Source organism: Thermus parvatiensis (assembly GCF_001535545.1).
Taxonomy (GTDB): domain Bacteria; phylum Deinococcota; class Deinococci; order Deinococcales; family Thermaceae; genus Thermus; species Thermus parvatiensis.
This window is the reverse complement of record NZ_CP014141.1, coordinates 495,579-718,212: the sequence shown is the minus strand read 5'-3', so window position 1 is coordinate 718,212 and position 222,634 is coordinate 495,579. Positions and strand designations below refer to the sequence as shown.

Here is a 222,634-nt window from a genome sequence, read left to right as displayed (position 1 = left end):
AGACAAGGGGGAGGAGGCCCGCCGGGACATGGTGAACGCCCTGGTGGCCATGGGCTTTGAGATTGAGGCCTCCCACCACGAGGTGGCCCCGGGCCAGCACGAGATTGACTTCAAGTACGCCGACGCCCTCACCACCGCCGACAACATCGCCACCTTCAAGTGGGTGGTGAAGCGGATCGCCCTGAACCACGGCCTCCACGCCACCTTCTTGCCCAAGCCCATCCGGGGCATCAACGGCAGCGGCATGCACACCCACCTCTCCCTCTTCAAGGACGGGGAGAACGCCTTCTATGACCCCAACGCCGAATACCAGCTCTCCCAGACCGCCCTCCACTTCATCGCCGGGCTTCTGGAGCATGCCGAGGGCATGGTGGCCATCACCAATCCCCTGGTGAACTCCTATAAGCGCCTCACCCCCGGGTACGAGGCCCCCACCAACATCGCCTGGTCCGCCTCCAACCGCTCCGCCATGATCCGGATCCCGGCCCGCCGGGGCGTGGGCACCCGGGCGGAGCTCAGGATGCCCGACCCCTCCTGCAACCCCTACCTGGCCCTGGCGGTCATGGCCGCCGCCGCCGCGGACGGGATTGAGCGGAAGCTCCTCCCGCCCCCGCCCATCCAGCGGAACATCTACCAGATGACCGTGCGGGAAAGGCGCAAGCACAAGATCCGGGAGCTTCCCGGCACCCTTAGGGAGGCCCTCGAGGCCCTCAAGAAAGACCCCGTGATCCGGGAGGCCCTGGGCGAACACGTCTACACCCACTTCCTCCAGGCCAAGCAGATGGAGTGGGACGACTACCGGGTCACGGTCCACCAGTGGGAGCTGGACCGGTACCTGGCCACCTACTAAGCCGCCTGGGGTCAGGGCGCTTATCCTTGCGCCCTGACCCGCCGGTCACGCATAAACCTCAAGGAAAGGCGTTGACAAGACGCCCAACCCCCCCTATAGAATGGGGCCGCAACGCACGCAGCGTTCGGAGGTGAGCCATGAGGAAAATCGGCTTTCTGGTAGCGGGTGTAGCGGCCTTGGGCTTGGCCTTGGCCCAGTCCAACGTCATCAAGATCGCCACCATGTCCCCCCTCTCCGGGCCCCAGGCCGCCCTGGGGGAGCAGATCAAGCTGGGGGCGGAACTGGCCATTGAGGAGGCCAAGCCCCGCTTCCGCCAGCTCGGCTTTGAACTCCAGCTGGTCCCCTACGACGACCAGGCCAACCCCGACGTGGGCGTGGCCAACGCCAACCGGATGATCAACGACCCCGACATCCTCGGCCTGGTGGGCACCCTGAACTCCGGCGTGGCCATCCCCGCCAGCGAGGTGTTGGCCCGGGTGAACCTGGTCATGGTCTCTCCCGCCAACACCAACCCCGTGGTCACGGACCGGAAGCTGCCCAACGTGAACCGGATCGTGGGCCGGGACGACGTCCAGGGCCCCGCCGCCGCGGAGTTCGTCTACAACGACCTGAAGCTCCGCCGCGTCTTCGTCATCCACGACAAGACCGCCTACGGCCAGGGCCTGGCCGAGGAGTTCCGCAAGCGCTTTGAGGCCCTGGGCGGCCGGGCGGTGGCCTTCATCGGCACCGAGGAGCAGTCCAACTTCGTGCCCATCATCAACCAGATCCGGGCCCAAAACCCGCAGCTCATCTACTTCGGCGGCATCTACAGCCAGATCGGCCCCTTCACCAAGCAGCTCCGGGAGCGGGGCCTGCGCATGCCCCTCATGAGCGGCGACGGGCTGGACTCCAGCGAGTTTGAGCGCCTGGCGGGCTCCCAGAACGCCAAGGGGGCCTACTACACCACGGTGGCCGGCCCCGTCTCCGCCTTCCCCCAGGCCAAGGCCCTGGCGGAACGCTTCAAGGCCAAGTACGGGAAGGACATTGAGGGCTTTGGCATCTACGCCTACGACGCCGCCCGCGTGATCCTCGCCGCCCTGGAGAACGCCATCAAGGCCAACGGGGGCAAGAAGCCCACCCGGGCCCAGGTGGCCCAGGAGGTGCGCAAGGTGAAGCTCAAGGGCATCACCGGCACCATTGAGTTTGACGACAAAGGCGACATCAAGAAGGCCAAGTACTTTGTGATGCAGGTGGCCGGCACCGGCAACTGGGCCGACAACAAACTCATCAAGGTCATCGAGGTGGCGGCGCCGCAGAAGTAGGCCCCTAAGGGCCTAAGCCTAAAGGGGGTGGCTCCTTTTGGAGCCACCCCCTTGGCGGGAAAAAGGAGGCGGCCTTGCTAGAGCAGATCCTGGTCCTGCTACCCCAGGTGCTCTTTGACGGATTCATCCTGGGCTTCATCTACGCCATGATCGCCCTGGGGTACACCATGGTCTACGGCGTCTTGGAGCTTATCAACTTCGCCCACTCCGAGATCTTCATGATCGGGGCGGTGGCCGGGGTAGAGGTCTTCCGCTACCTGGCGCCCCTGATCCCTAACGGCTACCTTCTTCTGGCGGTGGCCGTGGTGGTGGGCGCCGCGGTGGCAGGCCTCACCGCCATTTTGGTGGAGCGCATGGCCTACCGGCCCCTCCGCCGCCGGGGCACCACCAACCGCCTCGTACCCCTGGTGACGGCCATCGGGGTGAGCTTCTTCCTCCAGGACCTGGTGCGGCTCATTGAGGGCCTCTGGCACAACGAGTTCTTCCTGCGTATGCGCACCATAGAGGACCTCGAGGGCGCCTTCACCCTCTTCGGTGGCGCCATCTTTATCCAGACCAAGTCGGTGATCGTCATCGTGGTCTCCGTGCTCATGCTCTGGGGGCTCACCTACCTGGTGAACCGCACCAAGCTGGGGATGGCCATCCGGGCCGTGGCCCAAGACCTTTCCACGGCAAGCCTCATGGGCATCAACCCCGACCAGATCATCTCCCGCACCTTCCTCATCGGCGGCGCCTTGGGCGGGGTGGCCGGGGTCCTCTTCGCCCTCATCTACACCACGATCAACCCCTACGTGGGCTTCCTCCCCGGCATCAAGGCCTTCACCGCAGCGGTCCTGGGCGGGATCGGCAACATCCCCGGGGCCATGCTCGGGGGGCTCGTCCTGGGGCAGCTGGAGAACTTCTTCGGCACCTACCTGCCCATCCTCACCGCGGGGAACTTTGGCACCGAGTACAAGGACGTGGTGGCCTTCCTCATCCTCATCTTCATCCTCCTCTTCCGGCCCCAAGGCCTCCTGGGCCAGATGGTTAAGGAGAAGGTATGAGCCTGCTCTCCCTCGCCCTAAGCCTCGTCTTCCTCGTCCTCTCCTTCCTCGCCCCCAACACCCTTGCCGCCTTCCTGGGCCTGGGGGCCCTGGGGGCGGCCGCCTTTGCCCGGCTCGAGCCCCGGGTACGGACGCTTAACCTCACCCTCCTCACCCTGGCCTTCACCCTCTTCCTGCGGAACTCCGGCAACACCCTGGGGCTCATCGGCCTTGTGGGGATTCTCGTGGCCCTCACCACCCTCCCCCGGATCCCGCGCTGGATCCGGGTGGTCCTGGGCCTCGCCATCCTCCTCCTCTCCGTACCCATCGCCGGGTTCGCCAATACCTTTATCTTCGAGCTCGGCATCCAGATCGGCATCTACGCCGCCATGGCCCTGGGCCTCAACGTGGTGGTGGGAATGGCGGGGCTTCTGGACCTGGGTTACGCCGCCTTCTTCGCCGTGGGCGCCTACACCTGGGCCATCTTCGGCTCTCCCCAGGCGGGGAAGTTCCTCCAGGGCAACTTTCCCCTGCCCGGCGAGTACATGTACCTCTTCATGTTCATCGCCGTGGTCACCACGGCCATCACCGGCCTGCTCATCGGCCTTCCCGCCCTAAGGCTCCGGGGGGACTACCTGGCCATCGTCACCCTGGGCCTCGGCGAGGTGGTGCGCATCCTGGCCAACAACCTGGACCACCCCATCAACATCACCAACGGGCCCCAGGGGATCACCCCCGTGGGCCGTCCCCCCATTGACTGGTTCCGCAGCCTCATGGGGACCCTGGGGGTGCGGCTGGACGAGACCACGGACTACCAGCTCTTCTTCTACCTCCTTGTTCTGGTGATGATCGGCCTTGTGGTCCTGGCCAACGTCAACCTGGCCAACTCCCGCTTCGGCCGCGCCTGGGTGGCCATCCGCGAGGATGAGATCGCCGCCCAGGCCATGGGCATCCCCCTCCTGCCCACCAAGCTCATCGCCTTCATGACCGGGGCGGCCTTCTCGGGGGTGATGGGGGTGATCTACGCGGCCCAGCGCACCTTCGTCTCCCCGAGTCCTTCACCCTCTTGGCCTCCATCACCATCCTGGCCATGGTGATCCTGGGCGGGATGGGCTCCATCCCCGGGGCCATCCTGGGGGCGGCCGCCCTCACCATCCTCAACCTGGACATCCTCAAGACCTTTAGCGAGTTCGTCCGCACCAGCCTCCCCTGGATCCCGAGCCAGGTGGACCCCGCGAAGTACGAGAGGCTGGTCTTCGGGCTTATCCTCGTCTTGATGATGATCTACCGGCCCCAAGGCCTGATCCCCGAGGCCCGCCACCGGGCCGAGCTGGAGGAGGAGGCATGAGGGTCCTCGAGGTCCAAAGCGTCACCAAGCGCTTCGGCGGGCTCGTGGCCGTGAACCAGGTGAGCCTGGAGGTGAACGAGGGGGAGATCTTCTCCGTCATCGGCCCGAACGGGGCGGGCAAGACCACCTTCTTCAACCTCCTCACGGGGATCTACACCCCGGACGAAGGCCGGATCCTCTTCCTCGGCCGGGACATCACGGGCACCACACCCGACAAGGCGGCCAAACTCGGCATCGGGCGCACCTTCCAGAACATCCGCCTCTTCGGGGCCATGACCGTCCTGGAGAACATCCTGGTGGGGCGGCACATCCACACCCGCGTCCCCTACCTGCACGCCCTCCTCCGCACCCCCCTCGCCCGAAAGGAGGAGAAGAAGGCCCTGGAGGAGGCCTTGAGCCTCCTGGAATACGTGGGCCTCCTCCACCGCAAGGACGAGCTTGCCCGCAACCTCCCCTACGGCGAGCAGAGGAAGCTGGAGATCGCCCGCGCCCTCGCCCTCAAGCCCAAGCTCCTCCTCCTGGACGAGCCCGCCGCGGGCATGAACCCCAAAGAGACGGAGGCCCTGCAGGAGTTCATCCTGAAAATCCGCAGCGAGATGGGGCTCACCATCCTCCTCATTGAGCACGACATGCGCCTCGTGATGCGCATCTCCGATCGGATCGCCGTGCTGGACTACGGCTCCAAGATCGCCGAAGGCAAGCCCGAGGAGGTGCGCAAAAACCCCCGGGTCATCGAGGCCTACCTGGGCCGGGGGGCCGCGGGAGGTGCCGCATGAGCCTCCTGGAGCTCAGAAACGTCCACACCTACTACGGGCACATCCATGCCCTGAAGGGCATCTCCCTCACGGTGGAGGAGGGGGAGATCGTGACCCTCATCGGCTCCAACGGGGCCGGAAAGACCACCACCCTGCGCACCATCAGCGGCCTGGTGAAGCCGAGGCAGGGGGAGGTCCTCTTCCAGGGCAGGCCCATCCACCGCCTCCCCGCCCACGAGATCGTGGCCCTCGGGGTGGGGCACGTCCCCGAGGGGCGGCGGATCTTCCCCCGGCTCACGGTGGAGGAGAACCTGGAGATCGGGGCCTACCTGGAAAACGACCGCAAGGTGATCCAGGAGCGGAAAGAGCAGGTCTACCAGCTCTTTCCCCGGCTCTACGAGCGCCGCCAGCAGAAGGGGGGGACGCTTTCGGGCGGGGAGCAGCAGATGCTCGCCATCGGCCGGGCCCTAATGCAAAACCCGAGGATCCTCCTCATGGACGAGCCCTCCATGGGCCTGGCCCCGGTGTTGGTGGACTTCATCTTCGAGATCATCCAAAAGCTTAACCGGGAGGGGCGCACCATCCTCCTGGTGGAGCAGAACGCCCGCCTGGCCCTGCAGATCGCCCACCGGGGCTACGTGCTGGCCACGGGGGAGATCATCCTCTTTGGCCCGGCCAAGGAGCTTGCGGAAAACCCCGAGGTGCAGAAGGCCTACCTGGGGGAGGGGTAGCTCCCTATCCCAGGCTTGCGCCCCCGGGAGGGGGCGCTTTATACTTCGCCTGTACACGTGACGACTCCCCGCTCTGAAGAGCGGGGCTACAAGATACGGGCTACGCCCGTGACCGCGGTTCTCATGGGACAGCCCACGCCGTCCCTGTCCCCGCAGGCTCCGGCAAGATAGCCCCTTCGGGGCTGACCCGAGCCCAGAAAAAACCTTGACTCCGTATCTGGGAGGTGGCGTTTCAGCACAGACTCTCCCACGGAGAATTATACCACAAAATGACCGCTCACCATGCTTTGCCGCCAAAACCGGGCGGCGGGGGGGAGTCCATGTATCCCCGGTTTGGTCACGGGCAGAGCCCGTATCTTGCAAACCGGGGGATTATAGCTCCCCCACACCCCCTCTTTCCTCTAAAACGGCTTTTGGGCCTCATCCCCGTCCTGCTGGGGATCACCCTTTTGGTTTTCCTCTTTCTCCAGCTCATCCCCGGGGACCCCGCCGAGGCCCTCCTCGGCGAGCGGGCCTCGGCGGAGGAGATCGCCAAGCTCCGGGAAAAGCTGGGACTCAACAAGCCCCTTTACGTCCAGTACCTCACCTTCCTGGGCAACGTCCTCCGGGGCGACCTGGGCACGAGCGCCGTCTCCACCATCCCCGTGGCCGAGGAGCTGAAGCGGCGCTGGCCCGCCACCTTTGAACTGGCCCTGGCCGCTACCGCCCTCGCCGTCCTCCTGGGGATCCCCATCGGCATCCTTGCCGCCGTGCGGCGAAACACCTTGTGGGACACCCTCTCCATGTCCTTCTCCCTGGTGGGGGTGTCCATGCCCGTCTTCTGGCTGGGGCTCCTCCTCGTTTACCTCTTCGCCGTGAACCTCCACTGGCTGCCCACGGGGGGCCGGCTCTCCACCGACCTCTCCATAGACTTCCAGCCCCTCACGGGCTTCCTCCTCCTGGACGGCTTCCTCGCAGGGAAGCCCCACGTGACCTGGGACGCCCTGCGGCACCTCGTCCTCCCCGCCGTCACCCTGGGCACCATCCCCCTGGCCATCATCACCCGCATCACCCGGAGCGCCATGTTGGAGGTTCTCTCCCAGGACTACGTGCGCACCGCCCGGGCCAAGGGGCTGGCGGAGCGGCAGGTGATCCTGAAGCACGCCCTCAAAAACGCCCTGCTTCCCGTGGTGACCATCGTGGGCCTCCAGTTCGGCACCCTCCTCGGCGGGGCCATCCTTACCGAGACCATCTTCTCCTGGCCCGGCATCGGCTCCTATATCTACGAGGGGATCCTGAACCGGGATTACCCCGTGGTCCAGGCCGGGGTGCTGGTGGTGGCCACGAGCTTCGTCCTCATCAACCTGATCGTGGACCTGTCCTACGCCCTCCTGGACCCCCGCATCCAGTACAGGTGAGCCATGGAAAGCCCTACCCGTCAAGCCTTTAAGCGGTTCCTCAAATCGCCTTCGGGCAAGGTGGGCCTGGCCCTCACCCTGGCCCTGGTCCTCCTCGCCCTCTTCATCCCGGTGCTCAAGCCCTACGACCCCACCACGGACCGCGACTACCTCAACCGCCTCAAGCCCCCCTCCCTGGAGCATCCCTTCGGCACAGACCACCTGGGGCGGGACATCTTCACCCGGGTCCTCCACGGTAGCCGCATCTCCCTCCAGGTGGGGGTCCTCTCCGTGGGGATCGGCCTCGTGGCGGGCACCCTTTTGGGCCTCATCACCGGTTTCTTCCGGGGGCGGACGGAGGTGGTCATCGGATGGCTCGCCGACCTCCTCCTCGCCTTTCCCGGCACCCTCCTCGCCATCGCCATCGTGGCCGTGGCGGGGCCGAGCCTGCAAAACGCCATGATCGCCATCGGCGTGGTGCAGATTCCCGTCTACATTCGCCTCGCCCGGTCCATGGTTCTCTCCTTAAGGGAGCAGGACTTCGTCCAGGCGGCCATCGCCCTGGGGGCGGGAAATGGTCGGATCCTCTTCAAGCACATCCTCCCGGGCACCCTGCCTCCCCTCGTGGTCCAGGCCACCCTGTCCATCGGGACGGCCACCCTCGAGGCCGCCGCCCTCGGCTTCCTGGGCCTCGGCGCCCAGCCTCCTGCCCCGGAGTGGGGCGCGATGATCGCCGACAGCTTCAAGGGCGGCCACGCCATGAACGCCCCCTGGACCATGATCTTCCCCGGGCTTTTTATCATGCTCACCGTCCTCGCCTTCAATCTCCTGGGAGACGGCCTCCGGGACGCCCTGGACCCCAGGGGCCGCTAAAGGGAACCTCAACGGAAGGCGAGGGGCGAAGGGGTATCATGGGGCCATGAGGAAAGGCCTTCTCGCGGCGCTCCTCCTTTCCGCCTGCCAGGTGCTGGAAGGCTCGGGCTACCGGGTGACCGAGGTGCAGTTCCTCTTCCCCGAGGCCACGGAGCGCTGGACCTACTTCTACGGCGAGCCCCGGGTGGTGGAGCTGGACGGGCGTCCCCTCCGCCTCGAGGCCCCCCAGGGGGAGAACCTCTGGGCCTTCCCCGGGGCGCTTTGGGTGGAAGGGAGCCCGGTGTTGCGGGCCACCTACCCCTCGAGGCCCCCGATGGCCGAGGCGGTCCGCGGGATCTCGGGAAGCCTCCTCCAGGTGCGTACCCAAGCCCCCCTCCTCGCCACCTGGCTTTACGACGGGGTGGGCTGGGTGCGGCTCACGGGAAGCTTGGGGGAGGGAGAGGAACGGACCCTGGTGCAGCCAGCGAACTACCAGACCCCAAGGCTCTACCCCCTCACGGAGGAGGAGTCCGCCGTGGTCCTGCGCGAGGTCCTGGCCCGAAGGGGGGGGAAGTCCGTGGTGGTCTTTGAGCTCCAGGAACCCCCCCTGCCCCCCCTCCGCCTAAGCCCCGCCCCCGACGCCTACCGCATCGCCCGCCTCCAGGTCCAGTACGGGCTTAAGCTGGAGCTGGTCATGCCCCCGGCCCCCATCTTCCGCATCCTCGGCCAAGGCACCCAGGCGGCCTACCAGGAGGAGGCCCCCCTCGCCCTCCTCGCCAACGACCCCACGAGCTTCAGCCGCCTCTGGGCCCTGGCGGTGGGCAACCAGCTCCCCCGTCCCGCCGCCCCTGCGGTGGACTTCCGCAACCGGAGCGTGGCCGCCTTTTTCTGGGGGCTTAAGCCCACAGGGGGATACGGCCTCAAGGTCGTGGGGGTTACCTACGCCGGGGAGACGGCCCGGGTGGTCCTGAGCCTCAGCACCCCCAGGCCCGGGACCATCACCACCCAGGCCCTCACCAGCCCCTACGTGGTTTTGGAGCTGCAGAAGGTGCGCCGCGTGGTCTTCGCCGACACCTCAGGGAAGGTCCTCGCCGAGGCCCGGGACTAACCGCTCCCTGAGCCTCCCCACCAGGTACAGGGAGCCCGTGGCGAGGACCGGAAGCCCGTCCGCCTTCGCCCACCCTAAAGCGTCCTCCAGGGCCTCCCAGGGGTCCGCAAAGAAGGGGGTCCCGAGCTCTCCGCCCAAGGCCCCTTCCCCCGCCCGGGTGTAGCGGACGCTTTGCGCCTTGGGGAGAAGGTGGGCGAGGACAGCCCTCACGTCCTTCCGGGGAAAGGCGCCAAAGACGAGGTGGTAGGCCACGAACTCCCGGGCCAGGGCCTCCGCCGCCGGGGGATTGTGGGCCCCGTCCAGGTAAACCTCCATTCCCTCGATGAGGAAGCGCTCCATGCGCCCCGGGTGCCGCGCCTCCCGAAGCCCCCGGGCAATGGCCGCTTCGGGAAGGCCCAAAAGCCTCAGGGCAGCGGCGGCCAGGCGGGCGTTTTCCTCCTGGTAGGCCCCCCTGAGGCCGGGCGGGGCGGGAAGGGCGAAGAGGGGGTCTTGGGGGTCCAGGACGTAAAGGGGCGCCCCCCGTTCTTCCGCCACCTTGCGGGCCACCTCCAGCCCCACCCCCCTGGCCCCCGTGACCACCGGGACCCCGGCGCGAAAGGCCCCCGCCTTCTCCCGGGCCACGGCCTCGAGGGTACCCCCCAGGGCCTCGAGGTGGTCCTCCCCCACGTTGGTGAGCACGGTGAGGGCCACGCGGGAAAGGGCGTTCGTCGCGTCCTTCTCCCCCCCTACCCCCGCCTCCACCGCGGCCAGCGCCACCCCCCTCTCCCGGAAATGGAGGAAGGCGAGGGCGGTGGCCAGGTCAAAGAAGCCCGGGGGCTCCTCCCAGGCCTCCTCCCTCGCCCAGGCCACGAACCGGACCACCGCCTCCTCGGGGATAAGGCCCCGGTGAGTACGGATCCTCTCGCGGAAATCCACGAGGTGGGGGCTGGTGTAGGCCCCGTAGGCGAAGCCCGCGGCGCGGAAGGCGGCCTCGAGGTAGGCCACCACGCTCCCCTTCCCGTTGGTCCCCAGGACGTGGACCGCAAGGAAACCCTCCTCCGGGTGGCCGAGCCGATCGAGGAGGGCCCGCACCCTATGGGTCCCCCGCTCCCCCGTGCGCCGCCTCGCGTAGAGCCAGGCCAAAGCCTCCTCGTAAGTCACTCACGCCTCCTGGAACTGGAGCCGGTACAAGGCGGCGTAGTAGCCGCCCTTGGCCAGAAGCTCCTCGTGGCTCCCCTCCTCCACGAGCCTCCCCTTGCGGAAAACGAGGATGCGGTCCACGTGGCGGATGGTGGAAAGGCGGTGGGCGATGATGAGGGAGGTCCTCCCCTCCATGGCCTTGTAGAGGGCCTCCTGGAGGCGCTTCTCCGTCTCCGAGTCCACGCTGGCCGTGGCCTCGTCCAGGATGAGGAGGATGTCGGGGCTCGCGAGAAGGGCCCGCACCAGGGCGAGGAGCTGCTTCTCCCCCGTAGAAAGCCCCGCCCCCCGCTCCCCGAGGACCGTCTGGTAACCCTTGGGCAGGCGCAGGATGAACTCGTGGGCCCCGAGGAAGCGGGCCACCTCCTCCACCCGCTCCGGGGGAACGCTGGGGTCAAAGAGGCGCAGGTTGTCCAAGACGGTCCCCGAGAAAAGGAAAGGCTCCTGTAGGACGATGCCCACGTGGCGGCGCAACTCCTCTTGCCGGTACCGCCGCACGTCCACCCCGTCCAAGAAGACGCACCCCCTCTGAGGGTCGTAGAAGCGGGCGATGAGGCTCACCACGCTGGTCTTCCCCGCCCCCGTGGCCCCCACCAGGGCCACCTTCTCCCCAGGGGCGATGCGGAAGGAAACGCCCCTAAGCACCCAGTCCTTCTCCGTGGGCTCCACCCCCTTGGGGGTGTAGGCGAGCCAGACGTCCTTGAACTCCACCTCCCCCCGGAAGCCCCGGATGGGCTTAGGGTCCTCGGGGTCTTTTAGCTCCTCCTCCGTGTCCAAGACGCCGAAGATCCTTTCGGCGCTCGCCATGGCCCCCTGGAAGAGGTTGAACTTGTCCGAGAGGTCCTGGAGAGGTTGGAAAAGCTGGCGGGTGTAGTCCACGAAGGCCACGAGAAGCCCCAGGGAAACGGCGCCCCGCACCACCTCCCCACCCCCGTAGTAGATCAGGCTGGCCACGGCGAAGTCCCCCAGGAAGCCCACCACGGGGAAGAAGAGGGCGAACCAGCGGATGATCTCCACCCAAGCCCGGAAGAGGTCGCGGTTGAGCCGGTCAAACTTCTCCTCCCGCTCCCTTTCCTTGACGAAAAGCTGGATCGTCTCCACCCCGGAGAGGTTTTCTTGCAGCGCCGCATTTACCCGGGCAAGCCTCAGGCGCATCTCCCGATAAGCGGAGCGCATCCCGAGCCGCACCCAGGTGGTGACGGCGAGGAGGACCGGGGCCACCAGGAGGACCACCAGGGTGAGCTTGGGGCTCAAAAACAGCATGAAGCCGAGGAGGCCCACCAGGGTGAAGAGGTCGGCGATCACCCCCACGAGCCCGCCGGTGATGAACTGGTTGATGGCGTCCACGTCGGAGGTGACCCGGGTCATGAGCCGGCCCACGGGGTTTCGGTCGTAGAAGCCCGGGTGGAGGCGCATGAGCTTGGCGAAGAGGTCGCTCCTAAGGTCAAAGAGAACCCGCTGTCCTACCCACTGGATGAGGTAGGTTTCGCCGTAGGTGGCGGCGAAGTGGACCGCCCGCACGGCGAGGAAGCCCAGGCTTATCCAGAGGAGGAGGTGGAAACGCTCGGCGAGAGGCCTGGGCTCCGTGGGCACCAAGGCCAGGTCGATGGCCCACTTAAAGAAGAGGGGGGTGGCGGCGGCGGCCAGGGTCACCGCCAGGAGGAAGAAGAGGGCGAGAACGACCTGGAGACGGTAGGGCCAGACGTAGCGCAGGATCCGGGCGAAGAGGGCCCGGTCAAAGGCCTTGCTGTAGGTGTCCTCCGTCACGCCTCCACCTCCTTCTGCAAACGGTCCATCTCGGCGTAGAGGCCCCCGGCCTGAAGGAGGCTCTCGTGGGTCCCCTCCTCCACGATCCTTCCCCCGTCCAAGACGATGATCCAATCGGCGTGGCGGAGGGCCGCGGTGCGGTGGGAGATGAGGAGGGTGGTCTGCTTGCCGAGCACCGTTTTCAGCCCCTGGAGGATCCTGGCCTCCGTTTCGGCGTCCACGGCGCTTAAGGCGTCGTCCAGGATGAGGATCTTGGGCCTTTTGGCCAGGGCCCGGGCCAGGGCCACCCGCTGCCGCTGGCCGCCGGAGAGGGTGATGCCCCGCTCCCCGAGAACCGTCTCGTACCCCTTGGGAAAGGCGAGGATCTCCTCGTGGATCCCGGCAAGCCGGGCCGCCCACTCCACCCGCCCGCGGTCCACCTCGTCCAGGCCGAAGGCGATGTTCTCCAAAATCGTCTCGCTGAAGAGGAAGGGCTCCTGGGGAGCGACCCCCACGGCCTTGCGGAGGACGGCCAAGGGTATGCGCTTCGCCTCGTGCCCGCCCACATAAACCCGGCCCTCGCTCGGGTCCAAAAGCCTGGGGACGAGGGCGGCGAGGAGGCTCTTGCCCGAGCCCGTGCGCCCGGTGATGCCCAGGGTCATCCCTTCGGGGATCGTGAGGGTGAGGCCCTTAAGGAGCCAGCGCCCCTCCCGCTTCAGGCCCACCCCCTCAAAGCGCACCTCCCCGGAGAGGTCCTCCAAGGCGAGGGGCAGGGGGTCTTCGTCCCGGATGGCGGGCTTCTCGTCCAGAAGCTCAAAGAGGCGCTTTAGGCTCGTGAGCCCCCGCTGGTACAGGGCCATGACCCAGCCGAGGCCCAGAATGGGCCAGGTAAGCTGGGCCAGGTAGGCGTTGAACTGGACGAGCTCCCCCACGCTCAGCTCCCCCGGACCACCATGGCGCCCCCGGCCCAGAGGACGGTGAGGAAGGCGAAGCCCATCAAGAAGCCGAGAAGGGCGTGGAGGGGGCCCTCCACCCGGGCCAGAGCCAGGCTCTTCTCCACGTAGAGGCGGTTCAGGTCCTGGAACCAAGCCACCATCCGCCGCTCCAAGGCGTACCCCTTGACCACCCGGATGCCGCTGAAGGCCTCCTGGGCCAGGGTGCTGATCCGGTCAAAGACCTCCTGGGCCTCCCGGTAGCGGTGGTCAATAAGCCGCAGGAGAAAGCGCATGGCGAGGAAGATCCCGGGGAGGATGAGGGTGAGGTAGAAGGCGAGGCGGGCGTTCACGGCGTACATGGAGAGGAAGGCAAGGAGGACCAAAAAGGAGAGACGGCCTCCCATGAGGATCCCCGGGCCCACCATCTCCCTCACGGCGGAGAGGTCGGTGTTCAGGCGGTTCATCAGGTCCCCCACCCGGTGCTTGTGGTAGAAGTCCCGGTCCAGGGTGAGGAGGTGGTGGAAAAGGTCTCGCCTCAGGTCGTACTCCACCTGGCGGCTCGCCACCACGGCGAGCCGCCGCATCACGTAGGAGAGGAGGCCGGAAAGGGCGGCGGAGGCCACGATGGCGAGGGCGTAGACCCCGAAGCCCTCCCCCGCCTGGACCGCGTCCACGGCCAGGCGAAGGAAGTAGGGGGTGAGGACGAAGAAAAAGATGGAGACGAGGCCTGCGAGCACCGCCCACAGGTACCTCCAGCGGTACCGGCCCACGTAGGGCCAGAGGCGGCGGAGAAGGGGTGCCGCTGACCGACCGGTCATGCCCTCTAGTGTACAAGAAGGGGCCGCCTCCTGCGGCCCCTTTCCCTAGGCCCTGAGGCGGCTACTCCCGGGCCTCGAGGGGGACGTAGGGCACGTCCAGCTCCCCGATGTACTTGGCGTCGGGGCGGAGGAGGCGGTTGTCCAGCTCCTGGTATTCCAGGATGTGCCCCACCCAGCCGACGATGCGGGCCACGGCGAAGATGGGGGTGAAGAACTCTAGGCTAAAGCCCAGGTCGGAGTAGACCACCCCGGAGTAGAAGTCCACGTTGGGGTAGATGCCCTTGGGGTTTAAGACCTTTCCCGCCTCCTCCTCCACGATCTTCAGGATCTGGTACTCCTTGGAGTGGCCGTGCTTCTCCGCCACCAAGCGGGCAAGCCTTTCCAGGACCCCGGCCCTGGGGTCAACGGTCTTGTAGACCCGGTGGCCCATGCCCATGATGCGCTCCTTCTTGGCCAGCTTCTCCCGCACCCACTCCCGGGCCCTTTCCGGGGAGCCGATCTCCTGGATCATCTTCATGACCGCCTCGTTGGCCCCGCCGTGGCGCGGCCCCTTGAGGGAGGCCACGGCGGCGGTGATGGCGGAGTAGAGGTCGGTCTGGGTGGAAAAGGCAGCGATGGCGGTGAAGGTGCTGGCGTTAAAGCCGTGCTCGGCGTGGAGGATGAGGGCCGCGTCCATGAGGCGGGCCTGCTCGGGGGAGGGCTCCACCCCGTTCGCCATGTAAAGGAAGTTGGCGGCGTGGGAGAGGTCCTCCCTGGGCGGGATGGGCTCCTTGCCCTCCTTTAGGCGCTTGTTGGCGGCCACGATGGTGGCGAACTTAGCGATGAGGTCAAGCCCCTTCTCGTAGAGGGCCTCCCGGGAAATATCCCCCTCGGTGGGGTCCAGCATCCCGAGCTCGGAGACCGCCGTGCGCAGGAAGCTCATGGGGTGGGCGGAGAGGGGGTAGCGCTTGAAGGACTCCAGAAGGTGGGCGGGCAGGGCGCGGCGCCGGGCGAGGGCGGCCGAGAACTCCTCCAGCTCCTGCCTTCGCGGCAGTCTCCCGTGGAGGAGGAGGAAGGTGGTTTCCTCAAAGCTGCTTTTCTCCGCCAACTCCTGGATGGGGATGCCGTAGTAGTAGAGCTTGCCCGTCTCCCCGTCGATGAAGCACATGCGGGTTTCCGTAAACAGGACGCCTTCCAAACCCCGTGCTACTTCCATACTTGCCTCCTTTGCCGCACCCCAGGGGTGCACCGAGTGCATCATACCCCTTCGCCCGCAAGGAAGCGTAGCCTTTAACGCAGGCCACAGAAGGCCTCGTAGTCCACGAGCTCTCTCTGGGTGGGCTCGTCCCCGCAAACGGGGCATTGGGGGTTGCGCCGCACCGCAAGCTTGCGGAAGCTCGCCTCGAGGGCGTCGTAAAGTAGAAGGTGCCCCGCCAGGGGTTTGCCGATCCCCAGAAGGACCTTGAGAGCCTCGGCGGCCATCAGGCTCCCCACCACCGCCGGCAGGACGCCGAAGACCCCGGCCTCGGCGCAGGAGGGCACCGCCCCGGGCGGGGGCGGCTTGGGGAAGAGGCAGCGGTAGCAGGGGCCCATCTCCCCATGGGGGGTGGGGTGGTGGAAGACGGCCACCTGGCCGTCAAACTGGTAGATGGCCCCAAAGACCAGGGGCTTGCCGAGGAGGACGGCGGCGTCGTTCACCAGGTAGCGGGTGGGGAAGTTGTCCGAGGCATCCACCACCAGGTCGTAGGGCCTGAGAATTTCCAGGGCGTTTTCCGAGGTGAGGCGCACCGGGTAGGTCTCCACCCGGACCAGGGGGTTCAGGGCCTGGAGCCGCTTCTGGGCCACCAGGGCCTTGGGCTCGCCCACGTCCTCGGTGGCGTAGAGGACCTGGCGGTGGAGGTTGGAAACCTCCACCCGGTCCATCTCCACCACCCCTACCCGCCCCACACCGGCCGCCACCAAGTACTGGAGGACGGGAACCCCAAGCCCCCCGGCCCCCACCACCACCACCGAGGCCCGCTTCAGCCGCTCCTGCCCCTCAGGGCCCACCTGGGGCAGGATCATCTGCCGGTGGTACCGGTCAAGCTCCTCCTTCGTCCAGCGCATACCCTCTCTTGCCCTTCTGGCCTGGGAAGCCTTCCTTCGGGACCCCCATGCGGCCTCATACCCTTTCTTCCGGTTTCCTTCGCCCGACTGGCCCAGGGAAGCTCCCTAGGGACCTTTTGCCGGGGCCCCCATGCTGGCGCAAGCCAGCATGCAGGGCTTTACCCAAAACTCCTTCCTCGCCCTCCCTTAGCCTGCTTCAAGAGTTCTTGGGTGACTTCATAGTTGAGCAGGCGAACCAGGCCCCTCAGGAGCAGGTACGGACCATCCCTCTCGCTGGGCAGCCCCAGCTTGCCCCCGAGCTGCAAAAGAAACCCCTTGAACGGATCCCCCAACCGCTCAACTTCCCAAAGGAACACCGCCAGCCCCAGCAAAACCGCCACCACCTTCCGGATCCGGGCAAGCCCCCGCACCTGGAAGGTCTCAAGCCCCAGCCCCGTCTTCAAAAGCCGGAAGAACCGCTCCACCTCCCACCGCCTGCGGTACGCCTCCACCACCCGCGCCGCCTCCTCCCTCCCCCTCACCGGCAAGCTGGTCAGTAGCCACCACTCCCCACGCCGCCCCAGGGCTGGCACCCGGCAGACCACCAGGTGGAGCCGCCTCCCCTCCACCTCCACCTCCCTCCATCCGAAGTGGAGCCGCACCCGCTGGTACCTGCCCCCTACCCTCAGCTCCACCTCCTCCCCACAGGGAAGGGCCAGGGAAGAAGCCACCTTCGCCAGAGAACCCCCCTCCCCAAGCTTCCGGTCCCGGTAGACCCGCACCACGAACTCCTCCCCCAGGGCCAGCACCTGCCCAAACACCTTCCGGTCGTCAAACCCCCGGTCCGCCACATACACCAGCCTCCTGCCCACGCCCCCCAATCGCTCCCGGGCCGCCTCAATGGCTCCCTCCACCTCCTTGGGCAGGCTGGCAAACCCCCTCTCCCCGTAGGCCACCAGGTGGGCGTACCCCAGGGCCAGCCGCCCCGCGGGGTCCAACCCCAGGGCGGTGAGGAGCTCGTACCCGGGCCGCCTATCCTTCCCCACCCGGGCTATCCCCTCCAGGGCCCGGGCATAGGGCTTGACCACCGGGCTCAGGTCCAGGAGGACCAGAACCTCCTCACCCTCCAGGGCAGTCGCGCTCTCCTGATAGACCCGGTCAAGGAGGGCTTCTGCCTCCACCCGTGGGTTGGACAGGAAGCGGTAAAGGGCTTTGGCCTGGTGGAAGCGGTTCTGGAGGGGAGAAGGGAGCGAGGCCACCATCTCGCTCACCCGGGCTGAGCCTGCGGCCAAGGCGCCCCGCACCACCTCTTCAAACCGTCGGTGGAGGCGCTTATCGGGGGAAAACGCTCGCAAAACGGCCCGTGAACTCCTGGAGCCTGGCCTCGGCCACCTTGAGCATGTCCATGGATCACCCCCGGTACCAGATACGGGCTGCGCCCGCAAGGGGAGATTTACCACGAAACGGAGATGTGGGTAAAGTCCTGAGCATGGGGTGGTATCACGCCCCCTCCTTGGCCAGGGCGGCCAGCCAAAGCCCCTCGCCCCGGAAGACCGCCTCCTCACCGGGCTCCAAAAGGAAAGTGGCGGGCGGCCGCAAGACCTCCTCCCCGAGCCGAGCCTCCCCTCAAGGAGGGTGAGGAGGGTAGGGCCCTCTGCCCGCACCCTAAGCTCCCCCGCCAAGGGGTAGCGCAAAAGGTCAAAGAAGGGGGTGGAAAGGAGCCTCTCCCCGCCCAAGACCGGCTCGGGCGGGGGCAGGGTGAGGGGGGTGGGCTCCAGGATGGCCACGTCCAGGGCCTTCTCCAGGTGGAGCTCCCGCGGCCTACCGTAGTCGTAGAGGCGGTAGGTGAGGTCCGAGGGGGTCTGGACCTCGTAGACCCGGACCCCCGGGCCTAGGGCGTGGATCGTTCCCGCGGGCAGGTAGAGGACCTGACCCGGCTCCACCCGGACGCGGCGCAGCACCTCCTCCAGCGTCCCGGCCAAGGCCCTTTCCCGAAGCTCCTCCCGGCTTAAGGGGCGGGCCAGGCCGTAGACCAGCTCCCCCGGGGAAAGGACGTACCAGGCCTCGTACTTCCCCGGCTTCCCCTCCACCCGGAGGGCGTACTCGTGGGGCGGGTGGACCTGGACGGAAAGCCAGTCCGCGGGGTCAAGGAGCTTCACGAGCAAGGGGGCCTCGGCAAGCCAGACCTCCCCGATCCCGGGGCCGAAGCCAAGGCCGCTTCCCCCCCAGATCCGCGCCACGGGTTTGGGCTCCAACCGCCTCACGGGCTTAGCATAAGGGGTATGCGCGACCTGGACCGCGAGGAGACCTACCTTGTAGACCGCACGGGGCTCGCCCTGGAGCTTAGGGACCTGGTGGGCACGGGCCCCGTCCCCAAGGAGGCCTACCCGGGGCCCCACGCCGCCTTGGGCTACGGGGAGGGGCAGTTCGCCGCGCTTCTCTCCGGCCTCCCCGACTGGGGGGAGGAGGGAACCCTCTTCCTCCTCGAGGGGGGGTACGACCTGGGAGAGGCGGCGGGAATGGCCCTCCTGGCGGAGACGGGGCGGGCCAGGGTGGTGCGGGTGGGCTTCCGGCCCGGGGTGGAGGTCCACATCCCCCCAAGCCCCCTCGCCCCCTACCGCTACCTCCGCTTCCTCCTCCTGGCCACAGACCGGGAGGAGGTGCTCCGCTCCGTGGACGAGGCCCTCCTCGAGGAAAGGCGCCGCTTGGGCCCCGAGGTCCCTGTGGAGGAAAACCCGGCCAAGTTCCTGGCCTACACCCTCTTAGAGCGCCTTCCCCTCTTCTATAGCCCCCTCTTCCGGCCCCTGGAAGGGGCGGTGCAGACCCTCTTCGCCCGCATAGCCAAAAGCCTCTCCCTAACCCCGCCCCCGAGCGCCTTGGAGTTCTTCCTCGTGGGCCTCGAGGCCCGCCACGAGCAAGGGGACCCCCTGGCGGCGGTCCTCCTGGGCCCGGGGGAGGAGGCGGCCTTGGCCAAGGAGATCCTGGAGTCCCGCGTGGACGCCTTGGCCGAGGTCCCCGCCACGGGGGCCAACCGCCTCGCCCAGGTCATGGCCCTCTGGTACCGGATGGCCTGGACCGCCTACTACCTCGCCCTCCTCTACGGAGTGGACCCCGGGGACCACGGGCTTTTAGAGCGCCTCCGGGAGGTCACCTAGGCCGTGCGCCCGCCCCCCTTCCCCAAGCCCGCCCACCCCGAGGAGGCCCTGGTCCTGCAGCGGGCCTTGGCGGGGAAGGTGCGGCTTGTGGGGAGCCTAGAAGGGGTGCGGCGCATCGCCGCCCTGGACGCCTCCCACAAGCAGGGCCGGCCCCTCGTGGCCGTGGCCCTCCTCTACGACCTGGAAAAAGGCCCCCTCCACGTGGCCACCGCGTTCCTCCCCGAGGAGGCCCTCTTCCCCTACGTCCCCGGCCTCCTCTCCTTCCGCGAGGCCCCGGCCTACCTGGAGGCCCTCGCCGCCCTTCCCGAGGCCCCGGAGGCCCTCCTGGTGGACGGCCAGGGGGTGGCCCACCCCCGGGGCCTGGGGATCGCGAGCCACCTGGGGGTCCACCTGGACCTTCCCAGCGTGGGCGTGGCCAAGCGGCTCCTCTACGGCAGGCCCGAAGCCCCCTTGCCCGAGGAAAAGGGGGCGGCGGTGCGCCTCCTCGCCCCGGACGGCCGCCCGCTGGGCTACGTCTACCGGAGCCGCACGGGGGTAAAACCCCTTTACGTCTCCCCGGGGCACCGGGTGGGCCTCGAGGAGGCCCTCCGCTTCGTACGCCGCCTGCCCACCCGCTTCCGCCTCCCCGAGCCCCTCCGCCTCGCCCACCTGGAGGCGGGCCGGGCCCTCAAGGCCTTAGACTAGGCCCCGTGAGCGCAGCCCAGCCCAACCCCGTCTACCGGGCCTCCTGGCACCTGGCCCGCTTCCTTCTCCGCCTTCTCTTCCACTACCGGGTGGAAGGCGCGGAGAAGGTCCCGGCCGAAGGCCCCGTGATCCTGGCGGCGAACCACCTCTCCATCCTGGACCCCATCGTCGTCGGGGCGGGGATCAAGCGCCCCGTGAGCTTCATGGCCCGGGCGGACGTCTTCCGCCTGCCCCTCCTCTCCTGGCTCCTTCCCCGGCTCTACGCCATCCCCGTGGAGCGGGGAAGCGGGGACTTGAGCGCCGTGAAGGGCGCCATCCGCGCCCTGGAGCGGGGCATGGCCTTCGGCATCTTCCCGGAAGGCACCCGAAGCCGCACCGGCAAGCTCCAGCCCTTCAAGACCGGGGTGGCGGCCATCGCCCTGCGCACGGGAAGCCCCGTGGTCCCCGTGGCCGTGGTGGGCACGGAGGAAGCCTGGCCCGTGGGGAAGAAGCTCTTCCGCCCCTGCCGCCCCGTACGGGTGGTCTATGGGGATCCCATACCGGTTCCTAGGAAGTCCAAGGTTTCCCACCGGGAGCTGGAAGCGCTCACCCGGGAGATTGAGGCCCGGGTACGGGATCTTCTGCCCCCTCGCTACTGGGAAAGCCAATGCTTCCGTTAAAGTGCCTAGCTGCTGATTTTTATAGAAAAGGGACTAGACCTTGAGAAACACTTCTAAGCGTGATATATTCCGCCCGGAAGGGCAAAGAAGCAAGGAGGTGAGAGATGGCTGCGAAGAAGACGGTGACCAAAGCGGATCTGGTGGATCAGGTGGCCCAGGCCACTGGGCTCAAGAAGAAGGACGTGAAGGCCGTGGTGGACGCCCTACTGGCCAAGGTGGAGGAGGCCTTGGCCAACGGGAGCAAGGTCCAGCTCACGGGCTTCGGCACCTTTGAGGTGCGCAAGCGCAAGGCCCGCACCGGGGTGAAGCCGGGCACCAAGGAGAAGATCAAGATCCCCGCCACCCAGTATCCCGCCTTCAAGCCCGGTAAGGCCCTGAAGGAGAAGGTCAAGAAGTAAACGGCCCTTCCGCCGGGGGGGCGCTAGCCCCCCGGTCGCCCCTTTCCATCTCCGCCTTGAGGGCGGCGAGGGGCTCCTGCCAGTCCTCCCCCAGGGTGAGGAGGCGGTAGGGCTTGCCCAGACGCCGGGCCGCCTTGCGCATAAGGCCCGGGATGGGGGGCAGGCGTAGGAGACCACGAGGGCGAGGCCCTTGACCCGGCCGAGCCGCCCCAGGTAGTGGATCGCCCCCACGAGCTCCCGGTCCGTGGGCAGGTCCACGGGGAGAAGCCGGTCCGCCTCCTCCCTGAGCCGCTCGGGGGGTAGGTCGGGGAAGTAGGCCTCGAGGCCGTGGGCCCTTAGGGCCGCCTCCACCTCCCGGCGGAAGGCGGGCTCCTCCAGGAGGTAGGGCTGGGCCACGACCCCCACGCTCCCCTGAGGCGTGGGGAGGGGCGGGGGAGGCTTGAGGAGCCTCCGGGTACGGTCCAGGGCCCGGCCCACGAGCATGGGGTTGCGGACAAGAAGCTGGCCCACCTCCCCCGCCCGGCCCAAAACCCGCTCGGAGAGCTCCGCCGGGACCTTGAGCACCGGGGGCAGGCCCGGGAAGTAGCGGAGGAGGGTGGCCTCCAGGTCCAAAAGCCAAGGGCACTGCCCCCCGCCCCGCTCCGACTCCACCCCGCCCTGCAGGTCGGGAAGGAGAAGGTAGTCCACCCCCGCTTCCTTGAGGGCCTCCACCTGGGCAAGGAGGCGCTGCACGGGAAGGCAGAAGGGGAGGTCGGAGGGAGGAGGCGCGGCCTCCACCACCTCCACGCCCAGGGCCTCGAGGTAGGCCCGCCAGAAGTCCAGGTAGCGGCGGGAGAGGAAGCCGTGGACCAAGCCGACGCGCATACCGCCTTATCCTACGCCAAGCCCGCGGAGGAGGGCGAGGAGGGCCCGCTGGCCCTCCAGGAGGCTATTCGGCAGGACCCACTCCTCCGGAGTGTGGGCCCCCCCACCCCGGTACACCCCGAAGCCCAAGGCGGGGATGCCCCGCTCAATGGCAGCGCTGGCGTCGGTGGAGCCAGGAAGCCACTGGGGCCTCTCCCCCACCTCCGCCAAAGCCCTTTCCGCCGCCTGAAGGAGGCGGGGCGTGGCGGTCCGGCCCGCAGGCCGCCTTCCCAAGACCTCGAGGGCGAGCCTGACCCGGTGGGCCCGTGCGGCCTCGGCGAAGGCCGCCTCCACCCCTTGGAGCAGGGCGGCCAAGGCCGCCTCCTCCAAGGCCCGGACCTCCAAGAGGCAGGCCGCCTCCTGGGGGAGGGCGTTCACCGCCTGGCCACCCTCGAGGCCGCTTGCGTTGACGCTCGCGTCCTCCCGCCCCTCCACCAGGGCGCGAACGCGGCAAAGCCCCTCCGCCAGGGCAAACACGGGGTGGGGAAGCCGCCGGTCCCCCCAGGCGTGGCCCCCGGGCCCCTGGAGCCGGACCCTAAGGCGCACGGAGCCCAGGGCCCGGTCCACCACCCCTGGCAGGTACCCGTCCACGGCCACCACCATCTCAGGGGAGAGGGCCTCCACCAAAGCCCGCGCCCCCTTGAGGTTGCCGAGGCCCTCCTCCCCCACGGTGAAGCCCCGCACCACCCCGGGAAGCTCGGGGAGGGAAAGGAGGACGGCCACCCCGCTCGTGTTGTCCCCCACCCCAGGGGCATAGAGCCGCTCGCCCACCCGCCTCGGGGGCTTTGGGGAGAGGACGGTGTCCAGGTGGGCCAGGAGAAGGACCTTCCCCTCCCCGGCCCAAACGTTGCCGAGGCCGTCCCTCCGGGCCCCGGGGAGCCTCGAGGCCACGTACTCCCCCCTCGCCTCCTCCCCCGCAAGGGGGGCGAGCTCCAGGAGGTAGCGCCGCGGGTCCTCCACCTTCACTCTTCGGGCCTCGCCAACCCCTCCCGGATGGCGTAAAGGGCCGCCTGGGTCCGGTTGTTGAGGTGAAGCTTCTGGAAAATCTCCGAAAGGCGGTTGCGCACCGTCTTCTCGGAAAGCTGAAGCTCGGCGGCGATCTCCTGGTTGGTGTACCCCTGGGCCACCAGCCTCAGGATCTGGACCTCGCGCTCGGAAAGCTCGGCGTGGAGGGGCTGGCTGGCCTCCTTCTTGGCGCGGAAGTCCTGGATGATGTGCCCGGCAAGCTCCGCGTCCAGAAGCACCTCCCCTGCGTGGACGCGGCGGATGGCGTCCACCAGCTCCCTCGCGTCCACGTCCTTGAGGAGGTAGCCCCGGGCCCCCGCCTTCACCGCCTCAAAGACGTAGGCGTCCTGGCGGTACATGGTGAGCATGATGACCTTGGCCTGGGGCCACTCCTTGAGGATGGCCTGGGTGGCCTGCACCCCGTCCAGGCCCGGCATCTGGATGTCCATGAGGATCACGTCGGGCTTGGTCTCCAGGGCGTGGCGCATGGCCTCCCATCCGTCCTTGGCCTCCCCCACCACCCGGAAGTCCCCCTCGGCCTCCAGAAGGCTTTTCAGCCCCTGGCGGAAGAGGGCGTGGTCGTCCGCCAGAAGAACCCGGATCACCCTTCCATCATAGCCCCAAAGGGGCTAGGGTAGAGGCGTGCTGACCTTTCGCGTGGAGAAACTGGTGCCCGGGGGGTACGGTCTGGCCCGCACCGAAAGGGGGGTGGTCCTGGTGAAGGGGGCCCTCCCCGGGGAGCTGGTGCGGGGGGAGCCCAAGTGGAAAAAGGGCACCCTCTTCCTGGAGGCCCCCGAGATCCTAGAGCCCCACCCTGCCCGCTACCCCGAGCCCCTTCCCCCTTCCGCCGACCTCCCTCTGGCCTACGAGGCCCAGCTCCCCCTGAAGGAAGCCCTGGTGAGTGACGCCCTGGAACGGGTCGCCAAGCTGGAGGCCCCCCTAGCCCCCATCCACCCCTCCCCCAGGCCTCTCGCCTACCGCACCGCCGCCCAGTACGCCCGCCACCCCTTGGGGGGCTTGGCCTACCGCCTGCCGGAAAGCCGCGAGCTCCACCGCCTGGAAGAAGACCCCCTTCTCGCCGAGCCCCTGGCCTGGGCTTTTGATGTCCTAAAGCTCTGGCCCCTCCCCGTGGAGGAGGTGGCCCTTAGGGGAAGCCTTCTAGAGGGCAAGGTCCTCCTCGGTCTCGTCGGGGGGGTTCCCGAGGCCCTAAAGCGCCCCGCCAAGGCCCTGGTGAAGGAGGGCTTCGCCGGGGTGGTCTGGGCCGAGCCCTCCCCCAAGGGGCGCTTCCGGGGCCGGGTCACGCCCCTCGCCGGAGAGCGCACCCTCCTCGAGGCCTTCGGCCCTCTAAAGGCCACGGTAAGCGTGGAAAGCTTCAGCCAGGTGAACCCTTTGGCGGCGGGGGACCTCCTGGAGGAGGCCCGCACGCTGGTCTTGGGGGGAAGGCGGGCGCTGGAGCTTTACGCCGGATCGGGCCTTTTTTCCCTCCTCCTCTCACCCCGCTACGAGGAGGTGGTGGCGGTGGAGATCAGCAAGGAGGCGGTGCGCCGGGGGGAGATGGACCGGAAGCGCCTCGGGGCAGAAAACGTCCGCTTCCTCCGCATGGACGCCCGCAAGGCCGAGGCCCTGGGCGCCTTTGACCTCGTGGTGGTGGACCCGCCCCGGGCGGGGCTTTCCCCCGAGGTGCGGGCCTACCTCAAGGAGACCCGCCCCCGGGAGATCCTCTACGTGTCCTGCGACCCCGCCACCTGGGCGCGGGACGTGGGGGCCCTGGTCCAGGGGGGCTACCGCCTCGCCTTCGCCCGCCCCTACGACTTCTTCCCCTTCACCCACCACGTGGAGGTCCTCTCCCTCCTCCGCCTTTAGCCGGCCCGGGGTATCCTGGAAGGCAAAGGAGCCCCCATGGTCCTCATCCTGAACGGCCCCAACCTGAACCTTCTGGGCAGGCGGGAACCCGAGGTCTACGGGCGCACCACCCTGGAGGAGCTCGAGGCCCTCTGCGAGGCCTGGGGGGCGGAGCTCGGCCTCGGGGTGGTCTTCCGGCAGACGAACTACGAAGGCCAGCTCATTGAGTGGGTGCAGCAGGCCCACCAGGAGGGGTTCTTGGCCATCGTCCTCAACCCCGGGGCGCTCACCCACTATTCCTACGCCCTCCTGGACGCCATCCGTGCCCAACCCCTCCCCGTGGTGGAGGTCCACCTCACCAACCTCCACGCCCGGGAGGAGTTCCGCCGCCACTCCGTGACCGCTCCGGCCTGCCGGGGGATCGTCTCCGGCTTCGGGCCCCTCTCCTACAAGCTCGCCCTGGTCTACCTGGCGGAAACCCTGGAGGTAGGGGGCAAAGGTTTCTGAATTTCTTCCCGTTTATTCGCAAAGCCCCCCGGTGCTATAATGGAAGGTGGCGTCTAAACGCCTTCTAGGAGCGCTATGGCCCAGGTACTGCCTGTAGAAATCACCGAGGAACTCAAGCAGAGCTTCATCAACTACGCCATGTCCGTCATCGTGGACCGGGCCCTGCCCGACGTGCGGGACGGGCTCAAGCCGGTCCAGAGGCGGATCCTCTTCGGCGCCTACCAGGAAGGGGTCCTGCCGGGACGCAAGCACGTGAAGAGCGCCAAGATCGTGGGCGAGGTCATGGGCAAGTACCACCCCCACGGGGACGCCGCCATCTACGACGCCCTGGTGCGCATGGCCCAGCCCTGGAACCTCCGCTACCCCCTCATTGACGGCCAGGGGAACTTCGGCTCCATAGACGGCGACCCCCCGGCGGCACAGCGCTACACCGAGGCCAGGCTTTCCCCCATCGGGGCGGAGATGCTTTTGGACATTGACAAGGACACGGTGGACTTCCGCCCCAACTACGACGGCTCCCTCAAGGAGCCCGAGGTCCTGCCCGCCGCCATCCCCAACCTCCTGGTGAACGGCTCAAGCGGCATCGCCGTGGGCATGGCCACGAGCCTCCCGCCCCACAACCTCTCCGAGGTGGTGGACGCCCTGGTGGCCATGATCGAAAACCCCGCCATCACCCTGGAAGAGGTCATGCGCCACCTCCCCGGCCCCGACTTCCCCACCGGGGGGAAGCTCTCCAAGAAGGGCATCAAGGAGGCCTACGCCACCGGGCGGGGAAGCCTCAAGGTGCGGGCCAAGGTGCGGGTGGAGGAGAAGGGGCAGAGGCCCGTCCTGGTGGTGACGGAGATCCCCTACCAGGTGAACAAGGCGAGCCTCATCGCCCAGATCGCCGCCCTGGTCAAGGCCAAGAAAATTGAGGACATCGTGGGCCTCCGGGACGAGTCCGACCGGCAGGGCCTGAGGATCGCCATTGAGCTCAAGCGGGGCGCCAACCCCCAGGTGGTCCTGAACCAGCTCTACAAGCACACCGCCCTCCAGACCTCCTTCACGGTGAACCTCCTCGCCATCGTGGACGGGGAGCCCAAGGTCCTCTCCCTCCTGGACCTGATGCGCCACTACCTGGACCACCGCAAGGAGGTGGTGCGCCGCCGGAGCCTCTTTGAGCTCAGGAAGGCGGAGGAGCGGGCCCACGTCCTGGAAGGGCTCCTCATCGCCCTGGACCACATTGACGAGGTCATCGCCCTGATCCGCGGCTCCGAGGACGCCCCCAAGGCCCGCATCGCCCTCATGGAACGCTTCGGCCTCTCCGAGGCCCAGGCCCAGGCCATCCTGGACATGCGCCTCCAGCGCCTCGTGGCCCTGGAACGGGAGAAGCTTTTGGAGGAGTACCGGGGGCTCATGGAGGAGATCGCCCGCCTGAAGGCGATCCTCGAGGACGAGGCCCGCCTCCTCGCCGAGGTCAAGGCCGACCTCCTCCGGGTCAAGGAGAAGTACGGGGACGCGCGGCGCACCCTCATCACCGAGTTTGAGGAGACCTTCAACCCCGAGGACCTGATTGAGGACGAGCCCATGGTCATCACCCTCACGGCCCAGGGCTTCCTCAAGCGCCTCCCTCTGGAGAGCTACCGGGCCCAGGGCCGGGGGGGAAGGGCCTTTTGGCGGGCAGGACCAAGGAGGAGGACGAGGCCACCCAGGTCTTCGTGGCCGACGCCCACGACGACCTCCTCCTCTTCACGAACCGGGGCCGGGTCTACCGCCTCAAGGTCTACGAGCTTCCCGAGATGGGCCGCCAGGCCCGGGGGGTCCACGTGAAAAGCCTCCTCCCCCTCGCCGAGGACGAGGAGGTGGCCGCCCTCCTCTCCGTGCGGGGCCTGGACCAGGAAGGCCACCTGGTCTTCGCCACGGAGCAGGGCCTCGTCAAGCGCACCGCCCTCAAGGAGTACCAGAACCTGGGCCAGGCGGGCCTCATCGCCATAAGGCTCCAGGAGGGGGACCGCCTGGTGGGGGTCGCCCTCTCCGACCCCGAGGACGAGGCCATCCTGGCCACCCAAGAGGGCCAGGCCATCCGCTTCCCCCTGGAGGAGGTGCGGGCCACGGGGCGGGACACCCAAGGGGTGATCGGCGTCCGCTTCAAGAAGCCCGAGGACCGCGTGGTCTCCCTGGTGGTGGTGAAGCCCGGGGAGATGGTGGACCTCCTCTCCGTGAGCACCCGGGGCTACGGCAAGCGCACCCCCCTTTCCGAGTACCCCCTCCAGGGCCGGGGCGGGATGGGGGTCATCACCTACGCCGTCTCCACCAAGGTGGGGAGGCTCGCCGCCCTGCTCAAGGTCCGGGGCGGGGAGGACCTCTTGGTCCTCTCCCGTAAGGGCCTCGCCATCCGCACCCCCGTGGCCGAGATCCGGCAGTACTCCCGGGCCACCGCCGGCGTCAAGGTGATGAACCTCCCGGAGGACGACGAGGTGGCGAGCGCCTTCGTGGTGGAGGAGGAAAAGTGATGGAAGAGGTCGTGCTCATCACGGTGCCGAGCGAGGAGGTGGCGAGGACCATCGCCAAGGCCCTGGTGGAGGAGCGCTTGGCCGCCTGCGTGAACATCGTCCCCGGCCTCACCTCCATCTACCGCTGGCAGGGGGAGGTGGTGGAAGACCAGGAGCTTCTCCTCCTCGTCAAGACCACCACCCACGCCTTCCCTAAGCTCAAGGAAAGGGTCAAGGCCCTCCACCCCTACACCGTGCCCGAGATCGTGGCCCTGCCCATCGCCGAGGGGAACCGGGAGTACCTGGACTGGCTTCGGGAGAACACGGGATGACCCCGGACATGCTGGACTTCCTCCGGGCCCTCCACCAAGAGGGAGCCCGGTTCTTGGTCATCGGGGGGTACGCCCTGGCCTTCTTCGGAAGGCCTCGCTTCACCAAGGACCTGGACCTCTGGGTGGACGCGGAGGAAGCCCCCAGGGTCCTCGCCGCCATCCGCCGCTTCTTCGGGGGGATGACCTGGGCCTCACCGTGGAGGACCTGGCAAGCCCCGGCGTGGTCCAGCTGGGCTACGCCCCCAACCGCATAGACCTGGTGATCCTGGAAACGCCCCCCTTTGACGAGGCCTTCGTCCGGGCCCTGAAGCACGAGGTGGAAGGGGTCCAAGTCTACGTGGTCCACCCCGAAGACTTCAAGGCCCTCAAGCGAGCCTTTGGGCGGCCCGTGGACCTCAGGGACTTGGAGGAGCTGGAATGAGGGAGATCCGGCCCGTGGCCCGCAGGTTCCCCCTGGACGCGCCCCCGACGACCGGGCGGAGTGGCGGGAGGTGCCCCTAGAGGAAAGGCTTCGCGCCGTTTGGGAGATGGCCCTTTTTTGGGCGAGGCTTAGGCTCGCCGAGGCGGAAGGGCGGGGGGAGAGGGCGAAGATCGCCATCCACCGCCTCCTCCCCGTGGCGAAGAAGCGCCCTCTGGGGAAGGGGTAGCCCGGCGCGATTTTTGCAACCCTAAGGTTTACAAAATCCCCGCCCCCGTGCTAGCCTGGGGGCAAGGAGGTTCGGCATGACCCAGGTGCGCGAGACCGTGAGCTTCAAGGCGGGGGACGTCATCCTCTACCCCGGGGTGCCGGGGCCGAGGGACCGGGCCTACCGGGTCCTCGAGGGCCTGGTGCGCCTGGAAGCGGTGGACGAGGAGGGGAACGCCCTCACCCTCCGCCTCGTCCGCCCTGGAGGCTTTTTCGGCGAGGAGGCCCTCTTCGGCCAGGAGCGCATCTACTTCGCCGAGGCCGCCACGGACGTCCGCCTCGAGCCCCTGCCGGAAAACCCCGATCCCGATCTCCTCAAGGACCTCGCCCAGCACCTCTCCCAGGGCCTGGCCGAGGCCTACCGCCGGATTGAGCGCCTCGCCACCCAGCGCCTCAAGAACCGCATGGCCGCGGCCCTTTTGGAGCTTTCGGAGACCCCCTTGGCCCACGAGGAGGAGGGCAAGGTGGTGCTCAAGGCCACCCACGACGAGCTGGCGGCCGCGGTGGGGAGCGTCCGGGAAACGGTGACCAAGGTCATCGGGGAGCTCGCCCGGGAAGGGTACATCCGCTCCGGGTACGGGAAGATCCAGCTTCTGGACCTCAAGGGGCTCAAGGCGCTCGCCGAAAGCCGGGGCCAGGGGCGCTAGGCCTTTTATAGACTGGAGGGGATGCGGCTCCGCCAGCGCCTCATCACCGGTCTCGTCACGCTGCTTCCCCTCATTGTCACCCTCTACCTCTTAGGGTGGGTCTACACCTATTCCGGCGCCTACATCCAGGCCTTCCTGCGGCTCTTCGGCCTCGAGGTGCCCCGGGCCTACCAGCCCGTTCTTCCCTTCGTGGGGCTTTTCCTCGCCGGGGTCCTGGTCTACTTGGTGGGAAGCCTGGCGGAAAACTACCTGGGGAAGCGGCTCATCGTCTCGCTGGAGCGCTCCCTTCTCCTCCTCCCCATCGTCCGGGACATCTATAAGGCCGTCCAGCAGATCGCCCATACCCTCTTCGGCCACCAGGAGGTGAAGTTCAGCCGGGCGGCGGTGATCGAGTACCCGAGGCGGGGGGTTTACGCCCTCTGTTTCGTGGTGCAAAGCGTCGGAGGGAGGCTTCCCCCCCTGCCCGAGGGCTACACCGCCGTCCTCGTGCCCACAAGCCCGGTGCCCGCAAGCGGCATGGTGGTCCTGGTCCCCTCGGAGGAGGTCCTCCCCCTGGAGATCAGCGTGGAGGAGGCCCTCAAGTACGTGGTCTCCGCCGGCTTCCTCCTCCCGGAAAAACCCCAAAGCCCCTTAACCTCCCTCCCACAAAGGGCGGAGCGGCCGTCCTAGAATGAGGGCGTGAAGCGCCACCTTCTCCTCCTTCTGGGGCTTTGCGGCCTGGCCTTCGCGGCCTTGCCGCCCCTCCTCGGCCAAGCCCTGCCCCCGGGGACGGAGCTCAGGCTCCTCTCCCCCGACCTGAAGACCCTCTTCGCCGCCTGGCGCCTCGAGAACAGCCGCCTCCTTCCCCTCTCCCCGCCCCTCGCCCCCCGCCCGGGGACGGAGGTGCGCCTTCTCCTTTCCGTACCCGGGAAGAAGCCCCAGGTCCTCCCCGGCGTGGCGGCGGAGGGGGACGTACTCCTCCTTTTGGAGAAGGAACGGGTAAGTTTGGTTCGGCTCCTGCAAGAGGCCTACGGCGTGGCCCTTCCGGGGAGGCTTTGGCCATGAAGCGGATCCTCCTCATCGAGGACGACCCTGAGGTGGCCCGGCTCGTGGAGGCCGAGCTCAATGAGGCCGGGTTCCAGGTGGACTGGGCCAAAACGGGGATGGAAGGGCTGATCCGGCACCGGGAAGGCAAGCCCGACCTCGTGGTCCTGGACCTCGGCCTCCCCGACCTGGACGGGGCGGAGGTGGCGCGAAGGATCCGGGCCACGGACGACACCCCCATCCTCGTCCTCACGGCCCAGGACGCGGTGGACCGCAAGGTGAGCCTCCTCACAGGCGGGGCCGATGACTACCTGGTAAAGCCCTTCCACCCTGCCGAGCTTTTGGCCCGGATTCAGGTGCAGCTCCGGCACAAGGAGGGGAGCGAGGTCCTCGCCGTGGGCCAGCTGGAGCTCTACCCCAGGAAGCGCCAGGTCTTCTTCCGCGAGCGGGAGGTCCGCCTCTCCCCCAAGGAGTTTGACCTCCTCCACCTCCTTATGAGCCGGCCCGGGCGGGTCTTTCCCCGCCCCGAGATCGAGGAAAGGGTCTGGGGCAGGCCCTTGGACAAGGACTCCAACGTCCTGGACGTTCACATGGCCAACCTCCGGGCCAAGCTCCGGGAGGCGGGGGCCTATGGATACCTGCGCACGGTCCGGGGCGTGGGCTACGCCGTGCGGCCGGGAAGGAGGGAGGAGGAGGGCTAGGTGCTCTCCTTCCGCACCCGGCTCTTCCTGGCCTTCGCCCTTTTGTGGCTCCTTTTCCTGGGCGGGGCCTGGTACCTGGCGGGACGCAGCGTGGACCAGGCCCTGAAAAGGCGCCTCGAGGCCACCCTCGTTCAGGACGTCCTCCGGGCGGCCGAGGCCTACCAGAAGGGCCAGGCGGGCGCCCTCCTCACCACGGGCGGGGTCTACCTGCACCTCTACGCTCAAGACGGCACCCCCATCGCCCTCACCCGGCCCGACCACCGCCTCCCCCCGAGAGGCTCCGCCGGGCAGGGTCCACCCCGGAGGTCCTCTGGGAAGAGGGCTTCGCCGCCGCCCTCGTGGCCACGCCCCTGGGCCTCCTCGTCCTCACCGCGGAGACAAGCCCCATTGAGGCCGCCCTCGAGGCCCTCCGGGAGGCCCTCCTCCGCGCCTTCCTCCTCCTCTTCCCCCTGGGCCTGGCCTTGGTCTACCTCACGGCCCGCCTCGCCGCCCGGCCCCTGGAGGCCGTGGCCCGGGAGATCACGCGCCGAAGCCCCGACCGCCTGGACCCCGTGCCCCACCGCCTGCCGAAGGACGAGTTCGGGCGCATGGTGGAGGCGGTGAACGCCCTGCTCCAGGCCCTGAAGGAGGCCAAGGAGCGGGAGCGGGCCTTCCTCGCCGAGGCCAGCCACGAGCTCAGGACCCCCCTCACCGTCCTCCTGGGCCACCTGGACCGCCTGGCCCGCAACCCCATGGACCTCGAGGCCCTCCGCACCGCCCGGGCCACCGCCGAGCGGATGCGCCGCCTGGTGGAGGACCTGCTGGCCCTGGCCCGGGGGGAGGTGGAGCGGAACCTCAACCTCCACATCGTGGACCTGGGGGAGGTGGCCCGGGAGGCGGCCCTGGAGTACGGGGTGGCGGCCGAGGCGGAAAGCGCCGAGGTCCTCGGGGACCCCGACCGCCTCCTCCAGCTCCTTCGCAACCTCGTCGCCAACGCCGTCCGGGCGGCGGGGAAGGAGGGCGTGCGGGTGCGGGTGCGCCGGGAAGCCGACCACGCCCTCCTGGAGGTGGAGGACTCGGGGCCCGGGATCCCCGAGGACCTCCTCCCCCGCCTCTTCCAGCGCTTCGCCCGGGGGCCCGGAGGGGGCACGGGGCTTGGGCTTGCCATCGCCCACGCCATCGCCAAGGCCCACGGCGGGGAGATCGCCGTGGAAAGCCGCCCCGGGCGCACGGTCTTCAGGGTGCGGTTGCCCCTTTTGGAGGAGGAGGCCTAAGGAGGGCCCGGAGGGATGTCCAGAAAGAAGCTGCGTTTCAGAGCCTTCACCAAGAAAGCGTCACCCTTCTTCCTCACCAGGTAGCAGGATCCAAATGCGCTTGAGGGGTATTTCCGCCTGAATATCGTCGGGAAGCCTTTCGTAGTTGGCGAGTAGGGCCTGAATGAGGTCGTTGGCGTCCCAAAGCCTTATCTCAAAGAAGGACTGCGCCTTCTCCTTCTCGGCGGCCCCCTTAAATCCATCCCAGGAAACAAAAAGCCCCACGCGGGCGTTCAGCTTGCCCATGGCGCCGCGAAGCTGGTTGAGCTCGGGGCCACCCACGGGAGCATCCCCCGACTTCACCTGTACGGCGAGCCTAGGCTCGTCAAACCCCAGGGGACCCCGCCCCGCCAGAATGTCCACACCCCCATCGGGTCCCTCGGGAGAACGGTAAGTGAAGTACCCCTCGGCTTGAAGAATCGCCTCCACGAGATAAGCCAAGCGGTGCCCTTTAAACTTGCGCGCAATGTGTTGCCGGATCAAATCCAGGGCGTACTCCTCCAAGTCCGCTGGATAGACTTCTCCCTCTTTCTTTTCTTCATTCTTGATTTTTTCGGGGGACTTGCCCTCGAGGAGGCGCACGACGCGTTCCTCGGCGTTGTTGCGCTGAATGCGGCACACGGTCATAAACGCCCCCAGGGAGTAGAGGATGTCCCTGTCAATCCTGTCCCGAGGTATTTCCTTGAACCACTCCACGGGGCGGGTGTGTTTGGCCCCTTCAGGGTTATTAGGGTTGTAAACGTAAGGACCCTTTACGCGCCCAAAATAAACGACAGGCCGCCGCTTGGAGGGCAGGGCAACCAAATCGCCCTGCTGCATCTCGCGGACAAAAGGCCAGATTTGACTGAGCCAGCTGAGAAGGGCTTTACGTTGAATCTCGGGATAGGTCTCCTCCAAGAGATTGTAAAGTTCCTCCCGAGTTTGCACCTGAGAGAGGTCGGGCAAGTCGTCCCATCCAATGACCGCAACCCTGTTATTCAGGGCAAACTCTTCCTGCTCACCGCGTTTCCCCGCCCGCACCAACCAAAGCGCCATGCCTCTCACCTCCCCCCAAGATATTCCTTCGTGTGCTACCTCATAGCTCCACCCCGGCCATCTTCAGGAGCACCCGGCTGCGGATGAGGTTGTGAACCAGCAGGATGAGGTTCACCCGGGCCACCAGACCCCAGTAGGACCGCGCCTCTATCCGATGAAGCCCTAAAGACCGCACCATCACACTGAAGCGGGTCTCTATCCAGTTCCTGACCCTCCCCATCCACTCTCTCCACCCCGTCTCCACCACCTTCCCTCCCCTGACCCGATAGGGCGGGGTCTTGACCCCCTGGACCCAGCGGAAGCCCCGGTCCCCCAAGACCGCGGGCAGACCGTCCAGCAGGTCCCTCCCCCAGGTCTCCCGGGCATTACCGGGGAGAATGGCCCAACGAAAGAAGAGACCCCGCTCGTTCATCACTGGCATGATGCTTTCCCGTCAGGGAAACAGCTTGTGGACGTAGCCCGCGAAAGCCCCCAGAGGTCCTACCCCCATCGCGGCCTCGGGAAGAGAGAGGCCGTGGATGCGGTGGCCGTGGGCCAGGGGGATAGGCTTGAGGTCCACCACCTGCAGGAGGCCTTGTCCCCCAGAGAGCCTCATGGCCAGGTGAGCCAACAACCCCTGGGCCTTCTGAAGGACCCGGTAGAAGCGGGAGAGGTGGGGGAGGGAGGGGAAGTAGGCCTTGAGGGTGGTCTTGGCGGCCAAGTAGCCTTTGGCGAGGTCTTGGCCTTGCAAAAGGAGAAAGATGGCGAGGGTTAGGAGCTCGGCCAGGGTAGCCTTCTGGTGCTTTTGCTTTGGGGGGAGCTTGAGGCCTTGGGCCTGCAAGGCCTTGAGCTCGTCATCCACCCAGATGTAGGTAGCCACCAGAAGGGTTTCTGCGTCAAGATGGTAAAGGGGGTGCTCACGATCTTGCCGCATGGCACCCCCCTTTTTTCACACCCCAGGGGTCGGGGTCAAGTAGCACACGAAGGTATTCTCTTCGCCGGGAAGCGAAGCCTCCCGAGGCAAACCGGGTCCTATGGAAGTATATTGAGCGCAAATGCGCGTGGCCCTCTTCATCACCTGCCTGGCGGACCAGTTCTATGCGGAGGCCGGAGTGGCGGCGGTGAAGCTCCTCAGGGCCTTGGGGGTGGAGGTGGACTTCCCCCAGGGCCAGACCTGCTGCGGCCAGCCCGCCTTCAACGCCGGGTACTGGGACGAGGCGAGGCCCCTCGCCAAAAGGACCCTCGAGGTCTTTGAGGAGGCGGAGTACGTGGTCCTGCCCTCGGGAAGCTGCACCAGCATGGTGAAGAACCACTACCCTGAGCTCCTTCCCGGAAACCGGGAGGCTTTGGCGATGGCGGAGAAGACCTACGAGCTCTCCCAGTTTCTGGTGCGGGTTCTCGGGGTGGAGAAGCTCGGGGAGGGGCTTAAAGGGAGGAAGGTGGCCTACCACCACGGCTGCCACGCCTTAAGGGAGCTCGGCGTGCGGGAGGAGCCCCTTCTCCTCCTGCAAAACGCCGGGGCCGAGGTCCTCCCCTGGGAGGCCGGGGAGGAGTGCTGCGGCTTCGGGGGGCTTTTCTCGGTGAAGCTCCCCGAGGTCTCCTTGGCCATGGCGGACCGGAAGCTCGCCACCTTGCCCAAGGCCGAGGTCCTCACCTCCACGGACGCGGGCTGCCTCCTCCACCTCGCGGGGCGCCTGGGCAAGAAGGGCGAGAACCTCAGGGTGGCCCCCCTCGCCACCCTGCTCTGGGAGGCGTATGCGGGCTAAGGCGAAGCTCTACCCCAAGGAAGCGGCAAGGCTTTTAAGGGAAAAGCCCGGGGTACGGGAAGCAGTCACCGGGGCCACGCTCCACTTTGAGCGAAACCGCCTCAAGGCCTACGCCGAGGTCCCCATCGAGGCGTGGCGGGAAAGGGCCAAGGCGGTGAAGGACCACGTTTTAAGCCACCTGGACCGCTACCTGGAGCTTGCGGAAAGGCGCCTTCGGGAAAACGGCGTCCAGGTGCACTGGGCCGAGACCCCGGAGGACGCCCACCGGGTCTTAAGGGAGGTGGTCCAAAGGCACGGGGTGAAGCGGGCGGTGAAGGCCAAGAGCATGCTCACCGAGGAGCTCGGGGTGAACCCCCTCCTCGAGGCCCTGGGGGTGGAGGTCTACGAGACGGACCTCGGGGAGTACCTGATCCAGCTTCTGGGCGAGCCCCCGAGCCACATCGTGGGCCCCGCCATCCACCTCTCCTTGGAGGAGATCCAGAGGCTCTTCCACCAGCGCTTCGGCACCCCTCTGGACGCCCCCCCTGAGGCCCTGGCCCAGGTGGCCCGTAACGTCCTAAGGGAGGCCTTCCTCACAGCGGAGCTTGGCATCAGCGGGGCCAACTTCCTGGTGGCGGAGACCGGCACCCTGGCCCTGATGGAAAACGAGGGGAATATCCGCCTTTCCACCTCACTCCCCAGAGTGCACGTGGCCTTCGTGGGGATAGAAAAGCTCCTCCCCCGCTTTTCTGACCTCGCCCTCTTCCTCCCCCTCACCGCCCGGGCGGCCACGGGGCAGCGCCTTGCCACCTTCGTCTCCCTGATCCAAGGCCCCGCCAAGGAAGGGGAGGAGGGCCCCGAGGAGGTCCACGTGGTCCTGGTGGACAACGGGCGGACCACCCTCCTCGCTGACCCCGAAGCCTGGGAGACCCTGAGGTGCCTCCGCTGCGGGGCCTGCCTCAACGCCTGCCCCGTTTACCGCCAGACGGGAGGGCACCCCTACGGCTACGTCTACTCCGGGCCCATCGGGGCCGTTTTGGACCCCGGGCTTCTCTCCTTGGAGGAGGCCTACCCCCTGCCCTACGCCTCCACCCTCTGCGGGGCCTGCCTGGAGGCCTGCCCGGTGAAGATCCCCATCCCCAAGCTCCTCCTCACCTGGCGGCACCGGGCGGTAGCGGAGGGCCTCACCCCCTCCTGGGAAAAAGGGGCCATGCGGGCCTTCCGCAAGGTCATGGAAAGCCCCGCCCTCTACCGCCTCTTCTCCAAAGGCCTGAGGGGGCTTCCCCTGCCCCAGGACCTCCTCCCCCTCCTCAGGGCCTGGACGGAGGGAAGGGGGCCCTTAAAGCCAAGCCCCAAGCCCTTTCACGAGCTCTGGAAGGAGGTGGAGCGTGGAGGCTAGGACCAGGATCCTCGCCCGGGTGCAGCGGGCCCTCAAGGAGCGCCCCAAGGCCCTCCTCCCCGAGCACCCCCACCTCCCTCCCCCGGAGGACCCCGTGGACCTCCTCCTGAGGCGCCTTCAGGAAAACGGGGCCGAGGCCATGAGGCTTCCCCGGGAAGAGGCCAAAGCCTTCGCCCAACGCCTCGCCGAGGGGCTTCCTGGGGCCGCCTTCGGCAAGACCCTCCCCAGGACCTCAGGCCCCCCCTCCCCGAGCTGCCCCCGAGGAGGCCCCCTTGGGGGTCTCCTGGGCCCTTTTTGCCGTGGCGGAAACGGGGAGCGTGGCCCTTTCCAGCGAGGAGGGCCGAAGGGTCCACCTCCTCCCCCCCACCCACCTGGTCTTCGTGGAGGCGAACCGGGTCTACGGCACCCTCCTCGAGGCCCTCCAGGACCTCCAAACCCTCCCCAGGGCCCTGGGCCTCCACTCCGGCCCCTCCAAGAGCGCCGACATCGGCCAGGTGATGGTCAAAGGGGTGCACGGGCCCGGGAGGCTCGTGGTGGTCGTCCTGGAGTGACATCACTCCAGGCGGTAGGCGGGGGGGATGGCGAGGGCGCGGAGGTTGAGCCTAAAGCCCCCCTCCTCCCGCACCACCAGGGGCCACCAGACAAAGCTCGCCCGCCCGGCGATCCTTTCCACGGGGACAGGACCGAAGGTGCGGGAGTCCTCCGAGCCCCCTAGGGTGCGGTTATCCCCCATGACAAAGTAGTACCCCGGCTTTAACTTGATCCGCCCTACCTCGCACACCTCCCCCAAAGCGCTTCGGGCCAGGGTCTCCTGCGAGGGGGGAAGGAGCATCTCCTTAAGGGGCCGGAGGTAGGCGGGAAGGAGGTCCACCGGGAAATCCCCCTGCTGGGTGACGATCCGGGTGAGGCGCCCCCCCTCGTAGCACACCCCGGGGAAGGAATCGGGCCAGGGGGTGATCCGGTCCGTGATGTGGGTCTCCGCCAAAGGCTTCCCGTTCACGTACACCACCCCCCGGTCCACGTAGACCTCGTCCCCGGGGACGGCCACGATGCGCTTGATGAAGAAGGCCCGGAAGGAGAAGCCCAAAACGGGGAAGCGGGCCGTGGAGAAGGGGGTGCCCTCCGGGGGCTTGAGGATGGCGATCTCCCCCCGCCGCCACTCCATGAACCCCAGGCGGACGAGCCAGGTCTCCCACTTGGGCACCAGGACCCGCTCGCCGTTCCTCAAGGTGGGGTACATGCTCTGCCCCACCACCCCCACGGTGGTGAAGACGAAGGTGGTGACCAAAAAGGCCACGAGGAGGGCCTCCCCCACCTGCCGAAACCATTCTTTAAAAAGATAATCCCAAAAGGCCTTCATACCCCTCCCACTTTACCCTCTAGGGCCTGCCTTGCGGCCTCACGCCCAGCTTGCACAATCTCCTCCAAGCGCCGGAAGTCCTCTATGCCCACTCCCGGCAGGCTGGGCTTCACGTACACCTCGGGGGCATAGAGGGTGAGGCGCACCGCGGTGAGGTGGAGCTGCATCAGGTCCACCGCCCGCCGGGCCAGGGCCAAAAGCCCCCGGGGGGCCTCGTCCGCCATGCGCTCCGGGGTGACGTCCACGGCGTAGACCTCTGTGGCCCCCAAGAGGCGGGCGGCGTCCACGGGCAGGTTGTCCAACACGCCCCCGTCAAAAAGAAGCCTCCCCTCCCGCTCCACCGGGGTCAGGAGGCCCGGAAAGGCGGCGGAGGCCAAAACGGCGCTCACCAGGTCCCCTTGGGTGAGGAAGAGGAGGCGCCCCGAGACCACGTCCACGGCGGTGACCACCAGGGGTCGCCTCAGCTCGGCGAAGCTTGGGGGCAGGTGCTCAGCCAGGAAATCCTTCAGCTTTTTGCGGGAGAAAATCCCCTCGCGCGGGGAGAGGCCCAGAAGCCCAAGCCAAGGGGTTCTGCGGGCGATGTGGAGCATCTCCTCCGGGGTTTTCCCGGCGGCAAAGAGGGCCCCCACGATGGCCCCCATGCTGGTGCCCGCCACCACCTGGAAGTCTAGGCCCGCCTCCAAGAAGGCCTCCAAGGCCCCGATATGGGCGAGCCCTCTGGCCCCCCCTCCGGAAAGCGCCAGCCCGCGCACGGGACAATCCTAACGGCTTGAGGGTGAAAGGAATGAGGGGCGGGTATAGTGGAGGCAGTGGAGCTGGCGGGGAAGACCCTTTTGGACAGGTACCGGGTGGTGCGCCCCTTAGGGCAGGGAGCCTTGGCCACCGTCTACCTGGCCTTTGACCCCTTCGGCACCCCCTACGCCCTCAAGCTTTTCCCCCCAAAGGCCCGTCCCCGCCGGGACCGGGAGCTTTGGGTGGGGCGAAGGCTCGCCCACCCCAACCTCAACCCCGTCCTCGAGGCCCTGGACCCGGAGGAAGGCCCTGCCCTCCTCCTGGCCTACGCCCCGGGGGAGGAGCTCGGCCGCTGGATGGGAAAAAACCCTGCGTTTTTCCAGGCGATGCGGGTCTTCCACCAGCTCCTCCTCGCCCTCGCCCACATGCGCGAAAAGGGCCTGGTCCACCGGGACGTGAAGCCCGAGAACATCCTGGTAAACGCCGGGGAGGCCCGCCTCCTGGACTTTGACCTCTCGGGCCCCGCCCAGGAGCGCTTCCAAAAGCCCCTACTCCTGGGCACCCCCGCCTACCTCGCCCCCGAGCTCCTCCGGGGCCTGCCCTCGGGCCCTGAGGCCGACGTCTACGCCGCCGGAATCATCCTCTACTGGATGCTCACCGGGGAGCACCCCTTCGCCGACCCCTCGGGCCGGGTTTCCCTGGACCCCAACAGAGGACCCCATCCGCCCGTGGCGGGGCTCGGCGAGGAGGCCGCCCTTTACCTGGCACGCCTCCTCGCCCCCGACCCTAAGGCGCGCTTCCCCACGGCCCAGGAGGCCCTGAAGGCCTTCCCCTTTTAGCGCCATGCCTTCCTGCCTGCTCCTTTCCACCCTCCTCGGCTCGGCCCTTTTCGCAGGCCTGGGCGAGGTGGCGGTGGGGCGCCTGGAGGTGGAAGGGGACTCGGAGGGCCTAGTTCTGGACTGGCCCGGCCTTCTTCAGGGGCAAGCCCGCCTCCTGCGCCGCCCCGGCTTTGACTACCTCAGGGCCTGGCAGGGGGCGTACCTGGTGGGGGAAGCGGAGGTGGCGGGCGTCCTCCAGGGCCTCTGGTTCGGGCCCCGGGGGGCCAGCTACGGGGGAGGCCCCTGGGCCTCCCTTCGGGCCTTGGATCCCCCTGGGCGTACGGGTACTCCTACCGGGCCCTTTTTCAAGGGGAGGGGCTTTTCCTGAACCTCGAGGCCGAAGCGGGAAAGCCGCTCGCTTACCGCTCGGAGTCCCTCACTTTTCCCAAAAGGCCTTGGACCCTAAGGGCCTTGCCCCTTCCTTTCGCCTGGTACCCTGCACACTTCCGAGAGATTTCCCCGCCCAGCAAGAGGCCCTGCCCCAGGCCTTAACGGGCGAAGGCCCCCTGAGCGAGGAAGGCGAGGATCCCCTCCGCCAGGCCCTGGGCCACCCGTTCCCGGTAGGCCGGGTCAGCAAGCCTCCGCCCCTCGGCAGGGTGGTCCCCGAAGCCAATCTCCACCAGAACCGCCGGCACCTTGGCGTAGCGGAGGACGAAGAAGTCGCCGGGGAAGCTCCCCCGGTAAGGGCTTCCCGTGGCCTGGGAGAGCTTACGGCCTAGGGTCTCCGCCAGGCGCTGGCTATAGCGCTGGTTGGCCTGGGCCACGATGTCCGTGAGGATCCGTTCCGCCACGCTCTTGGCCTCCTCCGTGAGGCGCCGGCCCAGCTCCCCACCGCCGTTTTCCCGGATCACCTGGGCCACGATCCTCGGATCCTGGGCCCGGCCGAAGTAGAAGGCCTCCACCCCCTGGGCGGTGTGGGTGGGGGTGGCGTTCACGTGGATGGAGATGAAGAGGTTCACCCGGGAGCTATCCGCCATGGCCGCCCGCCGGGAGAGGTCCTCCCGCTTGTCGGGGGAAAGGTGGGCGTCCTTGTCCCGGGTGAGGCGGACCTCTATGCCTTCCCGCTCTAGGAGCCGCTTTAAGCGGAGGGCCACGTCCAACACCACCTCCTTCTCCACCACGTAGCCCACCATCCCCGGGTCCACTCCCCCGTGCCCCGGGTCCAGGAGGACCACCGGCCTAGGGGGTTTGGGGGCCCGGTTCTGGGAGGGTGGGGGGGCTGGCCTCTCGGAAGCGGCCTCCTTCTTCAGGGAGAGGTCCACCACCAGGCGCTCGGGATCGGAAAAGCGGCGCACCGAAACCTCCACCGGGGCTTTCAGGCGCACCTGGACCCGCACCCGTCTCCCCTCCGGCACCGTCTGCACGGAAACGACCTCGGGGGAGTTCACCACCTGGTCCAAGGCCCCCGCCTTCACCCCCACCAGGATCAGGGTCAGGAGGCCGTTTTCCTGGGAAAGCGTGTGGGCCACCTCCCGGGAGGGCAGGTCAAAGACCAGGCGGGTGAAGCCCTCATGCACCCCCACCCGAGGAAAGGCCCAGGCCAGGTTCCATACCAGGAGAAGAAGCCAGGGGAATACCCGCATCTACGGCCATTCTAGCGGCCCAGATGAAGACTTGGTAAAATCCGGCTCATGACGAAGAAGGTCGTGGTTCACCAGATCGTGGGGCACCGCTTCCTGGGCGTAAACGAGCAGGGAGACAAGGTGATGATTGACGGGGACCAGCCCGCCACCGGCCCCCGCCCTATGGAACTCCTCCTCATGGCCCTGGGGGCCTGCACCGCCTACGACGTGGTGGACATCATGCGCAAGAAAAAGCAACCCCTCGCCCGCTACCGGGTGGAGGTGGAAGGGGAAAGGGCCGAGACCCACCCCAAGCGCTACACCCGCATCACCGTGACCCACATCGCCTCGGGGCCGGGCGTGACCCTCGAGGCCCTGGAGAGGGCCGTCCACCTTTCCCACACCAAGTACTGCTCCGTTTCCGCCAGCCTCAACGCCGAGATCACCACCCGGGTTGTCCTGGAGCCCTGGGAGGGGGAGGAAGGGGAAGGCTAGATGCTTCTTGCGGTGGACATCGGCAACACCTCCACCGCCCTGGGGGTTTTCTCCGGGGAAAGGCTCGTGGCCCACTTCCGCATCCACACCGACCGGATGCGGATGGAAAGCGAGTACCGGGTCATCCTCAAGAATCTCTTCGCCCTCGAGGGCCTTCCCCCGCCCACGGCCGCCCTCCTTTCCAGCGTGGTCCCCCCGGTGGAACGGGAGATGAAGCGGGCCATAGAGAAGCTCTTCGGGGTGAAGGCCCAGGTGGTGGACGCCGAGAGCACGGGGCTCGAGGTCCTCATAGAAAACCCCAAGGAGGCGGGGGCCGACCGCCTGGTGAACGCCGTGGGGGCCCTTAGCTACAAAAGCCCCACGGGGCGCTACATCGTGGTGGACTTCGGCACCGCCACCACCTTTGATCTGGTGGAGGCGCCTAACCGCTACCTGGGCGGGGCCATCACCATCGGCCCCCAGACCGCCGTGGACGCCCTCGCCGCCCGCACCGCCAAGCTTCCCCGCATAGACCTGGTACCCCCCAAGGGGGTGGTGGGCAAGAGCACCCTCGAGGCCCTCCGCTCCGGCCTCGTCCTGGGGTACGCCGCCCTGGTGGAGGGGATGGTGCGCCGCTTCAAGGAGGAGGCCGGGGAGGCCCTGGTGATCGCCACGGGGGGGTTCGCCGAGACCCTCAAGGACCTCTGCCCCTCCTTTGACGTGGTGGACGAGGACCTCACCCTCAAGGGGCTTCTCCGCATCCACCTGGGGCGAGGGTGAACCAGTAAACCCACCTCCCCTCCTCCTCCAAGAGGGCGTACCGCCACCCCTCCACCCGGTAGCACCCCAGGTCGCGCCAGACCCCGGGCCTCTCCCGGAGGAAGACCCTTAGGGGCGTACCCTCCCGGTGGGCGAGGAGAAGGCGCAGGTTCCCCCCCACGGGCTCCTGGTCCCCCCGTTTGCCCTCGCCCATATAGAGGATGCGGCCGTCCGGGAGGAAGCGGTTGCGGTACCCCGACTCCCCTCGGTCCACCAAAAGGCTTCGCGCCCCGATTCCCTTACGGGTACGGTGGAAGGCGAAGACCTCGCTCCAGGCCCACCTTGACACTTCTCCTTCCCCCGGCTATTATCCTAAATGCCCGGTCGGACGCCCCCGACCCGGCAACAACCCAAGGCCCCGTGGTGTAGTTGGTTAACACACCCGCCTGTCACGTGGGAGATCGCGGGTTCGAGTCCCGTCGGGGCCGCCACGCCGAGGTAGCTCAGTTGGTAGAGCATGCGACTGAAAATCGCAGTGTCGGCGGTTCGATTCCGCCCCTCGGCACCAAGGACGAGCCTGGCGCCCGCTCCACAGTGAGCGGGCGTTTTGCTTTGGTGGGTTGCTAAACTGGGCGAGAAGGGGGCGACGCGCGTCACGCCTACGCTTCCCTCCCCCCTTGGAGGCGAGGGTATGAGGCGGTAGGGGTTCGCCGGGGCCTGGACGTCCGCAAGGACCCCAGGCCCTACCCCCGGGTTTACCCACCAAGCCTAGCGGCGCCGGTCTGTGCTAGGCTAAAGCAAGATACTAACCATTCCAGGATTATGTGAGGAGCAAAGCAATCTATTACGTGCTGATACCTATTCTTCCCCTCTTGACAGTATTGACGACCCCCCCTAAAGTGAAAGCCAAGCAAACGGGGCCGACCCCCCGAAGCCAAGAAAGGAGGTGAAGGAGAATGAAGAAGCTGATCGCTCGCGTGATGGCACTGCTCGGCTCTCTGATCGCTCTCGGACTTGCGGCTGGGGCTAGCTTTCACTGGAGGTAAAAGAGTCTGGCCAGGTTGCTGGCCAGCTTTTTCATTTTCAAAGGGTGTGCTATCTTTACAACGTGGAGTCCCAAAACACCAAGGGGCCGGGTCATTCCAGATCCCTAGAAGTACCCCCTGTTCGGGTACTTCTGTTTATCTTGGCTACCTTCCTTGGCTTTGTCCTCCTGGAGCTCTGGCTGTACTGGCAGTCCAAAGACAAGCCTCTTCAACTTGGGCTCTGGGACCTGATTTTTTGGGGTTTGCTGATTTTCTGGAGCGTGAGGGTAGAGGTCCGCCTACCCCTCAACGCTGGCATGAGCCAGCTTTTTCTCTTCGCTCTGGCTCTCGTAGTCTTAACTCCCCCTTGGGTAGCCCCTCTTGCGGCCTTCCTGGCCCAATGGGGTGGAAGCGCCTGGTACAAAGAGTTCTTCAACCGTTCCCAGGACGGACTAGCAACCGCTATAGCCGCCTTAGTGTGGATCCTAGCTCAAGAAAATCCCCTTTACTTAGGCAGGTGGGATTTAAGCGACGGGGTGGGCATAGCAGCCGCCGCTTTTTCCTTTTTCGCCGTGAATAGCAGCCTGGTTGCCTTTGTCATCCACCTGGACAGCCAAACTCCCCTCCGGGAAATATGGCGCCGGAACATGGGGTGGGTAGCCCTCAGCTACATCCTCCTCTCCCCCCTCGCCCTCCTCCTCGCCCGGGCCTACGAGACGCCGCTTCTCGGAGGCTGGGGCGGCTGGACGGTGCTCTTCTTCCTCATCCCCCTCTACTACAGCCGCTTTTACTGGGACGAGAAGGTGCGCCTGGAGGAGGCCTTTGACACCACCCTGGAGCTCTTGATGAATGCCCTCGAGGCCAAGGACCCCATGACCCGCCTCCACTCCGAACGGGTGGCGGACATCGCCCGCGACCTGGCCCGCAAGGTCAAGGACGGGGACGAGGCCTACGCCCAGGCCATCTACCGGGCGGCCAGGCTCCACGACATCGGCAAGATCGCCATCCCCGAGGCCGTCCTCCTCAAGCCCGGAACCCTCACCCCCGAGGAGTTCGCCCTCATCCAAAGCCACACCACCAAGGGGGCCGAGCTCCTCTCTCCGGCGCGGAAGGTGGCCTTTGACCAGCTCGTCTACAACGTCATCCTGCACCACCACGAGCGCTGGGACGGTCGGGGCTACCCAAAGCGGCTCGCCGGGCACGAAATCCCCGAGGAGGCCCGCATCGTGGGCCTGGCGGACGCTTACGAGGCCATGACCGCGGGGCGGCCCTACCGCAAGGCCAAGACCCCCGAGGAAGCGCTGAGGGAGGTCCAGGAGCTTTCCGGCCACCAGTTTGACCCCCGGTTGGTGGAAGCCTTCACCGAGCTTTGGGAGCAGAACCCCATCTGGCGCGACCGCCACGCCTATCTGGCGGCAAAGGAGGGATCGGTATCACGCTCTACCTCGCCGCAGCGCTCTTCGGCCTCGGCCTCGCCCTCGCCCTCGGAGCCCGGCCCAAGGACCTCGGAGGAATAGAGCTCAGGGCGGCCTGGGCCTTCTTTCTGGCCGCCCTCTTGGAAGGGGGGTTGGCCTACGGGACCTACCGGGGCCTCTTCGCCCCGGAGGTGGCCGGCCCCTTGGCCAAGCTTCTGGTCCTCCTCCTGGTGGGCTACGGCCTTTACCAGAACCGCCACCTCAAAAGCCTCTACCTGGTCCTTCTCGGCCTCCTCCTCAACGCCCTCGTCATCTTCGCCAACGGGGGGCACATGCCCGTGAGCCCCACCGCCCTCCACCGGGCGGGCATAGGGGAGTTCGCGGACCTCCTCCGGGACAAAGGGGACGCGGTCCACGCGCTTCTGGACGAGAAGACCCGCCTCCCCTTCCTGGGGGACGTCATCCCCCTGCCTCCCCTGAGGAAGGTCGTGAGCCCGGGGGACCTCTTCATCCTCTTGGGGATCGCCGGCATGGTGGTGGAGGGAGCCCTCAAGGGCGGGATTCGCCTGCGGCGGAGGGCCCTCGCCCTCCGCCTCCTCTTCTACCTCGCCTTCGTCCTCGCCCTCCTCGCCCTGCGCGGGTAAGGCGGGGTGTAGTGTATATTCCCCAAGGGGCTATACCCCTGACCGGGAGGGAAGATGGCGTACCGGATCTGCTTAATTGAGGGCGACGGCATCGGGCACGAGGTCATCCCCGCGGCGCGGAGGGTGCTGGAGGCCACCGGCCTCCCCCTGGAGTTCGTGGAGGCGGAGGCGGGTTGGGAAACCTTTGAGAGAAGAGGGACCTCCGTCCCCGAGGAAACGGTGGAGAAAATCCTCTCCTGCCACGCCACCCTCTTCGGGGCCGCCACCAGCCCCACCCGAAAGGTCCCCGGCTTCTTCGGGGCCATCCGCTACCTAAGGCGCAGGCTGGACCTCTACGCCAACGTCCGCCCTGCCAAAAGCCGCCCCATCCCGGGAAGCCGCCCCGGGGTGGACCTCATCATCGTCCGGGAAAACACCGAGGGGCTTTACGTGGAGCAGGAAAGGCGCTACCTGGACGTGGCCATCGCCGACGCCGTCATCTCCAAAAAGGCCAGCGAGCGTATCGGCCGGGCCGCCTTAAGGATCGCCGAGGGCAGGCCCCGCAAAACCCTCCACATCGCCCACAAGGCCAACGTCCTTCCCCTCACCCAGGGGCTCTTCCTGGACACGGTCAAGGAAGTGGCCAAAGACTTCCCCCTGGTGAACGTCCAGGACATCATCGTGGACAACTGCGCCATGCAGCTCGTGATGCGCCCGGAGCGCTTTGACGTCATCGTCACCACCAACCTCCTGGGGGACATCCTCTCCGACCTCGCCGCGGGGCTCGTGGGGGGCCTGGGCCTCGCCCCCTCGGGGAACATCGGGGACACCACCGCGGTCTTTGAGCCCGTCCACGGCTCCGCCCCCGACATCGCCGGCAAGGGCATCGCCAACCCCACGGCAGCCATCCTCTCCGCGGCCATGATGCTGGACTACCTGGGGGAGAAGGAGGCGGCCACGCGGGTGGAGCAGGCGGTGGACCTGGTGCTGGAGCGGGGGCCCAGGACCCCCGACCTGGGCGGGGACGCCACCACGGAAGCCTTCACCGAGGCCGTGGTGGAGGCGCTCAAGAACCTGTAGGCGGAAAAGCTTCCTGGCCCCCTTCGGGGGCCAGGCCTTCCTTTTTGGGGGTTGTCACGTGAAGAAAAAGCGTTATCCTACCTTCAGGGATTCGCAGTTGGCCTAGAGACGCAGGTATAAGGAGGGGGGTGTGTTCAAAAGCCTTAGCCAGCTCTTCCGACCCAGGGTTGAGGCCCTGGGGTTGGAGATCGGGGCCTCCGCCCTGAAGCTCGTGGAGGTGTCCGGGAACCCCCCTGCCCTCAAGGCCCTGGCCTCCCGCCCCACCCCGCCCGGCCTCCTGGTGGAAGGGATGGTGGCCGAGCCCGCCGCGTTGGCCCAGGAGATCAAGGAGCTTCTCCTCGAGGCCCGCACCCGCAAGCGCTACGTGGTCACCGCCCTCTCCAACCTGGCGGTCATCCTCCGCCCCATCCAGGTTCCCAAGATGCCCCTCAAGGAGATGGAGGAGGCGGTGCGCTGGGAGGCGGAGCGCTACATCCCCTTCCCCATTGACGAGGTGGTCCTGGACTTCGCCCCCCTGACCCCCCTCTCCGAGGTGCAGGAGGGGGAGCAGGTCCAGGTGATGGTGGCGGCGGCGCGGCAGGAGGCGGTGGCGGGGGTCCTCGAGGCCTTGAGGGGGGCGGGGCTCGTCCCCGTGGTGCTGGACGTGAAGCCCTTCGCCGGGCTCTACCCTCTGGAGGCCAGGCTTGCGGAGGAGCCCGACCGGGTCTTCCTCGTCCTGGACATCGGGGCCGAGAGCACGAGCCTCGTCCTGCTCCGGGGGGACAAGCCCCTGGCGGTGCGCGTCCTCACCCTCTCGGGCAAGGACTTCACCGAGGCCATCGCCCGAAGCTTCAACCTGGACCTCCTCGCCGCCGAGGAGGTGAAGCGGACCTACGGGATGGCCACCCTCCCCACCGAGGACGAGGAGCTCCTCCTGGACTTTGACGCCGAGTGGGAGCGCTACAGCCCGGGGCGCATCTATGACGCCATCCGCCCGGTGCTGGTGGAGCTCACCCAGGAGCTCCGCCGTAGCCTGGAGTTCTTCCGCATCCAGCTGGAAGAAGCCCCGCCCGAGGTGGGCTACCTCCTGGGCGGGGGAAGCAAGTTGAGGGGGCTTGCCTCCCTCCTCACCGACACCCTGGGGGTGAACTTTGAGCCCGTCAATCCCTGGGAGGCGGTAACGGTGGACCCCAAGCGCTTTGAGGCGGAGAAGCTCCAGGAGATGGGGCCCGAGTTCGCCGTAGCCCTGGGCCTGGCCCTGAGGGGGGTGGAGCCCTTTGATTAGGCTGAACCTTCTTCCCAAGAACCTCCGGCGCCGGGTGGAGCCGGGCTGGTGGCGCCTCCTCGCCCTCCTCTTCGCCCTCGTGGTCCTCGGGGTCTTGGGGCTCGTCCACTACACCGCCTACACCGAGCTTTCCCTGGCCAAGGCGGAACGGGACCAGCTCCAGGCGGAGGTGGAGGCCTTGAGGCCCTTCATCGCCGAGCTCGGCCGCCTCCAGGAGGAGCGCAAGGCCCTCGAGGCCCTCCTCGCCATCCGGGAAGGCCTGGAGAAAAACGCCGTGCCCTGGTCCCAGTACCTGGCCGCCTTCATCAACCAGATCCCCAAGGCGGGGGGGCGCCTCGAGGTGGCCCTCCGCTCGGTGAGCGCCCGCGCCCTCTCGGAAGAGGAGGCCGCCCGCCTGGCCCAGGAAGGCACCTACGACGGCAAACGGGTTCGGGTGGAGTTCGCCCTCCAGGGGGAGGCCCTGAGCCGGGAGGCCCTGGTCCGGTTCATCCGGGCCTTTGAGACCTCCCCCCGGTTCGGCATTGAGTTCCAGGGCGCCTCCCTGGACGAGGGCCGGGGGCTTTACACCTTCAGCGCCCGCGTGGGCGTGACGGGGGGTGAAAGCGGTGCTCGCTAGGCTGGGACAGCGGGAGTGGGCCCTCCTGGCCATGGTCCTCACCGCCCTCCTGGGGCTCCTCTGGTACTACCTATTCATCGTGCCCACGAGGCAGGAGATCGCCACCGTCCGGCAGGAGATTGACCGCCTCACCATAGAGCGCAACCGCGGGCTCCAGGCCCGCCGGGCCCTTCCCGAGCTCCGCGCCACCATCGCCGCCCTTCAGGCCCAAAGGCTCGCCTTCCTCCGGGCCCTGCCCCGGGAGGAAAGGCTCGCCGAGGTCCTCTCCGAGGTGCTCCAGGACGCGGAGGCGAGCGGGGTGGTGGTCCGAAGCTTCACCCGAAGCCGCACCTCGGCCCCGGTGCCCGAGGTGCGGGCCGTGAACCTGGCCCTGGCCCTCGAGGCCCCCTTTCCCGAAATCTACGCCTATCTGCGGCGCCTGGAGGACCTCTCCCGCTTCAGCACCCTTTCCGGCCTCAACCTGAGCGTCCAGAGCCAGGAAGCGAACCCCACCCTCGCCACCGGCCTCACCTTGACCGTCTACGTGCTGGCCCAGGGGGTGGAGGAGGAAACGGGAGGGAGCACCCCATGAAGAACGCCTGGCAACGCCTGAAGGAAGCCTGGGCCAACCTGCCCAGGTCCACCAAGCTCCTCCTGGCGGCCCTCCTTCTCGTGGGGGGCGTGGCCCTTTGGTACGTGGGCCTCTACCTCCCGGCCCAGGTGGCGGAAGCGCCCACCCCGGCCCCCTCCACGCAGGTCATCGAGGCCCCCCCGATCCCGCCCCTCGCCTCCCAGGAAGAGGCCAAGCCACAGGCCGAAGCCCCGGCCCAAGAGGAGGCCCAGGCGCCCCCGCCCGCCCCCGTGGCCCGGGCCGAGCCCCCGCCCCCGAACCCCTTCGTCCCCCTGGTGGTGGAAACCCCACCCCCACCTCCGGCCTCCGCCTCCCGCCCCACGCCCGTCCCCGAGGGGCCCGCCGTCCGGGTCCAGACCCCCGCCCCGGCCCCCAGGCGGCCCCCGCCACCCAGCCCATCCCCGGGACCTCCGGCGCCCTCCCGGCACCCAAGGTCCTCTCCCCCGCCCTGGCTGCCCCCCTGCCCCAGGAGGCCAGGGAGACGCCGCCTAAGGTCGCCGTGCCCACGGCGCTCGTGGAGACCCCCCTTTCCGGGCCCGAGGCAGAAGGGGTGAAAGAAGCCCCCGCCCCGGCCTCGCCGCTGGAGCGCCTGGTGGCGGAAAAGGGCCTCCGCCTCTCGGGGACCCTGCTCGGCCCCGTGAGCGTGGCCATCCTGGAGAGCAAGGAGGGCTACCTCGTCGTCCCGACGGGAAGCCCCATCCCCGGCACGGAGGCCGTGGTGCGCCAGGTGGAGGAAGGAAGCGTGACCCTGGCACTGAAGGAGGAAACCCTGAACCTCTCCCTCGCCCAAGCTGGAGGTGGCCAATGAAGAGCGCGTGGATCCGTGCGGCCGTGATCGCCCTCGCAGGGCTAGGGGCTTTTGCCCTTGCGGGGAGCTTTCCCGAGGAGCCCCGCTTCCAGGCCCCGGTGAACCTCAAGGTCTCGGAATCCCAGGTCAAGGCAGGCCAGACCCTGCCCCTGGACGTGGTCCTCGAGGCCCTGGCAAGGAGCGTGGGGCTCCAGCCCCTCATCTACCGGGCCTACGATACAAGCGGGGACCCCGCCAAGGCAGAGCCCCCCCTCCCCAACGTCAAGCTGGACTTCCAGGGCAAGCCCTTCCGGGAGGTCTGGGACCTCCTCTTCGCCACCTACGGCACCCAATTCAACCTGGACTACCTCTTCCTGCCCCCCGACGTGGTGGTGGTGGCCCCCACCCAGGTGATCACCGCCTTGGTGGACGCCCCGAGCCGCACGGGGGCCATGGAGCGGAGGCCCTACATCGTGGGCGTCCCCGAGATCGCCTACAAGCGCACGGAGACGGACGCCCAGGGCCAGACCCGCACGGTCGTCAACATTGAGGGCGCCAAGGCCTGGGTCCAGAACGACCTCCTCCCCTTCCTCTCCCGGGAGGCCGCGGGGCTCAACGTGAACTGGATTGTGGTGGAGGAGGGCGGGAGGCTCAAGGCCGTTCTCTCCGTTCTCGCCACCCCCGAGCAACACGCCCGCTTCTCCGACATCCTGCAACGGGCCGGGATTGACTTCCGCCCCCTCCCCGCCCTGGCCCAGCCCAAGCCCCGGGTGGAGAAGACCTACACCCTCACCTACGCCACCTTCCCCGAACTCCTCGCCTTCCTCCAGTCCCGCCTCCCCGAAGCCCAGATCAGCGTGGTTCCCACCAACCCCCAAAGGGCCATCGTCCTCGCCACCGAGGAGGACCACGCCCGCCTCGCTGAGCTTCTGAAGACGGCCGACGTCCCCAAGACCGTCCGCCGGGTCTACGCCCTGCAGAACCTCACCTTCAGGGAGGCCCAGGAGCGCCTAAAGCCCCTCCTGGAGAAGGACCTCAAGGGGGCCCGCCTGGAGAGCCTCCCCGGCAATCCCAAGGCCCTCCTCCTCGAGGCTCCCGAGGCGGAGCACGCCCTCTTCGCCGAGATCCTAAAAGCCCTGGACGTCCCTCCCCAGGCCCCTCAGGCTCCCCAGGAGGCCACCTTGCGCCGCCTTTACCCCTTGCGCTACGCCAACGCCGAGCAGGTGGCCCCCTTCCTCGCCCGGGAGGTGCCGGGGATCGTGGTCCAGACCGTTCCCGGCCAGCCCGTCCTCTCGGTGCGGGGCACGGAGAAGCAGCTCGCCGAGGTGGAAAGCCTCCTCGCCCAGATTGACCGGGCCCCCGAGCAAGGCCCTCCCGTGTTCCAGCGGGCCTACCAGCTCTCCAACGCCAAGGCGGTGGAGCTCGCCCAGGTGCTCCAGGAAGCGCTCAAAGCCCGGCAGGCCCAGAACCAGGGCCAGCAGAACCAGGCCCCCCCCACCCGGGAGGCCACGGTGGTGGCCGACCCCAGGACCAACACCCTCATCGTCACCGGCACCCAGGAGGACCTCGCCCTGGTGGAGGGCCTCATTCCCAAGCTGGACCAGCCCGTTCCCCAGGTTTCCTTGCGGGTGCGCATCCAGGAGGTCCAGTCCAACCTGACCCGTAGTCTCGGCCTCAAGTGGAACAGCATCGCTGGCGGCAATGCGGCGGCCAGCATCCTGGACTCGGGGCTTTCCCTCATCTTTGACTCCACGCGAAGCCTCGCCGCCCTCAACATCATGGCCACCCTGGATGCCCTGCAGCAACAGGGGCTTTCCCGGGCCCTCCGGGATGTGAACCAGACCGTCCTCAACAACCAGACCGCCCGCCTGCAATCGGGGGAAACCTTCTTCATCCGGCGGGTGGTAAACGACCAGGTGGAACGGGTCCCCTTTGATGTGGGTCTTATCGTGGAGGTCACGCCCCAGATCACCGCCGACGGCCAGATCCTCCTCAACATCAAGGCCGAGGTCTCGGGGAACGTCCAGCGCAACCCCGTGGACGGGGATGTGGACCGCTTCACCAAGCAGGTGGTGACCACCACCCTCAGGGTAAGGGACGGGGAGACCGTGGTCCTTGGGGGCCTCACCTCCCAGGAGTCCAACCAGAGCCAGCAGGGGGTGCCCCTCCTCATGGACATCCCCCTGATCGGGGAACTTTTCAAGCAGCGGACGAACGAGCGCACCGACAAGGAGCTTTTGGTGGTGATCACCGCCGACATCCTCGAGGAGACGGCCTCGGCGAACCCCTAAGAGGCCGGGCGTTCCGCAAGGGGGGCCTGCGGGCCCCCCTTTGGCCTACAATGTCCCCATGCGGTTTCTCACGGCAGGCGAGTCCCACGGGCCCGAGCTTCTCGCCATCATTGAAGGGCTTCCCGCCGGGCTTCCCCTCAGCGAGGAGGACATCAACCCTTGGCTGGAGAAGCGGCAGAAGGGCTACGGCCGGGGCCGGCGCATGGTGATTGAGACCGACCGGGTGGAGTTCCGCGCTGGGGTGAGGGGCGGGCGCACCACGGGCGCTCCCGTGGCCCTGGCCATCAAGAACGCCGACTTTAAGAACTGGGCCGAGATCATGGACCCCGCCCCGGGGAACTGGCCCAGGAAACGGGCCCTGACCGCGGCCAGGCCGGGCCACGCCGACCTCGCCGGGGGCATGAAGTACGGGCACAAGGACCTGAGGGACGTGCTAGAAAGGGCGAGCGCCCGGGAAACGGCCATGCGGGTGGCCGTGGGGGCCGTGGCCCTAAAGCTCCTCTCCCTCCTCGGGGTGGAGGGGGTGGGGTACGTGCCGGGGATGGCGGGGGTGTGGGCCAAGGTGCCCTTCTCTTGGGACCTGGTGCCCCGCATTGAGGAAAGCCCCCTGCGCATGACCGACCCCGAGGCCGAGGCCGAGGCGATCCGCCGCATTGACCAGGCCAAGGCGGAGGGGGACACCCTGGGCGGGGTCATTGAGGCCCGCTTCCGGGGGCTCGTGCCGGGGCTTGGGAGCCACGTCCACTGGGACCGGAAGCTGGACGGAAGGCTGGCCCAGATGGCCCTTTCCATCCCGGCGGTGAAGGGGGTGGAGATCGGCCCCGCCTTTGAGAACGCCATGAAGCGGGGCTCCGAGGTCCACGACGCCATCTACTGGAGCCCGGAGCGGGGCTTCTATCGGAAGACCAACCGGGCAGGGGGGCTGGAAGGGGGCATGACCACGGGGGAGGAGCTCGTGGTCCGGGCCGCCCTCAAGCCCATCGCCACCCTGATGAGGCCCCTTCCCACCGTGGACGTGGTGACCCACGAGCCCAAGGACGCCGCCAGGGAGAGAAGCGACACCACGGCGGTGCCCGCGGCGAGCGTCATCCTCTGCGCCCTCTCGGCCATCGTCCTGGCCCAGGCCTACCTGGAGAAGTTCGGGGGGGACACCATGGAGGAGATCCAGGAGCGGGTGGAGCGCTACAGGGAGCGGGTGCGGGCCTACTGAGCCCGGCCCGGGTAGGATGGGAGGATGGCCCGCCTCGAGGTTCCCCGTCCCGCCACCTTCGTCACCCTCACCGGGTTCATGGGGGTGGGGAAAAGCCGCATCGGGCGGGAGCTCGCCCGGGCGCTCATGCTCCACTTCATTGACCTGGACCGCTACATTGAAAGGCGCACCGGGATCTCCATCCCCGACATCTTCCGCCACCTCGGGGAGGAGGCCTTCCGCAGGATGGAGAAGGAAGCGGTGCGGGAGCTCGTGGGAAAGGACTACCTGGTCCTCTCCCTGGGCGGGGGAACCTTCATGGACCCGGAAAGCCAAAAGGCCCTCCTCGGCCGCGGGCCCGTGGTGGCCCTATGGGCAAGCCCCGAGACCATCCTGAAAAGGGCCATGCGCAAGCCCGGGGAAAGGCCCCTCCTCCAGGTGGAAAACCCCCTGGAGAGGATCCGGACCCTCCTCGAGGCCCGGGCCCCCGTCTACCGCAAGGCCCACATCCACGTCTCCACCGACGGGCGTCGCGTGGAGGAAGTGGTGGAAGAGATCGTGGAGAAGCTCTGGCGCCATGCAGAGGCTAGAGGTGCGTGAACCCGTCCCCTACCCCATCCTCGTGGGGGAAGGGGTCCTGAAGGAGGTCCCCCCGCTTGCGGGCCCCGCCGCCCTCCTCTTTGACCGGAGGGTGGAGGGCTTCGCCCAGGAGGTGGCGAAGGCCCTGGGCGTGCGCCACCTCCTGGGGCTCCCCGGGGGAGAGGCGGCGAAGTCCTTGGAGGTCTACGGGAAGGTCCTGTCCTGGCTTGCGGAAAAGGGGCTTCCCCGGAACGCCACCCTTCTCGTGGTGGGGGGCGGGACCCTCACGGACCTGGGCGGCTTCGTGGCCGCCACCTACCTCCGGGGGGTGGCCTACCTCGCCTTCCCCACCACCACCTTGGCCATCGTGGACGCGAGCGTGGGGGGGAAGACCGGGATCAACCTGCCCGAGGGGAAGAACCTGGTGGGGGCCTTCCACTTCCCCCAAGGGGTCTACGCCGAGCTTAGGGCGCTTAAGACCCTTCCCCTCCCCACCTTCAAGGAGGGCCTGGTGGAGGCCTTCAAGCACGGGCTCATCGCCGGGGACGAGGCCCTTCTCAAGGTGGAGGACCTCACGCCGCAAAGCCCCCGCCTCGAGGCCTTCTTGGCCAGGGCGGTGGCGGTGAAGGTGCGGGTCACCGAGGAAGACCCCCTGGAGAAGGGAAAAAGGCGCCTTTTAAACCTCGGCCACACCCTGGGCCACGCCCTGGAGGCCCAAACCCGCCACGCCCTCCCCCACGGGATGGCCGTGGCCTACGGCCTCCTCTACGCCGCCCTTCTGGGAAGGGCCCTCGGGGGCGAGGACCTTTTGCCCCCCGTGCGCCGCCTCCTCCTCTGGCTCTCCCCCCCTCCCCTGCCGCCTTTGGCCTTTGAGGACCTCCTCCCCTACCTCCTCCGGGACAAGAAGAAGGTCTCGGAAAGCCTCCACTGGGTGGTGCCCCTGGCCCCGGGGAGGCTTGTGGTGCGCCCCTTGCCCGAAGGCCTCCTCCGGGAGGCCTTCGCCGCCTGGCGGGAGGAGCTTAAAGGGCTTGGCCTCCTCCGCTAGGCGCCCGCAACCCGGAACCCCGGCGCAAGCCGGCACGGGGTGGCCTCAAAGCCCCACCCCCACGGGCCTCAGCACCCCGCGCTTGGCCTTGCCGAAGTCCAGGGGGAACTCCCCCGCCGCCGTCTTCAGGACCACGAGGGCCAGGGGGTGGTCCTCCCCCTCCCAGGCCACCCCCTCCCCCGTGGCGAAGGCCAGGGCCCTGGGGTCTTCCGGGGTAAGGGCGAGGCGGGGAAGCCCCTCGGGCCAAGGGAGGGTGGCCCCGAAGGCGAGGGCGAGGGCCTTCGCGGGGAGGAAGCGGCCCTTCTGCACCTTGCCCAGGTAGAGGCCCGGGGCAGGGGCCTTGAGGCCCAAGAGGGTGGGAAGCCCCTCGGGGAGGAGGTAGAGGTGGCCCGCCCGGTCAAGGACGGGGCCTTCCAGGGAAAGCCCCCCCTCCTCCAAAAAGCCCCTAAAGGCCCGCAGGGCCTCCTGGGAGAGGGGGGAAGGACGTTCCAGGCGCGGCGTGCTCCAGGCCCCCCCCTCCTTGCGGAAGCGGGCGAGGAAGTGGCCCTCCCCCTCGAGGCGGTGGGGCCAAAGCCTCGCGGTCTTAAGGAGCTCCGGGTTCCCCTCCCCCCACTCCGGCACCCCCGGGGCGAAGAGGGGGTGGAGGCGGGCGTCCTCGAGGCGGAACTCCGGGTGCGCCTTGAGGAAGTGGGCCACCACCCCCTCGTTCTCCTCGGGGGCGAAGGTGCAGGTGGAGTAGACCAACACCCCCCCGGGCCCCACGAGCCTCGAGGCCTGGGCCAGGAGGGCCTTCTGCACCTCCGCCATCCTCTTGGGCGCCGAGGGCCCCCAGTGGCGCACCGCCTCCCTGTCCTTGCGGAACATCCCCTCCCCCGAGCAGGGGGCGTCCAGGAGGACCCGGTGGAAGTAGGTCCCGAAGGCCTCGGCCAGGGCCCTGGGAAGGGCCTGGGTCACGGCGAGGGGGCCCCCCAGCGCTCCACGTTCTCCAGAAGGCCCCGCACCCGTTTGCCGTCCACCTCGTTGGCCAAAAGAAGCCCCTTCCCCCTCATGCGGGCGGCGAGGTGGGTGGTCTTGCCCCCCGGGGCCGCCGCGAGGTCCAAGACCCTTTCCCCGGGCTTCGGGTCCAGGAGAACCCCCACCGCCTGGGCGCTCGGCTCCTGGATGTAGTAAAGCCCGGCGTAGAAGAAGGGGTGGGGCCCGGGCCGGGCCTCCTCGGGGTAGTAAAAGCCCTCCGGGCACCAGGGGATGGGCTCAAGTGGCCATGGGGAAATTCTCTGAAAGGCCTCGGGGGAAAGCTTCAGGGTGTTCACCCGGAGACCGTAGGTGCGCTTCCCCTCCGTGAGGGCCTTGAGGAAGGCGGGAAACTCCTCGCCCAGAAGCTCAGCCATGCGGGAGAGGAAGGCCTTGGGCAGCACCCGTGTACCCTAGCACGGGAGGCCCAGGGGCCTCAAGGGATACCATGGGCCCATGATCGTCGCCCTGGGGGCCGACCTGGTGGAGATCGCCCGCGTGGAAAGGCTCCTTTCCCGCCACGGGGAGAGGGCCTTGAGGCGGCTTTTTCACGAGGAGGAGGTGGCCTACGCCCTCGCCCGCCAAAACCCCTTCCCGAGCCTCGCCGCCCGCCTTGCGGCCAAGGAGGCCTTCCAGAAGTGCTGGCCGGAAAGCCTCCCCTGGAAGGCGGTCTGGGTAGGGATGGAGGGGAGAAGGCCCGTCCTCCGCTTCGCCCCCTTCCTGGCCCAGGCCCTGGAAAGGGAAGGCCTTCGGGCCCACCTCACCCTAAGCCACGAGCGGGGGATGGCCCTGGCGGTAGTGGTCCTCGAGGCTAGGGCACCAGCCGGAGGATAAGGACGTAGCGGTACACCTCGCCCCGCCCCGCCGCCAAGGCCCCCTGGACCATGTTCCAAAGGACCAAAACCAAGAGGGCAAGGCCCAAGGGCAAGGCCAAAACGATCCCCACCACGGTCAAGGCCAGCAGGAAAAGCCCAAGCCCGTAGAGGGTGTAGGTGATCTGGCCGTTCAAGGACTCCTTGGCGTGGGCCTGGACGAAGGGGGTCTTGGGCCCAAAGAGGAGGATGGCCAGGGGCACCAGGATCTGGCCGATCAGGACGAAATACCCCACGAGGGGGGCCAGGTGGGCCAAAGCCGCCCAGGTCCGCTCTTGGTCGGAAGGGGTGGGTTGTTCCACAAAAACATCCTACCAGGCCCTTCCCAGTCAAGCCCGGAAAAGGCCGCACGCCCCTAATCCGAGGCCACTTCCTCCACCTCTTCCCGGATGCGGATGGGTCCCTGTTTTTCCGGCCTAAGCCCCACCTTGTCCTGGTAGAAGGCCCGGATGGCGGCGAAGTCCCGGCGGATGTCCCCGGTCGGGTAGAGGTAGCCCCCGATGCCCACCTCCTTCCGCCGGAAGTCGGCGTACCCCAAGGCGATGGGCACCCCTGCCTTCAGGGCCATGTAGTAAAACCCGGTGCGCCAATAGGGGGCCTTGCCCCGGGTCCCCTCCGGGGTGATGAGGATGGCGATCTCCTCCTCCCGGCGGAAGATCTCCGCCACCTGGTCCACGAGGCCCTCCCGCCGGGAACGGTCCACGGGGATGCCCCCTAAGGCCCGCATGAGGTGGCCGAGGGGGGGCTTGAAGAGCTCCTTCTTGCCCAGCCAGCGGGCGCGGATGCGGGCCCCCCAAAGGGCCAAAAGGCCCACCACGAAGTCCCAGTTGGAGGTGTGGGGGGCGCCGATAAGGACGTACTTCCGCGAAGGAGGAGGCGCGACCTTAAGCTCCCAGCCGAAAAGCCTCAGGAGAAAGCGGGCGAGCTTCTGCATGCCTCCTAGGAGTATACCGCGTGTGGTACACTAAAGGGTAACGCCGGGTGGGGCCTTCCCCACCCCTTTTCGTGGAGGGCGCATGCACAAGGTGGTCATCGTGGGTAGGCCCAACGTGGGCAAATCCAGCCTCTTCAACCGCCTCCTAAAGAAGCGGAGCGCGGTGGTGGCGGACGTGCCCGGGGTCACCCGCGACCTCAAAGAGGGCGTGGTGGAAAGCGAACAGGGCCGCTTCCTCCTGGTGGACACGGGGGGGCTTTGGTCCGGGGACAAGTGGGAGAAGAAGATCCAGGAGAAGGTGGACCGGGCCCTGGAGGACGCCGAGGTGGTGCTCTTCGCCGTGGACGGGCGGGCCGAGCTCACCCAGGCGGACTACGAGGTGGCCGAGTACCTGCGCAAGAAGGGGAAGCCCGTGATCCTCGTGGCCACCAAGGTGGACGACCCCAAGCACGAGCTCTACCTGGGCCCCCTCTACGGCCTCGGCTTCGGCGACCCCATCCCCACCTCCAGCGAGCACGCGAGGGGGCTGGAGGAGCTGTTGGAGGCCATCTGGCAGCGCCTACCCGTCAAGCAGATTGACACCGAGCCCGAGGTGGCGGCCATCCGCCTGGCCATCGTGGGCCGGCCCAACGCCGGGAAGTCTAGCCTCCTCAACGCCATCCTGGGGGAGGAGCGGGTCATCGTCTCCGAGGAGCCGGGCACCACCCGGGACGCCATTGACGTGGAGTTCTTCTTCGGCGGCCAGCGCTTCGTCCTCGTGGACACCGCCGGGATCCGCAAGCGGCCCGAAAGCCTCGTGGAGGAGCTCGCCATCCGGCGGAGCCTTAGGGCCATGGACGAGGCGGACGTGGTCCTCCTCGTGGTGGACCCCTTCCAGGTAGGGGACCGGGAGCTCAAGCTCGCCAACGAGGCCCTGGACCGGGGCAAGCCCGTCCTTTTGGTCATCACCAAGTGGGACCTGGTGGACAAGGAGGACGCCCCCAAGATGCGGCGCCTCCTCCGGGAAAAGCTCGCCCACCTGGACCACCTCCCCCGGGTCTTCACCTCCGCCCTGACGCGGCAGAACCTGGACCGGATCTTCCGGGAGGCGGTGCGCCTTCACGAACTCAACCAGACCCGCGTCCCCACCGCCGAGCTCAACCGCTGGGTGGCGGTCTGGACGAGCCGCGTGCAGATGCCGAATTTCAAGGGCAAGCCCCTCAAGATCCTCTACGCCACCCAGCCCGAGGTGGCCCCGCCCACCTTCGTCTTCTTCGTGAACCACCCGGAGTTCGTCACCCGGGCCTTTGAGAACTACCTGAAAAACCGCATCGGCGAGGACCTGGGCCTAAGAGAGGTACCCTTCCGCCTGGTCTTCCGGGGGAGGAGGGAGGAGTAGCGCCATCCCCTCCACCGCCCCCGTCCGCAAGGAGAGGTGGGCGAGGGGGGTAAGGGGGGTGGGCTCGGGGTTCACCTCCACCAGGTAGGCCCCCGAGGCGAAGGCGATCCGGCCCAAGGAGGCCGCGGGCTCCACCTCGGCGCTGGTGCCCACCACCAAGGCGAAGTCGGCCTCGGCGAAGGCCCTTTCCGCCCTCTCCCAAGCCCCTTCCGGCAGAAGCTCCCCGAACCAGACCACGTCGGGCCGGGCCCGGTGGCCGCAGGCCGGGCAGAAGGGGGGCGGGGCGAAGGCCTCCGGCAAGGGAAACCGCTTCCCGCAGGCCTCGCACCGGGCCCTGAGGAGGTTGCCGTGGAGCTCCACCAGGTTCTGGCTTCCCGCGAGGGCGTGAAGGCCGTCCACGTTCTGGGTGACGAGGAGGAAGCTTCCCCCCGGGAGAGGATGCGCCTCTCCAGCTCCACGAGGGCGTAGTGGGCCGGGTTGGGCTTGGCCTCCCGCACCTTCTGGATGCGCCAGGCGTACCAGGCCCAGACCTTCTCCGGGTCCCGGGCGTAGGCCTCGGGGGTGGCGTAGTCCAGGGGGTTGAAGTTTTTCCAAAGCCCTTCGGCGTCCCGGAAGGTGGGGATGCCGGAGGGCTTGGAGATGCCCGCCCCCGTGAGGACCGCCACCCGCCTCGCCTCCTCCAGGCGCTTCCGGGCTTCCTCCAACCGCTCCATGGCCCCATCGTATCCTTAACCCATGAGGCTCTTCACCCCCGAGGCCATGCGGGAGGCGGACCGGAAGGCCGTGAAGCGGGGCTACCCGAGCCTCCTTCTCATGGAGTGGGCGGGGATGAAGGCGGCGAGGGTCTACCTGGAGCTCTTCGGCAAGGCCCCCGCCCTCGTCCTCGCGGGCAAAGGAAATAACGGCGGGGACGGCCTCGTCCTCGCCCGCCACCTCCTCCTGGAGGGGGTAGGGGTGCGGGTCTATGCCGCAGGGGGCCAAACCGGGGACGCCCTCCTCGCCCTCCAGGCCCTCCTCGCCCACGGGGTGGAGGTAAGGCCCCTGGAGGAAGCTTCCTTCCGGGAGGGGGAGGTGGTGGTGGACGCCCTCTTCGGCACCGGTCTTAAAGGGCCCCTCACGGACTTTTACGCCGAACTCGTGGAGCGGGTGAACCGGGCAGGCCTCCCCGTCCTCGCCCTGGACCTCCCCTCGGGCCTCCCCTTTAGCCCCCACGTGCGGGCCACGGCCACCGTGGCCTTCGCCGCCCTCAAGACCCCTCACCTTTTCCAGAGGGAGGCCTGTGGGAAACTTTACCTGGCGGAGATCGGCCTGCCCAAGCCCCTCCTGGAAAGGGAGGACCTTCCCGAGGTGGCAAGTCCCGAGGCCCTAAGGCCCCTCCTCCCCAGGCGCCCCCTCACCGCCCACAAGGGGAGCGTGGGCCGGGTGGGGGTCCTGGGGGGGTATAAGGGGGAGGGCCTCCGCTACGCCGGGGCGCCCCTCCTCGCCGCCCTTGGGGCCTACCGCATGGGGGCGGGGCTCGTGCACCTGGTGGCGCCGGAGGGCACGCCTCTAGAGCCCCTCGAGGCCGTCTTCCACCCCGTCCCCTCCCCAACCCTTCCCCCCTCAAGGCGGAGGCCCTGGCCGTGGGGATGGGCGGGGGGCCCTGGGGGAGGGCGTGGGCCCTAAAGGCCCTGGAGGCCCGCCTTCCCACCGTCTTGGACGCGGACGCCCTCCACCCGGAGGTGGCCGAGGCCTACCGGAAGGCGGGCGTCCCCGCCGTCCTTACCCCCCACGCGGGGGAGGCGGGGAGGCTCCTTGGGGCTTCCCCCGAGGAAGTGGCCAAAGACCCTCTAACGGCGGCCCGGGCCCTCGCCGAGCGGACGGGCCTCGCCGTAGTCCTCAAGGGGAACCCCACGGTGGTGGCGGAAGGGGAAAGGCTTTCCGTGAACCCCACGGGAAACCCCGCCCTGGCCACGGGGGGGACGGGGGACGTGCTTTCAGGAGCCATCGCCGCCCTCTTGGCCGCGGGGCTTAGGCCTTTTGACGCGGCCAGGCTTGGGGTCTATCTCCACGGCCTCGCCGGGGACCTCCTGGCCGAGGAGAAGGGGGTGGGGCTCCTCGCCCGGGAGGTGGCGGAGGCCCTCCCCCGGGCAAGGAGGCTCCTCCAGGAGGGAAGGGTGTCCCCGGCCTTCTTCCCGCGGTAGCCTGGTATATTCGGGTGGGGTTTTGCCCGGCGCCATGGACCTCCCCCGCCTCTACGTTCCCGCCACCCTGGCCAACCTGGGCTCGGGCTTTGACGCCTTGGGGGTGGCCCTGGACCTCTACCTCGAGGTGGAGGCCCACCCCGCCCCGGAGGACGCCTTCCTCTACGAGGGGGAAGGCCACGTGGAAGGCACGGACAACCTGATCCACGAGGGGTACCGGGCCGGGATGCGGGCCCTGGGGCTGGAACCCCTCCCCTTGCGGGTGCGGGCCTTCAACCCCATCCCCCTGGCCCGGGGGATGGGGAGCTCCTCGGCCGCCCTGGTGGCGGGGGTGGCCCTGGCGGACCGCCTTTCCGGGGGGAGGCTTGGGCGGGAGGGGGTCTTCCGGGTGGCGGCGGGGCTGGAAGGCCATCCCGACAACGTGGCCCCGGCGGTCTACGGGGGGTTCGTGGCCGCCCTGAGCGAACCCCCCTTGGCCATCCCCCTGCCGAGGCCCGAAGGGGTGCGCTTCGTCCTGGCCGTCCCCCCCTACGAGGTCCCCACCCCCTTGGCCCGGGAGGCCTTGCCCCGGGAGGTGCCCCTGGAGGACGCCATCTACAACCTGGCAAGAAGCGCCCTCTGGCCCGCGGCGCTTTCCTCGGGGAGGCTCGAGGCCCTGAGGGAGGCCTGCCGCGACCGGCTCCACCAGCCCCACCGGGCCTGCCTCATGCCCGGGGTCCTGGAGGCGATAGAAGGCGCGCTAGAGGCCGGGGCCTTGGCGGCCTTCGTGGGCGGGGCGGGGCCCACCCTGGCCGCCCTGGCGCGCGCCGGGGAGGAAGCCCCCGTGATCCGGGCCCTCTCCGCCTACCGGGGCCCGGAAGGGCGCACGCTAGTATTGGGCATAGGGGAGGGATACTTTTGGAAGGAGAGCTGAAGGCCATCTCCCTGACCGAGGTCCTGGAGCTGGTCCACGCCCACAGGCGCTCCGGGGTCCTGGAAGTGCGCACGGGGCCCCTTCCCCTCACCCTCCGCTTCGCCCTGGGGGAGGTGGTGGGGGCGAGCATCCTGGACTGGGAAGGGCTGGACGCCCTCTTCGCCTTCCCCCTCCACCCGGAGGAGGGGGTCTTCCGCTTCGTGCCCACGAGGTCCCCGGAGGCGACCCAGGCCCTGATGCCCTTTTCCGTCCTCCTCGGGGAGTGGGCCCGGGTGAACGACGAGTGGGACCGGTTCCGCACCCTCATTGACTCCCCGAGCCGGGTCCTCGAGGCCATCCGCCCCGGGGAGCCCTACGGCGCCTTCCTCGGAGGAAAAAGCGTGCGGGCCGCGGCCAAGGCCTGGGGCGTTCCCCTCATCATCGCCATGGAGCGGGCCTACATGGGGGTGCGGGAAGGCGACCTCTACCCCCTCCGCCGCTACAGCTGGTTTGCCCTCCGCATCCGGCACGTGGGGAGGAAGACCAAGACCCTGGAGGAGTTCGGCCACCTCGCCGCCCTCCTGGACGGCTCCCGCAACCTGGGGGAGATCGTGGCCGAAGGGGTCCCCCTCGGCCTGGTGCGCCGCTACCTCATCCGGGCCCTGGCCAAGGAAGAGCTAACCCCCCCGGGACGGGGGTGGCTCCTCAGGGACCTGCTTTGGGAAGCCGAAAAGGAAGCCAAATAGCCTACTTCTTCTTCCGGGGCCGATACTTGCCGTAGGTGCCGCGCCAGATCTTGCCGCGCCGGGTCCTGCGGTCGCCCTTGCCCATACGCCCTCCTTAGGCGCTGAGGCCGCCGCCAATGAGGGGCGCCCCCGCGGCCTCGAGCAGCTGACGGACCTTGCGCATCAGCCGGGACTTCCTGCGGGCGGCGGCGTTCTTGTGCAGGGTGGAGCCCTTCGCCGCCTTGTCAATCAGGCTTTCGGCCTTGCGCATGATCTTCAGGGCCTCTTCCGCCTTGCCCTCCTGGGCCAGCTGGACGGCCTTCTTGCTGAGGGTCTTGATGGCCGACTTCTTGGCCTTGTTGCGGAGCCGGCGCTTCAGGGACTGCCGGTGCCGCTTAAGGGCGGAAAGGTTCCTCTTGGGCTTCTTCTGCGCCATCGTTCTCCCCTTTGGCCCCCCTCGGGGGCAAACCAGGGCCCAGTGTAGCACACCCTGCGCCTAAGGGGCAAACTTGGTGGTCACCCAGTCGTAGCGCACCTGGCCCTTAGCCCCCTGGAGCTCAAAGCGGAGAAGGTACGCCCCAGGGCTCACGCCGAAGCGCACCTCGTCCTGGAAAGCGCCGCCGTAGCTCCTCTCGCCCACCTTGCGGCCGTCCCGCAACAGGACGACCCTGAGCCTCCCCTCCTCCAGCCTCCCCGAGACCTTCACCTTCAAGGCGTCGTAGAGGCCCGTGACCCGGACGGGGTACTCCGCCTCCCCCGTGTACTTCCAGTAGAAGACGGGGAGGAAGGGGGGGTAGCCCACGGCCAGGCCGTACCGCTCGGCGTACCAGTAGAGGCCCAGGGCCGCCAGGGCCAAAAAGAGCAGGGTCCGCATTGGCCTAAGTATACTTGGCCACATGGCGGGCACCGGCCACACCCCGGAAGAGGCCCTGGCCCTCCTCAAGCGGGGGGCCGAGGAGATCATCCCCGAGGAAGAGCTTCTCGCCAAGCTCAAGGAGGGGCGGCCCCTCACGGTCAAGCTCGGAGCCGACCCCACGAGGCCCGACCTGCACCTGGGGCACGCGGTGGTCCTGAGAAAGATGCGCCAGTTCCAGGAGCTCGGCCACAAGGTGGTCCTCATCATCGGCGACTTCACCGGGATGATCGGGGACCCCTCGGGAAGAAGCAAGACCCGGCCCCCCCTCACCCTCGAGGAGACCCGGGAGAACGCCAAGACCTACGTGGAGCAGGCGGGGAAGATCCTCAGGCAGGAGCCCCACCTCTTTGAGCTCCGCTACAACTCCGAGTGGCTGGAGGGCCTCACCTTCAAGGAGGTGGTGCGCCTCACCTCCCTCATGACCGTGGCCCAGATGCTGGAAAGGGAGGACTTTAAAAAGCGGTACGAGGCGGGGATTCCCATCTCCCTGCACGAGCTTTTGTACCCCTTCGCCCAGGCCTACGACTCCGTGGCCATAAGGGCCGACGTGGAGATGGGGGGCACAGACCAGCGCTTCAACCTCCTGGTGGGCCGGGAAGTGCAACGGGCCTACGGGCAAAGCCCCCAGGTCTGCTTCCTCATGCCCCTTCTCGTGGGCCTTGACGGGCGGGAGAAGATGAGCAAGAGCCTGGACAACTACATCGGCCTCACCGAGCCCCCGGAGGCGATGTTCAAGAAGCTCATGCGGGTGCCGGACCCTCTCCTCCCGAGCTACTTCCGCCTCCTCACGGACCTGGAGGAGGAGGAGATAGAGGCCCTCCTGAAGGCGGGCCCCGTCCCCGCCCACCGGGTCCTCGCCCGCCTCCTCACCGCGGCCTACGCCCTGCCCCAGATCCCCCCCGGATAGACCGGGCCTTTTACGAAAGCCTCGGCTACGCCTGGGAGGCCTTCGGGCGGGACAAGGAGGCGGGCCCCGAGGAGGTGAGGAGGGCGGAAGCCCGCTACGACGAGGTGGCCAAAGGGGGAATCCCCGAGGAGATCCCCGAGGTCACCATCCCCGCCTCGGAGCTGAAGGAAGGCCGGATCTGGGTGGCGAGGCTTTTTACCTTAGCGGGCCTCACCCCCTCCAACGCCGAGGCGAGGAGGCTCATCCAGAACCGGGGCCTGAGGCTGGACGGGGAGGTCCTCACCGACCCCTTGCTCCAGGTGGACCTCTCCCGGCCCCGCATCCTGCAGCGGGGCAAGGACCGCTTCGTGCGGGTGCGGCTTTCGGACTGAAGCCACCCCTTCTTGGGGCCCCCGCCGAGGCGAAAGCCCCGGCGGGGTATTTAGCCCCCCTCCATGGGCCTTAGGGGCACCTCGTGCCCGGTGGCGTAGAGGGTCTCCCCTTCCGCCTCGAGGCGAAGCCTCGGCAGGGGAAAGCGGGGCGGGCCGTACACCGCCTTTCCCCCAAGCAAGGGGTCAAAGGCCCCGAAGTGGCAGGGACAGCCCAAAAAAGGCCTCTCGTAGCGGAAGTTGTAGAGGAGGGAGGCCGCCTCGGGGTCGGGGACGAAGTTCACCGTGCACCCCTGGTGGGTGCAGATGCGGCTTAAGGCCAGGTAGTGCTCCTCCCCCAGGGAAAGCCCCCCAGGGGCGGGCTCGGGAAGGCGGAGGAGGAAGGCCTTGAGCTCCCCCAGGGGAAGGGGGTAGGCGAAGGGTTTCGCCTCCCAGACCCCAAGCTCCCCAAGGTGGGCCACGGCCACCTTGGGGCCCTCCTTCCAGGTGGGCTTTCCCGCCTCGGGCCGGGGGCGGAAGCGGAGGTTGTAGGTGCGCACCCCGAACCAGGCGAAAAACCCCCGGCCACCGCCACGGGCAGGTAGAAGAAGAGGTCGCGCCGCTTCATGGCTAGAGGCTTCCCAGGTAGTCCAGGAGGGCCTTAAGCTCCTCCTCGGAAAGGGGAACGGCGGGCATCGTCCCCCGACCCTGGAGGACGATCTCCCGCACCGCTTCTGAAGCCTTGAGGATGGGGTTTCCCTTAAGCCTTGGGCCCACGCCCCCTTCCCCCTCGAGGCCGTGGCAGGCGGCGCAGCGAGCCTCGTAGACGCTCCTCCCGTCCTTCCCCCCTTGGGCTTGGGCTTTGGCCATGGCGATGAGGGCCTCCACCCGCTCCCTGGCCTCGCCCCCGGCCTCCAGGTACTTCTCCCAGGCGGCGACGGCCTCCGGCATCTGGCCCTTTTGGAAGTAGAGGTTCCCCAGGAAGAGCCAGCCCTCGGCGGCCTGGGGGTCAGCGTGCTGGGCGATCTCCAAGAACATCTGGGCCTCCTCCAGGCGTCCCCCCATGAAGAGGAGAATCCCCACCCGCCGCACCGCCTCCACGTTCCTGGGGTCCTTCTTGAGGACCTCCAGATAGGCCTCGGCGGCCTGGTCAAAGGCCTGGAGCTCGTAGGCCTTCCGCCCCCAGGCGAGGAGGTCCTCCACCGCCCCCGTGCGCCTGGCCTTCTCGGAAAGGGCCTTGAGCTCCCGGGCCTCCTGGCGCTGGGTCACCGTGGTCTCCCCGGGAAGGCGGGGCAGGGTGTAGCGCCAAAGGCCCACCCCGAGGAGGACCACCGCCCCCAGGACCAGGGCCACGGGGAGGGGGTTAAAGGCCCTGGGCTCGGGGGGCGCCAGCCCTCCAGGGCCCGCTCCAGCTCCACCATGCGGGCCAAGGCCAGCTTCTTCTCCTCCCCCTCGAGGGCCCCCACCTCCTCCCGGAGGACGGTCAGCTCCCGCAACAGCTCCTCCCGCCGAGGCGGCTCGGGGAAGGGGTCTTTTGGCCCGAAGAGGGGCCTTAAGGCCAGGTAGAGGCCAAGGAGGAGGAAGAGCAGGAAAAAGAGGGTCGCCATCATGCCGGAGGCTCCTTCAGGCGGCGCTCTGCCTCCTCCAGAAGCTCAGGGGGCAGGGCGCGCCGCGGACGGAAGTAGGCAAAGAGGCCCAAGGCCAAAAGCAAAAGCCCGGCCACGGGCAGGAGCCAGACCCCAAGGGTAAGGCCCTGCCGGGGGGCTCGTAGAGGATCCACTCCCCGTAGCGCTCCACGAAGAAGGCCTTGATCTCCGCCTCCGTCTTGCCTTCCTGAAGCATCTCTGCGATGATGCGGCGCATCTCCACCGCCACCCCCGAGTTGCTCTCCGCCGCCGACTCCCCCTGGCAGACGGGGCAGCGGAGCTCCCGGGCGATGCGGAAGACCTCCGGGGGAAGGTCTGGAGGCGGTGCTTCCTGGGCCAAGGCGGGAAGAAGAAAGGCCATAAGCAGAACAACCCACCTCATCGCAAGGCCTCCTCTAGGTAACGGGAAAGGGTGGCCTCGTCAATAGCCCCGGCGTGCCGGGCGAGGACCCGGCCCTCCCGGTCAATGAAAAAGGTCTCGGGCACCCCGTACATCCCGTAGTCCACCCCCACCCGGCCCCGGGGATCGTAAACCTGGGGGAAGGTGAGGCCGAACTGGGCGATGAACCTCAGGGCTTCGGGCTCCTTGTCCTGGGTATTCACCCCCACAAAGAGCACCCGGTCCTGGTAGCGGCGCCAGAAGGCCTCGAGGACCGGGGCCTCCTCGTAGCAGGCGGGGTAGCACCAGCTGGCCCAGAAGTTGAGCACGATGGGCCGCTTCCCCAAGTACTCCGAAAGGCGCAAGGTCTCCCCCCAGGCCTCCCGGTAAGGGGGAAGGAGGGGCAGGGTGAAGTCGGGGGCTGGACGGCGCTCCTTGGCCAGCACCGAGGGGAGCTCCCGGGGGTTGCGCTGCATCCCCCACCAGAAAAGGCCCCCAAGGGCCAGGACCAGGAGGAGCCAGAGCCACCCCCTCACGCCGGGCTCACCCCCCTAGCCTCCTCGGCCCGCGCTGCAGGCCAGAGGATGTAAAGGGTGCCCAGGGCCATAAGCCCCCCCGCCACCCACATCCAGAAGACCAAGGGGGTGACGATGAGCCTTAAGGAGGCCCACTCCCCCTTTTCCCGGTCAAAGTCCATGAGGAGGAAGTAGTAGTCGTTCCCCGGGGTGTAAATGACCTTGGGGGCGGGGAGGGGGCTATTCATCTGGGGGTAGAAGTGGAGCCTGGGCCGCACCTCCCCGAAGCGGTCCGTGCGCAAAAGGGCCTCCACGGCGAAACGGCGCCCCTCGTCCAGGGCCCGCACCCCCTGGAAGGTCATGCGCACCCCCCCCACCTCCCAGGTCTGACCTTGGTAAAGGGTCTTCTCGCTCTCCAAGCGGTAGGTCTGGCTAAAGGCGATGCCCAGGCCCATGAGGGCTACCCCAAGGTGCACCACCAGGCTCCCCACCCGCCGGCGGTTCTGCAAAAAGCCCCAGGGGGAAAGCCCCGCCGCCTTCCGCCCCAGCACCCCCTCCCGCACCAGAAGAAGGATGGCCGCCAGGTTGTAGAGGAAAAGGCCCACCGCCAGGGAAGCCCCCAGGGTGTACCCCAGGAGGAGGCCCAGAAGGGTCCCCCCGGCCAGGACCGCCAGAAGGAGGTAGAGGTTGCGGAACACCTCCGCCCGGGGCCGCCGCCAGGGGAGGATAGGCCCCACCCCCATGAGGAACAGGATCCCCGCCCCGATGGGGGCGGAGATCTGGTTGAAGAAAGGGGCCCCCACGCTCACCTTGGCCCCGGCGAAGGCCTCCACCAACAGGGGGTAGAAGGTGCCCAGCAGGACCACCAGGGCCCAGCCCGCGAAAAAGAAGGCCCCCAGGAGCAAGGCCCCCTCCCGGGAAAGGGGCCGGAAGACGGCGGCGTCCCGCACCTCCCGGCTCACCCGGGAGAGGAGGCCCAGGCCCAAGGCGGTGGAGAGGAGGAAGAAGCCCAGGAAGGCCGGCCCCACCGGCCCCTCGGCGAAGGCGTGGACCGACTGGATCACCCCGCTTCGGGTGAGGAAGGTGCCGAGGACCGTGGCGGCGAAGGCCAGGGTGACGAAGGCGAAGTTCCAGGCCTTAAAGGCCCCCCGGGTCTGCTGCACGACGGCGGTGTGCAAAAAGGCGGTGGCCAGGAGCCAAGGGATGAAGCTGGCGTTCTCCACCGGGTCCCAGGCCCAGTACCCGCCCCAGCCCAGCACCTCGTAGCTCCACCACATGCCCGCCACCTTGCCCGCGGTGAGGAAGCCCCAGGCGATGAGGGCCCACCACCTGGTCTCCTCCACCCAGGTCTGGTAGCGCCGCACGGCCATGGCCGCCACGGCATAGGCGTAGGGCACGCTCAGGCCCACGAAGCCCAGGTACATGAGGACCGGGTGGACGGCCATCATCCAGTGGTTCTGGAGAAGGGGGTTCGGGCCCACGCCGTCGGGAGGCGGGTCGGGCAGGGTCTCAAAGGGGCTTGCGATGGTGGCCATGACCCCGAAGAAGAAGACCTGGATGCCAAAAAGCACCGCCAACACCAAGGAGGCCCGCCAGGGGTCCAAGGGCTTGCGGACGGCCAGGAAGGTGTAGAGGGTCTGGAGCAGGCCCCAAAGGAGGATGCTCCCCTCGAGGGCCGCCCAAGGCGTCACCAGGGTCACCCAGAGGGGGTCCTTGGTGGAGTGGTTCCTCGCCACATAGGCCAAGGAGAAGTCGTGGGTGAGGAGGGCCCACTCCAAGGCGAGGAAGGCAGCCGAGGCGGCGAGGAAAGCGGGCAGGACCAAGCTTTTTGCCCCCTTGAGGAAGCGCCCGTCCCCCTGGAGGTAGGCGAGGAGGGCGAGGCCCAGGCCCAGGAGGCTAAAGGCCAGGGTGAGGCTTACGCCTAGATTGCCGAGAAGGGCCGGGGTCATTGGGCCTCCTCAATGAGCTTGCGCACCTCCTCGGGGGTCCAGCCTTCCTTGGGGGGCTGGTAGGTCTCCGAGTGCTTCACCAAGAGGTTGGTGCCCTGGAAGACCCCCTCCTGGAAGCGGCCCTCCACCACCACCCCTTGCCCCTCCTTGAACATCCCTGGCGGGGTGCCCTTGTGGAGGACGGGCACCTCCGCCACCCCGTCCGTGAGGACGAAGCGGAGCTCCAGGCGGTCCTTGTCGTACTGGACGGTTCCGGGCTTCACCAGCCCCCCGAGGCGCACGGGGCGGTTCTGGTACCTGGCCTGGTCCTGGAGGTACTCCGAAGGGGTGAGGAAGTAGACCAGGTTCCGCCCAAGCCCCCCGAAGACCATGTACCCCAAAGCGCCCAGGATGACCAGAATACCGAGGAGGTACTTCCCCTTCACCGCGCCCTCCCGTACCGCCAGAAGAGGTAGGCCAGGTAGCCGAAGACGGCGAGGTAGGTGAGGACGTAGACCCAGGTGACGAAGACCCCCATCACGCCTCCTCCTTCGCTTCCTCCAGGACCGCCACCAGGCCGCGGAAGCGGACGAAGCCCAGGTACAGAAGCGTGAAGACGGCCAGGTGGAAGAGGAGGACCTGGAGCATCTCCGGGGCCATGTGGATCTTGCCCGTGGTGAGGTCAATGGACTGGGTCTGGTGCAGGCTCCGCCACCACTTGACCGACATGTAGCTTATGGGCACGTTGAGGAAGCCCAAAACGCCCACGGCCGCCGCCGCCTTGCGGCGAAGCTCGGGGTCCTCAATGGCCCCCCGCAGGAGGAAGTAGCCCACGTAAACGGCGAAGAGGATGGCCGTGGTGGTGAGCCTAGGCTCCCAGGTCCAGTAGACCCCCCAGGTGGGCCTGGCCCAGAGCATCCCCGTCACCAGGGCGAGGCCCATGAAGACGAGGCCGATCTCGGCGCTGGCGGCGGCGACCCGGTCGTGCCGCGGGTCCTGGCGGAAGAGGTAGAGGAGGGAGTAGAGGAAGGTGACAAAAAAGGCCAGGTACCCCACCCAGGCGGTGGGAACGTGCAGGTACATGATCCGGACCAAATACCCCTGGTTGGCGTCCGGGGGCGCGGCGAGGGCGAGGTAGAGCCCCAGGGGTAGGAGCAACACCCCAAACCCCAGGAAGGCCCAGGTGAGGCCGTCGGGGCGGGAAAGAGGCGCGGTCTTCTGCATCGGTCAAACCTCCTTCAGCACCTAGGATAGCCGAGGGAAAGTGAAGTTTCTGTAAACCCCCCTACCCCTCCATGACCAGGGGGAAGAGGAGGGCGCTCGCGGTGACGTAGACCAGGTCAAAGACGAGGAGCAGCTGCCACCAAGGGGCCACCTCCCCCAAGGGAAGCCCCTCGGCGACCCCCGCCGTGGCCCGCACCGAGGCCAGGACCACGGGGACCACCAGGGAGAAGAGGAGAAGGGGAAGCAGGACCTCCCGCCCCCTCAGGCGGCTCAAAAGCCCGGCGTAGAAGGTGGCCACGCTGGCGTAGCCCAGGCTTCCCAGGGCGAGGGTGAGGAAGAGGGCCCCCCGCGTTCCAAGGGCACGTGGAAGAACCCCGCGGCCCCAAAGAGGGCGAGGAGGGCCAAGGGCAAAAGGACGAGGAGCTGGAAGAGGAGCTTGCCGAAGTAGACCCACTCCTTGCTCCCCGGAACGAGAAGGAGGTCGTCTAGCGTCCCCTCCTCCGTCTCCCGGCCGAAGGCCCGGGTGGCGAGGAGGGTGGAGAGGAAGGCCAGGGCCACCCAGAGGACCCCGGGGGCCGCCCGGCGGAGCGCCCCCTCCTCCGGGCCCAGGGCCAGGGCCATGACGAAGAGGTTGACGAAGAGAAAGGCCAGGGCCGAGAGGACCCCGAGGCGGTCCCGGACCTCGAGGCGGAGGTCCCTAAGGGCCAAAAGCCAGACCCGCCTCACGCCGCCCCCAGCCACACCGCCCGGTCGGCCACCGCCTCGGCCAGGGCCCGGTCGTGGGTGGCGAGGACCACCCCGGCGCCCTTCCGGGCCTCCTCCAAGACCTCCAGAAGGAGCCTCCGTCCCTCCTGGTCCAAGGCCGTTTCCGGCTCGTCCAAAAGCCAGAGGTCGGGCCTCAGGAGGAGGAGGCGGGCGAGGGCGAGGCGCTTCTTCATCCCGCTGGAGAAGGCGGCGAGGGGAAGGTCTGGGGGGAGGGCGAAGCGGGCCAAGGCCGCCTCCCAGTCCCCTTGCGCCCCGTGGAAGCCCAGGTCAAAGAGGAGGTGCTCCCGGGCGGTGAGGTGGCGGTGGAAGGCCGGGGGGTTGGGGAGGAAGAGGGGCCTTCCCCTTCGCTCCACCCGGCCCCGGGTGGGCCTTACAAGCCCCGCCATGAGGCGGAGGAGGGTGGTCTTGCCCGAGCCGTTCGGGCCCAAGAGGGCCACCACCTCTCCCCGCTTTAGGGCAAGGCTCAGATCGCGGAGGACCCAGTCGCGGCCAAAGCGCTTGGAAACGGCCTCGAGGCGCAAGAGCATGCCTTCACCAGTCTAGGCGAAGCCTCCGGGGACAAAGGTCCTAGAGGTACCTCTGGAGCCACTCGGGAGTGATCCGCAGGAAGAAGGTGTTGAGGGCCGTGAAGGTGCCGGTGAAGAGCAGAACCCCCACGAGGACCAGGACCACGCCCGCAAGGACCTCCACGTAGTGGGAGATCCGGCCGGCGCGCCTAAGCCACCCCTTGATCCGGTCGGCGAAGAGGGCCACCACGAAGAAGGGCACGGCGAGGCCCAGGATGTAGGCCAGGAGGAACCCCACCCCGCCCCCCACGGCGGTGAGGGTCAGGATGGCCCCGAGGATCGGGCCGATGCACGGGGTCCAGCCTAGGGCCAGGGTGGCCCCAAGGAGGAAGGCCCCCAAGGGGCGGGAGGTCTCCCCCTCGTACCGGAGGGAAACCCCCCACCTGGGCCTCAGGCCCAGCAGGTAGAGGCCGAAGAGGACGAGGACCACCCCCCCGATGCGCGCCAGGGTCTGGCGGTGTTCAAAGAGGAGCCCCCCGAGGAGGGTGAAGGGTAGGCCGAGGAGGAAGAAGACCGCCCCAAAGCCCAGGATGAAGAAGAGGGCGTTGAAGAGGGGGCGCCCTCGCTCTCCCCCCAGGTAGAAGAGGTAGGTGGGAACGAGGGGGAGCACGCAAGGGGAGAGAAAGGAGAGCACCCCCGCCAAAAAGGCCGCCGTCAGGGAAAGGGTCATACCTCCATCCTAGGGCAGGGTGAGCCAGTGGAAGCGGCGCCGGGTTTCGGGGTCCAACTCCAAAAGCTCCCGGGCGGGCATCCGGATCTGGGGGAGGGTCTTCTGGTTCACGGGGGTGCCGGCGTCAATGATCCCGTTCATGTAGAGGAGGAAGGCCATAAGGTGGTAGACTTCCTCGTCCGTAAGCGTCCCCCCCTGGCCGAAGGGCATGGCCCGGCGGATGTAGTCAAAAAGCGTGGTGGCGTAGGGCCAGTAGTTGCCGATGGCCTTCTCCACGGGCTCCGTGTCCGGGGTGGTGGAGAGGCCAAGGCCCAGGGTAAGGCCCTTAAGGCCAGGTTAACCCTTTTCCCTTGACGCCACTCCGCAGGGGCCTCTACCCTATACCCTGGAGGGTAAAGATGAAGCGGATGCTTATGACTCTCTGCCTGCTCGGCGGCCTAGCCCTGGCCCAGACGGACGGCGCCAAGCTCTACCAGCAGTGCGCGGGGTGCCACCAGGCGAACGGGCAGGGCATCCCCGGGGCCTTCCCGCCCCTGGCCGGGCATGTGGCGGAGATCCTCGCCAAGGAAGGCGGTAGGGAGTACCTCATCCTGGTCCTTCTCTACGGCCTCCAGGGCCAGATTGAGGTCAAGGGCGTGAAGTACAACGGCGTCATGCCCTCCTTCGCCCAGCTCAAGGACGAGGAGATCGCCGCCGTCCTCAACCACATCGCCACCGCCTGGGGCGACGCCAAGAAGGTCAAGGGCTTCAAGCCCTTCACCGCCAAGGAGGTGAAGAAGCTCCGGGCCAAGAAGCTCACCCCCCAGCAGGTTCTGGAAGAGCGGAAGAAGCTCGGCCTGAATTAACCCCACCCCATGCTGGCCCAGGCCGGCGTGGGGACCCCGGTAAAGGGGCCTGGGCGCTTCCCCGGGCCCTTCCGGTTTAATGGGAGGGTGCTGGAGCTTTCCCTGGAAAAGGCCTTCCCCGGGTTCCGCCTCTCCGTGGCCCTCTCCGTGGCCGAGGGCGAGACCCTGGCCCTCCTCGGACCCTCGGGAAGCGGGAAGAGCACCCTGCTCAGGCTCGTGGCCGGGCTCCTTAAGCCCGATAGGGGCTTCGTGCGCTTCCTGGGCGAGGACCTCACCCCCCTTCCCCCGGAAAGGCGGAAGGTGGGCTTCCTCTTCCAGGACTACGCCCTCTTCCCCCACCTCACCGTGGAGGAAAACGTCGCCTTCGGCCTTGTGGAGGCCCGCTGGCCAAGGGAGGCGAGAGAGGGGCGGGTGCGGGAGCTCCTCAAGCGCATGGAGCTCACCCCTCTCGCCAGGAAGCGCCCCCAGGAGCTTTCCGGGGGCGAGCAACAGAGGGTGGCCCTGGCCCGGGCCCTGGCCCCTAGGCCCAGGCTCCTCCTCCTGGACGAGCCCTTAGGGGCCCTGGACCTGAGGCTTCGGGAAGAGCTCCTCTTCTTCCTGCGCCGCACGCTCAAGGAGGAAGGGGTCACCACCCTCCTCGTGACCCACGACCAGGGGGAGGCCTTCCTCCTCGCCCACCGGGTGGCCCTTCTGCGGGAGGGGCGCCTGGTCCAGGTGGGCCGGCCCGAGGAGGTCTACGCCCGCCCCAAGGACACCTGGACCGCCCGCTTCCTGGGGCACAAGAACCTTCTCTCCCCCAAAGAAAGCGAGGCCCTAGGGCTTCCCCCAAAAGCCCACCTCCTTCCCCCAAGGCCCTCGCCCTCGGAGGGAGCCTGGAAGGGGTGGTGGAGGAGCGGCTTTTCTTCGGGCCCCGGGTGGGGCTATGGGTGCGGGTAGGGGGGGTCAGGCTCTACCTCGAGGCCCCCGAGGGCCCGGAAGAAGGCGCCCCCCTAGCCCTCCGCCTGGACCCCGCCCAGGCGGTACCCTTGGAGGGATGAGGCGCTTCGCCCTCCTCCTGGGCGGCCCCCTCCTGGCCACGGAGGCCTTGAAGGAAAGGCTTAAGGGCTACCGCCTCCTGGCAGCGGACTCTGGGGGGCGGCACGCCCTCGCCTTGGGGCTTACCCCGGAGCTTTGGCTCGGGGACTTTGACTCAAGCCCCCCCTGGCTCCAGGAGGCCCTCCCCGCGCCCAAGGAGGTCCTTCCCCGGGAAAAGGACCTCACGGACGGGGAGGCCCTCCTGCGGAAGGCCCTGGAGATGGGTGCGGAAGAGGTGCTCCTTTTGGGCGCCTTGGGAGGGCGGCTGGACCACACCCTGGTCCACCTGGAACTCGCCTTCCTCCTTGTGGCGAAGGGGGTGCGGGCGGAGCTCACGGACGGGCTCGCCCGGGCCTTCCCCCTCCTTCCCGGCCTCCACGCCTTTCCCCTAAAACCCGGCACCCCCTTCAGCCTCCTCCCCTTCCCCGAGGCCACCCTAGGGGTGGAGGGGGCCCGGTGGGACCTTCCCCCCACGGCCCTAAAAGCCACCAGCCGCACCCTGGAAAACGAGGCCCTGGGGCCCATACAGGTGCGGATAGAAGCGGGGCGGGCCCTCTTCTACCTCTTCTAGGCGCTCCCTAGCCCAAGGGGGTGTGCCCCAGGCCCTCGAGGACGGCCCAGACCCGCTGGGCCCAGAGGTCCTCCGGTCCGAGGAAGAGCTGGACCCGCTCGGCCACGGCCTGGGCCCCGGGGACGAGGGCCAAGGCGGCGTGGTAGGGCTGGGCCAGGTCCAGGGGAGGGCGGGGCGTGTTGAGAAGAAGGAGGTCCACCCGGAGGACCAAGGCCCGCACCTCCTCAGGGCGGAGGGCCACCCGGCCCCGGAGGGGAGGGGAGAGGCGGGCGAGGAAAGCATCCCCCTCGGCGTAGCTCGGGGCGGCCACGTGGACCTCGCCGAGGCCCCGGAGGAAGGGGGCGAGGTCAAAGCGGAGGGCCCCAAGCCACAAGGCCCGGGCCCCGGGAAACCGCTGGGCGAGGAGCCTTTCCAGGGCGACGCCCTCGGTGTACTGGCCGAGAAGCTCCCCGCCCGTGGGGACGAGGAGGTCCACCCGCCCGGCCAGGCCGGCCTCGGCCTCGAGGCGGACCCCCTCGGGCACGGAAGCGGCCTCTTCCAGAACCGCCCCGGCGAAGCCGAGCCCCTTGAGGCAGGGGAGGAAGGCCTCCCACCCCTCCTCCATGGCCACGGGGTGAAGGAAGAGGGGCAGCCGGGCCGCGGCCACCTGGGCGAGGAGGAGGTCAAAAAAGCCGCCCCCGCCCCGGTGCAGGTAGAGGACCGGGCGGGGGGTGGAGGCGAGCGCCCTCATGCCGGCCTAAGCTCCGCGTACTTAAGGGAAAGGCGCTTGAGCCCGAACCCTTCAAAGTGGACCGTGACCTCGTCCCCCTGGGCCGCCACCACGGTGCCGGGGCCGAACCGGGGGTGGACCACCCGCTCCCCGCCCCGGAAGGCCCCGGGCCTTGGGCGGTGGGGCGGAGGGGCGGGTTTGGGGACGCGGTAGGGGTCGTACACCTCATATAGCCCCTCCTCCACCTCCTCCAGAAAGCGGCTCGGCCGGGCGGGCTCCCGCCTGCCGTAGACCTCCCGCTCCTCGGCGTGGGAGAGGTAGAGCCTTTCCTGGGCCCGGGTGATGCCCACGTAGAAGAGGCGGCGCTCCTCCTCCAGGCCCTCAAGGGTGCTTACGGAGTTGCGGTGGGGCAGAAGCCCCTCCTCCACCCCCACGAGGAAGACCACGGGGAACTCCAGCCCCTTGGCGTTGTGCAGGGTCATGAGGGCGACCTTTCCTTCCGCCTCGGCGGGCTCCTCCGCCTTGGCGGTGAGGGCCACCTTGTCCAGGAAGTCCTGCAGGTCCTCCGCCTCCTTGGCCGCCCTTAGGAGCTCCTCCACGTTTTCCAGGCGGTCCTCGGCGTCCTCGGGGTAGGCCTCCCGGAGGTAGGTGGGGTAGTCGGTGGCCTCGAGGAGGTGGCGGAAGAAGGCCTCGGCGGGGCCGAAGACCAGGTCCTGGAGCTCCTCCACCAAGGCGACGAAATGCCTAAGGGGCTCGGCGCGGGAAGAGGTCCTCGCCGCCTCCTTCAGGGCCTCCCAGGGAGGAAGCCCCTTCTCCTGGGCGAGGAGCTGCACCCTGGCCCAGGTGGCCGGGCCGATGCCCCGAGGGGGGGTGTTCAGGACCCGCTTCAGGCTCACGGCGTCCAGGGGGTTGAGGGCGAGGCGGGCGTAGGCCAGGAGGTCCTTGACCTCGGCCCTTTCAAAGAAGCCCACACCCCCCACCACCCGCGCCGGGATCCCCCGCCCCGCCAAGGCCTGCTCCAGAAGGCGGCTTTGGGCGTTGGTGCGGTAAAGAACGGCGTACCGGTCCCAAGGGGGGCCGAGCCGGGCGATCTCCTCGGCCACGAAGCGGGCCTCCTCCCGGGCGTCCTCCGCCCGGTAAAGGCGCACGGGCTCCCCGCCCCGCTTCACCGGGCGCAGGGCCTTTTCCAGGCGGAGGGCGTTCTTCACGATCACGGCGTTGGCGAGGCGGAGAATGGCCTCGGTGGAGCGGTAGTTCTCCTCCAGGCGGTAGACCCGGGCCTCGGGGTAGTCCCGGGTGAAGTCCAGGATGTTCTTGATGTCCGCCGCCCGGAAGGAGTAGATCCCCTGGTCGGGGTCGCCCACGGCCATGAGGTTGGCCTCCTCTCCAGCGAGAAGCCGGGTGAAGCGGTACTGGACGGGGCTCGTGTCCTGGTACTCGTCCACGTGGATGAAGCGGGCCCGCTTGCGCACAAGCCTGAGGACCTCCTCGTCCTCCTCTAAAAGCCTCAGGGCGTAGAGGAGGATGTCCCCGAAGTCCAAGGCCCCCTGGGCCTTAAGGGCCTCCTGGTAGCGCACCAGGACGTCCCCAAGCCTTCCCCGGGAAAGCCCGGCGTAGTACTCGGGAAGCTCGCCGAGGAGGGCCTTAAGGCCCACGCCCCGGTTCTTCGCCCGGTCCAAAAGGGCCTTGATGGGGCCGGGCCGGGCCGAGAGGGCGAGCTCCTTCAGGACCTCCTTGAGGAGGGCGGTCTGGTCGTCCTCGTCGTAGACCACGAAACCGGGTCTTAAGCCCACCCGCTCCCCGTAGACGCGGAGGATCCTTAGCGCGGCGGCGTGGAAGGTGGAGACCCAGACCTCCCCCGCCCCCGGGACCAGCCCCCGGAGGCGCTCCCGCATCTCCTCCGCGGCCTTGTTGGTGAAGGTGACGGCCAGGATCTCCGAGGGAAAGACCCCCCGGCGGGCAACGAGGTAGGCCACCCGGTGGACCACGGTGCGGGTTTTTCCGCTCCCCGCCCCGGCCACCACCAGGGCAGGCCCCTCAAAGTGAAGGACCGCCTGGCGTTGGGCCTCGTTGAGGGAGGCTAGGAGGGCGTCGCTCACGGGGAGAGTCTACCACGCGCAGGGTAGACTTTAGGGCATGGAGCTTGTGGCCACGCAAGACGGCTTCGTAGGGGAGATGGCCCGGGGCTTCACCTTCCAGGCCCTGGGGGAGGTGGCGGCGGGCTTCGGGAAACGCCTCCAGGCGGAAGGAATCCTTCGGGTGGTGGTGGGGCACGACGCCCGTTTCCTCGCCCGGGAGATGGCGGAGCACGCCGCCGGGGTGCTCGCGGGGCTCGGCCTCGAGGTGCACCTCCTCGAGGGCCCCGCACCCCTCCCCTTCTTCGGCTTCGCCCTAAAGGCCAAGGAGGCGGCGGGCTTCTACCTCACGGGAAGCCGCCGGCCCCCCGCCTTCCAAGGGGTGAAGCTCCGCCTAGCCCCGGGGAAGCCCCTCCCCGGGAAGGAGGTGGTCCCCCTAAGCCCCCCTCCCCCGGGGCCCTTCGCCCCGCTGGAAGTGCGCCGGGGCTACCTGGACCACCTTCGGAAGAGCGCCCAGGGCCTCGCCTTCAAGCGGGGCGTGGTCTACCTGGACGCCATGGGCGGGGCGGGCGGCGGGGTTTTGGGCCAGGTCCTGAAGCGCCTCGAGGCCCCCGTGGAGCTCCGGGAGCTCCACCCCCTCCCCCACCCCCTCTTCTACGGGGTGGCACCGGACCCGAGGCCGGAACACCTGAAGACCCTCCGCCTCCTCCTCCGCGAGGCCAAACCCCCCGCCTTGGGCCTCGCCCTGGACGGGGACGCCGACCGGCTTGCCGTCTACCTCCCGGGGGGGGAGGCCCTCCCGAGGACCAGGCCCTGGCCCGCCTCCGGGAGGCGGCCCAGGGCCGGGAGGTGGAGGCCCTGGGGGAGGGGGCCTACCGCTTCCCTTGGCACCTGGAGGAGCCCGACCCCTTCTTGGCAGCCCTCCTCCTCATGGGGGTGCTCCTGTGAGGGAACTCCTCCCCGGCCTCTACCTCCTTCCCGTCCCCATCCCCTACCCCTTGAAGACGGTGAACCTCTACCTCCTCCAAGGGGACGGGGAGGTGGCCCTCGTGGACACCGCCCTCGGCACCCGGGCTGCCCGGGGGGCTTTGGAACTTTTCTTGGCGGAGCTTGGCCTTTGCTTCCAGGACGTGAAAACCGTCCTCCTCACCCACCACCACCCGGACCACTATGGCCTCTCCGGCTTCTTTGAGGGCCTGGGGGCCAAGGTCTACCTCCACGAGGAGGAGTTTCCCCGGGGCCACCGCTTCTGGCGGGAGCCCGAGGCCTTCGCCAAAGCCTCCATCCGGCTCTTCCTGGACCACGGCACCCCGGAAAGCGCCCTCCAGGGCATCCGGGAGACGGTGGAGAAGACGAGGGAGCGGGTCTACCCGCCGCAAAACCCCCTCCCCCTGAGGGACGGGGAGGCGCTGGAGGTGGCGGGGAAGCGGCTTAGGGTCCTCTGGACCCCGGGGCATGCGGACGGGCACGCGGCCTTCTACCTGGAGGAGGAGGGGGTGCTCCTCGCGGGGGACGCCCTCCTGGAAAAGGTCTCCCCCAACGTGGGGCTTTGGGCCTACACCCGGGAAAACCCCCTCAAGGACTTCCTCCGCTCCCTGGACCGCCTGGCGGGCCTGGGGGCCAGGGTGGCCTACGCCGGGCACTTCGGCCCCATTGGGAACGTGCGGCAAAGGGCGGAGGAGCTCAAAGCCCACCATAAGGCCCGCCTCGAGGCCCTCCTTGCCCTCCTGGACGGACCCAAAACCGCCTGGGAGCTCTCCCTCCACCTCTTTCCCCAGGAGCTGGACCTGGCGGGCCGGCGCTTCGCCTTCGCCGAGACCCTGGCCCACCTGGAGTACCTCCGGGAGGAGGGGGCGGTGGGGCGGGAGGGCCCGCCCTACCGGTACTTCCGGCGCTAAGGCCCCTAGCCCTGGCCGGGCTTGCCCCGGGGCGGAGTCCGGGGGTAAGCTTTGACCCGGTTCAAGGAGGTGCCATGAAGCCCTGGTACGCCCACTACGATCCCGGGGTCCCCAAGGAGGCCCCCGCGCCCCGGCTCCTTCCCGAGGCCCTGGCGGAGACGGCCCGCCGCTTCCCCAAGAAGGTGGCCCTGGAGTTCTTGGGGCGAAGTCTCACCTACGAGGCCCTCTGGCGCGAGGTGGAGGCCTTCGCCAAGGGCCTAGAGGAAGCGGGGCTAAGGCCCGGGGATCGGGTGGCCCTCATGCTCCCGAACTCTCCCCAGTTCGTCATCGCCTTCTACGGCACCCTCCTCGCCGGGGGCGTGGGGGTGAACACCAACCCCATGTACACCCCACGGGAGCTACGGCACCAGCTAAAAGACGCCGGGGCCCGCTTCCTGGTGATCCTGGACCAGCTCCTCCCCCGCTACCTGGAGGTGAAGGGGGAGGTGCCCGTGGAGAAGGTGGTGCGCACGGGGATTCAGGACTACCTCCCCTTCCCCAAGAACCTCCTCTACCCCCTCCTTCTCAGGCGGAAAGGGGAAGCCCCCAAGGCCCTCGAGGGCATCCCCTGGCGGGCCTTCCTCAGGCCCGGAACGCCCCGCCCCGTGCCCCTGGACCTGGACGACCTCGCCCTCCTCCAGTACACCGGGGGCACCACGGGCCTCGCCAAGGGGGCGATGCTCACCCACAAAAACCTCTCCGCCAACGCCCTCCAGGTGCGGGCCTGGATCCCCGACTTTAAGGAGGGGGAGGAGGTGGTCCTCGGGGCCATCCCCTTCTTCCACGTCTACGGGATGACCGTGGCCATGAACCTGGCCCTCCTGGGCGGGGCGAAGCTCGTCCTCCTCCCCAGGCCCGAGATCAAGGCCATCGTGGAGGCCATTGAGAAGCACCGGGTCACCCTCTTCCCCGGGGTGCCCACCCTCTACGTGGCCTTCAACAACTTCCCCGGCATTGAGAAGCGGAACCTGAAAAGCGTGCGGGCCTGCATCTCCGGCTCGGCGCCCCTGCCTTTGGAGGTGGCCGAGCGCTTCATGGCCCTCACCGGGGCCAAGCTGGTGGAGGGGTACGGCCTCACCGAGGCCAGCCCCGTGACCCACTGCAACCCCCTCTACGGGACCCGCAAGCTGGGGAGCGTGGGCCTCCCCTTCCCCGGCGTGGAGGCCAAGGTGGTGGACGAGGAAGGGAAGGAGGTCCCCATAGGCGAGGTGGGCGAGCTCGTCGTCAAGGGCCCCAACGTCATGAAAGGCTACTGGAACCGCCCCGAAGAAACAGAGAAGGCCCTCAAAGACGGCTGGCTCTACACCGGCGACATGGCCAAAATGGACGAGGACGGCTACTTCTACATCGTGGACCGCAAAAAAGACATGATCATCGCCGGCGGCTACAACATCTACCCCCGCGAGGTGGAAGAAGTCCTCTACCAGCACGAGGCCGTCCAGGAAGCCGCCGTGGTGGGCGTCCCCGACCCCTACCGGGGAGAAACCGTGGCCGCCTTCCTCGTCCTCAAGGAGGAGTACCGCGGCAAGGTCACAGAAAAGGACATCGAGGCCTTCTGCCGGCAGAACCTTGCCGCCTACAAGGTCCCCCGCATCATCCAGTTCCGCGAAAGCCTCCCCAAGTCCAGCGTGGGGAAGATCCTCAAGCGGGAGCTGCAAAAGGAAGTGGCGGCGAAGCGGTAAAATGCCCCCATGGGCAAGGTCTACAAGAAGGTGGAGCTCGTGGGCACGAGCGAGGAAGGCCTCGAGGCCGCCATCCAGGCCGCCTTGGCACGGGCGCAAAAAATCCTGCGCCACCTGGACTGGTTTGAGGTGAAGGAGATCCGGGGCACCGTAGGCGAGGGTGGAGTGAAGGAGTACCAGGTGGTCCTGGAGGTGGGGTTCCGCTTGGAAGAGTAGGCAAACTTAATCAAGAATAAGCAATGGACTTGACAACAATGGACTCACCCTCTTACCCTGAAGGTGGGAGGTGAGGCCTATGAGCGCCACCGGACTAGAGGTCTTTGACCGGACCCTCCACAAGACCCATGCCTTGCTCAAGGCGATCATGGAGGAGCTCGGCACCGAGGACCGCCACAAGGCCTACCTGGCCCTGAGGGCGGTGCTCCACGCCCTTAGGGACCGGCTCACCGTGGAGGAGGTGGCCCAGCTCGCCGCCCAGCTTCCCATGCTGGTGCGGGGCCTGTACTACGAGGGCTGGGACCCCACGGGCAAACCTCTTAAGGAGCGGCACAAGGAAGCCTTCCTGGCCCACGTGGCCGAGGAGCTCAAGACCCCTTCCGGCCCCGCCGTGGACCCGGAGGCCGCGGTACGAGCCGTCTTCAAGGTCCTTTCCCGGGAGATCTCCCAAGGGGAGCTAGAGGACATCCTGAGCCTCCTGCCCAAGGAGATTCGGGAGCTCTGGCCCGAGGGCTAGGGTTTGGGGCCCCACCCCGGCCCGCACCGGGGTGGGGTTTTCAGTCCAGGACGAAGCGGTCCTCCGTCTCGTGGAGGCGGACCCGGTGGACGATGCGCTGATCCTGGCCCCCTTCCCCGTCCGTCATGGCCACCACGGTGACGTAAGGCCTCAAGGGGCTTTTCAGCACCTTCTTGGTGAGGGTCTCCTCCACCTGGAAGATCCCAGCGGAGTTGTTCATGGTCACCTGGATCTCCACCGGCACCTTCTCCCCCTTGAGGATCCGCACCTCGTCCACCGCCAAGGCGCTGATGGAGTGGATGTCTATGCTCCCGAGCTGGAAGGCCTTCCTACCCCGGCCCTTGGTGATATCGGTCCCGTCCGCCACGGCGGTGATCCCGGCCTCAATGGTCAAGGGCTCCGGGGAGAGGTCGTGGCTGTAAATGCCGTGGAGAATCAGGGCCCGGATGGCGGTGCGTTGCTCGGGGTCGGGGTAGAGCCTGTCCAGGATGCGGTTCAAGATGGGGAGGGCAAGGACCACCCCAAAGGCCTCGTGCCCAAAGCGGTGGACCTGGTTACCCAGGTCGTGGAGCATGGTGGAGAGGAGCACGACCACGTAGGCGTCCTCGAGCTCCCCGGCCCCCGACTCCACGGTGTCCAGGCGGACCCCCGCCTCCGAGAGGAGGGCAAGGATGGCCACGCTGGCCGCCCCGGTGAGGAGGGCGTGGACCCGGCCGTGGTCGTTGTAGCCCAGCTTGCGCATGGTGAGGTAGTTGGCCATGTTCCAGCCTGCCCGGGCCTCCGGGTCCTGGACAAGCATCTCGTAGGCCTTAAGGGCCTTGGGAAAGTCCTTGAGGCGCTCTCGGATGGCCTGGTCGGCCTCCGAGTAAAGCTTGGCCTTGGGGCTCGCTACATGGAATACGCGCTCCTGCATCCTCCGCCCACCTTACCCCATCCGGGAGGAAAGGGCTTCGGCCCTACTCGCCCTTGAAGCTCGGGGGACGCTTCTCCAGGAAGGCCCGCACCCCCTCCTTCATGTCCTCCGTGGCGGCGGCGTAGCCGAAAAGGTCGGCCTCGATTTCCAGGGCCTCGGCCAGGTCCAGGCCCTCGCCCCGGACCACGCTCTCCTTGGCCAGGGCCAAGGCGATGGGGGCGTTCTTCAAGATCTTTTGGGCAAGCTTCTTGGCCTCCTCCAGGGCGTCTTCTGCTACCCGGTTCACCAGGCCCAGCATGAGGGCCTCCTCGGCGTCCACGTGCCGCCCGGTGAAGATGAGGTCCAAGGCCCGCCCCCGGCCGATGAGGCGGGGCAGGCGCTGGGTGCCCCCGAAGCCGGGGATGAGGCCGAGGCCCACCTCGGGAAGGCCCAGCTTGGCCCCCTTGGCCGCCACCCTGAGGTCGCAGGCCAGGGCGAGCTCCAGGCCCCCGCCCAGGGCATAGCCGTTGATGGCGGCGATGGTGGGGACGGGGAGGGCGGCGATCTCGGCGAAGACCCGCTGGCCAAAGAGGGCGTACTCCCGGCCCATGAAGGGGTCCTTGATGGCCGCGATCTCCTTCAGGTCAGCCCCCGCGGCGAAGGCCTTCCCCTCCCCGGTGAAGATGACCGCCCGGACCTCAGGGTCCTGCTGGACGAGCTCAGGAATTTCGGCAAGCTCCTCCAGGAGGCTCTGGGAGAGGGCGTTTAGGGCCTCGGGCCGCTTCAGGGTCACCAGGGCGATGCCCTCCTCCACCTCGTAAGCCAGGTGCTCAAACTCCGGGATCTCCAGGACGAACTCGTGTTCGTGCTCGTGCTCCATGGTTCAAACCTCCAGGACGGCCTCGAGGGCTACCTCCACCATACGCCGAACGCCCTCTTGAAGCACCTCAGGGGGAGCGAGCTCCGGGTCGCCGATGCGGTTGGAGACGGCCAGGATGGCCCCCGTCCGCACCCCCCGCATCCTTCCGAGGAGGAAGAGGGCGCTGGCCTCCATCTCAAAGGCGAGGACGCCGTAGCGGGCCCAGGCCCGGGCCTCCTCGGGGGTGGTGGCGTAGAAGGCGTCCTCGCTGGCGACGAGCCCCACCCGGTGGGGGTAGCCCAAGGCCTCCGCCCGGCGCCAGAGGGCCCGGAAGACCTCGGGGTCGGGCACCGGGGCGTAGGGGCGCCCCTCCAGGTACTGCCGGGTGGTGCCGTCCAGGGGCACGGCCCCCTGGGCCACGATGAGCTCCCCCGGGGCGAGGTCCGAAGAAGCGGCCCCCGCCGTCCCCACCCGGACGAGGACCCGGGCGCCAAGCCGGACCAGCTCCTCCACCACGATGGCCGCCGAGGGGGTGCCCATCCCCGTGGTTTGGACGGAGACGGGCACGCCCTTGTAAAGGCCCGTGTACCCCCAAAGCCCCCGGTGGTCGTTGTACCGCCTGGGGTTTTGCAAAAAGGTCTTGGCGATCCACTCGGCCCGGCCCGGATCCCCGGGGAGAAGGACGCGCTCCGCCACGTCCCCGGGGTGGGCGCGCACGTGGATGGGGCTCATACCGCCAACATACTACAGCCTGAGGGCGGGAAGCCCTTCCAACAGGGCCTCGTCGTGGGTGGCGAGGAGAAGGGCCGCCCCCTCCTCCCGGGCCAGGGCCCGGAGGAGGGCCAACACCTCCCGGGCCTGGCGGCGGTCCAGGCTCGCCGTGGGCTCGTCGGCGAGGAGGAGCCGGGGCCTCAGGTAGAGGGCCCGGGCCACGGCCACCCGCTGCCTCTCCCCCCCGGAAAGACGCTGGGGCAGGAGGTGGGCCTTCTCCTTAAGGCCGAGGGCCTCCAGGAGGGCCAAAGCCCGCCCCCGGTCCACCCGCCCCGCCAGGTACCCGGGCACGAGGACGTTCTCCAGGGCGGTGAGCTCGGGGAGGAGGAAGTGGTGCTGGAAGACGAGGCCCAGAAAGGAAAGCCGCCTCCGGGCGAGGCGCGCCTCGGGGACCCCCGGATCGCCTCCCCCTCCCAGTAGACCTCCCCCTCCTGGAAGGGGAGGAGGCCCGCCACCAGGTGGAGGAGGGTGGTCTTGCCGCTCCCCGAAGGTCCGAGAAGGGCGAGAGCCTCCCCCGGGCCTAGGGCGAAGGAGAGGCCGCGGAAAAGGGGGCCGTTGCCGTAGCTGTAGCCGAGGCCTCGGGCCTCGAGGACCGGGCGCACCCTCTCATCCTCTAGGCAGAAGATGAAGTTTCCGTTAGACTCTTGGCGGTGAAGGGAAGCCCCCTGTTCCACGGCCTGGCCCCGGAGGAGGTGGACCTGGCCCTGAGCTACTTCCAGCGGCGCCTTTACCCCCAGGGGAAGCCCATCTTTTACCAGGGGGACCTGGGGCAGGCCCTCTACCTGGTGGCCTCGGGGAAGGTCCGCCTCTTCCGCACCCACCTCGGGGGCCAGGAAAGGACCCTGGCCCTTCTGGGGCCGGGGGAGCTTTTCGGGGAGATGAGCCTCCTGGACGAGGGGGAGAGGAGCGCCAGCGCCGTGGCCGTGGAGGACACCGAGCTCCTCGCCCTCTTCCGCGAGGACTACCTGGCCCTGATCCGGCGCCTCCCCCTGGTGGCCCACAACCTGGCCGCCCTCCTCGCCCGGCGCCTCCGGGAGGCCGACTTGGAGCTTGACCTCCTCTCCTTTGAGGAGGCCCGGAACCGGGTGGCCTACGCCCTCCTCAAGCTCCTCCGCCAGGGGCTCGGCCCCCTCTTCCGGATCCGCCACCACGAGCTCGCCGCCCTGGCGGGGACCAGCCGGGAAACCGTCTCCCGGGTCCTCCACGCCCTGGCCGCGGAGGGGGTGGTCAGGCTCGGCCCCGGGACGGTGGAGGTGCGGGAAGCGGCGCTTCTTGAGGAGATCGCCTTCGGGCTTGCCTAGGAGGAAGCGGTGCGCCTGCGCGTGGACGTGATCCCAGGGGAACACCTCGCCTACCCGGACGTGGTGCTGGTGGTGGACGTGATCCGGGCGACCACCACGGCGGCGGCCTTCCTGGAGGCGGGGGCCGAGGCCTTGTACTGGACGCCTAGCCTAGAGAGCGCCCTCGCCTTCAAGGACGAGGACGTGGTCCTGGCCGGGGAGACGGGGGGGCTGAAGCCGCCCCGGTTTGACCTGGGCAACAGCCCCCGGGAGGCCCTCTCGGCCCAGGTGGCGGGGCGGGTGGTGGTCATGAGCACCACCAACGGCACCAAGGCGGCCCACACCGCCGCCCGCACGGCCAAGCACGTCCTCCTGGCCTCCCTGTACAACGCCCACGCGGCGGCCCGCCTGGCGAGGGAGCTCGCCACGGAGGAGGTGGCCATCCTCTGCGCCGGAAAGGAAGGGCGGGCGGGCCTGGACGACCTCTACACCGCCGGGGTCCTGGCCGAGTACCTGGGGTTCCTGGGGGAGGTGGAGCCGGAGGACGGCGCCCGGGTCGCCCTCGCGGTGAAGCGGGCCTACCCCGACCCCCTGGAGGCCCTAAGCCTTTCCGCCGCCGCCCTCGCCCTCAAGCAGGTGGGCCTCGAGGCCGACGTCCCCTTCTGCGCCCAGGTGGCCAAAAGCGCCGCCGTCCCCGTCCTCCGGGGCCGGGTGGGCGAGGCCCTCATCTTCAAGCGGGCCTGAGCCTCCAGGCTCCACAAAAGCTGCCCACGGGGGGAAGCCCTTTTGGTGGGCTTAGCGGGCGGCGAGGCGGGCGTGGAAGCCTAGGCCGAGGAGGATAGGGTCCAGCTCCGGCGCCAGGGCCACAGGGAGAGGCAGGGGGAGGTCGGCGAGGGCCAGAACCTCGGGCTCGGGGGAGAGGACGAAGAGGGGCACCCCCTTGGCCTTAAGGCCCTCCAGGGCGGGGATGAGGCCGGCCAAGACCCCGTCCCGCCCCACCAGGACCAGGAGGGGGAGGCCGGCGGGGAAAAGCTCCTCGAGGGCGGCCACCCCCTCGGCGCGGAGGCCCGCCTCCTTGAGGCGCAAGGCGGCCTCCAGGGCCACGGGATAGGCGAAGCCCGGCCCCAGAACGAAGAGGCCCTCCCCCACCTCCAGGCCCTCCTCCCCCTCCAGGGCCCGCGCCATGGCCTCCGGCAGGGCAGGAAGGGCCTCCCGCAGGAGGGGCTCCTCCAGGAGGTGGGCGGCAAGCTGGGCCGTGGCCGCAAGCCCGGCAAGGAAGCCCGCGCCCTCCGCCCCGCCCAGGTGGAGGGGGAGGACCGCCTCGGCCGCCCCGGCCAAGGGGCTCTCCTCCCGACCCACGAAGGCCAGGGTCAGGAGGCCCTCCCCCCGGTAGGCCCGCACCAGTTCCGCCGCGCCCGCCCCCTCCCCGGCGAGGTCGTAGGCGAGGAGGAGGCTCGGAAAAGGCGCCTTGGGCCTCGCCCCGTAGAGGGCGAAGAGGGGGAGGGCCAAGGGAAGGACGGGCCAGAGGAGGCGGGCCTCGAGGAGGTGCTTGGCGTAGAGGGCGGCGAGGCCTCCCCGCCCCCGGGCCGCGGCCAGGACGAGGGCCGGGTTCCTGCGGCGGAGGAAGCGGGCGAGGCTTCGCACCTCGGGCGCGTTCTCCTTGAGGAGGCGTTCCACCACCCCCGGGGCTTCCGCGGTCCAGGAGGCCATGGGGCCATGATAGCAAGGCCCATCCCCGCCCTAGGCCCTACCCCCATCCCCCGAGGGGGTGGTATACTTCCACGGATGGACCGCATCGTCATCCGGGGCGCTCGGGAGCACAACCTGAAGAACATCAGCCTGGAGCTTCCCCGGGGCAAGTTCATCGTCATCACCGGGGTTTCCGGTTCGGGGAAAAGCACCTTGGCCTTTGACACCATCTACGCCGAGGGGCAGAGGCGCTACGTGGAAAGCCTCTCCAGCTACGCCCGGCAGTTTCTGGGCGTGATGGACAAGCCCGAGGTGGAGAGCATTGAGGGGCTTTCCCCGGCCATCTCCATCGACCAGAAGACCACGAGCCACAACCCCCGCTCCACCGTGGGCACCGTCACGGAGATCCACGACTACCTCCGCCTCCTCTTCGCCCGCGTGGGGCAGGCCTTCTGCCCCGAGTGCGGCCGTCCCATTGAGAAGCAGTCGGCGAGCGAGATCACCGACCGCCTCCTCAGGCGCCCTCCCGGCACCCGGGCCATCCTCATGGCCCCCCTGGTCCGGGGGAGAAAGGGGGAGTACAGGAAGCTCTTTCAGCAGCTCCTGAAGGAAGGCTACGCCCGGGTGCGGGTGGACGGGGTCATCTACCTCCTGGAGGAGGCCCAAGGCCTCAGCCTGGAGAAGTACGAGAAGCACGACATTGACCTGGTGATTGACCGGGTGGTCCTGAAGGAGGAGGAGCGCCCCCGCATCGCCGAGGCGGTGGAGCTCGCCCTGCTTCGGGGGGAAGGGCTTCTTAGGGTCCTCTACCCGGACACCGGGGAAGAGGAGCTCTTCTCGGAGAAGTTCGCCTGCCCCGAGCACGGCTCGGTCCTGGAGGAGCTGGAGCCCCGCATCTTCTCCTTCAACAGCCCCTACGGGGCCTGCCCCGCCTGCTCCGGCCTCGGCTACCGCCAGGAGTTTGACCCCGAGCTCGTGGTGAACCCCGAGCTCTCCCTGGCCGAGGGGGCCATCCTCCCCTGGTCCCGGGGGCGGGACACGGGGAGGAGCTACCTCTGGGACCGCCTTAGGGCCCTGGCCGAGCACCTGGGCTTTGACCTCAAGACCCCCTTCAAGGACCTGCCGGAGGAGGCGAAGCGCGCCGTCCTCTACGGCCTTCCCGAGCCCTTTGAGGTGGTCTTCCGCCGGGGCGGCAAGGAAACCTTCCGGGTGGAGGTGCGGTACGAGGGGGTGATCCCCTGGCTGGAGAAGCGCTACCAGGAGTCCGACTCCGAGGGGGTGCGCGAGGCCTTGGAGGGCTTCATGTCCTTAAGGCCCTGCCCCGCCTGCGGGGGCACCCGGTACAAGCGGGAGGTCCTCTCGGTCAAGGTGGCGGGGAGAAACATCGCCGAGGTCTCGGCCCTACCGGTGCGGGAGGCCTTGGCCTTCTTCCAAGACCTGGAGGCGAAGCTTTCCCCCTTTCAGGCCAAGATCGCCAAGCCCATCCTCAGGGAGATCGTGGAGCGGCTCGGCTTCCTGGTGGACGTGGGCCTGGACTACCTCACCCTGGACCGGGCGGCCAACACCCTCTCCGGGGGCGAGGCCCAGAGGATCCGGCTCGCAACCCAGGTAGGCTCGGGCCTCACCGGGGTCCTCTACGTGCTGGACGAGCCCTCCATCGGCCTCCACCCCCGGGACAACCAGCGCCTCATCCGCACCCTCAAAAGGCTCCGCGACCTGGGCAACACCCTCATCGTGGTGGAACACGACGAGGAGACCATGCGGGCCGCCGACTGGATCGTGGACATGGGTCCGGGGGCGGGGATCCACGGGGGGAGGTGGTGGCCCAGGGCACCCTGGAGGACATCCTCAAAAGCCCGCAAAGCCTCACCGGGGCCTACCTCAGGGGGGAGAAGAGGATCCCCGTGCCCGAGGCGAGGCGCAAGGGGAACGGCAAGTGGCTCGTCCTCAAGGGCGCGCGGGCGCACAACCTGAAGAACGTCACCCTAAGGATCCCCCTGGGCCGCTTTGTGGCCATCACCGGCCCCTCGGGGTCGGGAAAGAGCACCCTTGTCCACGACGTCCTCTACGCTGCCCTGGCCCAGAGGCTCATGCGGGCCAAGACGACCCCCGGCCCCTACGAGGCCCTGGAGGGGGTGGAACACCTGGACAAGGTCATCGAGATTGACCAGTCCCCCATCGGCCGCACCCCCCGGTCCAATCCCGCCACCTACACCGGGGTCTTTGACGAGATCCGCGACCTCTTCGCCAAGACCCCGGAGGCCAGGAAGCGGGGGTATGGTCCAGGCCGCTTCTCCTTCAACGTCAAGGGCGGGCGGTGCGAGGCCTGCGCTGGGGACGGGACGGTGAAGATTGAGATGCTCTTCCTCCCCGACCTCTATGTCCCCTGCGAGGTCTGCAAGGGGAAGCGTTACAACAAGGAGACCCTGGAGGTCAAGCTCAGGGGGAAGAGCATCGCCGACGTCCTGGACATGACCGTGGAGGAGGCCCTGGACTTCTTCCAGAACGTTCCCTCCATCGCCCGGAAACTCCAGCTCATGGTGGATGTGGGCCTCGGATACATGAAGCTGGGCCAGCCCTCCCCCACCCTCTCCGGGGGCGAGGCCCAGCGGATCAAGCTCGCCACGGAGCTCGGCCGCAAGGCCACGGGCCGCACCCTCTACATCCTGGACGAGCCCACCACGGGCCTGCACTTTGACGATGTGGCGAAGCTCCTCTCCGTACTCCACCGTCTGGTGGACGCGGGCAACACCGTGGTGGTCATTGAGCACAACCTGGACGTGGTGAAGACCGCGGACTGGGTGATTGACCTCGGCCCCGAGGGCGGGGACCGGGGCGGGGAGATCGTGGCCGAGGGCACCCCCGAGGAGGTGGCCCTCACGGGGAGCCCCACCGGGGGCTTTCTCGCCCGGATCCCCGAGATCGCCGCCCGGATCGGAGTGGCGGCGGACTAGAGGACCGCACCCCGGCCCAGGGCCCCGCCTCCGCCAGGAGGGCGGCCACCGCCTCCTCGTCCTTCTCGGGCACGGCGAAGAGGAGAACGTGGAGGGGCATCTCAGACGAGGGCCGCCTAGGGGCGGGGAAGGGACGGGTTCAGGCCGGAAAGCCAGGCGGAGAAGGCCTCGAGGCCCCTCCGGTACATGGCCTGCCGCTTCTCCTTCTTGCCCATCCGCCCCTCCACCGCAGGCACCAGGCCCCAGTTGGCGTACATGGGCTGGAAGCCCTCGGGGTTGGCCGTGGCCAGGTAGCGCACAAGCCCCCCCAGCATGCTCTCCTCGGGGGGCGCCACAGGGGGAAGGCCCAAGGCCCGCCGGGCGGCGTTGAGCCCGGCCAAAAAGCCCGTGGCGGCGCTTTCCAAATACCCCTCCACCCCGGCCAAGACCCCGGCGGCGAAAAGCCCTTCCGCCTCCCTAAACTCCAGGGTCTCGCCAAGGAGCCTCGGGGCGTTTAGGTAGGTGTTCCGGTGCATCACTCCGTAGCGGACGATCTCGGCGTTTTCCAGACCGGGGATCATCTGAATGAGGCGCTTTTGCTCCGGCCACTTGAGCCCCGTCTGGAAGCCCACCAGGCTCCACATCCGCCCCGCCTTGTCCTCCTGGCGAAGTTGCACCACGGCATAAGGCTCCTTCCCCGTGCGGGGGTCCACGAGGCCCACGGGCTTCATGGGGCCGAAGAGGAGGGTCTGGTAGCCCCTCCGGGCGAGCTCCTCCACAGGGACGCAGGCTTCAAAGAACTGAAGGTTTTCCCAGTCATGGGGCACGTGCTTTTCTGCCTGCACGAGGGCCTCGTAGAAGCGCCGGTACTCCTTCTCGGTCATGGGGCAGTTGAGGTAGTCGGCGCTCTGACCGTAGCGCCCGGCGCGGAAGCACTTCGTGAGGTCAATGCTCTCGTAGAGGACGATGGGGCTTGCGGCGTCGTAGTAGGCGAGGAAGTGGTCGCCGAAACGCCTTTTCAAGGCCTCGGCCAAGGCCTCGGAGGTCAAAGGCCCCGTGGCCAAGATGGTGATCCCCTCCGGGATCTCCCCCACCTCCTCCCGCACCACCTCTATTAGGGGGTGCCGGGAAAGCCTTTCCGTGATGTAGCCGCTGAACTCCTCCCGGTCCACGGCCAAGGCCCCCCGGCGGGAACCCGGGCCCTTTCCGCCGCTTCCATGACGAGGCCTCCCGCCTGGCGCATCTCCGCCTGCAGAAGCCCCTTGGCGTTCGTCTCCCCTTCCCCGCCCAGGGAGTTGGAGCAGACGATCTCGGCGAAGCGGTCCGTGGCGTGGGCCGGGGTCATGCGCTTGGGGCGCATCTCAAAAAGGCGCACGGGAACGCCCAGGCGCAAGAGGGTCCAGGCGGCCTCGCTCCCCGCGAGGCCACCGCCCACCACGTTCACCCGTTCCATCCTTTAGATGGTAGCACCGGAAAGGCTTTTGGAAAAGTATAATGGGCTCCATGGTGCGGCACCGGTTCCGGGTGGAGGAGGTGGAGGCCTTGGGGGCGCTCCACCCCGAACTCCGCCTGGAACTCCTAGACGGCGAGGTCTACGAGATGGCCCCCCCTTCCAGCGAGCACGCGGGGCTTCTGGACTGGCTCCTCTTCGTCCTGGGCCCCAGGGTGGCGGGGCTTGCCCAACTCCGGGTGCAAAGCCCCTTGCGCCTCTCCGAGGAAAGCCTCCTCCTCCCCGACCTCCTCCTCCTCAAGCCCCGGGAGGACTTCTACACCCAGGCCCATCCCGGCCCGGAGGACGTGCTCCTCCTGGTGGAGGTTAGCCTCTCCACCGAGGCCTGGGACCGGGAGAAGAAGCTTCCCCTCTACGCGCGGGCAGGCCTTCCCGAGGTCTGGCTCCTCACCCGGGAGGGCCTCGAGGTCCACCGGGAACCCAGGGAGGACCGCTTCCACCGCCGCTTCCGGATCGCCAAAGGGGAAAAGATCGCTCCCCTCCTCCTGCCCCAGGCGGCGTTCCTCTTCCAGCCCCCCCTATGAGCCTCGCCAAGCGCATCGTCCCTTGCTTGGACGTCCACGCGGGCCGCGTGGTCAAGGGCGTGAACTTCGTGAACCTAAGGGACGCCGGTGACCCCGTGGAGGCGGCCCGGGCCTACGACGAGGCGGGGGCCGACGAGCTCGTCTTCCTGGACATCTCCGCCACCCACGAGGAACGGGCCATCCTCCTGGACGTGGTGGCGAGGGTGGCGGAGAGGGTCTTCATCCCCCTCACCGTGGGCGGGGGGGTGCGCTCCTTGGAGGACGCGAGGAAGCTCCTCCTTTCGGGGGCCGACAAGGTGAGCGTGAACTCCGCCGCGGTGAGGCGGCCCGAGCTCATCCGGGAGCTTTCCGACCACTTCGGCGCCCAGGCGGTGGTCCTGGCCATAGACGCCCGGTGGCGGGGGGACTTCCCCGAGGTCTACGTGGCGGGGGGGCGCGTGCCCACGGGCCTCCACGCCGTGGAGTGGGCGGTGAAGGGGGTGGAGCTTGGGGCCGGGGAGATCCTCCTCACCAGCATGGACCGGGACGGGACCAAGGAGGGGTACGACCTCAGGCTCACCCGGATGGTGGCCGAGGCGGTGGGGGTTCCGGTGATCGCAAGCGGGGGGGCCGGGCGGATGGAGCATTTCCTCGAGGCCTTCCAGGCGGGGGCCGAGGCCGCCTTGGCGGCCAGCGTCTTCCACTTCGGGGAGATCCCCATCCCCCTACTCAAGCGCTACCTGGCGGAAAAAGGCGTGCACGTCCGGCTAGACTAGGGGCATGGACCTTTCCGCCGTCCGTTTTGACGAAAAGGGCCTCGTCCCCGTGGTGGTCCAGGACGCCCGCACCGGGGAGGTCCTCACCCTGGCCTACGCCAACCGGGAGGCCCTGGAGGAAACCCTAAGGACGAGGCGGAGCACCTTCTATAGCCGAAGCCGCCAGGCCCTTTGGCGCAAGGGGGAAACCTCCGGGAACGTCCAGGAGGTGGTGGAGGTCCTTCTGGACTGTGACGGGGACGCCGTGGTCTACCGGGTGGTCCCCCAAGGCCCCGCCTGCCACACGGGGGAGAGGACCTGCTTCCACCGGGCCCTCCTTGAAGGGGAGAAGGACCTCGGCTTCGTGGTGGGCCAGGTCTACGCCACCATCAAGGAGCGCCTAAGGACCCTCCCCGAGGGAAGCTACGTGGCCCGGATGCACCAAGCGGGCCTGGACCGGATCCTAAAGAAGATCGGGGAGGAAGCGGGGGAGGTGATCCTCGCCGCCAAGAACCAAAACCCCGAGGAGCTTCGCCACGAGGCGGCGGACCTCCTCTTCCACCTCCTCCTCACCCTGGCGGAGCTCGGCCTCACCCCCGAGGACCTGGCGAAGACCCTCTGGGAGCGGCACCGGCCGCGAAGCCCTTATGATGGAAGCCATGGAAATTGAACGCCGGCTGGTCCTCGAGGTCGTCCGGGTCACGGAGCAAGCGGCCCTGGCCGCGAGCCGCTTCGCGGGCAAGGGGGACAAGGAGGCGGTGGACGAGGCGGGCACCCAGGCCATGCGCCGGGTGCTGAACGAACTCCCCATAAGGGGCACCGTGGTCATCGGCGAGGGGGAGATGGACGAGGCCCCCATGCTCTACATCGGGGAGGTCCTGGGCCAGGGGGGGCTGGAGGTGGACATCGCCGTGGACCCCGTGGAGGGCACCACCACCGCCGCCAAGGGCCTGCCCAACGCCGTGACCGTGATCGCCCTGAGCGAAAAGGGCGGGCTCTTCCACGCCCCCGACATGTACATGGAAAAGCTCATCGTCCCCCGCCCGCCGCCGGCCTCGTGGACCTCACCTGGCCCGTCTCCGCCAACCTCAAGGCCCTGGCCCTCGCCCTCCAGCGCTCCGTGGAGGACCTGGTGGTGGTGGTCCTGGACCGCCCCCGGCACGAAAGGCTCATCCGGGAGATCCGGGAAGCGGGGGCCCGGGTCAAGCTCATCTCCGACGGGGACGTGATCGCCGCCCTGGCCGCCGCCATCCGCGGCACCGGGGTCCACGCGGTGATGGGCATCGGCGGAGCCCCAGAAGGGGTCTTAGCCGCCGCCGCCCTAAAATGCCTGGGCGGGGAGATCCAGGCCCGCTTCGTCCCCCAAAGCGAGGAGGAGCGGGAACGGTTAAAAGCCATGGGCGGGGACGAGCACCGCATCTACAAGACCGAGGACCTGGCCCCGGGCAAGGAGATCGTCTTCGCCGCCACCGGGATCACCGACGGGGACATCCTGGAGGGCGTGCGCTTCTTCGGGGGCGGGGCCAGGACCCACTCCATCGTCATGGGCCACGCCACACGGGTGGTGCGCTTCATAGACTCCATCCACCTCTTTGAGACGGGCGCCCGGGTCACCATCCGGGTCTAAACGGGGAGGCCCCTGGGGGCGCTTGGGCCGTAAGAACGCAGGGGGCGAAACGCCCAAGCGCCCCGGCGGCCGCCACGTGGGGGCCTCTTCCCCAAGGACATCCGCCCCGGGGCTTTCGGCGTAGGCTTGGGGCATGGAGTTCGGCGTGCCCAAAGAACGGTCGGGCGGGGAGATCCCGGAAAGGCGGGTGCCCCTCACGCCCCAGGGGGTGCGGGAGCTCGTCGCCTCGGGGCACCGGGTCTACGTGGAGCGGGGCGCGGGGGAAGGGGCGGGCTTTCCCGACGAGGCCTACGAGGAGGCGGGGGCCAGGCTCGTGGGCCGGGAGGAGGCCTTCGGCCGCCCCCAGGTGGTGCTCAAGGTGGCCCGCCCCACCCTCGAGGAGGTGGGGCTCATGCGCAAAAACGCCGTCCTCATGGCCTTCCTCCACCTGGCGGTGGCGGAAAGCCCCCTCGTGGAGGCCATGGCCCAAAAGGGCCTCACCGCCATCGGCTACGAGCTGGTGGGCGAGGAGGGCCGCCGCCCCGTCCTAAGGGCCATGAGCGAGATCGCCGGGCGCATGGCCCCCCAGCTCGCCGAGCGGCTCCTCGAGGCCCCCCAGGGCCCGGGCATCCTCCTCTCCGGCCTGGTGGGCATCCCCCCGGCCGACGTGGTCGTCCTGGGGGCGGGGGTCCTGGGCCGGGCGGCGGCGCGGGCCTTTCTGGGCGCGGGGGCCTCGGTCCACCTCCTGGACCGGGCCCTTCCCCCGCTGGAGGAGGCCGCCCGGGAGGCCCCGGGGGCCATCACCGCCCTCGTCACCCAGGACCGCCTGGAGCGGTACGTGGCCTTCGCCGACGTCCTGGTGGGGGCGGTGGCCGTCCCTGGGGAGCGCACCCCCCTTCTCCTCACCCGCGGCCTCCTCGCCCGCATGCGCCCCGGAAGCGTCCTCCTGGACTTCTCCATAGACCAGGGGGGCGTCTCGGAAACCAGCCGCCCTGGGGTCTACCAGGAGATGGGCGTCACCCACTTCTGCCTCCCCAACGTTCCCGCCCTGGTACCCCGCACCGCAAGCCACGCCCTCACCGCTACCCTCTTGCCCTTTTTGCTCCAGGTGGAAGACGACCCCCTAAAGGTCCCCGGGCTCCGCCAGGGGGCCTACCTTCTTTTCGGCGAGAAAGGAGGCCACCTAGAATGAGCTACCGCAAGAAGCTCACCTCCCCCGAGGACGCCGTGGGCCTGATCCGCTCGGGGATGCGGGTCTTCGTCTCCGGCAACGCCGCCACCCCCACGCCCCTCCTCAAGGCCCTCGCCGCCCGCAAGGACGAGCTGGAAAACGTGGAGCTCGTCCACCTCCTGCAGATGGGGGAAGACCCCTTCGCCTCTTTGGAGATGGAGGGGCACTTCCGAAGGCGCTCCCTCTTCGTGGGCCCCGCCGACCGGGAGGCGGTGAACCAGGGCCGGGCCGACTACGTGCCCGTCATGCTCCACCAGGTGCCCTGGCTCTTCAAGCGGGGCATCCTCCCCTTGGACGCCGCCATCGTCCAGGTCTCCCCGCCCGACGAGCACGGTTTTTGCTCCTTGGGGGTGGAGGTCATCGCCACCAAGGCGGCGATGGAGGCCGCCCCCATCGTCATCGCCATGGTGAACCCCAGGATGCCGAGGACCCTGGGGGACACTTTCGTCCACGTTTCCCGCTTCACCGCCATCGTGGAGCTGGACTGGCCCCTGCCCGAGCTCAAGCGAGAGGGGTTTGGCGAGGTGGAGCGGAGGATCGGGGAGCACGTGGCGGGCCTCATCGAGGACGGGGCCACCCTGCAGATGGGCATCGGGGCCATCCCCGACGCGGTCTTGGCAAGCCTAGAAGGCCGGCGGGGCCTTGGCATCCACACGGAGATGATCTCAGACGGGGTCCTCGAGGCTTGGGAAAAGGGCCTCATCACCGGGGCCAAAAAGACCCTGCACCCCGGCAAGATCATCGGCACCTTCGTCCTGGGCTCGGAAAGGCTCTACCGCTTCGTCCACGACAACCCCCTCTTTGAACTCCACCCCGCCGACTACGTGAACGACCCCTTCGTCATCGCCCAAAACCGCAAGATGGTGGCCATCAACTCGGCCATTGAGGTGGACCTCACGGGCCAGGTGGTGGCGGACTCCATCGGCACCCGCATCTACTCTGGCTTCGGGGGCCAGCTGGACTTCATCCGGGGGGCGGCGCGGAGCGAGGGAGGCAGGCCCATCATCGCCCTGCCCTCCACCGCCAAGGGCCATAGCCGCATCGTCCCCTACCTACGCCCGGGGGCGGGGGTGGTCACCACCCGGGCCGACGTGCACTACGTGGTGACCGAGTGGGGCATCGCCGAGCTCTTCGGCCGCTCCCTAAGGGAAAGGGCCAAGGCCCTCATCGCCATCGCCCACCCGGACTTCCGCGAGGCCCTCCTCCAGGGCGCCTGGGAGCGGGGCCTCCTCCCCCGGAGCTACCCCGGCGTGGACCTGAAGGGGCCGGAGGAAAAGCGCGGGAGGCCGTAATCCCACCCCACGCTGGCGCAAGCCAGCGTGGGGGCCCCGGCAAAAGGTCCCTAGGAAGCTTCCCCGGGCCAGTCGGACGGAGGAACCCGGAAGGGTATAAAGTGGTCCCGTGACCGACACCCACGCCCACCTGGACTTCCTGGAACCGGAGGAGCTCGCCGAGGCCACAGCCCACCTCCCCGAGCTTCGGGCCGTGCTCACCCTGGGGGTGGACCCGGGCCGCTGGGAGAAGACCCTAAGCCTGGCCCAGGGAAACGTCTACGCCGCAGTGGGCCTCCACCCCACGAGCGCCCACCTCCTCTCCCCCGAGGTGGAGGAGGCCCTCCGCCACTACGCCCGAAGCGAGCGGGTGCGGGCCATCGGGGAGACGGGCCTGGACTACCACTGGACCCCGGAGACAAAGGCCGCCCAGCTCAAGGCCCTGGACTTCCAGGCGGCCCTGGCGGAGGAACTCGGACTTCCCTTGGTCCTCCACGTGCGGAGCAAGGACGGCAAGGCCGAGGAGGACCTCGCCGCCTGGCTCCTTCTCCATAGGCCCAAGCGGGCGGTGCTCCACGCCTTCTCCGGCCACCCCGCCCTGGAGGCGGCGGGCCTGGAGGTGGGGGCCTACTTCAGCTTCGCCGGGCCCCTCACCTACAGGAAAAACGCCGCCCTGCGCGAGGCCGCGGCCCGGCTCCCCGAGGACAGGCTTCTGGTGGAGACCGACACCCCCTTCCTTCCCCCGGAGCCCTTCCGGGGCAAGCGGAACCGCCCCCACTACGTGCGCTTTACCCTGGAGAAACTCGCGGAAGCGCGGGGCCTTCCCTTCGCCGAGGCGGAGGCCCTCACCGACCGGAACGCCCGGGTATGCTTTGGCTGGCCATGAGGCGTTTCCTCGTTCTGCTCTGGCTCCTCTCCCTGGCCCTGGCGGCGCCCCGCCTCGTGGTGGAGCCCGAGGACGGGGTCAAGCCCCTCCTGGACCTCATCGCCTCCGCCCGGGAGGAGATCCTGGTCAAGATGTACCTCTGGACCCCAAGCCGCATGGACGTGGTGGAGGCCCTGGGGGAGGCGGCGAGGCGAGGGGTGCGGGTGCGGGTCCTCCTGGAGCGGGAGCCCTCGGGGGGCGGGTGGACCTCTCGGTCTACCAAGCCCTCAAGGACCAGGGGGTGGAGGTCCGGCTTACCACCCCCTTCCGCTTCGTCTTCGTGCACGAGAAGAGCGTGGTAGTGGACCGCAAGCGGGCCTGGGTGGGCACCATGAACCTCACGGGAAGCTCCTTCGCCGCCAACCGCGAGTACGCCCTCATCCTGGACGACCCCGCGCAGGTGGCCGAGATCGCCAAGGTCTTTGAGGCCGACTGGGAGGGGGAAAAGCTGGACCTCTCCCAAGCCCTGCTCGTCTGGGCACCAAGCCGCGTCCTGGGCGGGGTGAAGGAGGGGAACGCCCGGGAAACCCTCCTCGCCCTCATCCGGGGGGCCCAAAGGGAGCTTTTCCTGGAGCACCAGGCCATGGCTGACCCCGAGGTGGAGGCCGCCCTGAAGGAGGCCCTGGGCCGGGGGGTGCGGGTGCGCCTTCTGGGGAGCCCTAAGGAACCCGGGGACACCTACTTCCTCGCGGGGGCCCTGAGGCTCAAGGAGGCGGGAGCCCTGGTGCGCTTCCTCCCCGACCCCTACGTCCACGCCAAGGTCCTGGTGCGGGACGGCGAAGAGGCCCTTCTGGGAAGCCTCAACCTGAGCGCCAACTCCATCCAGGCCAACCGGGAGCTTGCCGTGCGCTTCACCGCCCGGGAGGCCCCCGAGGCCTTTAGAAGGCTCCTTTCCGTGATGGAGGGGGACTGGGAAAAGGCCCTTCCGGAAAACCCCTTCGCCCTCCCCCCGGTGGAGGGGGTAATCCCCTGGCAGGAGGCCCCCCGGTACTTCGGCCGCGTGGCCACGGTGGAGGGGGTGATCCAGGCGGTGGAGGACCGGGGCACGGTGGCCTTCCTCAAGTTCGGCCCGGGGGAAAGCGACCTCCGGCTGGTGGTTTTCCCGAGAAGCTACGGCCTCTTCGCCCAGCCTTTCCCCCAGAGTTACCTGGGCAAGAAGGTGCGAGCCAGGGGGCGGATCGTCCTCTACGCCGGCTACTACGAGATCGTCCTGGAAGGCCCGGAGAACCTGGAGGTGCTGGATGGAGGCCCTTAAGGCCCTGGGCTACGAGGTGAGCCCCATAGAGGGGGGCGTCTACGGGGAGAAGCGGCGGGGCGGGGTGGTCTACCAGGTCTTCTACGCGGAAAAGGGCGACCTCCGCCTGAGGCGCAAGCGCTTCCTCAAGGAGGAGGCGAGGCCCCTCGCCCTCGCCGGGGTGGCGGGGCAGTGGGCCGCCCGGTGGGAGGTGGAGGAGAACTTCTTCGCCGTGGCAAGCCCCGAGGAGCTCCCCCATTTGGTCCTCGCCTTTGAGCGGCTTGACCCTCCGGGAGAAAACCCCTAAACTTAGGCCCAACATGTGCCCGCGTCTTCTCAACAACGGCTAGCTGGGGGGCGGTGCACCTGGCCCCCCCGGTCCCCCATGGCCGGGGGGCTAACGCTTAGGAGGGAAGGATGCGCGTACTGGTGAAGGACCTAAAGCGGCACGTGGGCGAGGAAGTAGAGCTTTTAGGCTTTCTCCACTGGCGGAGGGATTTAGGCAAGGTGCAGTTCCTCCTCCTCCGGGACCGAAGCGGCGTGGTCCAGGTGGTGACTGGGGGGCAGAGGCTACCCCTTCCGGAGTCCAGCCTGCGGGTGCGGGGGGTGGTGGTGGCAAACGCCAAGGCCCCGGGGGGCCTCGAGGTCCAGGCCCGGGAGATAGAGGTCCTCTCCCCAGCCCTCGAGCCCACCCCGGTGGAAATCCCCAAAGAAGAGTGGCGGGCGAACCCCGACACCCTCCTGGAGTACCGCTACGTCACCCTAAGGGGGGAGAAGGCCCGCGCCCCCCTCAAGGTCCAGGCCGCCCTAGTGCGGGGCTTCCGCCGTTATTTAGACCGGCAGGACTTCACCGAGATCTTCACCCCCAAGGTGGTCCGGGCGGGGGCCGAAGGGGGAAGCGGGCTTTTCGGGGTGGACTACTTTGAAAAAAGGGCCTACCTCGCCCAGTCCCCCCAACTTTACAAGCAAATCATGGTGGGGGTCTTTGAACGGGTCTACGAGGTGGCCCCGGTGTGGCGCATGGAGGAGCACCACACGAGCCGCCACCTGAACGAGTACCTCTCCCTGGACGTGGAGATGGGCTTCATCGCGGACGAGGAGGACCTGATGCGGCTGGAGGAAGCCCTCCTCGCCGAGATGCTGGAGGAGGCCCTGAACACGGCCGGGAACGAGATCCGCCTCCTGGGGGCCACGTGGCCCTCCTTCCCCCAGGACATCCCCCGCCTCACCCACGCCGAGGCCAAAAGGATCCTCAAAGAGGAGCTCGGCTACCCCGTGGGCCAGGACCTCTCCGAGGAGGCGGAACGCCTCCTCGGAGAGTACGCCAAGGAACGCTGGGGCTCGGACTGGCTCTTCGTCACCCGCTACCCCCGTTCCGTCCGCCCCTTCTACACCTACCCCGAGGAGGACGGCACCACGAGGAGCTTTGACCTGCTCTTCCGCGGACTGGAGATCACCTCGGGGGGGCAGCGCATCCACCGCTACGAGGAGCTCTTGGAAAGCCTAAAGGCCAAGGGCATGGACCCCGAGGCCTTCCAGGGGTACTTGGAGGTCTTCAAGTACGGCATGCCTCCCCACGGGGGGTTCGCCATCGGGGCCGAGCGCCTCACCCAGAAGCTTTTGGGCCTCCCCAACGTGCGCTACGCCCGGGCCTTCCCCCGGGACCGGCACCGGCTCACGCCCTGAGGCAAGGTAATCGCGACCCCAATAGGTGGGCCCGGGAAAAGCTAAGATAAAAGCAGGCTCTGAAGAGCCGGAAGGAGGTAGGCATGAAGATCCTGATCCTCGCTGGAGACGCCGCAGAAGCCTTAGAAACCTTCTACCCCCTCCAAAGGCTTCAAGAAGAGGGGTTCACCGTCCACGTGGCCGCGCCCCGGAAGAAGGTCATTCAAACGGTGGTCCATGACTTTGAACCCTTTATGGAAACCTACACAGAAAAGCTGGGCTACCGCCTGCAAGCAGACCTCAGCTTTGCAGAGGTAGACCCCGAGGCCTACCAAGGCCTCTACATCCCGGGCGGACGCGCTCCGGAGTGGATCCGCACGGAGCCCAAAGCCCTGGAAATCGTCCGTCACTTCTTCCAAGCCAACAAACCCGTGGGTACCCTCTGCCACGGCCCTTTGGTTCTCACCGCCGCCGGGGTGGTGAAGGGGCGCCGCCTGGCGGCCTACGGCGTGCTCAAACCCGACGTAGAAATCGCGGGCGGCACCTTTGTGGACGACGCCCCTGTGGTGGACGGCAACCTGGTCACGGGCCGGGCATGGCCCGACAACCCCGCCGTCCTCAAGGCCTTTATCCGCCTCTTAAAGGAAGGCGTAGCCTAGATCCCAGGACCAAAACGCGCCCCGGGGAACCCCGGGGCGCGCCCTTTATCGCCTTTAGAAGCTGTCAAAGAGGATGGCCCGCTTGACCTCCTCGATGAGCTGGGTCACGGGGATCTCCCGAGGGCAGGCCTCGGTGCAGTTGTAGGCGGTGCGGCACCGCCATACCCCGCTCCCCGAGCCCAGGGCCTTGAAGCGCTCCCTTTTGCCCCGGTCGCGGGAGTCAAAGATGAAGCGGTGGGCCTGGACGATGGCGGCGGGGCCGATGTAGGTGCCGTTCACCCAGAAGACGGGGCAGCTCGTGGTGCAGCTGGCGCAGAGGATGCACTTGGTTCCCTGGTCAAACCGGGCCCGCTCCTCAGGGGACTGGAGCCTTTCCCGTTGGGGCGGGGGCTCGTCGTTGATGAGGTAGGGCTTCACCGCCCGGTAGGCGGCGAAGAAGGGCTCCATGTCCACGATGAGGTCCTTCTCCACCGGGAGGCCCCGGATGGGCTCCACGGTGATGACGCTCCCCAGGTCCTTCACCAGGGTTTTGCAGGCCAGGCGGTTCTTGCCGTTGATGAGCATGGCGTCGGAGCCGCAGATGCCGTGGCCGCAGCTCCTTCGGAAGGCCAGGGAGCCGTCCTGGTACCACTTGACCTTGTGGAGGAGGTCCAGAACCCGGTCGGTAGGCTCGGCCTCCACCTGGTAGGTCTCCCAGCGGGGCTTCTTGTCCTTGGCGGGGTCAAAGCGGAGGATCTTGAGCGTGACCTGCATGGAGCCTCCTAGTAGGTGCGGGCCTTGGGCTCAAAACGGCCCAGGACCACGGGCTTGTAGCGGAAAGCCACCTTGCCGTCCTCCACCTTGTAGGCCAGGGTGTGCTTAAGCCAGTTCTCGTCGTCCCGCTCGGGGTAGTCCTCCCGGGCGTGGGCCCCGCGGGACTCCGTGCGGTTTAGGGCGGAGTGGACCAGAGCCTCGGAGACCTCGAGGAGGTAACCGAGCTCCAAAGCCTCCACGAGCTCGGTGTTGTAGGCGTCCCCCTTGTCGTCAATGGAGATCCGCTTGTAACGGTCCATGAGCTCCTTGAGGATCTCCACCTGCTTTTGCAAAAGCTCCCCGGTGCGGAAGACGGAGGCGTTGTCCATCATGGACTGCTGGAGCTCGGCCCTCAAGGCCGCCACCTTCTCCTTGCCCGTGGAGTTCTTGATGCGCTCAATGCGCTCCCGGCTCTCCCCCAGGTGCTCCTCGGTGAGCTCGTGGTAGTCGGCGTCCCGGGCGAAGCGGGCGGCGTGGATCCCGGCCCGGCGTCCGAAGACCACGAGGTCCCCCAAGGAGTTCGTCCCCAGGCGGTTCGCCCCGTGGAGGCTCACGCAGGCGGCCTCCCCGGCGGCGTAAAGCCCGGGGACCACGGTGTTCTTCTCGTCCTTGATCACCTGGCCCCAGAGGGTGGTGGGGATCCCCCCCATGGCGTAGTGGGCCGTGGGCATCACCGGCACGGGCTCCTTCAGGGGGTCCACCCCCAGGTAGATGCGGCTGAACTCGGTGATGTCCGGGAGCTTCTTCTCAATGACCTCGGGGGCAGGTGGGTGAGGTCCAAGAGAACGTGGTCCTTCTTGGGGCCCACCCCGCGGCCCTCCCGCACCTCCAGGTACATGGCCCGGGAGACGAGGTCCCTTGGGGCGAGGTCCTTGATGGTGGGGGCGTAGCGCTCCATGAACCGCTCCCCGAGGGCGTTCCGGAGGATCCCCCCCTCGCCCCGGGCCCCCTCGGTGAGGAGGATGCCCAGGGGGTAAAGGCCCGTGGGGTGGAACTGGTAGAACTCCATGTCCTCCAAAGGAAGCCCCTTGCGGTAGAGGATGGCCTGCAGGTCCCCGGTGAGGGTGTAGGCGTTAGAGGTCACCTTGTAGATCCGCCCGAACCCCCCGGAGGCGATGACGATGGCCTTGGCCTCAAAGAGGTGGAGCTCCCCGGTGGCGAGCTCCAGGGCCACCAGGCCCTTGGCCACCCCGTCCTCAATGATGACGTCGGTCACGTGGAACTCGTTGTAGAAGGTGATGTTGTGCTTGACGCACTGCTGGTAGAGGGTCTGGAGGATCATGTGCCCGGTGCGGTCGGCGGCGTGGGCCGCCCGGTGCACCGGGGCCTTGCCCCACTCCTTGGTGTGCCCCCCGAAGCGGCGCTGGGCGATCTTGCCGTTCGGGAGCCGGTCAAAGGGGAGGCCCATGTGCTCCAGCTCAATCACCGCCTCAATCACTTCCTTGGCGAAGACCTCGGCGGCGTCCTGGTCCGTGAGGTAGTCCCCCCCCTTGACCGTGTCAAACATGTGCCATTCCCAGTGGTCCTCCTCCACGTTGCCGAGGGCGGCCCCTATGCCCCCCTGGGCCGCCCCGGTGTGGCTCCGCGTGGGGTAGAGCTTGGAGACCACCGCCACGTCCGCGCCTTCCTTGGCCGCGTAGAGGGCGGCCGTGAGGCCCGCCCCGCCCGCACCCACCACGATGACCTCGTGCCTGTGCGCCATACTAGTTCACCCCGTAGTCGTAGTTGAACAGGGAAAGGCTTCCCAGGAAGAAGAGGAAGGCCAGCAAGGAGTAGATCACCACCTTGGTCCAAAAGCGCTTGGCCGGGTCCCGAACCCAGTCGTCCAGCACGTAGCGCAGCCCGTTCCCCCCGTGGAGGAGCGCCAGGGCCAGGATCAGCCAGTCGTAGACCTTCCAGGTGGTCTGGGAAAGTCTCTTGGCCACGTAGTCGTAGTCAATGGAGTTGAGGTCCACGAGAACGGCGTTCATCCACATGTGGCCGATGAGCAAGAAGACGAGCACCACCCCGGAGACGCGCATGAAGACCCACCAGTAGAGCTCCAGGTTGGTGCTGGCCTCGAGCCTCGCCTCCTGGTAGCGCTTGGACTTAATCGCCATGGCTCCCCCCCAGGATGCCCCCGCCAATCTTCACCAAAAAGGGCAGGTAGAAGACCACGAAAAGGACCCAGACCCCGTACCAGAGCTGCCTCTGGTAGCGCACCCCCCAGGTGGTGAAGTCCATGAGGATGATTCTAAGGCCGTTAAACCCGTGGTAAAGCACCCCGGCGATCAGGACGAGGAGACCGAGCTGGAACACGGGTTGGTGGTAGAACTTCATGAAGGCGTTGGACACCTCGGGCCCCCACATGGCGCTAGCGATGTTGAGGACGTGAAGGACGAGGAAGACCAGGATCCCGATCCCCGAGATGCGGTGCAAGTAGAACGCCCACTGCCCTTCGCTTCCCCTGTACATGCTTCCCTCCAGCCGGAGGCCATCATATCACTTTTTCCTCATCCCCCTCGGTATCCTCCGGCACACCCGCCCCCTGTTACAGGAGGGGGGTATAAAGCGCCGATCCCATGCGAAGAAACGTCTACCGCCCCTTCCCCAGGCGCCCCCGGGCAAACCCCCCGCAAAGCCCCCCACGTCCCACGCGGGCTTTCCCGCTCTCCGACGGGGTCTTGACAGGGGGGGGAGGGGGGGGCATAATGGGGGGCGTGCCGTAGGGGGGATACCCCGGGGGGCACGGAAAGGAGGTGGTCTTGGTGGAACTCTTCGGCTTCGGTCCTCACCTGATGGTGGACGGCTACGAGGCGAACCCCGATCGCCTGCGGGACGCGGAGCTCATCCGCCGGGTTCTCAACGAGCTTCCTGAGGAGATGGAGATGACCAAGGTCCTTCCACCCTTCGTCTACAGCTACGGGCCCGGGGGCGAGGACGGGGTGACCGGCGTGGTCATCATCGCCGAAAGCCACATCGCCATCCACACCTTCCCCAAGAAGCGCTTCCTTTCCGTGGACATCTTCTCCTGCAAGGCCTTTGACATGGCGAAGGCCCTGAAGAAGCTCGCCGAGGTCTTTGAGATCCGGCGCTACGAGACCTACATGATCAACCGGGGCAAGGAGTTCCCCAAGGACCCCGAGCTCGCCCGCCAGATCGTCCTGGGCGAGCGGGAGTACCTGGAAGCCCGGGTGGGCTGAGGCCGCCCTCCTCTGGTCCCGGGAGCCCCCCGGGGCCTTTCATGTTTCCTTCATGCGCCTTCCCTAGCTTGAGGAGTGGAGGCGCCTATGATGCGGAACCTTCTGGCCCTTCTCGCGGTGCTTTGGAGCCTAGCGCTGGCGCAGCAGTACCGGGGTCTGGCCCTGGGCACCGCCTACCCCGAGATCGGGGTCCAGCCCGGGGAGAGCGTGAGCCTCACCCTCACCCTGAAAAGCTACGGCCTCCCTCCCGGGGTGGTGCGCCTCTCCGTGCCCGAGGTCCCGGCGGGGTGGCAGGCGGTGCTCACCGGGGGCGGCCGCCTGGTGCGGGCCGTCTACCTGAACCCCGACCAGGAAGCAAGCCTCACCCTCCGCCTCCAGCCGCCCAAGGAGGTCAAGGAGGGCACCTACCGCTTCCTCGTCCGCGCCGAGGGCCTCGGCCAGACGGCGAGCCTGCCCATCACCCTCATGGTGGGGCAGGGGCTCCCCAAACGGCTTTCCCTCGAGGCGGAGCTCCCCGTCCTCAAAGGCCCCCCCACGAGCTCCTTCCGCTACCGGGTGACCCTGAGGAACGAGTCCGACCAGGATCTCCTGGTCTCCCTGGAGTACCAGGCGCCCCAGGGCTTCCAGGTGACCTTCACCCCCGCTTTCTCCAGCCAGCAGGTGACGAGCCTCCCCGTCAAGGCCGGGGAGAGCCGGGACCTGGACGTGGAGGTCTCCCTGCCCAAGGACACGCCCGCCGGGGCCTACGGCGTGACCCTCCGGGCGGTGGCGGGGGACGCCCGGGCGGATCTGGCCTTGACCCTGGAGGTCACCGGCCGCCCCGAGGTGCGCCTCAGCACCAAGGAGGGCCGGCTTTCCGGCTCGGTCACCGCCGGGCGGGAAAACGCCGTGAAGCTCGTGGTGAAGAACGAGGGGAGCGCCCCCGCCAAGAATCTCTCCTTCAGCGCCTTTGAGCCCTCGGGCTGGGAAGTAAAGTTTGAGCCGGAAAAGCTGGAGGTCCTGGAACCGGGGCAGGAGGCGGAGGTCACCGCCCGCATCAAGCCCTCCCCCAAGGCGGTGGCGGGGGACTACATGGTGACCCTCAGGGTCTCGGGGGACGAGGGGGTGAGCGAGAGCCTGGACTACCGGGCCACCGTGGTCACCTCCACCCTCTGGGGCCTCGTGGGTGTGGCCCTCGTGGCGGTGGCCGTCCTCGTCCTGGGCTTCGCCGTGAACCGCTTCGGCCGGAGGTAGGATGACGGTCATCCAGACCCATGGCCTCACCAAGCGGTACGGCCGGGTGGTGGCTGTGGAGGACCTGAACCTGGAGGTAAAAGAGGGGAGGTTTACGGCCTTCTGGGCCCCAACGGCTCGGGGAAGACCACCACCATCCTCATGCTCCTCGGGCTCACCGAGCCCACCTCGGGGGAGGCCCGGGTCCTGGGGTTTGACCCCATGCGGGAGCCCCTCAAGGTCAAGGCCCGGGTGGGCTACCTCCCTGACCAGGTGGGCTTTTACGGGGAGCTTTCCGCCTGGGAAAACCTCCGCTACACCACCCGCCTCTTGGGCCTTCCCGACCGGGAAGCTGAGGAGCGCATTGAGGAGGTCCTGAAGCGCATGGGGCTTTGGGAGGTGAAAGACCGCAAGGTGGCGGCCTTCAGCCGGGGGATGCGCCAGCGCCTGGGCCTCGCCGAGGTCCTCCTCAAAAAGCCGAAGGTGGCCATCCTGGACGAGCCCACCCTGGGCCTGGACCCCGAGGCCGCCCGGGAGTTTTTGGAGCTCATCAAGGGCCTCAAGGCGGAGGGGATCACCGTCCTCCTCTCCAGCCACCTCCTCCACCAGGTGCAGGAGGTCTGCGACCGGGTGGGCCTCTTCCACAAGGGACGGCTCGCCCTCGAGGGCACGGTGGCCGAGCTCGCCCACCGGGTCCTGGGGGGCAGTACGAGATCCTCCTGGAGGGCGCCCCCGGCCTGGAGGGGGCCCTCGAGGCCGTGGAGGGCGTGAGCCGGGTGGAAGCCGATGGGGGCCGCTACCGGGTCCTCGCCACCCGGGACCTCCGCCCCGAGCTCGCCCGGCTGGCGGTGGAACGGGGCCCCCTCTACGCCCTAAGCCTGCGCCAGCCCAGCTTGGACGAGATCTACGCCCACTACTTCAAGGAGGTGGCCCATGCGGCGTGAAGGCTCGCCTTGGACCGGGCTATGGGCCGTCTTCTTCAAGGAGATGGCCGACCACCTCACCGGCCTCAGGATGCGGATCCTGGAGGTCCTCATCCTCCTCTCCGCCCTGGGGGCCCTCTACACAGGAAGCCAGGCCCTGCGCCAGACGGTGGGAGAGGACCCCTTCCTCTACCTCAAGCTCCTCACCACGGCCCAGGACCCCCTGCCCTCCTTCGTGGGCTTCCTCTCCTTCTTCATCCCCCTGGCCGCCATCGCCTTGGCCTTTGACGCGGTGAACGGGGAGTACGCCCGGGGGACGCTCTCCCGGGTTCTCTCCCAACCCATCTACCGGGACGCCCTCCTCTTCGGCAAGTTCCTTGCAGGCCTCGGCACCCTGGCCCTCCTCCTCTTCGCCCTCTTCCTCATGGTGGTGGGCCTGGGCCTCCTCAGGCTCGGGGTGCCGCCGGGAAGCGAGGAGGTGGGGCGGGCCTTCTTCTTCCTCCTCGCCACCTTGGGCTACGCCGGGGTCTGGCTCGCCTTGGGCCTCCTCTTCTCCGTCCTCTTCCGCCAGCCCGCCACCGCCGCCCTGGCCGCCTTAGGGGTCTGGCTCTTCTTCGCCGTCTTCTACCCCATCCTCACCGACCTTGCGGCCACGGCCCTCCTCCTCCGGGCCGACCCCTTTGACCCGGAAAGCCAGCTCAGGCAGGCCCAGCTCGCCCTCTGGATCTCCCGCCTCTCCCCCAACACCCTTTACGCCGAAGCCCTCACCGCCCTCCTCAACCCGGCGGTCCGCTCCTTGGGCCCCATCCTCATCACGCAGCTGGAGGGCGCCGTCTTGGGCACGCCCCTTCCCCTCTCCCAGAGCGTCCTTCTGGTCTGGCCCCAGATCACGGGGCTCCTCGCCCTCACCCTCCTTCTCTTCACCGGGGCCTACGTGGCCTTCCAGCGGCAGGAGGTGCGGGCGTGAGGCCGTGGCGTGTCCCCTACCCCTCCAGCCACTCCGTGGCGTAGCCGCTCGTCTTGGGGATGATGCAGAGGAACTCCACCGGCTCCTCCCCCTCGTTCACGTAGGCGTGGGGGGTGCCGGCGGGGATGAAGACGGCCTGCCCCGCCGCCACCTCCCGCACCTCGTCCCCCAAGGTCACCTTCATCCGCCCGGAGAGGACGTACTGCTCGTGCTCCAGGGTGGGGTGGCGGTGCTTGGGAATGCGCCCGCCGGGCAGGAGGGTGAACTTGCGGAGGATGAAGTGGGGGGCCCCGTCCTCCGGACCGATGAGCACCTGGATGAAGGCCTTCTCCCCCCGCTCCACGGGGCGGGCCTCCACGCTTGCGGCCTGCTTCACCACGGGCTTCATCCCGCCCATTTTAGCAGGATGGCCTCCACGTCCTCGTCGGTCACCTCGCCGAAGTCTAGGTAGTACGCCCCCACGGCGGCGAAGTCCTGGGGGACGGAAAGGGCCACTACCTCCGCCCAGGCCTTAAGCCGTTCCACCGCCTCCGGGCTCGCCACGGGCACGGCCACCACCACCCGCCTCGGTTCCTCCTGAAGGACCACGGAGAGGGCCGCCTCCATGCTCGCCCCTGTGGCCATCCCGTCGTCCACCAGCACCACGTCCCGGCCCTTGAGGGCCACCTTGGGCCGCACCCTCCGGTAACGCTCCGCGCGCTTGCGGAGGACGTCCCGCTGCCGGGCCGCCTCCCGCTCCAGGTAGCTTTGGTCGGCGTACCGCAGGGCGTAGGGCATGAGGACAAGCTCCCCTCCCTCCCCCACGGCCCCCAGGGCGAACTCCGGGTTTCCCGGGGCGCCCACCTTGCGCACCAGGACCACGTCCAGCTCCCCGCCCAGACGCCTCGCCACCTCGTCGGCCACCACCACCCCGCCCCGGGGCAGGCCCAGGACCACGGGCGCCTCGAGGCCCAAGGGGGCCAAGGCCTCGGCGAGGAGCGCCCCGGCGTGCCTGCGGTCGCGAAAGCGCATACCCCCATGGTACACCCGGGAGGTCTTGAACCCGGTACAAAGCCTCTGGTAGCCTAAAGGCAAAGGAGGCAAGAGATGGACCGGGTACGCGAGAAGCCGTGGCTGGCCCACTACGACCCCGGTGTTCCGCCGGAGATCGAGGTCCCCGCCATTCCCCTTTGGCGGTTCCTGGAGGAAAGCGCCCGCCGCTTCCCCCAAAACGTCGCCCTGGAGTTTCTGGGGAAGACCCTCAGCTACCAGGAGCTATGGGGCCTCGCCCGCCGCTTCGCCCAGGGGCTTAAGGACCTGGGGGTGCGGCCCGGGGACCGGGTGGCCATCATGCTCCCCAACTCCCCCCAGTTCGTCGTCGCCTTCTACGGCACCCTCCTCGCCGGGGGCGTGGGGGTGAACGTGAACCCCCTCTACACCCCGAGGGAGCTACGGCACCAACTCAAAGACGCCGGGGCGGAAACCCTGGTGATCCTGGACCACCTCCTCCCCCGCTTTTTGGAGGTGGAAAAGGAGGTCCCGGTGAAGCGGGTGGTGGTCACGGGGATCAAGGACTTCCTCCCCTTCCCCAAGAACCTCCTCTACCCCCTGAAGGCCAAGCGGGACGGCCTTCCCCTGGGCTTCCCCAAGCGGGAGGGCTTCCACGCCTTCGCCGAACTCCTCAAGCGCCCCCCGCCGAGCCCCACGTCCCCGGCCCCGAGGACCTCGCCCTCCTCCAGTACACCGGGGGCACCACGGGCCTCTCCAAGGGGGCGATGCTCACCCACAAAAACCTCGTGGCCAACGTCCTCCAGATTGACGCCTGGGACCCCACCTCCAAGGACCTCGTGGGCAAAGGGGTCATGCTCGGGGCCCTGCCTTTTTTCCACGTCTACGGGATGACCGTGGCCATGAACTACGGCCTCTTCTCGGGCTACAAGATCGTCCTCCTCCCGAGGCCCGAGATCAAGGCCATCGTGGAGGCCATTGAAAAACACCAGGTCACCCACTTCCCCGGCGTCCCCACCCTCTACGTGGCCTTCAACAACTTCCCCGGCATAGAAAAACGGAACGTCAAGAGCATCCGCATCTGCCTCTCCGGAGCGGCCCCCCTGCCCGTGGAGGTGGCCAAGCGCTTTGAAGAGCTCACCGGGGCGAGGCTCATTGAGGGGTACGGCCTCTCCGAAGCGAGCCCCGTGACCCACTCCAACCCCGTCCTCGGCCTCATCAAGAAGGGCTCCATCGGCATGCCCCTGCCCAGCGTGGAGGCCAAGGTGGTGGACGAGGAAGGGAAGGAGGTCCCCATGGGCGAGGTGGGCGAGCTCATCGTCAAGGGCCCCAACGTCATGAAAGGCTACTGGAACCGCCCCGAAGAAACAGAGAAGACCCTCAAAGACGGCTGGCTCTACACCGGCGACATGGCCAAAATGGACGAGGACGGCTACTTCTACATCGTAGACCGCAAAAAAGACATGATCATCGCCGGCGGCTACAACATCTACCCCCGCGAAGTAGAAGAAGTCCTCTACCAGCACGAGGCCGTCCAGGAAGCCGCCGTGGTGGGCGTCCCCGACCCCTACCGGGGAGAAACCGTGGCCGCCTTCCTCGTCCTCAAGGAGGAGTACCGCGGCAAGGTCACAGAAAAGGACATCGAGGCCTTCTGCCGGCAGAACCTTGCCGCCTACAAGGTCCCCCGCATCATCCAGTTCCGCGAAAGCCTCCCCAAGTCCAGCGTGGGGAAGATCCTGAGGAGGGAGCTCAGGGAGGAGTTCGCCAAAAAGCAGGGCTAGGTCCAAGGGAAAAGCGCCCCGGGAAGTTCCCGGGGTGCTTCCTGCGCCAGGGCTTAACGCTTGGAGTACTGGGGCGCGCGGCGGGCCTTGTGCTTGCCGTACTTCTTCCGCTCCACCACGCGGGCGTCCCGGGTGAGGAAGCCCAGGGGCTTGAGCTTCGCCCGGTAGTCGGGGTTGTACTGGACGAGGGCGCGGGCGATGCCCAGCTTGATGGCGTCAATCTGGCCGCTCTTCCCCCCGCCCCGCACGGTGATGTAGGCGTCAAAGCGGCCCAGGGCGTCCACCGCCCGCAAGGGCTCCAGGGCGGCCACCGCGCGCACCAGGCCCTGGAAGTACTCGTTGAAGTCCTGGCCGTTCACGGTGACCTTGCCGTTACCGGGCCTGAGAAAGACCCTGGCCACCGCCTCCTTGCGCCTTCCGGTGCCGTAATACTGCTCCATCGCTAAACCTCCAGCTTCTCCGGCTTCTGGGCCTGGTGGGGATGGGTGGGCCCGGCGTAGACCTTGAGCCGCTTGAAGAGCCTGCGGCCCAAAGGCCCCTTGGGCAGCATCCCCTTCACGGCGTGCTCCAGCACCCGCTCGGGGTGGGTGGCCAGCATCTTCTCCAAGGGGATTTTCTTAAGCCCCCCGGGGTAGCCGCTATAGCGGGTGTAGATTTTCTGCTTCAGCTTCTTCCCGGTGACGCGGATCTTGTCGGCGTTGACCACCACCACGAAGTCCCCCATGGCCACGTTGGGGGTCCAGTCGGGGCGGTGCTTGCCCCGAAGGAGGGTGGCGATCTTCGTGGCAAGCCGCCCCAAGGTCTTGCCCTCCGCGTCAATGAGAACCCAGCGGGGTTCCACTTGTTTCGGCACGTACGTCTTCACCAGGGCCCTCCTTTGTTCTTGACGGGGGATCGGGGGACCCCGCAAGAACGCCAAAGAAGACTTTACCACATCCCCCTGGCCCCGCGCCAGATGTGGTAGGCTGAAGACCCGTGAACGGGAGCGCCGACGCGGGTCCCAAGCCCAGAAAGTACGTCTTTATCACGGGCGGCGTGGTTTCCAGCCTAGGCAAGGGGATCCTCACCTCCTCCCTCGGGGCCCTCCTCCGGGCCCGGGGGTACCGGGTGACGGCCATCAAGATAGACCCCTACGTCAACGTGGACGCGGGGACGATGCGCCCCTACGAACACGGGGAGGTCTTCGTCACCGCAGACGGGGCCGAAACCGACCTGGACATCGGCCACTACGAGCGCTTCTTGGACATGGACCTCTCCAGGGGGAACAACCTCACCACGGGGCAGGTCTACCTCTCGGTGATCCAGAAGGAGCGCCGGGGAGAGTACCTCTCCCAGACGGTCCAGGTCATCCCCCACATCACCGACGAGATCAAGGAGCGGATCCGCAAGGTGGCCGAGGAGCAGAAGGCGGAGATCGTGGTGGTGGAGGTGGGGGGGACAGTGGGGGACATTGAGAGCCTCCCCTTCCTCGAGGCCATCCGCCAGTTCCGCTTTGACGAGGGGGAAGAAAATACCCTCTACCTGCACCTCACCCTGGTCCCCTACCTGGAGACCAGCGAGGAGTTCAAGACCAAGCCCACCCAGCACTCCGTGGCCACCCTACGGGGCGTGGGGATCCAGCCCGACATCCTGGTCCTCCGCTCCGCCCGGCCCGTGCCCGAGGAGGTGCGGAGGAAGGTCGCCCTCTTCACCAACGTCCGCCCGGGCCACGTCTTCAGTAGCCCCACCGTGGAGCACCTCTACGAGGTCCCCCTGCTCCTGGAGGAGCAGGGCCTGGGCCGCGCGGTGGAGCGGGCCTTGGGCCTCGAGGCGGTGATCCCCAACCTCTCCTTCTGGCAGGAGGCGGTCCGGGTCCTCAAACACCCCGAGCGCACCGTCAGGATCGCCATCGCCGGGAAGTACGTGAAGATGCCGGACGCCTACCTCTCCCTCCTGGAGGCCTTGCGCCACGCGGGAATCAAGAACCGGGCCCGGGTGGAGGTGAAGTGGGTGGACGCGGAAAGCCTCGAGGCGGCGGACCTGGACGAGGCCTTCCGGGACGTCTCCGGCATCCTGGTCCCGGGAGGGTTTGGCGTACGGGGCATTGAGGGCAAGGTGCGGGCGGCCCAGTACGCCAGGGAGCGGAAAATCCCTTACCTCGGGATCTGCCTCGGCCTCCAGATCGCCGTGATCGAGTTTGCCCGCAACGTGGCGGGCCTCAAGGGGGCGAACTCCACCGAGTTTGACCCCTACACCCCCCACCCGGTGATTGACCTCATGCCCGAGCAACTGGAGGTGGAAGGCCTTGGGGGGACCATGCGCCTTGGGGACTGGCCCATGCGCATCAAGCCCGGCACCCTCCTCCACCGCCTTTACGGCAAGGAGGAGGTGCTGGAGCGCCACCGCCACCGCTACGAGGTGAACCCCCTCTACGTGGACGGGCTGGAGCGGGCGGGCCTCGTGGTCTCCGCCACCACCCCGGGGATGCGGGGCCGGGGGGCGGGGCTCGTGGAGGCCATTGAGCTCAAGGACCACCCCTTCTTCCTCGGCCTCCAGAGCCACCCCGAGTTCAAGAGCCGCCCCATGCGCCCTTCCCCGCCCTTCGTGGGCTTCGTGGAGGCGGCGCTGGCCTACCAGGAAAGGGCCTAGAGCAGGGTCTGGGCGAACTGGCGGGCCACCCGGCCGGAGAAGCCCCGCTCCAGGGCGAAGCGCAGGGCCCTCCCCTCCTCCTCGGGGGTCAGGGACCGCCCCAGGTGGTGGGCCACGGCCTTCAGGTAGAGGGCCTTGTCCAGGGGCGGGAAGGTGAGGACGAGGCCGAAGCGCTCGGAAAGGGCCAGGGTGTCCTGGAGGACGTCCCAGGCCTCGGGGGCCTCCCCGGGCAAGGGGTTTTCCCCGAGGCGGCGCACCAGGTGGCGGCGGTTGGAGGTGGCGAGGAGGAGGACATTCTCGGGAGGGCCCTCGAGGCTCCCCTCCAGGAGGGCCTTGAGGTGGTGGAAGGCCTCGTCCTCGGGGTCCAAGGAGAGGTCGTCCAAAAAGAGGAGGTAGCGGTGGGGCAAGGAGGCGAGCTGCTCCAAAAGCGCTCCCAGGCGGGGCAAGGCCCCCTTTTCCACCTCCACCATGCGGGCCCCTTCCAGGTGGAGGAGGCTCTTGGCGGCGGTGCTCTTTCCCGTGCCCCGGGCCCCGTAGAGGAGGGTGTGGAGGGCGGGCTTGCCGGAGAGGAAGCGCCGGGCGTTGGCCTCGAGGGCTTCCCGCTGGGCCTCGTAGCCCACGAGCTCGTCCCTCCGGGGCAGGCGCAGGGTGCGCAGGGGGTGGACCTCCCCGTCAAATCGGAAGGCCCGGTAGAGGGCGAAGGGCCAGGGCCCGTGGGCCCGTAAGGCCTCCACCACGCCCTCGGGGTCCCGGCGAAGAAGCGCCTGGAGAAGGGCTTCCTCCGCGGGGTGGGGGGACCTCAGCCCCAAGGCGCCCAAGGGCCAGGTCCGGCGCCTGGCCTCCAGCTCCCGGTGAAGCCTCTCCAGATCCCAGCGGATGAGGTCCAGAAGGCCCGGCGTGGGCTTTAAGGCCCGGAAGGCCCAGGGGGCCCGGAGAAGGGCCTGGGCGAAGGCGTACCCCCAGGGCTCCCCTTCGGGCAGGTCCAGCTCCAAGAGGGCCTCGGGGCTTTCGGGCACCCGCACCATGCCGCCCATGATACCCCCGATAAGGAAAACCCCCGGTTTCCCGGGGGGCGCGTTGGTGGGCCGCACAGGACTCGAACCTGTAACCCACCGATTAAGAGTCGGTTGCTCTACCAGTTGAGCTAGCGGCCCAAACGCCAAAGAAGAGTCTAGCCCCTCCCCTTGAAGTTGTCAAGGCGAAGGCCCCGCTTTGGGAAGGTTTTCCCCAGACTTGACCGCTATACCGCATAGAGCCCCAGGAAGCGCAGGGCGGAGAGGGGGTTGAAGGAGAAGGCCTCCAAGGCCGCCTTCTTCTCCCTGACCCCTTGGCGGTGAAGCATGGAGACCAGAAAGGCCCGGAGGGCCGCCAAGACCTGTGCCCCCACCCCCCGCACCTGGCAGGCATCCTCGTGGAGGAGAACGTCCCGTACCCAAAAGGACCGGTTCTCTACCTCCCACCGGTAAAGGAGAAGCTCCCCAAGCCGCCTCGCCTCCGCCACCTCCGGCCCCAAGCTGGTGAGGGCGTAGCTCACCGTCCGCCGCACCTCCCCCGTCCCCTTGTGCCTCACCTCCCGCTCCATCCGCACCACCTGCCGGCACCCGGGAAAGGCCCGCACCTCTTCCGGCAGGTAGGGGGAAGCCCAAACCCGGTAGGTCCACACCTCCCCATCCCGCACCAGATTCCACACCGCCTCGGTCTCGCCAGGAAGCCGCCTCTCCTCCATGCCCTTGAACACCTCCAAGGCCCACTCCAAAAGTTCCCCCTGGTTAGCCTTCAGGACAAAGAGGTACGCCCCCCTTTTTGCACCACCTTCCCCGCTAACTCCGGGTACAGGTACCCCGCGTCCCCCACCACCACCTTCCCCTTGAGCCCCTCCGCCCCCAGGCGGTCCAGGAGCTCCAAAAGGGCTTGGTCCTCCCTCCCCTCCGCCCGGGCCTGGGCCAGGGTGGTATGGAGGTGCAGGGCCAGGACCTCCACCAGCTTGACCTGGGCGCTTTTCCCCTTGCCGCTTCCCCGCAGGTGCTTCCCGTCTACCACCAGGACTTCCCCAAGGTCGGCTTCGGGGAAGACCTGGAGGAGGGCCGCTTGGAGCTTTTCAGGATCCAGGCGGTGAAGGAGAAGGGTGATGGCGGTGTGGCCTGGGGCCTTGCGCAGGCCCAGGTGGGGCAAGAGGTGGGGGTTGGTGCGGGCGAAGCGTTCCACGCCCCTCAGGGAGTCCACGCGGGAAAGAAAAGCCACCAGGATGAGGGCCAGGAGGCTCCACAGGGGGTACTGCCGGTTGCGGGCCCGGGGGTCGGGGATCTGGGACAGGGCTTCGCGCAGGGTCATGCCCCCTCTTTACTCCAGGAGCCGCATATAGGTCAAGTCTGGGTTTTCCCGAGGTGGCTGGGCTTGCCTTGCAAAGGTCAGGAGGACGGGTGTATATCTCTCTCCTGATGGGCAAGCGAGGCTTCCTTCGCAGGGAGGCAAGCCCCAAGGAGGTCCTGGAACACTGCCTGCGCCTGGCCCGGGAGGTGGCCCCTCCCACCCCCAAAGGCAAGCGGGGCCGCCCCTGGCGCTACAGCCACGCCCTTTACCTGGCCCTCCTTCTCTTCCGCGCCTTCTTCCACCTCACCTACCGCGAGACGGAGGCCTCACTCCAGGACCTGATGGAAGGCCCCTTCCCTTCCCACCAGTCCCTGGCCCGCTACGCCCTCAAGCACCTGGACCCCAAACTCCTTGAGGCCCTCCTGGAGAGGCTTTCCCGGGAACTGGAGGCCCATCTCGCCCCGGAGTCCTCGCCGGAAGGCGAAGCGGCTTCGGACGAGGCGCCGGCACACCTGGCGGCGCTTTCCCCCCCTCTACCTCATGGACACCACGGGGCTGGCCTACCGGAGCAAGGACCGGCTTCTCCGCTTTCGTCGGGGGAAGGAGGTGCGGCGGGTGCGGGGGCACGCGCGGCTTCTGGCCCTGATGCGGTGGGATAGGGAGAGGCGGCTCTTGTGGCCCTGGGGTGGAGTGGTGGGGGAGGGCTACGCCCCGGACCCCCGGCTTGGGGGGGAGGTGCTAAAGCGGTTTCCTCCTTCCCGGGGGTGGCTTTTGGCGGACGCGGGGTTTGACGGGAAGGAGGTGTGGGGGGTTTTGGGGGAGGCGGGGGTGCGGCCGGTGATCCGGCTTCGGGGCGGGGGCGAGGCCAGGGAGGAGGCGCGGGTGCGGGCGCGGGAGGGGTGGGACCCCGAGGTGTACCGGTTTCGCGGGGTGGTGGAGGGGGTGTTTGGGGGGATGAAGACGCGGCTGGGTGGGGGGTACCTTTGGGAGCGGAAGCCTTGGACGGCCATGGCGCGGGCGCTTTTGGAGCTCATCGCCTACGGCCTTAGGGTTCTTCTCTCCCTTCTCCCGCCCCCTCCGGGGTACAAGGCAATTTACTAGGCAAGCCCGAGGTGGCTTGACCGGGCCGGGCGCGGCCTGTATAATCCCAGGAACAACGTGCATTCTTTTACCCCCACCCACCCCCAAGCAAAAGGAGCCCGAAGATGAGCTGGAAGGACGCCTACCCGGACATCCCCCTAGGTCGGGACGCCTGCGGCATCATCGCCATGGCGGAAAAGAGCGGCAAGCCCTCCCACCGCGTGGTGCGGAGGACCCTGGAGAGCCTCTACCGCATGGCCCACCGCGCGGGGGCCATCCGGGGCGAGGGGGACGGCACGGGAATCCAAACCGACATCCCCCGGGAGCTATGGGCGCTCTTCCTGGAACAGGCGGGCCTGGACCCGGGCCTGGCCCATAACCCCCGCTTCTTCGTGGGCCACTTCTTCGTGCCCAAGAAGGAGGCGGGCAGGCTCCAGGAGTTTGAGGACCTCCTGCGGCGGGAAGGGCAGCGGCTCGGCGTCCGCCCCGTCCTCTTCCGACGGGGAGAGGTGGTGAGCGAGGTCCTCGGCCCCGTGGGGCGGCGCACGGAGCCCCTCTTCCTCCAGGTGGCGGGGCTCTCCCCGGACGGGGACGCCCCCCTGTGGGAGCTGGGCCTGAGGCTCGAGGCCAGCTTCCCCGTGCACGTGGTCTCCCTGTCCACCCACAGCGTGGTCTACAAGGTGCGGGGGGCGGCGGAGCTTCTCAAGCGCTACTACCCCGAGCTCTCCCGCCCCGAGTTCAAAAGCCGCATCGCCTTGGGCCACAACCGCTACTCCACCAACACCCTCTCCAACTTTGAGCAGGTCCAGCCCTTCGGCCTCATCGGCCACAACGGCGAGATCAACACCATTGAGCGCCTGAGGCGGGAGATGGACTTCCTGGGCATCCCCCGGACCGGGGGCTCGGACTCCCAGGACCTGAACCGCATGCTGGAGGGGCTCATCTACCGCTACGGCCTCACCCTCCCCGAGGCCATGGACCTGGTCTTCCCCCCCGTCTTGGGGGAGATCAAGGCCCTGCCCGAGGACCTTCAGGACCTTTACATGGCCCTGCGCCAGCGCTTCGGGCCCCTGGCCCAGGGCCCCGCGGCCATCGTGAGCCGCCACGGGGACGAGGCCGTCTTCGCCACCGACGCCATGGGCTTGAGGCCCCTCTGGCAGTTTGAAACCCCCTACGAGCTCGTCTTCTCCTCCGAGCGCGGGGTCTTCAGCGCCGAGGAGTTCGTCTCCGAGCCCAAGCCTTTAGCCCCAGGGGAGAAGGTCTACCTCCGCCTCACCCCCGAAGGGGCCAAGGTGCTCCCCTTTGACCGCCACCAGCGGCAGGTTCTGGAGAGGATCGCCGCCCGCACGCCCGTGGAGGGGTACCGGGTCCACCTGACGGGCCCCCTCCGCCAGGCCCCGCCTCCTTTGGCGGGGGGAAGCGGGGTGGAGGTGGAGGAGAAGCCCGCCCCGCCCCCCTTGGGCCTGGAGCGGGCCTTCGGCTGGGACCGCTGGGACCAGGCCTACCTCGAGGCCCTGGCCAAGACGGGGAACGAGCCCATCGGCTCCCTGGGCTACGACGGGCCCCTCGCCGCCCTCAACCCGGAAAAGCCCAACCTCTCCGAGTTCTTCAAGGAGACGGTGGCGGTGGTGACCAACCCCGCCATTGACCGGGAGCGGGAGGTGGAGCACTTCTCCACCCGCACCCTCCTGGGCCGCCGCCCCCTGCCCGACGGCCGGGGCGGGGGAAGGGTGGAGGAACTCCTCCTCCCCATCGTCCTGGAGGAGGACCAGGCCCTGGCGGAGGCCTTCGGCACCCTGACCCTAGAGGAGGTGCGGGCCCGCTTTAAGACCAAGACCCTTATCCCCCAGTTCACCGTGGAGGAGGGGCTTTTGGCCGGGCTCAAGCGCCTGGAGGAGGAAGCGGTGAAGGCCGTGGAGGAAGGGGCCGAGGTCCTCATCCTCTCCGACCGGGAGGCCTTCCAGGGAGGCGTGTGGATTGACGTGGGCCTCGCCGTGGCCGCGGTGAACCGGGCCCTCATGAAGCAGGACGCCGAGGGGGTGGCCTTGAGGCGGCGCACCTCGCTCCTCGTCCACTCCGGGGGCGTGCGGAACCTCCACGACGTGGCCTTCCTCCTGGGCCTCGGCGCCGAGGCCGTGGCCCCCTGGCTCATGGAGGAGAAGGCCCGGGCCCTGGAGGGGAGGAAGGGGCTCGCCGGGGTCCTCGAGGCCCTGAAGAAGGGGCTGGAGAAGGTCATCTCCACCATGGGGATCCACGAGCTAAGGGGCTACGGCCGGATCTTCAGCGCCATCGGCCTCAAGCCCGAGCTCGCCGAGTACTTCGGCACCCGCAACTTCCTGGGCTCGGAGAAGGCGGGGTACGGCTTTTTGGAGCTGGAGCGGACCCTCTTGGAGCGGGAGGGGTTCCTCCGGGCGGAAAAGGTCATGCCCGCCAAGGACTTCCGCTTCAACCCCAGGATCTACAAGGCGGCCCAGGAGGTGGCCTCGGGGAAGGCCCCCTACGCCCACTTCCAGGAGAAAGTGCGCGCCTTAGAGCGGGAAAACCCCGTGGCGGCCAGGCAGCTATTGGAGGTGCGCTTCCCCGAAAGGAGCGACGTGGCCCCGGAGGAGGTGGACCTCTCCGTGGGGGCCCACTCCCTGCCCTTCGTCATCAGCGCCATGAGCTTCGGCTCCCAGGGGGAGGCCTCCTTCCGCGCCTACGCCGAAGCCGCCAAGCGCCTCAACATGCTCTGCATCAACGGGGAGGGCGGGGAGATCCCCGACATGCTGGGCAAGTACACCCCCTGGCGGGGTCAGCAGGTGGCCTCGGGCCGCTTCGGGGTCCACGCCTACATGCTGAACTCGGCGAGCGTCATCGAGATCAAGATCGGCCAGGGGGCGAAGCCCGGGGAAGGGGGGCACCTCCCCGGCAAGAAGGTCTCCCCCAAGGTGGCGGCCGCCCGGAACGCCGTCCCCGGGGTGGACCTCATCAGCCCCTCCAACAACCACGACCTCTACTCCATTGAGGACCTGGCCCAGCTCATTGAGGAGCTGAAAACGGTGAACCCCAAGGCCCTCGTCTCGGTGAAGGTGCCGGTGATCCCCGGCATCGGCACCATCGCCGTGGGCATCGCCAAGGCGGGGGCGGACGTCATCACCCTCTCCGGGTTTGAGGGGGGGACGGGGGCGGCCAGGCTCCACGCCCTGAAGTACGCGGGGCTTCCCGTGGAGCTCGGCGTGCGCCGGGTCCACCGCGCCCTGGTGCGGGCGGGGCTTAGGGACAAGGTGGAGATCTGGGCGGACGGGGGCCTCAAGACCGCCTACGACGTGCTGCGCATGGTCCTCCTGGGGGCCGACCGGGTGGGCATGGCCACCATGGCCATGGTGGCCATCGGCTGCACCATCTGCCGGGGCTGCCAGCTGGACACCTGCCACGTGGGCATCACCACCCAGATAGAGACGGTGGAGGAGGCCATGGCCCACGGGCTTAAGCGCTTCGTCCCCCAGGACCTGGACCGGGCGGTGGAGCAGCTCACCCGTTTCTTCGGGGCCATGGGGGAGGCCTTGAGGGAACTCGTGGCCGCCCTGGGGGCCCGCTCCTTGCAGGAGCTTCGCGGCCGCTCGGACCTCCTCTACCAGAGGGACCACCTGGAGGAGCTAGACCTCAGCTACTTCTTCGCCCCCGTGGAAGAGCCCGAGTGGCTCAAGGACACCTCCGCCCACGTCCTCAGGAAGCCCCTGAACCAGCTCACCCGCACCATCACCGAGGTGGTCATGGCCGCCTACGCCGAGGGCAGCAAGCGCCTCGTCTTCCAGGAAGGCCCCGTGGACTCCACGGACCGGGCGCTTGGGGCCCACCTCGCCGGGGAGATCGCCAGGCGGCGCCTCTACGGCAAGGGCTTTGACGCGGAGGTGGAGCTCCGCTTTGACGCGGGGAGCGTCGCCGGCAATGGCCTTGCCGCCTTCAACGTGGAGGGGATGAAGGTGGTGGTGGAAGGCGGGGCCCAAGACGGGGTGGCCAAGAGCGCCTTCGGCGGCACCGTGGCCGTCCTTAAGGGCAAGAACCCCTTCGGCGCCTACGTGGACGGCTCGGTGGGCAAGAGCTTCGCCTACGGGGCCATCGGGGGGCTTCTCATCGTGGAGGGGGTGGCGGACAGCCGCTTCTGCATCCGGCTTTCCGGGGCCGACGTGATCCTGGGTGGGGAGCCCGAACGCCCCTTGCGGGACGACCTCGGCAACCTCGCCGCCCGGGCCCAGGCCAAGGGCTTCGCCTTTGAGTACATGACGCGGGGGCGGGCCCTGGTCCTCGGGGACCCCGGGCCCTGGATCTGCTCGGGCATGACCGGGGGACGGGTCTACCTGCGCTACTGGCCGGAGATGGGCCTCACGGAGGAGGCCATGAAGCGCCGGCTGGCCAAGGGGGCCAAGGTGGCGGTGAAGCCCCTGGACGCCAGGGGCGTGGAGGACGTGCGGGAGCTCCTTTCCGCCTACATCCGGGTGCTCCGGGAGGCCAAGCGGGAGGAGAAGGCGAAGCGGCTGGAAAAGCTCCTGGAGAACCCGGCGGAGCACTTCCGCATGGTGGAACCCGTGAGCCAGCAGGTGGACCAGGGGGTGAGCACGGAGTAATACCACCCCATGCTGGCTTGCGCCAGCATGGGGGCCCCGGCAAAGGGTTCTCAAGGGGCTCCCTTGGGCTAGCTCACAGCAGGGTGGGGCTTTTGGGGTCCTCACACGAGCTTTTCCTCTACCGCCCAGCGGACCAGCTCGGCCCGGCTTCTTAGGCCGGGCTTTTCCATCGCCTCCTTGAGGGGGCCCGCGTCCCCTGCCTGGACGGGAAGGGTCCGGGACAGGTACATTTGTCCCGTGGACCCCGGGGAGCTTCTGGACCTCCTCAAGCGCCGTACGGGCTTCACCGAGGCCCACGCCGCCCTCCTTAGGGAGCTCGGCGAGGTCATGGTCCCCATCGCCCACGAGGTGGCCCTGGCCTTTTACGACTACCTGGGGCGGGACCCGGAGCTCGGCGCCATCCTTCACGCCGAGCCGGGGCGGGTGGAGAGGCTCTACCGGACCTTCGCCCGCTGGTACGGCGAACTCTTCTCGGGGGTCTATGACCGGGCCTACGCCGAAAGGAGGCGGCGCATCGGCCTGGTGCACGCCCGGCTCGGCATCGGCCCCCGGGCCATGATCCCCGCCATGGGCCTCGTCCAGGAGCTTTCCCTAGAGCACATGCGCATGGCCCTCAGGGGGCACGAGGTCTACAGCGCCGTGGAGGCCTTTGAGAAGCTCGTGGCCATGGAGGTGGCCCTGATTGAGGAGAGCTACCTCGAGGCCCTCTCCTTAGGCCTTTCCCTGGGGCACCGGGACCTCGCCCAAGCCCTCAAGGAGGGGGCCTCGGCCCTCCTCTCCCGGGCCTAGGTCTCCTTAGCCAGGTCGTTGAAGCGCACGTGCTGGGCGTGGAACTGGAGCTCCACGGTCCCCGTGGGGCCGTTGCGCTGCTTGCCCACGATGATCTCGGCGATCCCCGCCTTCTCCGAGTGGGGGTTGTAGTACTCGTCCCGGTAGATGAACATCACCAGGTCGGCGTCCTGCTCTATGGAGTTGTGCACGATGATGTTGTTGGCCACGAAGTTGTGGGGACCGGGAACCGTGAGGTCAAAGACCTCCTCCTCCCCGGCCGCCTCAATGGAGACCACCTTGTCCCAGTAGATGTCGCTTGTGGCCAGATATTCCAGGGCTTGTGCGTCCAGGGCCTTGGCCACCTGGAGGGCACGTTCACGACCGAGGTTCTGCCGGAAGAGGGTTGCCCCGAGTAGGCGGTGCCTATGGCCCGGTACAGTTCCCGGTGGGAAAGGTCTGAGACGGCCAGGCCGGCGAGGGCCAGGGGCAACCATGCCTCGCGGGGAATCACGTCCCGGTTGGTGTTTTCTGGGTGAGCTTCCAGGTAAGCCTTTACTTGGGCCAAAACCTGGCGCCTGCGGCTCCCTACGGCGCCAATCTCGCGAACAAAACGCAGCAGGTCGGAGCGGCCGCTGACGATGACGTGGAACTGGTCGCGCCCCTTGCCCTTTTGCGGAAGGCGTTTGATCCTGGCGTTGATGCCCAGATACAGCAAAAGGGTCTGCACGTCTAGGGCCAGTTGCTGGCTACTGGTGGCGAAATAGACCCGAGGGTAGGAGGCACCGCCTTGCTGTAGGTGGACGCAACCATCTGTGGACCAAAGATGCCGTAGAAAGCGGGCGATGGCAGGGGCAGGTTGGGTAAATACTTTTTCAGGAACCCGCTTCTCGTGGGAGCGCAGACCCCATATACCCAGGGCCTCGAGCCATGCCGCTACCGGATTGCGCCTACCCGGCCCAAGCCTTTCCCTAGCGCTCAGGTAGACCTGGAACCAACCTCGCTCGGGCTTGATCCTGGGGGTGATGGCCTCACCGAACACCGCTTGCGCTAAGCTGACCACGGTTTGCGCCAGGTCAGGCTCCCGGGTGGTGTACTGCAGGGCGTGGCGGGGCAGGAGGCAACCGTCCCCGATCAGGTGGCCCAACAGGGCCAACTCTTCTTCCCCGAGCGTCTGCTGCTGCGAGGGGATTAGTTTCCGCGGCAGGGCCAGGTAGTCGCCTATGGTGAGCTCGTCCAGCCGCTTCCAACCCCGTGCGGTGAGGAATTTGTGGTTGGCCGTTGCCCGAATGTGGCGTCCTAGCCTGGTGGTGAGGGCGAAGACGGGTTTTACGCCGGTGGAGAAGGCCCGGCTTACCCGAGCCAGCACCAGCTTCTGGGTGGCCTCGTCGAGGGCCAGCACCTCAAAGCCGCTTTTTCCCACGAGGTTGCGGATGGGCTGCCGGGAGCCATCCCCCAGTTGCACCAGGGTGTCCCCGGTGAGGCAGCCCGATTCCCTCAGGTCCGAGAGCATGGGGCGCTTGTTGGGCCGCGCCTCCACCGCCCGGGAGAGCTGGCTTAAGGCGATCACCGGCACGCCGAGCTCCCGGGCCAAGGCCTTGAGCCCCCTGGAGATGGCGGCGATCTCCTGCTGCCGGTTCTCCCCCTTCTGCCCCCTCCGGGCCCCGACATGAGCTGGAGGTAGTCTATGATGATCAGGCCCACGTTGTGCTGGCTCCTGAGCCTCCGGGCCCGGGCGCGGAGTTCCATAAGGGTGAGGTCCGGAGTGTCGTCGATGAAGATGGGGGCCTCGGAAAGCCGGCCCGCCACGTCCACGAGGCGGGAGAAGTCCCGGTCGGAAAGCTGGCCGAGCCGGACCCGGTTCATGTCGATGCGGGCCTCGGAGCACATCATCCGGAGGACGAGCTGGGCCGCGGGCATCTCCAGGGAGTAGATCCCCACCCCCACCCCCTCCTTGAGGGCGGCGTGCTGGGCGATGGTGAGGGCGAAGGCGGTCTTCCCCATGGCGGGGCGGGCGGCGATGATGTTCAGGGAGCCGGGGGCGAGGGTGCCGATGAGCTGGTCCAGCTCCTTGAAGCCCGTGCGCACCCCGGCGGTCTCCCCCTTGTTCTGGAAGAGGGCCTCAATGTGCTCAAAGGTCTCGTGGACGAGCTCCCGCATGGAGCGGGCCTCCACCTCCGTCTGGGCCAGGGCCACCTCCAGGATCCGCTTCCCCGCCTGGTCCAGGATCTCGTCCAGGCTTCCCGCCTCCTCGTAGGCGAGGCGCATGGCCTCCCCGGCCGCCTGGATGAGCCTGCGCAGGGTCCACTTCTCCGCCACGATGCGGGCGTAGTGCTCGGCGTAAGCGGCGGTGGGGGTGGCCTCGGAAAGCTGCATCAGGTAGCTGATCCCCCCCACCCCGTCCAGCTCCCCCCGGCGGGAAAGCTCCTCGGCGAGGGTCACCAGGTCCACGGGGGCCCCCTCGGCCCGCAGGCTTTGCATGGCGGCGTAGATCTTGCGGTGGGCCTCGGCGTAGAAGGCCTCGGGGGTGGGGAGCAGGCCCTCAATCTCGTCCAGGACTTGATAGTCCAGGAGGATCGCCCCCAGGACGCTCTGCTCCGCCTCGAGGCTGTGGGGGGGGATACGGCCTTCCATAAGCCTCCCCAGGTTAAGCCCGCCTCCCTCCCTTCCGCCAGAGGCCTTTCCTTGTGGGAAGGATTGGCTCTTTTCCGCTTCTCAGGGGAGGGGCCTAAGCTCTAAGGCGTGCGCTGGCTCCTTCTCCTCCTCCTCCTTGCCGCCTGCCGGGCCCAGGGTCTGCCCGAGCCCTACGCCACCCTGGAAAGGGGCGGGAAGGAGGACCTCCGCCAGGTGGCCCTCGAGGCCCAGGGGTACGCGGGCCTCCTCGCGGGCTGGCTCCTTATAGACGAGGAAGACCTCCCCCTCGCCGAACGGGCGGAGTACGCCTGGCGCTACGCCCTCTTCCTGGAAGAGGCCCGGGCCTTTGAGCCGGGCTGGGAGGCGGAGGCGGCCTGGCGGGTGGCGGCGCCCCTCCTGGAGGCGGCGGAAGACGCGAGGGCCTTCTCCGCCTGGGCGAGGCTTCTCCCCAAGGAGGAGGCCGTCCAGGCCCTTCTGCGCCTCGGCCAGGGGGAAAGGCTCTGGGAGGCCCTCTTCCGCGGCCGGGCCTACGAGCCCCTCCTCAAGGCCCTCCCCGAGGGGGAAAGGCCCGACCTCCGCGCCCAGGCCCTCTACCGCCTGGGGCGCTACGAGGAGGCCCTTCCCCACTACCGGGCCTGGGCGGAAGCGGACCCGAGGGGCTACCTGGGCCTGGGCTACGCCCTCTGGCGGCTCGGGAGGCGGGAGGAGGCCCTTCAGGCCTTCGCCCGCTACGACCACCCGGAAAGCCGCCTGGCCCAAGGCCGCCTCCTGGAGGGGATGGGGCGGGTGGAGGAGGCCCTTGCCCGCTACCTGGCGAGCACCCCGGAGGGGCTTTGGCGGGCCACGGCCCTGCTTGAGCGCCTGGGGCGGAAGGAGGAGGCCCTAGGGGTCTACCTCCGCCTCGCCCAAGGGGAAAGCCCCTACGCCGACGACGCCGCCCTTCGCGCCTACCTCCTCGCCGGGGAGCTCGGGAATGGAGAGGCGCGGCAAGAGGCCTACGCCCGCCTCGAGGGGGGCCTGGGCCTCCTCGTGGGCAAGAGGCCAAGCCCGCCCCCCCAGGCCCTCGAGGCCCCCCCGGCCCCGCTTACCCCCCTGGTGGAGGCCCTGGTCCGGGGGGGCAAGGCGGCCTGGGCCCGGGGGGAGGTGCGCTACGCCCTCTGGCGGCGCCCAAAGGACTGGCCCGCCCTCGTCCCTCTCCTCTACCGCCTGGGGGCCTATAGGGAGGGGATCCGGGCCGCCTGGCCCACGGCCCTCGCCTACCCGCGGGCCTACCGGGAGTGGGTGGAGGGCTACGCGGGGAAGGAGGGGCTGGACCCCGACCTCCTCTTCGCCCTCCTCCACGTGGAAAGCCGCTTTGACCCTAAGGCGGTGAGCCCCACGGGGGCCTTGGGCCTCGCCCAGTTCCTACGGAGCACCTGGGCGGACGTGGCGAGGATGCTGGGGGAGCCCCCCGCCGACCCCTTTGACCCCCAAAGCGCCATCCGCTACGCCGCCCGCTACCTCCACTGGCTTTTGGAGCGGTGTGCCGCCTTTTCCGGCGTGGAGAGGCTCGCCTGCGCCGTCACCGCCTACAACGGGGGCATCGGCTACACCCTAAGGGGCATCGCCCGGGAGGGGGGTCTCTACGCCTTCCTCCGCTTCCAGGAGCGGGACGAGCCCCGGGAGTACCTCGCCAAGGTGCTCTCCGCCTACGCCGCCTACAAGGCTATTCCTTAGCGGCGCGCTCCCTTTCCGTCCAGGCGATGAGGGGCTTCAGGGCGAAGGGGGCGAAGAGGGTCGTGAAGACCACCATGAAGAGGACGATGGCGTACTCCTCCTCGTTCACCGCCCCCGCCTTGAGGCCCAAGGCGGCCACGATGAGGCCCACCTCCCCCCGGGGGGCCATGCCCACCCCCACGGTGAGGGCGCTCCGCACCCCTTGGGTGAGGGCGCCGAGGAAGCCGCCCAGGACCTTGCCCAGGATGGCGATGACCGTGACCACCGTCCCCGCCACCAGCACCACGGGGTTCGCCAAGGCGGAAAGCTCCAGCCTCACCCCCACCATGGCGAAGAAGATGGGGGCGAGGAAGCTCTCTATGGCGAAGATGGGCTCCTCCAGACGGTACTTTTCCCGCACCTCGGAGAGAAGCATTCCCCGAGGAAGGCCCCCACAATGGGGGCGAGGCCGATGCTGGCCGCCAGGGCCGCCATCCCCACGCCCAGGGTGAGGGCGAAGCCCAGGGGGCTTCCCACGGGGAGCCGCTCCACGGGCAGGCGGGCGATGAGGGTGGAGAGGAAGACGGCAAGCCCCACAAAGACCACGGAGAGGACGATGAGCCGGGTGATGGCCCCCACCTCCACCTGGCCCGTTTCCGCCACGCCGTTCACCACCGCGAGGACGATGAGGCCCAGGACGTCGTCAATCACCGCCGCCCCCAGGATGATCCTGGAGTAGGGGCGGGAAAGGACCCCAAGCTCCTGGAGGACCCTCGCAGTGATGCCCACGCTGGTGGCTACCAAGGCGGTGCCCAGGAAGAGAGCGGGAAGGGTTTCAAACCCGATCTGCAGGCCGTAGAGGTACCCCCCCAGAAAAGGGAGGACTACCCCCAAAACGGCCACCAAAAAGGCCTCCTTCCCCACGGCCAGGATGTCCCGAAGCCGGGTCTCCAGGCCCACCATGAAGAGGAGGAAGACGGCCCCCAGTTCGGCCAAAAACTCCAGAACCTCCCCCTCGTGCACCAGGCCGAGGAGGGCGGGCCCCACCAGCACGCCCGCGAGCACCTCCCCGATGACCACGGGCTGGTTCAGGCGCTTGAAGACAAAGGCCATCAACTGGGCCGCGAGAAGGAGATAGAAGATCTCCAACAGGTGTTCCGCGCCGTGCATCAACTCCTCCCTAGGATGAGCTTCAGGAAGTCGCTCCGGGTGAGGATGCCCACCACCTTGCCCTTCTCGTCCACCACCGGGAGGTGGTGCAGGTCGATCGTGAGGACCACCTTAAGGGCCTTGCCCAGGGGGTCATCGGGGTGGACTTTGGGGATCTCGGTGCGCATCACCGCCTTCACGGGAGTGCGCTGGTAGCGGCGGTAGATCTCCGCCAGGACGTCCTCATCCACCCACTCCCCGAAAAGCTGCAAGGCCTCCACGTCGGAGAAAGGGACGTTCTCCGGGTGGGGCAGGAGCTCCTCCACCTGGACCACGCCGAGCAGCTTCCCCTCCCCGTCCACCACGGGGAAGCCCCCGTAGCGGGTCTCCAGGATCCTGCGGGCGGCTTCCTCCAAGGTAGCCTCCGGCCCTAGGACCACAGGGTCTTGGGTCATCAGGTCCCTGACCTTCATGGGCCCCAGTCTACCAGAGCCGCCTTCGGGGAAGGAACGCCCGCACCGCCGCCACGCCGAAGACGAACCCGCCGAGGTGGGCCCAAAAGGCGATGCCCGGCACGCCCAAAAGCCCCTGCACCAGCTGGAGGAAGGCCCAGTACCCCAGGTAAAAGCCCGCGGGCAGGGCCAGGGTGAAGGGCAGGACGAACCAGACCAGGGTGATCACGTACGCCCGGGGGAAGAGAACGTAATAGGCTCCAAGGACGGCGGAGACCGCCCCGCTCGCCCCGATCATGGGCACGGTGGAGGCGGGCATGAACAGGGCCTGGGCCAGGGCCGCCGCCACCCCGCCCAGGAGGTAGAAGAGGAGGAAACGCTCCCCTCCCATCCGGTCCTCCACGTTGTCCCCGAACACCCACAGGAACCACATGTTGGAGAGGAGGTGGAAAAGCCCCCCGTGGAGGAACATGCTGGTGAGGATCCGGTAACCCTCGCCCAGGGGGTCTTGGAAGAAGAGGGCGGGGACGAAGCCCATCTTGGCCACCACCTGGGAAGGCCCAAGAAGGAGCTCCAGGAGGAAGGCAGCCACGTTGAGGGCCACCAGGGACCGGACCACTAGGGCAGGGCGGCGCGCGGGGTTGATGTCGTGCAGGGGGATCATCGCGGCGGACCCTGGCGGTAGGGCAGGGGCACGTACTGGACGCTGGGCCGCTGGCCCTGGGCTTGAGGGTAGAGCTCCATGAGCTCGTAGACCTCTATAGGCATCTCCGTGGATACGGGAAGCCCCAGGCTCCGGGCCTGCTCCACGTCAATGGGGTAGTCGTGGGTCCAGGTGCCCTGGGAGAGAAGGGTGGCCACCTCCTCCGCCTTCTCCTCGGGCATGTGCTTCCGGAGGAGGTTCTTCACGGTGGCCTTCACCTGCCTAAGGGCCTTCTCCGCCACGTCGGCGAGGATCAGGGTCTGGTCGTCGATCTCGGAAAGGGGCTTCTTCTCCAGGACCTTGACGATGCTCGCCGCCGGGTACTGGCCAAGCTGGGGGTCCACGGGACCCAAGACGGCGTTCTCGTCCATGACGATCTCGTCGGCGGCGAGGGCGATGAGCGTCCCCCCGGACATGGCGTAGTGGGGCACGAAGACCGTCACCTTGGCGGGGTGGCGGAGGAGGGCCTCGGCGATCTGCTCCGCCGCGAGCACCAGGCCGCCTGGGGTGTGGAGGATGAGGTCTATGGGCACGTTTTTGTCCGTGAGGCGGATGGCCCTCAGGACCTGCTCCGAGTCGTCAATGTTGATGTAGCGGGAGATGGGGATCCCCAGAAAGCTCACCGCCTCCTGGCGGTGGATGAGGGTGATGACCCGGCTTTTCCGCCGCCTCTCCAGCTCGGCGATCTTGCGGGTCCTGGCCCCGAGGAGCCACTGCTGCTGGAAGTAAGGGGAGAGGGCGGAGAGGATGAAGAAGAGCCAAAAAAGCTGGAAAAAGATGTCCATACGCCACCTCCGGCAAACGTTATTCTACGGGGCTTTCCTCAGCCCGCTTGGCCCTCTTCTTGGGGTGCTCCTCCGGGTAGAGGGCCTGGGCGATCTCGGGGGCGAAGCGGATGAGGAGGGCCCCAAGAGGGATGGAGACCAGAACCAGAAGCACGGCCACCTGGGCCACCAGGGGGTAGCCCTGGCCTAAGGCCAAGGCCCCAAGCACCAAGTTGAACTCGCCCCGGGGCACGAGGTAGAGGGCGCTGTAGAGCCGCCGCTTCCGGCCGAGGCCCGCCCTCGCCCCGCCCAGGTGGTTCAGGGGGAGCTTGAGAAGGAGGCCCAGGAGGACAAGCCCCACCGCCCAAGGGGTAAGCCCCCGAAGGAGGCCTAAGGCCTCCGCCCCCACCACGAGGAAGAAGAGGGCCACCCCCAGGTCCCGCACTGGCCCGAAGAGGTGCTCAAGCCTCTCCCTGAGGCCAAGCCCCGCGGCGATGACCCCGGAGAGGAAGGCCCCCACCCCCTCCGAGGCCCCCACGGCGTGGAAGAGGAGGGCGGTGCCCGCGGTGAAGGCGGCCCCGAGGAGGAGGACCAGCTCGTCGGAAAGCCCCTCCATGAAGCGGACGAGCCTCGGGCCCAGGAAGCGGGCGAAGAGGAAGTAGGCGAGGACCAGGGCCACCCCCCCGAGGAAGCCCACGGGCCCCTGAACGCCCAGGAGGGCAAGGAGGAGGGCGATGACCAGGTCCTCCAGGACCAAGACCCCGAGGACCACCTCGCTTTCGGGGTTGGCGGCGCGGCGCAGGTCAATGATGAGCTTGACGATGACGGCGCTGGAGCTGATGTAGATCACCCCGGCGAGGAGGAGGGCCCCCCTCAGGTCCAGCCCGGCGAGGAGGCCGAGGAGGAAACCCAGGGGGAGGGCCAGGGCGTCAAAAAACCCCGCCCGCAGGGCCTTCCCCGAAAGCTCCCGAAGCCGGTCCGGGCCGAACTCCAGCCCCACGGAGAAGAGGAGGAGCAAAAGCCCCAAGGAGGGGAGGGGCTCCAGGTCCTCCACGTGAAGCCTCTCCCCCACCACAAGCCCCGTGAGGAGGTAGACGGGGAGGGGAGGGAAACCGAAGCGGTGCACCAGGGCCGCCCCCAGGGCCAAAAGCCCTGCGGCCAGGGCGAAGGCCTCGAGGGAAGGGTGCATCAGAAACTCCTCTTCAGGGCCTCCACCGCCTCTCGGCTCCCCGCCACCACCAGGGTGTCCCCCACCTCTAAGACCACGTCCGGGCCGGGGTGGGGGATGAGGGGGGCCCCGGGCCGGTCCACCGCGAGGAGGTGGGCCCCCGGGGGCAGGGCGAGGTCCCCGACCCTCTTCCCCACGAGCTTAGAACCGGGGAGGATCTTGACCCACTCGATCACCTTAGCCCCCAGCTTGCTCCGGGTATCCCCCACCGCCTCGGGATGGAAGAGAACCCCGGCCAGGATGGCCCCAAGCTCCCGGGCCTCCTCATCGGTGAGGTCCAGGGCCACGGTGGGCTCGTCCTCCTCGCCCGCCTCAAAGTACTGGAGTTCCCGCTTGCCGGAGTGATGGACGACGATGACGATCCGGTCCCCACTCTTGACCGTGACCGTGTACTTGCGCCCCACGCCGGGAAGGACCACTTCCTCTACCTTCATCCTGCCCTCCTTGGGGAGAACTGGACCGCCAGGGTGCGCCCGGCCACCAGGGCCAGGATCCCCAGGCCCCAGAAGAAGACGTCCATACCGGAAAGCCGGGCCTCATACAGGAGAAGCAAAAACTCCCGCAGGGCCAGGGCGATCCCGATCTCCAGGAGGATCTCCAGGCGCACCCGTTCCAGCTCAAAGTACTCCACGAAGGCCCGGACCAGCTCCAGGAGAACCACAAGGGAAAGGACGTTGGTCACGAGCTCCTTGAGCCCCAGGCGCACCGTGGGCTCCGTGAAGGTGAAGCCGAGTTCCAAGAAGGTGCGCCAGGCCCCCACGAAAAGGCCCACGAGGAGGGCCACCACCACCAGGTTGAACACGAGGCGGATGGCCCTCCGGTAGGCTTGGAGCAAAAGGGCCTGGCTCACGCTAGAGGAGGAGGTTAAAGACCCGTTCCGCCCGTTCATGGTGCTCCGTCTGGGGGTTCTTGAGGGCGGGGTCCAGCTCCTTGAGCACCCGGGCGTAGGCCACCACCAGGGCCCCGGCAAGCTCGGGAAGGAGGTTCCGCACGTCCTCGGCGACCTCGAGGTCCAAAGGCGGCAGGGCCGCCAGGGCGTCCAGCACGGGCTTGAGTTCCAGGGTGGTGTCCATGCGGCGGAACTCCTGCAACGTCTCCTGAAGCCCTTTGGTGATGGGCAGGTCGGGCTCAAAGATCAGGTCGCGCCCGTTATACTTGGCGTTCCGCTCCGCCACCACCAGGAGGTCGTAGAGCTTGTTGCGCAGGAAGTCGGAAACCCGCTTGAGGTCGCTCTTGTCCACGTCCAGGCCCGCGGCCTGGCGGAAGAGCTTTTCAAACTCGGCCACCTTCATCAGCATGGGCATACCTCCCTATAGAACACTCTACATTATTGAGTGCTTCTCTGTCAATTTACCGAGGCCTAAGCCCCCGCCAGGCGCGGCTAGGCTCAGGCCTCCTCCACAGGGATGCGCACCGGGGGCTCGGGGGGGTGCTTCTCCCGGGGGATCTTCACCTCCAGCACCCCCTTGGCCAGGCGGGCGGTGATCCCCTCCTTCTTGGCGTCCTTGGGCAGGAGGTAGGCCCGGTAGACCCTCCCGTAGACGATCTCGGAGAGGTGCTTGGTGCGCTTCTCCTCCCGCTTCTCCCCCTCAATCACCAGCTGGTCCCCCTCCAGGCGCACCTCCAGGTTCTCCGGGCCAAGCCCCGGGACCTCCACCCGCAGGAGGTAGTGGTCCTCGTGCTCAGAGAGCTCCGAGAGGGGTTCCAAAACCTCCACATCCTTGAAGGCCTTTTCCAGCGCTTCTTCAAAGGCCTTGCGCACCCGGTTGCGTCCAAAGGGCCAAAGTTTCTCCAACATGCTTCACCTCCTCAACCCAGGTAGGGCCTGAGCCGCTCCTCCAGCACCCGCTTGGGGCTTGCCCCCACCCAGGTGGCCACGGGGTTTCCCCGCTGGAAAAGGACCAGGGTGGGGATGCTCCTCACCCCGTATTGGGCCGCCAGAGAGGGGTTTTGGTCGGTGTTCACCTTCACCACCTTGAGCCTGCCCGCGTACTCCTGGGCCAGGGCCTCGAGGACCGGGGCCACCATGCGGCAGGGACCGCACCAGGGGGCCCAGAAGTCCACCAGCACCAGAGGCGCCCCCGCCACCTCCTGGGCGAAGCTCTCCTCGTCCGCCTCCACCACCCAGGGCAGGGGGGCCTTGCAGGCCCCGCACACCGGCACCTGCCCGGGCGGAGGGGTGCCCAGGCGGTTCTTGGCCCCGCACTTGGGGCAGGTCACCACCACAGGTATCCCCTCCGCCAAAGGGCCCGTTCCAGCTCGGCGGGCGTGGGCTCCACCAGAACTTCCCCGCCCACGTAGACCACGGGGTGGGAAAGCCTTCCCCCGGTGAGGAAGCGGAGAGTGGGGTGGACCTCGGGGTGGGTCTCCAGGTCCACGTACCGGTAGGGCACGCCCAGCCGATCCAGCAGGCGCCTCAAAAGCTGGGTCTGGGCACACCAGGAGGTGCCGTAGAGGACCACAGGCTCCATGGTCTACCCCCTTCTTAGGGCGTCCAGGGCCTGGAAGAGCTCCTCAATGGGGGGAATGTGGTGGAGATAGGGGGAGACGTGAGCGTAGCGAATAATCCCCTCGGGGTCCACCACGAAGAGGGCCCGCTCGCTAAAGCCGTCCTCCTCCCGCCATACCCGGTAGCGCCGGGCCACTTCCCCCTTGGGGTGGAAATCGGCGAGGAGGGGGAAGGTGAGCCCCCGGGCGAAGGCGAAGGCCCCGTGGCAGTAGATGGAGTCCACGGAGATCCCCAGGAGGACGGCGTCTCGGCGCTCAAACTCCGGAAGCTCGGCCTGGTAGAGGTCCAGCTGTTGGCTGCACCCCGGGCTCCAGTCCAGGGGGTAGAAGACCAGGACCACGGGCCGGCCCCGGAAATCGGAGAGGCGCACGGGGTTGCCCTGGGCATCCGGCAGGGCAAAGTCCGGGGCCCTTTCCCCCACGCTGAGGCCCGGGGCCACGCGGGGGGCCTCCATCTTGGGGGCCCTCTTGTAGAGGTTGCGGAGCGCCTCGAGGCCCTCCCGCTCACCGGGCCTTGCCCCCACTTCCCGCCAGAGCTCCTGGAGCATGGCGTGGAGGAGGGAAAGGGCTTCCTTCTCCGGGCCCTCGGCCAGCTTGGGCTCCAGTTCCAGGAAGCGACGGGCAAGCTCCGGGAAGCGCATGGCCTGCCTCCTTATTCCTGCCAGGTTCCCTTCAAAAGTTTCTCCGTTTCTTCCTTGTGCCTCGTTTCCTCGGAGATGATCTCCTGGAGGTCGTTGGCGAGGCCGTAGTCCCCGAAGGCCTCGGCCTGCTTCATCCTTTCCACGTAGCGGGCGATGGTCTCCTTCTCCGCCTGGAGCACCGCCTCCAGCATGGCCCGGGGCGTGGCGGCCTCGGGCACGGGGGCGGGCTGCGTGGTGGGCTTCCCGCCCAGGGCGGCGATCTTGTCCGCCAGGAACTGGGCGTGGCGGAGCTCGTCCTGGATCTCCGCCAGGAAGAACTCCTTGAGCTCGCCCCGGTGGATGCCCGAGACCGTGGCGGCGTAGGTCACGTACTGGATGATGGCCTGGTACTCGTGGGCCAGGTCCTGGTTAAGGCCTTGGATGAGGGTTTCCTTGTCCATGCTCACCTCCCGCAAGCTAGGCTTGCCTTTCCATTTTACCCAAAAGCTTTTTAAAGGCCCCGCCCCAGGGAAGCCCGGGGCGGGGCTTCCCCTAGCGAACGTTCCCGGTTTCCAGCTTCCTCGCCTTCAGGTCCAGGAGGCTGTACTCGCCCTCCGAGAGGTCGCCGGGCACCACCACCCAGCTCGCCCCGAGGATCTCGTGCTTCTGGCCCTTACCGGCCACGAGGACGAGAAGGGGGTTGTGGGTCTTGACGAGGTGGGCCACCTCGTGGGAGCCCCGCTCGTTCAGGCCCTTGTGGTAGGGCATGGTGTGGAAGAGGAAAATCTTAGGGTAGTCCTTGAGCTCCCAAAGGGCCTTGAGGTGGTACTCGGCGACCCAGGCGGGGTAGCGAAGCGCCTCCTCCTCCTCGGGCTCGCCCTCGTCGGTGATCTCCCCGCCCACGCCCGCCACCAGGTAGGGCCCCCGCCAGAAAGTGAAGGTTTCGTGGACGTTGCGCATCTCGGGCCGCACCAGCTCAATGTTGGCCGCCTCCCGCAGGTACTCCCAGATGGGAGCGTCCTGGGGCCCGGGGATGTAGGCGGTGGGCAGGTGGGCCTCGGAAAGGATGCGGAAGAAGGCGGCGTAGTCCCGGCTCTTGGCGGTCTTGGGCATCAGGTTGCCGATGAGGGCGATGGCGTCCGCCCCGGTGTCGGGGGCGATGCGCACGAACTTCTCCAGGGCCTCGAGGTCGCCCATGGGGTTGGAAGTGGCGAGGATGTACCTTACCGTGCGCCGCATAGGCTCACCTCCTCACTCCACCTGCACCTGGATCCTCTTGGGCTTCGTGGCCTCGGCCCGCGGCACCAGGAGGTGAAGCACCCCGTGGCGGAAGCGGGCCTGGACCTTGGAGAGGTCGTAGGTGCTGGGCACGTTGAAGCTCCGGGCGAAGGTGCCGTAGGGGCCTTCCAGGCGGTGGTAGGCCACCCCTTCTTGCTTCTCTAGAGGCCGCTCCGCCTTCACGGAGAGCACGCCTTCCTCCGCCACCACCTCCACCTTCTCGGGGTCCACCCCGGGGAGGTAAACGAGGAGGTGGAGCCCCTCGGCGTCCTCCATCACGTCCACGGGCGGGGCGTAGACCCTAGGCCCCTGCCCTTGGGGCGCAAAGGCCCGGGCCAACCGCTCCTGAAGCTCCTCAAGTTCCCGGAAAGGATCAAACCGCAACATACCCATCACCTCCTTCACCACCTCAAGAGCGCGGCCATCCCGCCACGCTCAAGAAGCCTCTTTTCGGCCTCGCCGCGTACGAACTCCAGCTTGGTGGCGTAGCCCACGGCCAAGGGCGCGAGCACCGCGGCGAGGGGTTTCTTCTCGGGGCTTTCGCAGTAGGCCAAGGCCTGGGCCTCGTCGGCGAAGGCGAAGTCCTGGCAGAGGTAGACCTCCTGCTCCAGGTGCCAGGGCAGGACCCAGACCTCCACCCGGCCCTCCTGGACCCGGGCGAGGACCTCGGGACCGAAGGCGACCCTGGGGTAGGCCTCCTCCAGCCGCTCCAGGAGCCTGACCTCCTCCTGGCGCTCCACCTCTTCCAGGACCGGCTCCAGGCGCTTCAGCACCTCGCCGGGGCTCGCCCCGGGGTGGGGCAGGGAGGGAAGCTCCGCCACCACCCGCTCCCTCAGGCGCTTGGGCAGGTGGCCCAGAAAGAGCTTGGTGTGCTCCTCGGGGCCCATGAGGACGAGGCGGGTGAAGCCCCGGGCCTCGGCGAGCTTCTCCAGCTCGTGGGCGAGTGCCTTATAGAAGCGCTCTTCCCAGGCCTCGAGGCGCTTGGCGAAGTGGTCCTGGTCTGCCCCGCCCCGGGAGATCCCGCCCAGGTTGAAGCGGCGCCCAGGGGCGTCCAGGGAGAGGCGGCGCCAGGCCTCGGTGTCCAGGGCCAGGAAGGCGTCGTGGACCTCCTCAATCTCCCCCAGGAAGACCTCAAAGACCCGCCACTTCTCCTGGTCCACGTACACCACGCCGTAGCGCTCGTACTCGTCCAGGGCGTAGACCAGGGGGAGGAGGAAGGGCTCGCCAAAGTAGGCCAGGACCCCGTCCACCAGGTACCGCCCCGCCTTCTCGTCCAGAAAGGCGGTTTTGACGCTATTCACTAAGGGAAGCTCCACCTGGAGGAGGAGGACCTCAAAGAGGTCTTCCCCAGCGAAGAAGACAGCGGTCCTGGCCTCGAGGACCTGGTTTTTCAAGACCTCGAGGACCCTTTCCGAAAGGTCCTCGGGAACGTTAAGGGCCTTCATGGCGTCCTTGGCCCGGAGAGCGTAGGCCTTCCCGGCGTTTTCCGGCTTGGCCGGGTTGACGTCCACGTAGAGGGAGAGGATGGGCCCCTCCTTGGCGCCGATGAGTTCGCGGATACGACGGATCTCCTCTTTTCCGATCATAGACCACCTCCTATAAGCATCACCGCTTTGCGCACGGCCTCCTGGTTGAGCCTTTCCTCCTGGCCGAGCCGGGTGAACAGGGCCTCGAGCTCGGGGTCAGGGAAGGTGCTCTCCAGGTAGTAGGCCCGGTCCAGCCCCTCCTCGGAGAGGAGGCGGAGGAGGGTCTCCCACCCCCCCTCCTCGGGCTTCGGGGTGGGGGGCAGGGAAGCCCCCCGCCGCCTCAGGGCCTCCGCCAAGGCCTCGGCGTGGGCCCGTTCCCTCCTCGCCACCTCCAGGAGGAGGGCCCGCACGTGGGGGTAGGGCACCCCCTCCGCCGCCCCTTCCGCCCTAAGGGCGTCCAGAAGCTCATCCTGGTAGGCCTTCTGCAGCACCTTCACCGGGTCCATACCTCCTCCTCAGGCCTCTATCCGGGCGGGGACGGTAAACACGAGGCCCGCGGGCCCCACGTCCACCTGCAGGCGGTCCCCCTCCTTGACCTCCCCGGCCAAGATCTTCTGGGCGAGGGGCGTCTCCAGCTCCCGCTGGATGACCCGCTTGAGGGGCCTTGCCCCGAAGACGGGGTCGTAGCCCCTTTCCGCCAGGAAGTCCTTGGCGGCCTCGGTGAGCTCCAGGGAGATGCGCTTCTCGGCGAGGCGGGCCCGGAGGTAGGAGAGCTGGATCTCCACGATCTGGCGGATCTGCTCCTTGGTGAGGGGCCGGAAGACCACGATCTCGTCCAGACGGTTCAGGAACTCGGGGCGGAAGTGCTGCTGCAAGACCTTAAAGACCTCGTCCCGGATCCTCTCGTAGGGCCAGCCCTTCTGGATGCCTTCCAGGATGAGCGGGCTTCCTAGGTTGGAGGTGAGGATGATGACGGTGTTGCGGAAGTCCACGGTGCGCCCGTGGCTGTCGGTGAGGCGGCCGTCGTCCAGGATCTGGAGGAGGATGTTGAAGACGTCGGGGTGGGCCTTCTCAATCTCGTCAAAGAGGATGACCGAGTAAGGCCTCCTCCGCACCGCCTCGGTGAGCTGCCCCCCCTCCTCGTAGCCCACGTAGCCGGGCGGGGCCCCGATGAGGCGGGAGACGGCGTGCTTCTCCATGTACTCCGTCATGTCAATGCGGATCATGGCCTCCTCGGTGTCAAAGAGGGTGGCGGCCAGGGTCTTGGCGAGCTCCGTCTTCCCCACCCCCGTGGGCCCGAGGAAGAGGAAGCTCCCGATGGGCCGGTTCGGGTCCTTTAGGCCGGCCCTCGCCCGGCGGATGGCGTCGGCCACCGCCCTTATGGCCTCGTCCTGCCCCACCACCCGCTTGTGAAGCTCCTCCTCAAGCCTTAGGAGCTTCTCCCTTTCCCCTTCCAAAAGCTTGGATACGGGGATCCCGGTCCAGCGGGAGACGATCTCGGCGATGTCCTCCTCGGTGACCTCGAGGCGGACGAAGCGGGCGCCCCGGAGCTTTTCCGAAAGGGCCTCCACCTCGGCCTCCAGCTTGGGAAGCTCCCCGTAGCGGAGCTCGGCGGCCCGGTTCAGGTCGTACTGGCGCTCGGCAAGCTCAATCTCCCGCCGGACCTCGTCCAGGCGGTGCTGGGCCTCGCGGAGCTTCCTCAGGATCTCCCTTTCCTTCTCCCACTCGGCCCGGAGCTTGGCGATCTCCTCACTGAGCTTCTGGATCTCCGCCTCTATGGCCTTGAGCCGTTCTTGGGAGTCTGGGTCTTTCTCCTTTTTCAGCGCCTCCCGCTCAATCTCCAGCTGGAGCTTCTTCCGCTCCAAAGCGTCAATCTCTTCGGGGGCGCTTTCCAAGGCCATGCGCAGGCGGGCCGCCGCCTCGTCAATGAGGTCAATGGCCTTGTCGGGGAGGCGCCTTTCCGTGATGTACCGATGGGAGAGGGTGGCGGCGGCGATGATGGCGCTGTCGGAGATGCGCACCCCGTGGTGGACCTCGTACTTCTCCTTGAGGCCCCGGAGGATGGAGATGGTCTCCTCCACCGTGGGCTCGTCCACGTAGACGGGCTGGAAGCGCCGTTCTAGGGCGGGGTCTTTTTCAATCTCCCGGTACTCGTCCAGGGTGGTGGCCCCGATGAGCCTTAGCTCCCCCGGGCTAAGGCGGGCTTCAGCATGTTGCCGGCGTCCACGGCGCCTTCGGCCTTGCCCGCCCCCACCACGGTGTGGAGCTCGTCAATGAAGAGGATAACCTCCCCTTGGGACTGGATCACCTCCTGGATCACCGCCTTCAGGCGCTCCTCAAACTCGCCCCGGTACTTGGCCCCGGCGAGGAGGGAGCCCATCTGCAAGGAGATGATCCGCTTGCCCTTGAGGCCTTCGGGCACATCCCCCTTGACGATGCGCTGGGCCAGGCCTTCCACGATGGCCGTCTTCCCCACCCCGGGCTCGCCGATGAGGACCGGGTTGTTCTTGGTGCGCCTTAGGAGGATCTGGATGACGCGCCGGATCTCCTCGTCCCGGCCGATCACCGGGTCCAGCTTCCCCTCGGCGGCCAGCTTGGTCAGATCAATGCCGTACTGTTCCAAAGCGTTGTAGGTGCTTTCCGCGTGTTCCGTTTGCACGGTCTTCCCTCCCCTTAGTTCCTGTAGGGCTTTTTTCAGGGTCTCGAGGCCCGGAAGCCCCGGGGTGGCCTCGCTCAGGGCCAGGACCAGGGTGTCCACCGCTACGTAGCGGTCCTTAAGCTCTTCCATCAGGGCCTCAGCCCGGTTCAAGGCCCCGGAGAGGCGGCTTGTGAGGTACTGGCCCACCTCGGCCCCCTCCACCTTGGGCAGGCGGGCGAGCTCCTGGGCCTGGAGTTCCTTGAGGCGTTTGGGGTCTGCCCCAGCCTTTTCCAGAAGGCGCCAAGCCAAGCCGCCCGGATCTTTGAGGAGCACCGTCCAGAGGTGGGCCACGTCTATGGCCTGGTGCTTCATCTTTTGGGCCAGGACCTGGGCTTGGGCCAGGGCTTCGCGGGCGGCTTGCGTCCAGCGTTCTAGGTTCATACCCCTCGCCTCCCTGCTACGATTAGCATAGCGGTTGCTATAAATGTTGTCAAGTACCCTAAAACGGTTTAGTTAAGTTTGGGAGCGAAGACCCAAGGCGGAGAAGGGAACGGAAAGGGACCTCAGCCTGATTATAGGGGAAACGGAAGAGGAGGAATGTCCCGGCCTAGCGACGTTCCAGGATCTCCACCACCAGGGCCGCCCCGATGAGGTTGGCTCCGAGGTCCTTGCGGATGCGTTCGGCCTTGGCCATGCGAAGAAGGTCGGCCTCGCGGAAGTACCAGCTCCCCCCTACCTCCAAGGGCTCCACGAAGCCGATCTCCACGTAGGCCCGCACCGCCCCTAGGGAAAGGCCGTAGGCCTCCAAGGCCTCGAGGGAAACCCACTCGCTACGCGCGAGCATGGTGCACCTCCGCAAGCTTCTTCCAAAGGGCCTCCTCCTCGGGGGTTAAGTGCTCGGGGATGGTGATGCGCACCTCCAGGTAGAGGTCCCCCCGGCCCGCGGGCCCAGGAAAGCCCTTGCCCCTAAGCCTTAGCTTCCTCCCCGCCTGGGTCCTGGGGGGGATGGTGACCTCCACGGGGCCTTCCAGGGTCATGGCCCGCACCTTACCCCCCACCACGGCAATGGGGGCGGGGACGTCCAGGGTGGCGTAGAGGTCGTTCCCCTCGAGGCGGAAGACGGGGTGGGGCAGGAGGCGCACCACGAGGAGGAGGTCCCCCGGGGGGTTCCCCTGGCCCCCCAGGCCCGGCACCCGGATCACGCTCCCCTCCCGCACCCCGGGGGAATGTGCACCGTGATTCGCCTGCCGTTCACCTCCACCACCTTCTCCCCGCCACGGAAGGCCTCCTCGAGGGTGAGGGGAAGCTCGGCCCTCAGGTCCCGCCCCCTGCGGCTCCGCCGCCCGAAGCCGCCGAAGAGGCCAGGGCCGAAAAGCTCCTGGAAGAAGTCGGAGAAGTCCTCCACGTCAAACCCGGAGAAATCGTACCCCCCAGGAGGCGGCGGGGGCGGGGCCTCGGTGGTGCCATAGGTGTCGTAGATCCTTCGCTTTTCCGGATCGGAAAGGACGGCGTAGGCTTCGTTGATCTCCTTGAATTTTTCCTCCGCCTCGGGGCTTTTGTTCACGTCGGGGTGGTACTGGCGGGCCAGGCGCTTGTAGGCCCTTTTGATCTCCTCCTGGGTGGCGTTCCGGGGCACCCCGAGGATGGCGTAGTAGTCCTTTTTGGCCGCCATAGGCTACTCCAGGTCCGCCTCTTCCTGCTTCTCCTCGCCCACGGCCACCCGGGCCGGGCGCACCAGGGCCTCGCCCATGCGAAAGCCCCGCTGGAAAACCTTGGCCACCTTCCCCGGCTCGCCCGGGAGGAGGCCGATGGCCTCGTGGTAGCGGGGGTCAAAGGCCTCCCCTTCCCCGGGCACCTCCTCCACCCCCATCCCGGCCAAGATGCGGAAAAACCCTTCCCGCACCGCCCTAACCCCCTGGAGGATGCTCTCGGGGTTGGCGTGGGCGAACTCCAGGGCGCGCTCCAGGTCGTCAAGGACGGGAAGGAGCGCCCTCAGGGCCTTGAGCACGCCCTCCCGCTCCCGCGCCTTAAGCTCCTCCTCCATGCGCTTACGGTAATTGTCAAAGTCGGCGAGGAGGCGGAGGTACTTGTCCTTTAGGGCCTTAAGCTCCCCCTCCACCGCCTTCAGGCGCTCCTCCAGGGCCTGGGCCTCCTGGCCCACGGCCTCGAGGTCCTTCTCCAGGGTGTTCTCGTGGTTCCGCTCCTCCATGGGCCCTCCCTAAAAGGGCCCCACCCTAAGGGGCGGGGCCCCGGCCTTGCGCCTCACTCCGCGGGCTTGTAGTCGGCGTCAATCACGTCGTCCGGTCCCTTGCCCGAGGCCGCTTGGGCGCCCTTCTCGTACTCCTCCACCGCCCTAAGGAGCTCCTCCGTGGCCGCCTTGAGCTCGGGGTCGGGGGCGTCCCGCTCCACAAGCTCCTTGGCCTTTTGGATGGCGGCCTCGAGGCGGGCCCTGGCCTCCGGGGCCCCCTGCTTCTCCTGGAGGACCCTTTCCGCCTGGACGCGGGCCGAGTCCAGGGCGTTCTTGAGTTCGGCGTGCTCCCTGCGGCGGCGGTCCTCCTCGGCGTGGCGCTTCGCCTCCTCAATGATCCGCTGGATCTCCTCCTCGGAGAGGGTAGTGGTGTTCTGGATGGTGATGGAGGCCTCGCGCCCGGTGGACAACTCCTTGGCGGTCACGTGGAGGATGCCGTTGGCGTCGATGTCAAAGCAGACCTCAATCTGCGGCACCCCGGCGGGCATGGGGGGATGCCCTCGAGGCGGAAGCGGCCCAGGCTCTTGTTGTCTTGGGCCATGGGGCGCTCCCCCTGGAGGACATGGATCTCCACGGCGGTCTGGTTGTGCTCGGCGGTGGTGAAGATCTCGCACTTGCGGGTGGGGATGGTGGTGTTCCGGGGGATGAGCACGGTCATCACCCCGCCCTTGGTCTCCACGCCCAGGGAGAGGGGAGTGACGTCCAGGAGGACCACGTCCCGCACCTCCCCCATGAGCACCCCGGCCTGGATGGCGGCCCCCATGGCCACCACCTCGTCGGGGTTCACGGAGCGGTTGGGCTCCTTGCCCAAAAGCTCCTTCACCACCCGCTGGACGGCGGGTACCCGGGTGGCCCCGCCCACGAGAATCACCTCGTCAATCTGGGCGGGGGTGAGGCCGGCGTCCTTCAGGGCCTGCTCCACGGGGCCCCGGAGGCGCTTGAGGAGGGGCTGGATCAGTTCCTCAAACTTGGCCCGGGTGAGCTTCTTCTCCAGGTGGAGGGGGGTCTTGCTGGCGGGGTCCAGGGCGATGAAGGGGAGGCTGATGGTGGTCTCCAGGGTGCTGGAGAGCTCAATCTTGGCCTTCTCCGCCGCCTCAATGAGCCGTTGCAGGGCCTGGCGGTCGGCCTTGAGGTCCACGCCGTGCTCCTTCTTGAACTCCTCGGCGAGCCAGTTGACGATGGCGTGGTCCATGTCGCTGCCGCCCAGGTGGGTGTCCCCGGAGGTGGCCTTCACCTCAAAGACCCCTTCACCGATCTCCAGGATGGTGACGTCAAAGGTGCCGCCCCCCAGGTCAAAGACCAAAACGGTCTCGTTGCCCTTCTTGTCCAGGCCGTAGGCCAGGGCGGCAGCGGTGGGCTCGTTGATGATGCGCAGGACCTCGAGGCCCGCGATCCTGCCAGCGTTGGCCGTGGCCTCCCGCTGGGCGTTGTTGAAGTAGGCGGGCACGGTGATCACCGCCTTGGTGATCTTTTCCCCGAGCTTCTTGGAGGCGTCCTCCACCAGCTTGCGGAGGATCATGGCGCTGATCTCCTCGGGGGTGTAGAGCTTCCCCTTGACCTCCACCCTAACGCCCCCATCGGGCCCGGGGACCACCTTGTAGGGGACCCGCTTGGCCTCCTCCTGGACCTCCTCAAAGCGGCGCCCGATGAAGCGCTTGATCTCAAAGATCGTCCCCTCGGGGTTCAGGACCGCCTGGCGCTTGGCCATACGGCCCACCAGGATTTCCCCGTCGCGAAAAGCCACCACGCTGGGGGTTACCCGTTCGCCTTCGGCGTTTTCCAGGACTACGGGCTTGCCGCCCTCCAGAACGGCGATCACGCTGTTGGTGGTGCCCAGGTCAATGCCCACTGCCTTGGCCATAGGTCTTCACCTCGCCTCCCAGGCTAACGGAGATGCCGCGTTTTTGTCAAGGGAGTTGAGTATAATTTTGTCATGGTCGGTTGGTGAGGCGGCCTACCCTTTTTTCCTCCCCCGGTGTACCTTGAAGGAAGACATGCCTCGAGCCCCCTTTAGCCTTCTCGCCCTGGTCCTGGGCCTCGCCTTCCTGGCCTGGGCCTTCAGCCTCGCGGGCACCGTGGGCGCCCCAAGCGGGACGGTGAACTACACGACCTTCCTGGAGGACCTCAAGGCGGGCCGGGTCAAGGAGGTGGTGGTGCGCGCCGGGGACACCCGGATCCAGGGGGTCTTGGAGGACGGCTCCACCTTCACCACCTACGCCGCAAGCCCTCCCGACAACGAGACCCTCGAGGCCTGGACGGCCCGGGGGGTGAGCGTCCGGGTGGAGCCCCCCCAGGGCCAAAACGCTCTCGGCTTCCTCTGGCCCCTCCTCCTCGTGGGCCTCCTCATCGGCGCCCTCTACTACTTCTCCCGCAACGGCCGGGCCGGGCCCTCGGACTCCGCCTTCAGCTTCACCAAAAGCCGGGCCCGGGTCCTCACCGAAGCCCCCAAGGTCACCTTCAAGGACGTGGCCGGGGCGGAGGAGGCCAAGGAGGAACTCAAGGAGATCGTGGAGTTCCTCAAAAACCCCAGCCGCTTCCACGAGATGGGGGCCCGCATCCCCAAGGGGGTCCTCCTGGTGGGGCCCCCGGGGGTGGGCAAGACCCACCTGGCCCGGGCCGTGGCCGGGGAGGCCCGGGTGCCCTTCATCACCGCCTCGGGCTCCGACTTCGTGGAGATGTTCGTGGGGGTGGGGGCGGCGAGGGTGCGAGACCTCTTTGAGACCGCCAAGCGCCACGCCCCCTGCATCGTCTTCATTGACGAGATTGACGCCGTGGGGAGGAGGCGGGGAAGCGGGGTGGGGGGCGGGAACGACGAGCGGGAGCAGACCCTGAACCAGCTCCTCGTGGAGATGGACGGCTTTGAGAAGGACACGGCCATCGTGGTCATGGCCGCCACCAACCGGCCGGACATCCTGGACCCCGCCCTGCTCCGCCCCGGGCGCTTTGACCGGCAGATCGCCATAGATGCCCCCGACGTCAAGGGCCGGGAGCAGATCCTGAGGATCCACGCCCGGGGGAAGCCCCTGGCGGAGGACGTGGACCTGGCCCTCCTCGCCAAGCGCACCCCGGGCTTCGTGGGGGCGGACCTGGAGAACCTCCTGAACGAAGCCGCCCTCCTCGCCGCCCGGGAGGGGCGGAGGAAGATCACCATGAAGGACCTGGAGGAGGCCGCCGACCGGGTGATGATGGGCCCGGCCAAGAAAAGCCTCGTCCTCTCCCCCCGCGACCGCCGGATCACCGCCTACCACGAGGCGGGCCACGCCCTGGCCGCCCACTTCCTGGAGCACGCCGACGGGGTGCACAAGGTGACCATCGTGCCCCGGGGAAGGGCCTTGGGCTTCATGATGCCCAGGCGGGAGGACATGCTCCACTGGTCCAGGAAGCGCCTTTTGGACCAGATCGCCGTGGCCCTGGCGGGGCGGGCGGCGGAGGAGATCGTCTTTGACGACGTGACCACGGGGGCGGAGAACGACTTCCGCCAGGCCACGGAGCTCGCCCGGCGCATGATCACCGAGTGGGGGATGCACCCCGAGTTCGGCCCCGTGGCCTATGCGGTGCGGGAAGACACCTACCTGGGGGGCTACGACGTCCGCCAGTACTCGGAGGAGACCGCCAAGCGCATTGACGAGGCGGTGCGCCGCCTCATTGAGGAGCAGTACCAGAGGGTGAAGGCCCTTCTCCTGGAAAAGCGGGAGGTCCTGGAGCGGGTGGCGGAGACCCTCCTGGAACGGGAGACCCTCACCGCCGAGGAGTTCCAGCGGGTGGTGGAGGGGCTCCCCTTGGAGGCCCCCGAGGAGGCCCGGGAGGAGCGGGAGCCCCCCCGGGTGGTGCCCAAGGTGAAGCCGGGGGGCGCCCTGGGCGGGGCCTGACGCCGACCTTTTGATTGCACAACGGGAGGACGCCCTGCCGAGGGCCACAGGAACGCCCTTTGGAACCCTCATGCTGGGGCAAGCCAGCGTGAGGGGGTATCAGAGAGGGTCGTCCTGGAGGACGAGGGTCTTGAGGTAGAGGCTTTCGGGGATGTGGAGGCTCCAGGGGTGGTCCTCGGGCTGGTAGGTCACCCGGTGGACCCGGAGCCTGCGGCCGAGGTCGGCGGCGGCCCGGCGGGCCACCTCCAAGAGGTCCTCCAGGCGGAGGTGGTAGCTGCAGGAGGAAAGCCACAAAAACCCCTCCTCCGCGAGGAGCCGCAAGGCTTCCCGGACGAGGTCCACCAGGTGGCGCTTCATGGCGGGAAGCTCCTCTGGGCGCTTCACCAGGGTGGGGGGGTCCAGGAGGACGTGGTGGAAGGGCCCCTCCAGGCCCCGGAGGGTGGGGAGGGCCTCCCCGTGGCGGATGTCCACCCGGAGGCCCAGGCGCAGGGCCGCCTGGTCCAAGACGCCCAAGGCCTCGAGGTCCTTGTCCACCGCGAGGGCGTACGCCCCCTTGCGGGCCGCCCTCAGGGCGAACCCCCCCACGTAGCTGTACACGTCCAGGACCCGCTCCCCGGGACGCACCATGGCCTCAAAGAGGCGGCGGTTCTCCCGCTGGTCCAGGTAGTACCCCGTCTTCTGGGCGAGGGCGAGGGGGATGGGGAAGCGGAGGCCGTCCTCCTCCACCTCGAGGACCTCCGGCACCTCCCCGTAGACCACCCCCACCCTTTCGGGAAGGCCCTCCTGCCGCCTGGCCTCCACGTCGCTCCGCTCGTAGACCCCTTTGGGGGCCACCACCTCCAAGAGGGCGGGAAGCCACACCTCCCGCAGGGCCTCCATGCCCCGGGAGCGGACCTGGAGGACCAGGACCTCCCCGAAGCGGTCCACCACGAGGCCGGGAAGCCCGTCTGCCTCCCCGTGGACGAGGCGGTAGCTCTCCCCTAGGCCTTGCCTGCGCCGGAGCGCCCGGGCGAACCGCCCCTGGAAGAAGGCGCGGTTCAGGGGCCCCGGGTCAAAGCGGAAGGCCCGAAAGGGCACCCGGCTCCGAGGGTCGTAGTAGCCCACGGCCAAAAAGCGCCCCTCCACGTCCACGGCCTCCGCCACCCCCACCCCCTCGGGCGGGGCGGCGATCTCGTCCCGGTAGAGGTTCGGGTAGAAGTTGCGGAGCTTCCGCTCCTTGCCCGCCTTGACCACAAGCCTCAGCACAGGCCCCAGCATACGCCTGGTATGGTGGAGGCATGAACCGGAAGCGGTGGCTCGCCCTCGCCCTCTTCCTCGCCGTGGCCCTTCTGGTGGTGGGCCTGGGCCGGCTCACGGCGAGGCCCCCCGCCCAAGGCCCCTGGCGGGAGACGGTCCTCTACGGCCAAGGGGAGAAGGTCCTGCTTCTGGAGCTTCTCGGCGAGATCCCCTCGGGCAAGGCCCTGGAGCGCTTCCTCTCCCAGGTGCGCCAGGCCCGGGAGGACGAGGGGGTGCGGGCCGTGGTCCTCTACGTGGAAAGCCCCGGGGGCGGGGTCACGGAGACCGAGGCCCTGCACCGCGCCCTCCGCGCCCTGGCCCAGGAGAAGCCCCTGGTGGCCAGCCTCGGAAGGGTGGCGGCGAGCGGCGGCTACTACGTGGCCACCGCCGCCCGGGAGATCCTCGTCCCCCCCACGGCGGTGACCGGCTCCATCGGGGTGGTCGGCTACCTGCCCCAGGTGGGGGAGCTTTTGGCCAAGGTGGGCGTCCGGGTGGAGGTGCTCAAGGAGGGGCGGTTCAAGGACATGGCCTCGCCCCTCCGTCCCCTCACCCCGGAGGAGCGGGAGGTGGTCCAGGGCCTTCTGCGCGAGGCCTACGAGCTTTTCGTCCAGCGGGTGGCGGAGGGGCGGGGGATGCCCCGGGAGAAGGTCCTCGCCCTCGCCGACGGGCGCATCTACTCGGGGAAGCAGGCCGTGGCCCTGGGCCTCGCCGACAGGGAGGGCTACCTGGAGGACGCCGCCCGAAGGGCCGCGGAGCTTGCGGGCCTTAAGGCCTTCCGCCTCGTGCGCTACACCAGGCCCAAAGGCCTCCTGGAGGGGCTTTGGGGCGAGGAGGTTCCCTGGGCCCAGGCCCTTCTCCAGGCGCGCTTTCGCGTAGAATACCGCTACCTTGGAGGTGGCCTGTGGTGATCGCAAGCCCTTGGCGAAGGCTCGTGGCCTCCCTGGTGGACAGCCTCGTCCTCCTCCCCCTAAGCCTCCTCCTCATGGCCCTGGCAGGGGTGGACCCCCTGGGCCCCACCACCTGGGTCCAGGACCTCCTCTTCCAGTGGATCCCCGGCTGGACCTACTACACCGCCTTCACCGCCCTCTACGGGGCCACCCCGGGCAAGATGGCCTTGGGCCTCAAGGTGGTGCGAACGGACGAGCGGCCCGTGGACTGGCTCACCGCCTTCATGCGGGAGGTGGTGGGCAAGACCCTCTCCACCCTTCCCCTGGGGCTCGGCTACCTCTGGGCCTTCTTCCACCCCAGGCGCCAGGCCTGGCACGACCTCATCGCCGACACCCTGGTGGTGCGGGCCTCGAGGCCGGGCTAACTACCCCGCCGCGGCGAAAGGGCCTTCCTTCGGCCGTCCTAGCGAAACCAAAGAGGGCAGGCGGGCCTGGGGTGGCCTAAAAGATCCGCTTGCCCAAGAGGCTTAGCGCCAGGCCCACCAGCATCTCGGCGGTGCGGTTGCGCTCGTCCAGGATGGGGTTCACCTCCACTAGGTCCAGGCTCTGCACCCGGCCCGACTCGGCCAGGATCTCCATGAGGAGGTGCGCCTCCCGGTAGGTGAGCCCCCCGGGCACCGGGGTCCCCACCCCGGGGGCGAGGGTGGGGTCCAGGACATCGGCGTCCAGGGAGACGTGGAGGGGGAGACCCTGGAGGTGCTTTAGGACCTCCTCGGCGATCCGGGCCACGCCGAGGCGGTCCACCTCGTGCATGGTGTAGACCCGGACCCCCGCCTCCTTAAGGAGCCGCTTCTCCCCGGGGTCCAGGCTCCGCACCCCCACCAGGACCACGTCCTTGGGGTCCACGGCCCGGAAGACCTCCGTGAGCCGGGGATGGCCCAGGCCCGAGAGGACGGCGAGGGGCATGCCGTGAACGTTGCCGCTCGGCGAGGTCTCGGGGGTGTTGAAGTCGGCGTGGGCGTCCACCCAGACCACGCCCACCCGCCGGCCCCGGGCGGCTCCCGCCACCGAGCCCATGCTCAAGGAGTGGTCCCCACCCAAGACGATGGGGAAAACCCCCTCGGGCAAGGCCGCCAGGCGCTCCTTTAGGGCGAGGGCCGCGGCCCGGATCTCCTCCAGGTAGGCGAGGCCCCGCCCCCTTCGCCTCGAGGCCCGGGCCAAGGAGACGGGCACGTCCCCCAGGTCCTCCACGGTGTAGCCCAGATCCTCCAGCTGCTCCAAAAGCCGGGCGTACCGCAGGGCGGACGGCCCCATGTCCACGCCCCGCCGGTTCGCCCCCAGGTCCATGGGCACGCCCACCACGGCCACGCGTTCCATGGGGGGCATGGTAGCAGAAACGTCCATGCGGGGCTTGGGAAGTTTATGCGCCCTAGAGCACCACCAGGGCCACCTCCTGCCCCTCGGGGAGGAGGAAGGCCCGGACCCCGTCCGTGCCGAAGATGACGTAGGGCACCCGCCAGCGGGCCTCCTTGATGTCCCTCGGGCTCGGGAGGGCGGGGCCTTTGGGGTGGGAGTGGTAGATGGCGAGGAGGGAAAGCCCCTCCCGCTCAAGCGCCTTGAGGGCCTTGAGGAGGGCCAGGGGGTCCGCCAGGTAGGCGGTAAGGGGGCTCGGGTGGACGTTGGGCAAGGGGATGACCCGCTCCACCTCGCGCCTGCCCGCCCAGAGGCCCACCCCCTCCTTGGGGGCCTCCCTCAGGAGGTGGGCCCGGGTCTCCTCCAGAAGGCCTCGAGGCACGTAGAGCACAAGGCCATGATACCCGCCGGGACAACCGCCCCGCCCCCGGCGTATACTATGGGCACCGAAGGAGGCGCCATGATCCGAACCGTCGCCCTGGTGGGGCACGCGGGAAGCGGGAAAACCACCCTCACGGAGGCCCTGCTTTACAAGACCGGGGCCAAGGAACGCCGGGGCCGGGTGGAGGAGGGCACCACCACCACGGACTACACCCCCGAGGCCAAGCTCCACCGCACCACGGTGCGCACCGGGGTCGCCCCCCTCCTCTTTCGGGGCCACCGCGTCTTCCTCCTGGACGCCCCGGGCTCCGGGGACTTCGTGGGGGAGATCCGGGGGGCCCTGGAGGCTGCGGACGCCGCCTTGGTGGCCGTGTCCGCGGAGGCCGGGGTGCAGGTGGGCACGGAAAGGGCCTGGACCGTGGCGGAAAGGCTCGGCCTTCCCCGGATGGTGGTGGTCACCAAGCTGGACAAGGGCGGGGACTACTACGCCCTCCTGGAGGACCTGAGGAGCACCCTGGGCCCCATCCTCCCCATAGACCTGCCCCTCTACGAAGGAGGGGAGTGGGTGGGCCTCATAGACGTCTTCCACGGCAAGGCCTACCGCTACGAGAACGGGGAGGAAAGGGAGGCGGAGGTCCCCCCGGAGGAAAGGGAGAGGGTCCAGCGCTTCCGCCAGGAAGTCCTCGAGGCCATCGTGGAGACGGACGAGGGCCTCTTGGAGAAGTACCTGGAAGGGGAGGAGGTCACGGGCGAGGCCCTGGAGAAGGCCTTTCACGAGGCGGTGCGGCGGGGCCTCCTCTACCCCGTGGCCCTGGCCTCCGGGGAGAGGGAGATCGGGGTCCTGCCCCTTCTGGAACTGATCCTGGAGGCCCTCCCCTCCCCCGTGGAACGCTTCGGGGATGGCCCCCCCTTGGCCAAGGTCTTCAAGGTCCAGGTGGACCCCTTCATGGGCCAGGTGGCCTACCTGCGCCTCTACCGGGGAAGGCTTAGGCCCGGGGACAGCCTCCAAAGCGAGGCCGGCCCGGTGCGCCTCCCCCACCTCTACGTGCCCATGGGGAAGGACCTCCTGGAGGTGGAGGAGGCGGAGGCGGGGTTCGTCCTGGGCGTCCCCAAGGCGGAGGGCCTCCACCGGGGCATGGTCCTCTGGCAAGGGGAGAAGCCGGAAAGCGAGGCGGTGCCCTTCGCCCGCCTGCCCGACCCCAACGTCCCCGTGGCCCTCCACCCCAAGGGGCGCACGGACGAGGCCAGGCTGGGCGAGGCCCTGAGGAAGCTCCTCGAGGAGGACCCGAGCCTGAAGATAGAGCGCCAGGAGGAGACGGGGGAGCTCCTCCTTTGGGGCCACGGGGAGCTCCACCTCACCACCGCCAAGGAACGCCTCCAGGATTACGGGGTGGAGGTGGAGTTCTCCGTGCCCAAGGTGCCCTACCGGGAGACCATCAAGAAGGTGGCCGAGGGTCAGGGCAAGTACAAGAAGCAGACCGGGGGGCACGGCCAGTACGGGGATGTGTGGCTTAGGCTGGAGCCCGCTTCCGAGTACAGCTTCGAGTGGCGCATCACCGGCGGGGTCATCCCCAGCAAGTACCAGGAAGCCATAGAGGAGGGGATCAAGGAGGCGGCCAAGAAGGGGGTGCTGGCGGGCTTTCCGGTGATGGGCTTCAAGGCCATCGTCTACAACGGCTCCTACCACGAGGTGGACTCCTCGGACCTCGCCTTTCAGATCGCCGCAAGCCTCGCCTTTAAGAAGGTGATGGCCGAGGCGCACCCCGTGCTTCTAGAGCCCATCTACCGCCTCAAGGTCCTCGTCCCTCAGGAGCGGGTGGGGGACGTTCTCTCCGACCTCCAGGCCCGGCGGGGGCGGATTTTGGGCATGGAGCAGGAGGGGGCCTTGAGCATGGTCCACGCCGAGGTGCCCCTCGCCGAGGTCCTGGAGTACTACAAGGCCCTCCCCGGCCTCACCGGGGGGGCGGGGGCCTACACCCTGGAGTTCAGCCACTACGCCGAGGTCCCCCGCACCTCGCCCAGAGGATCGTCCAGGAGAGGGCCCAGGAGGGCTAGGTGGCCTTGGACCGGCTTCGGAAAGCCCTGGGGGAAGCCCTCTTCGGCCAAGAGGAGGTCATAGAGGCCCTCCTCGCCGTCCTCCTCGCCCGGGGGCACGCCCTCTTGGAAGGGATGCCGGGCCTGGGCAAGACCCTCCTCGCGGAGAGCCTGGCCCGGGCGATCGGCCTCGCCTACAAGCGCATCCAGTTCACCCCGGACCTCCTCCCCCAGGACCTCACGGGAAGCGAGGTCTACCGGGAGGGGCGCTTCGTCTTCGTCCCGGGCCCCATCTTCGCCCAGGTGGTCCTGGCGGACGAGATCAACCGGGCGCCCCCTAAGGTGCAGTCGGCCCTCCTCGAGGCCATGCAGGAAAGGGCGGTGACCGCAGGGGGCGTGCGCCACCCCTTGCCCGAGCCCTTCTTCGTGGTGGCCACGCAAAACCCTTTAGAACTTGAGGGCACCTACCCTCTCCCAGAGGCCCAGCTGGACCGCTTCACCGCCCAAATCCCCTTCCGCCCCCCCAGGCGGGAGGTGTGGCTTAGGATCCTCACGGAGGAACCCCGGATTCCTGAACCCCTGGGGGTGGACTTCCCTAAGGCCCAGGAGGAGGTGCGGGGGGTCAGGGTGGCCAGGGAGGCCCTCGAGGCCATCACCCACGTGGCTTTTCTCACGCAGGAGGACCGGCGCCTGCGCATGGGCCTCTCCCCCCGCGGGGCCAAGGCCTGGCTGGCGTTGGCCCGGGCCCTGGCCTACCTCAGGGCCAAGCCCCTGGTGGACTGGAAGGAGCTTAGGGACGCAGCCTTCCTGGCCCTTCCCCACCGGCTTTTCCTCACGGAGGAAGCCCTTTACGAAGGGGAGAGGCCTAAGGAAATCCTAAAGCAGCTGCTCAAGAAGGGGGGTATCCCCTAGAAGGGAGGAAGGACATGCGCTGGATCCGGTTTTTCCACGAGGTGGGCCTCGAGGACGTGCCCCTGGTGGGCGGCAAAAACGCCTCCTTGGGGGAGATGATCCGGGAGCTCTCCCCCTTAGGGGTCAAGGTGCCCGGGGGGTTCGCCACCACCAGCGAGGCCTACTGGTACTTTCTGGAGCACAACGGCCTGAAGGAGGCCATCGCCCAGGAGCTAGAAGGGCTGGACGTGGAGAACCCCACTGCCCTGCAAAGGGCAAGCCGCCGCCTGCGGAACCTGATCCTGAAAGGGGAATACCCTAAGGACCTCCGGGAGGAAATCCTCCTGGCCTACCGCAGGCTTTCTGAGGAAGCGGGGGAGGAGGAGATCCCCGTGGCCGTGCGGAGTAGCGCCACCGCCGAGGACCTCCCCACGGCGAGCTTCGCCGGGCAGCAGGAAAGCTACCTCTACGTGCAAGGGGAAGAGGACCTCCTCCTCCACGTGAAGCGGGCCATGGCGAGCCTCTTCACCGCCCGGGCCATCAGCTACCGAGCCCACATGGGCTTTGACCACCTCAAGGTGGCCCTCTCCGTGGGGGTCCAGCGCATGGTGCGGGCGGACGACGCCGCAAGCGGGGTCATCTTCACCTTGGACCCCGACACCGGCCACCGGGGCTTCGTCTACCTCACGGCCATCTACGGCCTGGGCGAGAACATCGTCCAGGGCCGGGTGATTCCGGACGGCTACTACGTGCACAAGGAGACCTTCCGTGAGGGCTTCCGGGCCGTGGTCTACAGAAGGCTCGGCGCCAAGGAGCTCACCCTGGCCTTTGACCCCAGGGAGGGAAGGCTCAAGAACCGCCCCACGCCCCTCTACCTGCGAAACCGCTTCGCCCTAAGGGACGAGGAGGTCCTCCTCCTTGCCGACTGGGCCCTGAAGATTGAGGACCACTACTCCAAGAAGCGGGGTAGCCCCACCCCCATGGACATTGAGTGGGCCAAGGACGGCCCCACAGGGGAGCTCTTCGTCCTCCAGGCCCGGCCCGAGACGGTCCACTCGCAAAAAAGCCCCGTGCTCCGGGTCTTCCGCCTCCTCAAGCGGGGCGAGGTCCTGGCCGAGGGCCTGGCGGTGGGGGAAGCCATCGCCACGGGCAAAGCCCGCATCCTCAAGGACCCCAAGGAGATGGACCGCTTCCAGGAGGGGGAGGTCCTGGTCACCGAGACCACCAACCCCGACTGGGAGCCCATCATGAAGAAGGCGGCGGCCATCGTCACCGAAAGGGGCGGGCGCACCTCCCACGCGGCCATCGTGGCCCGGGAGCTGGGGGTGCCCGCGGTGGTGGGGGCGGTGGGGGCCACGCGGAGCGTCCCCGAGGGGGAGGAGGTCACGGTCTCTTGCGCCGAGGGGGAGCGGGGCGTGGTCTACCGGGGCAGGCTCCCCTTTGAGGTGGAGGAGATCCGCCCCGAAACCCTGCCCAGGACCCGGACCCGGATCCTGGTGAACGTGGGCACCCCGGAGGAGGCCCTGAGGACGAGCCTCCTCCCCACGGACGGGGTGGGGCTTGCCCGGATGGAGTTCATCTTCGCAAGCCACGTCCGGGTCCACCCCCTGGCCCTCACCCGGTTTGAAGCCCTTCCCCCCGAGGTGAAGCGCCAGGTGGAGGAAATCACCGAGGCCTACCGCGACAAGCGGGCCTACTTCGTGGAGACCTTAAGCCAGGGCATCGCCCTCATCGCCGCCGCCTTCTATCCGAGGCCCGTTCTCCTCCGCTTCTCCGACTTCAAGACCAACGAGTACGCCCGCCTCCTCGGGGGCACCTCTTTGAGCCCAAGGAGGAAAACCCCATGCTGGGGTGGCGGGGGGCGAGCCGCTACTACCACCCGGACTACAAGGAGGGCTTTCTCCTGGAGGTGGCCGCGGTGAAGCGGGTGCGGGAGGAGATGGGCCTCAAGAACCTCATGGTCATGGTCCCCTTCTGCCGCACCCCGGAGGAGGGGGAGAAGGTCTTGGAGGTGATGGCCGAGGGGGGGCTTAGGCGGGGAGAGGGGGGCCTCGAGGTCCACGTGATGGCGGAGATCCCCTCCAACGTCCTCGAGGCCGAGGCCTTCGCCGAGCTCTTTGACGGCTTCTCCATCGGCTCCAACGACCTCACCCAGCTCGCCTTGGGCCTGGACCGGGACTCGGAAAGGGTGGCCCACCTCTTTGACGAGCGGCGGGAGACGGTGAAGGCCCTCTGCGCCTTCCTCATAGAGAAGGCCCACGCCCGGGGCAAAACGGTGAGCATCTGCGGCCAGGCCCCTTCCGACTACCCGGAGTTCGCCGCCTTCCTGGTGGAAAGGGGCATTGACTCCCTAAGCCTCAACCCCGATGCCCTCCTGCGCACGGTTCGGGAGGTAGCGGAGGTGGAAAGGCGGCTCGGGATCGGGTAGCCTGGGGCATGGTCCGCGAGCCCTTCAACGCTCTAAGCCACGCCCTGGGGGTCCCCCTGGCCCTTCTGGGAAGCTTTTTCCTCTTCCTCCTGGCCCCCAAGGAGGCCTGGCCGGCCCTTTTGGTCTTCGGCCTCACCATGGCCCTCATGTTCGGGGCCAGCGCCCTCTACCACGCCCTAAGGGTGGAGGATAGGACCCTGGCCTGGCTCCGTCGGCTGGACCACGCCGCCATCTTCCTCTTCATCGCCGGAAGCTACACCCCCTTCCTGGTGGAGGGGCTAAAGGAGGGCCTCAGGCCCTTTGCCCTGGGGCTGGTGTGGGGCCTGGCCCTTTTGGGGGTGGGCTTCCGCCTCCTCTTCCTGAGGGCTCCCCGGTGGCTCTACACCCTGGCCTACCTGGGCTTGGGCTGGCTTTCCGTACTCTTCCTGCCCAAGCTGGCCCTTCCCCTACCCACTTTCGCCCTCATGGCCACCGCCGGGCTCTTCTATACCCTAGGGGCCTGGGTGTACGGGCGGAAATGGCCAGACCCCTGGCCCGAACGGGTGGGCTTCCACGGCCTCTGGCACCTCCTCGTCCTCCTGGGAAGCCTCTTTATGTACCTGGCGGTCTTGAGCCTCTACACCTAGCTTTCTCATGAGAAAGTAAGTACCATGGGAGGCATGGAGCCGCCCCTGATCCTCATCGTGGAGGACGAGAAGGACATCGCCCGCTTCATTGAACTGGAGCTCCAGGCCGAGGGCTACCGCACCGAGGTGGCCCACGACGGGATCACCGGGCTTTCCAAGTTCCGGGAGGTGAGCCCCAACCTGGTGATTCTGGACCTGATGCTCCCCGTGATGGACGGGATTGAGGTGGCCAAGCGCATCCGCAAGACCTCCAACGTCCCCATCCTCATCCTCACCGCCAAGGACCGCGTGGAGGACAAGGTGGAGGGGCTGGACGCGGGGGCCGACGACTACCTGGTGAAGCCCTTCTCCATAGAAGAGCTCCTCGCCCGGGTGCGGGCCCACCTCCGCCGCGTGACCCCGGCCATCACCGGGGAGATCCGGGTGGCGGACCTCATCATCAACCTCGAGGGCCGGGAGGTCTTCCGGGGGAACCGCCGCATTGAACTCTCCAACAAGGAGTTTGAGCTTCTGGAGCTCCTCGCCAAAAACCCCGGCAAGGTCTTCAGCCGCTACGAAATAGAGGAGAAGGTCTGGCCGGGCTACCAAGGGGGAAGCAACGTGGTGGACGTCTACATCGGCTACCTGCGCAAGAAGCTGGAGGCAGGCGGGGAGCGCCGCCTCATCCACACGGTGCGGGGGGTGGGGTATGTCCTCAGGGAGGACTGAGCCCAAGCCTAGCCTCCCGGCATGACCCTTAGGACCCGGATCACCCTCCTCACGGCGGGGCTTCTCCTCGTGGCCTTTTTGGTCCTCGGCTTCGCCCTGGAGGGGCTCCTTCGCAACTTCCTCTACGGGAGCCTGCGCACCGACCTGAAGGAGGCAGCCAACCAGGTGGTGCGCCTCCTCAACCTGGGGGGGCAGGCCCTCCTCGAGGCCGGCCTCCCCCGAGCCTCTACGCCGAGGTCCAGCTCCTCCCCGAGGAGGACCCGGCCCTCCTCGCCCGGGAGGGCGGGATCAGCCTGCAGAAAAGCCCCGCCCTGGGAAGCCAGCGCCTCCTCCTAAAGGAGGAGGATTACCGGGAGCTCCTCAAGCGGGGAGAGGTGTGGGCCTACGCGGAGCTCCCCCGTGAGGGCCACCCCCTGCGACTTCTCGTCTACGCCCGGAAGGTGGAGGTCAACCTCTCGGGCTCGGTGTGGAAGGGCGCCCTCCTCGTGGGCCGGCCCACGGAGGACCTGGAGGCCACCCTAAGCCAGTTCGCCCGCATCTACGCGGGCACGGCCCTCTTCGTCCTCCTCCTCTCCCTCTTCCTCGCCCGCAGCCTCGTGGCCCGGGCCCTGGAGCCCTTGGAGTGGGCGGCGCGCAAGGCCGAGGCCATGAGCGCCCGCCCCGAGCCCTTACCGGAGCCGGAAACCCGGGACGAGGTGGCCGCCCTGGTCAAGGCCCTGAACGGGATGCTCACCCGCCTGCAGGAGGCCTTTGAGGCCCAGACCCGCTTCCTCCAGGACGCCTCCCACGAGCTCAGGACCCCCATCACCGCCATCCTGGGGCACGTGGGCTACCTGCTCCGGCGCACCCCCCTCACCGAGGCCCAGCGGGAGAGCCTCGAGGTGGTGAAGCGGGAGGCGGAGCGCATGGGCAAGCTCGTCTCCGACCTCCTGGACCTCTCGCAAAGCGGCGCCTGGAGGATCCGCCCCGTGCCTGTGCGGGTCTTGGACCTCCTGGAAGAGGTGCGGGAGGAGTTTGCCAAAAGCTTTGACGGGGAGATCCTGGTGGAGGCCCCCGAGGACCTTTACGTCCTGGGGGATCCCGACCGGCTCCACCAGGTCATGGCCAACCTGGTCTCCAACGCCCTCAAGGCAGGGGCCCGGCACGTGTGGCTTAGGGCCTTTGACCTAGGGGACAAGGCGGTGGTCCGGGTGGAGGACGACGGGGAGGGGATCCCCGAGGAGCACCTTCCCCACCTCTTTGAGCGCTTCTACCGGGTGGACAAGGCCCGGGACCGGGAACGGGGCGGGTCAGGCCTCGGCCTCGCCATCGTGAAGGCCATCCTCGAGGCCCACGGGGGGGAGGTCTGGGTGGAGAGCCAGGTGGGCAAGGGGACGGCCTTCAGCTTTTCCCTTCCCGCAAGCGGGCCACCGCCTCCTCCACGCTGATCTCCCCCTGCCTTAGGGCCTCCAGGACCTCGAGGCGGTCCTTCCCCTCGTCCTCCTCGTACCCCAGGGCCTTCAGGAGAGCGTCCAGCCGGGCCCGCACCGTGGGGTAGGAGACCCCCAGGATGCGCTCCACCTCCTTCAGGTTCCCCCGGGTCTTCACGAAAAGCCGCAGGAAGTCCAGGTGCTCCTTGGGGAGGAGGGCGAACTCGTTCAAGGCGAAGCGCCCGTGCACCTCGGTGCCGCAAGCGGGGCAGAAGAGGGCCTTCACCGCCAAGGGCCCCTCGCAGGCCGGACACCGCGTGGGAAGAGGCCGGATCACCATACGCCCACCTTTACCCCTATCCTCTCCACCTCCAGCTCCAAAAGCACCAAAGGAGGAAGCCGCCTAAGGGCGAAGACCGCCCCCAGGGGCGTCCTCAAGGCCTTCCCCGAAGGAGGGCCCGGGTCTTGTGGAGGAAGAGGACGAGGAGAAGGCCCCACTCCAAAGCCAAGAGGGGAAGCGCCAGGAAAAGGGGGATGGGGAAAGGCCCCCGCACCCGGAGGTAGAGGAACCGGGGGTGCAAGGGGATCACGCCACCTCCACCAGAATCTGCACCGGGTGGCCTTCCTCCTCCGCCTCAATCTCCACGAGCTTCCCCTCGGGCACCCCCTCCCGCACCAGGCACAGGAGATCCCCGAGGTGCACCCCCTTCCCCGCCAGGGTGGCCTTGGCCTCCTGCGGCAAGAAGGCCTCCACAAGCTCCGCCAAGGCCAGGGGCAGGTTGACGTTCACCCGCACGGGCTTGCCCTCGTCGTAGGCGTGGATGCGCACCCTCAGAACCTGGAGAGGCCCCTTGGCCCTAGACCGCGCCTCCACCGCCTCGAGGAGGGCCAAGGCCTCCTCCACCCCGACCTCCCCGAACGCACCATCTCCAGTATGCGCCGTTTCTCCTCCACGCCTAACCTCCTTGTGGAGGATTTTAAACCCAAGCTTTACATTTTATCAACCTTACCCTTGCATAGTCTAAAACCCCAGCCCCGAGGGGTGCCGGGAACCCAGGAAGGGGGCCCCCAAAAGGGCGAACAGGAAGAGGGCGTAGGCCCCGAGGAGGAGGCCCGCCCGAAGAAGGCCCCGCAGCCGCTCGTCCAGAAGGAAGTAGAGGGTGAGGAGAAGCCAGCCCAGGACCACCGAAACCTCCTTGGGGTCCGGGCTCAAAGGGCTCCCGAAGTAGCCGAAGGCCCAGGCCATGCCGCTCGCAAGCCCCAGGGTGGCCGCCACGTACCCCACCCGGAGGTAACCCCGCTCAAGCCGCCTCAGGCTCCAAAGGGGGGCGGCGGCCACGGCCCGCTCGGGGGCCAGGCGGAGCCTCAGGTCCTGGAGGGCGCACATCGCCCCCGCCCCCACCCCCACGCTCAGGGCGAGGTAGGCCACGAGGAAGGCCCCGGCGTGGAAGAGGGTGAGGAGGAGGGGCAGGTCTCCCCCGGGGTGGGGTAGGGACCGGAGGGCGAAGAGGCCGAGGAGGAGGGCCAAAAAGGCCAGGTACCGGCCCAGGGGCCTAAGCCGGGGCCGGTCCCAAAGGGTCTTTCCCCGGAGGGCGAGGAGCCCCCCCAGGACCAAGGCCACCTGGGCGGGCCCGGCGAAGGGCCCTTCGGCCAAGGCGTGGAAGAGGGCCCCAAGGAGCAGGAAGGCCCCGCCCCAGGAAAGCCCCGCGGGGAGAAAGACCCCAAAGGCCACCCCCACCACCCCGAGAAAGGCCAGGGCCAGGGTCATGTCCGGGAAAGCCGGTAGAGGAGGCAGTCCTCCGGGCAGGGAGGCCCCCCCACCCGGTCCAGGGCGCGGCGCTTCAGCCCCAGGATGAAGGGGTGGGCCAGACGCCCCGCCGCCTTTTCCAGCTCCACGGGCCCGGCCTCCGGCTGGGCCTTGGCCGCCTGGACCCGGGCCCAGGCCTCGAGGGCCCGGATGGCCTCCCGCACCCGGTGGCCCGCGTACCACTCCATGTAGTCCCCTAAGGCCTTCTCAATGAGGGCTTCCACCTTGGGGATCTCCCCCGCGCGGGCCCTTAGGTTCCGGTCCACCACCCGCTTGAGGTCGTCCAGGTTGTAGAGGTAGGCGTGGGGGAGATCCCCCACCCGGGGGTCAATGTTCCGGGGAAGGGCGATGTCTATGAGGAAAAGGGGCTTGGCCCGCTTGGGCAGGTCCTCGGGGCCCACCAGGTAGTGGGGGGCGGCGGCCGAGGCCACCACCAGGTCCGCCTGGCGCAAGACCTGGGGAAGGGCGGGAAGGCCAAAGGCCTCGCCGCCAAAGCGCTCCGCCAGGGCCTGGGCCTTTTCCTCCGTCCGGTTCACGACCAGGATCCGCCCCACCCCGTGGGCCTTCAGGTGGGTGAGGAAAAGCTCCGCCATCTCCCCCGCCCCCAGCACGGCCACGGAAAGCCCGGAAAGGTCCCCGTAGACGGCGAGGGCCAGGTCCAAAGCGGCGTAGGCCACGCTCACCGCCCCCATGCCGATGCCCGTCTCGCTCCGGGCCCGCTTGCCCAAGGCGATGGCCGACTGAAATGCCTTCTCCAGAAGGCTTTCCGTGGCGCCCTGCCTCCTGGCCAGGAAGAGGGCCTCCCGCACCTGGCCCAGGATCTGGGCCTCCCCCACCACCAGGGAGTCCAGCCCGGCGGCCACCCGGTAGAGGTGGCGCAGGGCCTCCACCCCCTCCTTCACGTAGAGGTGCCGGGGGGCCACCCCCCTTGAGAGGAGGAGGGCCCTGGCCTTCTCGGGGCTTCCCACCCCGTAGAGCTCCGTGCGGTTGCAGGTGGAGAGGACCACCCCCTTCCCCAGGGCGGAAAGGGCGGCGGGGAGGGCCACCACGGGGTCCAAGGCGGCCTTCTCCCGCACCTCCAGGGGGGCGGTCTTGTGGGAGAGGCCCACCAGGTAGAGGGGCAAGGCCATACGCTCCCCTGAGTATACGCCACCGGGGTAGGGACGTTTGCCCTACCGCCCGAGGGCCCGGAGAAGGGCGGCAAAAAGCCCTTCTAGCCCTGGGCTTTCCGCCTCCACCACGGGAAAGCCAAGCCTCCGGGCCTCCTCCCCGGTGCTCGGGCCGATGGCGGCCGCCTTGGGGCGCTTAGCGGTCCAGCGGGCGAAGGCCCGCACCCCGCTCGGGCTGAAGAAGGCCACCACCTCCGCCCGCTCCAAAAGGGCCACCTCCTCGGGGGCGAGGGCCCTTTCCCGGGTGGCGTAGACCGGAAGGCGCACCACCTCCACCCCCCGCGCCCTAAGCCCCTCCTCCAGGTCCTTTCCCGCCAGGTCCCCGGCCACAAAGAGGACCCTTTGCGCCTGGGGAAAGCTTTGGGCCAGGTCCTTGGCCGTGGCCCGTGGGGGCAGGAAGGCCGGGGGAAGCCCCCCTGCCCTCAGGACCCCCGCCGTGCCCTCCCCCACGGCCGCCACCCTCAGAAAGGGGCGGCCCGCCTCCTCCCAGGCAAGGAGGAGGCGCTTTGCCCCCTCCTTGGAGGTCACGGCCACGTAGTCCCACCCCTCCTTGAGCTTTTCGGGGAGGAGGGCGCGGGCGGGAAGGTCCACCTGCTCCAAAAGGGCCACCTCCGCCGCCTCTATCCCGAGGGCGGCGAGCCTCGCAAGAAGCGCCCTATCCTTCCCCCTCGTGAGGAGCACCACGATCTTTAAGCACCTTCTGGAAAAGCTTCATGGCGGCCAGGGCCCGGGGAAAGCCGAGGAAGAGGGCGGACTGCAGGATGGTCTCCCGCACCTCCCGTTCCGTGGCCCCCACCCTCAAGGCCCCCTCCAGGTGGGTGGCGAGCTCCTTGGGGCTCCCCAGGGCGATGAGGGCGGTGATGGCGAGAAGCTCCCGGGTCTTCAGGTCCAGGCCCGGCCTCGCCAGGACCTCCTCGTAGGCGAAGTCCCGGATGTAGCAGAAGAGGTCCTCGTCCACCGCCTTGAGGCTCTCCTCAATGGCCTCCTGCTTCTCCCCCCAGATGGCGGCCCGGACGCTCATGGGAGGTAGTCTAGCACCCTTTCCAGCCGGGGAAGGGCCTTGGGGTTCTCCCCAAGGGGGTCAAAGAGGAGGGCCCGCATCCCCACGGCCTCCGCCCCCAAAAGGTCCGCCTCCGCGTCCCCCACGTGCACCGCCTCCTCCGGGGAAACCCCGAGGGCCTCCAGGGCCTCCCGGAAGAGCCTCGGGTCGGGCTTGGCGTAGCCGGAGAGGGCGCTCACCGAGAGGTGGTCAAAGTAGCGCCTCAGGCCCACCACCTCCAGGATCTCCGGCAGGGTGGCGTCCCAGTTGGAGACCACGGCCAGGGGGTACCCCTTCGCCTTCAGGGCCTTCAGGGTGGCCTCCGCCCCGGGGACGAGGGGCCAGGTGGCGGGGTCCTTCCAGCGGGCCACAAGCTCTCGGGAAAGGGCCTCGGCGTGGTCCTCGAGGCCCATCCCCACGAGGAGCCTCCGGTGGAACTCCCGCCAAAGGCCTAAGGCGGTCTCCAGGTCCCGGGCCTTCAGGTGGTTTTCCTCGTAGAAGCGGAAGGCCTCGAGGGCCGCCTTGCGCACATCCCCCGCGGCCTCAGGCCCCGCGCCTCCAAAAGGGGCAGGAGCCAGAAGCGGGGGCTCGCCAGGATCAGGGTGTTCCCCACGTCAAAGGTCAGGGCCCGGACCATGGCCTCAGTCTATACCGCTTCTAACCCAAGCCTCTATGTACACGTCAAAACCTCCATAGGGCATAACCCCAAGGGACTTCCGCGCCTTCCTCCCCCTGCACCCCAGAGGGCAAGCGCCCAAAGGGTGAGCAGGTCCAGCCCCGCCCGGAAGAGGCTCTGTCCCAGCCTCCCGTGCTTCTTGGGCCTCACCGGACGCACCCGGTGCAGCACAAGCCGGTCGTGTCAAGATTTATGCCTTCGTGTGCTACCTCATAGCTCCACCCCGGCCATCCTGAGAAGCACCCGGCTACGTATGAGGTTGTGAACAAGCAGGATGAGGTTCACCCGGGCCACCAGCCCCCAGTAGGACCGGGCCTCTATCCGATGAAGCCCCAAAGACCGCACCATCACGCTGAAGCGGGTCTCTATCCAGTTCCGTACCCTTCCCATCCACCCTCTCCACCCCGTCTCCACCACCCTTCCTCCCCTGACCCGATAGGGTGGTGTCTTGACTCCCTGGACCCAACGAAAGCCCCGGTCCCCGAGGACCGCGGGCAGACCGTCCAGCAGGTCCCTCCCCCAGGTCTCCCGGGCATTACCGGGGAGAATGGCCCAACGAAAAAAGAGGCCCCGCTCGTTCATCACTGGCATGATGCTTTCCCGTCAGGGAAACAGCTTGTGGACGTAGCCCGCGAAAGCCCCCAGAGGTCCTACCCCATCGCGGCCTCGGGAAGAGAGAGGCCGTGGATGCGGTGGCCGTGGGCCAGGGGGATAGGCTTGAGGTCCACCACCTGCAGGAGGCCTTGTCCCCCAGAGAGCCTCATGGCCAGGTGAGCCAACAACCCCTGGGCCTTCTGAAGGACCCGGTAGAAGCGGGAGAGGTGGGGGAGGGAGGGGAAGTAGGCCTTGAGGGTGGTCTTGGCGGCCAAGTAGCCTTTGGCGAGGTCTTGGCCTTGCAAAAGGAGAAAGATGGCGAGGGTTAGGAGCTCGGCCAGGGTAGCCTTCTGGTGCTTTTGCTTTGGGGGGAGCTTGAAGTCCTGAGCTTGCAAGGCCTTGAGTTCGTCATCCACCCAAATGTAGGTAGCCACCAGAAGGGTTTCCGCGTCAAGATAGTAAAGGGGGTGCTCACGATCTTGCTGCATAGCACCCCCTCTTTTTTCACACCCCAGGGGTTGGGGTCAAGTAGCACACGAAGGCATGTCTTGGAGAAGAAGGCGCGCATCCCGCTTAGACATGGACCAGGTCCTCTCGCACCGCTTGCCACAGGTGCGGCTTACGCCGCAAGGCCCCTGCGGTCAGCAGGTCCACCGGAAGCCCCAGTAGAGCTTCTAAGTAATCGCGCAGGTCCACGATCTCCCACCCTAGGGGGCGTTCTAGCGCTACCAGGATATCCACGTCGCTTACGGGGGTGGCCTCCCCCGGGCGTAGGAACCGAAGATGGCCAGCTCCCGCACGCCGAAGCGGGCCCGAAGCTCCGGCTTGTGCCGGGCCAGGATGCTCAGGATCTCGCCCAGGGTCCTCATGGTCCGCCACCCCGAAAGGGGCCGAAGCGCCTCCGTGCCTCCAGTATACCCCCTTCCTTCGCCTCCCCTGCCCCTTCCCTGGTACCCTTAAGGGCATGATCGCCCGCTACCAGACGTCGGAGATGGCCCGCCTCTGGTCGGAGGAAAGCCGCTACCGGATGTGGGCCCGGGTGGAGGCCTACGCCCTCGAGGCCTGGGAGGCCTTAGGGGAGGTGCCCAAGGGCCTTTCGGCGAGGCTTCTCGCCAAGCTGGAGGAAAAGCCCCTGGACGGGGCCTTCGCCCGGAGGGTAGCGGAGCTGGAGGCGGTAACCCGCCACGACCTCGTGGCCTTCACCCGGGCCCTCGCCGAGTGGACGGGGGACGAGGAGGTGGGGCGCTACCTCCACCTGGGCCTTACCAGCTCCGACATCGTGGACACGGCGCAAAACGCCCTCCTGGTGGAGGCCCTAAGCCTCGTCCTGGAGGAGCTTAAGGGGGTGGAGGAGGCCTTAAAGGCCCTCGCCCTCCGCCACAAGCACACCCCCGCCATCGCCCGCACCCACGGGGTCCACGCCGAGCCCACGAGCTTCGGCCTCCGCTTCCTCTCCTTCCTCGCCGCCTTCCAAAGGGACGAGGAAAGGCTTAAGCGGGCGAGGGAGACCATCGGGGTCGCCATGCTCTCGGGCTCCGTGGGCAACTACGCCCACGTCCCCCCGAGGTGGAGGCCCACGTGGCCCGGCGCCTGGGCCTCCGCCCCGAGCCCATTTCCACCCAGGTCGTCCCCCGGGACCGGCACGCCGAGGCCATGGCGGCCCTCGCCATCCTGGGGGGGAACATAGAGCGGGTGGCCGTGGAGCTACGCCACCTCCAGCGCACGGAGGTCCTCGAGGCCCAGGAGCCCTTCCACGAAGGGCAGACGGGGAGCTCCTCCATGCCCCACAAGAAGAACCCCGTGGGCCTGGAGAACCTCACCGGGGTGGCGAGGCTCCTTAGGGGTTACCTCCAGCCCACCCTGGAGGACATCGCCCTCTGGCACGAGCGGGACATCTCCCACTCCTCCGTAGAAAGGGTCATCCTCCCCGACGCCACCACCCTGGCCCACTACGCCCTGAGGCGCCTCAAAGGGATCCTCGAGGGCCTCGAGGTCTTTGAAGAGAACCTGGCCAGGAACCTGGACCTCACCCGGGGCCTCGTCTACTCCCAGCAGGTCCTGAACGCCCTCATCGCGCGGGGCCTTTCCCGGGATAAGGCCTACGCCCTCGTCCAGCGGAACGCCTTGAGGAGCTGGAAAGAGGGGAAGAGCTTCCTGGAGCTCCTGGAGGCCGACCCCGAAAACCCCCTCAAGAGGGAGGAGCTAAGGGCCCTCTTTGATCCCAAGCCCTTCCTCCGGCACGTGGACGCCATCTACGCCCGCTTCGGGCTCTAGGCGCTCGCACCTTGCAACATGGGGTCCCCTGGCCAGAAGCCTTCTTGGGGCCCACGCTCTGGCGCAAGCCGGAGCTTAGAATGAGGGCATGCCCCGGTTTAGCCGGATCACCCACGACCCTCGCCTCTTCGGCGGTAAAGCCACCATCCGGGGGCTGCGCCTCACGGTGGCGGCCCTGCTCCGGCGGCTGGCCCACGGAGAACGCCCCGAGGACCTCCTCCGGGACTACCCGGAGCTTACCCTCGAGGACATCCGGGAAGCCTTAGCCTACGCCGCTTGGAGGCTGGAGGAGGAAGAGCACGCCCTAAGCCCGTGAAGATCCTGGTGGACATGAACCTCTCGCCGCGCTGGCGGGAAGCGCTCGAGGCCTCGGGGTACGAAGCCGTATGGTGGCGCGACGTGGGCCCGGCTAACGCCCCCGACGAGGCCCTACCCCCAGTGCTGGAGGTCTTAAGGCGTTTCTCCGAGGCTCTGGAACGGGGAGCCCTGGCGGTGATCGGACCCGAGAAAACGCGGCTTCGCCTCCTGCCGCTACAATGAAGGTAACGGGCCTCAGGCCCACAGGGAGAGGCATGGAGAAGCTCTACGAGGGCAAGGCCAAGGTGCTCTACCGGGAAGGCCCGGACACCTTAAGGGTCTACTTCAAGGACGAGGCCACCGCGTTCAACGCGCAAAAACGGGGGGTGATCCCGGGCAAGGGCGTGGTGAACAACAAGGTCTCGGCGGCCCTCTTCCGCTACCTCGAGGCCCACGGGGTCAAGACCCACTTCCTGGAGGAGGTCTCCGACCGGGAGATGCGGGTGAGGCGGGTGGAGATCCTTCCCCTGGAGGTGATCCTCCGCTTTAGGGCCGCGGGAAGCTTCGCCCGGCGCTACGGCCTAAAGGAGGGGACCCCGCTGAAGATGCCCCTTCTGGAGTTCTCCCTCAAAAACGACGCCCTGGGGGACCCCTTGATCTGCGAAAACGCCGTCCTGGCCCTGGGACTCACCACAGAGGGGGAGCTGGAAGGGGTGAAGGCCGCCACGCTCCGGGTGGGGGAGCTCCTCAAGGCCTTCTTCGCCGAGCGGGGCCTAGAGCTCGTGGACTTCAAGCTGGAGTTCGGGAAGGTGGGCGGGGAGATCCTCCTCGCCGACGAGATCAGCCCCGACACCATGCGCCTTTGGGACGAGAAGGGGGAGCCTTTGGACAAGGACCGCTTCCGCAAGGACCTAGGCGGCGTGGAGGAGGCCTACCGGGAGGTGCTCCGGCGGGTCCTGGGGTAGACTTGGGCCATATGCCGCGCTACCAGGCCACCCTGCTCATTGAGCTGAAGAAGGGCATCCTGGACCCCCAGGGCCGGGCGGTGGAGGGGGTGCTGAAGGACCTCGGCCACCCGGTGGAGGAGGTGCGGGTGGGGAAGGTGCTGGAGATCGTCTTCCCGGCGGAAAACCTCCTGGAGGCCGAGGAGAAGGCCAAGGCCATGGGCGCCCTCCTCGCCAACCCGGTGATGGAGGTCTACGCCCTGGAAGCCCTAAAGGAACTCCCATGAGGTGGGCCATCGTTCGCTTCCCCGGCGCCAACTGCGACGAGGACGCCCGCTTCGCCCTGGAGAAGGCAGGGATCCGGGCGGAGTTCGTCTGGCACACGGAAAGGGACCTCCGGGGCTTTGACGGGGTCTTTCTGCCCGGGGGGTTCAGCTACGGGGACTACCTGAGGGCGGGAGCCCTCGCCGCCAAGAGCCCGGTGATGGAAGCGGTGCGGCGCTTCGCCGAGGAAGGGCGGTACGTGGTGGGGGTCTGCAACGGCTTCCAGATCCTCACCGAGGCGGGCCTCCTGCCGGGGGCGCTTCTTGCCAACCTCAACCTCCACTTCACCTGCAAGGAGGTGGGGGTGCGGGTGGAGCGGAACGACCTCCCCTTCACCCGGCTCTACCCAAGGGGACAGGTCCTGAGGCTTCCCATCGCCCACGGCGAGGGCCGCTACTACGCCGATCCCGAAACCCTCGCCCGGCTCGAGGGGGAGGGCCTCGTGGTCTTCCGCTACGCCCCCCTGAAGGACGAGGCGGACTACAACCCCAACGGGAGCCTCCACGACATCGCGGGCATCGTGAGCGAGAAGGGCAACGTCCTCGGCATGATGCCCCATCCCGAAAGGGCCGTGGACGAGGTCTTGGGCAACACCGACGGGCTTCCCTTCTTCCTGGGGCTCGTCAAGGAGGTGGCACGATGAAACCCAAAGCCATCACCTTTGACTTCTGGGGCACCCTCTTCACCGAGGGGGAGGCGTTTTTGGAAAAGGTCATGCCCGCCCGGTACGAGATCCTTCTGGACGCCCTCTCCGAGGCGGGGCATCCCGTGGACGAGGCCGAGGTGCGGGAGGCCTACCGCCAGGCCTCCTTGGCCTTTGAGGAGGCCTGGAAGGCGGGGGAGCACATGCCCGTCTACGAACGGGTGGCCCGGATCTTCGCCCTCCTCGGCGCCCCCCACGACCCCGGGCTCATCGCCCTCACCGCAAGGCGCCTGGAGGAAAGCTCCCTCCTCGCCCCCCTCAAGCCCCTCCCCGGGGTGGAGGTCCTGAAGGACCTCGCCAAGAAGTACCCCCTGGCCATCGTCTCCGACACCGGCATGACCCCGGGCCGCCTCCTCAGGGAGCACCTGAAGCGGCAGGGCCTGGACGTCTTCCAGGCCTTTAGCTTCTCCGACGAGACGGGTTTCGTGAAGCCTAAGCCCGAGGCCTTTCGCGTGGCCCTCGAGGCCCTGGGCGTGGCCCCGGAGGAGGCCCTGCACGTGGGGGACCTGCCCCAGACGGACATCAAGGGGGCCTTCGGGACGGGCTACCCCTGGGCGGTCCAGTACGTGGGCCTGAGGGAGGTGAACGGGGAGGTGAAGCCCACGGCCAAGGTGAAGGACCACCGGGAGCTCCTCTCCCTCCTCACGTGATGGAGGCCCTCGCCAAGGAGATCGGGATCCCGGAAGGGGAGTACCGGGAGATCGTCCAGAGGCTCGGGCGGGAGCCGAACCGGGTGGAGCTCCTCCTCTTCAAGGTGATGTGGAGCGAGCACTGCGCCTACAAGAACTCCCGCCCCCTCCTCAAGGCCCTCCCCAAGGAGGGGGAGGCCGTCCTCCAGGGCCCCGGGGAGAACGCCGGCGTGGTGCGGGTGGGCGAGGGTTGGGCCGTGGCCTTCAAGATAGAGAGCCACAACCACCCCTCGGCGGTGGAGCCCTTCCAAGGGGCGGCCACGGGGGTCGGGGGGATCCTCCGGGACATCATGAGCATGGGAGCCCGCCCCATCGCCCTCCTGGACTCCCTCCGCTTCGGGCCGCCCGAGGAGGCGAGAAGCCGCTACCTCCTCAAGGGGGTGGTCTCGGGCATCGCCTTTTACGGCAACGCCATCGGGGTGCCCACGGTGGGCGGGGACCTTTACTTCCACGAGGGCTACCGGGAAAACCCCCTGGTGAACGCCATGTGCCTCGGCCTCCTAAGGGAGGAGCACCTGAAGCGAAGCCGGGCCTCTTTGGGCCGCCCCATCTACTACGCCGGGGCCAAGACGGGCCGGGACGGGATCGGCGGGGCGGCCTTCGCGAGCCGGGAGCTCAAGGAGGAGAAGGCCGAGGACCGGCCCGCGGTCCAGGTGGGGGACCCCTTCCTGGGCAAGCTCCTCATGGAGGCCACCCTCGAGGCCATAGAACTGGACCTGGTGGAAGGCGTCCAGGACATGGGGGCGGCGGGGCTCACCAGTAGCCTCTCGGAGCTCGCCCACAAGTCGGGCCTCGGGGTGGAGCTCCACCTGGACCTCGTCCCCACCCGGGAGGAGGGGATGACCCCGGAGGAGCTCCTTCTCTCGGAAAGCCAGGAGCGGATGGTCCTCGTTCCCAAGGAGGGGAAGGAAAAGGCCCTGGAGGAGGTCTTCGGAAGGTGGGGCCTAGACTGCGTACCCGTGGCCAGGACCATCCCGGAAAGGGTCTTCCGGGTCCTCTTTAGGGGCGAGGTGGTGGCGGAGGTGCCCACGGAGGCCTTGGCCGAAGCCCCCACCTACGTGCGGGTGGGGCGGGAGGACCCCGAGGTGCGGAGGCTTAGGGAAACCCCCATCCCCCCCTTAGAGGCCGACCCCCAGGAGGTCCTAAGGAGGCTCCTCGCCTCCCCCAACCTGGCGAGCCGCGAGGCGGTCTACGAGCGGTACGACCACCAGGTGGGGACCCGCACCGCCCTCCTCCCCGGCAAAGGGGACGCCGCGGTCCTCTGGATCAAGGGCACCCGCCTCGGCGTCGCCGCCAAGGTGGACCAAAACCCCCGGTATAGCCGCCTCCACCCCCGCCTTGGGGCCATGCACGCCTTGGCGGAGGCCTGCCGGAACGTCAGCGTGGTGGGGGCGAAGCCCCTCGCCTACACCGACGGCCTCAACCTGGGAAGCCCGGAGACCCCGGAGGGCTACCACGAGCTCGCCGAGACCATCGCCGGGCTCAAGGAGGCGAGCGAGGCCTTGGGCGTCCCCGTGGTCTCGGGGAACGTCTCCCTCTACAACGAAAGCGGGGGCAAGCGCATCCCCCCCACGGCCATGGTGGGGGTGGTGGGGGTCCTGGAGGTGGACAAGCGGGCGGAGATGGGCTTTAGGCGCCCGGGGGAGGTCCTCCTCCTCATCGGGGAGGAGAAGGGGGAGCTCGGGGCGAGCGAGGTCCTCCACCTCCTCACGGGAAAGGAGTTCGGCCACCCCCCAAGGCTTGACCTCGGGCGGGAAAAGGCGGTGCAGGAGGCGATCCGGGACCTCATCCAAAGGGGCCTCACCCGAACGGCCCACGACGTGGCGGAAGGGGGGCTTCTTGTGGCCCTCGCCGAGATGACCTTCCCCTACGGGGTGGGGGCCACGGTGGAGGTGCGGGAGGGGGGCCTCGAGGCCCTCTTCGGCGAGGCCCCAAGCCGCGTCCTCTTCACCGTGGAGAAGACCCGCCTCCAGGAGGCCACCCTCCTCCTGGAGGAGCGGGGCCTCCCCTACCGGGTCCTGGGGGAGACGGGGGGAAGAGCCTCACGGTCCTCACCCCGGGGGGTGTCCTAGAGTGGAGCCTGGAGGAACTGCTTTCCGCCTGGAAAGCGCCCCTCAGGGAGGTGCTGGATGGATAAGCCCCAGGAGGAGTGCGGCATCCTCGGGCTTTGGAGCGAAGGCCCCGTGGACGTGGCGGGGCTTCTCCACCTCGGCCTCCTCGCCCTGCAGCACAGGGGCCAGGAGGCGGCGGGGATGGCGGTCACGGACGGCAAAGCGTTCCTGGTGGAAAAGGACCTGGGCCTCGTGAACCAGGTCTTCACCGAGGAGCGCCTGGGGAAGCTCCGCCTTCCGGAGGCCCGCCTGGGCATCGCCCACACCCGCTACTCCACCACGGGCTCCAACCTGCGCTTCAACGCCCAGCCCCTCACCGCCCGCACCGCCCACGGGGTGCTGGCCATCGTTCACAACGGCAACTTCACCAACGCCAAGCCCCTGCGGGACCGCCTCCTCCTGGAGGGGGCCACCTTCCAGAGCACCACGGACACCGAGGTGATGCTCCTCCTCCTGGCCCGCCTCTCCCACCTGCCCCTGCCCCAGGCGGCCGCCGAGGCCATGAAGGCCCTCGAGGGGGGGTACTCCATCCTCCTCATGGACCGGAAGACCCTGGTGGCCCTGCGCGACCCCCACGGGGTCCGGCCCCTGGCCCTGGGCACGGCCCCCTGGGGGTACGCCTTCGCCTCCGAACCCCCGCCCTGGAGCTTATGGGGGCCACCTACCTGCGGGATGTGCGCCCGGGGGAACTGGTCTGGGTGGAGGAGGGGGAGCTCAAAAGCCTCCAGGTCCTCCCCCCCAACCCCACCCCTTGCGCCTTTGAGTGGATCTACTTCGCCCGGCCCGATAGCCTCCTGGACGGCACCGAGGCCTACGAGGCCCGGGTGCGGATGGGAATGGAACTCTTCCGGGAAGCCCCGGCGGAGGCGGACATCGTGGTCCCGGTGCCCGACTCCGGCATCGGGGCCGCGGTGGGCTACGCCCGGGCCTCGGGGCTTCCCCTGGAGTACGGCCTTTACAAGAACCCCTACGCGGGGCGCACCTTCATCCAGCCCACCCAGGAGCTTCGCGACCTGAAGACAAGGCTCAAGCTCTCCCCCACCTCGGCGGTGCGGGGCCGGCGGGTGGTCCTCATCGACGACTCCATCGTGCGGGGCACCACCAGCAAGCGCATCGTACGCATGCTCAAGGAGGCGGGGGCCAAGGAGGTGCACTTCCGGGTAAGCAGCCCCCCCATCCGCTTCCCCTGCTACTACGGCATAGACACCGCCGCCCGCAAGGAGCTCATCGCCGCGGAGAAGAGCGTGGAGGAGATCCGGGCCTACATCGGGGCCGAGTCGTTGGCCTTCCTCTCGGAGGAGGGGGTGCGGCGGGCCATCGGGGGCCTGTCTGCCTCGCCTGCTTCAACGGCCGCTACCCCGCCGGGGTCCCGGAGGAGGGGGAAAAGCTCTCCCTGGAGCTCCTATGACCGGGGAACCCCCGCCTGAGGAAGAACCCAGCCCCCAGGCCCAGAAGGAAGCCCAGGAGGAGGAAGGCGAAGGCGAAGGAGCCGGTGGAAGCCAGGTGCCAGCCGAAGAACCAGTAGCTGCACACGGCGTAGCGCTCCACCTGGACCCGGACCAGCTCGGGCAGGTCGCGGCTGCTGGTGAAGTTAATGAGGATGATGGCCAGGATGAGGACCACCAGGGTGAGGATGACGCCCCACTTCAAAATGGCGAAGGCATTCCCCTTCATAGCCCAAGCTTAACAGCCCGGCAGGGCCTATAATCGGCCTATGGTCAGGACCACGTTGCGGGACGAGGCCCTCTTCCGCCTCATCGCCCTGGAGGAGAAGCGGCAAAGGGAAGGACTGGAGCTCATCGCCAGCGAGAACTTCGTCTCGGCGCAGGTGCGGGAAGCGGTGGGAAGCGTCCTCACCAACAAGTACGCCGAGGGCTACCCCAACGCCCGGTACTACGGGGGTGCGAGGTCGTTGACCAGGTGGAGTCTTTGGCCATAGAACGGGCCAAACAGCTCTTCGGGGCGGCCTGGGCCAACGTCCAGCCCCACTCCGGCTCCCAGGCCAACATGGCGGTCTACATGGCCCTGATGGAGCCGGGGGACACCCTCATGGGCATGGACCTCGCGGCCGGCGGCCACCTCACCCACGGCTCCCGCGTGAACTTCTCCGGGAAGCTTTACAAGGTGGTCTCCTACGGGGTCCGTCCCGACACGGAGCTCATAGACCTGGAGGAGGTCCGCCGCCTCGCCCTGGAGCACCGCCCCAAGGTGATCGTGGCCGGGGCCAGCGCCTACCCCCGCTTCTGGGACTTTAAGGCCTTTCGGGAGATCGCCGACGAGGTGGGGGCCTACCTCGTGGTGGACATGGCCCACTTCGCCGGGCTCGTGGCCGCGGGCCTCCACCCGAACCCCCTGCCTTACGCCCACGTGGTGACGAGCACCACCCACAAAACCCTCCGGGGCCCGAGGGGCGGCCTCATCCTCTCCAACGACCCCGAGCTCGGCAAGAGGATTGACAAGCTCATCTTCCCCGGGATCCAGGGGGGCCCTTGGAGCACGTGATCGCCGGGAAGGCCGTGGCCTTCTTTGAGGCCCTACAGCCCGAGTTCAAGGAGTACAGCCGCCTGGTGGTGGAAAACGCCAAGCGCCTGGCGGAGGAGCTTGCCCGCCGGGGCTACCGCATCGTCACCGGGGGGACGGACAACCACCTCTTCCTCGTGGACCTGCGCCCCAAGGGCCTCACCGGGAAGGAGGCGGAGGAGAGGCTGGACGCCGTGGGGATCACGGTGAACAAGAACGCCATCCCCTTTGACCCGAAGCCCCCCGGGTCACCTCGGGGATCCGCGTCGGCACCCCGGCCATCACCACCCGGGGCTTCACCCCCGAGGAGATGCCCCTCGTCGCCGAGCTCATAGACCGGGCCCTTCTGGAGGGCCCCTCGGAGGCCCTGCGGGAAGAGGTGCGCAGGCTCGCCCTGGCCCACCCCATGCCCTGAAGGCCCCCGCGGGGCCCCCTTAAAATGGGGGGGATGCTCCGCCGCCTCGAGGTCCAGAACCTCGCCGTCATCCGCGAGGCCGCCTTGGACTTCGCCCCCGGCCTCAACGTCCTCACCGGGGAGACGGGCGCGGGGAAAAGCCTCCTCGTGGACGCCCTCGCCCTCCTCCTCGGGGGGCGGGCGGAGGGGCTTATCGGGCCCTACGGGGAAAGCCTCCTCGTGACCACCTTCTTTGAGGGCCCCCCCGGGGAGGCGGTCCTCTCCCGCCGCGTGGGGGCCCGCTCCACCCCCAGGGTGGACGGGGAGGTGGTCACCCTGAAGGAGCTCCAGGCGGAAGCGGAAAGGCGCCTCTCCCTCCACGCCCAGCACACCGCCTTGGCCCTCCTCTCCCCCAGGCGCCAGCGGGAGGCCCTGGACGCCCTCCTCCCGAGGGCCTCCTCGCCGCCTACCAGGAGGCCTACGCCCGGCGCGAGGCCCTCCTGAAGGAGAAGGCGGCCCTGGAGGAAAGCCTAAAGGCCCGGGCGGAGCGGGAGGACCTCCTCCGCTACCAGATCCGGGAGATTGAGGAGGCCCGGGTGCGGCCCGGGGAGGAGGAGGAGCTTTTGGCCCTGGCGGAGCGCCTCCGCCACCTGGAGACCATCCGGGAAAGGCTCGCCCGGGCCCTCGCCCTCCTCACGGAGCGGGAAGCCCAGGACCTCCTGGCCCTGGCGGCGAAGGAGGTGCGGGCGGCGGCCCGGCACGACCCGGCCCTCGAGGCCCTGGCCGAGGAGCTTTCGGGGGCGGCCGAAGCGGTCCGGGCCGTGGCCCGGGAGCTGGAGGACCACCTGGAGGGCCTGGACCTGGACCCCGAGGAGCTGGACCGGGTGGAGGCCCGCCTCAGCCTCCTGGAGCGCCTGAAGCGGAAGTACGGCCCCACCCTGGAGGACGTCCTGGCCCACGCCAGGAAGGCCCGGGAGGAGCTCGCCCGGATGGAAGGGGGGAGGAGCGGCTTTCGGAGGTGGAGCGCCTCCTCAAGGCCCTCCACGAGGAGGTAGAGGCCCGGGGGCAGGCCCTGAGGCGGGCCCGGGAGGAGGCGGCGCGAAGGCTTACGGAGGGGATGGTGCAGGAGCTTCCCGCCCTGGGCCTCGCCGGGGCCCGCTTCGCGGTGGTCCTGGAGCCCCTCCCCGAGCCCGGCCCCCAGGGCCTCGAGGCGGTGGCCTTCCGGGTGGCCCCGAACCCCAACCTGCCCCCGGCCCCCCTCGAGGCCCTAAGCGGCGGGGAGCTCTCCCGCGTGGCCCTGGCCCTCGCCCTCCTCACGGGGACCGAGGCGCCCACCGTGGTCTTTGACGAGGTGGACGCCGGGGTGGGCGGGGAGACCGCCTGGCGGCTCGCCGAAAGGCTCCGGCGCCTCGCCGAGAAGCGGCAGGTCCTGGTGGTGACCCACCTACCCCAGGTGGCCGCCGTGGCCCAGCGCCACTTCCGGGTGAGCAAGGCCCCGGAGGGCGTGCGGGTGGAGCCCTTGGCGGGCGAGGCCCGGGTGCAGGAGATTGCCCGCCTCCTCTCCGGGGCCTACACCCAGGCGGCTTTGGCCCATGCCCAGGAGCTTCTGGAGGCCCAGGGCGCCCTTTAGGGGGTGGAAGCGTGAAGGCGAGCGTGCGGTGGGTGGAGTGTCCCAGGGACGCCTGGCAGGGGTTTTCCCGCTTTATTCTCACCCAGGAGAAGGTAGCCTTCCTGAAAAGGCTTTTAGAAGCGGGCTTCGCCCACCTGGACCTCACCAGCTTCGTCTCCCCCAAGTGGGTACCCCAGATGGCGGACGCCGAGGAGGTGCTAAAGGCCCTCCCGCCCCCCGAGGGCAGGACCTACCTGGCCATCGTGGCCAACGAGAAGGGCCTGGAAAGGGCCCTCGCCGCCCCCAACCTCACCCACGTGGGCTACCCCTTCTCCCTCTCCGAGACCTTCCAGCGGAGGAACACCAACCGCTCCATAGAGGCCTCCTGGCCCCTGGTGGCGGCCATGGTGGAGAGGACAGAGGGGCGGCTTGGCCTTGTGGTCTACCTCTCCATGGCCTTCGGCAACCCCTACGGGGACCCCTGGAGCGTGGAGGGGGTTTTGGAGGCCATCGCCCGCCTGCGGGAAATGGGTGTGCGGGAGATCGCCCTCGCCGACACCTACGGGGTGGCGGACCCCAAGCGGATTCATGAGGTCTTGAAGGCCGCCGTGGCCCGCTTTGGCCCGGAAGGCCTCGGGGCCCACCTCCACGCCCGGCCCGAGGAGGCCTTGGCCAAGGTGGAGGCGGTCCTTGCGACGGGGGTCACCTGGCTCGAGGGGGCCCTGGCAGGGGTGGGGGGTGCCCCTTCGCCGGAGACGAGCTCGTGGGCAACCTCCCCACGGAGGTCGTCCTCCCCCACCTGGAGAAGCGGGGCCTCGCCACGGGAGTAGACCTAAGCCGCCTCCCCCTTCTCGCGGAGGAGGCGGCGCGGCTTAAGGCCCTTTACGCCTGAAAGGTGAGGACGATCTTCCCCCGCCCGTGCCCGGAGTCCATGCGGGCGTGGGCCTTCCTCAGGTTCTCCAGGCTGAAGGGGAGGACCTCGGCGATGAGGGGCCTCGCCAGGCCCCGCTCAAAGAGGGGGCGCATCTCCAGAAGGCGCTTCCTCTCCCGCGTGAGGAAGACGCCGTAGAGGGTCTGGTTCTTGGTGTAAAGCCCGGCCAGGTTCCCCTGGGGAGGCAGGATGGTGGCGATGCGGCCGAAGGGGCGCACCACGGGGATGACCCGCTCCACCAGGCTCTCCCCGGCGGTCTCCAAGGCGGCGTCCACCCCCTGACCCTCCGTGGCCTTGAGGACCTCCTCCGGCCAGGGGCCCCGGTAGTCCAAGGCGAGGTCGGCCCCGAGCTCCTTGAGCACCGAGAGGTTTTCCGCGCTCGCCGTGGCGATCACGTAGGCCCCCGCCGCCTTGGCGAACTGGACGGCGAAGGAGCCCACACCCCCCGCCCCGCCCATCACCAGCACCGTCTCCCCCGGGCGCACGGCCAGGCGGCGCACCACCGCCTCCCAGGCGGTGCCCCCCGCCAGGGGGATGGCGGCGGCCTCGGCAAAGGAGAGGTTCTTGGGCTTCCTGGCCACGATTTCCGCCGGCACGGGGGTGTACTCGGCGTAGGTGCCGTGGGGGTTCCCGAAGATCTCGGGGGTGTAGTAGACCTCGTCCCCCTCCTTAAGGTCCCTCACCCCGGGGCCCACCTTGGCCACGACACCGGCGGCGTCGTAGCCCAAGACGAAGGGGGGCTCCACCCCCGCCCAGCGCCCCGCCGCCCGGATCTTGGCGTCCACGGGGTTCACGGCGATGGCCAGGTTCTTCACCAGGACTTCCCCGGGCCCGGGCTCGGGCACCGGGAGGTCCCGCTCCTCCAGCATCTCCAACCCGCCGAAGCCCTTGAGCACCACCGCGCGCATCGGCTCACCCCCCTCAAAAACCTTAAAGGGGGGTCTAGGCCCCCTTTTGTGAAGAAGCTTCCTAAGCCGCCCGCTTGAGGTAGATCCCGGGATCCGTGGGGTTGGCGATGGCCATGACCCGCTTGAGGAGCTCCTCCGGGGGCAGGTCCAAGAGGGCCGTCATCTCCCCGGGGGAGACCACGGCCTCGTAGAACCTCCTCGCCCCCTGGGCGAGGAGGAGCCCCACAAGCTCGGAGAGGGCCTCCTCTCCCCCGGGAAAGGCGGGGCCGAAGGCGTCGGGGACGAGGAGGTCCTTCTTGCCCGTGTGGAGGAGGAGGGCGTAACGGGCCTGGTCCCTTTTGTCCTGCCAGTCGGTGATGAGGTAAACCTTGGCCTCGGAAAGCTTCAGGCCGCCCAGGGCCGCCTTCAGGGCCTCGAGGCTCACCCGGGGCGCGGCGCGCATGCCCACGCGTACCATGGCCTCATCTTACGCGCTAAAGGAGCTTCCGGGCGTAGATCACCTGGCCGGCGTGGTGCTGGGCGTGCTCCACCAGGTGGTGGAGGACGTGGGCCCGGGGCGCCTCGGCGCCCAGGTGCCCTACGCGCACCACCTCCGCCAAGGCGGCCTCCTCCACCCGGCGGAAGGCGGCGAGGAGGACCTCCCAGGCCTCCCGGAAGCGGGCCTCCACCGCCTCCTTGGGCTCGGGCGCGCCCGAAAGCTCCCACTCCCTCCCCTTCCTCGCCCACTCGGGAAGTTCCACGCCCAGGGCGTAGTGGGCGAGGCGCAAGGAGCTTCCCGCGATGTGCCGCACCAGGCCGCCGATGGGGTTCGCCCCCTCCTTGGGCCGCCGCCAGAAGGGCTCCTCGGGGAGGTCAAAGGCCCACTTGTCCAGGTGCAGGGCCACCTCCTTCAGGCCCTTGATCCAGGCGGACACCGCCGGGGAGACCCCGGGCTCCAGGGGTTCTAGAAAGGGCGCGGGCATAGGCGTATTCTACGGGGCGTGGAGGCGGTGGAGCGGGCCTTCCGGGCGCTGGACGAGGGGATCGCCGACTACCTCGCCCGAAAAGGGATCCGTCCCTCCTGCGGCCCGGGGTGCTTCGCCTGCTGCTACGGCTGGGTAACGGCGAGCCGCCTCGAGGCCCAGGCCCTCCTCCCCCACCTCACCGAGACACAGAAGGCCCGCGTTCTGGAGAAGGGCCCGAGGCGCCTCGCCCTTCTCGCCCGCGAAAAGGACGACCCCACCTTTCCCCGCCGCTTCTTCTTACGCCGCAGCCCCTGCCCCCTCCTGGAGGAGGGGCTTTGCGGGGTCTACGCCCACCGCCCCCTGGCCTGCCGGGGGGTCCTGACCGACGAGGACCCCGCCTACTGCGACCCCGAAAACCCCCACCCCGCCCCCAAGTCCCACCACGGGCCCGGGCACTTCCTCCGGGTGCCCCACCGCATGGCCCGCAGGCGGATGGAGGAGCTTTGGGAGGAGGAGCGGGCCCAGACGGGTTTTCTGGTCCTCGGGGAGCTTTCCGGCCTCCTCTACCTCCTCCTCACAGGCCTTCCTGAAGACCGGGAAGAGGTGGAGGCCCGGCTAGAGGCCCTCGGCGTCCTCGGGGGCTGGTTCGGCTTCCAGGTGGTCTAGGGCTTCCACCTTCATCACCTCCCGAAGAAGGCTCGTGGCGTAGCTCCCCTTGGGCAGGAAGAAGGAAAGCCAAAGCCCCTCCGGGGCCTCCTCCACCTTCCACTCCGAGAGGGGGACCCGGATGGGCCTCCGGGCGCCCCGCCTCGCCCTGAACTCCTCCCGCTTGAGGCCGTAGCGGGCGAGGACCTCGTCCTCTATGGCCCTCGCTTCCCCTTGGGCCTCGGGGTACTTCTTGCCGAAGAGGGGGCCCGTGGCGCTGATCTCAAGCCTTAGGGCGCGCTCGGCCTCCTTCGGGTCTTCCACCAGGAACTCCCCTCCCGTGGCGTGCTTTTTGGCCCAGTCCCCGGGGACCACCCGGTCGTAGAGGCCCAGGGCCATCCTCAGGGCCACCCAGTCGTTGAAGAGGAGGCTCTGGAGGCTTCCGATGAGGAAGCGCTTGAGCCACGGGCTTCCCCGGCCCTTTCCCTCCTTCACCAGCTTGTAGCCCCTAACCGGGTTTAGCCCCCCAAGGCCGAAGCGCTGGGGACCGTAGTAGTTGGGGACGCCCTTCTCCGCGAGGCGCTTTAGGACCGCCTCCGCCTCCGCCACCCCCCCTTTGGGGCGGCGGATGAGGATATGGAAGCGGTTCCCCTTGAGGTGCCCCGTCCTGAGCTTGTTGGTGTGGAGGTCGGCGGCAAGGAGCCTCACGCCCTGGAGGTTCTCCAGAAGGCAGAGGGCGTCCTCGTACCTCCTTGGGATGGAGAACCACTGGCGGGTGCGGGCGTGCTTGTCCTTAAGGCCCGCCACCCCGATTTCCTTTTCGGGCACCCCCACCTCGTCCCGCAGGAACTCCAAGACCTCCCGGGTGGTGCGGCCCTCCTTCTCCAGAAGGAGGTAGAGGTGCTCCCCTTCCCCCTTGGGGAGGTAGGCGGGCACCTCCTCCACCTGGAAGTCCTGGGGCTCCACCCGGATCTCCCCGCCCACCCCGGGGAGGTCTTGGGTGAGGAAGGGGTAGCGCTCGGGGCGAAAGACCAGGTCCATCCCCCTATTCTCGCCTAAGGAAGGGCCTTTAGCCAAGACTCCAGGACGCCGAAGCCGTAGCGGAAGAAGGCCTCGGAGCCAAGCTCCACCCCGGCCTCGGCCAGGATCTCCTTGGGGCTAGCGCTCTCCCCGGCCTCCAAAATCCGCAGGTACTTGGGCACGAAGGCCTCCCCCTCCTCCCGGTACTTGCCGTAGAGGGCCAGGACCACCAGGTAGCCCAGGGCGTAGCTGTAGGTGTAGAAGCGGTAGTGGACGAAGTGGGGGATGCCCGCCCAGGCGGCGCGGTCAAGCTCCGTCCAGGCCACGGCCTCCCCGTAGAGCCTCCTCTGCTCCTCGTCCCAGAGGGCGTGGAAGGCCTCGGGGGAGAGGGCAGCTTCCTTGCGGGCCTCGAGGCTTCGCCTTTCAAAGAAGGTGTACATCACCTGGCGGAAGAGGGTGTTTATGGCGTCCTCCACCCTCTCCGCGAGGAGGAGGGTCTTTTCCTCCCCGGAAAGCCTCTCCAGGAGGAGGTCGTCCAGGAGGATCTCGGCGAAGACGCTGGCGGTCTCGGCGAGGGGCGTGGAGGCCCCGAAGTTGAGGAGGCGCTGCTTGCGGGCGAGGTAGAAGTGCACCCCGTGCCCGAGCTCGTGGGCGAGGGTGTGGGCGCTGTCCAGGTCGTCCGTGTGGTTGAGGAGGATGTAGGGGTGGGTGGAGGGAAGCCCCCCAGAGCAGAAGGCCCCGCCCCGTTTGCCGGGCCTCGGGTAGACGTCTATCCAGCACTTCTCAAAGAACTCCCGGGCGATTTCCGCAAGCTCGGGGGAGAAACGGCGGAAGGCCTCCAGCACCAGGGCCCGCGCCTCGGCAAAGGGCACCTTGGGCTTCTCCCCCAGGGGGGCGAGGAGGTCCTCGCTTGGGGTCTTCTCCCGGCCGAGCCTCCCCGCCTTCCAGCAGTAGTAGCGCTCCACCAGGGGGTAGTGGGCCTTTGTGGCCTCCAGGAGGGCCTCAATCTCCCTCACCTCCACCTCGTCGCGGAGGGCCACGGGCTCCAAGGGGTGGCGGTAGCCCCTAAGGCGGAGGTCCTGGAGGTAGTCCAGGTAAACCGCGTTGAAGACGGCGCTCAGCGTGGGGGCCTCGGCGAGGAGCTTCCCGTAAAGCGCCCGGTGGGCCTCGCGGCGCACCTCGGGGTCCGGGTCACGGCGGAGGGCCCGGACCTCCATCTCCGTGAGCTCCCTTTCCCCCACCCGGAAGCGGAACCGGCCCGTGTACTCCGTGTAGAACTGGCTCCAGGCGCTCCTTCCCACCAGGGCCTTGAGGTTCAGAAGCTCCTCCTCCCTTTCCGAGAGGGTGTGGGGAGCGTAGGCCCTTTGCCTTTTCAGGAAGTGGCCGAGGTCGGCGAGGCCCGGGTGGGCGAGGAGCCTCTGGAAGGCCTCATCGGGAAGCTTCCTTAAGGCCACCTCCAGGGGCACGAGGCGGTTTTTCACCTCGGTGAAGCGGCCCCGCACCCGGTCCAAAAGGGCCTTCGCCTCGGGGTCTTGGGTGCGGGTGGCGAAGTAGAGGCTTGCGTAGTTCAGGGGCTTGTAGGCAAGCTCCAGGGCCTTCTCGTACCGCTCCAAGAGGTCCTGGGCCCCTTCCGGGTCCAAAAGCCCCTGGGGGTCAAGGCCCTGGGCCAGGGCGAGGGCGGCCTCGAGGTCCTGGAGGATCCTCGGGTCTTGGGGGCCTGAATAGAGGTCGGAGAGGTCCCATTCCATGGGAGCCAGTATAATGGCGGGGCGGATAATGCTTCTTTGCTTTGTGGACGAGTCTGGAGATCACGTCCTAGACAGAATGGATCCATACTACCCCATCTTCGTCCTGGTGGGGCTACTCGTGGACGAGGAGCACTATGAGACCGTCATCGTTCCGGAGATGGCCCAAATCAAGAGAAAGCTATTCGGCCATGACGGGGTCGTCTTCCACACCGCCGACATAACGCGTAACCGCAACGGCTTTGAGCGTCTAAAAGATCCACGGTTCCGCCTGGAGTTCTACGAAACGCTTAACGAGGCCATGGCAAGGTGGGAGTACACTGTGGCGGCTGTGGTGGTGGATAAGCGGCGCCACAAGGAGGTTTACGGAGAAGCCGCCCTGGACCCTTACGAGCTTTCCCTGAAGGTGTTGGTGGAAAGGCTGGTCTTTGAGGTGGAGGAGCGCGGAAGCCAGGCCAAGGTCACTGCGGAAAGCCGCGCCCCCCACCTGGATGGGAGCCTCAAGCGCGCTTGGGAAGACCTCCTACAAAGGGGAACCCGTTACCTGTCAGCCAAGAGGCTCCGAAGGGCTCTGCATCGCTCGGAGTTAGAGTTCCGCAAAAAGCGGGAAAACATAGCGGGGCTCCAGTTGGCAGACCTGGTGGCCACACCCATTGGGCGCTGGTACCTCAAGAAACCCCTAAAAGAAGACTGGCGGATCATAGAGCAAAAGCTCCGCCGGGGTCCCCAAGGGTACATGGGATACGGGCTTGTCGTCCTGCCTAAGCCCCAACAAAAGGATTGAGGCCGGGGACCCGCTACGCAGTTCCCGGCCACCCAAGCTTCATTATAAGGAGGACACCCATGGCCGTCAAGCAAGCCCTTGTCGTCTACAAAGGCAAACCCGCCCTCGCCGAGGAGAAGGGGGGCCGCTTGGAACTCACGCTGGAAGGAGGCGCAAAGCTGAGGGTGCGTCCCAAGGACGTCCTCTTCCTCCACCCGGGGCCCGCCTCCTTAGGCCTGAAGGTGCCCGAGGGGGAGGAGGAGGCCGCCTGGGAACTCCTGGAGGGGCAGACGGTGAGCCTTAGGGAGCTCGCCGAGCTGGTCTACGGGGCCTACACCCCGGAGGCCGCCTACGGGGCCTTTCTCCTCGCCCAAAAGGGGGAGCGCTTCGTTTTGGAGGGGGAAAGGGTCCGGGCGCGGACCCGGGAGGAGCTTGCTGCCCTCCTCGAGGCCCAAAGGCAGAAGGAGGCCCGGGAAAGGACCTTCCGGGAAGGGGTGGAGCGGCTTAGGAGGGGGACCCCAGAGGAGGAAGACCGCCCCCTCCTCGCCGAGGTGGAGGCCCTGGCCCGGGGGGAGAGGAAGGAAAGCCCCGTCCTCCGGGCCCTGGGCCTCCCCGAAACCCCCGAGGCGGCCCACGCCTTCCTCCTCCGCCTGGGGCTTTGGCAGAGGGAAAACCCCCACCCAAGGAGGCTCGGCCTTCCCCTCCAGCCCCCGGACCTCCCCGTCCCCCCCCTCCCCGAGGAGGACCGGGTGGACCTCACCCACCTCCCCGCCTTCGCCATAGACGACGAGGGAAGCCAAGACCCCGACGACGCCGTCTTCGCCGAGCGGGTGGAGGGGGGCTTCCGCCTCTTCGTCCACGTGGCCGACGTGGCCGCCCTCGTCCCCCCCGGAAGCCCCCTGGACCAGGAGGCTTTGCGCCGGGGGGCGAACCTCTACCTCCCGAGGGCACGGTGTCCATGCTCCCCCCTGGGGTCACGGAGGCACTCGGCCTCGGCCTGAACGAGGTCTCTCCGGCCCTCACCTTTGAACTAGTGGTCTCGGAGGAGGGGGACCTCCTGGAGGAACGGGTCTACCCGAGCTGGGTCCGGGTCCAGCGCCTCACCTACAAGGAGGCTCTGGACCGGCCCGAGCTCGGCCCTTTGCGGCGGTTGGCGGAGGCCTTCCACCGGAAGCGCCTGGCCCAAGGGGCCCTGGACCTCTTTCTGCCCGAGGTCAAGGTGCGGGTGGAGGGGGAGGAGATCCGCATCACGCCCCTTCCTCCCTACCCAAGCCGCCTTTGGGTGCGGGAGGCCATGCTCCTCGCGGGCTACGCCGCCGCCCACCTGGCCCTTAGGGAAGGGCTTCCCTTCCCCTTCGCCACCCAAGAGGCCCCAAGCCGGAGGGTGGAGGGGGAGGGGCTTGCCGCCATGTGGGAGCAAAGGAAAGCCCTCAAACGGGCCCAGCTCAAGGCGGTCCCCGCCCCCCACAAGGGCCTGGGCCTCCCCTTCTACGCCCAGGTGACGAGCCCCTTAAGGCGCTACCTGGACCTGGTGGCCCACCAGCAGCTAAGGGCCTGGCTCAAGGGGGGAAGGCCCCTTTCCCAGAAGGAGCTCCTGGAGCGGGTAGGGGCGGCGGAGGCGGTGGCCGATGCTGTGCGGGAGGCGGAGCGCAAGAGCAAGCTCCACTGGACCCTCCTTTACCTCCAGGAAAAGGGCTACGAGGGGCCTGGGGTCCTGGTGGAGCGAAGGGGGGCGCACGGGGTCTTCCTCCTCCCCGAGCTCGGGCTTTCCGCCCAGGTGGCCCTCTCCCAGGCCCTTCCCCTGAACGCCGAGGCCCGCCTCCGCTTCCTGGAGGCGGACCTTCCGGCCCTCGAGGCCCGCTTCGCCCTCGTTTAGCTACATGTGCTCAATCAGGGCCCGGCCGAACTCGCTGGTCTTGAGGAGGGTGGCGGGCTTCCCCTCCGCCTGTAGGAGGCGGTAGAAGTCATAGGTGACGAGGCCCTTGGAGATGGTGCGTTCCATGGCGGCAAGGATTAGCTCCGCCGCCTCATTCCAACCCAGGTAGCGGAGCATCATCTCCCCGGAGAGGATGACGCTAGAGGGGTTCACCTTGTCCTGGCCCGCGTACTTGGGCGCGGTGCCGTGGGTGGCCTCAAAGACGGCGTGGCCGGTCTTGTAGTTGATGTTGGCCCCGGGGGCGATGCCGATCCCCCCCACCTGGGCGGCGAGGGCGTCGGAGATGTAGTCCCCGTTGAGGTTCAGGGTGGCGATCACCGAGTACTCGTCGGGGCGGAGGAGGATCTGCTGCAGGAAGTTGTCGGCGATGACGTCCTTGATGACGATGTCCCGGCCCGTCCTGGGGTTCTTCATCACGTGCCAAGGGCCGCCATCCAGGGGCACGGCGCCGTACTTCTCCCTGGCCAGGGCGTAGCCCCACTCCCGGAAGGCCCCCTCGGTGAACTTCATGATGTTGCCCTTGTGGACCAAGGTGACGCTGGGGAGGTCCTCCTTGATGGCGTACTCGATGGCCGCCTCCACCAGGCGCTCCGTGCCCTCTTTGGAGACGGGCTTGATCCCGAGGCCACTGGTCTCGGGGAAGCGGATCTTGGCGTAGGCCTTGGGGAACTCCCGCTTGAGGAAGTCCAGGACCTTCCTCACCTCCTCGCTCCCCGCGGGCCACTCGATCCCGGCGTAGATGTCCTCGGTGTTCTCCCGGAAGACCACCATGTTGACGAGCTCCGGGTGCTTCACCGGGCTCGGCACCCCCTGGAACCAACGCACCGGCCGCACGCAGGCGTAGAGGTCCAGCTCCTGCCGGAGGGCCACGTTGATGGAGCGGATCCCGCCCCCCACGGGGGTGGTCAGGGGACCCTTGATGGCCACCAGGTGCTCCCGGATGAACTCCAGGGTCTCCTCGGGAAGCCAGATGGGCTCGCCGTAGACCTGATTGGCCTTCTCTCCCGCGTAGATCTCCACCCAGACGATTTTCCGCTTGCCCCCGTAGGCCTTCTCTACGGCGGCATCTAAGACGGGCTTGGCCGCTCTCCAGATATCGGGGCCGGTGCCGTCGCCCACGATGAAGCCGATGAGGGGCCGGTCGGGTACCTGAAGGACCCCGTCCTTGATGGTGATCCGCTCGCCCTCCTCCGGGATACGAATGTGCTTGTAGGCCATGGCCTAATCCTCCCGGGGATAGCATACCCTCTCCTCGGGGGAAAAGTGTCCTAGACTCTTCCTATGCCGGATGCCGTGGTGGTGGGGGCAGGAATCGTGGGGGCGGCCTCGGCCTACCGCCTGGCAGAGAAGGGGCTTAAGGTCTTGATCCTGGAGAAGGAGGCCACCTACGCCCAAGGGTCCACCGGTAAAAGCGCCGCCGGGGTGCGGGTGCAGTTCTCCGAGCCCTTGAACGTCCTCCTCTCCTACCGTTCCATCCTGGAGTACCGGGAGATCCCCGAGGCCGCCTACCGGCCCATCGGCTACCTCTTCCTGGTGCCCGAGGCCCAGGCCGAGGCCCAGGAAGAAGCCCTAAGGGTGCAGAAGGCCCTAGGGGTCCCCGTGGAAAGGCTTTCCCTGGAGGAGGCCAAGACGAAGGTGCCCTTCCGGGAGGAAGGCCTGGCCTACGCCACTTTCGGCCCCATGGATGGGGTCATAGACCCCCACGGAGCCACGGCCTTCTACCTCCGGGAGGCGAGGCGGCTTGGGGCGGAGGTGCGCTTTTCCGAGCCCCTCCTTAGGGCCGAACGCCGGGAAGGCGTGTGGCGGGTGGAGACCCTGAAAGGGCGGTACGAGGCCCCCTACCTCCTCCTCTGCACCGGGGCCTGGACGGGAGAGGTGGGAAAGGCCCTGGGCCTGGAGATCCCCATCTATCCGGTACGCCGCATGGTCTTCGCCACCGCCCCGACGCCATTTCCCCACGCTTTTCCCCTCACCGTGGACCTCGGCACGGGCTTCTACTTCCGCTCCGAGGGAAGCCGCCTCCTCTTCGGCCGCTCCAACCCCGAGGAGCCCCCGGGCTTCCGGGAGGGGATGGACTGGCGTTGGCTTGGCCCCACCCTCGAGGCGGGCCTCGCCCGCTTCCCCTTCCTGGAGGGGCTTTTCCTGGACCGGAAGGCCAGCTGGTGGGGCTACTACGAGGTCACCCCGGACCACAACCCCATCCTGGGTTTCGTGGAGGAGGGGCTTCTGGTGGCCGCGGGCTTCTCGGGGCACGGGGTACAGCAGGCGGCCATGGTGGGCCGCCTCATGGCGGAGGAGGTGGCCTTTGGGCAGGCCCGAAGCCAGGACATCACCCCCTTCCGCCTAAGGCGTTTCCGAGAAGGAAGGCCCTTGCAGGAGCGGGGCATCGTATAACTCCACCCTATGCGGGCTTGCATGAGCGTCAGGGTCCCGGTACAAGCAGCGCCCGGGGCCAATAAAGCAAAGCAGGACAGGAAACGAGGGCACGAACCCGGATTGACCGAAGGCCCGGCCTCCCCTATGATGGGGGTTGCCTGGCGCCTGGCGGCGTAGCTCAGGTGGTTAGAGCACACGACTCATAATCGTGGTGTCGTGGGTTCGAGTCCCACCGCCGCCACCAGGAGGCCCCCCGGGAAACCGGGGGGCCGTGGCATCATGGAAGGCGCATGGACGTCCCGGCCTTCCGCGAGCGTCTTTCTCGCCTTGCCCCTAAAGACCCCCTCGTCCTCGCCGTCTCCGGGGGCGGGGACTCCGTGGCCCTGGCCCACCTGGTGAAGGAGGCGGGGCGTCAGGCGGTGGTGGCCCACCTGGACCACGGCCTGCGCCCGGAGAGCCCCTTGGACCAGGCCTTCGTCCAGGCCCTGGCGGAAAGGCTGGGCTTTCCCTTTTTCACCGAGCGGGTGGAGGTGGCCCGGATCGCCCAGGCCCGGGGCGAGAACCTGGAGGCGGTGGCCCGGGAGGTGCGCTACGCCTTCCTTCACCGGGTGGCCCGGGAGGTAAGGGCCCGGGCCATCCTCACCGCCCACACCCTAGACGACCAGGCGGAGACCGTGCTCCTCCAGCTCCTCCAGGGGACCGCCCGGGCCACGGGCATCCGGGAGCGGGAAGGGCTCGTGGTCCGTCCCCTCCTGGTCCACACCCGAGAGGAGCTTCGGGCTTACCTCCGGGCCCGGGGGGAGACCTGGCGCGAGGACCCCACGAACCAGGATCCCGCCCTGGACCGGAACTTCCTCCGGCTCTTTGTCTTTCCCCTCCTGGAGGAGCGCTTTCCCGCGGCCAAGCGCGCCCTGGCCCGCTTTGCCGAGGCCCGGACCGAGGAGGAAGGGGTCCTGGAGCGCCAGGCCGAGGCTCGGCTCCTCCCCGACCCCCGCTTCTTCGTCCCCGCCTTCCGGGCGGCGCCCCTCCTCGAGGCCCCCCTGGCGGTGCGCCGCCGGGCCCTCCGGCGCCTTTTGGAAAAGCTCGGCCTTAGGCCGGAGGCCCGCCTCGTCCTCCTCCTGGAGGAGGCCCTTCGCGGCCGGCCCCAGACCCTCCCGGGGGGCGTCCTCGCCCGGCGCAAGGGGGGCACCCTTTTCCTTCTCCCCCCGAAGCCCCGTCTGCCCCTGCCCCCGGGGTTCCGCCGCCCCGCGCCCGGGGACTACCTGGAGCGGTCTTCCGGGAGGAAGCGCCTTGTGGACTTCCTAGCGGAAAAAGGGGTCCCCCGGGAGCTAAAACCCCTTTGGCCCGTGCGCGCCGAGGGTAGCCGGGTGGTGGAGGTCCTGGGCCTTTACCCGCCCCCCCCGAGGAGGCCCACATGGCGGAGGCCTTGGCGGAGGCGGCCTCGGCCTTCCGGGAAGGGGAGGTGCCGGTGGGGGCGGTCCTCGTGCTCCCGGACCGCGTCCTCCGGGCCCACAACCGGGTGGAGGGGCTAAGGGACCCCACGGCCCACGCGGAGATGCTTCTCCTCAGGGAGGCGGGGCCCGAGGCCCGGGGCGGGCGGCTTTATGTGACCCTCGAGCCCTGCCTCATGTGCCACCACGCCCTGGCCCAGGCGGGGGTGGAGGTGGTCTACGGGGCGGAAAACCTCAAGGAAGGGGCCCTCACCCGCTTCGGCCTCCCCACTCGGGCCCGGGGTGGTGTGCGGGAAAGGGAGTGTGCTAAGCTCTTAAGGGATTTCTTCGCCCGGCTCAGGGAGGGGTGCCGGAGCGGTTGAACGGGCCGGTCTCGAAAACCGGTAGGCCCTTCGCGGGGCCTCGCGGGTTCGAATCCCGCCCCCTCCGCCAAAAGGAGGGAGGCGGCTTTGGGCCGCCTCCCTCCTTCCTTCCCCTCTCGTCCCGTCCTAAGGGTGGACCTTGCTTGGGCTTTCGCCGCGGTGCGGTACTCAGAAGCGGTAGCCCACCTTGAACTGGGCGGCGAGCGTCCCGCCCGCAAGGCCCAGGTCGGCACCCACGAAGGCGGGCGCGTTCAGGAACTGGGCCAGGTCGTACTCGGCGTCGGCCCGGAAGTAGAGACCCAGGTTGGCGAAGTCGAAGCCGGGGAGCGCCACCCCGAGGCCGACTCCCGCCCTAAGCCCCTCGGCCACCGGGTAGAGGTAGCGGAAGAGGAAGGCCCCATTGAGCTGCCCACCCACGGTATAGGCCAGATCCAAAGCGGGCCGGATCTCCCCCACGGGGGGCTGGAAGAGGAGGCAGTGCCAAGAAAGCTCCACGCCAAACCCCTGGGTGCCCCCCACCGCCGCCAGGGAGGGCTTCAAGTGCCCCACGGAAAACTGGGCCGAAGCCAGGCCAAAGGCCACCAGCAAAACGCCCAAAAGCTTCCTCATAACCCCACCTCCGCCATCCAGCGTATCACGTGCTAAACCCCTTTGACAAGGCTTCCCTCAAGCTACCCCCCGGGAGCACCCGGTAGCCCCGCTCCGCCAACACTGCCCCCACCGCTTCCCCCAAACCTAAGGTGAAGATAGGGGGCGAGCCCAGGTTGAGGAGAACCATAAAGCCCGCCACGTACTCGGCCAGCTCCTCGGGGGTCATCCTGGGGCCCCCCGTGCGGCCGAAGCCGGGGAGGTCCAGGAGGTAGAAGGTGTGCCCCACAGGCAGGGCCTCGGGCCAGCGGGAAGCCTCCTCGGCCAGAAGGATCACCGGGGGGCCCTTCCCCACCCGGTCAAAGACCAGGTTCAGGCCGTAGAGGTGGAGGTAGCCCGTGCGCCTCATAGGGCGAGCCCCCCAGGCAAGGGCCTGAACCCCTCCCCCAGAAGGAAGTCCGCCACCAGATCCCGGACCTCCCCCTGGGCCTCCCAGGGCACGAGGTGCCCGGCCTCGTCCACCACGAAGCGGAGGGCCTCCCCCTTGGCGAAGTCGGCCACCTTGGCCCCGTGAAGGGGCGGGGTGAAGGCGTCCAGGGCTCCCTGGACCACGAGGACCCGGGCCTCGGTGCCCCTAAGCCAGCGCCTCTCGTCGGCGAGGGCCTCGAGGCGCCCGAGCCACCGCCAAAGCCCCGCCTCACTCAGGCCCTCCTTCCAGGCCTCGTAGATCTCCTCGCTTCCCACGCTCAAGGCCCCAAAGAAGAGGGCCCGGCCCACCCGGGCAAACCCCTCCACCCCGCCCCGCTCCAGGCCAAAGCGCAAGGCGCCGAGCCGCGCCGAAAGCAATGCGTCCTGGAAGAGGACCGGAGAGAGGAGGACGAGGCTTCTTGCCCCCTCCCGGAAGGCCACTTGCAGCGCGTCCAAGGCCCCCTCGGCGAAGGCCACGAGGTGGAGCCCTTCCTCCGAGGGGAGGTCCAAGAGAAAGTCCAGCCCCGCCGGGGGGCGAGGAGGCCGGGAAAGAGCCGGATCTCGCCCACGGCCCCTTTATACTCCAGGGCATGGAGGTCAAGGCCTTCCTGGAACGGGAAACCCTGGACCGGACCCTGGGGGTCCGCTACCTCAAGGCGGAGAAGGACGAGGTGGTGGCGGAGCTTGAGGTAACGCCCAAGGTCCACCAGCCCTTCGGCTTCCTCCACGGGGGGGCCACGGTGGCCCTGGCGGAAAGCGTGGCCAGCGTGGGGGGCTTTCTGAACTGCCCCCCGGGGCACGCCGCCTTCGGGCTGGAGATCAACTGCAACCACCTCCGCAAGAAGCGGGAAGGGACGATCCGGGCCGTGGGCCGTCCCCTCCACGTGGGCCGCACCACCCAGGTCTGGGAGGTGAAGGTCTACGACGAGGAGGGGCGCCTCGTGGCCGCAAGCCGCTGCACCCTGGCCGTGGTCCCCCTAGAACCAGCCAAGGAGCCAGCGTAGCCAGTTCCCGCCCAAGAACCCCTCGTCCCCTAAGGCGCGGAGGTCCCGGTGCCGGTCCAGGCCCTGGGGCACGGCCTCGAGGCCGAACCCCCCGTCCCAGTCCGTGCCCAGGCCCACCCGCCCCCCGCCCATGAGGGCCTCGGCGTGGGCCTTGTGCCGGAAAAAGGCCTCCAGGGGAAGCCGCGCCATCCCCCGCTTCCAGGCGGGGTCTAAAAAGGCGTTAAAGGGCACGAGGCCCAAAACCCCCTCCCGCCCGGCCAGGGCCCGCAAGAGCCCGTCGGAGAGGTGCCTCTCGGAGGGCACCAGGGCGCGGCAGTTGGCGTGGGTGGCGCACACGGGGCCCCGATAAGCCTTCAGGGCCTCCCAGGCCGCCTCCTCCGCCAGGTGGGAAAGGTCCAGGGCCACCCCCAGGGCCTCCATCTCCTTTAGGAGGGCCCGGCCCCTTTCCGTGAGGGGGCCCTCCTCGGCGTTCCCCCCGGCGTAGGGGTTTTGGGTGGCCCAGGTGAGGGAAAGAAGCCTCAGGCCCCGCGCCCTTAGGGCCCTCAGATCCTCGGGGAAGGCCAAGGGATGGGCCCCTTCCAGGAGGAGGACGAGGCCCAAAGTCCGGTCCTCGGGATAGCGGCTTAGGTGGGCCTTTAGGTCCTGCCCCTCCCTCAGGATGCGGACAAGGCCCTTCGCCTCCCAGGCCTCGTAGAGGGCAAGCTGGGCGTAAACCTCCTCCTCCCAGTCCTCCTGCCCCCTTCCCGGGGGTCGGCGAAGAGGGTGGCGAAGGCCACCGCCACCCCCGCCTCCTTAAGGCTTTCCAGGGTGACCAGGGGGGTGTCGGGGTGGGGGTCTAGGGCCCTTAGGTCCTCCAGGGGCAGGGTGAGGTCCCGGCCCAGGGCCCGGGCGTTATAGGCCAGGTCCAGGTGAGCGTCCACCATGACGGGTTCCATAAAGGCACTCTACAATGGGGCTTGTGCGGCTTGAGGACCTTCCTCCCCTTCCCGAAGCCCCCGGGGTCTACCTCTGGAAGCGGGGGGAGGAGGTGCTTTATGTGGGCAAGGCCAAGAACCTCCGCGCCCGGGTGAGGAGCTACTTCCACGCCGAGGGCAAGGCCAGGCGCATCGCCGAGGAGGCCACGGGCCTGGACTTCATCGCCACCCGGGACGAGGTGGAGGCCCTTCTCCTCGAGGCCAACCTCATCAAGGCCCACCGCCCCCCTACAACGTCCTCCTCAAGGACGACAAGCACTACCCCTTCCTCAAGCTTACCCAAGAGCCCTTCCCCACCCTCCTCGTGGTGCGCCGGGTAGAGGAGGACGGGGCCAAGTACTATGGGCCCTTTCCCGAGGCGGGGGCCCTAAGGCGCATCAAGACCCTCATTGACCGCTACTTCCCTTTGCGCAAGAACTCAGGCTACCCCATGAAGAAAAGGCGCTACCCCTGCCTGAACTACAGCATGGGGCGGTGCCTCGCCCCTTGCGTGGGGAAGGCGGACCCCGAGGCCTACCAGGAGGTGGTGCGCCAGGTGGAGGCGGTCCTGGAGGGGAAGGTGGACGGGCTTTTGGCGGAGCTGGAGGGGAAGATGCGGGAAGCCGCCCGAAGGCTAGAGTTTGAGCGGGCGGCGGAGATCCGCGACCAGATAGAGGCCCTACGGGCCTTCTTCGGCACGAGCCAGCAGGCCTTTGACCCGGAGCTTGGGGACCTGGACTTCTTGGGCCTCGCCCGCTCCGGGGCCCTCGCCGTGGTGCAGCTCTACCAGGTGCGCTCCGGGCGGATCCTCGGCCGCATCAGCCGCGTGGTGGAGAAGGAGGAGGCCACGGACGAGGAGATCCTCTGGGCCTTCCTCCGGGACCACTACCTGGAGGCCTCCCCCCTCCCCCCCCTCGTCCTCCTCCCCTTCCCCTTGGAGGACCTCGAGGGCCTGCGTGAACTCCTCAGGCGCCGCGCCGGGCACAAGGTGGAGCTAAGGGTGCCCCAGAGGGGGGAGAAGGCGCGGCTCTTGGAACTCGCCGAAAGAAACGCCCGCCTCGCCCTGGAAACCGAGCTCAAGGCCCGGGAGCGCCGGGGGGACCATCCGGGCCTTAAGGCCCTTCAAGACCTTTTGGGGCTTTCCGCAAGGCCTTTCCGCCTCGAGGGCTACGACGTAAGCCACCTCCAGGGCGAGGCGCGGGTCTTCTCCGTGGCGGTCTTGGAGGGGGAAGGCCCAAAAAGGCCGAATACCGCAGGATGCGCCTCAAGGCGGGAAACGACGACTACGCCGCCATGGAGGAGGGGGTCTACAGGCGCTTCACGGGAAGCCTAAGGGAGATGCCCCTTCCCGACCTCCTCCTCATCGACGGGGGCCTGGGCCAGGTGCGGGCGGCCCAGCGGGCCCTGGAACGGGCCGGGCTCAAGATCCCCCTGGTGGGCCTCGCCAAGGGGGAGGAGGTCCTGATCACGCCGGAAGGGCGGGAGCTCCGCCTCCCCCTCACCCACCCGGCCTTAAGACTCCTCATCCACCTGCGGGACGAGGCTCACCAAAACGGCCTCCGTTACCACCAGAAGAAGCGCACCGAGGAGGCCCTAAAGGTCCTTTCCGGCATCCCGGGGATCGGGGAGAAGAGGAGGCGGCTTCTTTTGGAGCGCTACGGGGGGCTAAGGGCCCTTAAGGAAGCCCCCCTGGAGGAGCTCGCCCGCCTGCCGGGGATGAGCCTAAAGGCGGCCCAGGCCCTCAAGGAGGCTCTGGCCGGGGAAGAGCCCACCTAAGGACCCCACCGCAGCTTTCACCGCGGTGGGGGCCACAAAAGGAGCTCCCCAAGCCTTGGTTCGGGTGCCCTCTGGGGCGGTGCGGACACACCTTAGATGAGGGCGCTCACCGACTGGTTGGTGTGGACGTGGCGGATGGCCTGCGCCAGAAGCTCTGCCGTGGAAAGCACCGTGTAGCCCCCGTCCTTTAGGGGGATGGTGTCGGTGAAAACCACCTCCTTGATGCCAGAGTGGGAAAGGTTTTCCCGAGCGTCTCCCGCCAAGACAGCGTGGGTGGCCAGGACCACCGCTTCAGGCAAGGCTCCCGCCTGGAGAAGGGCTTCCACTCCTCGCCGTATGGTCCCCCCGGTAGAAACGATATCGTCTATGATCAGGGGCCTTTTCCCCTCCACGTCCCCAATCACGTAGGTGACCGAGGTTTCCCAGGGTCCGTGGCGCCTTTTGGCCAGCATGGCGAAGGGAAGGCCAAGGCGTTCGGAAAGCCTCCTCGCCTCCTCGGCCCGTCCAGCATCCGGGGATACCACCACGGCGTTTTCCGTATACCCCTTCTCTTTGAGGTAGCGGGCAAAGAGGCGCACGGCGGAGAGGTGGTCCACAGGGATGTCAAAGAAGCCCTGGATCTGGGGGGCGTGGAGGTCAATGGCGATGACCCGCTCCACCCCCACCTTCTCCAAAAGCCCCGCCACCAGCTTGGCGCTGATGGGCTCGCGGCCCTCGGTCTGCTTGTCCTGCCGGGCGTAGCCAAAGTAGGGGATGACCGCGTTGATGCGCCCGGCGGAGCTTCGCCTGGCGGCGTCGGCCAGGAGGAGGAGTTCCATCAGGTGGTCGTTCACCGGGGGGCAGGTGGGCTGGATGAGGTAGACGTCCTCCCCGCGGACGCTCTCCAGAAGCCTGACCCGGATCTCGCCGTCAGGAAACCGGTCCACCAGGGCCTTGCCCAAGGGCACCCCCAGGGCCTCGGCGATCCTTTGGGCCAGGAGGGGGTGGGCGCTCCCCGTGAAAAGCCGGATTTCCATGGGTAGCCTCCCCCTTTACTCTACCAGGGCCCGGGCCAAGAGGCCGAGCCGCCTCGAGGCCGCCTTTAAAAAGGCCTGGAAGTCCCCCGTAGCCCCTTCGCCTGCCCCGTCGGTCACGGCCCGCACCAGGGCCATAGGGTGGCGGAAGCGCCAGGCCACCATGAGGGCCGCGGCCCCCTCCATCTCCACCGCGTCCGCCCCGTGGAGGGCGCGAAGCCTTTCCGCCTCTTTCGGGTCCGCCAAAAAGCGGTCCCCGGTGGCCACCACCCCCCGCCTCGCCGGAAAACCCAGGGCCTCGGCCGCCCTTTCCGCTCGCTTTAGGAGGCCCGGGTCGGAAGGGAAGAAGCGCACCCCCAAGGCGGTCTCCCCGGGAGCGCGACCGAAAGGGGTGAGGTCCACGTCCCATTGGACCGCCTGCTCAGCCAAAAGGAGGTCCAAAGCCCGTAAAGAGGGGTCCAAGGCCCCCGCCACCCCCAGGAAGAAGCTCTCCGAGGGGCGGAAGCGGGTGAGGACGTGGGCCACGGCCATGGCCGCCGCCACCTTGCCCACGCCCGTTTCCGCCACCAGGAGCCCTTCCCCCTGGTAAAGGGGAAAGGGGGCTTCTAAAGTCTCTTGGGCGGCCAGGGCTTCCCTTAAGGCTTCCGCCTCCTCGGGCTCGGCGGCGAAGAAGGCGGTCATGCCCCCTCCAGGGGCACCGTGGCCTGCACCCTAAGCCCTTGGCGCAGGAGCCGCTCCGCCCAGGCCTTGGCCCCAGGGAGGTCGTGGTCCCGGTAGTTGCCGCACTCCCGGAAGCTGGCCCCCGGGACCGGTCCCTCGTGCAAGAGAACGTCCCTTAAGGCCCGCTCAAAGGCCACCAATACCTTTTCCTCGCCCAAGGGGCCTTCCACCACCAGGTAAAACCCCGTGCGGCAGCCCATGGGGGAGAGGTCAATAACCCCTTCCAGGTGGTCCCGCAGGTAGCCTGCCAGGAGGTGTTCCAGGGTATGCAGGGCCCCCGTGGGCAGGGCTTCCCGGTTGGGTTGGGCGAGCCTCAGGTCGTACTTCTCCACCACGCCCCCGCGAGGGTCTTCCTCCCCGCCAGGCGCACGTAGGGAGCCCTTACCTTGGTGTGGTCCAGGCTGAAGCTCTCCACCTCGGCCATGCCCCTATTACACCAAAGCCCTGGGGCAAAATAGGAGTATGGACCGGCCTAGGCTGCAAAGCGCCATGGAGCTTTCCGCCAAGGCCCCGCCCCTGGAAGGGGTGCCCACGGGGGTGAAGGGCCTGGACGAGCTCTTCTTCACCCTGGACCCCAAGACCCTGAAGCCCAAACCCCTGGGAGGCTTCCCCCGGGGGGCGGCCGTCCACGTGACCGGGGTGTCGGACACGGGGAAAAGCCTCCTCGCCGAGCAGTTTGCCCTAAAGCAGGCAGAGCGGGGCGAAGGGGTGCTCTTCGTCACCACCGAGGCCCCGGCCCCCCTCCTGGTCCAGGGGCTGAAGCTTCGGGCCCGGGCCATGGGCCTTAAGGAGAGGGTGCTGGAACGGATCCTCATCGCGGACGCCGCCACCCACGCCGTGCTTCGGGAGGACCTCCCCACCCTCTTCGCCACCCTCGAGGAGGGGCTCCAAAGCGGGGCCCGGCACCTGGTGGTGGACTCCCTCACGGGCCTCTACGAGGCCAAGGAGATCGCCGCCCGCCAGGTGGTGCGCCAGGTCTACGCCTTCAGCAAGCGCTTCGGCCTCACTGCCCTCATGGTGAGCCAGAAGCGCTCCGGCCACGAGGAGCTCTCCGCCGAGGCGGCGGGCGGCTACGCCGTGAGCCACATCCTGGACGCCACCTTAGTCCTCGCCAAGGTCCTGGTGATGAGCCCCGCCTTGGCCAAGCTCTACCGGGTGGGCCTGGGGGAATTGGTCCGCCTCCTCCGCATAGACGGCTGCCGCCTCAGTGGGCACGACACCCGCACCCACCTCCTCTACATCCGGCCCGAGGGGCTTTTAGAAGTGGGCCCGCCCTTGGGTGAGCATTAGGAAGGCAAATTTCATGCTAATATAGGCCTATGGGAGGTGAGCGTATGGTGCTAACCCCTAGGCCCTTGGAGGAGCGGGACCTCGAGGCCACCGTCCTCCGCGTCTTCCTCAAGGTGATTGACCTGGTGGGCGGGCCCAAGGCCCTGGCGGAGAAGAAGCGCCTCACCTGGGCGGGAAGCCTCATGACCGCCGCCTACGCCGTGGTCCTCGCCCAGGAGGGGATGAAGGGGGAGGAGGCCATCGCCAAGGAGCTCGGCCTTTCCAGCGCCGCCGTGCGCCAGATCCTCCGGGCCGACCCCGAGGCGGCCCTGAAGCGAATCCAGGAGCTTGAGGAAGGGGAAAGGCTCAGGACGCACGTGGCCGGGGGGCTCGCCAAGGCGGCCTACCGGGCCATCCGCCAAGGGCAGGAGGAACCCCGGGTCCTGGGCTACTTCTTGGAGCGCTTTGTGGAGATGATGGGCATCCCCTGGGCCGTCCTGGTCCTCAAGGCGGTGAAGGGCCTAGACTTCCCCGCGGACAAGGAGGCCCTCCTGGCCAGGCTCAAGGGCTTGCGCCTTTTGGACCAGCCCGCCGAGGCCCTCCTGGAGCGCCTGGAGTACCCGGTACGCAGCCCCGCCGACCTCCTGCACCAGCTCAGGCTCCACCTGGAGGCGTAGTAGACTCTTGGCGTGGTCCTGGTCCTGGATTTCGGCTCCCAGTACACGCGGCTCATCGCAAGGAGGCTCCGCGAGCTTCGGGTCTTTTCCCTGATCCTGCCGGGGCGGGCGAGCCTGGAGGAAATCCTTAAGCACAAGCCCCAAGCCCTAATCCTCTCCGGCGGACCCAATAGCGTCTTTGACCCCGATGCCCCCCGCCCCGACCCCAGGCTTTTCTCCCTGGGGCTTCCCATCCTGGGGATCTGCTACGGGATGCAGCTCCTCGCCCAGGAGCTTGGGGGGAGAGTGGAGCGCTCCGGTAGGGCCGAGTACGGCAAGGCCCTCCTCACCCGCCACGAGGGCTCCCTCTTCCGGGGATTGGAGGGGGAGGTCCAGGTCTGGATGAGCCACCAGGACGCGGTGACCGAGCTTCCCCCGGGGTGGCGGGTGGTGGCGGAAACCGAGGAAAACCCCGTGGCGGCCATGGAAGCCCCCGACGGAAAGACCTTCGCCGTCCAGTTCCACCCCGAGGTGGCCCATACCCCCAAGGGGATGCAGATCCTGGAAAACTTCCTGGAGATCGCTGGGGTAAAACGGGACTGGACTCCGGAGCACGTGCTGGAAAGCCTGGTTAAGGAAGTGCGGGAAAGGGTGGGCGAGGACCGGGTGCTCCTGGCGGTTTCCGGCGGGGTGGACTCCAGCACCCTGGCCCTCCTCTTGGCCAAGGCCCGGGTGAACCACCTGGCGGTCTTCGTGGACCACGGCCTCCTGCGCCTGGGGGAACGGGAGGAGGTGGAAGGAGCCCTTAAAGCCCTCGGGGTAAACCTCCGGGTGGTGGACGCCAGGGAGCGCTTCCTTAAAGCTCTCAAGGGGGTGGAAGATCCCGAGGAAAAGCGCCGGATCATCGGGCGGGAGTTCGTGGAGGTCTTCTCCCTGGTGGCCCGGGAAGCAGGCCCTTTCCGGTTCCTCGCCCAGGGGACCCTCTACCCCGACGTGATCGAGTCCGCCGGGGAACCGGGAGCGGCCAAGATCAAAAGCCACCACAACGTGGGCGGTATTCCTGAAGATTTGAAGTTCGAGCTCCTCGAGCCCTTCCGCCTTCTCTTCAAGGATGAGGTGCGGGAACTCGCCCTGCTTCTCGGCCTTCCCGACCCTATCCGCCTGCGCCACCCTTTCCCGGGGCCGGGCCTGGCGGTGCGCATCCTGGGGGAGGTCACGGAGGAAAAACTGGACATCCTCCGGCGGGCCGACGATATCTTCATAAGCCTTCTAAGGGAGTGGGGGCTTTATTCCCAGGTGGCCCAGGCCCTGGCGGTCCTCACCCCCGTGCGGAGCGTAGGCGTGGCAGGGGACGAGCGGAAGTACGGCTACGTTCTGGCCTTAAGGGCCGTGACCACCGAGGACTTCATGACCGCCGACTGGGCCAGGCTGCCCCTGGACTTCCTGGACGAGGCAGCCCGGCGCATCACCCGCAGGGTGCCGGAGATCGGCCGGGTGGTCTACGACCTCACCTCCAAGCCTCCCGCCACCATAGAATGGGAGTGATGGGCGAACCCGCCAAGGCCCTGAAACCCCTTTCCTTGGAAGAGTATCTGGAATGGGAGGCCCGGTCCGAAACCAAGCATGAGCTGGTGGAGGGCCTGCCCTACGCCATGGCCGGGGCCAGCCGGGCTCACGCCCTTTTAACCACCAACCTGGCCCTTCTCCTGGGCCCCTTAGCCCGTAGGCAGGGATGCCGCCTCTACGTGGCGGATATGAAGCTCAAGGTGGGGGAAAGGACCGTCTACTACCCGGATCTCATGGTGGTCTGTGCTCCCCCGCCCCAAAACCCCTACTACGAGGAAGCTCCCTGCCTGGTGGTGGAGGTCCTTTCCCCAAGTACCGAAGGTATAGACCGGCGGGAGAAGCTTTGGCGGTATCTTTCCCTGCCTTCCTTGCAAGGGTATGTATTGGCGGATATCCAAGAAAGGCGAATAGAGCTTTATCAGAAAAAGGCCACGGGCATCCTCTATCAGGTCTTCACAGAAGGGGAGGTACCCTTGCCCTGCCCCAAGGAACCCTCTCCTTGGAGGAGGTCTATAGCGGTATTTCTCTGGAAACGCCTCAGGAAGACTAGCTCGATTGTCAAACTGGAACTCCTGGGCTATCCTAAGGGGGAAAGGAGGCCAAGATGCCCACCTTTATCGTTCTCAGCACCCTCACGGATGACGGCGCTGAGACCCTGGTGAAAAACCCCGAGCGCATCAAGGAAGTGAACCAGGAGCTGGAGCGGGACTTCGGGGTCAAGGTGGTGGCCCAGTACGCGGTTTTGGGGCCCTATGACTTCGTGAACATCGTGGAGGCAGAGGATGCCCTGGCGGTGGCCCGGGCCATGCTCCACCTGGCCTCGAGGGGAAGCGTGAAGACGATGACCCTCGAGGCCATTCCCGTGGCCGACCTCATCGCCCGGCTCAAGTAGTGGAGGTTCTGGAGACTTCCGTATACGCCGAGGACCTGGAGAAGGCCCGGGCCTTCTACGAAGGGGTCTTGGGCCTTCCCTGCTTTCAGTTCAAACCGCCCCGGCACGCCTTCTTCCGCGCCGGGCGGGGGTGTTCCTGGTCTTCAACCCAAAGCTCACGGCAAAGGAAACCCACCTCCCTCCCCACGGGGCCAAAGGCAGCGTCCACGTGGCCTTCCGGGTGGAGGAGGAGGAGCTTCCCGCCTGGGAAGCGCGCCTCAAGGCGGCGGGCTACCCGGTGTGGTGGGCCGAGTGGCCCCAGGGAAAGAGCCTCTACACCCAGGACCCCGCCGGCAACCTGGTGGAGCTCGCCCCGGCGCGGATCTGGGGCCTGGAGGAAACGTGAACCCCTCCCCCAGGAAACGCGTGGCCCTCTTCACCGACGGGGCCTGCCTGGGCAACCCCGGGCCCGGGGGGTGGGCGGCCCTCCTCCGCTTCCACGCCCACGAAAAGCTCCTCTCCGGGGGAGAGCCCTGCACCACCAACAACCGCATGGAGCTCAAGGCGGCCATAGAGGGCCTAAAGGCCCTCAAGGAGCCTTGCGAGGTGGACCTCTACACCGACAGCCACTACCTCAAGAAGGCCTTCACCGAGGGCTGGCTGGAAGGCTGGCGGAAAAGGGGCTGGCGGACGGCGGAGGGCAAGCCCGTGAAAAACCGCGACCTCTGGGAGGCCCTCCTCCTCGCCATGGCCCCCCACCGGGTGCGCTTCCACTTCGTGAAGGGGCACACAGGCCACCCGGAGAACGAACGGGTGGACCGGGAGGCGAGGCGCCAGGCCCAATCCCAGGCCAAGGCGCCCTGCCCGCCCCAGGCCCCCACGCTTTTCCACGAAGAGGCATAAAAGCGTTATAATCGGGCCATGCTGGAAACCGCCCTGCGCCCGGAGGACCGGGAAAGCCCCACCTTCAAGGCCAACAAGGACGCCTGGGTGGCCCTGGTGCGGGACTTCAGGGAAAGCCTGGAAAGGGTGCGCCAGGGAGGTGGCCCCAAGGCCGTGGAGCGGCAGCACAAGAAGGGCCGCCTCACCGCCAGGGAGCGCATACAAAAGCTCATAGACCCCGGCACGGAGTTCTACGAGCTCATGGCCTTCGCCGGGTGGGGGATGTACGAGGAATGGGGCGGGGCCCCTTCGGGAGGAGTGGTCACGGGGATCGGCCGCATCCAGGGGCGGGACTGGATGATCATCGCCAACGACGCCACGGTGAAGGCGGGGGCTTTCTTTCCCATCACTGCCAAGAAGGTGATCCGGGCCCAGACCATCGCCCTGGAAAACCGCATCCCCACGGTCTACCTGGTGGACTCCGCCGGGGTCTTCCTCCCCCTCCAGGACGATGTCTTCCCCGACCAGGACGACTTCGGCCGCATCTTCTACCTGAACGCCCGCATGTCGGCCCTGGGCATCCCCCAGATCTCCGCCATCATGGGGAACTGCGTGGCCGGGGGGGCCTACCTGCCCGTGATGACGGACGTCCTCATCATGACGGAGGGGAGCGGCCTCTACCTCGCGGGCCCCGCCCTGGTGAAGGCGGCCATCGGCCAGGAGGTCTCCTCCGAGGAGCTCGGGGGGCCAAGATGCACTACGAGGTCTCCGGCACCGTGGACTTCTACGAGCCCTCGGACGAGGCGGCTTTGGCGCGCATAAGAGAGCTCGCCGCCCTCTACCCGCCCCCCCGCCTCGCCCCTTGGGCGGAAGGGCGCAAAGCGCCCAAGGAACCCCTTTACCCCATTGAGGACCTTTACGGCCTGGTCTCCCCCGACGGTTCCCGCCCCTACGACCTGCGGGAGGTGATCGCCCGCCTGGTGGACGGCTCGGAGTTTTTGGAGTACAAGGGGGGGTACGGCGAGACCCTGGTCACCGGCTTCGCCCGGATCGGGGGGTACCCGGTGGGCATCGTGGGCAACCAGCGCCTCGTCCTCAAAAAGCGGGGGCGGATTGAAGTGGGCGGGGTCATCTATGCCGAGGCGGCGGACAAGGCGGCCCGGTTCATCCTCGAGGTCAACCAGATGGGGATCCCCCTCCTCTTCCTCCAGGACGTGACGGGCTTCATGGTGGGAAAGGAGTCGGAACAGGCGGGGATCATAAGGCGGGGGGCGAAGCTGGTGAACGCCGTTTCCAACTCGGTGGTGCCCAAGATTACCCTGATCCTCGGGGGGTCCTTCGGGGCGGGGAACTACGCCCTTGCGGGCAAGGCCTACGCCCCCCGGTTCCTCTTCGCCTGGCCCAGCGCCAAGTACGCCGTGATGGGCGGGGCCCAGGCGGCGAAGACCCTTTTGGAGCTGGAGGTGGAAAAGCTAAAACGGGAGGGGAAGGAGCCCTCGGACGAGGAGCTCAAGGAGCTCTACGAGCGCATCAAGGGCCGCTACGAGGAGACCCTAGACCCCCGCTACGCCGCCGCCAGGCTCTGGGTGGACGGGGTGATCTTCCCCCACGAGACCCGAAAGTGGCTCATCAAGGCCCTCGAGGCCTGCGCCCTGAATCCCGAGAAAGAACCCCTCCGCATCGGGGTCTTCCAGGTCTAAAGGAGGCCCTTCACCCCGTCCGCCACGTACTGCACGGCCAGGGCAGCGAGGAGGAGGCCCAGGACGCGGGTCACCACGTTCACCCCCGTCCGCCCCAGGACCCGGCGCACCGCCGTGGCCCCCCGGAGGAGGAGGTAAGCCAGGAAAAGGACCAGGTAGGCGGTAAGGAGGACCACGGCAAAGCCGTAGGGCACCCCCTTGGCCTCCGCCCCCAGGACCAAGACGCTGGCCAAGGCCCCAGGGCCCACCAGAAGGGGGATGGCGAGGGGAAAGACGGAGATGTCCGCCCGGCCCAAGGCCTCGTCCCGCTCCTCCTCCGTCTCCCGCTCGTGGTGGGCGAAGACCATCTCCGTGGCGATGCGGAAGAGGAGCACCCCGCCCGCAATGCGCAGGGCCTCGAGGGAGATCCCCAGGTGCCCCAGAAGCTCCCGCCCGAAAAAGTAGAAGAAGGTGAGCAGCCCCCCCGCCACCAGGACCGCCTTGCGGGCGATGAGGACCTGGGTCCGGTGGGGGCGGTCCCCCGCCAAGGCCACGAAGACGGGGACGAGCCCCACCGGGTCCATGACCACGAAGAGGGTCAGGAAGGACTTGAGAAAGAGCTCCAGCACCCTAGGAACCGGAAAGCGCCCGCCGCAGGGCCCTTCCCTCCACGAGCAGGCCCGCGAACTCGTCCTCGAGGGCCTGGGCCGCCTCCTCGGTCCGGGCCACCACGAGGATGGTGTCGTCCCCGGCCAAGGTGCCCACGATCTCGTCCCGGCGGAGGCGGTCCAGGAGGTAGGCGATGCCGGAGGCGTGCCCCTCCGCCGTCTTCACCACGAGGAGGTTTCCTCCCCGGTCCACGTCCCGCACGAAGAGGCCGAACTGGCGCTTGAGCTCCTCGTAGGCGTTCTCGGGAAGGTCCGCGGCCGGGAGGACGTACCGGTGCCGCCCCTTGCCCAAGGCGATGCGGGCCAGGCCCAGCTCGGCGATGTCCCGGCTCACCGTGGCCTGGGTCACCTCAAACCCAAGCTGGCGCAGCCTCTCCACCAGCTCCTTCTGGGTGCCGATCTCCTCCCGGCGGACGATCTCCTGGATGGCGCGGTGCCGTTCCGCCTTGTTGCCCATACGCGGCTCCTATCGCTTCCAGAACTCCTTGACGAAATCCAGTATACGGTGGGCCACCTCCCGCTTGGAAAGCCGGGGAAGCTCCACCACCCGGCCGTCCCGCAGGATCAGGGTCACCTCGTTCTCGGGGCTCCCGAAGCCCACCCCCTCCCGCCCCACGTAGTTCAAGGCGATCAGGTCCAGGTTCTTGCGGGCGAGCTTCCCCCGGGCCCGCTCCAGGCCCTCCCGGGTCTCCATGGCGAAGCCCACGAGCACCCGCCCCTCCTTCCTCTCCCCGAGCTCGCGGAGGATGTCGGGGTTGGGCACGAGGCGGAGGAGCTTTTCCGCCTCGGCCTTGGGCTCCTTGTCCTTTAGGGTCTCGGCGGGCCGGTAGTCCGCCACCGCGGCGGCCATGACCACCGCCTGGGCCCAGGGGTAGCGGTCCAGGAGGGCCTTTCGCATCTCCAGGGCGCTCTCCACCCGGACCACCTCCACGCCCCAGGGGTCGGGAAGCGCGGTGGGCCCGGAGACCAGGACCACCTCCGCCCCCCGGTCCCGGGCGGCCTCGGCCACGGCGTAGCCCATCCGGCCCGAGGAGGGGTTGGAGAGGAAGCGCACCGGGTCCAGGTACTCCCGGGTGGGCCCGGCGGAGACGAGGAGGCGGAGGCCCGAGAGGTCCTTGGGCGCGAGGAAAGCCCGCAACCGCTCCACAAGCTCCTCGGGCTCCAGCATCCGCCCCCATCCCTCCCCCTCCCCCACGGCGGCCAAGGGGCCGTAGGCCGGGCCGAAGAAGGCGTGCCCCAGCTCCTCCAGCCGCCTGACGTGGGCCTGGGTCTGGGGGGCGAGCCACATGGCCTCGTTCATGGCCGGGGCCCAGGCCACCCGTTTGGCCCCGGCGAGGAGGGTGGCGGAGAGGAGGTCGTCGGCGAGCCCCAAAGCGGCCTTGGCCAGGGCGTCGGCGGTGGCGGGGGCCACCAGGACCACCTCGGCCCAGCGGGCGAGCTCAATGTGGAGGGCCCTCCCGTCGGGCCGGAACCAGGCCTCCTCCGTGGCCACCTCGCCCCCCGCCGCCACCGCCAGGGAAAGGGGGGTGATGAACTCCAGGGCCCTTTTGGTGGCGAGGGCCCGCACCTCGTGCCCCTCCCGGCGCAGGAGGCGGAGGAGGTGGGGGGCCTTCACCGCGGCCACTCCCCCCGTCACCGCCACCAGGACCCGGGCCACGGCGCGCTACTCCTCCCGCTCCACCGGGTAGAGCCGCTCCATCTCCTTCTGGAGCCGGTCCTCGGGCACCAGGTTCTCGCCGAAGACCAACCGGCCCGTGAGGAGCTCCTTCATGGCCCAGGTCACGGCGTTGGGGTCGTCAAAGAGCCCCTCGAGGGTCTGCATCTTGGGCCTCTCCTCCGGCTCCAAAACGGTGTTCTTGAAGCCGTGGCGGAGGAGTTGCTGCGCCCTTTTGGCCACCACCACGGTGAGCCGGTACTTGGAGTCCACCATGCCGAAGAGCTTGTCAATGCCCGGTTCCGCCATACCGCCTCCTTAGGATCTCGTCCAGTTCGGCCTCGAGGGCCGGATCGCGCCGCAAGGCTCTTTCCAAGGCCTCCTCCATCCTCCCGCTCCGCCGCCTCTCCGCGGTGAGGATGGCGAGGAAGTCGGCCACGGCCTCCTCGAGGACGTCGTTCACCACCACGTAGTCAAAGAGGTGGGCGTTCCTTATCTCCCACTCCGCCTGCTCCAGGCGCTTCTGGATCTTCTCGGGGCTGTCCTTGCCCCGGTAGACCAGGCGGCGCTTCAGCTCGGAGAGGGAGGGGGGTAGGAGGAAGATCAGGACCGCCTCGGGCACGGCCCGCTTCACCTGGAGCGCCCCCTGGACCTCAATCTCCAAGAGGACGTCCTCCCCCCGGCTCAAGGCCCGCTCCACCGGGGCCCTGGGGGTGCCGTAGAGGTGGCCCACGTACTCCGCGTACTCCAAGAAGCCGTCCTCGCGGACGAGGGCCTCAAAGGTGGGGCGGTCCACGAAGTAGTAGTCCACCCCGTCCACCTCCCCCGGCCGGGGGGGGCGGGTGGTCATGGAGATGGAGTAGAAGAGCCGGGTGCGCTCCAGCACCTTCGCCCGCACCGTGCCCTTGCCCACCCCGCTCGCCCCGGTCATCACGAAAAGGCGGCCCCGCATCCCCTTCACCCGGGAGAGGATACCACAGGACCGGGGTGTTAGACTTGGAGGCGTGGCATGGTACGAAGGCGCCTTCTTTTACCAGATCTTCCCCGACCGCTTCTTCCGCGCAGGCCCGCCGGGCAGGCCCGCCCCCGCGGGGCCCTTTGAGCCCTGGGAAGCCCCCCCTACCCTCAGGGGCTTCAAAGGAGGGACGCTTTGGGGCGTGGCGGAGAAGCTCCCCTACCTCCTGGACCTGGGGGTGGAGGCCATCTACCTCAACCCCGTCTTCGCCTCCACCGCCAACCACCGCTACCACACCGTGGACTACTTCCAGGTAGACCCCATCCTGGGGGGAAACGAGGCCTTAAGGCACCTCCTGGAGGTGGCCCACGCCCACGGGGTGAGGGTCATCCTGGACGGGGTCTTCAACCACACGGGCCGGGGCTTCTTCGCCTTCCAGCACCTTCTGGAAAACGGCGAGCAAAGCCCCTACCAGGACTGGTACTACGTGAAAGGCTTTCCCCTAAAGGCCTACACCGCCCATCCCAACTACGAGGCCTGGTGGGGCAACCCCGAGCTCCCCAAGCTCAAGGTGGAGACCCCGGCGGTGCGGGAGTACCTCCTATCGGTGGCCGAGCACTGGATCCGCTTCGGCATAGACGGCTGGCGCCTGGACGTGCCCAACGAGATCCAGGACCCCGAGTTTTGGCGGGCCTTCCGCCAAAGGGTCAAGGGGGCGAACCCCGAGGCCTACATCGTGGGCGAGATCTGGGAGGAAGCGGACTTTTGGCTCCAGGGAGACATGTTTGACGCCGTGATGAACTACCCCCTCGCCCGGGCCGTCCTGGGCTTCGTGGGCGGGGAGGCCCTGGACCGGGACCTCGCGGCGCAGACGGGCCTAGGCCGCATAGAGCCCCTCCAGGCCCTGGCCTTCAGCCATCGGCTGGAGGACCTCTTCGGCCGCTACCGCCCCGAGGTGGTCCGGGCCCAGATGAACCTCCTCACCTCCCACGACACCCCCAGGCTCCTCAGCCTGATGCGGGGGAGCGTGGAGCGGGCCCGGCTGGCCCTGGCCCTCCTCTTCCTCCTCCCGGGGAACCCCACCGTCTACTACGGGGAGGAAGTGGGGATGGCGGGGGCAAGGACCCGGAAAACCGGGGCGGGATGGTCTGGGAGGAGGCCCGCTGGCAGAAGGACCTCCTGGAGACGGTCAAGCGCCTGGCCCGGCTCAGGAAGGAACACCCCGAGCTCCGCACCGCCCCTTACCTGCGGGTCTACGCCCAGGACGGCCACCTGGCCTTCGCCCGGGGGCCCTACCTGGTGGTGGTGAACGCCTCTCCCCACCCCTTCCGCCAGGACTTCCCCCTGCACGGGGTCTTCCCCCGGGGGGGAAGGGCGGTGGACCTCCTCTCCGGGGAGGTCTGCACGCCCCAGGGGGGAGGCTCTGCGGCCCCGTGCTCCCGCCCTTCTCCCTGGCGGTCTGGAAGGAGGCCTAAAGGGCCCCTTCAAAGCGCAAAAGCCAAAGCTTTAGCCCCTCCTGCCCCTGAAACCCCCAAGCCGCCCGTCGGCGTGGATCACCCGGTGGGCGGGGACGAGGAGGAAAAAGGGGCAGGCCCTAAGGGCCGCCCCCACCGCCCTGGGGGAGAGGCCGAGCTCCCGGCCCAAGGCCCCGTAGCTCACGGTCCGCCCGTAGGGCACAAGGCGGACCCGCTCGTAGAGGCGGAGCCTGGCCGGGGAGAGGCCGGTGTAGTCCAGGGGGAGGTCCAGGAAGTCGGGCCGCTCCCCGGCGAAGTAGGCCTGGACCGCCTCCCGCACCCTAAGGGCCAGCGCCCCTTCGGCCTCCGGACCCCGGGGGTAGAGGGCGGGCTCGAGGCGGCGCACCCCCAGGGGCGAGACCTCCAGCCACAGGGGACCTAAGGGCGTGGGGATGCACACGGCCCTAGCGCGCCGCCACCTCGAGGGGGGAGAGGAGGGTGCCCGGGAAGTAGTACCCCAGGATCTCCCGGTAGCCGTAGCCCCGCTCCGCCATCCCCTTGGCCCCCCACTGGGAGAGGCCCACGCCGTGCCCCGCCCCCCGGCCCAGGGCGAGCCAGCCCTGGAACTCCGCCATGGCGGAGGGCAGGCCCATGAGGCGGAGCAGGCGCTGGGCCTCGGGGCCCCGGACCTCCACCCCCAGGAGGCGCACCCGCCAGGCCCGCCCCGAGGGGCTTTTCTCCAGGACCTGGGGCGGGTCGTCCCCCCTTGGGGCGTAGCCCAAGGCCCGGAGCGCCCGGGCCGCCTCCTCGGGGCGCACGGCCTGCTGCCAGACGCTCTTGGGGCCCTTGGCGTAGGGGTCGGGCCGGGGTCGGAGGTAGGGGAGGGCCTTTTGGAAAACCTCCTCGCTCCCCGCCGTCATTCCCCCGGAGTCGGCGTGATAGAGGGCCGAGGCCACCTGCCCGGCGTAGCTCAGCACCCGCCCCTCCGTGGCCCGGACCGCCCTTTCGTGCCGGGGCGTCTCCGCGGAAAGCCCCAGGTAGACCTGGCAGGCCTCCGTGGCGCAGAGGTCGTAGGGGGCCAAGGGGTTGAGCCGGCGCACGGCGAAGGTGCGGGCCAGGACGGCCTGGGCCTTCAGGGCCTCCTCGGGGAAGGAGGCGGGCATCTCCGCAGGCAGGACCCCGAGGAGGTAGTCCTCCAGGGGAAGGACGTTGACGAGGAGGAGGCGCCCCCCTTCTACCCGGGCCAAAAGCCCTCCCCGGTAGGGCCTGCCCTCCAAAGCGAAGTAGGGCCCCTCCACCGCCCAGGAGGGGAGGGGGCGCCCTTCCACCACCACCCCTTCCGCCTGGCCCCAGAGGGCCACCTCCCCCGTGGGGAGGGCAAGCCGCACCTCCTCCCCCAGGGCCACCTCCTTGAGGAGCACCCGGACGAGAAGGGCTTGGAGGCCCGGGGCCTTCTGCCCCAGCGCCGCCAGGACCAAGGCCAATAGCCCCACCCACGCCAAAAGCCGCTTCAACCCCGCCTCCTTTCGCCGAACATCCTAACCCTTCTTCAGCCGAGGTAAAGGGCCACCCTCCCCTCCCAGGGGGCCTCGGCCAGACGCCTCAGGGCCTCCCCGTGGCGCAGGGCGTACATGGCGTAGGGGTAGACCCGCTCCTGGGGAAGCCCAAAGGGGAGGAGGTGGACCTTAAGCCGCCCGAGGTGGCGGGCGAGGACCTCGTCCCGGGCCGCCTGGGCCGCGAGGAGCTTCCGCCTAAGCCGCTCCGCCTCCCCCCTAACCCGGGCCCGGAAACGCCGGAGGGGCCGGACGAGGTTGGGCTCCAGGGCCTCCGCCTCCTCCACAAGCCGGGAGGCCTCCTGCAAAAGCCCCTCCACCCGGTCCCGGAAGGCGCGAAAAGGGGCCAGCCAGGCCTCCGCCGCCCGGAGGAAGGCCGCCTCCCCCTCGTCCACGAAGGCCCAGGGGTCCAGGCGGTACTTCTCCAGGATGCGCCGGACGGGCGGCTCCACCACCACCCCGAAGGCCCGCAGGAAGAGGGCGGGCATGGCGAGGCCGTAGCGGGCGTAGACCCCCGAGAGCTCGGCCACGTAGCGGAGCTCGTTGGGCCCCACCACGAAGCCCGCCGTGGGCAGGACCAGGTCCTGGAAGACGGGCCTGAGCCCCGCCGCCGGGGTCAGGCGGGAGGGGTCGGCCCGGGCGATCTCCCAAAGCTCCTTGGCCGTGTACCGCCGCACCCCGTCGGTGAAGACCCCGCCCTCGTAGAAGAGAAGGCGCCTTTGGTCCGTCTCCAGGAAGAGGTTGGTGGCCCCGGGCTTGCGCCTAAGGGGAGGCTTCCCCCAAGGGCCCGGATCCTCTCCGCCTCCCGGTTGATGGCCTCGGCGCTCCCCAAGGGGTCGGAAAGCTCCCGCTCCAGGGCCTCGAGGAAGAGGGGGGCGAGCTCCTCCGCCATGGGGTCAAAGGGCACAAGCCCCCGCTCCCCGAGAAAGGCGAGGAGGACGCGGGCGAAGAACTCGGAAAGCGTCTCCGCCTCCAGGGCGTAGCCCAGGCGGGGGTCCTGGGCCCAAGGCCCCAAGAAGGCGCGGAGGCGCTCGCGGTGAGGGGCCAGGGGGATCCTGCCCGAGGGCAAAGGGGGGAGGTCCAGGGAGAGGGTCTCCGGCACCTCGTCCCGGAGCAGGTGGAGGTGGCGCACCTCCTCCACGTCGTGGTCCTGGGAGGCCACCCAAAAGACCGCCGCCCCGCCTACCCCCTCCGCTAGGGAAAGGGCGGTGTGGGCCTTGTAGAAGGTGAAGGCGGGCCCTCCCAGAAGCCCCGCCTGCTGCCCCGTGACCACCGCCCCCACCTCGAGGCGCTCCAGGGCCCGGAAGGCCTCCTGGGGAGCCTGAAGGCGCTTCAGGTAGGCGGCGAGGGCCTCCTTGAGCCGGGGATGGCCCGGACGGCGGAGGCGCTCCCTTAGGGCCTCCTCCCCTTGGGGCAGGCCCAGACGGCGGACCAGACAGGTGGCCTCCATGCTTTAGAGCCTAAAGTTCCTCGGCGAGGCGGGCAAGGGCCTTGGGCTCCAGGACCTCCACCCTCCGGTAGCCCAGGTCCACCCAGCCTTTAAGCGCCCACTCCCCGAGGAGCTTGGTGACCGTCTCCCGGGAGGCCCCCACCATCCGGGCGAGGTCCTGGTGGGAAAAGGGAGCGACCCCCTCCTCCCCCATCCGGAGAAGGAAGCGGGCCAGGCGCTGGGCCACGGAGAGGTGGCGCGCCTCCCAAAGCCGCTCCTCCAAGGAGCGAAGCCGCCCGTAAAGCGCCTGGAGGAAAAAGGCCTCCACCTCGGCGAAGCGCGCCCTTAGGGAGGCCAAGCCCTCCCGGGGGGCAAAGTAGAGCTCGGCGTAGGTGAGGGCCTCGGCCCCGGCGCGCCGCCTCGCCTCCTCCCCCAAGGCCTCCTCCCCAAAGACCCCCCCCGGCCCCACCACGTCCAACACCCCTTCCTCCAGGCCTGGCCCCGGCCGGTGGAGCCCGACAAGGCCCTGGCGCACCAGGTAGACCCCGTCCACGGGGTCCCCGGGGGCGAAGAGGACCGCCCCCCGCCTCAAGCGCAAAGGACGGAAGACCTTGAGGGCCTCTTGACGGGCCTCGAGGCTCAGCCCTTGGAGCATGGCCCGAGTTTACACGAAAAGGGACCGGGGGCTAGGGGCGGCGAGCCCCCGGGCCTCGGCCTCGGCGAAAAGGCGGGCCACGGCCCGCTCCCCCTCTTCTCCCACGTCCAGGCTAAAGGCGTTGACGTAGGTGTGGACGTGGGCCCAGATCACCTCATCGGAAAGCTCCTGGGCGTGGGCCCGCATGTAGTCCAGGGCTTCCTCGGGGTGGGCGAGGGCGTAGGCCACGCTCCGCCGCACCGCCTCGTCCAAAGCCCGGACGAGCCCCTCCCCCAGGTCGCGCCGGGCGAGGATGACCCCCAAGGGCAGGGGCAGGCCCGTCCGCTCCTCCCACCAGGCCCCCAGGTCCACCACCTGGACGAGGCCATAGCGGGGGTAGGTGAAGCGGCTCTCGTGAATGATGAGCCCCGCCTCCACCTCCCCCTGGGCCACCATGGGGAGGATGCGGTCGTAACGCACCTCCACGGGGACGAAGCCTTGGGCGTAGAGGGAGAGGAGGAAGTAGGCGGTGGTGTGCCGCCCCGGAACCGCCACCCTCAGGCCCTCCAGAGCCTGGAGGGGGCCTCGGGCCACCACGAGGGGCCCCACGCCCCGGCCCAAGGCCCCCCCGCTCCTTAAGGCCACGTACCGGTCCCGCACCTGAGCGTAGGCGGCGTAGGAGAGCTTGGTGAGGGGAAGCCTCCCCTCCAGGGCCCAGCGGTTTAGGGTCTCCACGTCCTCCAGGACGGGCTCCAAGGGAACGGGGCTTTCCACGCGGCCGTGGACCAGGGCGTAGAAGATGAAGGTGTCGTTGGGGCAGGGGGAAAAGCCGAGCCTGAGCGCCTCCATACCCCCCTACTCTACTCCCCTCAGGGCCCGTTTGAGGATCTCCGGGGCGAACTGCTTCAAGGCCCGGAGAAACCCCGTGGTCCCCCGGGCCCGGCCAGGGATAACGTGGACGGGCACCCCAAGCCGCTCCGCCTCGAGGCGCACGGGCTCGGAGAGGTCGTGCCCCACGTAGCTGGAAACGATCATGAGGCCGTGGGCCTTCTCTAGGCGGTTCAGGATGCGCCTTAGGGCCTCCTTCCCCACCCCCACGGTGTCCGCGTCGTACCAGTCCACCCTAAGGCCCCGCCCCTCCAGGAAGGGCACGAGGCGGCTCCTGAGCTGGGTGTGCCCTCCCACCACCACAAGGTGCTCCCCGTGGAAGCGGGGCAGGTCCTCCTCCAGAAGGTCCCGGGGCGCCTCGGGCAGGTGGGGCGCCTCCTCCCCCAAGGCCTTCAGCCCCTCGCCCACCGCCCTTAACTCCTCCAGGTAGAGGGCCAGGCTCTCGTCGTGCGGACGGAGGAAAAAAAGGTTCCTAAGGATCTCCCGGGCCAAGGCCAGGTCCTTCTCCCGGTAAAGGGCCACCTCCAGGGCCTTCTGCCAGTGCTCCGCCGCCTCTTTCCAGCGCCCCTGGGCCTCGTAATGCTCCGCCAGGTCAAAGAGGACCTCGAGGGCCTGGGGGTAGGCCTTTAGCTCCTCCACGAGGAGGCTTTCCACCTCCTCCAAGCGCCCCGCGGCGTAGAGGGCCGCCAGGTACTGCCCCCGGGCCGCCTCGGCCTCGGGGCTTTCCCGGAAGGCGCGGGAGAGCCAGTAGGCCAAGGCAAGAAGCTCCAGGGGGGCCTTTCCGTGCGGGCGAGGGCCTGGTAGAGGACGCTAAAGGCGGCCCACGGCCCCTCCAGCCGCTCCAGGAGGTGGATGAAACCCGTGAGGTCCTCCTCGGCCACCGCTTCCAGCCCCGCATCCCGAGCCCGGGAAAGAAGCTCCCGGGCCAGAACCTCCTCCCCCCCGGCCAAGGCTTCCTGGGCCAGGCGGAAGAGGTAAGGGGCGGGGTAGGCCCTTAGGGCGTGGGCCCGCTTGTGGTCCCCGAGGACCTCCTTGAGGGGCCGCCGCAGGGCCCGCTTCACCTGGGCCAGGTGGTGGTAGGCCATCCCCGCCACCTCCCCTTCTCCCCGGATGGCGGCCCGCTCCAAAAGGTAAAGGGCCTCCCGGAACCGCCCCTCCCGCTCCCGCAGGACCCCAAGGAGGAGGAGGGCCTCGGGGATCTCCGCCCGGCTCAGGGCCTCGGTGAGGTAGGGCTCCACCGCCTTCAGGTCCTCCCCCCGCGGAGCTCGAGGGGGCTTTTCACCCGCAAGGCGGCGAGGGCAAGCCCCAAGAACCCCTCGGCCTCGTCCAGGTCGGCAAGCCTCCGGGCGTACCGCTCCGCCCGGGCGAAAAGCCCCTGAAGGAGGGCGGCCTTAAGGCCAAGCCTCAGCATCTCCCGGGTGAGGAGGGCCGGGGAAAGGTCCTCCACGAACTCCGCCCGGCGGCTCACCTCCGCCCACTCCCCCTCCCGGGCGAAACGGCGCATCCTCTCGGTGATGCGCTCCAGGGTCTCCCGGGTGTAGAGGTCGGCCTCGGGAAGGCCCGACTCCACGAACTGCCGCAGGGCGTCGGCGTACCGCCCCTGGGCCAGGTAGACCCGGCCCAGGGCCAGACGGTACCGCCCGCCCCGCACCGCCAGGGCCTCGAGGCGTCCCCTCGCCCGCTCGTACTCCCCGAGCTCCACCAAAGCCAAGGCCCTGAGGTCCTCGGCCTCCTCGGAAAGGGCCCGCCTAAGAGCCTCCTCCGCCTCGGCGTGGCGGGAGAGGGCGAAGAGGGCCCGGCCCCGGAGGTAGGCCGCCTCCCCTTCCGCCTCCTCCGGCAGGAGCGCGAGGGCCTCGGCGTAGCGGCCCGCCTCCAGGAGGGCCCGGGCCTCCTCCAAGGCCACGGCCACCTCCTCCGCCTCCTCTGGAGGCGGGGCTTCCCTCTCCTCCAGCCGCACCGCCACCAGGGCCTCGGGCTTCCGGGCGAGGACGAGGAAGTACTCCCCCTCCCCCACCCGCTCCACCCGGTCAAACCCCAAGCGCCTAAGGCCCTCCTCCACCCCCTCGGGGCTTTTGCCCAAAAAAGGCCCGTGGCCGTAGACGAGAAGCCCCCCGGGGCGGAGGAGGCGGGCGAAGAGGGGGAGGCGCTCAAAGAAGGCGAAGCGCTTCCAGAAGGCTTCGGGCGCCAGGCGGCTCTCCAGGTCCTGGTCCACGAGCCCCTCGGGGAAGACGGAGAGGAGGAGCAGGGTGTCAAAGGGGGAGAGCTCCACCTCCTCCGCCCAGCCCAAATGCCAGGCCACCTCGGGCACCCGCTTCTTGCCCAGGGCCACCGCCTCTTCCACCCCGTCCAGGGCGTGCCACTCCAGGTCAGGCCGCTTCCTTTGCAGGAAGCCCACTAAAGCCCCGGTGAAGGCCCCCACCTCGAGGACCCGCCCCTCCACCCGGGGGGGAGCTCCTTGGCGTAGAACTCAAGGAAGGGGAGGTGCATCCCGTAAACTAGGGCCTCCCCCTTGGGAACCTTGAGGACCTCCCGGTAGAAACTTCGCACCGCCTCCCTCCCCCCTTGGGCCAAATAGGCCCGCCAGGCCTTGAGGAGGGGAGCGCGCCGGGCGGGGCTTCCCAGACGCTTGGCGAGCTCCGCCTCAAAGCGCCCCGGGGACAGAGACCCCTGGACGCCGAAGCGCTCCTTCAGGAAAAGCCTCAACTCATCGGGCATTTGCCGGGAGTGTACCAAAAAAACGGGGGGTGGTAAAGCCACCCCCCTGGGGGCACCCAAGGCCTAAGCGGGCACCTCCCGCCGGAAGAGGTCGGCGTAGCGTCGCTTGGCCCGCGCGGGGGCCCGGTGCCAGACGTAGGAGGCGAGGAGGGGGAAGGCGAGGGTCGCCTCGGCGAAGACCATCTGGGAGAGGCGCGCGTCCACCTTGCCCCAGCTTTGCGCCTCCGAAAGGGTGGAGCCGGAAAGCCCCCCGTCCCTTTCGTCGGCCACGGTGATCTGGATGGCGTACTTGTGCATCTCAACCCGGTGGCCCAGGACCTCGGCGGCCACCACGATGTCCTGGGCGAAGTTCTTGGGCACCCCGCCCCCGAGCATCACGAGCCCCGTGGTTTTGGCCTTCAGCTTGATCTCCGTGAGCTCGCGGAAGTCGGCCACGGAGTCTATGGTCACGTGGGCCTTGGGGTTTTTTACCTGGTGGTAGACGAGGCCGAAGCCCGCCGAGGAGTCGGAGAAGGCGGGAACGAAGATGGGCACCCCCTCCTCGTAGGCCGCCCGTACGAGGCTCTTCTCCCCAAGGCCCCGTTCCGCCAGGTAGCGGCCCATGTGCCAGATGAACTCCCGGCTGGAATAGGGGCGGGGCTCTAGGCCGTCGGCGATCTCGGCGATGGTGTAGTCCGTGTGCCTTAGCTCCTCCTCGTCAATGTAGGTGTCGTAGATGCGGTCAATCCAAAGCTGCCTCAAGGCCTCGTCGTCCGCCTTGGGGTCCCCCTGGTAGTGGCGGTGGCCCAAGGCCTCAAAGAAGTCCTGGTCCACGATGTTGGCCCCGGTGGACACGACGACGTCCACCAGGCCCTTCCTGATGAGGTCGTGGACGATGAGGCCCTGGCCCGCCGAGACCAGGCTTCCTGCCAGGGTGAGGATGACGGCGCAGTCGTCTTGGAGCATCTTGAGGTAGATCTCCGCCGCCCTATGGAGGTTCCTCGCCTGGAAGGCGGTCTTGCCCATGGCCTCGAGGATGGGCCCGGCGTCAAAGGCCTTGATGTCTATGGGGACCACGGGCGTAGAGAGGAGGTCCTTCTTCTCCATGCTTTTCCTTTCTACGCGGGGTGGGCGTCGGGCGGCTCCCCCCTTTGGCGCCCCCTGCCTTAGAGGGCAGGACTTCAAGTATACCACCCCCCGCGATGGGGGGGTAGACCTCAAGGGGGCCTTCCACCGCCTCGTCTAGGTCCACCACCCTCTCCCCCACCGCCAAGAGCCAGACCTCCTCCAGGGGGATCCCCAGCTTCTCCAGGGCCTCCCTGGGGGTCTTGGCCCCCACCCGAAGGCGCTCCCCATAGCGGCGCAGGTCGCCGTGAAGCACCACCTCCACTAGTACCCCTCCCGCACCACGTTCAAAAGAGGCTCCCCCCGAAGGTACCGCCCCACCTGCTCGGCGAGGAAGCGGGCCACCCGGCGGGAAAACCCCTCGGAAAGCCCGGCCACGTGGGGGGTGATGACCGCCCCTTTGGCCCGCCAGAGGGGGTGGTCCTGGGGAAGGGGCTCGGGGTCGGTGACGTCCAAGAAGGCCCGGACCCGCCCCGCCTCCAGGGCCTCGAGGAGGGCCTCCGTGTCCACGAGCCCTCCCCTCCCCGCGTTCACCAGGAGGGCCCCCTCCTTCATCCGGGCGAGGAAGTCCCGGTCCACGATGCCCCGGGTCTCGGGGTGAGGGGGAGGAGGAGGACCACGGCGTCCGCCCGGGGCAGGAGGGCGGGCAGGTCCTCCCGGGTGTAGACCCCGGGACGGGCATGGCGGGCCACGGGGAAAAGCTCCACCCCAAAAGGCCTAAGCCTTTCCGCCACCGCCTTCCCGATGGACCCGTAGCCCAGGAGGAGGACCCTCTTCCCCTCCAGGTCGGAAAGCCTCCTCGGGGCCCAGCGCCCTTCCTTTTGGGCCTCGAGGAAGCCGGGGAGGTCTTTGAGGAGGGCGAGGAGGGCCAGGACCACCCACTCGGCCACGGGAGCGTCGTGGATCCCGGAGCCGTCGCAGAGCACCACCCCTTCGGGAACGAGGGGAAGGATCCAGTCCACCCCCGCGGAGAGGGTCTGGACCACCTTGACCTCCACCTCCTCCAGGACCTGCCGCACCACCTCCTCTTGCCCGTAAGGGGGGATGAAGAGGTCGCAGGCCTTGGGCCAGGGCTCGTCCAGAAAGCGCACCTCCACCCCCTCGGGCAGGGCGGCCCACACCTCTTCCCTAAGCCTCGGGGCCAAGATCCTCACGGCGCACCTCCATGTGCACGTCCTCCCTCCCCCTGGGGCCCGGCACCACGCCCACCTCGCGGAAACCCGCTTTCGCAAAGGCCCGCCGCGCCCTCAGGTTGTGGGCGAAGGTCCTGAGCTTCACCCGCCTCAGGCCCAGGACGCGGAAGGCGTAGTCCAAGGCCGCCCGCACCGCCTCGGTGCCGTAGCCTTGCCCCCAGCGGTCCTTCCTCCCGATCAGGATGCCCAAGGTGGCCTCCTCGGGGGTGAGGTCGTAAAGCTCCAGCGTCCCCAAATACTCCCCCTTCTCGTCCAGGATGACGAAGGCCACGCGGTCCTTTCTCCGGGCCTCCGCCAGGACGAAGCGCTTGAAGAGCCAAAAAGGCGAGCGCAAAGGGGTAGAGCCGTTCCACTCGGCCACCTCAGGGTCGCGGAAGGTCTCGTAGAGACCCTTCCACTCCGCCTCGGTAAGCCCGGCGGAGAAGGGCTTGAGGGCCACGCGGCCGAAGCGGGGCCAGTCCACGGGGATAGCTTAAGGGTAAAGGCCCCGCAGGGCCCGGGCCTCGAGGACCCGGGTCGCCGCCACCACGTAGGCGGCGGTACGCAAGGGGATCTTCTTCTCTTGAGCTACCTGCCACACCGCCTCAAAGGCGTTGCGGAGGACCCGCTCCAAGCGGGCGTTGATCTCCTCCTCCGTCCAGAAGTAGGAGTTGAAGTCCTGGACCCACTCAAAGTAGCTCACCGTCACGCCCCCGGCGTTGGCGATCACGTCGGGGACCACCAGGACCCCCTTCTCCAAGAGGATGTCGTCGGCGGCCGGGGTGGTGGGGCCGTTCGCCCCCTCGGCCACGATCCGGGCCCGGATGCGCCAGGCGTTCTGCTCGGTGATCTGCTTCTCCAAGGCCGCCGGTACGAGGAACTCCACGGGCAGGCCCCAGAAGTCCGCCGCCGGCAAGGGCTCCGCCTTGGGGTACCCCCTCACCCCCCGAACTCCCGCACGTGGCGGAGGAGGTCGTAGGGGTCTATGCCCGCCTCGTTGTAGACGGTGCCGGTGTGGTCCTGGACGGCGACGACGCGGGCCCCGTGGTCGTGGAAGGCCCGGGCGGCGGCGTTGCCCACGTTGCCGAAGCCCTGGATGGCCACCCTAGACCCCTCCACCGGAAGCCCGATCTTCTCCGCCGCGGCCGCCGCGGTGATGAAGACCCCCCTCCCCGTGGCGTCCCTCCGGCCCAGGGAGCCCCCTAAGGAGACGGGCTTCCCGGTCACCACCCCGGGCACGGTGCGGCCCACGTTCATGGAGTAGGTGTCCATCATCCACGCCATCTCCCGCTCTCCGGTGTTCACGTCGGGGGCGGGAATGTCCCGGTCAGGGCCGAGGAGGATTCCGATCTCCGAGGTGTAGCGGCGGGTAAGGCGCTCTAACTCGTGGGGGGAAAGCTTCTTGGGGTCCACCCGGATACCCCCTTTGCCCCCGCCGTAGGGCAGGCCCACGGCGGCGTTCTTGATGGTCATCCATCCCGCCAAGGCCATGACCTCGGAGAGGGTCACCTCGGGGTGGTAGCGCACCCCGCCCTTGGCGGGCCCCCGGGCGGTGTTGTGGTGGACCCGGTACCCTTCAAAGTAGGCCACGCTCCCGTCGTCCAGGCGCACGGGGACGTCCACGATGAGGACTCTCTTGGGCCGCTTGAGGCTTTCCGCCAGGGGGGCGAGCCGCCCCAGGTAGGGAACGACCCGGTCCACCTGCTCCGTGAAGATCTCCCAGGGGCCTCCGTCCTTGCCCAGGTAGGAAAGGGGTTCGCTCTTCATCGCCGCTCCTTATGGGTACACGCCCCGAAGCCGGGTGGCCTCGTCCAGCCGCTCCAAGGCGAGGGCCAAGGCGCCCATCCTCAGGTCCAGCCCGTCCCGCTCCGCCCGCCGGCAGACCGCGTCCACCACCCGGGCCACACGGGTTTCAAAGCGCTCGCGCACCTCCTCCGGGCTCCAGAAGAACATGCTGAGGTCCTGCACCCACTCCAGGTAGCTGGCGAGGAGTCCGCCCCCGCCGGAGAGGAGGTCGGGCACCACCAACGCCCCCTTACCCAAAAGGTAGGCCTCGGCCTCGGGGGTGAGGCCGAAGTTGGCCACCTCCACCACCGCCTGGGCCTGGACCTGCCGGGCCATCTCCCCGTCCAAGGCCCCTTCCCGGGCTGCCAGGACGAGGACCTCGGCCTCGAGGCCGAAGACCTCCTCCGGGGCGAGGTCCAGCCGGGGCAGCAACCCCGTGGCCTCGTAGGCGGAAAGGACCTCGGCCACGTCCAGCCCCTCGGGGGCGTACATGCCCCCCATGGAGGTGGCCACGGCCACCACCCGCATCCCCAGGCGCTCGGCGTGCAGGGCCACCGCCGCCCCCACCTGGCCGAGGCCCTGCACCACCACCCGGGCGCCCCGAAGGTCCAGGCCCCGCCTCTTGGCCAGGGCCTCCAGCACGAGGAGCGCCCCAAGCCCCGCGGCGTCGTCCCGTCCCTCGCTCCCTCCCAGGGCGTGGGGCTTCCCCGTCACCACCCCGGGCACCGTGGAGCCCACGGTCATGGAGTAGGTGTCCATGATCCAGGCCATGACCTGCTGGTCCGCCCCGAGGTCGGGCCCCAGGATGTCGCTGTCGGGCCCGATGAGGCCCACGAGCTCGGCGGTGTAGCGGCGCACCAGGCGCTCCAGCTCCCGCGGGGAAAGCCCCTTGGGGTCCACGGCGATCCCCCCCGCCGCCCCGCCGAAAGGCAGGTCGTAGACGGCCGCCTTCAAAGTCATCCAAGCGGCGAGGCCCGCGGTCTGGCCCAGGGTGACCCCGGGGTCCAGGCGGACCCCGCCCTTGGCCGGTCCCCGGGCGATGTCGTGCACCACGCGGTAGCCCTGGAAGATGCGCACCTTCCCGTCGTCCATGACCACGGGAAGGGAGAGGGTGACCAGGCGCTTGGGGTGGGCCAGGTACTCCAGGGTGGTGGGGTGGGCCTCCGCCACCTTCAGGGCCCGCTCCAGCCACTCCAGGTAGGTGTCCCAAAGCCCCGGGTCCTCGGGGGCCGGTAGGCTTTTAGCGGCATAGCATCACCGCCGAGGATTATACCCCTAGAAGCGCTCGGCCACCGCCTTCATCTCCAGAAAGAGCCTAAGGTAGTCCAAGGCCCCGGTCTTGGCGTTGGTGCCGGAGAGCTTGGAGCCGCCGAAGGGCTGGACCCCCACCAGGGCCCCGGTGATCTTGCGGTTGAAGTAGAGGTTGCCCACGTGGAACTCCCGCCTGGCCCACTCCAGGTGCTCCCGCTTCCTGGAGTAGACCCCGCCCGTGAGGCCGTAGGGCGTGTCGTTCGCCACCTCCAGGGCCTCGGCGAAGTCCTTGACCCGGATGACGGAAAGCACCGGGCCGAAGATCTCCTCCTGGGCGATCCTGGCCTTGGGCGGCACCTCGGTGAAGACCGTGGGGGCGATGAAGTATCCCTCCCCCTCGAGGCGTTTCCCCCCAGGACGAGCTGGCCCTCGTTCTTCCCGATCTCAATGTAGGAGAGGACCTTCCTCTCCTGCTCGGCGCTCACCACGGGGCCGAGGTCGGGGTTCTCCTCGGCGGGGCCCACGGAAAGCCTTTCCGCCCGCTTCAGGACCCTCTCCAGCACGGGCTCGTAGGCCCCCTGGGTGAGGATGAGGCGGCTTGCCGCGGAGCACTTCTGCCCCTGGAAGCCGTAGGCGGAGACCACCACCCCCTCGGCGGCCAGGTCAAAGTCCGCCGTCTCGTCCACGATGATGGCGTCCTTGCCCCCGGTCTCCACGTAGGCCCGCTTGAACCAGGTCTGGCCCGGGGCCAGGCGCCCGGCAGCCTCGTAGATCTTCAGGCCCACCTCGAGGCTCCCCGTGAAGTTGATGAAGCGGATCCTGGGGTGCTCCACCAGGTACGCCCCCACCTCCTCCCCCACCCCGGGCAGGAAGTTGACCACCCCAGGGGGGAAGCCCGCCTCGTGGAAGATCTCAAAGACCTTGGCCCCCACCACCACAGCGTCCTCGGCGGGCTTGGCGATCACGGTGTTCCCCACGGCCACGGGGCCCATGATCATCCCGGTGAAGATGGCCACGGGGAAGTTCCAGGGGGCGATGACCACCCCGGTCCCCAGGGGCACGTAGAAGCTCTCGTTGTCCTCCCCGGGGTAGGGCACCACCTCCACGGCGGGGTAGCGGTAGCGCAGGGCGGCCCGGGCGTAGTACTCGATGAAGTCAATGGCCTCGGCCACGTCCGCGGAGGCCTCCACCCAGTTCTTGCCCACCTCGTAGACCAAGGTGGCCTCCAGCTCCCGCTTCCGCCGCCGCATGAGGGCCGCCGCCTTGAGGAGGAGGCGGCTCCGGTCCTCCTGGGGCCAGTCCTTCCAAGTCTTGAAGGCCTTCCAGGCGACCTCGAGGGCGGCCTCCGCCTCCGCCTTCCCCGCCTTGGCGGTGGTGCCCACCACCTCGCTCGGCGCCGAGGGGTTGAGGGAGACCATGCGCTCCTTCGTGTCCACCCACTCCCCCCCGATGTAGAGGGGGTAGTGGCGGCCGAACTCCTCCCGCACCCGCCTCAGGGCCTCGCGCATGGCGCGCCGGGCCTCCTCCGTCTGGAAGGTCTCAATGGGCTCGTTCCGGAAAGGTTCCACCGTCATCCTCATTCACCTCCTTTAGCCGGAGACCAGGCTCCTTAGGACGAGGAAAAGGTTCTCCGGCCTCTCCGCAATCCTCCGGGTGAGGTAGGGGTACCAGTCCCTGCCGTAGGGCACGTAGGCCCGCACCGTGTACCCCTCCCGGGCGAGCCGCTTTTGCTCCTCGGGGCGCACCCCGTAGAGGAACTGGAACTCAAAGCGCGACCTGGGGATCCCCATGGCCTCGGTGTAGCGCTTGAGTTCGGCGATGATCCTGGGGTCGTGGGTGGCGAAGGCCACGTAAAGCCCCTCCTTAAGGGCGAGCTTCCCCAGGTGCAGGTACTCGGCGTCAATGAGGCGCTTGTCCGGGAAGGCCACCTCCTTGGGCTCCCGGTAGGCCCCCTTGACCAGGCGGAGGTTGGGCCGGTAGGGCAGGAGGTCCAAAAGGTCCTTCTCCGTGCGGTAGAGGTAGCTTTGCAGGACGATCCCCACCTGGGAGAAGCCCTCCTCCCTCAGGGCCTTGTAGAGGCGCAAGGTGGCCTCCACCCGGGGGGAGTCCTCCATGTCCAGGCGCACGAAGACGCCCCTGGGCTCGGCCTCGCGGAGAATCCCCCGCATGAGCTCCAGGGCCAGGTCCTCGGAGAGGTCCAGGCCCAGCTGGGTAAGCTTCAAGGACACGTACTTGGGCCAGGGGCGGCTGGCCACCGCCCGCACCAGCTCCAGGATGCCCGCCTGGAAGGCCCTGGCCTCCGCCTCCGAGCGCACCATCTCCCCCAGGAGGGCCAGGATGGCGTGAACGCCTTGGGCCTCGAGGGCCTCCGCCACCCCAAGGGCCTCCTCCAGGGTCTCCCCCGCCACATAGCGGCGCACCAGGCCCCTCGCCCGCCCCTTGATGAGGGCCTCCACCCGGGGATTACCCGCCACGGAGAGCACCGCCTGCCGATAGACCAGGTCTAGGTTCATACCCCTCCTTTCCGAAGCTTCGCCACCACCAGGTCGCGGAAGCGGTACACGTGGGCCTCCACCGCCTTCTTGGCTCCCTCGGGGTCCTTGCGCCTGAGGGCCATCAGGATGGCCCGGTGTTCCCGCCGGGTGGCCTCGTCCTGGGAAAGGGTGGGCAGGGCGCTCCGGGCCAGGGCCAGGGTGGAAAGCAGGTCCTCGTAAAGCCGGTATAGGGTCCGGTTCCCGGAAAGGCGCACCAAGGCCCGGTGGAACTCCAGGTCCCGGCGCATCTGCTCGGGTAGTCCTCCGGGGAAGCCTCGTCAATGGCCCGGAGGCGCTCCTCCAGGGCGTCCAGCTCCCAAGGCATGGCCCGCAGCGCCGCCTCCCGCGCCGCCTCCCCCTCCAGCAGGGCCCGCACCCCATAGACCTCCTCCACCTCCTCTGGGGTGAAGGCCTTGACCCTCGCCCCCTTGCCCGGCACCAGTTCCACCAACCCCTCCTCACTTAGGCGCATCAGGGCCTCCCGCACCGGGGTGCGGGAAACCCCGAGCTCTTGGGCCAAAAGG

The 222,634-nt window shown here is 68.3% G+C and carries 180 protein-coding genes, 5 tRNA genes and 68 pseudogenes (2 of these 253 only partly in view); 124 read left to right on the top strand and 129 right to left on the bottom strand.

The annotated features are described in order from the left end of the window. The 9 genes and pseudogenes from glnA to AV541_RS04050 form a co-directional block, all read left to right on the top strand. On the top strand, positions 1-850 hold the 3' portion of the coding sequence (gene glnA / locus AV541_RS04090) for a type I glutamate--ammonia ligase (protein WP_060384301.1). 491 nt of this gene lie to the left of the window's left edge; the window shows 850 of its 1,341 coding nt (coding positions 492-1,341); its start codon lies beyond the left edge, outside the window; the stop codon is at positions 848-850. A 137-nt stretch (positions 851-987) separates the two neighbouring features. Next, positions 988-2,151 carry a branched-chain amino acid ABC transporter substrate-binding protein gene (locus AV541_RS04085; protein WP_008632788.1) on the top strand — a complete coding sequence of 388 codons (1,164 nt, stop codon included), beginning with the start codon at positions 988-990 and terminating at the stop codon, positions 2,149-2,151. Between the two features lie 74 nt (positions 2,152-2,225). After that, positions 2,226-3,194: a branched-chain amino acid ABC transporter permease gene (locus tag AV541_RS04080; protein WP_060384300.1), complete on the top strand. Its 969-nt coding sequence runs from the start codon at positions 2,226-2,228 to the stop codon at positions 3,192-3,194. Then, positions 3,191-4,521 (top strand): annotated as a pseudogene (locus tag AV541_RS04075) (branched-chain amino acid ABC transporter permease). The gene AV541_RS04080 and the pseudogene AV541_RS04075 overlap by 4 nt, the downstream one beginning before the upstream one ends. Further along, positions 4,518-5,297, top strand: coding sequence for an ABC transporter ATP-binding protein (locus AV541_RS04070; protein WP_060384299.1), 780 nt, complete (start codon positions 4,518-4,520; stop codon positions 5,295-5,297). Before AV541_RS04075 ends, AV541_RS04070 begins: the two are co-directional and overlap by 4 nt. Further along, positions 5,294-6,007: an ABC transporter ATP-binding protein gene (locus tag AV541_RS04065; RefSeq protein ID WP_060384298.1), complete on the top strand. Its 714-nt coding sequence runs from the start codon at positions 5,294-5,296 to the stop codon at positions 6,005-6,007. Before AV541_RS04070 ends, AV541_RS04065 begins: the two co-directional genes overlap by 4 nt. Before the next feature lie 413 nt (positions 6,008-6,420). Then, entirely contained in the window at positions 6,421-7,404 is a 984-nt protein-coding gene (locus tag AV541_RS04060) for an ABC transporter permease (protein ID WP_244880595.1), read from the top strand. Between the two features lie 3 nt (positions 7,405-7,407). Next, positions 7,408-8,256: an ABC transporter permease gene (locus AV541_RS04055; protein WP_060384297.1), complete on the top strand. Its 849-nt coding sequence runs from the start codon at positions 7,408-7,410 to the stop codon at positions 8,254-8,256. Positions 8,257-8,302: 46 nt separating this feature from the next. After that, positions 8,303-9,343, top strand: coding sequence for a protease complex subunit PrcB family protein (locus AV541_RS04050; protein WP_060384296.1), 1,041 nt, complete (start codon positions 8,303-8,305; stop codon positions 9,341-9,343). Here AV541_RS04050 and AV541_RS04045 read toward each other — a convergent pair. The 7 genes and pseudogenes from AV541_RS04045 to AV541_RS04015 all read right to left on the bottom strand — a co-directional run bounded on the left by AV541_RS04045 (position 9,311) and on the right by AV541_RS04015 (position 18,346). After that, entirely contained in the window at positions 9,311-10,483 is a 1,173-nt protein-coding gene (locus AV541_RS04045; RefSeq protein WP_060384295.1) for a bifunctional folylpolyglutamate synthase/dihydrofolate synthase, read from the bottom strand. The two genes, AV541_RS04050 and AV541_RS04045, sit on opposite strands and share 33 nt — an antisense overlap. Further along, complete coding sequence (locus tag AV541_RS04040; RefSeq protein ID WP_060384294.1) at positions 10,484-12,286, bottom strand: ABC transporter ATP-binding protein; 1,803 nt, start codon at positions 12,284-12,286, stop codon at positions 10,484-10,486. Beyond that, positions 12,283-14,018 (bottom strand): annotated as a pseudogene (locus AV541_RS04035) (ABC transporter ATP-binding protein). Before AV541_RS04035 ends, AV541_RS04040 begins: the two are co-directional and overlap by 4 nt. Before the next feature lie 61 nt (positions 14,019-14,079). Next, entirely contained in the window at positions 14,080-15,213 is a 1,134-nt protein-coding gene (locus tag AV541_RS04030; protein WP_060384293.1) for a citrate synthase/methylcitrate synthase, read from the bottom strand. A gap of 74 nt (positions 15,214-15,287) precedes the next feature. Further along, on the bottom strand, positions 15,288-16,103 hold the full coding sequence (locus AV541_RS04025) for a HesA/MoeB/ThiF family protein (protein WP_060384292.1): 816 nt from the start codon (positions 16,101-16,103) through the stop codon (positions 15,288-15,290). Between the two features lie 158 nt (positions 16,104-16,261). Then, positions 16,262-17,344, bottom strand: a complete 1,083-nt coding sequence (locus tag AV541_RS04020) for a transposase (protein WP_244880640.1) — start codon at positions 17,342-17,344, stop codon at positions 16,262-16,264. A 238-nt stretch (positions 17,345-17,582) separates the two neighbouring features. Then, positions 17,583-18,346 (bottom strand): annotated as a pseudogene (locus AV541_RS04015) (class I mannose-6-phosphate isomerase). Between the two features lie 18 nt (positions 18,347-18,364). Here AV541_RS04015 and AV541_RS04010 point away from each other — a divergent pair. The 4 genes from AV541_RS04010 (at position 18,365) to AV541_RS03995 (ending at position 20,978) form a co-directional block, all read left to right on the top strand. Beyond that, complete coding sequence (locus tag AV541_RS04010; protein WP_060384291.1) at positions 18,365-19,237, top strand: SIS domain-containing protein; 873 nt, start codon at positions 18,365-18,367, stop codon at positions 19,235-19,237. A 3-nt stretch (positions 19,238-19,240) separates the two neighbouring features. Beyond that, positions 19,241-19,921 carry an endonuclease V gene (locus tag AV541_RS04005; protein ID WP_060384290.1) on the top strand — a complete coding sequence of 227 codons (681 nt, stop codon included), beginning with the start codon at positions 19,241-19,243 and terminating at the stop codon, positions 19,919-19,921. Between the two features lie 5 nt (positions 19,922-19,926). Continuing rightward, positions 19,927-20,580, top strand: coding sequence for a lysophospholipid acyltransferase family protein (locus AV541_RS04000; RefSeq protein WP_060384289.1), 654 nt, complete (start codon positions 19,927-19,929; stop codon positions 20,578-20,580). A 104-nt stretch (positions 20,581-20,684) separates the two neighbouring features. Next, positions 20,685-20,978, top strand: coding sequence for an HU family DNA-binding protein (locus tag AV541_RS03995; protein WP_008632816.1), 294 nt, complete (start codon positions 20,685-20,687; stop codon positions 20,976-20,978). Here AV541_RS03995 and AV541_RS03990 read toward each other — a convergent pair. The 3 genes and pseudogenes from AV541_RS03990 to AV541_RS03980 all read right to left on the bottom strand — a co-directional run bounded on the left by AV541_RS03990 (position 20,968) and on the right by AV541_RS03980 (position 23,491). Beyond that, positions 20,968-21,842 (bottom strand): annotated as a pseudogene (locus AV541_RS03990) (hypothetical protein). The gene AV541_RS03995 and the pseudogene AV541_RS03990 overlap by 11 nt on opposite strands. Positions 21,843-21,848: 6 nt before the next feature. Then, complete coding sequence (locus AV541_RS03985; protein WP_060384288.1) at positions 21,849-22,847, bottom strand: M20/M25/M40 family metallo-hydrolase; 999 nt, start codon at positions 22,845-22,847, stop codon at positions 21,849-21,851. Continuing rightward, on the bottom strand, positions 22,844-23,491 hold the full coding sequence (locus tag AV541_RS03980; protein ID WP_008632821.1) for a response regulator transcription factor: 648 nt from the start codon (positions 23,489-23,491) through the stop codon (positions 22,844-22,846). Before AV541_RS03980 ends, AV541_RS03985 begins: the two co-directional genes overlap by 4 nt. 37 nt (positions 23,492-23,528) lie before the next feature. Between AV541_RS03980 and AV541_RS03975 the strand changes: the two genes are divergently transcribed. From AV541_RS03975 to AV541_RS03925, 11 genes and pseudogenes are all read left to right on the top strand, one after another. After that, positions 23,529-24,749: a class I SAM-dependent RNA methyltransferase gene (locus AV541_RS03975; RefSeq protein WP_060384287.1), complete on the top strand. Its 1,221-nt coding sequence runs from the start codon at positions 23,529-23,531 to the stop codon at positions 24,747-24,749. A 36-nt stretch (positions 24,750-24,785) separates the two neighbouring features. Then, entirely contained in the window at positions 24,786-25,235 is a 450-nt protein-coding gene (aroQ, locus tag AV541_RS03970; RefSeq protein WP_008632826.1) for a type II 3-dehydroquinate dehydratase, read from the top strand. A 75-nt stretch (positions 25,236-25,310) separates the two neighbouring features. Further along, a pseudogene (gene gyrA, locus AV541_RS03965) lies at positions 25,311-27,727 on the top strand (DNA gyrase subunit A). Then, complete coding sequence (cutA, locus tag AV541_RS03960) at positions 27,727-28,038, top strand: divalent-cation tolerance protein CutA (RefSeq protein WP_008632829.1); 312 nt, start codon at positions 27,727-27,729, stop codon at positions 28,036-28,038. The pseudogene gyrA and the gene cutA overlap by 1 nt, the downstream one beginning before the upstream one ends. Further along, positions 28,035-28,459: pseudogene (locus AV541_RS13340) on the top strand (nucleotidyl transferase AbiEii/AbiGii toxin family protein). The gene cutA and the pseudogene AV541_RS13340 overlap by 4 nt, the downstream one beginning before the upstream one ends. Further along, positions 28,456-28,685 (top strand): annotated as a pseudogene (locus AV541_RS03950) (hypothetical protein). The pseudogenes AV541_RS13340 and AV541_RS03950 overlap by 4 nt, the downstream one beginning before the upstream one ends. Positions 28,686-28,761: 76 nt before the next feature. Next, positions 28,762-29,370 (top strand): Crp/Fnr family transcriptional regulator SdrP, encoded by a 609-nt coding sequence (sdrP, locus tag AV541_RS03945; RefSeq protein WP_060384286.1) that lies wholly within the window; start codon positions 28,762-28,764, stop codon positions 29,368-29,370. A gap of 21 nt (positions 29,371-29,391) precedes the next feature. Then, on the top strand, positions 29,392-30,039 hold the full coding sequence (locus AV541_RS03940) for a DUF502 domain-containing protein (protein WP_014629312.1): 648 nt from the start codon (positions 29,392-29,394) through the stop codon (positions 30,037-30,039). A 9-nt stretch (positions 30,040-30,048) separates the two neighbouring features. Continuing rightward, positions 30,049-30,414: a hypothetical protein gene (locus AV541_RS03935; RefSeq protein WP_060384285.1), complete on the top strand. Its 366-nt coding sequence runs from the start codon at positions 30,049-30,051 to the stop codon at positions 30,412-30,414. Next, positions 30,411-31,094, top strand: coding sequence for a response regulator transcription factor (locus AV541_RS03930; protein ID WP_008632837.1), 684 nt, complete (start codon positions 30,411-30,413; stop codon positions 31,092-31,094). Before AV541_RS03935 ends, AV541_RS03930 begins: the two co-directional genes overlap by 4 nt. Continuing rightward, positions 31,095-32,347: pseudogene (locus AV541_RS03925) on the top strand (sensor histidine kinase). A gap of 60 nt (positions 32,348-32,407) precedes the next feature. Here the strand turns inward: AV541_RS03925 and AV541_RS03920 are convergent. Both AV541_RS03920 and AV541_RS13335 read right to left on the bottom strand, forming a co-directional pair. Further along, complete coding sequence (locus AV541_RS03920; RefSeq protein WP_008632839.1) at positions 32,408-33,421, bottom strand: restriction endonuclease; 1,014 nt, start codon at positions 33,419-33,421, stop codon at positions 32,408-32,410. A 40-nt stretch (positions 33,422-33,461) separates the two neighbouring features. Beyond that, positions 33,462-34,334: pseudogene (locus AV541_RS13335) on the bottom strand (transposase family protein). Positions 34,335-34,455: 121 nt separating this feature from the next. Here AV541_RS13335 and AV541_RS03910 point away from each other — a divergent pair. The 3 genes and pseudogenes from AV541_RS03910 to AV541_RS13520 all read left to right on the top strand — a co-directional run bounded on the left by AV541_RS03910 (position 34,456) and on the right by AV541_RS13520 (position 37,095). Then, a complete protein-coding gene (locus tag AV541_RS03910) occupies positions 34,456-35,166 on the top strand; it encodes a (Fe-S)-binding protein (protein ID WP_060384284.1) in 711 nt (236 codons plus the stop codon). Further along, entirely contained in the window at positions 35,156-36,544 is a 1,389-nt protein-coding gene (locus tag AV541_RS03905) for a LutB/LldF family L-lactate oxidation iron-sulfur protein (RefSeq protein WP_060384283.1), read from the top strand. The genes AV541_RS03910 and AV541_RS03905 overlap by 11 nt, the downstream gene beginning before the upstream one ends. Next, positions 36,534-37,095: pseudogene (locus AV541_RS13520) on the top strand (LutC/YkgG family protein). The gene AV541_RS03905 and the pseudogene AV541_RS13520 overlap by 11 nt, the downstream one beginning before the upstream one ends. Positions 37,096-37,097: 2 nt before the next feature. On the opposite strand, the gene lepB reads toward AV541_RS13520, so the two are convergent. Next, positions 37,098-37,904, bottom strand: a complete 807-nt coding sequence (lepB, locus tag AV541_RS03895; protein WP_060384282.1) for a signal peptidase I — start codon at positions 37,902-37,904, stop codon at positions 37,098-37,100. Continuing rightward, positions 37,901-38,656 (bottom strand): patatin-like phospholipase family protein, encoded by a 756-nt coding sequence (locus AV541_RS03890; protein ID WP_038035443.1) that lies wholly within the window; start codon positions 38,654-38,656, stop codon positions 37,901-37,903. Before AV541_RS03890 ends, lepB begins: the two co-directional genes overlap by 4 nt. Before the next feature lie 57 nt (positions 38,657-38,713). Here AV541_RS03890 and AV541_RS03885 point away from each other — a divergent pair, with 57 nt between their 5' ends. Continuing rightward, complete coding sequence (locus tag AV541_RS03885; RefSeq protein ID WP_082709630.1) at positions 38,714-39,475, top strand: serine/threonine-protein kinase; 762 nt, start codon at positions 38,714-38,716, stop codon at positions 39,473-39,475. 4 nt (positions 39,476-39,479) lie between these two features. Beyond that, positions 39,480-39,842, top strand: a complete 363-nt coding sequence (locus tag AV541_RS12150; protein WP_244880588.1) for a hypothetical protein — start codon at positions 39,480-39,482, stop codon at positions 39,840-39,842. 160 nt (positions 39,843-40,002) lie between these two features. Here AV541_RS12150 and AV541_RS03875 read toward each other — a convergent pair whose 3' ends face one another. Beyond that, the gene (locus AV541_RS03875; RefSeq protein ID WP_060384280.1) at positions 40,003-41,097 is read right to left on the bottom strand and encodes an N-acetylmuramoyl-L-alanine amidase family protein; all 1,095 of its coding nucleotides are present in this window, start codon (positions 41,095-41,097) and stop codon (positions 40,003-40,005) included. Between the two features lie 48 nt (positions 41,098-41,145). Here AV541_RS03875 and AV541_RS03870 point away from each other — a divergent pair, with 48 nt between their 5' ends. Beyond that, complete coding sequence (locus tag AV541_RS03870; RefSeq protein ID WP_060384279.1) at positions 41,146-41,571, top strand: OsmC family protein; 426 nt, start codon at positions 41,146-41,148, stop codon at positions 41,569-41,571. Beyond that, a complete protein-coding gene (locus AV541_RS03865) occupies positions 41,572-42,330 on the top strand; it encodes a type III pantothenate kinase (RefSeq protein WP_060384278.1) in 759 nt (252 codons plus the stop codon). On the opposite strand, the gene AV541_RS03860 is transcribed toward AV541_RS03865, so the two are convergent. Continuing rightward, positions 42,293-42,658, bottom strand: a complete 366-nt coding sequence (locus AV541_RS03860) for an SRA domain-containing endonuclease (protein ID WP_060384277.1) — start codon at positions 42,656-42,658, stop codon at positions 42,293-42,295. The genes AV541_RS03865 and AV541_RS03860 overlap by 38 nt on opposite strands. A gap of 65 nt (positions 42,659-42,723) precedes the next feature. On the opposite strand from AV541_RS03860, the gene AV541_RS03855 reads away from it, so the two are divergent. From AV541_RS03855 to AV541_RS03795, 14 genes are all read left to right on the top strand, one after another. Further along, positions 42,724-42,800: transfer RNA gene (locus tag AV541_RS03855), tRNA-Asp, on the top strand. A 1-nt stretch (position 42,801) separates the two neighbouring features. Then, positions 42,802-42,877, top strand: a tRNA-Phe gene (locus AV541_RS03850). A 522-nt stretch (positions 42,878-43,399) separates the two neighbouring features. Then, complete coding sequence (locus tag AV541_RS03845) at positions 43,400-44,851, top strand: HD-GYP domain-containing protein (RefSeq protein ID WP_060384276.1); 1,452 nt, start codon at positions 43,400-43,402, stop codon at positions 44,849-44,851. Between the two features lie 50 nt (positions 44,852-44,901). Beyond that, on the top strand, positions 44,902-45,393 hold the full coding sequence (locus AV541_RS03840) for a DUF5317 family protein (protein WP_060384275.1): 492 nt from the start codon (positions 44,902-44,904) through the stop codon (positions 45,391-45,393). A gap of 54 nt (positions 45,394-45,447) precedes the next feature. Continuing rightward, on the top strand, positions 45,448-46,452 hold the full coding sequence (locus tag AV541_RS03835) for a homoisocitrate dehydrogenase (protein ID WP_060384274.1): 1,005 nt from the start codon (positions 45,448-45,450) through the stop codon (positions 46,450-46,452). Between the two features lie 130 nt (positions 46,453-46,582). Then, positions 46,583-47,716 (top strand): type IV pilus assembly protein PilM, encoded by a 1,134-nt coding sequence (gene pilM / locus AV541_RS03830; protein ID WP_060384273.1) that lies wholly within the window; start codon positions 46,583-46,585, stop codon positions 47,714-47,716. Next, on the top strand, positions 47,709-48,332 hold the full coding sequence (locus AV541_RS03825; protein WP_060384272.1) for a hypothetical protein: 624 nt from the start codon (positions 47,709-47,711) through the stop codon (positions 48,330-48,332). The genes pilM and AV541_RS03825 overlap by 8 nt, the downstream gene beginning before the upstream one ends. Then, entirely contained in the window at positions 48,322-48,903 is a 582-nt protein-coding gene (locus AV541_RS03820) for a type IV pilus inner membrane component PilO (RefSeq protein ID WP_060384271.1), read from the top strand. Before AV541_RS03825 ends, AV541_RS03820 begins: the two co-directional genes overlap by 11 nt. After that, positions 48,900-49,496, top strand: a complete 597-nt coding sequence (locus AV541_RS03815; protein WP_244880587.1) for a hypothetical protein — start codon at positions 48,900-48,902, stop codon at positions 49,494-49,496. Before AV541_RS03820 ends, AV541_RS03815 begins: the two co-directional genes overlap by 4 nt. Further along, on the top strand, positions 49,493-49,750 hold the full coding sequence (locus AV541_RS13515) for a hypothetical protein (RefSeq protein WP_244880586.1): 258 nt from the start codon (positions 49,493-49,495) through the stop codon (positions 49,748-49,750). Before AV541_RS03815 ends, AV541_RS13515 begins: the two co-directional genes overlap by 4 nt. Next, on the top strand, positions 49,747-52,020 hold the full coding sequence (locus AV541_RS03810) for a secretin N-terminal domain-containing protein (protein ID WP_060384270.1): 2,274 nt from the start codon (positions 49,747-49,749) through the stop codon (positions 52,018-52,020). Before AV541_RS13515 ends, AV541_RS03810 begins: the two co-directional genes overlap by 4 nt. Positions 52,021-52,078: 58 nt before the next feature. Beyond that, positions 52,079-53,230 (top strand): chorismate synthase, encoded by a 1,152-nt coding sequence (gene aroC, locus AV541_RS03805; protein ID WP_060384269.1) that lies wholly within the window; start codon positions 52,079-52,081, stop codon positions 53,228-53,230. A gap of 24 nt (positions 53,231-53,254) precedes the next feature. Further along, the gene (locus AV541_RS03800) at positions 53,255-53,809 is read left to right on the top strand and encodes a shikimate kinase (protein WP_060384268.1); all 555 of its coding nucleotides are present in this window, start codon (positions 53,255-53,257) and stop codon (positions 53,807-53,809) included. Further along, positions 53,787-54,833 (top strand): 3-dehydroquinate synthase, encoded by a 1,047-nt coding sequence (locus tag AV541_RS03795; RefSeq protein ID WP_011228641.1) that lies wholly within the window; start codon positions 53,787-53,789, stop codon positions 54,831-54,833. The genes AV541_RS03800 and AV541_RS03795 overlap by 23 nt, the downstream gene beginning before the upstream one ends. Before the next feature lie 45 nt (positions 54,834-54,878). Here AV541_RS03795 and rsmF read toward each other — a convergent pair. Further along, positions 54,879-56,248 (bottom strand): annotated as a pseudogene (gene rsmF, locus AV541_RS03790) (16S rRNA (cytosine(1407)-C(5))-methyltransferase RsmF). Positions 56,249-56,300: 52 nt separating this feature from the next. On the opposite strand from rsmF, the gene AV541_RS03785 reads away from it, so the two are divergent. After that, positions 56,301-56,678, top strand: a complete 378-nt coding sequence (locus tag AV541_RS03785) for a 4'-phosphopantetheinyl transferase superfamily protein (protein ID WP_008632879.1) — start codon at positions 56,301-56,303, stop codon at positions 56,676-56,678. Here AV541_RS03785 and AV541_RS03780 read toward each other — a convergent pair. Next, positions 56,656-57,018, bottom strand: a complete 363-nt coding sequence (locus AV541_RS03780) for a DUF4870 domain-containing protein (protein WP_008632880.1) — start codon at positions 57,016-57,018, stop codon at positions 56,656-56,658. The two genes, AV541_RS03785 and AV541_RS03780, sit on opposite strands and share 23 nt — an antisense overlap. Before the next feature lie 53 nt (positions 57,019-57,071). Next, complete coding sequence (locus AV541_RS03775; protein WP_060384267.1) at positions 57,072-57,650, bottom strand: lysophospholipid acyltransferase family protein; 579 nt, start codon at positions 57,648-57,650, stop codon at positions 57,072-57,074. A gap of 82 nt (positions 57,651-57,732) precedes the next feature. Here AV541_RS03775 and der point away from each other — a divergent pair, with 82 nt between their 5' ends. Beyond that, the gene (der, locus tag AV541_RS03770) at positions 57,733-59,028 is read left to right on the top strand and encodes a ribosome biogenesis GTPase Der (RefSeq protein WP_060384266.1); all 1,296 of its coding nucleotides are present in this window, start codon (positions 57,733-57,735) and stop codon (positions 59,026-59,028) included. Here the strand turns inward: der and AV541_RS03765 are convergent. Next, positions 58,978-59,741: pseudogene (locus AV541_RS03765) on the bottom strand (SIR2 family NAD-dependent protein deacylase). The gene der and the pseudogene AV541_RS03765 sit on opposite strands and share 51 nt — an antisense overlap. A 22-nt stretch (positions 59,742-59,763) precedes the next feature. On the opposite strand from AV541_RS03765, the pseudogene AV541_RS03760 reads away from it, so the two are divergent. The 3 genes and pseudogenes from AV541_RS03760 (at position 59,764) to AV541_RS03750 (ending at position 62,849) form a co-directional block, all read left to right on the top strand. Beyond that, positions 59,764-61,211 (top strand): annotated as a pseudogene (locus tag AV541_RS03760) (NAD(P)H-hydrate dehydratase). A 34-nt stretch (positions 61,212-61,245) separates the two neighbouring features. Then, positions 61,246-62,124 (top strand): homoserine kinase, encoded by an 879-nt coding sequence (gene thrB, locus AV541_RS03755; RefSeq protein WP_060384265.1) that lies wholly within the window; start codon positions 61,246-61,248, stop codon positions 62,122-62,124. Next, complete coding sequence (locus AV541_RS03750; protein ID WP_060384264.1) at positions 62,109-62,849, top strand: DUF4388 domain-containing protein; 741 nt, start codon at positions 62,109-62,111, stop codon at positions 62,847-62,849. The genes thrB and AV541_RS03750 overlap by 16 nt, the downstream gene beginning before the upstream one ends. A gap of 1 nt (position 62,850) precedes the next feature. Here the strand turns inward: AV541_RS03750 and AV541_RS03745 are convergent, their stop codons facing one another. The 3 genes from AV541_RS03745 to AV541_RS03735 are packed head-to-tail and all read right to left on the bottom strand — an operon-like array spanning position 62,851 to position 63,702. Further along, positions 62,851-62,934 (bottom strand): 30S ribosomal protein THX, encoded by an 84-nt coding sequence (locus AV541_RS03745; RefSeq protein ID WP_008632889.1) that lies wholly within the window; start codon positions 62,932-62,934, stop codon positions 62,851-62,853. Positions 62,935-62,943: 9 nt separating this feature from the next. Continuing rightward, complete coding sequence (rpsT, locus tag AV541_RS03740; protein ID WP_008632893.1) at positions 62,944-63,264, bottom strand: 30S ribosomal protein S20; 321 nt, start codon at positions 63,262-63,264, stop codon at positions 62,944-62,946. Positions 63,265-63,324: 60 nt separating this feature from the next. After that, positions 63,325-63,702, bottom strand: a complete 378-nt coding sequence (locus AV541_RS03735) for a hypothetical protein (RefSeq protein ID WP_014629282.1) — start codon at positions 63,700-63,702, stop codon at positions 63,325-63,327. Positions 63,703-63,724: 22 nt separating this feature from the next. On the opposite strand from AV541_RS03735, the pseudogene tyrS reads away from it, so the two are divergent. Next, a pseudogene (gene tyrS, locus AV541_RS03730) lies at positions 63,725-65,022 on the top strand (tyrosine--tRNA ligase). Between the two features lie 50 nt (positions 65,023-65,072). Here tyrS and AV541_RS03725 read toward each other — a convergent pair. The 11 genes and pseudogenes from AV541_RS03725 to AV541_RS03675 all read right to left on the bottom strand — a co-directional run. Continuing rightward, positions 65,073-65,626: pseudogene (locus tag AV541_RS03725) on the bottom strand (Rieske 2Fe-2S domain-containing protein). A gap of 2 nt (positions 65,627-65,628) precedes the next feature. Further along, positions 65,629-66,608 (bottom strand): annotated as a pseudogene (locus AV541_RS13025) (c-type cytochrome). Next, positions 66,605-67,026 (bottom strand): annotated as a pseudogene (locus tag AV541_RS03715) (cytochrome c-type biogenesis protein). Before AV541_RS03715 ends, AV541_RS13025 begins: the two co-directional pseudogenes overlap by 4 nt. After that, positions 67,023-67,559, bottom strand: a complete 537-nt coding sequence (locus tag AV541_RS03710; protein ID WP_008632901.1) for a TlpA family protein disulfide reductase — start codon at positions 67,557-67,559, stop codon at positions 67,023-67,025. The pseudogene AV541_RS03715 and the gene AV541_RS03710 overlap by 4 nt, the downstream one beginning before the upstream one ends. Continuing rightward, positions 67,556-69,487 carry a heme lyase CcmF/NrfE family subunit gene (locus AV541_RS03705; RefSeq protein ID WP_060384263.1) on the bottom strand — a complete coding sequence of 644 codons (1,932 nt, stop codon included), beginning with the start codon at positions 69,485-69,487 and terminating at the stop codon, positions 67,556-67,558. The genes AV541_RS03710 and AV541_RS03705 overlap by 4 nt, the downstream gene beginning before the upstream one ends. After that, positions 69,484-69,912 (bottom strand): cytochrome c maturation protein CcmE, encoded by a 429-nt coding sequence (gene ccmE, locus AV541_RS03700; RefSeq protein ID WP_011173456.1) that lies wholly within the window; start codon positions 69,910-69,912, stop codon positions 69,484-69,486. Before ccmE ends, AV541_RS03705 begins: the two co-directional genes overlap by 4 nt. Positions 69,913-70,003: 91 nt before the next feature. Beyond that, positions 70,004-70,690, bottom strand: coding sequence for a cytochrome c biogenesis protein CcsA (gene ccsA / locus AV541_RS03695; protein ID WP_060384262.1), 687 nt, complete (start codon positions 70,688-70,690; stop codon positions 70,004-70,006). 61 nt (positions 70,691-70,751) lie between these two features. Next, positions 70,752-71,416, bottom strand: a pseudogene (locus tag AV541_RS03690) (heme exporter protein CcmB). Beyond that, complete coding sequence (locus AV541_RS03685; protein WP_008632905.1) at positions 71,413-71,982, bottom strand: ABC transporter ATP-binding protein; 570 nt, start codon at positions 71,980-71,982, stop codon at positions 71,413-71,415. Before AV541_RS03685 ends, AV541_RS03690 begins: the two are co-directional and overlap by 4 nt. A 40-nt stretch (positions 71,983-72,022) precedes the next feature. Then, positions 72,023-72,691: a cytochrome c biogenesis protein CcdA gene (gene ccdA, locus AV541_RS03680; protein ID WP_060384261.1), complete on the bottom strand. Its 669-nt coding sequence runs from the start codon at positions 72,689-72,691 to the stop codon at positions 72,023-72,025. A 9-nt stretch (positions 72,692-72,700) separates the two neighbouring features. Next, positions 72,701-72,985, bottom strand: a pseudogene (locus tag AV541_RS03675) (c-type cytochrome); the annotation flags it as partial. A gap of 104 nt (positions 72,986-73,089) precedes the next feature. Here AV541_RS03675 and cycA point away from each other — a divergent pair. The 3 genes and pseudogenes from cycA to AV541_RS03660 all read left to right on the top strand — a co-directional run bounded on the left by cycA (position 73,090) and on the right by AV541_RS03660 (position 75,181). Continuing rightward, positions 73,090-73,536 (top strand): cytochrome C-552, encoded by a 447-nt coding sequence (gene cycA, locus AV541_RS03670; RefSeq protein WP_008632909.1) that lies wholly within the window; start codon positions 73,090-73,092, stop codon positions 73,534-73,536. An 87-nt stretch (positions 73,537-73,623) separates the two neighbouring features. Beyond that, positions 73,624-74,573 (top strand): annotated as a pseudogene (locus tag AV541_RS03665) (ABC transporter ATP-binding protein). Then, positions 74,570-75,181, top strand: coding sequence for a thiamine diphosphokinase (locus AV541_RS03660; protein ID WP_008632912.1), 612 nt, complete (start codon positions 74,570-74,572; stop codon positions 75,179-75,181). The pseudogene AV541_RS03665 and the gene AV541_RS03660 overlap by 4 nt, the downstream one beginning before the upstream one ends. A gap of 7 nt (positions 75,182-75,188) precedes the next feature. Here the strand turns inward: AV541_RS03660 and AV541_RS03655 are convergent, their stop codons facing one another. Continuing rightward, positions 75,189-75,911 carry a hypothetical protein gene (locus tag AV541_RS03655; protein WP_008632914.1) on the bottom strand — a complete coding sequence of 241 codons (723 nt, stop codon included), beginning with the start codon at positions 75,909-75,911 and terminating at the stop codon, positions 75,189-75,191. Then, entirely contained in the window at positions 75,908-77,989 is a 2,082-nt protein-coding gene (locus AV541_RS03650) for an ATP-dependent helicase (protein WP_060384260.1), read from the bottom strand. Before AV541_RS03650 ends, AV541_RS03655 begins: the two co-directional genes overlap by 4 nt. A 37-nt stretch (positions 77,990-78,026) precedes the next feature. On the opposite strand from AV541_RS03650, the pseudogene AV541_RS03645 reads away from it, so the two are divergent. The 5 genes and pseudogenes from AV541_RS03645 (at position 78,027) to AV541_RS03625 (ending at position 82,317) form a co-directional block, all read left to right on the top strand. Next, positions 78,027-78,913, top strand: a pseudogene (locus AV541_RS03645) (phosphohexomutase domain-containing protein). Continuing rightward, positions 78,910-79,863 carry an MBL fold metallo-hydrolase gene (locus tag AV541_RS03640; RefSeq protein WP_060384259.1) on the top strand — a complete coding sequence of 318 codons (954 nt, stop codon included), beginning with the start codon at positions 78,910-78,912 and terminating at the stop codon, positions 79,861-79,863. The pseudogene AV541_RS03645 and the gene AV541_RS03640 overlap by 4 nt, the downstream one beginning before the upstream one ends. A gap of 74 nt (positions 79,864-79,937) precedes the next feature. Continuing rightward, entirely contained in the window at positions 79,938-81,584 is a 1,647-nt protein-coding gene (locus tag AV541_RS03635) for a long-chain-fatty-acid--CoA ligase (protein WP_060384258.1), read from the top strand. 9 nt (positions 81,585-81,593) lie between these two features. Next, positions 81,594-81,800 carry a dodecin gene (locus tag AV541_RS03630; protein WP_008632923.1) on the top strand — a complete coding sequence of 69 codons (207 nt, stop codon included), beginning with the start codon at positions 81,594-81,596 and terminating at the stop codon, positions 81,798-81,800. A gap of 79 nt (positions 81,801-81,879) precedes the next feature. Then, positions 81,880-82,317 carry a DUF2267 domain-containing protein gene (locus tag AV541_RS03625; RefSeq protein ID WP_008632925.1) on the top strand — a complete coding sequence of 146 codons (438 nt, stop codon included), beginning with the start codon at positions 81,880-81,882 and terminating at the stop codon, positions 82,315-82,317. Between the two features lie 40 nt (positions 82,318-82,357). On the opposite strand, the gene AV541_RS03620 is transcribed toward AV541_RS03625, so the two are convergent. From AV541_RS03620 to AV541_RS03605, 4 genes and pseudogenes are all read right to left on the bottom strand, one after another. After that, positions 82,358-83,230, bottom strand: a complete 873-nt coding sequence (locus AV541_RS03620; RefSeq protein WP_060384257.1) for a hypothetical protein — start codon at positions 83,228-83,230, stop codon at positions 82,358-82,360. A 43-nt stretch (positions 83,231-83,273) separates the two neighbouring features. Then, positions 83,274-84,089 carry an enoyl-CoA hydratase/isomerase family protein gene (locus AV541_RS03615; protein WP_060384256.1) on the bottom strand — a complete coding sequence of 272 codons (816 nt, stop codon included), beginning with the start codon at positions 84,087-84,089 and terminating at the stop codon, positions 83,274-83,276. A gap of 3 nt (positions 84,090-84,092) precedes the next feature. Then, on the bottom strand, positions 84,093-84,800 hold the full coding sequence (locus AV541_RS03610; protein ID WP_011173486.1) for a phosphorylase family protein: 708 nt from the start codon (positions 84,798-84,800) through the stop codon (positions 84,093-84,095). A 12-nt stretch (positions 84,801-84,812) separates the two neighbouring features. Continuing rightward, a pseudogene (locus AV541_RS03605) lies at positions 84,813-85,441 on the bottom strand (ABC transporter ATP-binding protein). A gap of 48 nt (positions 85,442-85,489) precedes the next feature. On the opposite strand from AV541_RS03605, the gene AV541_RS03600 reads away from it, so the two are divergent. Then, on the top strand, positions 85,490-86,140 hold the full coding sequence (locus AV541_RS03600) for a Crp/Fnr family transcriptional regulator (protein WP_014629249.1): 651 nt from the start codon (positions 85,490-85,492) through the stop codon (positions 86,138-86,140). Between the two features lie 9 nt (positions 86,141-86,149). Beyond that, positions 86,150-86,863 (top strand): 2-phosphosulfolactate phosphatase, encoded by a 714-nt coding sequence (locus tag AV541_RS03595; RefSeq protein WP_060384255.1) that lies wholly within the window; start codon positions 86,150-86,152, stop codon positions 86,861-86,863. A 51-nt stretch (positions 86,864-86,914) separates the two neighbouring features. Here the strand turns inward: AV541_RS03595 and AV541_RS03590 are convergent, their stop codons facing one another. Beyond that, complete coding sequence (locus AV541_RS03590; protein WP_060384254.1) at positions 86,915-87,829, bottom strand: SIS domain-containing protein; 915 nt, start codon at positions 87,827-87,829, stop codon at positions 86,915-86,917. Positions 87,830-87,904: 75 nt separating this feature from the next. Between AV541_RS03590 and uvrA the strand changes: the two are divergent. Next, positions 87,905-90,762: pseudogene (gene uvrA, locus AV541_RS03585) on the top strand (excinuclease ABC subunit UvrA). Positions 90,763-90,878: 116 nt separating this feature from the next. Here uvrA and trmFO read toward each other — a convergent pair. Beyond that, positions 90,879-92,144: pseudogene (trmFO, locus tag AV541_RS03580) on the bottom strand (methylenetetrahydrofolate--tRNA-(uracil(54)-C(5))-methyltransferase (FADH(2)-oxidizing) TrmFO); the annotation flags it as partial. Between the two features lie 100 nt (positions 92,145-92,244). Between trmFO and AV541_RS03575 the strand changes: the two are divergent. The 12 genes and pseudogenes from AV541_RS03575 (at position 92,245) to AV541_RS03525 (ending at position 102,100) form a co-directional block, all read left to right on the top strand. Beyond that, entirely contained in the window at positions 92,245-92,775 is a 531-nt protein-coding gene (locus AV541_RS03575; RefSeq protein WP_014629244.1) for a Uma2 family endonuclease, read from the top strand. Then, entirely contained in the window at positions 92,772-93,530 is a 759-nt protein-coding gene (gene hisF, locus AV541_RS03570; protein ID WP_060384253.1) for an imidazole glycerol phosphate synthase subunit HisF, read from the top strand. Before AV541_RS03575 ends, hisF begins: the two co-directional genes overlap by 4 nt. 4 nt (positions 93,531-93,534) lie before the next feature. Then, positions 93,535-94,179: a bifunctional phosphoribosyl-AMP cyclohydrolase/phosphoribosyl-ATP diphosphatase HisIE gene (gene hisIE / locus AV541_RS03565; protein ID WP_060384252.1), complete on the top strand. Its 645-nt coding sequence runs from the start codon at positions 93,535-93,537 to the stop codon at positions 94,177-94,179. Then, positions 94,169-95,136: pseudogene (gene glpX / locus AV541_RS03560) on the top strand (class II fructose-bisphosphatase). The gene hisIE and the pseudogene glpX overlap by 11 nt, the downstream one beginning before the upstream one ends. A 133-nt stretch (positions 95,137-95,269) precedes the next feature. Beyond that, positions 95,270-96,307 (top strand): alanine dehydrogenase, encoded by a 1,038-nt coding sequence (locus tag AV541_RS03555; protein WP_060384251.1) that lies wholly within the window; start codon positions 95,270-95,272, stop codon positions 96,305-96,307. Continuing rightward, positions 96,304-97,638 (top strand): acetyl-CoA hydrolase/transferase family protein, encoded by a 1,335-nt coding sequence (locus AV541_RS03550; protein ID WP_060384250.1) that lies wholly within the window; start codon positions 96,304-96,306, stop codon positions 97,636-97,638. Before AV541_RS03555 ends, AV541_RS03550 begins: the two co-directional genes overlap by 4 nt. Before the next feature lie 109 nt (positions 97,639-97,747). Further along, positions 97,748-98,503, top strand: a complete 756-nt coding sequence (locus AV541_RS03545; protein WP_060384249.1) for a TatD family hydrolase — start codon at positions 97,748-97,750, stop codon at positions 98,501-98,503. Beyond that, positions 98,485-98,918: pseudogene (locus AV541_RS13510) on the top strand (phospholipase D-like domain-containing protein); the annotation flags it as partial. The gene AV541_RS03545 and the pseudogene AV541_RS13510, both read left to right, overlap by 19 nt. A gap of 207 nt (positions 98,919-99,125) precedes the next feature. Next, complete coding sequence (locus AV541_RS13505; RefSeq protein ID WP_420855390.1) at positions 99,126-99,797, top strand: phospholipase D-like domain-containing protein; 672 nt, start codon at positions 99,126-99,128, stop codon at positions 99,795-99,797. Then, positions 99,784-100,083, top strand: coding sequence for a hypothetical protein (locus AV541_RS03535; protein WP_060384248.1), 300 nt, complete (start codon positions 99,784-99,786; stop codon positions 100,081-100,083). The genes AV541_RS13505 and AV541_RS03535 overlap by 14 nt, the downstream gene beginning before the upstream one ends. Positions 100,084-100,193: 110 nt before the next feature. Next, entirely contained in the window at positions 100,194-101,462 is a 1,269-nt protein-coding gene (aspS, locus tag AV541_RS03530) for an aspartate--tRNA(Asn) ligase (protein WP_060384247.1), read from the top strand. Positions 101,463-101,545: 83 nt separating this feature from the next. After that, a complete protein-coding gene (locus tag AV541_RS03525) occupies positions 101,546-102,100 on the top strand; it encodes a DJ-1/PfpI family protein (protein ID WP_060384246.1) in 555 nt (184 codons plus the stop codon). Between the two features lie 54 nt (positions 102,101-102,154). Here AV541_RS03525 and AV541_RS03520 read toward each other — a convergent pair whose 3' ends face one another. The 4 genes and pseudogenes from AV541_RS03520 to sdhC all read right to left on the bottom strand — a co-directional run bounded on the left by AV541_RS03520 (position 102,155) and on the right by sdhC (position 105,346). Beyond that, complete coding sequence (locus AV541_RS03520) at positions 102,155-102,853, bottom strand: succinate dehydrogenase iron-sulfur subunit (RefSeq protein WP_060384245.1); 699 nt, start codon at positions 102,851-102,853, stop codon at positions 102,155-102,157. 8 nt (positions 102,854-102,861) lie between these two features. Further along, positions 102,862-104,594 (bottom strand): annotated as a pseudogene (gene sdhA / locus AV541_RS03515) (succinate dehydrogenase flavoprotein subunit). Position 104,595: 1 nt separating this feature from the next. Then, positions 104,596-104,991: a succinate dehydrogenase hydrophobic membrane anchor subunit gene (locus AV541_RS03510; protein WP_060384244.1), complete on the bottom strand. Its 396-nt coding sequence runs from the start codon at positions 104,989-104,991 to the stop codon at positions 104,596-104,598. Continuing rightward, a complete protein-coding gene (sdhC, locus tag AV541_RS03505) occupies positions 104,981-105,346 on the bottom strand; it encodes a succinate dehydrogenase, cytochrome b556 subunit (RefSeq protein WP_060384243.1) in 366 nt (121 codons plus the stop codon). Before sdhC ends, AV541_RS03510 begins: the two co-directional genes overlap by 11 nt. Positions 105,347-105,639: 293 nt before the next feature. Here sdhC and speD point away from each other — a divergent pair, with 293 nt between their 5' ends. From speD to AV541_RS03485, 4 genes and pseudogenes are all read left to right on the top strand, one after another. Then, on the top strand, positions 105,640-106,074 hold the full coding sequence (gene speD, locus AV541_RS03500) for an adenosylmethionine decarboxylase (protein ID WP_014510642.1): 435 nt from the start codon (positions 105,640-105,642) through the stop codon (positions 106,072-106,074). Between the two features lie 87 nt (positions 106,075-106,161). Further along, positions 106,162-107,307, top strand: coding sequence for a COG1470 family protein (locus AV541_RS03495; RefSeq protein ID WP_060384242.1), 1,146 nt, complete (start codon positions 106,162-106,164; stop codon positions 107,305-107,307). Position 107,308: 1 nt separating this feature from the next. Next, positions 107,309-108,230 (top strand): annotated as a pseudogene (locus tag AV541_RS13015) (ABC transporter ATP-binding protein). After that, on the top strand, positions 108,220-109,176 hold the full coding sequence (locus AV541_RS03485; RefSeq protein WP_011228696.1) for an ABC transporter permease: 957 nt from the start codon (positions 108,220-108,222) through the stop codon (positions 109,174-109,176). The pseudogene AV541_RS13015 and the gene AV541_RS03485 overlap by 11 nt, the downstream one beginning before the upstream one ends. Positions 109,177-109,192: 16 nt before the next feature. On the opposite strand, the gene AV541_RS03480 is transcribed toward AV541_RS03485, so the two are convergent. Next, positions 109,193-109,573: a cupin domain-containing protein gene (locus AV541_RS03480; RefSeq protein ID WP_011173512.1), complete on the bottom strand. Its 381-nt coding sequence runs from the start codon at positions 109,571-109,573 to the stop codon at positions 109,193-109,195. After that, positions 109,561-110,187 (bottom strand): phosphoribosyltransferase, encoded by a 627-nt coding sequence (locus AV541_RS03475; RefSeq protein WP_060384241.1) that lies wholly within the window; start codon positions 110,185-110,187, stop codon positions 109,561-109,563. The genes AV541_RS03480 and AV541_RS03475 overlap by 13 nt, the downstream gene beginning before the upstream one ends. A 75-nt stretch (positions 110,188-110,262) precedes the next feature. Here AV541_RS03475 and AV541_RS03470 point away from each other — a divergent pair. Next, a pseudogene (locus AV541_RS03470) lies at positions 110,263-111,944 on the top strand (long-chain-fatty-acid--CoA ligase). Positions 111,945-111,997: 53 nt separating this feature from the next. Here AV541_RS03470 and rpsI read toward each other — a convergent pair. Further along, entirely contained in the window at positions 111,998-112,384 is a 387-nt protein-coding gene (rpsI, locus tag AV541_RS03465) for a 30S ribosomal protein S9 (protein ID WP_008632991.1), read from the bottom strand. A gap of 2 nt (positions 112,385-112,386) precedes the next feature. Further along, on the bottom strand, positions 112,387-112,809 hold the full coding sequence (gene rplM / locus AV541_RS03460) for a 50S ribosomal protein L13 (protein ID WP_060384240.1): 423 nt from the start codon (positions 112,807-112,809) through the stop codon (positions 112,387-112,389). 110 nt (positions 112,810-112,919) lie between these two features. Between rplM and AV541_RS03455 the strand changes: the two genes are divergently transcribed. Continuing rightward, positions 112,920-114,572 carry a CTP synthase gene (locus AV541_RS03455; RefSeq protein ID WP_060384239.1) on the top strand — a complete coding sequence of 551 codons (1,653 nt, stop codon included), beginning with the start codon at positions 112,920-112,922 and terminating at the stop codon, positions 114,570-114,572. On the opposite strand, the gene AV541_RS03450 is transcribed toward AV541_RS03455, so the two are convergent. From AV541_RS03450 to AV541_RS12090, 4 genes and pseudogenes are all read right to left on the bottom strand, one after another. Next, a complete protein-coding gene (locus AV541_RS03450; RefSeq protein WP_167345965.1) occupies positions 114,569-115,597 on the bottom strand; it encodes a DUF815 domain-containing protein in 1,029 nt (342 codons plus the stop codon). The genes AV541_RS03455 and AV541_RS03450 overlap by 4 nt on opposite strands. Before the next feature lie 53 nt (positions 115,598-115,650). Further along, positions 115,651-115,726, bottom strand: a tRNA-Lys gene (locus tag AV541_RS03445). An 86-nt stretch (positions 115,727-115,812) separates the two neighbouring features. Continuing rightward, positions 115,813-116,903 (bottom strand): annotated as a pseudogene (locus AV541_RS13500) (ISAs1 family transposase). A 305-nt stretch (positions 116,904-117,208) separates the two neighbouring features. Next, positions 117,209-117,394, bottom strand: a complete 186-nt coding sequence (locus AV541_RS12090; RefSeq protein ID WP_223966770.1) for a hypothetical protein — start codon at positions 117,392-117,394, stop codon at positions 117,209-117,211. Between AV541_RS12090 and AV541_RS03425 the strand changes: the two genes are divergently transcribed. Together AV541_RS03425 and AV541_RS03420 are read left to right on the top strand one after the other, a co-directional pair. Then, positions 117,336-117,983, top strand: coding sequence for a transposase (locus AV541_RS03425; RefSeq protein WP_244880633.1), 648 nt, complete (start codon positions 117,336-117,338; stop codon positions 117,981-117,983). The genes AV541_RS12090 and AV541_RS03425 overlap by 59 nt on opposite strands. Positions 117,984-118,087: 104 nt before the next feature. Continuing rightward, positions 118,088-122,566, top strand: a complete 4,479-nt coding sequence (locus tag AV541_RS03420) for a glutamate synthase-related protein (protein WP_060384236.1) — start codon at positions 118,088-118,090, stop codon at positions 122,564-122,566. 101 nt (positions 122,567-122,667) lie between these two features. Here AV541_RS03420 and AV541_RS13005 read toward each other — a convergent pair whose 3' ends face one another. Next, a complete protein-coding gene (locus AV541_RS13005) occupies positions 122,668-122,796 on the bottom strand; it encodes a hypothetical protein (RefSeq protein ID WP_014510647.1) in 129 nt (42 codons plus the stop codon). 7 nt (positions 122,797-122,803) lie between these two features. Between AV541_RS13005 and AV541_RS03415 the strand changes: the two genes are divergently transcribed. Next, the gene (locus AV541_RS03415) at positions 122,804-123,355 is read left to right on the top strand and encodes a protoglobin domain-containing protein (RefSeq protein ID WP_060384235.1); all 552 of its coding nucleotides are present in this window, start codon (positions 122,804-122,806) and stop codon (positions 123,353-123,355) included. On the opposite strand, the pseudogene AV541_RS13325 reads toward AV541_RS03415, so the two are convergent. From AV541_RS13325 to dnaB, 4 pseudogenes are all read right to left on the bottom strand, one after another. Further along, a pseudogene (locus tag AV541_RS13325) lies at positions 123,352-123,537 on the bottom strand (DnaB-like helicase C-terminal domain-containing protein); the annotation flags it as partial. The gene AV541_RS03415 and the pseudogene AV541_RS13325 sit on opposite strands and share 4 nt — an antisense overlap. Positions 123,538-123,564: 27 nt before the next feature. Beyond that, positions 123,565-123,831: pseudogene (locus AV541_RS13320) on the bottom strand (hypothetical protein); the annotation flags it as partial. A 158-nt stretch (positions 123,832-123,989) separates the two neighbouring features. Then, positions 123,990-124,799, bottom strand: a pseudogene (locus tag AV541_RS12080) (LAGLIDADG family homing endonuclease); the annotation flags it as partial. Between the two features lie 6 nt (positions 124,800-124,805). After that, positions 124,806-125,968, bottom strand: a pseudogene (gene dnaB, locus AV541_RS12075) (replicative DNA helicase); the annotation flags it as partial. A gap of 108 nt (positions 125,969-126,076) precedes the next feature. Here dnaB and AV541_RS03405 point away from each other — a divergent pair. Further along, on the top strand, positions 126,077-127,684 hold the full coding sequence (locus AV541_RS03405; protein WP_060384234.1) for a transglycosylase SLT domain-containing protein: 1,608 nt from the start codon (positions 126,077-126,079) through the stop codon (positions 127,682-127,684). Here the strand turns inward: AV541_RS03405 and AV541_RS03400 are convergent. The 22 genes and pseudogenes from AV541_RS03400 to dnaK form a co-directional block, all read right to left on the bottom strand. Next, positions 127,674-128,833, bottom strand: a pseudogene (locus AV541_RS03400) (cation:proton antiporter). The gene AV541_RS03405 and the pseudogene AV541_RS03400 sit on opposite strands and share 11 nt — an antisense overlap. Beyond that, positions 128,833-129,285 (bottom strand): CBS domain-containing protein, encoded by a 453-nt coding sequence (locus AV541_RS03395; RefSeq protein ID WP_060384233.1) that lies wholly within the window; start codon positions 129,283-129,285, stop codon positions 128,833-128,835. Before AV541_RS03395 ends, AV541_RS03400 begins: the two are co-directional and overlap by 1 nt. A gap of 10 nt (positions 129,286-129,295) precedes the next feature. Continuing rightward, positions 129,296-129,928, bottom strand: a complete 633-nt coding sequence (locus tag AV541_RS03390) for a rhomboid family intramembrane serine protease (protein WP_014629222.1) — start codon at positions 129,926-129,928, stop codon at positions 129,296-129,298. After that, positions 129,925-130,752, bottom strand: coding sequence for an SDH family Clp fold serine proteinase (locus tag AV541_RS03385; protein ID WP_014629221.1), 828 nt, complete (start codon positions 130,750-130,752; stop codon positions 129,925-129,927). The genes AV541_RS03390 and AV541_RS03385 overlap by 4 nt, the downstream gene beginning before the upstream one ends. 19 nt (positions 130,753-130,771) lie before the next feature. Then, complete coding sequence (locus AV541_RS03380) at positions 130,772-131,920, bottom strand: cation:proton antiporter (protein ID WP_060384232.1); 1,149 nt, start codon at positions 131,918-131,920, stop codon at positions 130,772-130,774. After that, positions 131,920-132,393, bottom strand: a complete 474-nt coding sequence (locus AV541_RS03375) for a cation:proton antiporter regulatory subunit (RefSeq protein WP_060384231.1) — start codon at positions 132,391-132,393, stop codon at positions 131,920-131,922. Before AV541_RS03375 ends, AV541_RS03380 begins: the two co-directional genes overlap by 1 nt. Next, positions 132,390-132,848, bottom strand: a complete 459-nt coding sequence (locus tag AV541_RS03370) for a phosphate-starvation-inducible PsiE family protein (protein WP_014629218.1) — start codon at positions 132,846-132,848, stop codon at positions 132,390-132,392. The genes AV541_RS03375 and AV541_RS03370 overlap by 4 nt, the downstream gene beginning before the upstream one ends. Further along, complete coding sequence (locus AV541_RS03365) at positions 132,811-133,257, bottom strand: DUF1931 family protein (protein WP_060384230.1); 447 nt, start codon at positions 133,255-133,257, stop codon at positions 132,811-132,813. Before AV541_RS03365 ends, AV541_RS03370 begins: the two co-directional genes overlap by 38 nt. Before the next feature lie 89 nt (positions 133,258-133,346). Continuing rightward, entirely contained in the window at positions 133,347-133,757 is a 411-nt protein-coding gene (locus AV541_RS03360; protein ID WP_060384229.1) for an Hsp20/alpha crystallin family protein, read from the bottom strand. Positions 133,758-133,768: 11 nt separating this feature from the next. Then, entirely contained in the window at positions 133,769-134,185 is a 417-nt protein-coding gene (trxA, locus tag AV541_RS03355) for a thioredoxin (RefSeq protein ID WP_060384228.1), read from the bottom strand. Beyond that, complete coding sequence (locus AV541_RS03350; RefSeq protein ID WP_008633052.1) at positions 134,176-134,430, bottom strand: glutaredoxin family protein; 255 nt, start codon at positions 134,428-134,430, stop codon at positions 134,176-134,178. The genes trxA and AV541_RS03350 overlap by 10 nt, the downstream gene beginning before the upstream one ends. Before the next feature lie 3 nt (positions 134,431-134,433). Next, positions 134,434-135,108, bottom strand: coding sequence for a peroxiredoxin (locus tag AV541_RS03345; protein ID WP_008633054.1), 675 nt, complete (start codon positions 135,106-135,108; stop codon positions 134,434-134,436). 11 nt (positions 135,109-135,119) lie between these two features. Further along, positions 135,120-135,548: a ferritin-like domain-containing protein gene (locus tag AV541_RS03340; RefSeq protein WP_014629214.1), complete on the bottom strand. Its 429-nt coding sequence runs from the start codon at positions 135,546-135,548 to the stop codon at positions 135,120-135,122. A gap of 91 nt (positions 135,549-135,639) precedes the next feature. After that, positions 135,640-136,326 (bottom strand): metallophosphoesterase family protein, encoded by a 687-nt coding sequence (locus AV541_RS03335; protein ID WP_060384227.1) that lies wholly within the window; start codon positions 136,324-136,326, stop codon positions 135,640-135,642. A gap of 12 nt (positions 136,327-136,338) precedes the next feature. Continuing rightward, positions 136,339-136,752, bottom strand: a complete 414-nt coding sequence (locus AV541_RS03330; RefSeq protein ID WP_008633058.1) for an Hsp20/alpha crystallin family protein — start codon at positions 136,750-136,752, stop codon at positions 136,339-136,341. A 14-nt stretch (positions 136,753-136,766) separates the two neighbouring features. Continuing rightward, positions 136,767-137,951, bottom strand: coding sequence for a VLRF1 family aeRF1-type release factor (locus AV541_RS03325; protein ID WP_060384226.1), 1,185 nt, complete (start codon positions 137,949-137,951; stop codon positions 136,767-136,769). Further along, positions 137,948-138,337: a ferritin family protein gene (locus tag AV541_RS03320; protein ID WP_060384225.1), complete on the bottom strand. Its 390-nt coding sequence runs from the start codon at positions 138,335-138,337 to the stop codon at positions 137,948-137,950. Before AV541_RS03320 ends, AV541_RS03325 begins: the two co-directional genes overlap by 4 nt. A gap of 9 nt (positions 138,338-138,346) precedes the next feature. Continuing rightward, positions 138,347-140,910, bottom strand: a pseudogene (gene clpB / locus AV541_RS13655) (ATP-dependent chaperone ClpB). Positions 140,911-141,076: 166 nt separating this feature from the next. Further along, positions 141,077-141,313: a chaperone modulator CbpM gene (locus AV541_RS03310; RefSeq protein ID WP_008633062.1), complete on the bottom strand. Its 237-nt coding sequence runs from the start codon at positions 141,311-141,313 to the stop codon at positions 141,077-141,079. After that, a pseudogene (locus tag AV541_RS03305) lies at positions 141,300-142,141 on the bottom strand (DnaJ C-terminal domain-containing protein). The gene AV541_RS03310 and the pseudogene AV541_RS03305 overlap by 14 nt, the downstream one beginning before the upstream one ends. A gap of 3 nt (positions 142,142-142,144) precedes the next feature. Further along, a complete protein-coding gene (gene gprE / locus AV541_RS03300; RefSeq protein WP_060384224.1) occupies positions 142,145-142,678 on the bottom strand; it encodes a nucleotide exchange factor GrpE in 534 nt (177 codons plus the stop codon). 53 nt (positions 142,679-142,731) lie between these two features. Then, positions 142,732-144,578 (bottom strand): annotated as a pseudogene (dnaK, locus tag AV541_RS03295) (molecular chaperone DnaK). A gap of 133 nt (positions 144,579-144,711) precedes the next feature. Here dnaK and ftsH point away from each other — a divergent pair. Then, positions 144,712-146,586, top strand: coding sequence for an ATP-dependent zinc metalloprotease FtsH (ftsH, locus tag AV541_RS03290; protein ID WP_060384223.1), 1,875 nt, complete (start codon positions 144,712-144,714; stop codon positions 146,584-146,586). A 99-nt stretch (positions 146,587-146,685) separates the two neighbouring features. On the opposite strand, the gene AV541_RS03285 is transcribed toward ftsH, so the two are convergent. Then, entirely contained in the window at positions 146,686-147,843 is a 1,158-nt protein-coding gene (locus AV541_RS03285) for a class I SAM-dependent rRNA methyltransferase (protein ID WP_082709628.1), read from the bottom strand. A 20-nt stretch (positions 147,844-147,863) separates the two neighbouring features. Here AV541_RS03285 and sppA point away from each other — a divergent pair, with 20 nt between their 5' ends. Together sppA and AV541_RS03275 are read left to right on the top strand one after the other, a co-directional pair. After that, a complete protein-coding gene (gene sppA, locus AV541_RS03280; protein ID WP_060384221.1) occupies positions 147,864-148,769 on the top strand; it encodes a signal peptide peptidase SppA in 906 nt (301 codons plus the stop codon). Further along, positions 148,763-149,173 carry an RDD family protein gene (locus AV541_RS03275; protein WP_008633066.1) on the top strand — a complete coding sequence of 137 codons (411 nt, stop codon included), beginning with the start codon at positions 148,763-148,765 and terminating at the stop codon, positions 149,171-149,173. Before sppA ends, AV541_RS03275 begins: the two co-directional genes overlap by 7 nt. A gap of 76 nt (positions 149,174-149,249) precedes the next feature. Here AV541_RS03275 and rocF read toward each other — a convergent pair whose 3' ends face one another. Together rocF and AV541_RS03265 are read right to left on the bottom strand one after the other, a co-directional pair. Further along, a complete protein-coding gene (gene rocF, locus AV541_RS03270; protein WP_008633067.1) occupies positions 149,250-150,134 on the bottom strand; it encodes an arginase in 885 nt (294 codons plus the stop codon). 43 nt (positions 150,135-150,177) lie between these two features. Further along, a complete protein-coding gene (locus AV541_RS03265; protein ID WP_014629200.1) occupies positions 150,178-150,552 on the bottom strand; it encodes a M67 family metallopeptidase in 375 nt (124 codons plus the stop codon). Positions 150,553-150,621: 69 nt separating this feature from the next. On the opposite strand from AV541_RS03265, the pseudogene AV541_RS03260 reads away from it, so the two are divergent. The 7 genes and pseudogenes from AV541_RS03260 to AV541_RS03235 all read left to right on the top strand — a co-directional run bounded on the left by AV541_RS03260 (position 150,622) and on the right by AV541_RS03235 (position 158,656). Continuing rightward, positions 150,622-152,597, top strand: a pseudogene (locus AV541_RS03260) (elongation factor G). Next, positions 152,598-153,488, top strand: coding sequence for an AAA family ATPase (locus tag AV541_RS03255; RefSeq protein ID WP_060384220.1), 891 nt, complete (start codon positions 152,598-152,600; stop codon positions 153,486-153,488). A 14-nt stretch (positions 153,489-153,502) separates the two neighbouring features. Continuing rightward, entirely contained in the window at positions 153,503-155,389 is a 1,887-nt protein-coding gene (gene ppsA / locus AV541_RS03250) for a phosphoenolpyruvate synthase (protein WP_244880582.1), read from the top strand. After that, positions 155,311-155,895, top strand: a complete 585-nt coding sequence (locus tag AV541_RS12070) for a putative PEP-binding protein (RefSeq protein ID WP_244880581.1) — start codon at positions 155,311-155,313, stop codon at positions 155,893-155,895. Before ppsA ends, AV541_RS12070 begins: the two co-directional genes overlap by 79 nt. A gap of 8 nt (positions 155,896-155,903) precedes the next feature. Beyond that, positions 155,904-156,521 carry a PAQR family membrane homeostasis protein TrhA gene (trhA, locus tag AV541_RS03245; protein ID WP_060384219.1) on the top strand — a complete coding sequence of 206 codons (618 nt, stop codon included), beginning with the start codon at positions 155,904-155,906 and terminating at the stop codon, positions 156,519-156,521. A 33-nt stretch (positions 156,522-156,554) separates the two neighbouring features. Beyond that, positions 156,555-157,229, top strand: a complete 675-nt coding sequence (locus AV541_RS03240) for a response regulator transcription factor (protein ID WP_041444484.1) — start codon at positions 156,555-156,557, stop codon at positions 157,227-157,229. Positions 157,230-157,250: 21 nt separating this feature from the next. Next, positions 157,251-158,656: pseudogene (locus AV541_RS03235) on the top strand (sensor histidine kinase). Here AV541_RS03235 and AV541_RS03230 read toward each other — a convergent pair. The 11 genes and pseudogenes from AV541_RS03230 to AV541_RS13480 form a co-directional block, all read right to left on the bottom strand. Continuing rightward, positions 158,610-158,978 carry a DUF2089 domain-containing protein gene (locus tag AV541_RS03230; protein ID WP_038035481.1) on the bottom strand — a complete coding sequence of 123 codons (369 nt, stop codon included), beginning with the start codon at positions 158,976-158,978 and terminating at the stop codon, positions 158,610-158,612. The pseudogene AV541_RS03235 and the gene AV541_RS03230 overlap by 47 nt on opposite strands. A 94-nt stretch (positions 158,979-159,072) precedes the next feature. Next, the gene (locus AV541_RS12065; protein ID WP_244880580.1) at positions 159,073-159,228 is read right to left on the bottom strand and encodes a hypothetical protein; all 156 of its coding nucleotides are present in this window, start codon (positions 159,226-159,228) and stop codon (positions 159,073-159,075) included. After that, positions 159,225-159,592 (bottom strand): annotated as a pseudogene (locus AV541_RS03220) (SHOCT-like domain-containing protein). Before AV541_RS03220 ends, AV541_RS12065 begins: the two are co-directional and overlap by 4 nt. Positions 159,593-159,659: 67 nt before the next feature. Then, positions 159,660-160,406 carry a cytochrome c biogenesis protein CcsA gene (gene ccsA, locus AV541_RS03215; RefSeq protein WP_011173554.1) on the bottom strand — a complete coding sequence of 249 codons (747 nt, stop codon included), beginning with the start codon at positions 160,404-160,406 and terminating at the stop codon, positions 159,660-159,662. After that, the gene (gene hemA, locus AV541_RS03210; protein ID WP_014510679.1) at positions 160,403-161,575 is read right to left on the bottom strand and encodes a glutamyl-tRNA reductase; all 1,173 of its coding nucleotides are present in this window, start codon (positions 161,573-161,575) and stop codon (positions 160,403-160,405) included. Before hemA ends, ccsA (AV541_RS03215) begins: the two co-directional genes overlap by 4 nt. 42 nt (positions 161,576-161,617) lie before the next feature. Beyond that, entirely contained in the window at positions 161,618-162,298 is a 681-nt protein-coding gene (locus AV541_RS03205; protein ID WP_060384218.1) for a uroporphyrinogen-III synthase, read from the bottom strand. Beyond that, a complete protein-coding gene (locus tag AV541_RS03200; RefSeq protein WP_060384217.1) occupies positions 162,270-162,635 on the bottom strand; it encodes a carboxymuconolactone decarboxylase family protein in 366 nt (121 codons plus the stop codon). The genes AV541_RS03205 and AV541_RS03200 overlap by 29 nt, the downstream gene beginning before the upstream one ends. Further along, a pseudogene (locus AV541_RS03195) lies at positions 162,632-163,290 on the bottom strand (HAD-IA family hydrolase). Before AV541_RS03195 ends, AV541_RS03200 begins: the two are co-directional and overlap by 4 nt. 249 nt (positions 163,291-163,539) lie before the next feature. Next, positions 163,540-164,411: pseudogene (locus tag AV541_RS13315) on the bottom strand (transposase family protein). Between the two features lie 85 nt (positions 164,412-164,496). Further along, positions 164,497-164,664 (bottom strand): hypothetical protein, encoded by a 168-nt coding sequence (locus AV541_RS13485; protein WP_420855384.1) that lies wholly within the window; start codon positions 164,662-164,664, stop codon positions 164,497-164,499. Between the two features lie 5 nt (positions 164,665-164,669). Continuing rightward, a complete protein-coding gene (locus AV541_RS13480) occupies positions 164,670-164,792 on the bottom strand; it encodes a nucleotidyltransferase family protein (RefSeq protein WP_420855383.1) in 123 nt (40 codons plus the stop codon). Positions 164,793-164,887: 95 nt separating this feature from the next. On the opposite strand from AV541_RS13480, the pseudogene purB reads away from it, so the two are divergent. From purB to purF, 9 genes and pseudogenes are all read left to right on the top strand, one after another. After that, a pseudogene (gene purB / locus AV541_RS03180) lies at positions 164,888-166,197 on the top strand (adenylosuccinate lyase). Between the two features lie 88 nt (positions 166,198-166,285). Next, positions 166,286-166,513: a DUF433 domain-containing protein gene (locus AV541_RS03175; RefSeq protein ID WP_014629186.1), complete on the top strand. Its 228-nt coding sequence runs from the start codon at positions 166,286-166,288 to the stop codon at positions 166,511-166,513. Continuing rightward, positions 166,510-166,737: a DUF5615 family PIN-like protein gene (locus AV541_RS03170; RefSeq protein WP_008633097.1), complete on the top strand. Its 228-nt coding sequence runs from the start codon at positions 166,510-166,512 to the stop codon at positions 166,735-166,737. Before AV541_RS03175 ends, AV541_RS03170 begins: the two co-directional genes overlap by 4 nt. Before the next feature lie 32 nt (positions 166,738-166,769). Further along, positions 166,770-167,459, top strand: coding sequence for a phosphoribosylaminoimidazolesuccinocarboxamide synthase (purC, locus tag AV541_RS03165; RefSeq protein ID WP_060384216.1), 690 nt, complete (start codon positions 166,770-166,772; stop codon positions 167,457-167,459). Between the two features lie 11 nt (positions 167,460-167,470). After that, entirely contained in the window at positions 167,471-167,725 is a 255-nt protein-coding gene (gene purS / locus AV541_RS03160; RefSeq protein ID WP_011173563.1) for a phosphoribosylformylglycinamidine synthase subunit PurS, read from the top strand. Then, positions 167,722-168,405 (top strand): phosphoribosylformylglycinamidine synthase subunit PurQ, encoded by a 684-nt coding sequence (gene purQ, locus AV541_RS03155; protein WP_011228731.1) that lies wholly within the window; start codon positions 167,722-167,724, stop codon positions 168,403-168,405. The genes purS and purQ overlap by 4 nt, the downstream gene beginning before the upstream one ends. Continuing rightward, positions 168,402-169,115 carry an HAD family hydrolase gene (locus tag AV541_RS03150; RefSeq protein ID WP_060384215.1) on the top strand — a complete coding sequence of 238 codons (714 nt, stop codon included), beginning with the start codon at positions 168,402-168,404 and terminating at the stop codon, positions 169,113-169,115. The genes purQ and AV541_RS03150 overlap by 4 nt, the downstream gene beginning before the upstream one ends. After that, positions 169,115-171,291 (top strand): annotated as a pseudogene (gene purL, locus AV541_RS03145) (phosphoribosylformylglycinamidine synthase subunit PurL). Before AV541_RS03150 ends, purL begins: the two are co-directional and overlap by 1 nt. After that, a pseudogene (gene purF / locus AV541_RS03140) lies at positions 171,284-172,673 on the top strand (amidophosphoribosyltransferase). The pseudogenes purL and purF overlap by 8 nt, the downstream one beginning before the upstream one ends. Here the strand turns inward: purF and AV541_RS03135 are convergent. Beyond that, complete coding sequence (locus tag AV541_RS03135) at positions 172,619-172,939, bottom strand: LPXTG cell wall anchor domain-containing protein (RefSeq protein ID WP_060384214.1); 321 nt, start codon at positions 172,937-172,939, stop codon at positions 172,619-172,621. The pseudogene purF and the gene AV541_RS03135 sit on opposite strands and share 55 nt — an antisense overlap. Before the next feature lie 40 nt (positions 172,940-172,979). On the opposite strand from AV541_RS03135, the pseudogene glyA reads away from it, so the two are divergent. The 3 pseudogenes from glyA (at position 172,980) to AV541_RS03120 (ending at position 176,680) form a co-directional block, all read left to right on the top strand. Further along, positions 172,980-174,200, top strand: a pseudogene (glyA, locus tag AV541_RS03130) (serine hydroxymethyltransferase). Between the two features lie 24 nt (positions 174,201-174,224). Next, positions 174,225-175,809: pseudogene (locus AV541_RS13000) on the top strand (DNA repair protein RecN). A gap of 11 nt (positions 175,810-175,820) precedes the next feature. Further along, positions 175,821-176,680, top strand: a pseudogene (locus tag AV541_RS03120) (hydroxymethylglutaryl-CoA lyase). Here the strand turns inward: AV541_RS03120 and AV541_RS03115 are convergent. The 3 genes from AV541_RS03115 to AV541_RS03105 form a co-directional block, all read right to left on the bottom strand. Further along, positions 176,671-177,627, bottom strand: a complete 957-nt coding sequence (locus AV541_RS03115; protein ID WP_060384213.1) for a zinc-dependent alcohol dehydrogenase family protein — start codon at positions 177,625-177,627, stop codon at positions 176,671-176,673. The pseudogene AV541_RS03120 and the gene AV541_RS03115 sit on opposite strands and share 10 nt — an antisense overlap. A gap of 61 nt (positions 177,628-177,688) precedes the next feature. Then, positions 177,689-178,084 (bottom strand): DUF3197 domain-containing protein, encoded by a 396-nt coding sequence (locus AV541_RS03110; protein ID WP_011173575.1) that lies wholly within the window; start codon positions 178,082-178,084, stop codon positions 177,689-177,691. Positions 178,085-178,100: 16 nt separating this feature from the next. After that, positions 178,101-178,589: a DinB family protein gene (locus AV541_RS03105; RefSeq protein WP_008633120.1), complete on the bottom strand. Its 489-nt coding sequence runs from the start codon at positions 178,587-178,589 to the stop codon at positions 178,101-178,103. An 18-nt stretch (positions 178,590-178,607) separates the two neighbouring features. Here AV541_RS03105 and AV541_RS03100 point away from each other — a divergent pair, with 18 nt between their 5' ends. Next, positions 178,608-179,237, top strand: coding sequence for a YkgJ family cysteine cluster protein (locus AV541_RS03100; RefSeq protein ID WP_060384212.1), 630 nt, complete (start codon positions 178,608-178,610; stop codon positions 179,235-179,237). Here AV541_RS03100 and truD read toward each other — a convergent pair. Beyond that, entirely contained in the window at positions 179,187-180,257 is a 1,071-nt protein-coding gene (gene truD / locus AV541_RS03095) for a tRNA pseudouridine(13) synthase TruD (RefSeq protein WP_060384211.1), read from the bottom strand. The two genes, AV541_RS03100 and truD, sit on opposite strands and share 51 nt — an antisense overlap. Before the next feature lie 14 nt (positions 180,258-180,271). After that, the gene (locus AV541_RS03090) at positions 180,272-181,984 is read right to left on the bottom strand and encodes a M3 family oligoendopeptidase (RefSeq protein WP_060384210.1); all 1,713 of its coding nucleotides are present in this window, start codon (positions 181,982-181,984) and stop codon (positions 180,272-180,274) included. Between the two features lie 28 nt (positions 181,985-182,012). On the opposite strand from AV541_RS03090, the gene AV541_RS03085 reads away from it, so the two are divergent. Beyond that, positions 182,013-182,765, top strand: coding sequence for a DUF3800 domain-containing protein (locus AV541_RS03085; protein ID WP_014510698.1), 753 nt, complete (start codon positions 182,013-182,015; stop codon positions 182,763-182,765). Positions 182,766-182,929: 164 nt separating this feature from the next. Continuing rightward, positions 182,930-184,620: pseudogene (locus AV541_RS03080) on the top strand (RNB domain-containing ribonuclease). On the opposite strand, the gene icd reads toward AV541_RS03080, so the two are convergent. Next, a complete protein-coding gene (gene icd / locus AV541_RS03075) occupies positions 184,621-185,898 on the bottom strand; it encodes an NADP-dependent isocitrate dehydrogenase (RefSeq protein WP_060384209.1) in 1,278 nt (425 codons plus the stop codon). It abuts the pseudogene before it with no gap. Between the two features lie 63 nt (positions 185,899-185,961). On the opposite strand from icd, the gene AV541_RS03070 reads away from it, so the two are divergent. The 4 genes and pseudogenes from AV541_RS03070 (at position 185,962) to AV541_RS03055 (ending at position 188,939) form a co-directional block, all read left to right on the top strand. Then, a complete protein-coding gene (locus AV541_RS03070; protein ID WP_008633142.1) occupies positions 185,962-187,074 on the top strand; it encodes an NAD(P)/FAD-dependent oxidoreductase in 1,113 nt (370 codons plus the stop codon). A 149-nt stretch (positions 187,075-187,223) separates the two neighbouring features. After that, positions 187,224-187,300: transfer RNA gene (locus AV541_RS03065), tRNA-Met, on the top strand. Positions 187,301-187,346: 46 nt separating this feature from the next. After that, a pseudogene (gene tilS, locus AV541_RS03060) lies at positions 187,347-188,869 on the top strand (tRNA lysidine(34) synthetase TilS). Further along, positions 188,848-188,939, top strand: a tRNA-Ser gene (locus AV541_RS03055). The pseudogene tilS and the gene AV541_RS03055 overlap by 22 nt, the downstream one beginning before the upstream one ends. Before the next feature lie 98 nt (positions 188,940-189,037). Here AV541_RS03055 and AV541_RS03050 read toward each other — a convergent pair. The 3 genes and pseudogenes from AV541_RS03050 to AV541_RS03040 form a co-directional block, all read right to left on the bottom strand. Next, on the bottom strand, positions 189,038-189,478 hold the full coding sequence (locus AV541_RS03050) for a hypothetical protein (RefSeq protein WP_008633150.1): 441 nt from the start codon (positions 189,476-189,478) through the stop codon (positions 189,038-189,040). Between the two features lie 25 nt (positions 189,479-189,503). Next, complete coding sequence (locus AV541_RS03045) at positions 189,504-189,866, bottom strand: alpha/beta fold hydrolase (RefSeq protein WP_008633152.1); 363 nt, start codon at positions 189,864-189,866, stop codon at positions 189,504-189,506. Continuing rightward, positions 189,863-190,494, bottom strand: a pseudogene (locus AV541_RS03040) (alpha/beta fold hydrolase). Before AV541_RS03040 ends, AV541_RS03045 begins: the two are co-directional and overlap by 4 nt. A gap of 21 nt (positions 190,495-190,515) precedes the next feature. Between AV541_RS03040 and AV541_RS03035 the strand changes: the two are divergent. Next, positions 190,516-190,929: a PaaI family thioesterase gene (locus AV541_RS03035; protein ID WP_060384208.1), complete on the top strand. Its 414-nt coding sequence runs from the start codon at positions 190,516-190,518 to the stop codon at positions 190,927-190,929. On the opposite strand, the pseudogene AV541_RS03030 reads toward AV541_RS03035, so the two are convergent. Next, a pseudogene (locus AV541_RS03030) lies at positions 190,903-191,864 on the bottom strand (dipeptidase). The gene AV541_RS03035 and the pseudogene AV541_RS03030 sit on opposite strands and share 27 nt — an antisense overlap. Before the next feature lie 14 nt (positions 191,865-191,878). Between AV541_RS03030 and uvrC the strand changes: the two are divergent. Beyond that, positions 191,879-193,658, top strand: a pseudogene (gene uvrC / locus AV541_RS03025) (excinuclease ABC subunit UvrC). Positions 193,659-193,750: 92 nt separating this feature from the next. Here the strand turns inward: uvrC and AV541_RS03020 are convergent. The 3 genes and pseudogenes from AV541_RS03020 to AV541_RS03010 form a co-directional block, all read right to left on the bottom strand. Next, entirely contained in the window at positions 193,751-194,674 is a 924-nt protein-coding gene (locus AV541_RS03020) for a ribose-phosphate diphosphokinase (RefSeq protein WP_008633161.1), read from the bottom strand. Between the two features lie 15 nt (positions 194,675-194,689). Continuing rightward, positions 194,690-195,352: a 5'-methylthioadenosine/S-adenosylhomocysteine nucleosidase gene (gene mtnN / locus AV541_RS03015; protein ID WP_008633163.1), complete on the bottom strand. Its 663-nt coding sequence runs from the start codon at positions 195,350-195,352 to the stop codon at positions 194,690-194,692. After that, a pseudogene (locus tag AV541_RS03010) lies at positions 195,349-195,815 on the bottom strand (S-ribosylhomocysteine lyase). The gene mtnN and the pseudogene AV541_RS03010 overlap by 4 nt, the downstream one beginning before the upstream one ends. A 38-nt stretch (positions 195,816-195,853) precedes the next feature. On the opposite strand from AV541_RS03010, the gene AV541_RS03005 reads away from it, so the two are divergent. From AV541_RS03005 to AV541_RS02970, 8 genes and pseudogenes are all read left to right on the top strand, one after another. Beyond that, on the top strand, positions 195,854-196,681 hold the full coding sequence (locus tag AV541_RS03005) for a KaiC domain-containing protein (RefSeq protein WP_060384207.1): 828 nt from the start codon (positions 195,854-195,856) through the stop codon (positions 196,679-196,681). Positions 196,682-196,725: 44 nt separating this feature from the next. Further along, positions 196,726-197,337 carry a circadian clock protein KaiC gene (locus AV541_RS03000; protein ID WP_008633168.1) on the top strand — a complete coding sequence of 204 codons (612 nt, stop codon included), beginning with the start codon at positions 196,726-196,728 and terminating at the stop codon, positions 197,335-197,337. A 12-nt stretch (positions 197,338-197,349) separates the two neighbouring features. Then, positions 197,350-198,861 carry a glutamine-hydrolyzing GMP synthase gene (guaA, locus tag AV541_RS02995; RefSeq protein WP_060384206.1) on the top strand — a complete coding sequence of 504 codons (1,512 nt, stop codon included), beginning with the start codon at positions 197,350-197,352 and terminating at the stop codon, positions 198,859-198,861. Next, positions 198,861-199,432, top strand: a pseudogene (locus AV541_RS02990) (Uma2 family endonuclease). Before guaA ends, AV541_RS02990 begins: the two are co-directional and overlap by 1 nt. A gap of 54 nt (positions 199,433-199,486) precedes the next feature. Further along, a complete protein-coding gene (locus AV541_RS02985) occupies positions 199,487-199,774 on the top strand; it encodes a glutamine synthetase/cystathionine beta-lyase binding protein (RefSeq protein WP_060384205.1) in 288 nt (95 codons plus the stop codon). After that, positions 199,774-200,159 (top strand): annotated as a pseudogene (locus tag AV541_RS02980) (VOC family protein). Before AV541_RS02985 ends, AV541_RS02980 begins: the two are co-directional and overlap by 1 nt. Then, positions 200,156-200,656: a ribonuclease HI gene (rnhA, locus tag AV541_RS02975; RefSeq protein WP_060384204.1), complete on the top strand. Its 501-nt coding sequence runs from the start codon at positions 200,156-200,158 to the stop codon at positions 200,654-200,656. Before AV541_RS02980 ends, rnhA begins: the two are co-directional and overlap by 4 nt. Before the next feature lie 18 nt (positions 200,657-200,674). Beyond that, positions 200,675-202,335 (top strand): annotated as a pseudogene (locus AV541_RS02970) (acyl-CoA carboxylase subunit beta). On the opposite strand, the gene AV541_RS02965 reads toward AV541_RS02970, so the two are convergent. From AV541_RS02965 to gmk, 5 genes are read right to left on the bottom strand one after another with little or no spacing between them, the layout of a single operon-like run. Further along, complete coding sequence (locus AV541_RS02965; RefSeq protein ID WP_060384203.1) at positions 202,332-202,943, bottom strand: MarC family protein; 612 nt, start codon at positions 202,941-202,943, stop codon at positions 202,332-202,334. The pseudogene AV541_RS02970 and the gene AV541_RS02965 overlap by 4 nt on opposite strands. Before the next feature lies 1 nt (position 202,944). After that, positions 202,945-203,439, bottom strand: coding sequence for an arginine repressor (gene argR / locus AV541_RS02960; RefSeq protein WP_008633181.1), 495 nt, complete (start codon positions 203,437-203,439; stop codon positions 202,945-202,947). A 9-nt stretch (positions 203,440-203,448) separates the two neighbouring features. After that, positions 203,449-204,639: a bifunctional phosphopantothenoylcysteine decarboxylase/phosphopantothenate--cysteine ligase CoaBC gene (gene coaBC / locus AV541_RS02955; protein ID WP_060384202.1), complete on the bottom strand. Its 1,191-nt coding sequence runs from the start codon at positions 204,637-204,639 to the stop codon at positions 203,449-203,451. A 6-nt stretch (positions 204,640-204,645) separates the two neighbouring features. Beyond that, positions 204,646-204,945, bottom strand: coding sequence for a DNA-directed RNA polymerase subunit omega (gene rpoZ / locus AV541_RS02950; RefSeq protein ID WP_008633185.1), 300 nt, complete (start codon positions 204,943-204,945; stop codon positions 204,646-204,648). Beyond that, a complete protein-coding gene (gene gmk / locus AV541_RS02945; protein WP_014629149.1) occupies positions 204,926-205,588 on the bottom strand; it encodes a guanylate kinase in 663 nt (220 codons plus the stop codon). Before gmk ends, rpoZ begins: the two co-directional genes overlap by 20 nt. Positions 205,589-205,640: 52 nt before the next feature. Between gmk and AV541_RS02940 the strand changes: the two are divergent. Beyond that, a pseudogene (locus AV541_RS02940) lies at positions 205,641-207,066 on the top strand (glycoside hydrolase family 13 protein). Here the strand turns inward: AV541_RS02940 and AV541_RS02935 are convergent. The 15 genes and pseudogenes from AV541_RS02935 to AV541_RS12990 form a co-directional block, all read right to left on the bottom strand. Next, a pseudogene (locus AV541_RS02935) lies at positions 207,063-207,505 on the bottom strand (DNA base-flipping protein). The pseudogenes AV541_RS02940 and AV541_RS02935 overlap by 4 nt on opposite strands. A 4-nt stretch (positions 207,506-207,509) precedes the next feature. After that, entirely contained in the window at positions 207,510-208,559 is a 1,050-nt protein-coding gene (locus AV541_RS02930) for a SpoIID/LytB domain-containing protein (protein ID WP_060384201.1), read from the bottom strand. A 35-nt stretch (positions 208,560-208,594) separates the two neighbouring features. After that, positions 208,595-210,048: pseudogene (gene bshC, locus AV541_RS02925) on the bottom strand (bacillithiol biosynthesis cysteine-adding enzyme BshC). A gap of 10 nt (positions 210,049-210,058) precedes the next feature. Next, positions 210,059-210,682, bottom strand: coding sequence for a Crp/Fnr family transcriptional regulator (locus AV541_RS02920; RefSeq protein ID WP_060384200.1), 624 nt, complete (start codon positions 210,680-210,682; stop codon positions 210,059-210,061). 9 nt (positions 210,683-210,691) lie between these two features. Continuing rightward, complete coding sequence (locus AV541_RS02915) at positions 210,692-211,510, bottom strand: 1,4-dihydroxy-6-naphtoate synthase (RefSeq protein ID WP_060384199.1); 819 nt, start codon at positions 211,508-211,510, stop codon at positions 210,692-210,694. Positions 211,511-211,516: 6 nt separating this feature from the next. Next, positions 211,517-214,264: pseudogene (locus AV541_RS12995) on the bottom strand (tetratricopeptide repeat protein). A gap of 63 nt (positions 214,265-214,327) precedes the next feature. Further along, the gene (locus tag AV541_RS02905; protein ID WP_060384198.1) at positions 214,328-215,350 is read right to left on the bottom strand and encodes a 1,9-bis(guanidino)-5-aza-nonane synthase; all 1,023 of its coding nucleotides are present in this window, start codon (positions 215,348-215,350) and stop codon (positions 214,328-214,330) included. Between the two features lie 64 nt (positions 215,351-215,414). Further along, a pseudogene (locus AV541_RS02900) lies at positions 215,415-215,633 on the bottom strand (hypothetical protein); the annotation flags it as partial. After that, positions 215,633-216,522, bottom strand: a pseudogene (locus AV541_RS02895) (2-hydroxyacid dehydrogenase). The pseudogenes AV541_RS02895 and AV541_RS02900, both read right to left, overlap by 1 nt. Continuing rightward, positions 216,497-217,024, bottom strand: coding sequence for a GNAT family N-acetyltransferase (locus tag AV541_RS02890; protein WP_060384197.1), 528 nt, complete (start codon positions 217,022-217,024; stop codon positions 216,497-216,499). The pseudogene AV541_RS02895 and the gene AV541_RS02890 overlap by 26 nt, the downstream one beginning before the upstream one ends. 9 nt (positions 217,025-217,033) lie before the next feature. After that, positions 217,034-218,307 (bottom strand): annotated as a pseudogene (locus AV541_RS02885) (Glu/Leu/Phe/Val family dehydrogenase). Positions 218,308-218,316: 9 nt separating this feature from the next. Continuing rightward, positions 218,317-219,575, bottom strand: a pseudogene (locus tag AV541_RS02880) (Glu/Leu/Phe/Val family dehydrogenase). 25 nt (positions 219,576-219,600) lie between these two features. After that, a pseudogene (pruA, locus tag AV541_RS02875) lies at positions 219,601-221,150 on the bottom strand (L-glutamate gamma-semialdehyde dehydrogenase). A 15-nt stretch (positions 221,151-221,165) separates the two neighbouring features. Then, positions 221,166-222,089, bottom strand: coding sequence for a proline dehydrogenase (locus AV541_RS02870; protein ID WP_060384195.1), 924 nt, complete (start codon positions 222,087-222,089; stop codon positions 221,166-221,168). Then, a pseudogene (locus AV541_RS12990) lies at positions 222,086-222,634 on the bottom strand (GntR family transcriptional regulator); it runs 113 nt beyond the window's last position. The gene AV541_RS02870 and the pseudogene AV541_RS12990 overlap by 4 nt, the downstream one beginning before the upstream one ends.

Bases quoted from the DNA above. Each gene is read 5' to 3' on its own strand.
- icd (WP_060384209.1), bottom strand. From the start codon at position 185,898: ATGGCCTACAAGCACATTCGTATCCCGGAGGAGGGCGAGCGGATCACC.
- aroQ (WP_008632826.1), top strand. From the start codon at position 24,786: ATGGTCCTCATCCTGAACGGCCCCAACCTGAACCTTCTGGGCAGGCGG.
- AV541_RS03450 (WP_167345965.1), bottom strand. From the start codon at position 115,597: ATGGTGCGGGTGCCCGAAAGCCCCGAGGCCCTCTTGGAGCTGGACCTG.
- cycA (WP_008632909.1), top strand. From the start codon at position 73,090: ATGAAGCGGATGCTTATGACTCTCTGCCTGCTCGGCGGCCTAGCCCTG.
- AV541_RS03905 (WP_060384283.1), top strand. From the start codon at position 35,156: ATGCGGGCTAAGGCGAAGCTCTACCCCAAGGAAGCGGCAAGGCTTTTA.
- AV541_RS13505 (WP_420855390.1), top strand. From the start codon at position 99,126: ATGGCTGACCCCGAGGTGGAGGCCGCCCTGAAGGAGGCCCTGGGCCGG.
- AV541_RS03020 (WP_008633161.1), bottom strand. From the start codon at position 194,674: ATGGAAATCCGGCTTTTCACGGGGAGCGCCCACCCCCTCCTGGCCCAA.
- AV541_RS03335 (WP_060384227.1), bottom strand. From the start codon at position 136,326: ATGCGGCGCACGGTAAGGTACATCCTCGCCACTTCCAACCCCATGGGC.
- AV541_RS13480 (WP_420855383.1), bottom strand. From the start codon at position 164,792: ATGAGGACCCTGGGCGAGATCCTGAGCATCCTGGCCCGGCACAAGCCG.
- AV541_RS03575 (WP_014629244.1), top strand. From the start codon at position 92,245: ATGGTGCGGCACCGGTTCCGGGTGGAGGAGGTGGAGGCCTTGGGGGCG.
- AV541_RS03240 (WP_041444484.1), top strand. From the start codon at position 156,555: ATGGAGCCGCCCCTGATCCTCATCGTGGAGGACGAGAAGGACATCGCC.
- AV541_RS04085 (WP_008632788.1), top strand. From the start codon at position 988: ATGAGGAAAATCGGCTTTCTGGTAGCGGGTGTAGCGGCCTTGGGCTTG.
- AV541_RS03320 (WP_060384225.1), bottom strand. From the start codon at position 138,337: ATGGACCCGGTGAAGGTGCTGCAGAAGGCCTACCAGGATGAGCTTCTG.
- AV541_RS03870 (WP_060384279.1), top strand. From the start codon at position 41,146: ATGACGAAGAAGGTCGTGGTTCACCAGATCGTGGGGCACCGCTTCCTG.
- AV541_RS03520 (WP_060384245.1), bottom strand. From the start codon at position 102,853: ATGCAGGTCACGCTCAAGATCCTCCGCTTTGACCCCGCCAAGGACAAG.
- purS (WP_011173563.1), top strand. From the start codon at position 167,471: ATGCCGCGCTACCAGGCCACCCTGCTCATTGAGCTGAAGAAGGGCATC.
- AV541_RS03360 (WP_060384229.1), bottom strand. From the start codon at position 133,757: ATGTTGGAGAAACTTTGGCCCTTTGGACGCAACCGGGTGCGCAAGGCC.
- purC (WP_060384216.1), top strand. From the start codon at position 166,770: ATGGAGAAGCTCTACGAGGGCAAGGCCAAGGTGCTCTACCGGGAAGGC.
- AV541_RS03035 (WP_060384208.1), top strand. From the start codon at position 190,516: ATGGAGGTCAAGGCCTTCCTGGAACGGGAAACCCTGGACCGGACCCTG.
- AV541_RS03085 (WP_014510698.1), top strand. From the start codon at position 182,013: ATGCTTCTTTGCTTTGTGGACGAGTCTGGAGATCACGTCCTAGACAGA.
- hisF (WP_060384253.1), top strand. From the start codon at position 92,772: ATGAGCCTCGCCAAGCGCATCGTCCCTTGCTTGGACGTCCACGCGGGC.
- AV541_RS03385 (WP_014629221.1), bottom strand. From the start codon at position 130,752: ATGGACATCTTTTTCCAGCTTTTTTGGCTCTTCTTCATCCTCTCCGCC.
- AV541_RS03350 (WP_008633052.1), bottom strand. From the start codon at position 134,430: ATGGAGCCTGTGGTCCTCTACGGCACCTCCTGGTGTGCCCAGACCCAG.
- AV541_RS03930 (WP_008632837.1), top strand. From the start codon at position 30,411: ATGAAGCGGATCCTCCTCATCGAGGACGACCCTGAGGTGGCCCGGCTC.
- AV541_RS03000 (WP_008633168.1), top strand. From the start codon at position 196,726: ATGGTGCTAACCCCTAGGCCCTTGGAGGAGCGGGACCTCGAGGCCACC.
- rpsT (WP_008632893.1), bottom strand. From the start codon at position 63,264: ATGGCGCAGAAGAAGCCCAAGAGGAACCTTTCCGCCCTTAAGCGGCAC.
- AV541_RS03735 (WP_014629282.1), bottom strand. From the start codon at position 63,702: ATGCGGACCCTGCTCTTTTTGGCCCTGGCGGCCCTGGGCCTCTACTGG.
- cutA (WP_008632829.1), top strand. From the start codon at position 27,727: ATGGAAGAGGTCGTGCTCATCACGGTGCCGAGCGAGGAGGTGGCGAGG.
- sppA (WP_060384221.1), top strand. From the start codon at position 147,864: ATGAACCGGAAGCGGTGGCTCGCCCTCGCCCTCTTCCTCGCCGTGGCC.
- AV541_RS03390 (WP_014629222.1), bottom strand. From the start codon at position 129,928: ATGATCCCCCTGCACGACATCAACCCCGCGCGCCGCCCTGCCCTAGTG.
- AV541_RS03330 (WP_008633058.1), bottom strand. From the start codon at position 136,752: ATGTTGCGGTTTGATCCTTTCCGGGAACTTGAGGAGCTTCAGGAGCGG.
- aroC (WP_060384269.1), top strand. From the start codon at position 52,079: ATGCGGTTTCTCACGGCAGGCGAGTCCCACGGGCCCGAGCTTCTCGCC.
- AV541_RS03810 (WP_060384270.1), top strand. From the start codon at position 49,747: ATGAAGAGCGCGTGGATCCGTGCGGCCGTGATCGCCCTCGCAGGGCTA.
- AV541_RS04020 (WP_244880640.1), bottom strand. From the start codon at position 17,344: ATGGTGGCCTCGCTCCCTTCTCCCCTCCAGAACCGCTTCCACCAGGCC.
- AV541_RS03610 (WP_011173486.1), bottom strand. From the start codon at position 84,800: ATGAGCCCCATCCACGTGCGCGCCCACCCCGGGGACGTGGCGGAGCGC.
- AV541_RS03865 (WP_060384278.1), top strand. From the start codon at position 41,572: ATGCTTCTTGCGGTGGACATCGGCAACACCTCCACCGCCCTGGGGGTT.
- AV541_RS03620 (WP_060384257.1), bottom strand. From the start codon at position 83,230: ATGCAGGAGCGCGTATTCCATGTAGCGAGCCCCAAGGCCAAGCTTTAC.
- purQ (WP_011228731.1), top strand. From the start codon at position 167,722: ATGAGGTGGGCCATCGTTCGCTTCCCCGGCGCCAACTGCGACGAGGAC.
- AV541_RS03200 (WP_060384217.1), bottom strand. From the start codon at position 162,635: ATGAGCGTCCGGGCCGCCATCTGGGGGGAGAAGCAGGAGGCCATTGAG.
- AV541_RS04030 (WP_060384293.1), bottom strand. From the start codon at position 15,213: ATGGAAGTAGCACGGGGTTTGGAAGGCGTCCTGTTTACGGAAACCCGC.
- AV541_RS03345 (WP_008633054.1), bottom strand. From the start codon at position 135,108: ATGCGCTTCCCGGAGCTTGCCCGTCGCTTCCTGGAACTGGAGCCCAAG.
- AV541_RS03660 (WP_008632912.1), top strand. From the start codon at position 74,570: ATGAGGCGCTTCGCCCTCCTCCTGGGCGGCCCCCTCCTGGCCACGGAG.
- rpsI (WP_008632991.1), bottom strand. From the start codon at position 112,384: ATGGAGCAGTATTACGGCACCGGAAGGCGCAAGGAGGCGGTGGCCAGG.
- AV541_RS03525 (WP_060384246.1), top strand. From the start codon at position 101,546: ATGAAGATCCTGATCCTCGCTGGAGACGCCGCAGAAGCCTTAGAAACC.
- AV541_RS03590 (WP_060384254.1), bottom strand. From the start codon at position 87,829: ATGGCCTCCTGGACCGCGGAAGCCCCGGGGGTGGTGGAACGCCTCCTC.
- AV541_RS04050 (WP_060384296.1), top strand. From the start codon at position 8,303: ATGAGGAAAGGCCTTCTCGCGGCGCTCCTCCTTTCCGCCTGCCAGGTG.
- AV541_RS03325 (WP_060384226.1), bottom strand. From the start codon at position 137,951: ATGATCGGAAAAGAGGAGATCCGTCGTATCCGCGAACTCATCGGCGCC.
- AV541_RS03800 (WP_060384268.1), top strand. From the start codon at position 53,255: ATGGCCCGCCTCGAGGTTCCCCGTCCCGCCACCTTCGTCACCCTCACC.
- gprE (WP_060384224.1), bottom strand. From the start codon at position 142,678: ATGGAGGAGCGGAACCACGAGAACACCCTGGAGAAGGACCTCGAGGCC.
- AV541_RS03380 (WP_060384232.1), bottom strand. From the start codon at position 131,920: ATGCACCCTTCCCTCGAGGCCTTCGCCCTGGCCGCAGGGCTTTTGGCC.
- AV541_RS03685 (WP_008632905.1), bottom strand. From the start codon at position 71,982: ATGCTCTTGCGCCTCGAGGCCGTTTCCAAGCGCTTTGGCCGCGACTGG.
- AV541_RS03485 (WP_011228696.1), top strand. From the start codon at position 108,220: ATGCGGCGTGAAGGCTCGCCTTGGACCGGGCTATGGGCCGTCTTCTTC.
- AV541_RS03475 (WP_060384241.1), bottom strand. From the start codon at position 110,187: ATGCGCTTTCGCGACCGCAGGCACGCCGGGGCGCTCCTCGCCGAGGCC.
- trhA (WP_060384219.1), top strand. From the start codon at position 155,904: ATGGTCCGCGAGCCCTTCAACGCTCTAAGCCACGCCCTGGGGGTCCCC.
- AV541_RS03550 (WP_060384250.1), top strand. From the start codon at position 96,304: ATGAGCTACCGCAAGAAGCTCACCTCCCCCGAGGACGCCGTGGGCCTG.
- AV541_RS03910 (WP_060384284.1), top strand. From the start codon at position 34,456: ATGCGCGTGGCCCTCTTCATCACCTGCCTGGCGGACCAGTTCTATGCG.
- AV541_RS03005 (WP_060384207.1), top strand. From the start codon at position 195,854: ATGGACCGGCCTAGGCTGCAAAGCGCCATGGAGCTTTCCGCCAAGGCC.
- AV541_RS03615 (WP_060384256.1), bottom strand. From the start codon at position 84,089: ATGGAGCACGAGCACGAACACGAGTTCGTCCTGGAGATCCCGGAGTTT.
- AV541_RS03630 (WP_008632923.1), top strand. From the start codon at position 81,594: ATGGGCAAGGTCTACAAGAAGGTGGAGCTCGTGGGCACGAGCGAGGAA.
- AV541_RS03070 (WP_008633142.1), top strand. From the start codon at position 185,962: ATGCCGGATGCCGTGGTGGTGGGGGCAGGAATCGTGGGGGCGGCCTCG.
- AV541_RS03115 (WP_060384213.1), bottom strand. From the start codon at position 177,627: ATGCGCGCGGTGGTGCTCAAGGGCTTCGGCGGGTTGGAGATGCTGGAG.
- hemA (WP_014510679.1), bottom strand. From the start codon at position 161,575: ATGGCCTTGCCCCTCTACCTGGTGGGCCTCTCCCACAAGACCGCCCCC.
- AV541_RS03555 (WP_060384251.1), top strand. From the start codon at position 95,270: ATGGAGTTCGGCGTGCCCAAAGAACGGTCGGGCGGGGAGATCCCGGAA.
- AV541_RS03045 (WP_008633152.1), bottom strand. From the start codon at position 189,866: ATGAGGCGCACGGGCTACCTCCACCTCTACGGCCTGAACCTGGTCTTT.
- AV541_RS13005 (WP_014510647.1), bottom strand. From the start codon at position 122,796: ATGTACCTGTCCCGGACCCTTCCCGTCCAGGCAGGGGACGCGGGCCCC.
- AV541_RS03050 (WP_008633150.1), bottom strand. From the start codon at position 189,478: ATGAGGAAGCTTTTGGGCGTTTTGCTGGTGGCCTTTGGCCTGGCTTCG.
- ppsA (WP_244880582.1), top strand. From the start codon at position 153,503: ATGCGCTGGATCCGGTTTTTCCACGAGGTGGGCCTCGAGGACGTGCCC.
- AV541_RS03375 (WP_060384231.1), bottom strand. From the start codon at position 132,393: ATGAAGGTAGAGGAAGTGGTCCTTCCCGGCGTGGGGCGCAAGTACACG.
- aspS (WP_060384247.1), top strand. From the start codon at position 100,194: ATGCGCGTACTGGTGAAGGACCTAAAGCGGCACGTGGGCGAGGAAGTA.
- rocF (WP_008633067.1), bottom strand. From the start codon at position 150,134: ATGCCCCCCATGGAACGCGTGGCCGTGGTGGGCGTGCCCATGGACCTG.
- AV541_RS02915 (WP_060384199.1), bottom strand. From the start codon at position 211,510: ATGGAGGCGCTCAGGCTCGGCTTTTCCCCCTGCCCCAACGACACCTTC.
- AV541_RS03995 (WP_008632816.1), top strand. From the start codon at position 20,685: ATGGCTGCGAAGAAGACGGTGACCAAAGCGGATCTGGTGGATCAGGTG.
- ccsA (WP_011173554.1), bottom strand. From the start codon at position 160,406: ATGACCCTGGCCCTGGCCTTTCTCGGGGTGGTGGGGGTGGCCTTTGGG.
- AV541_RS03105 (WP_008633120.1), bottom strand. From the start codon at position 178,589: ATGCCCGCGCCCTTTCTAGAACCCCTGGAGCCCGGGGTCTCCCCGGCG.
- AV541_RS03480 (WP_011173512.1), bottom strand. From the start codon at position 109,573: ATGGGCGGGATGAAGCCCGTGGTGAAGCAGGCCGCAAGCGTGGAGGCC.
- AV541_RS03110 (WP_011173575.1), bottom strand. From the start codon at position 178,084: ATGGTACGCGTGGGCATGCGCGCCGCGCCCCGGGTGAGCCTCGAGGCC.
- AV541_RS03230 (WP_038035481.1), bottom strand. From the start codon at position 158,978: ATGGTGATCCGGCCTCTTCCCACGCGGTGTCCGGCCTGCGAGGGGCCC.
- gmk (WP_014629149.1), bottom strand. From the start codon at position 205,588: ATGCGGGGCCGCCTTTTCGTGATGACCGGGGCGAGCGGGGTGGGCAAG.
- AV541_RS03495 (WP_060384242.1), top strand. From the start codon at position 106,162: ATGATGCGGAACCTTCTGGCCCTTCTCGCGGTGCTTTGGAGCCTAGCG.
- AV541_RS03940 (WP_014629312.1), top strand. From the start codon at position 29,392: ATGCGGCTCCGCCAGCGCCTCATCACCGGTCTCGTCACGCTGCTTCCC.
- AV541_RS04010 (WP_060384291.1), top strand. From the start codon at position 18,365: ATGCGCGACCTGGACCGCGAGGAGACCTACCTTGTAGACCGCACGGGG.
- AV541_RS03635 (WP_060384258.1), top strand. From the start codon at position 79,938: ATGAAGCCCTGGTACGCCCACTACGATCCCGGGGTCCCCAAGGAGGCC.
- AV541_RS03340 (WP_014629214.1), bottom strand. From the start codon at position 135,548: ATGGACAAGGAAACCCTCATCCAAGGCCTTAACCAGGACCTGGCCCAC.
- AV541_RS12150 (WP_244880588.1), top strand. From the start codon at position 39,480: ATGCCTTCCTGCCTGCTCCTTTCCACCCTCCTCGGCTCGGCCCTTTTC.
- AV541_RS03365 (WP_060384230.1), bottom strand. From the start codon at position 133,257: ATGCTGATGAAGGTGGCCGAGTTTGAAAAGCTCTTCCGCCAGGCCGCG.
- ftsH (WP_060384223.1), top strand. From the start codon at position 144,712: ATGCCTCGAGCCCCCTTTAGCCTTCTCGCCCTGGTCCTGGGCCTCGCC.
- AV541_RS03175 (WP_014629186.1), top strand. From the start codon at position 166,286: ATGCCCCGGTTTAGCCGGATCACCCACGACCCTCGCCTCTTCGGCGGT.
- argR (WP_008633181.1), bottom strand. From the start codon at position 203,439: ATGGGCAACAAGGCGGAACGGCACCGCGCCATCCAGGAGATCGTCCGC.
- AV541_RS03875 (WP_060384280.1), bottom strand. From the start codon at position 41,097: ATGCGGGTATTCCCCTGGCTTCTTCTCCTGGTATGGAACCTGGCCTGG.
- AV541_RS03395 (WP_060384233.1), bottom strand. From the start codon at position 129,285: ATGAAGGTCAGGGACCTGATGACCCAAGACCCTGTGGTCCTAGGGCCG.
- AV541_RS03705 (WP_060384263.1), bottom strand. From the start codon at position 69,487: ATGACCCCGGCCCTTCTCGGCAATCTAGGCGTAAGCCTCACCCTGGCC.
- AV541_RS03135 (WP_060384214.1), bottom strand. From the start codon at position 172,939: ATGAAGGGGAATGCCTTCGCCATTTTGAAGTGGGGCGTCATCCTCACC.
- AV541_RS03370 (WP_014629218.1), bottom strand. From the start codon at position 132,848: ATGAACGGGCGGAACGGGTCTTTAACCTCCTCCTCTAGCGTGAGCCAG.
- thrB (WP_060384265.1), top strand. From the start codon at position 61,246: ATGGACCTCCCCCGCCTCTACGTTCCCGCCACCCTGGCCAACCTGGGC.
- AV541_RS02905 (WP_060384198.1), bottom strand. From the start codon at position 215,350: ATGGAGAAGAAGGACCTCCTCTCTACGCCCGTGGTCCCCATAGACATC.
- AV541_RS03150 (WP_060384215.1), top strand. From the start codon at position 168,402: ATGAAACCCAAAGCCATCACCTTTGACTTCTGGGGCACCCTCTTCACC.
- AV541_RS12070 (WP_244880581.1), top strand. From the start codon at position 155,311: ATGCTGGGGTGGCGGGGGGCGAGCCGCTACTACCACCCGGACTACAAG.
- sdrP (WP_060384286.1), top strand. From the start codon at position 28,762: ATGACCCAGGTGCGCGAGACCGTGAGCTTCAAGGCGGGGGACGTCATC.
- der (WP_060384266.1), top strand. From the start codon at position 57,733: ATGCACAAGGTGGTCATCGTGGGTAGGCCCAACGTGGGCAAATCCAGC.
- AV541_RS03795 (WP_011228641.1), top strand. From the start codon at position 53,787: ATGCAGAGGCTAGAGGTGCGTGAACCCGTCCCCTACCCCATCCTCGTG.
- AV541_RS03090 (WP_060384210.1), bottom strand. From the start codon at position 181,984: ATGGAATGGGACCTCTCCGACCTCTATTCAGGCCCCCAAGACCCGAGG.
- AV541_RS03745 (WP_008632889.1), bottom strand. From the start codon at position 62,934: ATGGGCAAGGGCGACCGCAGGACCCGGCGCGGCAAGATCTGGCGCGGC.
- AV541_RS04070 (WP_060384299.1), top strand. From the start codon at position 4,518: ATGAGGGTCCTCGAGGTCCAAAGCGTCACCAAGCGCTTCGGCGGGCTC.
- AV541_RS03535 (WP_060384248.1), top strand. From the start codon at position 99,784: ATGGAGGCCCTTAAGGCCCTGGGCTACGAGGTGAGCCCCATAGAGGGG.
- truD (WP_060384211.1), bottom strand. From the start codon at position 180,257: ATGGACCTGGTCTTTCGCCCCGAGCGCTACCCCTTCCTCACCCAAGAC.
- AV541_RS03655 (WP_008632914.1), bottom strand. From the start codon at position 75,911: ATGAGGGCGCTCGCCTCCACCCCCCGCCCGGTCCTCTACCTGCACCGG.
- AV541_RS03920 (WP_008632839.1), bottom strand. From the start codon at position 33,421: ATGGCGCTTTGGTTGGTGCGGGCGGGGAAACGCGGTGAGCAGGAAGAG.
- AV541_RS03785 (WP_008632879.1), top strand. From the start codon at position 56,301: ATGATCGTCGCCCTGGGGGCCGACCTGGTGGAGATCGCCCGCGTGGAA.
- AV541_RS03285 (WP_082709628.1), bottom strand. From the start codon at position 147,843: ATGCTGGGGCCTGTGCTGAGGCTTGTGGTCAAGGCGGGCAAGGAGCGG.
- hisIE (WP_060384252.1), top strand. From the start codon at position 93,535: ATGGACCTTTCCGCCGTCCGTTTTGACGAAAAGGGCCTCGTCCCCGTG.
- AV541_RS02985 (WP_060384205.1), top strand. From the start codon at position 199,487: ATGCCCACCTTTATCGTTCTCAGCACCCTCACGGATGACGGCGCTGAG.
- AV541_RS02920 (WP_060384200.1), bottom strand. From the start codon at position 210,682: ATGCTCCAAGGGCTGAGCCTCGAGGCCCGTCAAGAGGCCCTCAAGGTC.
- AV541_RS03625 (WP_008632925.1), top strand. From the start codon at position 81,880: ATGAGCGCCACCGGACTAGAGGTCTTTGACCGGACCCTCCACAAGACC.
- lepB (WP_060384282.1), bottom strand. From the start codon at position 37,904: ATGAAGGCCTTTTGGGATTATCTTTTTAAAGAATGGTTTCGGCAGGTG.
- AV541_RS03835 (WP_060384274.1), top strand. From the start codon at position 45,448: ATGGCGTACCGGATCTGCTTAATTGAGGGCGACGGCATCGGGCACGAG.
- AV541_RS04055 (WP_060384297.1), top strand. From the start codon at position 7,408: ATGGAAAGCCCTACCCGTCAAGCCTTTAAGCGGTTCCTCAAATCGCCT.
- AV541_RS03815 (WP_244880587.1), top strand. From the start codon at position 48,900: ATGAAGAACGCCTGGCAACGCCTGAAGGAAGCCTGGGCCAACCTGCCC.
- AV541_RS03510 (WP_060384244.1), bottom strand. From the start codon at position 104,991: ATGGCGATTAAGTCCAAGCGCTACCAGGAGGCGAGGCTCGAGGCCAGC.
- AV541_RS02870 (WP_060384195.1), bottom strand. From the start codon at position 222,089: ATGAACCTAGACCTGGTCTATCGGCAGGCGGTGCTCTCCGTGGCGGGT.
- AV541_RS04025 (WP_060384292.1), bottom strand. From the start codon at position 16,103: ATGCGCTGGACGAAGGAGGAGCTTGACCGGTACCACCGGCAGATGATC.
- ccsA (WP_060384262.1), bottom strand. From the start codon at position 70,690: ATGCAGAAGACCGCGCCTCTTTCCCGCCCCGACGGCCTCACCTGGGCC.
- mtnN (WP_008633163.1), bottom strand. From the start codon at position 195,352: ATGACCGCCTTCTTCGCCGCCGAGCCCGAGGAGGCGGAAGCCTTAAGG.
- AV541_RS03420 (WP_060384236.1), top strand. From the start codon at position 118,088: ATGAGCTGGAAGGACGCCTACCCGGACATCCCCCTAGGTCGGGACGCC.
- sdhC (WP_060384243.1), bottom strand. From the start codon at position 105,346: ATGTACAGGGGAAGCGAAGGGCAGTGGGCGTTCTACTTGCACCGCATC.
- AV541_RS04065 (WP_060384298.1), top strand. From the start codon at position 5,294: ATGAGCCTCCTGGAGCTCAGAAACGTCCACACCTACTACGGGCACATC.
- ccdA (WP_060384261.1), bottom strand. From the start codon at position 72,691: ATGACCCTTTCCCTGACGGCGGCCTTTTTGGCGGGGGTGCTCTCCTTT.
- rpoZ (WP_008633185.1), bottom strand. From the start codon at position 204,945: ATGGCGGAACCGGGCATTGACAAGCTCTTCGGCATGGTGGACTCCAAG.
- AV541_RS03775 (WP_060384267.1), bottom strand. From the start codon at position 57,650: ATGCAGAAGCTCGCCCGCTTTCTCCTGAGGCTTTTCGGCTGGGAGCTT.
- AV541_RS03310 (WP_008633062.1), bottom strand. From the start codon at position 141,313: ATGCTCGCGCGTAGCGAGTGGGTTTCCCTCGAGGCCTTGGAGGCCTAC.